Source organism: Marinobacter qingdaonensis (assembly GCF_034555935.1).
Lineage (GTDB): Bacteria > Pseudomonadota > Gammaproteobacteria > Pseudomonadales > Oleiphilaceae > Marinobacter > Marinobacter qingdaonensis.
Window position 1 is genome coordinate 115,344 of sequence record NZ_JAYDCJ010000001.1, and the last position, 229,618, is coordinate 344,961.

The window sequence follows — 229,618 nt, forward strand, 5'->3', positions numbered from 1 at the left end:
GGCTGAGCGCAAGGGACTTCAGTTCGCTCAAACCCAGGGTATCGCAGAGTCTGGCTGAGAATTGCGGTTCGAGGCTGCCGATGGACAGCCAGCGCTGGTCCCGGGTCTGGTAGTAATCGTAGAAGGAGCCGCCGTTCAGCAGCGCGCTTTCCGGTTGCTGCTCCTGGCCGCCAGCCAGGCTGGCAGCGCCGGCCATGGCGTTCAGGGCGAAGGCGGCGTCGGTCATGCTGATGTCGACGAACTGCCCTGCGCCGGTCTGCTGGCGCTCGATCACTGCGGCCAGAATGCCCATGACCGCGTGGTGCGAGCCGCCCGCGACGTCGGCCACCTGAATGCCCAGGGGTGGCGGGCCGCTGTCTGCGCGGCCACAGTGACTGCTGACGCCGGCAATGGACAGGTAGTTGATGTCGTGTCCGGCGCGGTCACGATAAGGGCCGGTCTGGCCGTAACCGGTGATGGCGCAATAGATCAGGCGGGGATTGATCGCCTTCAGGGTCTCATAGCCGATGCCGAGACGGTCCATCACTCCGGGTCGGAACTGTTCGACCACGATGTCGTAGTCACGCACCAGCTCCTTAACCTTGTCCACGGCTTCCGCCTGTTTCAGGTTCAAAGCCAGAGTGCGCTTGCTGCGGGTCAGGTAGGAAAAGGCCGTGCTGATCTTGCCGTCAAAGGGCGGCATCACCTTGGTCAGGTCGACCCGGTCCGGTGCCTCGACCCGGAGCACTTCCGCCCCCATGTCCGCCAACATCATGGTGGCGTAGGGCCCCGGTAACAGGGTGCTGAAGTCCAATACTTTCAATGAGGTCAGGGGACCTGCCATGGCGTTCTCCTTCGCGGCTCGCGAGTGTGTTGTTGGATTGCAGATTCGCCTCATCCTGCCCGCTTTTGCCAACTGGGCCAACTACCGGTTCCCCCAATCCAATTGACCAATTCTTCCAACCCGGGGCAGCCGGGCCAGTTGCATTGTGGCCGCGGGCACTTATGATGGGCTTCGTTTCCCTGTATTCACGAGTGCTATGTCCAACCTGACGGTTTCAAGACATTTTGTGCAGGCCGCCTTGGGCGGCGCTGAACGGCTGGGGGTCGACACCCGGCCGCTGCTGCTGGAGGCGGGTATTTCGCCGGATCTGCTGCGTATCGAGATGGCTCGGGTCAGCAGCGACCAGTTCAGCCATCTGCTGCAGCTGCTCTGGCACCGGCTGGACGACGAGTTCATGGGATTCGGGCCCCGACGCGCCCGCAGTGGCACCTTCGCCACCATGTGTGCGCTGGCCATCGACTGCCCGACCCTGGAGGCGGTCTACAAGCAGGCATTCCAGTTCTCCCGGCTGTTCGAGCCCATGGTCACCATGGAACTGGAAACCAGGGGTCCCAAGCCCCAATTGGTCACCCGCATTGAGGGTGAGATCGACGATCCGGATTATTTCCTGCGGGAAAGCATGCTGGTGATCTGGCATCGACTCGGCAGCTGGCTGATCGGCCAGCCGGTGGAGCTGGACAAGGCGGAATTTGACTACCCCCGCCCCGCCCACGCGGACGAGTACCGGCACATCTTCCACTGCGCCTTGGCGTTTGACTCCGATCGCACCGCGCTGACCTTCGACCGGCGCTTTCTGTCCGCGCCGGTCATTCGCGACCGTTCGGAAATGAAGCAGTTCCTGAAGACCTCACCGGCGGATCTGCTGTCCCGCCCGGACGAGAGCAACACCTTCACCGGCAAGATCCGGGCGCTGATTGGCCGGGACTTTTCCAAGCCCCTCCCCGATTTCGAGTGGATTGCGGCAGAACTGCACACCAGCCCGCAAACCCTCAGGCGACGACTGAAGCAGGAAAATACCTCGTTTCAGGAGATCAAGGATCTGTTGCGGCGGGACATGGCCATCTACTACCTGGGCCGCCCGGAGCTGCCCATCAACGACATCGCCAGCAAGGTCGGGTTCACCGAACCCTCAACCTTCCACCGCGCGTTCAAGAAATGGACCGGGGTCACCCCCGGGGCCTACCGCGAGGGCGAGCGGGGCACCCTCGCGAACTGAGGGCCTCAGGACCCCGACGGGGTCTGCAGGTTGCGAATCAGGCGCCCGAGGGTTCGGGCAATTTCCCGGGTCTGATCCCGATCCATCGACAGTTGCAGCAAGCGCGAGCCATCCCTCGGATCGTAAACCCAGCAGGCGGTTGCCGCCGACTCACACCCCCACTCCACCTGGGGATTAACGCCGAACACCGACAGCGCTTCGGTCGTCCTGACCACGCGGCCGCTGGCGTCCCGGCGAATTTCCTGCACATTGAGGATGTCGTCGGTGGTGCTGACCTGGTAACTGACGTCGGCCGGCTTGTCGACCCGCACAATGGTCTGGTCGGCGCGCCAGCCGGCCACCTCCAAGAGGCTGTTCAGGTGCATGGCCAGGGCCTGACGATCCGAGTTGGCCAGGTAGAGCTTACGCAGGGAGGCCACTTCCTGGTCTCCCGCCGGCTCGATCACCGCGACCTTGCCTGACTCGCCGTTGCCGTTCTGGGGCGCCACCGCCCGTTCCTTCCGGGCCTTTTCCACCTCGGTGATCAGTTTCAACGCCTGCTGATAATGACGGCCGTCGGTGCCGGCCGCGGTCACGTAAGCCTCAAGCGCGGACTGGGCCTCGTTCAGGTGGGCAGCCTGGTACATGACCCGCCCGCGGTAATAGAAGTACTCCGGCGGTTTGTTGCCTTCGAGCTGCTGCAGACGGTTCAGGTATTCCCCGGCCTCACCCCAGCTTTCCGAAGCAACCGCTTCCTCGGTGGCCAGCATCAGCCGGCGCATTTCATGTTCGGGCGCCAAGGCCAGCGCCTGCCCCGCCGTCAGTGCCGATGCCAGAGCCATCACCTGCAACAGCCGACGAGCCTTGTTCTTGGATACTGCCATGACCTTTACTCCTGCTGATGTTCTGCGCCCACGGCCTGGGTTTCGGTTTCGGCCTCGGACTCGTCGGAATCCCGCCGGGGGGCGGAATCGGTGTCCCGGTCGGGATCGTCTCCGGCGTCCACTTCCGCTTGATCCATAATGCCCTTGGGCAGCTCTTTTTTCACCCGCACCCCCAGCTCCACGAACCGGTTGGCCTGGGAAATCAGGTTGCCCCGCCCCCGGGTCAGGGTGTTCATGGCCGAGTCGTAAGTCCCCTGGGCGGTGTGAAGCTGGCCGCCCAGGCGCTCCATGGCTTCGACAAACACCCTCAATTTATCGTAGACCGCCCCGGCGCGCTCCGCGATCCGGCGCGCGTTCTGGCTCTGCCGCTCATAGCGCCAGATGTTCTCGATGGTGCGCAGGGTCGCCAGCAAGGTGGTGGGTGTTACCACGATAATCTTTCTCTCGAATGCTTCTGCGAAGAGGTTCTCGTCCTGCTGAAAGGCCGCCACGAAGGCCGGCTCGATGGGCATGAACAGCAGCACGAAATCCGGTGAATGCAGGCCATTCAGCTGACTGTAATCTTTCTCGCTCAAGGTCCGGATGTGATTGCGCACCGCCTCCACGTGATCCTTGAGAGCGGTTTCCCGAACGGTCTCGTCCTCCTCGGTCACCCACTGCTGGTAGGCCAGCAGGGACACCTTGGAGTCGATAATCAGATTGCGACTGTCCGGCAGATGCACCACCACGTCCGGACGCAACAGTTGGTTTTCGCCATCCCGGTAGCTGCCCTGAGTCTCGTATTCCACGCCTTTGCGCAGCCCGGACTTTTCCAGCACCCGCTCCAGGATCAATTCGCCCCAGTTGCCCTGGATCTTCTTGTCGCCCTTGAGCGCGCGGGTCAGGTTGGACGCCTCCTCGGTTATCTGGCGGTTCAGATCCTGCAACGACTTGATCTCGCTGCGCAGCGCCTGCCGGTCCCGGGTTTCGGTGGTGTAGACATCCTCCACCCGCTTGCGGAAATCCTGCAACTGGTCGCGGAACGGATTGAGCAGGGTATCCAGACTGGTGCGGGTCTGCTGGCTGAACCGTTCGCTCTTCTGCTCGAAGATCTTATTGGCCAGGTTCTCGAATTCCTGCTTCAAGGCGTCCCGGTTGCGTTCCAGCAGCTCCAGTTTCTCGGTCGTGGCGCGGCGTTCCTTATCGAGGGTGACCTCCTGCTCCCGCAGCGCAACCTGGGCCTCGTGCAGCTCCCGTGACAACTGTTCAGCGCGTTCCTGCTGGGCCTCCCGCTCCCGCTCCAGCTGGCCCAGCCGACTGCGGCGGGCCTCCAGGTCGGATTCCAGCCCGGCCACCCGATTTTCCAGGCCCGTGGCTTTCTGGCGCCACTGTTCCAGGTCCTGCTCGTGCCGGTTCAGGCGCTGCTTCTGCTCGTCCAGCGCCCGTTTCAGGTGCTCGGCCTGCTGCCGGTCCAGGGCATTTTCGTGCTGGGTCTCGCGCAACAGTCGCTCGGCGTCGGTGCGCTCGCCCTCGAGGGCTGCCTTTTCGGCCACCAGAGCGCGTTTTTCGGAGCTGGCGCGAATCAGCAGCCCGGCCATTACGCACAGGGCGATCACCAACATACCCATCCAGCCTGCCATGGCCTCCGGCCGCGACAACATCAATTCGGTGACAGCCTCTGGCACTGCGTTTTCTCCTGTTTTACTTAGGTTTGGCTTTAACGCGGGAACACGTTGTTCGGGCTAGTCTACCTCATCCATGGAACCTTTTTCGCTCAACCACGTGACAGTAAACTGGAGGCGCCATGGGAGTTCGACCACTTGGCAATTCCGGGAAACGAGCGCATCTGTTTATAGACGCGCCTCGTAATATCGTCTAAAAGGGTAAAATGTTCCTGCGTTTTCAGGCATTACGTTTTCTTAATCGCCTGAGCGACGATCAAGGACCGATAACGGACTACGGATCATGCTGAAAGAACTCTGGCGAAAACTGGGCAACGACTTCATGCAATCGGGCTTTTCCGACCCCGAGCAGGTCGGGCTGTTCCGTACCCGCGGTGGTAGTCGCTCACCTCGGCAATTCCGCATCCTTCCGCACATCACCCACACCGGTGAGTTTCACCTTGAACGCCTCACCAACCTCCTGAAAGCCCGCTATGGCAAGGGTTTCGAACCGGCCAAGCATGACGCTGGCAGCGATGAAGCCATCCGCGACCTGATCACCTACGCCGCCCGCATCCAGGATCAGGACGTCCAGCGGGAGCTGCTGCTGTTCTACCTCAACTGCTCGCCGGTCATTCAGGAGTTCCTCCGGTCCGAGACCAGCCTGGGTGATGGTAACCTGTTGTTCCGGTGAGCACTTAGGTTTCAAACCTGAGATCCAGTCGAAAAAAAGAGCTCTTAACCAACTGTAAAGTAACTACACAGTTTGGTTGTTGTATACTGCTGCGCCTACTATCTTCTTAAACATTCACAGTGGCCGTCGTGAGCCATTTTCTCGGGCGAGAAACGACTGCCGGCGCAGGGGTAATTGATGGGTTTTAAACGGATGCGGACTGGGTTTCCCCTCTCAAAGGTCGTGCTCGCTTCAGGGTTTCTGGTGGCGCTGGCCGGTTGCTCGTCGGACCGCTACCTCATGGTCCCGAAAGAGAACCTGGACGGACTGAGCACCTCGGTGCAAACCCAGCGGGCCACCCTGGTGACCATGGAGAGCAACGCGACCGTCCGCCACGAGCAGTTGCTGGCCAAGCACGAGCAATCCACCGAGTCCATCATTGAAACCATCAAGAGTCAGGTGGAAAAACCCAGCTGTCCGCCCATGCCGCCCAAAACCGTCTGCCCGACCCTGGATCTGTCCAAAGGCATGGCCCAGCGATTGAAAGGCAAACTGATCGTGGGCGAAGTAGAACGGATTTACCTGGCCGCCACGGATCACATCTACACCGCCCGGATCGACTCTGGCGCCGAAACCTCTTCCATCGACGCCCGCAACATCACCCGGTTTGAACGCGACGGCAACAATTGGGTCCGCTTCGATGTGCCGATACCGGGTTCGGACGAACTGGTCACCCTCGAGAAAGAGATTTCCCGTCGAGTCAAGGTCACCCAGGCGGCCGCCGAGGACCCGGAGCGGCGCATCGTGGTTGAACTCCAGTTTGCCATCGGAGACCATCGCCAGGTCGCCGAATTCACCCTCACGGACCGGTACGATCTCTCGTTCGAAGTCCTCATCGGCCGCAATGTCCTCCGCGACGTCATGTTGATCGACGTCGGTCGTGAATTCGCCACCAAGCTGCCCGACTCCATCGTCAAGAACAGGAACGATTCGTGAAACCCCGCTCCCGCCTGCCCTTTTACATCGGTGTCTTTTTGTTGATCGCGGCCGGTATTTCACTGGCCGTATGGCGTCACGTTGAACTCGGCATTCCCTGGCTCACCGGCGAACAGCGGCCGGTCTGGATGATCGAGGCCCGCATCGATTTCGACGCCGCCAACAGCGCCGTCCAGGCCAGCCTGAACGTGCCGGAGGATCCGCCCGGCTTCCGCATCCTGATGGAGCAGGCCGCCTCGCCCGGCTACGGTTTCTCCATCCTCGACAAGTCCGGCAACCGGACGGCCGAGTGGACCAAACGGGACGTCTCAGGCCCGCAAACCCTGTACTTCAAGGCGCAGTTTGTGCCGGCCGAAACTGTCAGCAAAAACATCCCGAGCCGGGAACCCAGCGCCCGCAACGTATTCTGGGAAGAGCCCCAGGCCACGGCGGTACGCGAAGTCCTCGCCCAGGCGTCCGAACGTTCCAGCACCCCCGAAAGCATGACCCGGGAGCTGATTCGCCTGATGCAGCCGGATGCCCGAACCCAGAACACCACCCTGCTGGTGTCCGAGGAGAACTACCTGGACCTGCTGGTGGACATGCTGAACCACTCCGGCATTCCGGCCCGCACCGCCGACGGCCTAAAGCTGGAAGACGCTCGACGCCGCCAATCTCTCAAACCCTTCCTGCAAATCTACAACGGCGAGCAGTGGCTGACTTTCGACCCGAACACCGGCGAACAGGGCGTGCCGGACAGCCTGCTGCTCTGGCGCCAGGGCTCGGCGTCGCTGCTCGATGTGGTCGGCGGCGACAACTCCGAAGTCAGCTTTTCCATGCTCAGACAAACCGTGCCGGCGCTCCAGCTGGCAACTATGGAGGTGGATTCCAACGGCCTTGGCTTCCTGAGCTTCTACGCGCTGCCCATCGAGGAGCAAAGCATGTTCCGCATGCTGTTGCTGCTGCCCCTGGGTGCCTTGATGGTGGCCTTCATGCGCATCGTCATTGGTATTCGCACCTCGGGCACCTTCATGCCCGTGCTGATCGCCGTAGCATTCGTCCAGACCACGCTGGTGCCGGGGCTGATCGCCTTCCTGTCGGTGGTGTCCATTGGCCTGATGATGCGCGGCTACCTCTCCAGTCTGAACCTGCTGCTGGTGTCTCGGATTTCGGCGTTGATCATCCTGGTGATCTTCATCACCGCCGGGCTCAGTATTTTTGGCTACCAAATGGGCTTCAACACCGGCATGACCGTAACCTTCTTCCCCATGGTCATCATTGCCTGGACCATCGAGCGCATGTCCATCCTCTGGGAGGAAGAAGGAGCCCACGAGGTCATAGTACAGGGCGCCGGCAGCATGTTTGTGGCCATCTGCGCCTACTTGCTGATGAGCGCCCCCCTGGCCGGGCACCTGACCTTCAACTTCCCCGAGCTGCACTTTGTGATCCTCGGCCTGATCCTGCTGATGGGCCAGTACACCGGTTACAAGCTGAGCGAGCTAAAACGGTTCACACCGATGAAGGCCTACGACTGATATGGGCTGGATTTCACCGCGAACCCTCAACCGGCTCGGCATGCTGAACATGAACCGGCGCAATGTGGACTACATAGCCCGGTACAACGAGCGATCGTCCTACCCGCTGGTGGACAACAAGCTGAAGACCAAACTGGCGGTCGCTGAGTACGGGGTGAAAACGCCCCGGCTGCTGCAGGTGGTGCGCCAGCAACACGAGATTTCCGGCTTCCGGGAAATGGCGGAAGACCTGGGCGGATTTGCCATCAAACCCGCCAAGGGTTCCGGCGGCAAGGGCATTACCGTGATCACCGGGCGCGACGGCGACGACTACATCAAGGCCTCAGGCTCCCGCCTGGCGGCCGGTGATCTGGAGCGCCACCTCACCAACATCCTGGCCGGCCTCTATTCCCTGGCCGGCACACCGGACGTCGCCATTGTCGAAAGCCTGGTCGAGTCCGAACCCACCCTCGCCCGTTTCTCGTTCCAGGGCGTGCCCGACATCCGCATCGTGGTGTTCCGGGGTTACCCGGTGATGGCCATGCTCCGGCTCGCCACCAAGGCCTCAGACGGCAAAGCCAACCTGCACCAGGGCGCTGTCGGGGTCGGCCTCGACATCGGCACTGGCCGCAGCCTGAACGCGGTGCAGTTCAACCGCCCCATTGTCCTGCACCCAGACACCGGCCACGCCCTGGAAAACATCGATATCGATGCCTGGGACGAGATGCTGGAAATGGCCGCCCGCTGCTACGAAGCCACCGGGCTTGGCTACATGGGGGTCGATCTGGTGGTGGACGCCAAGGAAGGCCCTCTGCTGCTGGAACTGAACGCCCGCCCTGGCCTCGCTATCCAGATGGCCAATGGCCGCGGACTGCTGCCCAGATTGCGGACCATCGAACGCCTGAAGCGCCCGCATTTCACGCCCCGGGATCGGGCCAATTACGCCATGGAAGTCTTCGCGGCACTCTGAGGAGGCTACAAACAGGCACAAAAAAACCGGGGCTTTGGCCCCGGTTTTTTTGTGTGCCCAGTACGCTGTTACAGCTCGCCTTTGGCCAACAGCAACTTGCGCTCATGGGTCAGGCCCTTCAGCAGGCCCCAGGTCATGATCAGCAGGATAGCAGTAAAGGGCAGACCGGCACTGATCGCCGCCGCCTGGATGGCACCAAGGGCATCCTCACCGCCACCGAAGATCAGCGCTGCGGCAATGGCACCTTCCATCACCACCCAGAACACTCGCTGGGCAGTCGGCGCGTCGGTCTTGCCGCCGGCGGTGATGCTGTCAATCACCAGTGAACCGGAGTCTGATGAGGTCACAAAGAACACCAGCACCAAGATGATACCCACGAAGGAGATGATCCCTGTCCACGGCAGGTTGGCAAACATCTGGAACATGGCCAGCGACACATCGGTCAAGCCATCAGCAGCCAAGGCACCAATGCCGTTCTGGATCTGCTCCAGGGCGGTACCACCGAAGGCACTCATCCAGACAACGGTAATGACAGTCGGCACGATCAGAACCGCGGTCACGAACTCGCGGACGGTGCGGCCACGGGAAACGCGAGCGATGAACATACCCACGAACGGTGACCAGGAGATCCACCACGCCCAGTAGAACACGGTCCAACCCTGGAACCAGGCTTCGTCTTCACGACCGAACGGGTTACTCAGCTGCAGGACATTGCCGACATAGTTGGAAGACGTTACCCACAGCGTTTCCAGCACGGTCATGGTGGGACCGGCAAAGATGATGAAGAACAACAACAGGCCTGCAAGCGCCATGTTGATATTACTCAGAATCTTTACACCGCCGTCCAGGCCGCGCAGTACGGAAACCAGAGCAACCGCGGTCACGCCGACGATGATCGCCATCTGAACGTTGATGCCAGAGGACGTACCGAAGAGATAATCCAAGCCCGAGGCGGCTTGTTGCGCGCCAAAGCCAAGGGATGTCGCGAGACCGAAAATGGTCGCGACCACGGCCAACACATCGATGATGTGACCCGGCCAACCCCACACCTTGTCTTTCAGAAGCGGGAAGAAGGCCGAGCGGATGGTCAGGGGCATGTTCTTGTTGAACGCAAAGAACGCCAGGGAGAGCGCAACCACCGAGTAGACCGCCCAGGGATGGAGGCCCCAATGGAACATGGTGGCACCCATGGCCAGATCCACGGCTTCCGGAGTGTTCGGTTCCACGTTAAATGGGGTCTCGTACCAACCGGTGTAATAGGCCGTCGGTTCAGCCACCGCCCAGAACATCAGGCCAATGCCCATGCCCGCTGCGAACAGCATGGCGAACCAGGACAGGGTGGAAAATTCGGGCTTGGCGTCCATTCCGCCCAAGCGGATCTTACCGACTGGCATGAAAATCAACGCCAGGCACACCACCACGAAGATGTTCGCGCTGATCAGGAAGAACCAGTCAAATGTCGCGATGATGTCCCACTTCGCGCCGTCCAGAAGCGACTTGGCTTCGGACGGGAAAATCAGGGTACCCACCACAAACAGCACGACCAGTATCGCCGTGATTGGAAATACCGGAGCATGAAGGTCGAGGCCGAACGGATTGATATTATCCTGGCCCGCGACGTAGTCCGTCTGATATTCGTCTTTCACTACCTCGCCCACGTTTGGAGCCTCCTAGTCTGGAAAGTCTTGTCAGGATTAGGTATTCGAACGTTACAAGCGCGACATACTAATATTTTGAACTCAAAACATCAAAAATCGAGATACTGGCTGCGCCTCATTCCAGCATAGACCAAAATCGCTGCACTGATAGCAAGATAGCTGGCGATCGGCTGCCGTTCCCGGCGCGTATCTTTATACTGAACAGCAAACAATCCGCCCACTGGCCAATAGAGTCACCCGAGGTCTCAATGGAGAAAACCACCACGTTTCCGGTTCGCTACACCGTCTACGCGCTCAGCATCGTCGGTTTCATCGTGTCCACGGCCATCGCCCTGCTCACCGACAGCGGTTACCTGTTCGCGCTCATCTTTGCCGCGTTGACCGCGCTGGGCACTTACGACCTGCTGCAGCGAAAGCACACCATCAGCCGGAACTACCCGATTCTTGCCAACATCCGCTATTTCCTTGAGTCCATCGGTCCCGAGATCCGCCAGTACTTTATCCAGTCCGATACCGAAGAGCGTCCGTTTTCCCGGGAGCAGCGACGCATCGTCTACCAACGCGCCAAAAACGTCCTGGACAAGCGACCGTTCGGGTCACAGTTAAACATGTACGAAGAGGGCTTCGAATGGATGAATCATTCCCTGACGCCCACTCACATCCAGGACAGTGATTTTCGCATTTTGATCGGCAAACACTGCGCCCAGCCCTACAGCGCCAGCGTGTTCAACATCTCGGCCATGAGCTTCGGGTCGCTGTCGGCGAACGCCATCCTCAGCCTGAACACCGGCGCAAAGATGGGCGGTTTTTACCACGATACCGGGGAAGGCTCCATTTCCCGCTACCATCGCCAGCCCGGCGGCGACCTGGTTTGGGAAATCGGGTCCGGCTATTTTGGCTGCCGGCACAAGGACGGCAGCTTTAACGAAGATATGTTTCGGGACAACGCGCGCCTGGACCAGGTGAAAATGATTGAGATCAAGCTGTCCCAGGGCGCCAAACCCGGCCACGGGGGCATCCTGCCCGGCGCCAAGGTGACCCCGGAGATCGCCGAAGCGCGAGGCGTCGCCGTGGGAGAGGATTGCGTGTCGCCGGCGAGCCACTCAGCCTTCACCACACCGGTGGAGTTGCTCGAGTTCGTCGATCACCTCCGGGAGCTGTCCGGTGGCAAGCCGGTGGGCTTCAAACTGGCCATCGGGCACCCCTGGGAGTGGTTCGCAATTGTGAAGGCGATGCTGGAAACCCGGCGCAAACCCGACTTCATCGTGGTGGACGGCGGCGAAGGCGGCACCGGTGCGGCGCCCCTGGAGTTCATCAACCGGCTCGGCATGCCGATGAACGAGGCCCTGCTGCTGGTTCACAACACCCTGGTCGGCACCAACCTGCGCGATGACATCGCCATCGGCGCCGCCGGCAAGATCACCTCGGCGTTCAACATCGCCCGCACCCTGGCCCTCGGCGCCGACTGGTGCAACTCCGCTCGCGGTTACATGTTCTCCCTGGGTTGCATCCAGGCCCTGAACTGCCACACCGGACGCTGCCCGAGCGGAGTCGCCACCCAGGACCCTCGCCGCAGCGGCAAGCTGGATGTGGAGCTGAAAAGCCAGCGGGTCTTCAACTACCACAAGAACACCCTGGACGCCCTGCAACACCTGCTTGAGGCCTCCGGACTCAGGCACCCCTCGGAGCTCGGCCCGGAGCACATTGTCCGGCGCACGTCGAAAACCGAGGTGCACTCCTACATGGACCTGTTCCACTTCCTGGAACCCGGCGCCCTGCTCGACGGCGAAACCGGCATGACCGTCTTCGACAAGTACTGGCCCCACGCTACGGCCAACACCTTTGAGCCGCCAGAATTCATCCTCAAGCTGAGAGAGACCAAGTTGCGCTGAGGCGCCGACGGGAATATCGCCCGGGGGCATTTTTTATGGCGCGCGGCTGTTTATTTTTCTGGTGGCCTGGTGTAGACTTCGCTCCCGCTAAGCCACTGAGATAACTCTCAAGTTTCTCACTGGCGTCAGCGTCTCGGGGCGTAGCGCAGCTTGGTAGCGCACCTGCATGGGGTGCAGGGGGTCGCAGGTTCAAATCCTGCCGTCCCGACCAGAATTATCAAAACTTAGCCCGGTATCGAAAGAACCGGGCTAAGTTTTGTTTGGAAAACAGCCTTTACCGTCACCGTTTCTCGAACGTTTAGATCTCCTGCCACCAATCAGTCACCCTTATTTGCGTGTCGTTCAAACAAATCTTTTGTAAGATACGGCTCCACCAAAAACATGATACTTCACTTACCCGAATTCTCTCCCAAGCAGCCTCCATACCTCCCTAGCACCCGCCTCTTCCCACTTTGAGCTCTGCCCGACCTCAATCATCAAACAACTCCTTGGCGTATTCCCGTATGCTCTGAATCAATGCCTTTCCGGCAAGAGAAGTGCGTTCGCCTATGCGAAAAAGCAGATAGAGAGGCACCGTCAACCTAGGCTCTATACAACGCGCCTGCACTTTGCCCCCGGCTCCTGTTTGGGCGGCGGTCAAGGGATCAACCAAGGCAAGCCCCTGGCCGACCTCAACCAAGCCTTTTGCTAATTGGTAAGTCTGCACCCAAGTATTGATCTTAGGACGCGGGCTAAGATCCTGAATGTGAGTCCGAAGCAGTCCTCCCAATCCATCTTGCGCATCGATACCGATCAGCGGCTTATCTGCCAGATATTGAAGATTGACAGACTGCCTTAAGTCCTCTTCAGACCACCACCCAGGAGGGGCAATTACCCGTATGCCCCCTAAGCACAAGCACTCAGTTTGTAAACCAGAATGCTCAACGTGTTGCAAGGTTAGGCCTATATCTGCTTCACGTAAAAGCAACGCCTGAATGATCTCAGAAGTATGCTGCGTGGCCAGCTCACAGTGAACGTGAGGATAGGCTTCTCTCCATTTACATATAGCCGCGGGCAATACGTCTTGGGCCAGAGCTGGCGTACAAACAAGACGCAAAGAACTCTCTTCACCACGACGCAAGCTCTGAGCTAGGCGGCGCAGGCTCTGTAAGTCAAAAAACAGACTCTCGGTTTTCTGCTGGAGGATACGTGCCTCAGCGGTTGCTTGAAGCTTACCACGTACGCGATCAAATAAAGAAAACCCTAGCTGTTGCTCAGCATGCTGAAGCATTTTACTGGCGGCAGGCTGCGAAATATTTAATAACTCAGCAGCAGCGGTCAGTGTACCCGTTTGCAATATAGCTTGAAACAACTCTATATGCCGCACATTCATAATTAAAACTTATCCCCAACAAAAGAAATAAAAAATTAAACTAATTATTTAAATATAAACCCAAACACTTAAAACAAAAAAACACAATCCAGCAACTTTATATCAACATTGAAATCAATTTAACAAACAAAAATATTGTTAATCCAAATTATATTTATTGAAGAAACATAATTCGATTATAGACCATCCAACACATAACCAGAGATTATCACAACCAATCGAATTTTCATTAGAAGTCAAGCTAGTGATCCTCATATCCTCAATCTATCGATCTTCGGAGGGTTGGATATGCGAATAGCGGTAATTGGTGGTGGCGTGATCGGCCTAACTACAGCCTATGCACTGGTGCGCAATGGGCATGAAGTCGACCTTATCGAGCAACGTGACAACGTTGCACTTGAAACCAGTTTTGCCAATGGAGGGCAACTAAGTTACCGGTACGTCGCTCCGTTGGCAGATTCTGGTGTGCCTTTTCAGGCGCTAGGCTGGATGCTTCGGAGTAGTTCCCCTCTGCGCTTTCGACCTAAATTCTGCCCAAAGCAGTGGCGCTGGTGCATGGCTTTTTTGCTTGCCTGCAGGCAATCGGTAAACAAACGCAACTCAGCTCATCTTCTGCGCTTGGCACTACTCAGTCAAAGGGTTTTGCGCAAATGGCGCGAACAAGATTGTTTGGATGGTTTTGCCTGGCGCGCCAACGGCAAGCTTGTGGTTTACCGTCACCGCAGTAGCTGGCGCAAAGCAAGTGATGCGCAATCAAGGGATGAATATCAAGTCCTAAGTCCGAACCAGTGCCTGGAGACTGAACCTGCGTTACGTCATTTGTACGCAAAGCTGCAAGGTGGAATTTATGCGCCTGGAGATGAGGTGGCAGACTGCCACCGTTTCTGCAAGCAGCTGCTTGACCGTCTTCGACTATCCAGTGGCTTCCATCTACATACCGGCAGGAAGGTGTCAACGCTGCAGTTGGATCGAAGTAAAGCCAAAGCATTATGTATGGGTATTGATGAGTTGGAGTTTGATCATGTCGTGATTGCTGCGGGAATTGGTAGCGTTTCGCTTTTGGATTCTCTTGGAATAAAAGTGCCTGTTTATCCGTTAAAAGGTTACAGCCTTAGCCTTTCACTGCAAGGTCGTGAGGGCGTGCCAGAAACTAACGTCACCGATTATGACAATAAGGTGGTGTATGCCCGTCTAGATGACCAATTGAGAGTAGCTGCCATGGTCGATATTGGTGGATGGGATTCTGGCATAAGTACAGGACGTGTTGCTGACCTCCGGAAGATTGCACAAAACAGCTTTCCGTATGCAGGGGATTTCCAGCATGCGGATGCTTGGGCAGGTATGCGACCAGCAACACCTGAAGGAACGCCGGTTCTAGGCGCATCTAGCATAGATAATCTTTGGCTGAACATTGGGCATGGCAGTCTTGGCTTCACACTCGCCTGTGGCAGTGCCGAGATAGTAAGCAGCTTAATTGAAGGGCGGTCGCCAACGATCAAGCTGGATGGACTTAGTCGTCAATAAAAATTTAAAAACAGTTAAAACTAACAAATGGAGCCTTTGATGAACATTGGTCGTATAAATAAATCACCCCGTCTCTCAGGAGCGGTAATTTACAACGGAACGATATTTTTTTCTGGACAGGTATCTACCAACCGTAAATTAGACATAAGAGGTCAAACCCTGGAAGTTTTATCAAAAATTGATGAACTACTTATGGCTTCGGGCTCTGACCGTAGCCGCCTATTAAGCGCTCAGATATGGCTAAAAGACATCGATCGAGATTTCACAGCGATGAATGATGTTTGGACTAACTGGTTGCCAGAAGGTGCTGCGCCGGCGAGAGCAACTGTCGAAGCGCGCCTGGCATCCAAAGATGTATTAGTAGAAATCATGGTAATCGCGGCCACAAGCGCTTGATCTTGTCCCTGCAAAAAGTTGCTAACCAGTCTCAGGGCAGTGTTGATCGCAATTGGAGTAATGATGCTTCTTTAAACTCACTGAGCCCGAAGGTGATCGCCTCCTCTACATACCTGTAGATTCAGCCGCCACCCTAAGTCTCAATTGGCGCTAATGAAAACGTCGAACATAAATAAAAACAAGGAATACACCGAAAATGCTGAACCTAAAAAAAGCCTTTGTCGCTCCTTTCTTCTTGACCACTACACTCCGTTAGCCAATCTGATTTGTCTGGCTTTGTGTTCATCTGCTTATCTGGAATAGCCTCCATCACCCAGTCCGTACTAACCTGAGCCCTCGTCACCGTTTGGCCACCGTTACTCGTTCACTTAAACTGGGTGCCAACGGATTTCCTTAGATAGAGAACATAAAATATTCTTTTAATATAAATTGCATAAAATTACGTCTGATTTTGCTTAGATTGGGCTGGATGGAAAGTTATCTTTATGAAGTGCTGGGAGTAGCAGGTTCAAATCCTACCGTCCCGACCAAACTCCCCTAACAAGACAGCCAATTTGGCTGCCTTTTTTGTGCCCGCTTGCCTGACCCGCCCAGCCTTCGCAGAGGCATCAAAAAAGCCGAAACCAGAATCTGGCTTCGGCTTTTCAGTGTTCGTCGCAAAAACTGCCTTCACTTCGCCGGTGCGTTCAGCACCTCCAGCACGTCTTCAAGCTCGGTGATCATCTGCCGGATCAGCTGCTTGTACTGGGAGGTATCGTCCTTCACCTCGTGACTGCTGAGCTTCTGCTTGGCACCGCCAATGGTGTAGCCCTGATCGTACAGCAGGCTGCGGATCTGACGGATGGTGATGACGTCTGCGCGCTGATAGTAGCGACGATTGCCCCGGCGCTTGACCGGCGACAGCTGGGGGAACTCCTGCTCCCAATACCGCAACACGTGGGCTTTGACCGCACACAGGTCGGCGACCTCACCGATGGTGAAGTAGCGTTTGCCCGGGATGGTGGGCAGTTCGTTGTTATGACTGGGTTCCAGCATAGGCTTCTACTTTTTGCTTTAGTTTTTGTCCGGGACGGAAGGTCACCACACGCCGGGCGCTGATGGGGATCTCTTCCCCAGTCTTCGGATTTCGGCCGGGCCGCTGCTTCTTGTCGCGCAGGTCAAAGTTGCCGAAGCCCGACAATTTGACCTGCTCGTTGTGACTGAGGGCGCCCCTGATTTCGTCGAAAAAGGCTTCTACCATTTCCTTTGCTTCGCGCTTGTTGAGGCCCAACTCCTCGTACAACCGCTCTGCCATTTCCGCTTTCGTCAAAGCCGCCATGTCTCTTAACTCCTCAGTGTTGCCCCCAACTCTTCTTTCAGGGCGTCGATCACGCCGTTGAAGAGTGTGTGAACCTCATCTTCATTCAACGTGCGTTCGGGGTGCTGCCAGAACAGGCTCAGAGCCAGGCTGCGGTTGCCTTCACCCAGACTCTCCCCTTCGTACACGTCAAATGCACGCAAGGCCGTCAGCCGCTCGCCAGCGTGCTTTCGGGCGACACGCTCGACGTCGGCAAACGCCACATCGCTCCCGATAATGATAGCCAAATCCCGGCGAACTTCCGGGAATTTCGAAATTTCTTTGAAATTAGGCACATAACCGGTAACGATTGAGTTCAAGAATAGCTCAAACATCAGGATCGTGCCATTAAGTTCCAGATTTTTCTGAACTTGTGGGTGCAATGTGCCCAGCCAGCCGACATGTTCGCCGTCGCGAAGCAGCTCGGCGGTCTGGCCCGGATGCAGGGCTGGATGCTGGCTGCCGACAAACTGGATCTCGACGCCCAGCAAGCGGAACAGGCTTTCCAATTCCCCTTTTACATCAAAGAAGTCGGCGGTTCTGCGACCGTTTGCCCAGTTTTCGGGGTACTGCCCTCCAACCACGACGCCCGCCAGCATTTGCTGCTGGTCGATGCGCTGGTCCGACTGCTCAAAGCGCAGACCGGTCTCGAACAGTCGAATGCGACCCTGCTGGCGATTCTGATTGTAGGCCACGGTTTTCAGCAGCCCGCTCCACAGGGTGGTGCGCATCACCGACAGATCGGATGAAATCGGGTTGGCCAGGGCAATGCCCTCACGCTCCGGGTCAATCAGCTGCTGGACCTTCGGGTCCACGAAGCTATAGGTCACCGCCTCCTGGTAGCCGTGACCGACAAAGAAGTTGCGAATGGCCGACACCGGGCGGGTCGCCTCGTCCTGCTGACGCAGGCCAAGGGAGCCAATGGGCTCGGTCACCGGCAGGTTGTTGTAGCCAAAGATGCGCCCGACTTCCTCGATCAGGTCCTCTTCGATGGCAATGTCCGGACGGAAGCTCGGCACGCTCACGCGCCAGCCGTCCTTCAGCAGTTTCTCGATGTGCAGGCCCAGACGGGTCAGAATCTCTTCCACCGTGGTGCGATCGATCTCCAGACCCAGCACGTCGTAAAGTCGCTGGGAGCGCAGGTCCACCAGGCGATCCTTGGGCAGATGCTCGTCGCTCACCACCTCGACAATTTCACCCGGCTCACCGCCGACTATGTCCAGCAGCAACTGGGTGGCACGCTCCATGGCCTGGCGCGCGAGCTTGTAGTCCACGCCGCGCTCGAACCGGTGCGAAGCGTCGGTGTGCAGGCCGTAGTGACGTGCCTTGCCGGCCAAGGTAATCGGATCGAAATAAGCGGACTCCAGCACCAGGTCACCGGTGTTGCCGCTGACCCCGGAATGCTCGCCACCCATGACGCCGGCAATGGCAATGGGCTTCTCATGGTCGGCGATGATCAGGGTCTGATCGGTTAGCTCCACTTCCTGGCCGTCGAGCAGCACCAGCTTTTCACCGGTTTCGGCCATGCGCACCACGATGCCACCCTGGATTTCGGAGCGGTCGAACGCGTGCATGGGCTGGCCCAACTCCAGCAGGACGTAGTTGGTAACATCCACGGCCGCGTCGATGGACCGGATGCCTGAGCGGCGCAGCTTTTCCTGCATCCACAACGGCGATTCCGCCTTGAGATTGACGTTGCGCAGAACGCGGCCCAGATACCGCGGGCAGCCCGCCGGCGCCTCGACGCGGATGTCCGGAACCTCGGAATGCACGGCATGCACCGCCGGAATTTCCGGCTCTTCCACCACCAGGCTGTTCAGCACGCCAACCTCGCGCGCGATGCCCTTGATAGACAGGCAGTCGGCGCGGTTCGGCGTCAGGTCGACGTCGATGGTCACGTCATTGAGCTTCAGGAATTCGGCAATGTCCTGCCCGACCGGGGCATCCGCCGGCAACTCCATCAGGCCGTCATGACTGTCGGACAGACCCAGCTCGGATTCGGAGCAGAGCATACCTTCGGAGGGCTGGCCACGAAGCTTGGCCTTCTTGATCTTGAAGTCGCCCGGCAGTACCGCACCCACCACGGCGAAGGGGACTTTCAGGCCGTCCCGAACGTTGGGCGCGCCACAGACCACCTGCACCGTCTGCTGGCCGTCACTGACCTGGCAGACCCGCAACTTGTCGGCGTCCGGGTGCGGCTCGACCGATTGCACTTGTCCGACGACCACGCCGGTAAACTGGCCGGCAACGGGTTCGAAGCCATCCACTTCCAGACCGGCCATGGTGATCTGGTCCATCAATTCCTGGGTTCCGATTGCCGGGTTAACCCACTCGCGCAGCCACTGTTCACTGAATTTCATGGTTTATGCCTTGTCCTGATGCGGTTTCGACTGGTGATTTGAATGCCGTAGACAACGTCGGATTAACGGAACTGGCGCAGGAAGCGCAAATCGTTCTCGAAAAACATCCGCAGATCGTTCACGCCGTAGCGCAGCATGGCCAGGCGCTCCACCCCCAGGCCAAACGCGAAACCACGGTACTCTTCGGCATCAATACCGCAATGCTCAAACACTTTGGGGTGGACCATGCCACAGCCCATCACTTCCAGCCATTTGATGCTGCCGTCCGCTTCCCGGCCCCACTCGATATCCACCTCGGCGGAAGGCTCGGTGAACGGAAAATACGACGGACGGAACCGCACTTTCAGATCCCGCTCGAAGAACACCCGAAGGAACTCCTCCACCGTGCTTTTCAGATCGGCAAAACTGACGTCTTTCTCGACCAACAGCCCCTCAACCTGGTGGAACATGGGGGTGTGGGTCATGTCGGAGTCGCAACGATAGACCCGGCCCGGGCAAATCATCCGGAACGGCGGCTTGTCGGTCTCCATGGTGCGGATCTGCACCGGCGAGGTGTGAGTGCGCAGCAGCGTGCCCGGATTGAAATAGAAGGTGTCGTGCATGGCACGCGCCGGGTGGTGACCGGGAATATTCAGGGCCTCGAAGTTGTGGTAATCGTCTTCGATTTCCGGGCCCTGCTCCACGGTGTAGCCAGCCCGGGCGAAGAACTGTTCAATGCGTTCGAGGGTGCGGGTCACCGGATGCAGGCCGCCCAGGTCCTGGCCCCGGCCCGGCAGGGTCACATCGATGGATTCGCTGGCCAGCTTCTGCTCAATGGCGGCGCGCTCGAGGTCGGCGCGGCGGGCGTTGATGGCCTGTTCGACCTGGCCCTTGGCCTCGTTGATTTTCTGGCCGGCCGCAGGGCGCTCTTCTGCCGACAGCTTGCCCAGGGTCTTTGCCTGCTGGGTGATCACACCTTTTTTACCGAGGTATTCGACACGAATTTGATCAAGCGCCTGCAGGCTGTCGGCCTTGTCCACCGCAGCCAGACCGTCCTGAACCAGTTGCTCCAGGTTTTCCATTGACCCTGCTCCAAACCAGAAATGGGAGTACGAAAACGAATTCTATAAACAAAAATAGGGGAAGAGCGTGCCCTTCCCCTATCAGTGGGCGTCTTCATGATGCCATGAGACGCCCGTATCGATCAGCAATCGATGAAGAGCTTAAGCGATCACAGGGACGCTTTGGCTTTCTCGACTACAGCGGCAAACGCCTGCTGCTCGTTCATGGCCAGGTCGGCCAGAACCTTACGATCGATTTCAACGTTTGCCTTCTTCAGGCCAGCGATCAGACGGCTGTAGGACAGACCGTTCGCGCGGGCACCCGCGTTGATACGGGCAATCCACAGCGCGCGGAACGCACGCTTGCGGTTACGACGGTCGCGGTAAGCGTACTGACCGGCCTTGATAACCGCCTGCTTGGCAACGCGGAATACACGGCTACGGGCACCGTAGTAACCTTTGGCCTGATTGAGAATCTTTTTGTGACGACGGCGTGCGACCACACCACGTTTTACACGAGCCATACTTTAATCCTTCTACCTTGATAAACCTGTTCCGGAATGATCAGCGTGCACTTAGCACGAGGTCATACGCTTGATGGAAGCCACATCAGACTTGGCGATCAGCTTGGTACCGCGGAGCTGACGCTTACGCTTAGGGCTCTTCTTGGTCAGGATATGACTGGTGAAGGACTGCTTGTGCTTGAAGCCAGTGGCGGTTTTCTTGAACCGTTTCGTGGCTCCACTTTTGGTTTTCATCTTAGGCATTTTTTAAAACTCCGCATTCTATTTTCAGTAAACGCATGTGTCCCTGAACGACAAATCCCCCGCAACCGCGGGGGACTGTGACCCGATCAGGTTCACTTCTTCTTGCGGGGCGCCACTACCATGGTCATCTGCCGGCCTTCCATTTTCGGCCGCATCTCTACCGTGGCCAGCTCCTCAACATCCGCCTCAATGCGGGCCATGAGCTTCATACCAATTTCTTGGTGTGCCATCTCACGGCCGCGGAAACGAATGGTGATCTTGCCGCGGTCCCCGTTCTCAAGGAAACGTACCAGGTTGCGTAGTTTGACCTGATAATCCCCTTCTTCAGTTCCTGGACGGAACTTCAGCTCTTTGACCTGCGTCTGCTTCTGCTTTTTCTTGGCAGCCGCCTTGGCCTTTTTCTCGTCGAAGATCTTCTTGCCGTAGTCCATTATCTTACAGACGATCGGATCGGAATCCGTAACCTGGACCAGGTCAAGAGATGCCTCTTCAGCGTGCTTCAGAGCATCCTCAATTGGTACTACCCCTACCTGATTGCCTTCTGCGTCAATCAGGCGGACTTCGGTTGCGTCAATATTCTCATTGATCGGCGCCTTTGGTGTGCGCCCACCCCGATTCGTTCGCTGTTTAATAATTAGATCTCCGTCTTGGTTCTGCCCTTGCGCTCGACTTCCTCAGCCAGCAGCTGTTCGAACGCTTCAAGCGATAAGGTTCCCAGGTCCTCGCCCTTGCGGGTGCGTACCGCCACCGCATTGTTCTCGATTTCCTTGTCGCCGACGACGACAAGATAGGGAACCTTGTTAAGAGTATGCTCGCGGATTTTAAAGCCGATCTTCTCGTTTCTCAAGTCAGCATTAACCCTATAGCCCAAAGAATCCAGCTTTTTGGCCAGATTCTGGCAATATTCCCGCTGGTTGTCGGTGATATTCAGCACCGCCACCTGGGTTGGCGCCAGCCAGGTCGGGAATGCGCCCTCGTACTCTTCGATCAGGATACCGATGAAGCGCTCGAACGAACCCAGCACTGCCCGGTGCAGCATGACCGGGGTCTTGCGCTCGGAGTTGTCCGCCACGTACTGGGCACCGAGACGACCCGGCATGGAGAAGTCCACCTGGATGGTGCCACACTGCCAGACCCGGCCAATGCAGTCCTTCAGGGAGAATTCGATCTTCGGACCGTAGAACGCGCCCTCACCCGGCAGCAGTTCCCAATCCACGCCCTCGCGATTGAGCGCCTCCTCCAGAGCGGCCTCCGACTTGTCCCAGACCTCGTCCGAGCCGACCCGCTTCTCGGGACGAGTGGACAGCTTGTACAGGATCTGATCGAAGCCGAAGTCCTTGTAGACTTCGTGCAGCAGGTCGATGAAACGAGACACCTCTTCCTGAATGGCGTCTTCTTCGCAGAAGATGTGGGCGTCGTCCTGGGTAAAGCCACGCACCCGCATCAGGCCGTGCAGTGCGCCGGAGGCCTCGTTCCGGTGACAGGAGCCGAACTCCGCCAGTCGCAGCGGCAGGTCCTTGTAACTCTTCAGACCCTGGTTGAACACCTGGATGTGGCACGGACAGTTCATCGGCTTGATAGCGAAGTCGTGCTTCTCCGACTCGGTGGTGAACATGTCGTCGTGGAACTTGTCCCAGTGCCCGGACTTCTCCCACAGGGTGCGCGAGACCACCTGCGGGGTCTTGATCTCCTGGTAGCCGTGGCGATGCAGGGTGTCGCGCATGTACTGCTCGATTTCCTGGTACACCGACCAGCCCGCCGGGTGCCAGAACACCATGCCCGGCGCTTCTTCCTGCATGTGGAACAGACCCAGCTTCTTGCCCACCTTGCGGTGATCGCGCTTCTCGGCCTCTTCCAGGCGATGCAGGTACGCCTTCAGATCTTTCTTGTTGCCCCAGGCGGTGCCATACACCCGCTGCAGCTGCTCGTTGCCGGTGTCGCCACGCCAGTAGGCACCCGCCACCTTGGTCAGCTTGAACGCCTTGAGCTTGCCGGTGCTGGGCACGTGCGGGCCACGACACAGGTCGATGAACTCGCCCTGACGGTAGAAGGACAGATCCTCATCACCGGGAATGTCCTCGATGATCCGGACCTTGTACTCCTCGCCCATCTCATCGAACAGCTTGACCGCCTCATCCCGCGACAGAACCGAACGGGAAACCGGAATGTCCTGCTTGGACAGCTCTTCCATGCGCTTCTCGATCCGCGCCAGGTCTTCGTTGGTAAACGGGCGGTCGAATTTGAAATCGTAATAGAAGCCATTGTCGATCACCGGGCCGATGGTGACCTGGGCCGAGGGAAACAGCTCTTTCACGGCCATGGCCAGCAGGTGCGCGGTGGAGTGACGGATGATGTCGACACCGTCCTCGTCACGATCGGTGATGATCGCCAGTTCGGCATCGTCTTCGATGCGATGACTGGTGTCGACCAGCTTGCCGTCAACGCGGCCCGCCAGGGCAGCCTTGGCCAGGCCGGCGCCGATGTCAGCGGCGACGTCATGTACGGTTACGGGTTCTGCAAAACTACGATGGCTGCCGTCCGGCAGGGTAACGACGGGCATGAATACACTCCAGTTGGTTGCTCAGCGGTGATCTATACCAGAGACCACGTGATAACGGGCGTCCACGACACAAACCGCGGGCCGATTCGACCGCGAGTCTAACAGAAAAAAACCCGGCAGGTTAATGCCGGGTTTTTACGGACCGAGGGCCGGTTACAGCCCGTCAGGCGGGTTGGGCGCTGGCGCGCTCCCGGGCCCGTCGTCGCAGCTGGCCAAAGGCCATGATGGCCAGCAGGATCAGGGCCGGGATGAACATCAGCTCTTTCGGCGGACGCTCCAACGGCACCTGCACCGCGTCGATGGTCCAGCCGAAGCTGATCCCGGCCTGCTCGGCAATGCTGCCAAAGTTCACGAAATCAACCACCATCTGCTCGCCCTGAGGCGACACTTCCAGGCCGGCCGCGGCCAGGCGCTGGGCCGGTGTCTCGGCCTCCGGCAATGGCAGGCGCAGGTACTTGGAGACCTCCTCGCCATCGATCGACATGCCAGAGGCCTGGATGATGATCGGATCGTCCGCAGGCACTTCCTCAACGTACTGCAACACCTCGGCACCCGGCCGGTTTTCCGTGGGCGGGTACACCATGTCCCACCAGAAACCGGGACGGAACAGGGTGAAGGTGATCAGCAGCAACAGCACGGTTTCCCACCAACGGGTTTTGGTGAACCAGAAGCCCTGGGTCGCGGCCGAGAACACCAGCATGGCCGTGACCGCACTGAAGATGGTGACCAGCAGATCGATCCACCCGGTCAGCCCGATCAACAGCAGCTGGGTGTTGAAGATGAACATGAACGGCAGGATCGCGGTCCGGATGTCGTAGGTGAAGCCCTGCACACCCGTTCGTATAGGATCGGCCCCGGATATGGCGGCCGCAGCGTAGGCCGCCAACCCCACCGGCGGCGTGTCGTCCGCCAGGATGCCGAAGTAGAACACGAACAGGTGCACGGCAATCAGCGGCACCAACAGGCCATTGGCAGCCCCGAGGGTGACGATAACCGGCGCCATAAGGGTCGACACCACGATGTAATTCGCGGTGGTCGGCAGCCCCATGCCCAGGATCAAGCTGATAATGGCGGTGAAGATCAGCATCAGCAGCAGGTTGCCGCCGGAGATGAACTCCACGAACTGGGTCATGACCAGGCCGATGCCGGTCAGGGTCACGGTCCCGACCACAATGCCGGCGGTCGCGGTGGCCACACCAATACCCACCATGTTGCGGGCGCCGGTAACCAGGGAATGGGCCAGATCAACCATGCCCTGCTTGAACTGATGCCCGTAGTGGCCCTGCTTGTGGAAGAAGGCCTTCAGCGGCCCCTGGGTAACCACGATGAAGATCATGAACACGGTGGCCCAGAACGCCGACAGCTGCGGCGAGAACCGCTCCACGGTCAGACACCAGACCAGCACCACCACCGGCAACAGGAAGTACAACCCGGTCTTGACCGTGGGACCGACCGGAGGCAGCTCGTCCATCGACGTTTCGGGGTCGTCCTCCTCCAGCGCCGGGAACCGGGTGGCGTAGGCCACCAGACCGACGTACACCGCCACCAGCAGCGGCGTCAGGACCCAGAGCGCGGCGGCGCCGAGCCAGGCCTTCATCCAGCCAATGCCGTAGTAGACCACCAGGGTCAGCACGATCAGCCCCAGCAGGATCACCACCCAGTTGAGCATGCGCTGGGCCAGCGTCGGGCGGTCCAGGCGCTCGATGCCCTTCATGTTCAGCTTGCAGGCTTCCAGGTGCACGATGTAGATCAGCGCCACGTAGGAAATCATCGCCGGCAGAATGGCGTGTTTGATGACCTCCAGGTAGGAGATGCCCACGTACTCCACCATCAGGAAAGCGGCCGCGCCCATGATCGGCGGCGTCAGCTGGCCATTGGTGGAGGCCGCCACTTCAACCGCACCGGCCTTGGTCGCCGGGAAGCCGACCCGCTTCATGAGCGGGATGGTAAAGGTACCGGTGGTCACCACGTTGGCAATGGAGGAACCGGAGATCACGCCACTCAGGCCACTGGACACCACGGCGGCCTTGGCCGGCCCGCCACGCATGTGACCGAGCAGCGCATAGGCCACCTTGATGAAGTAGTTACCGGCACCAGCCCGCTCCAGCAGTGCGCCGAAGAGCACGAACAGGAACACGAAACTGGTGGAAACCCCGAGGGCCACCCCGAACACGCCTTCGGTGCCCAGCCACTGGTGCGAAGCCAGTTTGCTGAGGCTGGCGCCCTTGTGGGAAATGACGTCCGGCATGTAGGGGCCGGCCAGGGAATAGACGATGAACACCCCGGCCACGATGGTCAGGGGCAGACCGAGCGAGCGACGGGTGGCCTCCAGGAGCAGGACCAGACCGCCCAGTGCAACGACCATGTCCTGGGTGTTAGGGGCACCGGGTCGGGTCGCAAGCTGATCGTAGAATATGTACAGATAGGAGGCTGCGAAGGCGGCCGCCAAGGCGAGAATCCAGTCGTACACAGGCACGTGATTGGCGTGCCTGCCCCGAATCATCGGGAAAGCCGCGAAGGCCAGGAACGCTGCAAAAGCCAGGTGAATGGATCTCGATTCGGTGGAATTGAAGACACCGAACTCAAAAATATAGGGAAGCGGAGACGCTATCCAGAGCTGGAAAAGAGACCAGAGCAAAGGAACGACAAACAGGATTACCGCTGCTGCGCCTGTGGTGGCCCTGCCACCGGATTCGGTCTGAAGAAACTCTTCGACTTTCTGCTTGTCGATGTCGTTCCCGGCTCTCGGGTCGCTATTGGTCATAGCTGAGTCCTGTCACAGGAAAACGGGAGGGTCAAAACCGGCCGCGGGCACCAGCGCCCGCGGCCGCTTACGCATGGGCCGGGATCAGTCGATCAGGCCGGCTTCTTTGTAGTACTTCGCGGCACCCGGGTGCAGGGGCGCACTCAGCGCGTCGGAGACCATCTCTTCCTTCTTCAGGTTAGCGAAGGCCGGATGCAGGCGCTTGAAGCTGTCGAAGTTCTCGAACACCGCCTTGACCACTTCGTACACCACGTCGTCGGCCACGTCGGTGGAAGACACGAAGGTCGCGGCGACACCGAAGGTGGTCACGTCCTCGTCACTGCCACGGTACATGCCGCCCGGGATGGTGGCTTCGCGATAGTACGGGTTGTCGGCAATCAGCTTCGCGGTGGCGTCGTTCTCCACGTTCACCAGCACGCTGTCGCAGGACGTGGTGGCTTCCTTGATGGAGCCGGACGGGTGACCGACGGTGTAGAAGAAGGCGTCGATGTTGCCGTCACACAGGGCCTGGGACTGCTCCGCCGCTTTCAGCTCGGCGGCCAAGGAGAACTTGTCCATGCTCCAGCCCATTTCCTCCATCAGCACTTCGGCGGTGGCGCGTTGACCGGAACCCGGGTTGCCCACGGAGACCCGCTTGCCTTCCAGGTCTTCGAAGCTGGTGATGCCGGAACCCTTGCTGGCGACCACGGTGAACGGCTCCGGGTGCAGGGAGAAGACCGCCCGCAGGTCTTTGTTGGCGCCGTCGTCCTTGAACTGGCTGGTGCCGTTGTAGGCGTGGTACTGCCAGTCGGACTGGGCAACGGCCAGGTCGAGCTCGCCCTGGCGGATGGCGTTCAGGTTGTAGACCGAGCCACCGGTGCTTTCAACGGAGCAACGGATGCCGTGCTCTTTACGGTCCATGTTGACCAGTCGGCAAATGGCGCCACCGGCTGGATAATAAACACCCGTGACACCCCCTGTGCCGATCGTCACAAAACGCTGCTCCTGGGCAGAAACCGAGGTCGAGGTGGCCCCGAAGCTCACGGCAGCAGCTACAGCAAGCGCGGATACCTTAAGTTTCAGTGTCATGTGAGTTCTTCCTTTTTCTGATAGTTGTGGTTTAAAGCGAGTCGAGTACTACGAACAAGCTTAGGGTTCGTCTTAGAACATAGACCACTTGATAGTATAAATAAAGTTAGACTTTTTGGGCTAAGCGGTTGACCGGAAAACAAAAAAGCCCGCTGAGCGGGCTTTTTTGCAGCGTCAGAAATGCTTATTTCGAGGCGCGGGCCTTGGCCAGCATCCGGTCCGGACGCAGCAGGAAACGCGCCAGTGCCGGCAGCAGCCAGATGGCTCCCACCATGTTCCACAGGAACATGAAGAACAGCAGGAAACCCATATCGGCCTGGAATTTAATGGGCGAGAAGATCCAGGTCACCACGCCCAGGCCCAGGGTCACCCCGGTGAACATGACCGCCTTACCGGTGGACTTCAGGGTCTCGAAGTAGGCGTCCTGCAGGGTCTTGCCCTCCAGCAGGAACTTCTCGAGCTTGCTGTAGATATAGATGCCGTAGTCGACACCGATACCCACACCCAGCGCGATCACCGGCAGCGTGGCCACCTTGATGCCGATACCGGACACCGCCATGATCGCCTCACACAGGATCGAGGTCAGACCCAGCGGCACCACGATACACAGCACCGCCCGCACGGACCGGAACGTCAACAGGCACAGCAGGCTCACTACGCCGTACACCATGATCAGCATCTTGTCCTTGGCGCTCGAGATGACCTCGTTGGTGGCCGCCTCGACACCGGCGTTACCGGCCGCCAGCAGGAAGGTGTGATCCTCGTTGTTGGCGCTTTCGGCAAACTCCTCAACGCTTGCCACCACAGTCTGCAGGGTTTCCGCCTTGTGATCTTCCAGGAACACCAGCACCGGGGTCAGGCTGCAGTCGGTGTTGATCAGACCGGACGGTGCGTTCCGGATGGATGCGTTGATGATGGTCTGGTTCCGGGAGATTTCGAACCACTTCCAGTTACCTTCGTTCAGCGCCTTGGTGGTGATCTTGGAGACGTCCGCCAGTGACACCGACGACTGCACGCCCGGGGTGTTCTGGAGCTGCCACTGCAGGCTGTCCATGGCGCGCAGAACATCGTGCTGGGTGCACTGCTCAACCGGCGTCTTCACCATCACTACCAGCACGTCGGCACTGGTCGAGTAATTGTCGATGAGGAAGGCGTTGTCCTTGTTGTAGCGGGAATCGGCCCGCAGTTCCGGCGCGCCGCGATCCAGGTCACCGATTTTCAGGTCCTGCTTGTAGTACAGACCCAGGCCAAGGCCCACCACTGCGATCAGCAGGGAGATCGGCGCCACACCGGGATGGGAGAAGTAGGACATGATGCGCCATTTGCGGTCCTGCTTTTCGCCGTGGTTCTGCACGTGCTTGACGCCACCCTTGGAGATGCCGATGTAGGACATGATTAGAACGTGCAACACCAGGTTGGTGACAATCACGAAGGCGACACCGATACCGGCGGCGACCGCCAGGTCCCGGATCACGTCGATTTCGATGAAGAACAGGGTCAGGAAGCCGAAGGCGTCGGAGATCAGCGCCAGCATGCCCGGAATGTACAGGGCACGGAACGCCAGACGGGCCGCGGTCACCGAGTCGAAGCCCTTGGCCGCCTCGACCGCCATGGCGTTCACGATCTGCACGCCGTGACTGATGCCGATGGCGAAGACCAGGAACGGGACCAGAACCGAATAGGGATCCAGGCCGTAGCCCAGCAGGCGCAGTGCACCCAGCTGCCAGAACACGGCAATGATGGAGGTAAACACCGGCACCAGGGTGCCCGCGATGCAACGGGAGTACCAGAACAGCAGCAGCGTGGTCAGGGCGATGGTGATACCGGCAAACCAGGCAATGGCGCCGATGCCCTCGATCAGGTCACCAACTTTCTTGGCGAAGCCAACGATGTGAATCTCGATGTTGGGATTCTGGGCTTCGTACTTGTCGCGAATCTTTTCTTCGAGCTGACGGGAAAACTCACCGTAGTCCAGCGGCTGGCCGGTTTCCGGGTTCTTCTCATACAGCGGGGCATACACGATGGTGGACTTGAAGTTGTCCGCAATCAGTCGCCCTACTTCGTTGGAACGCAGTGCGTTCTGGCGCAGCTGCTCCAGGCTGGAGGCCGAACCGTCGTAATCGTCCGGAATCACCGTGCCGCCCTGGAAGCCCTGCTCGGTCACTTCCACCCAGCGCACGTTGGAGGTCCACATGGACTTCAGACCGGACCGGTCAACGCCGTCCAGGTAGAAAACCTCGTCGGTGATCTGCTTCAGCGTCTCCATGTACTCGGCGCTGAAGATGTCACCTTCTTCCACTTCAACCGCGATCCGGACGAAGTTGCCCAGGTTCTGCAGGTCGTCCCGGTGATCCAGCATGTTGACGATGTACGGATGCTCCAGCGGGATCATCCGCTCGAAACTGGCGTCGGGCTGAATCTTCACGGCGTTGTAGCCGAGGAAGAGCGTCAGCACGAGGAAGCCCATCAGGATCAGGGCACGGTTGTTAAAGATCAGGCGTTCCAGAAACGGCTCCGCCTTTGGCGTCGTCAGGTAATGCTCGCCCTTGTCATGCTTAGGGTTGGACATTCAAAAGCCCCTCTATTTTCGGTTCGATTGTTGCCACATCAGGGCGTTATTGAAGGTTTTTGCCTTTGGCATCGGCTTTTTGCGCACCACCTTCGCCGACCAGCAGCAGGTCGGTACCGGAAACCGGCACAACGCTCATCACACCTTGCCGGTCATCGCGCAGATACTCGCGGAAGGTGTCGCCACCGTTACCACTGGTGAGCACGGCACCGCCGTTACCGACCAGAATGATCCGGTCCTTTTGCGAAGCACCGTCGTTCAGGGTGGCGGTCGAGCCGGTGGTGACCATGGACCAGGATTTGCCCAGGTCGGAAGAAAACATCAGGGTGCCGCGCAGGCCGAAGGCCAGCACTTCATTGACCCGGCCGGTGCCAACGACACCGAACAGCGAGCCTGGGTAAGGGCTCTCGCGGCGCTCCCAGGTCTCACCCTGGTCCACGGAGACGTGGATCTGGCCGGCCTCACCCACCATGACCAGGGCACCACCGCCAATCTGGGTCAGGGCGTTCAGGTGAAACTTCTGCGGGTTGTCCAGCTTGGGCGACCAGTCCTGCCAGCTCTCGCCACCGTCCTGGGTGCGGAAGAACAGGCCGTAGGCACCCAGGGCAAAGCCGTGATCCTGGTTGTCGAACCAGACATCGAGGAAGGGATTCACCGGACCAACGTCGAGGTCGGCTTCCATGTTCTCCAGGGTGAAGTACAAGTCATCCAGCGCCCACTCAAGATCCGACTTCTCGTCCTCGGGGGCGGATTCGACCCGCTCCTCCATGGCGGCAATCGCTTCTTTCTGGCTCTCGATCGCCAGCTCCGCGGCGCGGACACCGGTCAACTGCACTGACCAACTTTCACCGGCATTGTCCGAATGCAGCACCACACCGCTGTGACCGACCGCCCAGCCGTGCGTCTCGCTGCCAAAGTCCACTCCGGTCAGGGTCACCGACACCGGCACCTCGGCCTGGGTCCAGCTGGCGCCTTCGTCGTCGGAGTAGATGATATGGCCACGCTCGCCCACCGCAACAAGGCGGTCACCGGCACGCTCAACATCGTTCAGAAGATTGTCCGGAGCCAGCTCCGTTGGACGCGCTGGGGTTTCAAGAACGTCCGCGATCGCAAATGCAACTGGGGACGCACAGGCCATGGAAAGCCCAAGGCATGCTGCACCAAGGGTTTTACACATTAAGCTTGTAGCCATTCGGATTGCCTATAGGTTGTTGATAAACGTGTAACGTGATTCGGTCGTCGGGCCCGTCAGAACAAACATACCGACAACTCGAAAGTTGCCGGTATGGTCAGTGCCAACGTTGAATCGGCACAGAGGGTTCCATTTTTAACGGAATTTAGCGCACGCTCCGGCGACGCAGGGACGCCGGCGAGAAGTAACGCTTGTTCGGTACGTCATCGGTGAAGACCCGGGTATTCGGCTCTTCGGTGTCCAGACCCTGGACGTGGTAGCGACGGGCCTGCAGATCGTGGAAGGCCTCGAGGGTTGTCCACACACCCGGCAGCTCGTAGTAGTTCTTCACCACGCCCATGCTCACCCGCCAGAGTTCGCCGCGGCCGTCGTACTGGTCCAGCAGCAACGTATTCCAGCTGTCTTCATCCACGTAGAAGCGGCGCTTGGCGTAGATGTGGCGCTCACCGTCTTTCAGGGTTGCGGTTACCACGTGTACCCGATGCAGCTCCCAGCGCATCAGGTCCGGGTTCAGGTGCGACATACCCAGGATTTCGGAGTACGGCAGACCTTCCTGGGCGATTTCGTAGTTGTTGTAGGGCACGTAGATTTCACGCTTGCCCTCGTAGGTCCAGTTGTAGCGGTCCAGGGCACCGTTGAAGATGTCGGTGTCGTCCGCGGTCCGCAGGTTGTCCGCGGCGGCAATCGGCGAGTCGTAGCCCAGGTTGGGCGCACGGCGAACCCGACGCTGACCGGCGTTGTAACCCCAGCCGTTGCGGGGGTTGATGATCTGGTTCATGGTCTCGTGCACCAGGATCGCACCACCGGCCAGACGGGGCGGCGACTGGGTGAACGACAGGTAGTAGAAGATCACGTTCTCCAGTTGGTCTTCGCCGCCTTCCGGGTTGTAGAAGTTGAAGAAGGCCTCCTGCTGCGACGTCACCAGAGTGTAGTCGCCATTCTGCTGTACCGCGACTTCACTGGCCCGGCGGGTCAGGGAAATGCCGCGCCAGCGGGTCAGGTGGTTCCAGATGACCTGCCAGGCTTTCTGTTCGTCGTTGCCGTGCAGGATCGGAAACGGGTAGCCGCCAAACGCGCCATCAATGCCGGCGCCCTCGCCCACGATTTTTGCACTGGTGGCGTTCTCACGGGTGTTCTGGGCAACCCAGTCCGGCACCGAGTGCGAGCGACGGGTCTGGTAGACGGGAATGCGGAAAGTGGTCGGATAGGTATCCAGCATGGCCTTGAGGCCATCGGTCAGATGCTCGGAATACTGCTCGGCGTTGCTGGCATTGATGGTGAACAGCACCTGGTCGTCCGGGTACGGATTCGGGTGAAAATCACCACTGCCTTCGTAACCGGCCGGTGGCTCGGTAATACCGCCATCCCAGGCCGGAATGGTGCCGGCGTCGTTACCGGCTTTCGGGGAACCGAAGGGAGTCAACTCGTTACCCAGGCGCGCCGCCTGGCTGGACGAAACGGCCGCGGAAACCGGCGCAGCGGCAACAGTAAGGGCCATAAGGCCGCCGAGAATAGCGTTCTTATTGTATCGCATATCTAACCTTAGTCCGTCTGGAAGCCTCTGGAGGGCTTTTTATTATGGTCTGCACAGGAGCACAGACTTTCCGACAGGTTAGCCGATCCGTCAATATTGTCTATCGACCGAAAGTGCGATTTTGTATCCGGCTGTGACGGCGGTCAGCCCCCGCCACAGCCGGTTCCGTCTGACTGGTGTCAGCCGGCGAGACTCTTGTGCACCACCTCGTAGACGTCCCGGGACAGGCCGGTCTTGTCGCGGATGCGCTCCAGCGCCGCTTTCATGCGCTCGCTGTAGGCCGGGGCGAACTTCTTCCAGCGCGTCAGCGGCGTGACCAGGCGGGCGGCAATCTGCGGGTTGCTGTCATCGAGACGACAGACCTGCTCGGCCAGGAAGTCGTAACCGGAGCCATCCGGGTGGTGGAAGGCCGCCAGGTTCTGACCGGCGAAGGCCCCAATCACTGACCGGACCTTGTTCGGGTTCTTCCAGTCAAAGGCCGAATGTTCAAGCAGTGCCCGGATTTGCGGCAACTGGCCGGCGCGGTCGCTGGCGGCCTGTACCGAAAACCACTGCTCGACCACCTGGGGATCGTCCCGAAAGCGCTCGTAAAAGGCCTCCAGAACCTGCGCCCGGTCGTCCTCGTAGTCGGAATTGACCAGCGCGCGCAGCGCACCCAACCGGTCGGTCATGTTGTCGGCCGAACGGAACTGGCGCAGCGCCAGCTCCCTGCCCTCTTCGTCGTTGATCTGCAGCAGCCAGGCCAGGGCCGTGTTGCTCAGACTGCGACGGGCGATCTGGTCCGGTGTCACCGCGTAGGCGCCGGATTCCAGATTGCGCCGGTAACAGGCGACGAGTTCGTTGCGCAGGGCGATGGCCAGGTGCTTGAGGACCCGTTCGCGGGCGTCGTGGATGGCCGGCACATCGGCGCTGTCCGACAGCTCAATGAGATAGGCCTCCGATGGCAACTGCAGCATTTTGGCCACCAGCGCCTGATCCAGGGAGGAATCGGAAATCAGGTGCCGGTAGGCGGTGACCAGGCGCGAATCCACCGCGGTGTCCTTCGGGGTTCCGATCAGGGACTGAATCACGTCCACCGCCAGCCGCTGGCCGGCGTCCCAGCGGTTGAATCCGTCCGGATCGTGGCTCATCAGGAACAGCAGTTGTTCCCGCGTCCAGGGGTAGTGCACCCGGACCGGCGCCGAGAACTGGCGCAGCAGCGACGGCACCGGCCGCTCCGCCAGACCGTGGAATTCGAAGGTTTCCTCGGCCTGGGTCAATTCCAGGACCCGATCGGTGGGGGCATCACCCTGGTCAGCCGCCAACCGCAGCGGCAGGGACTCGCCCTTGCTGCCGAGCAGGCCCAGGGCAAAGGGAATGTGCTGGGGCTTCTTACCAGTCTGGCCCGGGGTATCCGGGATGGCCTGGGCAATGGTCAGCCGGTAGACGCCCTGATCGGCGTCAAAGTCGTCCGACACATTGAGCACAGGCGTGCCGGCCTGCTCGTACCACAGCCGGAACTGGGACAGGTCGCGCCCGGAAGCGTCTTCCATGGCCTTGACGAAGTCGTCGGTGGTCACCGCCTGGCCGTCGTGGCGCTGGAAGTACAGATCGCTGCCCTTGCGGAACAGCTCCGGGCCGAGCAGGGTGTGAATCATGCGCACCACTTCCGCGCCCTTCTCATAGATGGTCAGGGTGTAGAAGTTGGAGATCTCCATGTACGAGGCCGGACGCACCGGATGCGCCATGGGGCCGCCGTCCTCGGCGAATTGGGCCGTCCGCAGCAGGGTCGCGTCTTCAATGCGCTTGACCGTGGGCGAGCCCATATCGGAGGAGAACTGGGAGTCCCGGAACACGGTGAAGCCTTCCTTGAGACTGAGCTGGAACCAGTCACGGCAGGTGACCCGGTTGCCCGACCAGTTGTGGAAGTACTCGTGCGCCACGATCGCCTCAATGCGTTGGAACGCCAGGTCGGTGGCGGTGTCCTGGCTGGCCAGCACGCACGAGGAGTTGAAGATGTTCAGGCCCTTGTTCTCCATGGCGCCCATGTTGAAGTCGTCGACCGCCACAATCATGAAGATGTCCAGATCGTACTCACGCCCGTACACCTCCTCGTCCCAGCGCATGGAGCGCTTGAGCGAATCCATGGCGTGGTCGCATTTCTCGGCATTGCGAGGCTCCACGTACATGCGCAGGTCAATCTCGCGACCGGAGCCGGTGGTGTAGGCGTCCCGCTTTTCCACCAGGTCGCCGGCGACCAGGGCAAACAGGTAACAGGGCTTGGGGAACGGGTCTTCCCAGGTGACAAAGTGCCGGCCGTCCGCCAGCTCGCCGCGCTCCACGTCGTTACCGTTGGACAGCAGCACCGGGTAGGCCGACCGGTCGGCTTCAATGCGGGTGCGGAACCGGGACATGACATCGGGACGGTCCGGGAAGAAGGTGATGCAGCGGAACCCTTCGGCCTCGCACTGGGTGCAGAACATGCCGGAGGATTTGTACAGGCCTTCGAGCCGGGTGTTGTTCTGGGGCTCGATCCAGGTCACCACGGTCAGGTCGAATTGCTCGGGCACGGAGGCGACGATCAGCTTGTCGCCACGGTCCTCGAACGCCCCCTCGGCCAGCGCCTGGCCGTTCAGGGCCACGGATTCGAGCACCAGGCTGTCGCCATCCAGTTCCAGGGGCGCGGCACCGGCGTCGGACTCAGGGTTGCGCCGCACCGCCAGGGTGCTGTGAACCCGGGCGCCGTCCTCGAACAGCTCGAACCGCAGGTCGACGGTGTCCACCAGGTAGGCGGGAACGCGGTAATCGCGCAGGTAGATGGTCTGGGGCTGATTGGTGCGCATTGTCGATCTCCAGATTGCTCAGCCGCTGACTGCCGGTCGCCCCGGCAGGCGGAATGGGTCAAGTCTCAGGCGGGTTCGGGCGGATCAGTCGTCCGCAACCCGGAAATGAACTTCGTAACCGGTGAATTTCCGGATATTGATCACGCCGGTGTCCAGGATCAGGTACTGGCCTTTGATGCCCTCCAGCACGCCCTCGACCGACGGTGTTTTGTCCAGATTATGCGTCTTTATCTTTTCGGGCCAGACCGCAACGGGATAACTGAGCGCCTGCCCGGTTTCCCCGGCCACCTCACGAATCGAATCCTCGCCGTGGGTCGCCCGCAGCGCCGCCAGGTCGTCGGCGATCAGCCCCAGCATGCGCTCGCGTTCGTGCGCCAAATCCAGCTCCGGTACATCGCCCTTGAGCATCGCCCGCCAATTGGTTCGATCGGCCACGTGGCTCTTGCAGGCCACCTCGACCAATCCGGCGATGTAGCGCGAGGACACCCGCACCATCGGGGTGGCATCCACCGCGCCCTGATCAATCCAGCGGGTGGGCACCTGGGTGCCGCGGGTGATCCCCACTTTCAGACCGGAGGAATTGGCCAGGTACACCACGTGTTCGACCATGCAGTGGGTTTCGCCCCACTCCGGTTCACGGCAGGTTCCCAGGTGGTAATGACATTTCTCGGGACTCATGATGCAGCTGTCGCAGGCCGCCAGCTTGCGGAAGCAGGGGTAGCAGAAGCCCTGGTTGAAGCTTTTCTTGGTGGTGCGATCGCAGTTGATGCAGCGGATCACCCCCTCGAAATCGATGTGCACCCGTTTGCCCAGGCAGTCATTCAAGGGAATACGGCTGTCGCCCACCGCCAGCGTGTAGGCCACGGGCGCGCCGGCTTCGGCCGGCATCTTGCGCAAGCGCCCGGTGACGTCGATCAGATCGCTCAAGACTTAACCTCAACAAACTGGTTGGGATCCACGTCCGGTTTTTTACCCTGGGCGCGCTGCACCGAGGGGTCGCAGGCGGTACCCGCCTTGCTGCCGCGGTCGATGTAACCGGTCCGTTCGTCTTCCGGGATGCCGTGCAGGTTCTCGTAGTAGATCACGGCCCGAAGGCTGATTTCACGCTGCTCCGGCGTGAGCTTGCGACCATCCGGCCACTTCCCCAGCTCCACCGACTGGCGCAGGCTGCGGTAGACGTTGGGATCCAGTCGTTCGATCAGTTCATCGTAAGTCATTCGGTACTCCCGAAATCTTTTCAAAAAAATGTGCCGGAATCGTTTGACATACGCAAACGATAATAATTATCATTCACTCACCAAATGACAACGGTCGTTTCATTTGGTCTCTCTCATCAGGAGCTTATAGCTCTTTTAATGCCCCACCTCTGGTGGGGCTTTTTTTTGCGCCCGCGCTATTTCTTTACGGGCAAAACCAGCGCCAGGGCCACCCCGCTGACGAATCCGCCCAGGTGCGCCTCGTTGGCCATGCGGCCCAGGCCCAGCAACTCGGTCAATGGCGTAAAGCCGATCACCATCCAGGCCACCGCAAAGGTGACCAGTGCCGGCGGGAACTGGAACCTTGGCGCCTTACGCTGGCTGAGCCAACAATACCCCAGGATGCCATAGACCACCCCGGACAGGCCGCCAAACAAGGGTCCCGAAACCAGATACTGAAGTCCATTCGAAAAAATACTGGTGGCCAGGAACAGCACGACCAGCCGGCCGCGGCCATCGAACCATTCCACCTGGCTGCCGAGGAACCACAGCATGACCGCATTGAAGATGATGTGGGTCCAGCTGAAGTGCAGGAAATCCGGAGTCAGCAGGCGCCAGACCTGGCCGCTGGCCAGGGTGTTGGCGAGGGCATCGATTCGACCGGCCATGGTGGTCCAGTCGAAGGTGCGCGGATCGACCACCATCAAGGCGGCCGCCAACTCGTTGCGGCCCAGGGATGTGGCCCAGACCATCACCACCGCGGCGATGATCACCCCGAGCACCAGCGGCGCGTGCCGCGGTGACGGTTGCCAGCGTCCGCGCACGAATACCGGCGAGTGCTGCTGGCGCTCCACCGCGTCGCGCAACTCGGGTTCGGCCAGGAAGCGTTCCAGGGCCTCCAGCACCGGCTCGGCGTGATCGGGATTCTCCAGCCAAAGGACCTGGTGACCGCCTTCTTCGGTGATCCGGTGAGCCACCCCCTGCCCCGCCAGCCAGCGGCTGAAGGCGGCAAGGTTTACGTTGGTTTCCAGCTGTTTTACCCGATACACAAACGACCTCGATGCTCAGGAAATGGGAGGCCCGCTGACTCAGCGGGCAAGGCTGTCTTCCGAGCCGGCGTAACCGCCCTGCTCCGGACGATCGACGTCCACCCAGACATACTTGTCCGGCGACAGCACGGATTCACCGTCCATGCGGTAGGCCACCAGCTTGCCGTACTTGACGGCGCTGTAGTCGAGGCAGGCGACGTTGGCTTTCAGGGGCGCAGGCTCCCCTTCCATCCAGTAATGGCCCACGAACACCGGCGGCGCGTCCAGGGGGTAGCTGATCAACTGCTTGTGCTCGGCTGCGGTCAGCTCCTTGGCAGCCACCTCTGGCGGCAGGGGATCGGGCTGGAACACCACATCGGCGTAGGTGCGGGGGTGGTCGGCCCAGAACTTGGTCCGGAAAAACTGGCGGACATAGCCGTCCCGACCGGTGATCGACATGCCCTCAGGCAAGCGCAGATCGGTGCCTCGCAGCAGGGTGTCCATCACCTGGCCGGCGAAGGATTCCAGGGCGGCCGAGGCGTGCAGGAAATCCTCGTCGATGCAGGCACCCCCCTGGGTCCGCTTGAATTTTTCGATCAGGTCTCCGTCCCAGCAGGCGTGCACCACCCGGAAACTGTCTTCCTCGATGAACAACGGAATGGTGTAGAACCACTCCAGGAACTCGTTCCATTCGTGCGGGTGATCGTCGAACTGCTCCAGGGTTTCCCGAATGAGCCGGTCGTGCCGGGGGTTGTGCTCGCGCAGCCACTTTTTCCCGCTGCCCGGCCGGGCCCGGGTGCAGTAGCCCAGGGCATTGTACTCGTGGTTGCCCATCACGATGCGGGCCGAGCCGTGCTCCACCATGTCCCGCACCAGGTGCAGGGCTTCCCGGATGCGCGGCCCCCGGTCGATGATGTCGCCGATGAAGATGGCCTGGCGCTTGGGGTGCTGGTACACGCCGTTGCGTTTGCGATAGCCCATCTGCTCCAGCAGCCGGACCAGGGTGTTGGCGCAGCCGTGGATGTCGCCGATGATGTCGTAACCGCGGTTTGCGGACTTGCTGTTTGTTGCCATGATCAACTCGCTGAAATCTCGCTGGCCCAGCCAAGCTTGTCACGGCAAGTGGCGTAGAAATTGTGGTCGGTCGGGTGAATCAGCCGGATCTTGAACGGCTTTTTGGTGATGCGGATGATGTCGCCCGGGGCGCAAGCGATGTTCATCTGGCCATCGAAGGAGATCTGCGGGTAGGTTTCGTTGGTCTCGCCAATCACCAGCTTGATCTCGCTTTTACCGTCAACAACGATGGGGCGACTGCTCAGGGTGTGCGGGAACATGGGCACCAGCACCACGGCGTCGAGCTTCGGATGCATGATCGGGCCACCGGCGGACAGCGAATAAGCCGTCGACCCGGTCGGGGTGGCGACAATCAAACCGTCGGAGCGCTGGCTATAGACGAAATGGCCGTCAATGAAGAGGTCGAAACCGATCATCCGGGTGGATTTGCCCGGGTGCAGGACCACGTCGTTGAGGGCGGTGCCAAAACCGAGTGGCTGGCCGTTGCGTTCGACGTTGCCGTCGAGCAGGAATCGGGTTTCCTCGATGTATTCGCCTTCCAGGACCTTGCCCAGGCGCTCCTCGAGATCGGAGGGGGAGATGTCGGTCAGGAAGCCCAGGCGCCCGCGGTTCACCCCCAGCAGGGGTATCTTGGACTTTGCCAGTTCACGCGCCGCGCCCAACAGGCTGCCATCACCGCCCACCACAATGACCAGATCACAGATCTCGCCCAGCAGCTTTTTGCTGGCCACCTGCAGACCGTGGCCCGGCAACATGCCGGCGGTGTCTTCCTCCAGTATCACGTGGTAGTTGTTGGCAATCAGGTATTGCTTGAGCTGGCGCAGGGATTCAACCACCTTCACGCTGCCCATCCGGCCTATGACGCCAATGTTCCTGAATTGATCCATGAGGCTTCCTGTGGTGTCGGGACGCGATGGGGCCGGTCAGATCCGTCGGCCCCGTGACAAATTCGACCACAGTTTAACGAAAGTCACCTCGATACTGAAAAAAGATCGACGGCTCAGGACTGGTGCTTGGCGCAGCGATCATCCACACCCGGGCGGAATTCCGCCGGCTGGGTGACCCGCATCAGGGGCTCGCCGCACGCCTTGCCGTCGGGTCCGGCGTGCCGGCACACCGGCTGCTCGTAGTGCTCCAGCCAGTCGCGGTAGGCCGGTTCGTTGATGCCGCAGCGTTCGGCGGCGTAGGCCACAGGGTTGGCGAAGTAGGTTTCGATGGCGTCGAACGGCAGGGTCACGTGGCCGGCACCGGGCTGGTAGGCCACCAGGAACGCCGACTGGCGCTTGAGATGGTCCATGATGGAATTTTCCGCCGGCTCGCGGTTGCGCAGTTCGTGATTTTCCTGCTCCAGCGCCACAATTCGATCATCCCGCAACTCCAGCTCCCGCTGCTTGCGATCCAGCTGTTCCCGCAGCAGGGTCAGCTCGGCCCCGGCGTTGGCTTCGTCCCGCTTCTGGGCCTCGCCGCCGGCGGCAATCTGTTCCTGCATGGTGAGGTACTGCTCGTTGCGCTCGGACAGCCGCTTTTTCAGCTGCTCGTTGCTGAGCCGCTGGCGTTCGTATTTCTGCTCCAGATCTGAAAATTCACTGCGCAGGGTCTGCAACTCCAGCCGGTGCTCACGCTGGATGTCGGCCAGGGTGTCGCGGTGGACACTCTGCAGGGTCTTGATCCGGAGCCGCTGCTCGCGAATCAGCTGGGCCAGGCGGGTGCGGTCGGCCGAGCCGGCCCCGTCGCCCTCGCCGTCCTCGGACGAGGAACCGGCGTCGAGCACGGGAATGTCCTCGTCCTCGGTCACCGGCTCCAGTTTGCGGAACTTCAGGGCATTGCCATCCACGGCCTTGCGGATGGCCTGGAAATGGTTGCTACCAGGGGTCATGTCCGGATCCCAGAGGTCCTCGGCGAAGCGCGGTTCCGGGCACTGACTGCGACACACCAGGCGGATCGGGCCAGCGCCCATATCAGGGCCCTTGGCACCGCGCTTGGCCAGCTCCTCGATGGGCAGACTCCAACTGGTGTCGGCCCGGCCTTCCTCGTCGAACCAGATCCGGAAGAACACCAGGGCCTGCACCAACAAGTCGCCGCTCAGTTCCACCAGCACCGCGGTAACGTCGGTCTCAGCCAGGTCCGACAGCCCGACATAGCCGTCGAGGAAGGCGCCGAACTCGCTGGCGCGCATCTGGCGCGCCACCTGGCCCTCCTCCACGAAAAACACCGCCTGGTAACCATCCGTCGCCCGGTCGGCAGATCCCATCGACTCTCCCCTTACTCCAAGAATTCGACACCCACACGATAAAACCCTGAAAAGGTTTCCATCTGACGCCGGTATCGACAGAGCCGCGCGCCATTTCTGGCGCGCGGCTCTGCAAACTGACAGACATTAGGTTACCAGTCTAGCCAGTCAATCTTCGGTGCACAGGGAAAAACTGCAACGTTTTGTGTTTGCCTGTGTGACCGGGTCGGCGGAGCCGTGCCGTTACAGCTCGGCCGCCAGTCGACTGCCCTGGTTGATGGCGCGCTTGGCATCCAGTTCCGCCGCCACGTCGGCGCCGCCAATCAGGTGCACCGGCACGCCGGCCGCCTCCAGCCCGGATTGCAGTTCGCGCAGCGGCTCCTGACCGGCACAGACGATGATGGTGTCCACCGGCAGCACCCGATCCTCGCCCTGCTCGGCGCCCTTGGGCGTGATGGTGATGTGCAGGCCCTCGTCATCGATCTTGCGGTAGCTGACCCCCGGCACCATCTGGACCTGACGGTTTTTCAGAGACGTGCGATGGATCCAGCCGGTGGTCTTGCCCAGGTTTTTGCCAACCTTCGAGGCTTTGCGCTGCAGCAGGAACACTTCCCGGGCCGGCTCCGGCACTTCCGGGGTCACGCCGTTGATGCCGCCGCGATGTTCAACGCTCAGGTCCACACCCCACTCGCGCATGAAGTGCTGGGTGTCCAGGGCGGCCGAGGTGCCCTTGTGCACGATGAACTCGGACACGTCGAAGCCGATACCACCGGCGCCGATCACCGCCACCTTCTGGCCGACGGGCTTGCGGTCCAGCAGCGCGTCCAGGTAGCCGATGACTTTCGGGTGCTCGATGCCTTCAATCTCCGGCGTGCGCGGGCTCACCCCAGTCGCCAGCACCACCTCGTCGTAGCCGCCGGCCTTCAGGTCCTCGACATCGACCCGGGTGTTCAACCGCACATCGACGCCGTGCTTGTCGAGCATGACCCGGAAATAGCGCAGGGTTTCGTAGAACTCTTCCTTGCCCGGAATGCGCTTGGCGACGTTGAACTGGCCACCGACTTCACTGCCGGCGTCGAACAGAGTCACCTGGTGGCCGCGCTCGGCCGCCACCGTGGCAAAGGCCAGGCCGGCGGGGCCAGCGCCCACCACGGCAATGGATTTCGGCGCCGCGGTCTTGACCCAGGTCAGCTCGGTTTCGTGACAGGCGCGCGGGTTCACCAGGCAGGAGGTCAACTTGCCACTGAAGGTGTGATCCAGGCAGGCCTGGTTGCAGCCAATGCAGGTGTTGATTTCATCGGACCGGTCTTCGGCCGCCTTGCGCACCAGATCGGCGTCGGCCAGGAACGGACGGGCCATGGACACCATGTCGGCATCCCCCTCGGCCAGGATCTTCTCGGCCACGTCAGGCATGTTGATGCGGTTGGTGGTGACCAGGGGAATGCTCACCTCGCCCTTGAGCCGCGCGGTGACCTTGGTAAAGGCGCCCCGGGGCACCGAGGTGGCGATGGTCGGTACCCGGGCCTCGTGCCAGCCGATGCCGGTATTGATGATGGTGGCGCCGGCCTTCTCGATTTCCTTGGCCAGGTGCACCACCTCCTCCCAGGTGCTGCCGTCCTCGATCAGGTCCAGCATGGACAGGCGGTACACCAGGATGAACTTCTCGCCCACCCGCTCGCGGACCCGACGGACAATCTCAATGGGCAGGCGGATGCGGTTTTCGTAGCTGCCGCCCCAGCGGTCGGTACGGTGGTTGGTGTGGGAGACGATGAACTGGTTGATGAAGTAGCCTTCCGAGCCCATGATCTCGACGCCGTCGTAGCCGGCGTTCTGGGCCAGCGCGGCACAGTCGACGTAGTCCTGGATCTGCTTTTCGATACCCGCTTCATCCAGCTCGTTCGGGGTAAACGGGTTGATCGGCGCCTGGATCGGCGACGGGGCGACCAGTTCCGGCGAGTAGGCGTAGCGACCGGCGTGCAGAATCTGCATGCAGATCTTGCCGTCGGCTTCGTGCACGGCCTGGGTGATGATCCGGTGGCTCTGCACCTCGTCGTCATTGGTCATCTTGGCGGCGTGCTGGAACACCCCGCCCTCGACGTTGGGGGCGATGCCGCCGGTGACAATCAGACCAGCACCACCCCGGGCCCGTTCGGCGTAGAAGGCGGCGAGGCGCTCAAAACCGTTCTTGGCCTCCTCCAGACCGGTGTGCATGGACCCCATCAGGGTCCGGTTGCGCAACTTGGTAAAGCCGAGGTCGAGCGGCTCCAGCAGATTCGGGTACTTGGCAACGCCCGGGGTGGCGGTCTCGGTCATGATTGGTCTCCTCAGGTCTCAGTGCAGGCGGACCTGCGATGGGTCCGGCTCGTTTTCTGCCCTTAAAGTACCCGCGGCCCTTGCCTTCAACAATATCCACCAATAACATTTTATTATCTTCAGATAGCATGTCAGACAAAGGCAACCCATGACCACCCCCGTGCCACCACCGCCTACACCCCGCAACGCGCTCGGCACCATCAGCGTTCTGCACGCCTCGATACTGCTGCGGGCCGCGGCGGCCGAAGGCGCCGACACCGCGGTGCTGGCCGACAATTTCCGGCTGGGCAGTGACACCCTGGGGTCGCCGGCGGCCCGCATCAGCATTCCGCGCTTCATGCGCCTGGGCCATGCCGCCATCGCCCAGACCGGCAACCGGGCCCTGGGCCTGCGTATGGGCGCACTCACCCGCCCGGTGGATGCCGGCATCGCCGGACTGGCCGGCCAATCCGCGCCCACGGCCGGTGCCGCCATCGGCACCCTGGTGCGCTACTCCCTGCTCACCAGCCAGAACAGCCGCGGCGCACCGTCGGTTCAACCGGCCGAGCGCAAGGTCCGGTTCTATTCGATCCGGCCCTACAACGGCTTCAACTTTTTTGTGGTGGATTCGGTGCTGGCCGCCTGGACCCAGTTTATCCGGAACGTGACCGGGCACTATGACGTGCTAGAGCGAGTGACCATTGAGTATCCGTCCATCGGTCTTGATGACCAGTTCGAGGCCTGGTTTCGCTGCCCGGTCCAGTTTGGCGCAGCCGAGAACGCCCTGACCATCAAACCGGACCTCTGGCGACAGCCGAGCCTGCAGGCGCAACCTGCCATGCACGAAAAACTGGTGGAACTGTGCGACCGGGAACTGCAGCAGATTGAACGGGGCTGGTCGGTGGGGGATCGGGTACGGCATCTGCTCACGCCCCTGCTCCGGGGCGAAACGCCAAGCCTGGAGACCATCGCCGGCAAGCTGGGGGTCGCCTCCTGGACGCTGCAACGGCAGTTGGCGGCGGAGGGCACGCGGTTTCGGGAACTGGTGGACGATACCCGCAAGCATCTGGCCAGGGACTACATTCGGGAGACCAGCACTTCGCTGGCCGAAATTGCCTGGCTACTGGGGTTTGCCAATCCCCCGGCCTTTCACAAGGCGTACCGGCGCTGGTTTGGGATCAGCCCAGGGGAACATCGACAACAGCTACGGGCAACGGACTAGATTTCGGTGGCGTCGTCCCACCCCTCATCGTCGTCGAATTCCTCGAACTGCTGTTCAATGAGCTCTTCTTCGTAATCCCGCATAGAAAATCCTGTTGACTGGTCGTAACACGGCATGAGCCTGACCGATCAATGTGACGGGATGATGACAAGGACAATGGAAATCAAAAAAGGAGGGAAAAAATGGCGGAGCGGACGGGACTCGAACCCGCGACCCCCGGCGTGACAGGCCGGTATTCTAACCAGCTGAACTACCGCTCCGCGTTGATCATCACGTCTTGCCTGGGAGGCGGTGCAGTCAGGGGTGTGACTGCTCGGTGACAACGAGGGCGCATTATAAAGAGGCGCCCCGTTATGTCAACGCTTTTTCCGAAAAAAGTTTCGGAAAAAGCATTCGTTACATGGCTTCGACCATCGCGTCCTTGCCCTGGGCGTTTTTCCGGTACTCGATCGGCGTCATGTTCGACCAGCGCTTGAACGCCCGATAGAAGGTACTGGGCTCCGAGAACCCGGTCAGGTAGACGATCTCGTCGATGGACTCGTCGGTGGTGGCCAGCAACTGCCGCGCCAGCCGATAGCGGAAATCCGCCAGAACCTGGTTAAAGCTGGTCTCGGCCTCGGTCAGACGAGTCCGCAGGGTACGGGGCTTGATGCCCAGGCGCTCGGCCACGGCATCCAGGGTCACCTCACCGCTGTCCAGCAGTTCGGCCACGATGCGCTCGACCTGGCCGACGATATCCTTCCTTTCCAGACGGGCGATCTGCTCGCTCGCGAAGCGTTCGTGCAGATCCAGAAGTTCAGGTTCGGCATGGGGCGAGGCGTGCGCCAACAACGATACCGGGAAGTAGAGACGGTTTTCGGTTGCACCGAAGGCCACCTCGCAACCCAGAACCTCCGCCACATGCTCTTGGCCACGCTCACGCTCATGCTCGAACTCAACGCGGGAAGGGTAGAAGGAATCGTCAGTAACAGAGCGGAAGAAAGTGATAACCCCCTGCACGAAACACTCGTTGAAATGCCTCAGGCGACTCACCTCCTCGGAGGCGGCGTCCAACACGAGGCAGGCGTGATCACCCTCCATGATGAACTCCATGTTGGCGGCGTCACTGAGCAGGCGCTGGTAGTTCTGCGCACGCCTGAGTCCCTCGCCAAAGGTGGGGCTACTGAGAAACAGGTACTCCAGCACCTGCCCCTTGTAGGCGGGTAACAGCTGCCCCAGGTGCAGACCGATGTCCGGGTCGCCGGAAACCTCTTCCAGAGCCTGCCAGATGTACACCTGCGCGCTGTGAGGGGTACGCAGCTTATCGGAGTAAACGTAGCTTTCGTCCACCCCCAGGCGGTTGAAGATGGCCTCGACATCGACGCCTTTCCTTTTCATCGCCTCGTAAATCAGGCGCAACATCACTCCCGCGTCACGAAGTTCCTGCATAAGACCCCGCTGTTATTATCTTATTGATGTAATCCTACTTTGACCCACCGGACAGTTAGCGTCGCACACCGGGTCAATGCCTGAGCCGGCCGAGTTTGCCAGAGTTTGAAGCCTGTCACACGAATGTTCGCAGGCTAACCGCTGGCATTAAAGCATATTAGGCCACGGACGCACAGCCGTACTGGACGGAAAACGAGGCGAGGAGGTTTTGCCCATGCCAGACACACTGACTTACCGTAACGAAGCACCCAAATTGCTTCCGCTCTATGCCCGCGCCCTGTCACGCAAGGGAGGCCGCGGCGCCAGCGACATCACACTGCCCGAATTGAGCGCCAGACTGGTTGGCGCCGGCACCTCAAGCCCGGCTCTGGACCGGTTTCAGGCCATCTGCGGCGCGCCGCAAACCCGGCACCTGCCGATCACTTGGCCCCATCTGATAGCTTTTCCACTGCACCTCAGGCTGCTGACGGACAAGCAGTTCCCGCTGCCACTGCTGGGCCTGGTGCATTTGAGGAACACCATCACCCAGCACCGGGACATTGGCCGGGGCGAGATTCTCGACCTGAGCGTGCGTCTGGGGGCTCAGGAGCGTACCAGTCGCGGCATTGAGTTTGACCTGATCACCGAAGCCTACGCCTCGGGCCGGCTGGTTTGGGAGGAATCCAGCGTGAACCTGTTCCGGCAGCCCGCCCCGAACGAGGGTGCCAATAAGGGCAAGTCGGCACCGCCGAAGCTCGAGCGCTACCCCAACACCCTGGACGTGAGTGCACCGGAAGCCATCGGCCGCCAGTACGCCGCCGTGTCCGGGGACCGCAACCCGATCCACATGCACGCCCTCAGCGCCAAGGCCTTCGGTTTTCCGAGGGCGATTGCCCACGGCATGTGGAGTAAGGCGCGGGTGCTGGCGCTGCTGCAACAGCAGCCCGACTGGCAAGCCGGACCAGTGCGGGTGAGCTGCCAGTTCAAGAAACCCCTGTTCCTGCCGGGCACGGCGCAGCTGAACTGGCAGACCGGGACGTCCGGCTGGGATTATCAGTTGCTCAACGCGAAAGGCGATGCGCCTCACCTGAGCGGGCGTATCGATTGGCTGTAACGGATTGGACCCGGTGCGAGGACCGAAGCCGGAGTGAGCGCCTGAGGGAGTCCTCAGGCGTGCTCGGCATCGGGATTGGCGTCCGGACTGCAGGGTGCGCCGGTGGCGCCGGCGACCGGCAAAGTGAAGTAGAAACAGGCGCCGGCACCGTCCGGGCGCTCGAAGCCGATATCCCCGCCCTGGGCCTGAATCAGTGACCGACAGGTGGCGAGCCCGATTCCCATACCCTCGTCCTTGGTGGTGTAGAACGGCAGGAACAGCTTGTCCTCGGCGTCGTCCGGCAGCCCCACGCCATGGTCGCGGACCTGGATCCGGACACAGCTGGTGCCAAGCACCTCGGCGCTGACCTCCACCGGCGTGGACGCATTGGCACTGCGGGTGGCTTCCAGGGCGTTGCGGATGAGGTTGAGAGCAACCTGCTGCACCTGGATCGGGTCGGCCATGACCTCCGGCAGCGAATCGGGAACCGACAGGTCAATGCCGCCCTCGTTGTTGCGCATGTCCACTTCCGCAAACTGCCGGGTGTCCTCCAACAAGGTGGGCACGGAAATGATTTCCTTGCCGGTCGCCGGCTTCTTCATGAACCGGCGGATCCGGCGAATGATCTCACTGGCCCGGTGCGACTGGGCCTCGATCTTGTCCAGGGTTTCGGCCAGCAGGCCGAGATCCGGCGACTCCTTGCCCATCATCCGCTTGGACACCCGGGCATAATTGGTGATCGCGGTCAGCGGCTGATTGACCTCGTGGGCAAAGCCCGCGGCCATCTCGCCCATGGTAGTCAGTCGTGAGGCGTGGGCCAACTGGTCCCGCTGCTCCTGAACCAGTTCCCTGGCCTCTTCCAACGCGGCCTCGTTCTCCAGTTCGGCGGTGATGTCCCGGAACACCACCACGGCACCGTGCAATTCACCTTCGTCCAGCTTGGGGGTCGAGCGGTACTCGGCCGGGAACCCGGTGCCATCCAGCCGCCGCATCCGGATGTTGCGCTGGTTTTCGGCCACCCCCTGGCGACAGGTGCCCTGGACCGGCAGGCCGTCCCGATTGTCCTGGCAGGTGGCAAAATGGGTCTCGAAGAAATTTCGGCCAATCAGCTCCTCAACCGGGCTGCACATCACCAGCGCTGCGGCCGGGTTGGCAAACTCGATGACACCGTGCTCGTCGAGGCCGTAAATGCCCTCGCTGATGGAGTTGAGAATGCGGGTCTGGTCGCCCTGCAGCTCGCGGTTGCGGGCCTGGAGTTCGCGCTCCAGGCGAATCACGCGGGCATGGGTCTTTACCCGGGCAATCACTTCCTGGGACTGGAACGGCTTGGAGATGTAATCGGCACCGCCCAGGGCAAACCCTTTCACCTTGGCTTGCAGATCATCCAGGGCGGAGAGGAACACCACGGCACAGTCGGCCGTCGCCGGGTCGGCCTTGAGGCGCTGACACACCTCATAGCCGTCCATTTCCGGCATCATGATGTCCAGAAGGATGACTTCAGGCTGGTGGCGGTGGGCCAGGTCCAGGGCCTTCTCACCTTCGTTGGCGATGAGCAGGCGATAACCTTTGTCTTTCAGGGTCTCGTAGAGGACTTTCAGGTTCTGCGGATTGTCATCCACGAGCAGAACCGTGACCTCCGAGTTCTCACTGACAACTTCAGTCATAAAAAGGGAGCCGGTTGCTATGATCCGGGTATGATGCCGGCCGGATCAACGGGCGTCGATACGGTCCTTTACGGACAAGACCATACGCACCAGGTGCGCCAGGGAATGGGTCCCCATTTTGTGCATTACCCGGGACCGGTGGATCTCCACCGTACGCTGACTGATCTCCAGCTCGATCGCGATCACCTTGTTGGCCTGGCCGGCGATCATCCGGTCCATGATCTCGTGTTCGCGCGGGGTCAGGCTCTTCACCCGACGGATGATTTCCTGCTTCTCATCCAGGGACTTGCGTTGTTCCAGGTCCTGGGCCAGGGCCGCTTCAATCTTCTCCAGCAGAGCCTCTTCGCGGTAAGGCTTCTGGATGAAGTCCACGGCGCCCTCTTTCATGGCGTCCACCGCCATGGGAACGTCGCCGTGACCGGTGACGAAGATGATGGGCAGGATCGAGTGCTTCTCGTTCAGCTTCTTCTGCAGCTCCATGCCATCCATGCCTGGCATGCGGATATCCAGCACGATACACCCGGCCATCTGGTCGGAGTAGTCCTTCAGGAAGCTGGTGGCGCTCTCATAGGTCTTTACCGGCTTGCCGTCGGATTTCAGCAGCAGCTCCAGTGAATCACGAACCGCTTCATCGTCTTCAACTACGTAAACGGTCTGCTGGATATCAGTCATCGGTGTGTTCTCTCCTGTCCGCTTTCTTATGGTGTCCGGTCAGTGGATTGACGGATCCTTATGGTCGTCCCGAGCGTTTTCCTGCCGCTCGTGTTCGCGCATTTGCTCAAGCCGTTGCTGGATAATGCCAAAAACGCTCTGCTTCGGGTACCTGCCCTTGTCGTCGGCCTTGCCCGCCGGCTTACCCAGCAGCAGGGTCACCGCCTCTTCCAGCTGGCTCACGGCGTAGACCGCAAACTGGCCATCGCGCGCGGCCTGGACCACTTCGCTGTCCAGCATCAGGTTCTGGACGTTGGTGCTGGGTACGATCACGCCCTGGGTGCCGGTCAAGCCACCCTTGAGCTGGCAGGTGGCAAAGAAGCCTTCCACTTTCTCGTTCACACCGCCGATCGGCTGCACTTCACCGAACTGGTTGACCGATCCGGTCACCGCCAGGTCCTGGCGGACCGGAATGCCCGACAGCGAGGAAATCAGGGCGCACAGCTCGGCCATGGAGGCGCTGTCGCCATCCACCTCGCCGTAATTCTGCTCGAACGTCAGGCTGGCTGACAGGTGCATGGGATCGGTCACCGCAAAGTGCGAGGCCAGCCAGGAGCTGAGGATCATCACCCCCTTGGAGTGGATGTTGCCGCCCAGCTTGGCGTCCCGCTCGATATCCATGACCGCACCATCCCCATAGTAGCAGGTTGCCGTCACCCGGTTGGACAGGCCGAATTCAAAGCCTCCGGTCGACAGCACCGACAGGGCATTGACCTGACCGACGCAGGTGCCGCTGGTGGACACCAGGGTGGAACCGTCACGGATGGAGTCGTAGAACTGGTCGCGAATGCGGCTGCTGCGGTAGCGGGCACTTTCCAGCGCGCGCTCCACGTGCACGTCCTGGATCAGCTTGGCCTCGGCCTGTCGGGCCCAGAAGTCGGATTCCCGCAGCAGGTTGGCAATATCGGCGGCGTGCAGCGACAGCCGGTCCTGATGCTCGGCGATGCGGGCGCTGTATTCGATCACCCGGGCCACCGCCTTGTTGGTGCAATGCAGCAGTTTTTTCTCGCTGACCAGGCTGGCGATGAATTTGGCGTAGAGCAGCTGGCTGGCGTCGGAGCGGTACATCTCGTTCTCGAAGTCCGCGGTCACCCGGAACAGTTCGGAAAACTCCGAATCGTATTCCTGCAGCAGCATCCAGGTTTCGCGATCCCCGAACAGGACAATTTTCACGTCCAGCGGCACCGCTTCCGGCTCGATGGAGATCGCGCCGGACAGAGTCAGCTCCCGCTCCAGGGAATTGATCTGGATGGATTTGGAGCGCAAGGCGCGCTTGAGGCCGTCCCAGACGTAAGGCTGCTCCAGCACCTTGATGGCGTCCATCAGCAGGTAGCCACCGTTGGCGCGGTGCAGGCTGCCGGGGCGGATCAGGGAGAAGTCGGTGAACACCGTGCCCTTGTAAGTGACGTTCTCCACATAGCCGAACAGGTTGTGGTAGTTGGGGTTGTCCTCCACCACCACCGGCACCTCATTGGTCTTCTGGTGCACCAGCAGGTTCACCAGGTAGCGGCGGGGCATTTTCTTATCCAGGGACGCGTAGGCGATGGCCGCCTGCTCATCGTCGTCATCAAGGAAGATGTCCAGGTTCTCCACCAGGTCGGCCCGCACCGCCTCGAAAAACGCCACCACGTCCGGCAGCTCGGCGTACTTTTCCTTGAGCTCGTCGATCTGATGCCCGGTGATGCCTTCCAGGGTCTCCTTGTTCAGCGCCTGCTGCTTGTCGGCGTACTCCTGCTCCCAGTCCGCCAGCTTGCGCAGGGCCTGGCGCAGCTTTTTCTCGAGGCGATTGATGACGTCCTCGAACTTGTCGCGCTGAGCCTCCGTCAGGGCCTGGAAGGTTTCCGCCGTGTGCGGCTCTTCGCCGTTCATGGCCACCAGGCGGTAGCCACCCGGAGTCGACACGGTCAGGCTGACGTTTTTCCGCTTGGCCTGGGCCGCAACCTTCTCCAGCTCGTCTTCCTGCATCTTGCCGTATTCGTTCTTGAGCTGTTCGGAGCGTTCCAGGAAGCTGTCGCTGTCGAAGGTCTGCGGGATCACCTTGACCAGCCGGCTCATCAGCTTTTCCATGTCGTGCTTCAGGCCGGAGCCCTTGCCCGGCGGCAGCTTCAGCAACTTAGGAACCCGCGGCTCCTCGAAATTGGCCACGTAGCACCAGTCATGACTCTGCTGTTCGGTGTCCACATGATGCTCCAGGTACCGCAACATCATGGTGCGTTTGCCCAGACCGTCCCGGCCCACCGCGTAGACGTTGTAGCCGCTGTGGGGCATGGCAAGGGCAAAGCGCACGGCTTCCTGGGCCCGGTTCTGGCCAACGATTTCGGCCAGGGGCTCCAGTTGCCGGGTGGTTTTGAACGGCAGATCTTTCAGAACGCAGGCTTTGTAGAGCTGGTGCAGAGACAGTGACTTCAAGGGTCGGTCCTGTAACGGTTGTATCATTAGCCGGCCATTGTAGATTCTGCAGCCGCCCCTGTCGCGTGCCGGCCGAAGATTTCTGGTCAGGAACAGGCCCTTACGTGGCCCGCTGAAAGTGCCACCCAGTTCACAGTTTCACCAGTGTGTATTTTTCAGCCAGCGATCCGGGCACTAAACTTCCTGACCCGGCCGCCGTTCGGTGCGACGACCGGGACTGGAACCGTGATAAAGACAAGAAACGCTGTGGACGCACATCTATGACCAGTGATTCCATCGATCGCAGAATCAAAGATCGCTACCCCGCCTCTTGCCTTCAGGTGCAGCTCCGGGAACGGGGCTTTTTCGGTCGGGGCCGTCAGGCCATGGCGGTCACCTGCCTCGATTTGAACCGATACGGCATGGCCGTGCTCTGCCCGCGCCCGGTGGAGCCCGGCGCCCGCCTGTTCATGGACTTTACCGGCAAGTACATCAGTGAATCGCGGGTAGGCGCCCGGGTGGTGGAATGCCAGCCGTTCCAGACCGGCTATCGGGTCAGCGTGCAGTTCAGTTACTGCCGCGACAAAAACAGCTATTCCCGAACCGTGGACAACGCCCTGTCCCGCCTCGAAGGGTTTTACAACCGGTTCGCCAGCTAGCCGCCGGCACCGCGGTCAGATCAGCCCGGCATCCAGACTGGCCGCCAGATACAGGCCCAACTCCTGGCATTGCTGCTCGAAGTCCTCACGGTACTCCCCGCGACAGATCAGCGGCTCCTGAACCCGTTTCCAGCGCAGGCCGGTGGTGATGGTTTCGATGGCTCGGTGGGTCCCGGTGCCGTCGTGGCCGGCCCGGATGTAGTAGGCAAAAGGCAGCCCCTGGGTCTGCTCCAGGCAGGGGTAGTAACTGCGGTCAAAAAAATCCTTCAGCGCCCCGCTCATGTAGCCGAGATTTTCGGTGGTGCCGAGGATGATGGCGTCACAGGCCAGGATGTCATCAGGACCGGCATCGAGCGGGGCCTTGACGATGACCTCAACGTTGTCGATGTCGCTGTGGCGGGCGCCCTGCTCGACGGCGTCCCGGAGGGTGCGGGTATTCGGGGAAGGCGCGTGCGCCACGATCAGCAACCGCTTTGTGACGGCCATACGCCCTCCCCTGGGTGATCAGTCGATCAGAGCAATTCACCGTTGGCTTCGGCCGGCTCTTCCGCCTTTTCCTTTTTCTCCGGCTTCGGCATCAGCTTGTCACGGACCTTGGCTTCGATTTCGTTCGCCATGTCCAGGTTCTCTTCCAGGAACTTGCAGGCGTTGGCCTTGCCCTGGCCGATCTTGTCGCCGTTGTAGGCGTACCAGGCACCGGACTTGTCCACGAAGCCTTCCTTCACGCCCATGTCCAGCACCTCGGCCATGTGGTAAATGCCCTTGCCGTACATGATCTGGAACTCGGCCTGCTTGAACGGCGGCGACACCTTGTTCTTGACCACTTTCACCCGGGTTTCGTTACCGACCACTTCGTCACCGTCCTTGACGGCGCCGATGCGGCGGATGTCGAGACGCACGGACGAGTAGAACTTGAGGGCATTACCACCGGTGGTGGTCTCGGGGCTACCGAACATCACGCCAATCTTCATCCGGATCTGGTTGATGAACACCATCAGGCAGTTGGCGTGCTTGACGTTACCGGTCAGCTTCCGCAGGGCCTGGGACATCAGTCGCGCCTGCAGGCCCACATGGCTGTCACCCATCTCGCCCTCGATTTCCGCCTTCGGTGTCAGGGCGGCGACGGAGTCGACGATGATCACGTCGATGGCGTTGGAGCGCACCAGCATGTCGGCGATCTCCAGCGCCTGCTCACCGGTGTCCGGCTGGGACACCAGCAGCTCATCGACGTTGACGCCCAGTTTCTCGGCGTAGACCGGATCCAGCGCGTGCTCGGCGTCCACGAAGGCACAGGTTTTGCCCTGCTTCTGGGCTTCGGCAATCACCTGCAGGGTCAGCGTGGTTTTACCGGAACTTTCCGGGCCGTAGATCTCGACGATCCGGCCGTACGGCAGGCCGCCAATACCCAGTGCCACGTCCAGCCCCAGGGAGCCGGTGGAAACCGCAGGAATCGCTTCGCGGGGCTGATCGCCCATTTTCATCACGGCGCCCTTACCGAACTGCCGCTCAATCTGGCCCAATGCTGCGCTAAGTGCTTTCTTGCGGTTGTCTTCCATCAGTGCAAAACCCTCTGTCGCCATGGCGACATGCCCGGGCGGGCCATCGCCGAATAGTGGATCAGGAAAACCGGACAAACAGTGCTTTCCTGTATATTTGAACAGTATTAAAACATAACCCGTTGACCAGACCAACCCCTGTTTACCGAAACACCCCGGGAGCCCCGGCAGCGGCGGTTGTCAGCGGGTCAGGCCTGCTCCAGGAAGCCACGCACTCCTTGCAGGGCAAAGAGAACGGCCTGGCGGCGAACCTGGTCGCGATCGCCAGCAAAGTGCTGCTGCACCGCCTCGGTGGTGGCCGGGTCCCGGCCCCAGGCGAACCAGACGGTGCCCACCGGCTTGTCGTCACTGCCGCCACCGGGACCCGCAACGCCACTGATGGCCACGGCCACCTGGGCACCGGTCGCGGCCAGGGCACCGGCCACCATCTCCCGCACCACCGGTTCGCTCACCGCGCCGTGCTCATCCAGGGATTTGGCGGTCACCCCCAGCAATTCCCGCTTGGCGTCGTTGCTGTAGGTCACCAGCCCGCCCAGCACGTAAGCGGAGGAGCCGGCCCGATCGGTCAGGGCCTTGGCAACCCAGCCGCCGGTGCAGCTCTCGGCGGTGACAATCATACGGCCCTGCTGCTCGAGCAGTTCGCCCAGTCGCCCCGCCTCGGTGGCCAAATCCTGATCGCTGGCGCCCATCCTGTTCTCCTTCGTTTCATCGCGCGCATTATTTTCTTACAATTCACGCCTTCATCCAAAGCAAGGCAATCCGGACCGCTTCATGTCAGCAGCTCAGACCGATCTCTCCAAGCACACCCCGATGATGCAGCAATACCTCAAGATCAAGGGCCAGCATCCGAACGAGCTGGTGTTCTACCGCATGGGGGATTTTTACGAGCTGTTCTACGAGGATGCCAAGAAAGCCGCCGAGCTCATGGACATCACCCTGACCGCCCGCGGTCAGTCCGGCGGCAACCCGATTCCCATGGCGGGCATCCCCTTTCATTCTTCTGAAGGCTACATTGCCCGGCTGGTGCGCGCGGGTCAATCCATCGCCATCTGCGAGCAGATAGGCGATCCGGCCACCAGCAAGGGGCCGGTTGAACGCCAGGTGGTGCGCATCGTCACCCCCGGCACCCTGAGCGACGACGCCTACCTGGAAGACCGCCGCGACAACCTGCTGGTGGCCATCTACAGCCACCGGGAACAGTTCGGCTTTGCCTCCCTGGACATCTCCAGTGGCCGCTTTGCGGTCTCGGAACTGGAAAACCTGGAAGCCCTGCAGGGAGAGCTGCAACGCCTGCGCCCCGCCGAGATCCTGATCAGCGAAGATTTCCCCTACGAGGACGTGCTGGAGGGTCTGACCGGGATTCGCCGCCAGGGGCCCTGGCTGTTCGAATCGGACACCGCCCACCGGGTCATCACCCACCAGCTGCAGGTGCGCGATCTGACCGGCTTTGGCTGCGAGGATCTGACCCTGGCGATCTGCGCCGCCGGCTGCCTGCTGCAGTACGCCCGGGAAACCCAGCGCACGGCGCTGCCGCATATCCGCAAGCTGACCCGGGAACGTCGGGACGAGGCGGTGATTCTCGATGCCGCCAGTCGCCGTAACCTGGAAATCGACACTAACCTGATGGGCGGGCACCTGCACACCCTGGCCTGGGTCATGGACAAGACCGCCACCGCCATGGGCGGCCGGGAACTGCGGCGCTGGCTGAACCGGCCACTGCGGGATGTCGACGTGGTGTCCCAGCGCCAGCAGGCGGTGTCTGCCCTGCTGGACGGTTTCCATTACGAGCCGGTGCACGACCTGCTGAAAACCGTTGGCGACATCGAGCGGGTGCTGGCCCGGGTCGCCCTGCGCTCGGCCCGGCCGCGGGACCTGGCGCGTCTGCGCGACGCCTTCCAGGCCCTGCCCGACCTGCAGGAAACCCTGAAGCCGGTGAACTCGCACCACATCGTCAAACTGGCCACCACCATTGGCGAGTACCCGGAGCTGTCGGACCTGCTGGAGCGGGCCCTGATCGATAATCCGCCAGTGGTGATCCGCGACGGCGGGGTCATTCGCGAAGGCTTCGACGAGGAACTGGACGAACTGCGCAATATCAGCGAGAACGCCGGCCAGTACCTGCTCGATGTGGAAACCCGGGAAAAGGAACGCACCGGCATCAGCACCCTGAAGGTGGGCTACAACCGGGTGCATGGTTACTACATCGAAATCAGCCGGGCCCAGTCTGACCAGGCCCCGGCGGATTACATCCGGCGCCAGACCCTGAAAAACGCTGAGCGTTTCATCACCCCGGAACTGAAGGAATTCGAAGACAAGGCCCTGAGCGCCAAGAGCCGGGCCCTGGCCCGGGAAAAGGCGCTGTACGACCAGGTGCTGGAAACCGTGGCCGAGCAACTGGCGCCGCTGCAGGACGCCGCCCAGGCCCTGGCCGAGCTGGACGTGCTGAGCAATTTCGCCGAGCGCGCCACCTCCCTGCGCTTCTGCCCGCCGGAGTTCAGCGACACCCCGGGCTTCGATATCGAAGAGGGCCGGCACCCGGTGGTGGAGCAGCTACTGGACGAACCTTTCGTGCCCAACGACCTGCTGATGGACACCCAGCGTCGCATGCTGGTGATCACCGGCCCGAACATGGGCGGTAAGTCCACCTACATGCGCCAGGCGGCCCTGATCGCCCTGCTCGCCTACACCGGCAGTTTTGTCCCGGCCAATCGCGCGGTGCTGGGCCCGGTGGACCGGATCTTTACCCGCATGGGCTCCTCGGACGACATCGCCGGCGGCCGTTCCACCTTCATGGTGGAAATGACCGAGACCGCCAACATCCTGCACAACGCCACCGAGTACAGCCTGGTACTGATGGACGAGGTCGGCCGCGGCACTAGCACCTTCGACGGCCTGTCCCTGGCCTGGGCCACGGCCGAACACCTGGCCAAGAACATTCGCTGCTACACCCTGTTCGCCACTCACTACTTCGAGCTGACCCAGCTGGCCGACGAACTGCAGCACGCGGTGAACGTGCACCTGACGGCCACCGAGCACGATGACAGCATCGTGTTCTTGCACAACGTGCACGACGGCCCGGCCAGCCAGAGCTACGGCCTGCAGGTGGCCAAACTGGCGGGGGTGCCCCAGGACGTGATCCGCAACGCCAAGGGCCAACTGGCCCACCTGGAAGGCACGGCCACGCCGGTCAGCCCGGCCAGCCAATCCGCAGCGGCGCCGGCACCGGAGACCAGCCGGGCCCCGGCGACCCAGGACCCGGTCATGCAGGGCGACATGTTCGCCAGCCTGGAGCCGAGTGCCGTGGAAGAAGCCCTGAAAGTGCTCGAACTGGACGACCTGACCCCGCGCGAGGCCATGAACCGGCTGTACGAACTCAAGGCGTTATTGGTCAAATAGGGAAAAAATTCGAATTATCGGGCGCTGGGAATAAGGATATAGCGGCCAAACGCTTGCGGGGCCGGGGGGCGCTCCCTACAATATCGCGCACTAAAACATAACCGTGGAGCCTGACGACAAGCTCCGGATGAGATTGACCACTGGACCAGGGATCTGACTATGGCGTTTATCGTTACTGATAACTGCATCAAGTGTAAATACACGGACTGCGTGGAAGTCTGCCCGGTAGACTGCTTCTACGAAGGCCCGAACTTTCTGGTAATTGACCCGGACGAGTGCATCGACTGCGCCCTGTGCGAGCCCGAGTGCCCGGCCGAGGCCATCTTCTCCGAGGATGAGCTGCCCGCCGATCAGGTGCAGTTTGTTGAACTCAACGCTGATCTCGCCGGAAAGTGGCCGAACATCACCGAGAAGAAAGATCCCCTGCCAGACGCCGAAGAGTGGGATGGCAAGCCGGACAAGCTGCAGTACCTGGAAAAATAAGGGTCGGCAGACGCAAAAAAGGGAAGCCCTCGGGCTTCCCTTTTTTCATGGCCGAAGCCAGTCTCAGCTGCTGGCCAGCTTGGCGCCCATGGCCACGAAGAAACCACCGGTCGCGACATTAAGCGCGCGCTTCAACCGGGCACTGGCGCCCAGCGCCTTGAACCGCACCACCACGAAGGCCAGGCCGCACTGCCAGACCATGCACAGGAAAAAATGCACGGCGGCCAGCACCAGTGACTGCTGGAACGCGTTACCGGCGGGATCGATAAACTGGGGCAACAGGGCCATGTAGAACAGTGCGGTCTTGGGGTTGAGCACGTTCGACAGCAACCCTTCCCGGAACGACAAGGCCATAGAGACCTTGCGCTTGGCGACCACCCCCGCTTCCGCGTGCTGGGGCTTCGAGCCGGTCATCGCCCCCCGCAGGGAGGCGATCCCCAGCCAGATCAGGTAGCAGGCACCGGCCCACTTCAAGGCGGTAAAGGCCCAGGCGGTTTCCACCAGCAGGATCGAGATACCCAGGGCGGAGAGCGTGGCGTGAATGAACAGGCCGCTGCCAATGCCGACGCTGGTGGCGCAGCCGTCCCGGAGCCCGCCACGGCCGGTGTTGCGCATCACCAGCAGGGTATCGACCCCGGGTGTGACGGTCAGCAGGGTAATGGCGACCAGGTAGGCCCAGAACAGTTCGGTAAACACAAAGCGCCTCCGTCCATCAAGCCGGAGGCCGCAGCTCAGGCCTCCGAAGCGAGTAGTTTGCGGGCCGCCGCCGAGGTGTAGAAACTGCCGAGCCGACGACGGACCAAGGCCTCAAGATACCCCTCTTCCCGGAGCACGTCCATGATCGGCAGTGCCAGGGCATCGACTTCGGCGAGAATCACCTCCCGGGTCACGCCGATGTCCTGCAGCAGGTGGTTGATGGGCCGGTCGCCGTACAGTTCGAACAGGTGCTCGACCACGGCCCGGGCACAGCCCTCGAAGTACTCGGTCTCCCGGAAGTGCAGCCAGAAGTCGTAGCCGAGCACCACGAACTCCTGCAACTCCACGTCGCCGAGGCCCTCGCGCAGATCGGCGATGGTCCGGTGCTCCACCGACACCCAGGCAGCCATGACGCTGTCCCGCAGCTCGTCGTCGGACAGCGCCTTGTTGAGGAACTGCTCACTGCGGGAGATCAGTCCGGGCAGGCTGTCCGACAGCCAGGTCTTGATCCGGCGCTCGAAGCTCTCGTCCAGCCCGGGCACGGCCCGGTTGGCCATCTTCTTGCCGAATTTCATCATCGAGCCCACCCCGGGCACCGATTTGGTGATCAGGTTGTCCTCGTACAGGTAGTTGACCAGGCCTGCGTACACCAGGTTCGAGACCAGCTCCTGGTACACCGGGTGGGCCATGATCTCGCTGATCATCCGCTCGCGCTGCTGGCGCAGCTCCAGGGCTTCCTCGACAAACCCGGTGGCCTGGTCCCGGCTGATGATTTCCCCCAGGGTGGTGCGTTGCTGCACCGGAGAGTTCAACACCGCGGTGGCCATTTCCGCCGCCAGTTCGGGCACGCCCGCGTCCAGCTCCATGCCCATGACGATGCGCTGGATCACCCCCATCACCCGGTCCACGGAGCTGAGTCGATTCAGGGTCACCGAATCGGCCAGCTTGAGAAGTTCGGTGACCTCCCGCTCCAGGAACTTTCTCAGCTTGGCGCCCTTGAGCGCCGCCAGTTCATGCTTTACGTGCAGTTCCAGCAGTTGGGAAGCCAGGTCCGGAGTGCTGTTGCTCATGACGGGGACAATCCTGTTGATGGGGTGAATGACCAGAACCCCAGAGGCTACCACGCCCAGAGGCCATTCGGGTTTGCCAAAACTACCGGAGCAGGCATGCGGCGGGGCAAATGCCAGACGCCGCACCAACGGAGGGAAGAGGGACGTTACTGGAAATCGTTAAAATTGTGGGGCTCAGCCGCCAGGGCCAGGCAGAGACTGCCAGGCCCAATGTAGATGCTGCTGGTAATCCCCATTTGGGACAACAGAAGCTCGACACCGTTTCGTTCACAGGCTTCACGCAGCAGGTCCAGCCCGGGAAGCGCGTCGATTTCCGGCCAGGACATGCCACAGGACAGACTCACGTAGGGAGTCTTCAGGCCGGCATCAACCCGGGCGGCAGCGTAGTTCATGACCTTTTCAACGGCACTCTCGAAACTCCAGGTCTTTGCCACCGGTTGGGCATCGGTTCCCTTCCCGAAAAGCACCGGGGTGATGCTGAGCGCTTTGCCCATGAATGCCACCAATGCGGATACGCTATTATCGCCACGACGACGTGCCCGCTCCCGGATGTAGTGAAGGTCTCGCGGAATCACACAGGTGAGGATGCTGTCTGAAAACGTTTCGACTTCATGCCGCAAGGCGTTCTTGTGAAGCTTTTTCTCGATGAGACCCAGGGTGTGGGCGGCGAGCAGACCCTGACCGGCAAAAATCTGCTTGCTGTCAATCACCCGCATGGAAAACCTGCCGTCTTTGCCAGCCGCCGCGCGAACGCCTTCATATCTCGCCATGACGGTGTTCATGGCTTCATTCGCATTGTCATAGATGAGGCTTCGGCTACGCGCTACGGTCTCGCAGATTGCCATGTCGAACTGAGGGACAATTTTCCTCATGAACAAGGAATGAATCTGTTTGGGAGAATATGCCCGCGTCTCGGCGTAGTAGCCCTTTTGCAGAAGACCCCGCTGGTAAAACTCCTGTGTTTTAAGGGGGTCGTGTTCGTCTATGTAGGTCTGGCCGTTAATCACGGCCGTTACAGGCAGAATAAAAATGTTGTGCTTGCGACTGAATTCAGGGGGTAAATCGCACGCGGAATCCACGATCAAACCAACTTGCATGAGAAGGTCTCCGGCAGGCTCCCCGTTGGAGGTGCCCGTGTTTGTCATTGTTTTTGTTTATGCACACGGCATCAGCATGGACATCGCACTGCCCTTGCCGATGCCGATGCCGTGTTACAAAAACTTACACGGAGCCAAGCTCTCGAAGGTTCCGTTCGAGAAGCAACCGATTGTCCTGCTGCCAGGGATGGAAGTCCTTGCGCAGGTAAGCCAGGAACTCCGGCAGGCAACGGCGGATCACACCGGGCTTGCCCCACAGGAAGTTCAGGCCACCGAGCCAGGTCCTCAGACTCCACAGTTTGCCGTCGGTCTTCAGCAGGCTGCAGGTGTTCAGGAAGGTGTGCTTGAAGAAGTTCCAGGTCACAAACAGGAAGATGATGCGGCGCAGCCGCTCGTTACCCACGCAGGCCCGGTAGACGTCGAAGGCCACCGACTTGTGCTCGGTTTCCTCAATTGCGTGCCAGCGCCACAACCTGGCCATGGCCGGCGTGGCATCCTGCATCCATTCCGGGTTCTGCAGAATGGCGTTGGCCAGGACCGCGGTGTAGTGCTCGGCCGCGCAGGTCCCGGCCAGTTGCCGGCTGGGCGGCAGGCTGCCGACCCAGCGCATGTGCCGGGCAAAGCGTTCATCGATGGCGTCGATGTCGTAGCCGCGGGCCTTGAGCCCGTCGTTGTAGGTCTTGTGCTCGCGACTGTGCAGGGCTTCCTGACCGATGAAACCGCGAATTTCAGCCTGCAGTTTGGGGTCGTCGATGCGGTCTCGGTACAGGCGTACGGCGTTGATGAACTGCTGCTCGCCATCCGGAAACTGCAGGGACAGGGCGTTGAAAAAGGCGGTGCGGAACGCGTCGTTGCCATGCCAGAAGGATTTCAGGTCCTCGCTGACATCGAAGCGGATGTGCCGGGGCTGAACGGACACCCCCTCCGGAGTGGAACTGATGGTCATGGCTGCCTCCTGTTGTCAGGCCTCTGGGGCACGTTGTTATCGGCATGAACAGCGATCAAAAAATCACCAGCTAATTCAGTGTAAACCCGAACTCGGGAACGGCGGAAGGCTTTGGGGCGGCAAACACGACAAAATGTTACGAAATGACAACCTGTCAAAACCGGCGCGCAGACCAAAAAAAGGAGGCGCGAGGCCTCCCAAGGACACAGAGGGGTCGGTGTCAGTCGACCGAAGGCCGACTGACCGGGGATTAGCTGTCTTCGGCGGCTCTCACACCGGGGGCTTCCGGATCGGCGGTGAAGCTCAGCAGCTTGGTCCGCTCGATCAGGACGTACAGCACCGCGCCGGTCGCCAGGCCCCAACCGGCGCCGTAGACCGCCAGGACCACGCCCATGGTGCCGGCGATGCCGCGCTCGGTGTTGTTCTCCAGCTGCTCCAGCCCCACCATCAGGCAGATGTAGCCGGTCAGCAGCAGGGTCAGGGACAGGGCGATGGGCAGCACCGGCTGGAAAAAACTCACCAGCGGCAGGACAAACAGGGCGACAAACCCGGTGATCCAGAAGGTCCCGCCGCCGCTGTAGATGGAGTCCATGGCGTTGCGGCCGTACTTGTAGCGTTCGGCCATGGTGGCCGTGACCGCGGTCCAGATCGGGCCCGCAAGGCCGGGGTACGGCGCAAAGAAGGCGTGACCGCCATTCCGCAACGCGGTGACCAGATGCACCCGGTCGATGCTGTTGTCGATGTCCTCGTCCTTGCGCAGATGATCGACCCGGCTCATCAGGGACTGACCCACGACGATGTCTCCGAAGGCAATCACGTAGGCAATCACCGCGGTCGGAATGGCGTACAGGAACACGCTGCTGTCCGGGAACCCGACGGTGAACGGCAGGTAGTTCCAGAGTTCGTCAAAGGCCGGCTTGGTAATGCCCCACTCGACACTGGGCACGGCGTATTCGCCGGTGGCAAAGCCCACCAGGATGGCCACCACCATGCCCGGTACCATGCCGTAGTTGGCAATCTTGCGGGCGAACGAGTTGCTCTCGACAAAGCCTTTGAACGACACCGAGAACATCAGGTACAGGCACACCAGCCCGCCGATGATCAGCGAAATCGGTGTATTGGCGAGACGACCGCCTGCCTCGATTTCACCCATCAAGGCCGCGATGCCGGCACCGATGATGATTCCGCCCTTCATGGAGCGCGGAATCAGCTCCACCAGCTTGCTGCCCAGACGGGTGATGCCCAGGATCAGGAAGATGAGGAAAACCAGGAATTGCAGCGCAAACAGGGCCTGGATGGCCTCCGGCCCCGGCTCGAAATCGCTCAGGAACAGCAGGACCACCGGAATACCCGGCGTGATCCAGCCCGGCACCAGCGGCACCCCGAGCAGCGCCGGCAGCATGAAGCCGATGCCACAGATCACCACGTAGGCCAGGGCCACGTCGTAAGGCACGCCCAGGTATTTTTCCAGCAGCGGAATCATGGCCAGGCTGACCACGAACATGATCAGCGCCTGCACCATCTCCGCCATTTCCCAGCGGTAGTGCACGAATGGCAGACGGATCTTGAAGGGACCGCAAGGCCAGAACGGCTGCTCTTCCCCGTGTTTGCGATGAAAAATTTGCATAAAAAGGTCTCCTGGCCCGCGCGCAGCGCGGGCCTGATAGCGTTGTTGTTGGAATCGGAATCCGCTGCGCCAGGACGGCGCAGCCGGTTGGAGCGTCAGTCTATGTCTTTGGCCTGATCCCTCAGCACGAACTTCTGGATCTTGCCGGTAGAGGTTTTGGGCAGCTCGGTGAAGACCACGGTTTTCGGCACCTTGAAGCGTGCCAGATGTTCGCGGCAGAAGCTGATGATGTCCTCCTCGCTGACCTGGCCGGCTTCCGGCTTCAGGGTGATGAAGGCACAGGGGGTCTCGCCCCATTTCTCATCCGGGCGCGCCACCACCGCGGCCTCCAGCACGGCCGGGTGTCGGTACAGGGTGTCTTCCACCTCGATGGTGGAAATGTTCTCGCCCCCGGAGATGATGATGTCTTTCAGTCGGTCCTTGATCTCCAGGTAGCCGTCCTCGTGCCACACGGCCAGGTCACCGGTGTGGAACCAGCCGCCGCGGAAAGCCTCCTCGGTCGCCTGTGGGTTTTTGAGGTAGCCCTTCATCACGGTGTTGCCACGCAGGAAAATTTCGCCAATGGTCTTGCCGTCCTTGGGCACCGGTTCCATGGTGTTGGGATCGCCGACCATGGTGCCGGCCAGGGTGTGGTAGCGAACCCCCTGCCGCGCTTTCTTGCGCGCCCGGTCATCCAGCGGCAGCTGGTCCCATTCCGACTTCCAGGCACACACGGTGACCGGTCCGTAGACCTCGGTCAGGCCGTACACGTGGGTCACCTGGATGCCCATGTTCTCAATGGCGCCGATGACCTGGGCCGGGGGCGCCGCGCCGGCGGTCATAGACTTCACGTCGTGGTCGATCCCGGCCTTGGCGGATTCGGGCACGTTCAGCAGGGCATTGAGCACGATCGGCGCCCCACACATATGAGTGACCTGATGGTCCCGGATCAGCTGCAGGATCTTCTCCGGGTCCACCCGGCGCAGGCACACGTGGGTGCCGGCCATGGCCGTGACCGTCCAGGGGAAACACCAGCCGTTGCAGTGGAACATCGGCAGGGTCCACAGATACACCGGGTGCATGCCCATGGACCAGACCGCCTGGTTGCCAATGGCGTTGATGTAGGCGCCGCGGTGGTGGTAGACCACGCCCTTGGGGTTGCCGGTGGTGCCGGAAGTGTAGTTCAGGGAAATGGCGTCCCACTCGTTCTCCGGGAAGCTCCATTCGAAGGCTGGATCGCCTTCCTGCAGCAGGGCCTCGTAGTCCAGGTCACTGACCTGCACGCCCTCACCGTATTCCGGATCATCCACGTCGATCACCAGCGGCTTGTGCTTGAGGCGGCTGACGGCGTCGTTGATCACCTCGCCGAATTCGCGGTCAGCGATGACCACCTTGGCTTCACCGTGCTCCAGCATGAACGCGATGGCCTCGGCATCCAGCCGAACGTTAAGGGTATTGAGCACCGCACCGATCATCGGCACCCCGAAATGGGCCTCCACCATGGCCGGAATGTTGGGCAGCATCACCGCGACCGTGTCACCGCGGCCGATGCCGCGGCCTTTCAGCGCCGAGGCCAGGCGGCGACAGCGCTCGTAGGTCTGTCCCCAAGTGTAGCGGATGGCGCCGTGAATCACCGCGGGGAACTCGGGGTAAACACTGGCGGTGCGTTCGATAAAATCGACGGGGGATTGCACAGCGAAGTTGGCGTCGACCGGGGCCAGGCCTTGGTCAAATATCGAAGTCATTGGGTGGTCCTCTTGCGTACTGTTGTTCTTATGGCGTATTTAGCAATATCGCTAAACTAGCTATACTTCGGGCCGTAAAGAAATGGTATTTAATGGTATAAATACTATAAATTATACAAAAGCATTATAGTGCTTTTACCATACCGATTGCGTCATGAACGATTCTTTCCCTGTAAGTGGTTTTAGTTTGCACGACGCCGACCCGCAACCCGGCCTGATACTCGACGGCGCCGGCGCGGTGGTCGCAGGCAACCGGGCCAGTCGCGAGCTGTGCGTGCAGACCAGCCTCCCCTCGGTCGACGAGCTGCTGCCGGTGAACGTCCAGGCGCTGGTAACCTCGACCCTGAACCAGTGCCGGGCCATCGAGGACGTGAAAACCCAGCACGGCGACACCATCCTGATGTGGACCTTCATTCCCGATTGCGCCAGTGCCCGGGTATTGGCCCGGGCCCGGAACGCCACCGAAGAGGTGCGGAATCAGGAGGAGGCAACCCGGTCGAACCGGCTGTATCGGCTGATCACCGAAAACACCACGGATCTGATTTCCCGCCATGCCCCCGACGGGCGCTTTATTGATGCCACACCGGCGTCCTGGCGGCTTTTGGGGTATTGGCCCGAGGAGCTTCGGGGCCGGACGCTGGAAGAGGTGTTCCAGGGCGCCGACGTGGCCCGACGGCTCGCGGAAACGCGCAATCAGTTGCGGGACGACGGCTACGCCACCATGACCCTGGAAATCCTGCACCGGGACGGTTCCCGGCGCTGGTTCGAAATCGCCAGCCGGGCCATTCGGGAGACTTACACCGGCGCCGTCATCGAGGTGATCAGCGTATCCCGGGACATCAGCGCCCGGGTCAGGTCCGAGGAAAACAACCGGCGCCTGGCCGATGAGCTCGCCCACACCGCCCGGCTGGCAACCCTGGGCGAACTGGCCTCCAGCATCGCCCATGAGATGAACCAGCCCCTGGCCACCATCGTCAATTTCGCCAGCGCCAGCCAGCGCTACCTCAAGAACGCCGGAACCAACCCGGACGGCCTGGACCGGGTCGACGACGGCTTGCAGCGGATCGTCCACCACGCCAACCGGGCCTCGGAGGTCATCAAACGGCTGCGAGCCTTCCTGCGCAAGGGCCAGAAGCGCACCGCACCGCTCGCCCTGAACGATGTGGTGGCCAGCGTGGTGCGGCTGTGCCAGTGGGAAGCGGACAAGAACCGGGTCCGGATCTCGGAAAAGCTGGCGTCCTGCGCCCCGGTAATCACCGCCGACCCGGTCCTGCTGGAACAGGTGCTGATCAACCTGATCCGCAACGGCATCGAGGCCAACGTGGAAGCCCGGGGCGACACCGGCGAGCGATCCCGCTTGGTCATCAGCACCTGCGTCAATGACCGGAACGAGACACTGATCCAGGTGACCGACGAGGGCCCTGGCCTCGATGACGACGGCATTCGCCAGATGTTCCAGCCGTTCTACACCAGCAAGCCCCAGGGCCTTGGCCTGGGGCTGTCCATGAGCCGCTCCATCATCGAGGGCTTTGGCGGCTTTCTGGACGCCCGCCCCGCGGCCACCGGCGGCCTGTCGCTGATCTGCCGGTTCCCGGCCAGCCAGGGCCACAGACACAGACCTACAACCTCGGAGTCCCAACGTGATGAGTGACCACGCCAATCCGGAAGCCGTGACCGTGTACGTCGTTGACGACGACGCCGGCATGCTGGAATCGACCCAATGGTTGCTGGAATCCGTCGGCCTGCGCGTCGAGGCGTACAGCGATGGACGCAAGTTCCTGGATGCGGTGGACGCCCGCAAGGCCGGCTGTGTGATCCTGGATGTCCGGATGCCGGGCCTGGGTGGCCTGAATGTTCAGGAGGAATTGCAGAAGCGGGATCTGGAGCTGCCGATCATTTTCGTGTCCGGCCACGCCGACGTTCCCATCGTGGTCCGGGCCTTCAAATCCGGTGCCTTCGATTTCATCGAGAAGCCCTTCAACGAACAGCTGCTGCTCGACAGCGTGCAACAGGCGCTGCAGGAGCACCCGCCGGCTCGGCCAGCGGTCCGGAGCGATCAGGATCTCACCGCACTGCTCGACACCCTGACCCGCCGGGAACGGGACGTGTTCCTGCCACTGGCCAAGGGCTACACCAGCCGCGAAATCGCCGACCAGCTCGAGGTCAGCGTGAAAACCATCGACCTGTACCGGTCCCGGGTCATGAAACGCCTGGGTGCCGAGCGGCTGCCGGACGTGACCGGCACCGCCATCGGCGCCGGCCTGGTCGATCCGCTGGATCTGCGCGGCGACAGGGACTGAGCCGGACTACCCGGTCCGGGCCTCGCCGGCCAGGGCGCCCAACCGGGCCACCGCCTGCTCGATGCGCTCGGTCCAGGGGTGGGCGCAGTTCAGGCGCAGGCAGTTGTCGTATTTGTTGGTGGTGGAGAACATCAGCCCCGGCGCCACGTTGATCTGCTCCGCCCTTGCCCGCTGGTACACCTGGGTGCCGGAAAACCCGTCCGGCAACTGCACCCAGAGCACAAAGCCGCCCTGGGGCCGACTGACCGCCGTGCCTTCCGGGAACGCCCGGGTGATGGCGGCGCGCATCCGCTCGGTGGCCTCGCGGTAGTTCTGGCGGGCGGTGCGCAGGTAACGGTCGTAACTGCCCTGCTCCAGAAAGTGCGCCACCGCCAGTTGCGGGATCGACGAGGTCGCCAGATTCACGAAGTATTTGTGCTGCCGGGCATTGGCCATGTGCCGGCCGGGCACCATCCAGCCCAGCCGCAGCCCCGCGGAGATGGTCTTGGAAAAAGAGCTGCAGTAGATGACGTTGTCGGTGCGGTCGAAGGCTTTGGCGGGCCGCGGCCGTTCGCCACTGTGGTACAGATCGCCGTAGATGTCGTCCTCGATCAGCGGCACATTGGCCGCCGCCAGCATCGACACCAGCTGCTGCTTGCGGTCATCGGGCATGCGCGCGCCCATGGGATTGCTGTGGTTGGTGACCACCACGCAGGCCTTGATCGGCCACTTGTCCAGCGCCAGTTGCAGGCCTTCGAGGCTGAGCCCGTCCGAGGGATGGGTAGGAATCTCGATCACCTGCAGCCCCACCACTTCCAGCGCCTGCAGGATGCCAGGAAACGACGGCGTCTCCACCGCCACGATGTCGCCCGGCTGGGTCACCGCCCGCAGGGCCAGGATGATGGCTTCCTGGGCGCCGTTGGTGGCCAGGACATCGTCCGGGGCGATGGGCACCCCCAGGGTCGCCATGCGCTGGGCAATCTGGCGCCGGAACGACTCCTTGCCGGGAAAGGCGTAGTCCAGGGTTTCCAGACCGCGCCGGGCGGCCCAGAGCGTGCTTTGCTGGATCTGCCGCAGCGGCAGGTAATCCGGGTGCGGTATGGCGGTGGCCAGGGGCACCATGCGTTTCTGCTCGTCGGCGCACAGGTCCAGGGTCATTTCCCGCGCCGTCACCGGCACCGGCTTGGCCCGGTGCTTCTGCATCACCGGCTCCGGGGCATCCGGGGCCGGCAGGCGCACGAAATAGCCACTGCGTTCCCGCGCGTCCAGGTACCCCCGCCCTTCCAGGGTCTGGTGGGCCTGCAGCACCGTGGAGATGCTCACGCCAAACTGCCGGCTCAGCACCCGGACACCGGGCAAGCGGTCGCCATCCCGGTAGACCCCTTCCTGAATCAGTCCCTGTAACTGGTCCGCCACCTGATTGTAGAGAACGCCCATGCTGCCACCTCGTGCCCGCGCGTGGTATCGGATAATCTTGAGGACTCTATTGCACCAGAATTCACGCCAGGGGCACCGGTACAGTCCGCCAGTAACCGAACCGGTACAGATACCCTGAAACCAATTCTGTACCGGTTCAAAAACAGAATAGCTGAATCTGTTATGCGTGTCGTCGGTGCCCCAGACTGTGATCAGGCACCGACATCCCGATGCCCGTCAACTCAGCGCTTCGACACAGGAGAACCCTCATGACCTACCCGATCTATCAGGTGGACGCGTTTACCGACCGGGTGTTCGGCGGCAACCCCGCGGCCGTCATGCCCCTGGAGCAGTGGCTGCCAGACGCCACCCTGCTGGCCCTGGCGATGGAGAACCACCTGTCGGAGACCGCGTTCCTGGTTCGACTGCCCGAGTCGTCCGACGCCGATTATCACATCCGCTGGTTCACCCCGGGCATCGAGGTGCCCCTGTGCGGCCACGCGACCCTGGCCAGCGCCTGGGTGCTGTTCAACAAACTGGGCTGGTCCGGCGACCGGGTCCGCTTCCAGTCCAAGAGCGGGCCACTCGGCGTGAGCAAACGGGCGGACGGCTGGCTGGAACTGGACTTCCCCAACCTCGCCTTCGAACCGACGCAGACCCCCGCCCTGATTACCGAAGCCCTGCCGGGCGCCCCCGAGACCGCGTTTTTCGTGCCCAACGACACCAACTACATGCTGGTGCTGGCGGACGAAGCGGCGGTGCGGGCGGCCCAGCCCGACCTGCGCAAGCTCAAGGAGCTGGGCAACCAGGGCCTGATCGTCACCGCCCTGGGTGAGGACTGTGACTTCGTCAGCCGTTATTTCGCCCCCGGCGCCGGCATCGACGAAGACCCGGTAACCGGCTCCATCCACAGCGTCATGGTGCCCTATTGGGCCGAGCGGCTCGGCAAGACCGAGCTGGACGCGCGCCAGGTGTCCCAGCGCGGCGGCGTGCTGCGCTGCGAACTGCGCGGCGACCGGGTCGCCATCGCCGGACAGGCGGCGTTTTTCATGGAGGGCACCGTGCACCTGTAAATGGCTGGCCAGGGCCACAGGAAAACCCGGCGCGGGCAACCCGAGTGCCGGGTTCACTTTTGAACGGCCTTGCCCAGCACGTATAATGCGCCGCTCAATTCCTCCAGTTGCATGGCCATGGCTTCGGACTACGACGTAATTATCATCGGCGCGGGCGCCGCCGGCCTCATGTGCGCCGCCACCGCCGGTTACCGGGGCCGGAAGGTGCTGGTCATCGACCACGCCAACAAGGCGGGCAAGAAGATTCTCATGTCCGGCGGTGGCCGCTGCAATTTCACCAACCTGAACAGCACCCCGGCCAACTTCCTGTCCGATAACCCGCATTACTGCATTTCGGCGTTGAAGCGCTACACGCCGCAGGATTTTCTGGAACTGGTCGAGCGTCACGGCGTCGAGCACGAGGAAAAGGCCGCCGGCCAGCTGTTCTGCCGGGACAGCGCCAAGGACATTCTTAATGTTCTGCTTACCGAGTGCGAATGGGCCGACGCCGAAATCCGGCTTAAGACATCCGTGACCGGGGTCACAGGCACCGACACCGGCTACCGGGTCACCACCAGCGCCGGTACCCTGACCTGCCAATCCCTGGTGGTGGCCTGCGGCGGCCTGTCCATTCCCACCATGGGCGCCACCGGCTTCGGTTACGAACTGGCGAAACAGTTCGGGCTGACCGTGTTGCCGACCCGGGCCGGCCTCGTGCCCTTCACCCTGCACCCGGAGCTGAAAGAACAGCTGGCGCCGCTGTCCGGGGTGAGCTGTCCGGTGGATGTGACCTGCAACAAGCAGCATTTCCGCGAGCCCATGCTGGTGACCCATCGCGGGCTCAGTGGTCCATCGATGCTGCAGATCTCCAGCTTCTGGCAGCCGGGGGACACCCTGTCAATCGACCTGCTGCCAAGCCAGCGCATCCATGAAGACCTGCAGACCCTGCGCCGGGACAAACCCCAGGCCACCGTGGCCCAGTACCTCGGCCAGTACCTGCCCAAGCGCTTCGCCCAGGCCTACAACGACCTGCACGGCTGGACCGGCCCGCTGCAGGGCTACAAGAACAGCGATCTGGAACGGGTGGCCGAGACGCTCGGCCAGTGGCAGATCAAACCCGCCGGCACCGAGGGCTACCGAACTGTCGTATTCCGAACATAAACTTGTTGTCATTTTTTGGCTAACCGCTTCCCGTAGCCTAGATTTGGTTGATAGCTGTGCCCCTGACACGGTGATTTTTGACCGAGGAAGAAATGACAATGAGAGCTCATCTAAAGCTCATAAAGACTGACAACTACCACTGGATTGAACTAGAAAAAAGTGGGGCCCCGCCCAGAGTCATTGGCAAAAAATATTTGAAGAGCGTCGAAGGCTTCGGTCAGTTGATCGGCGAAATTATCACCTACAACCTAGGCAAGTCAGAGCACACCATAACCACTTGGATTTCACGAGTAATAAGGCTCCTCAGTCTCTGCTCAAAAGAGCACGAAATCAGAACAACCCCCAACACAAATAGCGAGTGGGAGTACTTCGTCCATTCGTTGTACGTAACGTGTATCGCCAGCCGAGAACAAGAAGCCTCTGTAGAAACTCGGGCGTGGTTATGGAACAACAATGTGAAGCCTTTTCTGGAATGGCTCCAAGCACGAGACTTTATTCCGCTCGATGTCATTCTGCCCAGAGCAAAACGGGTACAGGCTCCTGGGAATTTGAGGTCTTTTCAGGTAACACTCATCGACAACTGGAAGCCAGAAGAAATTGCGCCAAGTACTTTTCAGGCCTCGCTGTTATGTGAAATCAATATACAACGAACAGATCAACAATACCTGGACGAACTGCACTACGAGTTGGATCGACGAGCAACACTGCTCCATTCCTGTTTGCTCAGGTATTGGCAGTCTATTAAGGCGCACTACAACTTTGGCAAGCGTCTTACAGGATCAGCAACTCCAGAAGGAGTTGACGAAGCCCTAGAAAATCTATCAAGGATAACAACTCCAAGCCGTAGAAACCCAACTCACCACCCTTTAAAACCAGACACCGAAGAAAAACTACAACTCTTGCTCGCTTACATGAAACCAAGAGGCTTGTTTTTCTTTTGCAAAGAAAGGGGCTGCATGCCGGCCAAAAACACCATTTATCGCTGCTTTCCCTTTTTGGAATCAATCCTGCCTATATTTGATGCTGACGCCCTCCCACCGTGGCAAAAAACAGCGATGTCATCACACCGCCTCAACTGGCTACTAGGATACCTAGACTCGCGGGACGTGGCGGCCTTAATTGCTTTTTTGATTTTGTTAAACCCGAGCTGGAATTTCACCCCACTTCTAGAAGCCAAGGTGCGGAGTAACGGCGGGAAAAGCTGGCTTGAGATGAGCGAAGGCAGCGTACGGTTTAGCGTAGATAAAAAAAGGGCTCGGAGCAGAAAATATTCTGCTTTGTGTGACACCTCGCGAGAAATACTGCATTTTTTAGTAGAAACCAATCACTCACGCTCTCGCTTTATGCCACCACATTTAATAGACGCATTATTCGTGAGGTGTAATGCTCTTTACGGCTGGGGCGTACCTGGCGTCCACGGAATGGTTACTCATCTATCGGACTCTAGTGCAAAAACGAAATTTAAGGTAGCGAACTATTATCCCAAGCTTGAGAAAGCCGGCATCACCCAAGCTCTGTCATTTTCAACGATTAGAACAACCATGGGGGTTCTCGAATGGTTTAAAACCGGGTCTGTAAAGTCAGTAGCAATGAAGCTAGGCAATTCGAACCGAGTCGCAATGAAGCACTATTTACCTGAGCCGCTCATCAATGCTTTTAACACCCGCAGGGTGAGGCAATTTCAGAATTTGTTAATTATTGCCGCGACCAAGGATGAGAAATACATGCTGGAAGCGACCGATTTTTCCTGTCTCGAGGATCTTAATTTGTTCCTGAGGAACGTCGTTGATTCCGCGCCAGGCAAAAACCCCCTTCTATCTGAAGTGCTATCAGGAACGTATCGCCAAAGCCGCGAAGGGGAACTAATAGCCTCCCTTTCAGAAAACTCTCTAACCGCACTTTACACCTACAAGTACTCCGCCATCGAGTCAAACATTGACTCCAAATCGCTTTCGGAAACGTGCCAACGATCAGGAATCATCCCTCTTTCGTTGATAACGCTGTCATCCTACCTAGAGTCATTTCTCCAACAACATAAAGACCAGTCGCTCAGAACCCTCCACCAGAAAGCTCTCAGCAATGCAAAGCAATTGACCACATCCCTACGCTGGATAGATCTGTTCATTTGCAGGGAGGTACTCCATGAGAAAGTTTGAGATTGTTCTAAAGAACGATCGAGATTCCAAAGCCATCATTGAATACCTCGCTGGGTTTGAGTCAGCTATAACCGTCAAACGTCCCGACCTGAAGGCTTACTGGTTGGTTGGTCACGCCCACGATTTAGAGTGGCAATTGCGAAAGAGCAGAACGTCCGTAGACCACCTCGGAAAAGTAAAACACACCTATACCGTAAAATGGGACTTTCGCTTGGGAGATGGAACGCATCTTTCCGACACCCTAAACAGCGAGGTGCGTAGATTCTTTCAAGAGATAGTGTTTTGTATGCGCGACAACCCATCTCTTGAGGGAGGAGTAAAAAGCAATGCATCGCTAATGGGAAGAATGCAGGCGCTCAGATGCTTTTTTTCTTGGATATTTTCGCCGGACCTAAATATTGAGCCACGAACCCATTTCTTATCCCGAGTATCGGGATCTCACCTCTCACAATTCATAGAAGAATACTCCACTGGAGGCACTTTCACTTGCATGAGGGTTGGAGAAAGGATTCTCGCCAAAGTATCCAAAGAAACAGGCAAAAAACTCGCGCCCCGAGATATCTACAATTTGACCCAAAAAGACTGTCGAACTGTCATTAATTTTTTAAAGGAGTTTGACTGTTACACAATCAACAATTATGGAGCCAAAGCTATTGACCGCGGCAAGCTCGGCAAACTAATGAGCCTTGGCATAGGGGAGCGCTATGGAAAACGATACACTCGATTTCTCAGGCAGTTTGAGCCAGAAATAAAAGAACGATACCCAGAAATCCTTGTCCCAATCAAGCTAGAGGGGGAGCACCCTTCTCACAAGACCCTTTTTTTTGATCAAGCTGAGGAGCCCGGAAATAATAAAATCTGGATCAATGCATTTCTAATGAGCATGCAACTCTTCGCGGCGTTCAAAACAATATTCCCGGGAAAGACAATCCCAGCAACCATTCGAATGGCGCATTTGCGCAACAACACACGACAAGCCGCGAACGGCACGCCATGGATACCACTCCCAATTTCTCTTCACATTCTCAACAAAGCTATCGGCTTTTTGCTCAACGACGGCGACGATGTTATTCAAGCCACCAATCGTCTTCTCACTTTGCTCAACGAAGAGTGCAAAGGAAAAAATGTCTATTTTACCAATCCAGCGAAAAAACCTGTACGTCGACAGATTATTCAGCGGGCTAGCAACTACACGAGCCTCAATTTCGATAGAGCCATATCCACGCAACCGCGCAAAGACGGCACGTTTGTGCGCGAAAGAGACTACGACTCATGGCGAAAAGAGCCGCCACTCTCTGACCTTGTAGACCTCCTTTATGCTTCCTGCATCATAGTAATCTCCACCTTAAAGCCTCTGCGAATCGACGAACTATTAGAGCTAAAATACAATTGTCTTTCTCTAAAAAATAGAGACGGTTATTGGTTAGAGCAAACTATTGCAAAGTCCTCAAACCAGGACCAAAGAGTCCAAAGGAATTTTCCTATTCCGGCACTCGCAGCGAGAGCAATAATTTATCTTCAGCTTCTTAATGATCTATCCCGAAAGTTCACAGCCAACGGAAAAACCAGCGAAAGCAAATATCTTTTCTTTAAGATCGCTCATCTCTTTGTTCACAAAGAGAAAAATCATGCCAGCATCATTAATGCCGACTCCATAAAGGACTGCCTGATAGCCTTCTGCGACTATATTGAAGTTCCGTTAGATGCGTATGGGCGAAGATGGTACGTCAACATTCACGAACTTCGAAAATCCTTCCTTCTCACGTTCTTTTGGACATATAAGCATTCTTCCCTCGATGCCTGTCGATGGATAGCAGGGCACTCTGACCCCGAGCACGTGCTAGCTTACATACAAGCCAACATTCCAGGTGAAGAAATGGTTGAGGTTGAGGCGCAATATGCGCAACAACAGCTAAGGCTTTTCAGCACCAACCAAAAGCTGACCGAACTGGAGAACCTGGAGAAGCTTAACGGCGATGTCTGCCAGCACTTCAATGTCAAAAGCGTCTCGATGTTAGATGAAATCGATCTTAATGACTGGCTGGAGTTCGCGATTAGCTCTGGACGATACAAAATCGTTGCCTACGACATTGGCGACGAAGCATCAAATTTCGGAGCAAGGGTAGCTATTGAAATCAATAAAAATGTCAGCATGAGCTAGGCAGCATCCAATGAAACAGTCCCAAATCATATCTGTAAAAAGTCTTACTGAAACTCTTGCCAGAGCCACTCAAGATCGTCGATATCGCCACAAGTGGCTTGTAGAGCGTTGCAAGACTCAGGGATCACTTGCTCAAACCCACAAGCCAGAACTCAACATCAATCCAATGTCACTTAATACCTTTAAAAAATATGCAGATACTTTCATCGATGGCGGCTTTCAGCTGATAGACAAACTAAGACTAAATGTTCTCGAAAAGGCCGAAAAAACAAAAACCACAAAGCAGGAGAAATCTGACGCTATATCGAAAAAAGTGAGATCGCTATCGTTTCAACTTGAGCTGGCGCAAAAGCAGAAAGCAGTACTGCAAAAAGCCTATTTTGAGCTTAACGAAATAGCCTTGGAAGCCATTGCCAACTCACCGCATCGAAAGCGGTTGCTTGACCGCCACAACGAACTATATGACAAGTACTTTAGCTTGCACGTGGTTGATGATGAGTAAGCAGCAACTCTACCGAATCTACAGTGGCGCAGAGTACCCCTCAAGACGGTCCATTTATGATGGAGCGACAAGCACAATAGGACAGATACGAGCCTATTATTCTTTCTCCTGGCCCTCGGGTGCCCCTTGCCATCTTGTAGAGATGTTTCTGCTGGATAAGGCTCGCACGCACTCCACCAACCCGCTTGATGGCGGCACTATAAGACTTTACGCTGCGCAGCTGTCACACCTTGTGAGGTTTTGCTACAAACATAAAGTAGATTTTATCCAGCTCTCCCACTCTGACATTGATGCATTGATTGCTGAGCTGGCGTGCGAACAGGATGTCAGAGGCTACCGAAAGAGAAATAACAATACCATTAAATCAATCATAGGCACCATAGTCAGCTTTCTCTGCTGGATACAGGAAAAAGTATTTACTCAAAGGCCTTTAATTGGCGTTGATACTCGTGAGAGAAAACACCAAATAAAATTGGTCCCCCGAAAGTTTAGATCGCCTAATGGCTACGCCGTTAGCACGTCAGCATTCGCGAGCGCCCTGCCGAACACGACAACCACTGCAAAGCAACCAATGCCCTCAGCGATCAGGGAGAAGATCTGGGAAAAGCTCGTTGATAGCAAGGCATCTTCCAACATCAGTAGAAAGCTTCAGGGAACATTCTCAGACCGAGATCAAAGAGACCATCTCAGGTACATGCATGCACGGCGAGAGCTCCAACTGATACTCCTAGAGGCTACGGGTTTGCGACCACAAGAGCTGGTGCGTATCCGATACTCTGATAATGTAGAACGCCTAAGACAATCGCAGCTCGCCATCCCCACGCTTAAAAGGCGAGAGCACAAGGTTCCATACAGAGTAATTCCCATAGATCGGCAAGTGGCGATGAAAGTAGAAACCTTTATTTTCATCCACAGATATAAACTGATTGCTCGACTCAAACGATCTGGAATCTTAACGCCACTGCAAACCCCGAGTGACACCATTTATTTGAGCTCGGAAACAGGCATGGCGGTAAAACCAGACGCAGCCTATCAGGAGTTCAGACGCCTTTGCGCTTCGGCCAACTTGGATCAGCAATCTTGTCAGAGCATGTTTCGTCACCGATTCATCACCAACATGGTCAAGCTGCACTTGATCGCTTTTGTCGAAGCCCCCCCCTGTAAAAACCGCCAAATGATGACCGAAAGCGACTACCGAACGATTCTTCAAAAAATCGCATCGTTCACTGGTCACAAATCCGCTAATTCTCTACTTCATTACATCGATCTGGCCTGGGATGAATTGGATGCATTCTCGTCAATATACGACGTGAAAATGCTGCAAGACAGCATGCGCAGTATTTGCTTTAAAATAAATGAGTTTCGGGCAGAGATGCGTTTATCTCGAGAACACACAAAATACAAGCTCATTGAGGAATTCGAGAACAAGCTTTCTGAGATATATGAGATAGCGTCGGCAATTCCGAAACCTAATCGGGCACCGTAAGTCAATGAATAATGCACTGTGACAAAATCCATTACGATTGCCTAAACCGCTGTTCAACTCTCCTGCTGCGGGCACGAGTTAGGGACCTTTTGAATATCCATTGAAAATCCGTTGCTTGGCGAGCTAGGGCAGCTGCCCTACAATAGCGGATTTATCTCTGGACACGCTATGATCGAAACCTATGATGTCATTGTAGTTGGCGCTGGCGCAGCCGGCCTTATGTGCGCAGCCACTGCGGGCTATCGTGGGCGACGTGTTCTTGTAATTGATCATGCCAATAAACCTGGTAAAAAAATCCTCATGTCCGGAGGCGGACGTTGCAATTTTACCAATCTAAACAGCACTCCGGCGAATTTCTTGTCTGACAATCCCCGTTTCTGCATTTCGGCGCTCAAGCGTTACACGCCTCAAGACTTTTTAGAATTGGTAGATCGCCACGGCATTGAGCATGAAGAAAAAGCGGCAGGCCAGCTTTTCTGTAAAGATAGCAGCAAGGATATTCTCAACCTGCTACTCACTGAGTGCGAGTGGGCCGGCGCAGAAGTGCGACTTAAAACAAGCGTGAATAAAATCAGCGGTGTCGATCACGGCTATCAGCTACAAACCAGTAGCGGCACCCTTACCTGCGAATCCCTGGTCATCGCCTGCGGTGGGCTGTCGATCCCCACCATGGGCGCCACAGGCTTCGGATACGACGTTGCACGGCAGTTTGGGCTTTCCGTGCTTCCAACCCGCGCAGGACTTGTACCCTTTACCCTGCATCCAGAACTAAAGGAGCAACTGGCGCCACTCTCCGGTGTGAGCTGCCCTGTGGACGTGCACTGCAACAACGAACATTTCAGCGAACCGATGCTGGTCACTCACCGTGGTCTTAGCGGCCCCGCCATGCTGCAAATATCAAGCTTCTGGCACCCCGGAGATAAGATAAGGATCAACCTTCTTCCGAGCGTATCTGTTTTTGATAGGCTACACGAGCATCGCAAAACAAAACCACAGAGCCATATCCGCCATTTTCTCGAAGATTTCTTGCCGAAAAGGTTTGCAAACGCTTTCTGCGAACTCCAACAGTGGAACAAACCATTCCAGTATTGCCGCAATGAAGACTTAGAGGCGATAGCTGACGTCCTACGTCATTGGGAAGTGCGACCCGCAGGAACGGAAGGATACAAAACCGCAGAAGTTACCTTGGGCGGAGTGGACACTCGTGACCTCTCATCAAAAACAATGTCAGCAAACAATCAGCCAGGGCTTTTTTTCATTGGCGAAGTTCTGGATGTGACTGGCCATTTGGGCGGTCATAATTTCCAATGGGCTTGGGCTTCTGGAGTAGCCGCTGGACAACACGCCTGAGGCCAAAAAAACTGTAAGGGCTATTTCATGGGCTGCTAAACCCGGCAACGACCTCGCATACAGCGACAGCGCTTCGTCCCCTGAAGCGGAAGAAAACCTCAAAAAATACTATCTGGGATAAGTTGACCACTACAATGCTACGCTAGAGCAAGCTCGCGTCATTCCTCTAACCGTCGATCCAACGACCGAGCTCTTCCAGTACGAGTTCCGGCTCGTGCATACGTATCGCTCTGTGATTCAGCATCTCGGCCGGGGCTCCATGCCTTCTTAAACCCTCTTTTAGGTTTGTCAGCTTTTTCAGTGCCTGAATCATGTGTGAAGCAGTAGCCTCAGGATGAGTAGCATGGTCGATCAAGATCGCGCGGTAGTCGGGTTTCCGATTCTTATTGAGAAGACGATGAGGCCACCAGGTCGACGACGCAATACCCTCGGGATCTAGGATCATGGGTGCCACATCGTACGCAGGCGCCAGCTCAATACCGGAACCCTTCTTGAGCAGAGACATATTGCGCCCGTGGTTATCCCGATTTCCCATTGCGGTGTTAAGAATATCTCTAACCAGGTAATCAGCGAGTATCGCGTCCTCGTCCGTGGGTTGTTTGACACACTCTCGAAGCCTTGCAATGATATCACTATGACAAAGCCTGGCCCCGTCCCCAGCCTGCCCCATCAACGAATAGATAGACTCCACACCATGACGAACTATGCCCTCTGGCGTAGACAGACGATCAAAGCGAGGAAGCCAGAGCGCATCACCACCCTCAGATCTGAAAAAAAACGACCCGGGAATTGAGTTGAAATCTCTTTCGGAAAGCAGCCGGTATATCGCTGCCTCTCCCTCAAGCACCTGGACATCGGCCTTGGTTTTTTTGCCACGCGGCAATTTCACCAGCCAGTGCTGTAGCACCTCACGATCGGGCACTGTGCCTTCAAATGCATAGCGCCCATCGCGAGTTTCGACCAGCAATAGCTTGGGCGCGTCGCCACCGGCGCCGAGAGCTCCAGCAATTAAATGAGACCCATGCGACGCATACTGCTGAACGTCATCCGCGAGGGCGTAGATGTCTGAACGATCAAACGTGATTGCTGGCGCCTTTTCGGCCCTAGGCTCAAACAGATCCGCGGCTTCCTTAATCCGCAAGTTGCCTACTGGAGATGTGCATCCCAGAGAGAGCAACCGCGTATCAATTCGCTGCTCCGGATCTCGATTGTACCCAAGCAGTTTCACCCAGTGTCGACGCGCCGCCCCCTGGGGAATGATATCTCGAAGGACCGGCGCTACCTCTCCATTCGGGTAATCTCTGAAAAAGTTGCAGGGCAAGTTAAGACTGATGGCGGTCTGATCGACCAAATCTTCCTTCTCGAGATCATCCACCCTCTCCAGTGCCTTCAGGGCGTATTCAGTGTGATAGGTAAAACTCGGTCTTCCTCCCAGGCCCAACGCTGGCGTACGAAAACCGACGGTTCCCGCATCGTGCCACTGGTGATCCCAATGAACTTGTATCGTCAAATGCATCATGCTCATGCCCGGTCGTAGCGAAATACGCTCTAATGCAGGACGAGGTTACCATGCCGAGTTAAGTGTGCTTATTTCCAGATGATCAGTGGCTCTTCCGTCAATTCTGCATGCAGCTTTCTTCCGTCAACGATAACTGATTGGGAATGAGGTCTGTAGGTAGGCATTGCAGGTGTTCGGCTAGCAAGTAGATCTTTTCGATCGTAATGTTAACTTCCCCTCGCTCAATCTTCCCGACATAGCTTCTATCTATCCCCGCTTCATGCGCGAGGCGTTCCTGAGAAAACCCTTTTGATTTTCGAATCGCCCGCAGATTCCGGCCAAACGCCTCACAAACTGGTGAGCCCATTTCTTGCCCTCACAAAAGGCAAGACTATGGTTTCTTGAGGCATGGCGGGCCACGGCATATAATACCCATTTTTCAGGATCGACCAGATCGACCTAGAGACCAATTGGACCGCCTTATGAAAAAAACACAGCGACTGAATGTCGACAAAATCCTGATCGAACTCCTCAGAAAGCAGCCAGGCACCCCTTTTTCCAATACAAGCATTCGGGATATGTATCTTCTTCAACTACCCGAGGCTCAGCGGCCAAGCCGCAACCATATTCGAAAGCACATATACAGAGAACTGCTACGACTTGAATCGGCCAAGGTAATCGAGCGTCACGAGGGATCTACTGGCCGCGGATGCAAATTTATTTACCGCTCAGAGCACAAAAACTTTTCCCTGGAAGCCAAGCCTTCACCGTTTAGGACGTCAGATGAGCAAGCTGAATCGTCGATGGACGTTGAGACACAACGGGGGTTGCAGGAGGAACTCTCCAAAAGGAAAGTGGAACTGATTGCCAGTATTGGTGAAGCGGAGGAATACCAGCGGCTGTATCAAAAGTACCCGGCGCTTCGGAGCGCCGTGAAGGCGCAGTACCTGGAGTCTCGTGATCGAAGTACGAAGCTTCTAGGCCAACTTCGTGCCGTAGAGTCGGTCATCACAAGAATTGGGTTCCCCGCATGATCAGATTGCGCGTTTGGCAGAGCGAGTGTATCGATCAAGCTCTTCAAGCTTTCGAGTATCAAACCCACTTTCTATGTCACGCGACACCAGCGGCAGGCAAAACCGTCATGGTTGCTTCGGTGGCTAAGGTCCTTCTGGAACGTAATAAGATTGATTTCGTCCTATGCTTCTCCCCTTCACGGACAGTGTCGCAAAGCGTCGCCTCGACATTTAGCCAAATCCTTGGGCGAAGCTTCAATGGCCAGATTGGTGCCGCAGGTGGTTCTTACACCTATCAGTCGATGAACACGCTTCCCAGAGAGCTATGGCAAGTACTGGGTGAGCACAGAGTCTTCGTGGTTTTGGACGAGATTCATCACTGCTCCGGTAGCAGTTGGGACGAACTCACAATTGGCAACAGTTGGGGGCGAACAATTCTCGATAGGATTCAAGGAAAGGCCTCCCTCACAATGGCGCTATCAGGAACACCTTGGAGGACTGACGACAACCCAATCGTACTTTCTCGCTACACGCAGCCTGACGGAGAGCTCCATTGTGATTACGAATACGGCTTGGACCGGGCGGTTACCGACGGCGTTTGCCGAGCCCCAAAAATCGTGCTCACTGATAATCGGGAAATCAGCCTGAGGTCATCGGAACTCGGCCTTAAAACCTACTCCAGCATCCGGGAAACAATCGGTCATGGTCAGATTACTTATCCTGACTTTCTGTTTCGGGACGAAGTGATCGACCATATACTCTCGGAAGCATCCAAAAAATTATTAGAGATCCGAAAGCAGGTTCCCACCGCTGCCGGCCTCATCGTAGCTGCGACAGCAGCACATGCAGAGCAGATTGCAGTTCGGCTTACGGCGCGCGGAGAAAGGCCTGTTGTTGTCACTTACAACACGCCCGGAGCCCATCAAATTATTTCAAGCTTCAAAACATCATCTGATCGATGGATCATTTCTGTGGGTATGATCAGTGAAGGAACTGACATCCCAAGATTGCAGGTGTGCTGTCACCTCAGCAGGATTCGAACAGAACTTCATTTTCGGCAGGTTCTCGGCAGAATACTCCGGCGTCAAACAGGGGAGCCCTCTGACATTGGTGGCTGGCTCTACGTCCTTGCAGAACCCAGTTTGACAGAGTTCGCACGCAGAATTGGTGACGACCTACCAGGGCAGCATGTGGTTTCATTTTCACCAAGATCATCAAAGCAAAGCACGGAAGAAACAAAAAGGTCTGAAGTGCTCCAGAAAGAGGATTACACAGCGGATTGGGAACTCGATATCGATAATACGGGCACATGGGATGTTACACCGGAACATAACGGCGCTAGAGAAACTATTGATCTATGTGTGAGCAATCAATACTGGAGTGAGGTTTTGTCCCTATTCGGGGAGAGGGTATCTGGAGGGGCCATATAGGCTGTATTCAGCTTAGGTGGTTCATCGATTTCGAGTGCCGCCCCAACATTGCTGGGACTTCTGCAAAGTACTAACACCCAAAAACGTAAGGCTTCAGATGGGTTCTCTGAATAATCACTCACCGCTTCTCGTCGTTGATTTAGAGGCGACCTGCTGGGAAAGTCGAAAGGCCCCCTCCAGTCAGCCACAAAGCATTCATAACATGGAGATCATCGAGTTTGGATGTGCGCTGGCCACTCGTGACGGAACGCTACTGGACAGCAAGTCTTTTCTGGTGCGCCCCGTGCGCCATCCCCACCTGAGCAATTTCTGCAGAAAACTGACTGGCATTAGTCAGACCATGGTGGATACAGCTCCCGGATTTACGGAGGTATGTCAGGAGATCGACACATGGTTGGGGTGTCCTGCCGAGGAGTTCATCTGGTGTAGCTGGGGTAATTATGACCGATTCCATATTCAGGCGGAGAGTGAACAATGCGGATCGCCACCGGGGTTTCTGAACTACCCACATCTGAACCTCAAACGGATTTGGCGTAGGACAACGGGTCAGAAGAAAAAGAACGGGCTGGCCCACGCCCTGGCATTTCACGAACTCGAATTCGAGGGAAAACATCACCGGGGTGTGGATGATGCACGCAACATCGTCCGGCTATTGCCTTTCATGGACTGGTCACTCGAAACCGAGCTGACGAACCGGTAGCTCAGTGAGTGATTGGATGCGCTGAATCGGTAAAGTACGCTGGATCAAGAGCTGGGGCCTGGATGCGACTGAGCCGACATTCTAGGGAAACCAATGAGACTTGTATGCATTTCTGACACTCACAGTCTACACCGCCGAATACCGACGGTGCCAGATGGCGATGTTTTGATTCATGCCGGAGATTGTCTAGGGGCCGGCACCCTGGATAACGTGGAAGACCTAAACGATTGGCTTGGCACTTTGCCCCACAGGCACAAAGTTGTGATTGCAGGCAACCATGATTGGGCATTTCAGGAAATACCTGATCTCGCTGTCGAAGCGCTGACAAATGCGATCTATCTTGAGGACAGCGGTGTCATCATCGACGGCGTTCGATTTTGGGGCTCACCCTGGACACCCACGTTCATGGACTGGGCGTTTATGTTGGATCGTGGCCAGTCACTTTATAAAAAGTGGCAGCAAATCCCCGACAATACCGATGTACTGATAACCCATGGGCCACCAAAGGGTATCGGGGACAAAGTGAACCTCGGCTTCAAATGCCAAAACGTGGGATGTGTTGATCTTTTGAATCGGCTCAACCAGCTTAAACTTAAAGCACACATTTTTGGTCATATCCACGAAGGCTACGGCGAGCACCGTCACGGCGAGGCGACGTCAATCAATGCAAGCACCTGCACCGAACGATATGCGCCCACCAACCCACCGATCGTCCTCGACCTTTGACAAGCCTGGAGACGAGAAAAACTGCAAAAGAACTGGTCAAACGATTGAAGAGCCTGCCACCGAAGACCCCGGTGCTGGTTGATGGTTACGAAACAGAGTTTGACGAGAGACCGGTGATGTAGGAGGTAGACATTATTCCCTATCTTTCGGGGGCAGGCCCCGTTCTTCCATGAAGTCGTCGGTTATGCCTTCACTAGAATCAAAGTATTCGTCCCATACGGGATCAGTTGGCCGCTCATAGCACTTCACTGATCCTTTGAGTCGTTCTAGAGGGGTAAGCTCCTCGGGAAGCGATTTAGCCAGCTCGTCGGCGTGCGCCGTATGAGGGTCGAGATCGTGGAATAGTTCTTGTTCAGTCATGCGCTTAATCGTCATTGCCAAACCCCATATTTTATGATTCCTAGCATTATAATCCTCTTACAAATTTCCACTACAAACAGGAAGAGGTGCAATCAATGAGCCGCTTCAGTACCAAGGCGACCGTATTTATGCATGGCAGGCTTGCAGGTCATATGGAACGTATTGGAAGCCGCGTTCGGTTTCAGTACGACGCTCAATACCTAAAATTCGGTAGTGCCCTCAGCATGAGCTTACCCCTTCGTTCTGAGCCTTATGAGTCAGAGGGGTTGCCTCCCTATTTTAGCGGTCTTTGCTCTGAGGGCTGGCTGAAGCGAATACAGGCCTTCGAGCAGCGCATTGACCCCGAAGACAGCTTCACTTTGCTAATCAATAACGGGAAAGATTTGGCAGGAGCTGTGACGATCGAGCCGTCTGCGTATACCCTATGCGGCCCGATCTAAATTTTTATTGCAAATTCAGGCGCTTACTAGTTTAGTACCAATTAGTAACGCGAATTACTAATTGGTACTAAGTGTTCGCCTCATAGGTTGGACTTCCCCCGATACACATGACAAGCCCCAGCCTCAAACGGAGGCCGTTTTAAAACCGTCTGTGGAAACGGGGTAGAGCCCACGTGCATCGGACCAGTTGCTTGCACCGCTCTCCCAAGCCCAGGCGAGCGGCACCACGTGTTTTGTCCCCTCAAAAGGGTAACCATAGGCTGAGTCGCCGTTGGGTGATATCGGAACAAGCTATTTGGTAGTAGCTATGGTCGCAAAGCGAACATTCGAAGTGGTGCCCAGAGCGCCATCTTCCAGCCGTAACAGGCCACGGATTTCGTTGAGACTGAAACCCAGCTATTGCGCCGTTTTCACAAACGTCAGCCTATCGAACTCGTCAGATACTAAGCGTCTGTTAAACAGAAGTATTTGAAGGCTTCTCGATCACTCTACCTTTAGATTTTGCTGGTATTGCAGCATTTGCTCCATCATCAGCTGCATTTGATCCATGCGCTCCTGCATCATCTGAATTTGTTGATCGGTCGTCAGGCCACCACCATCTTTTGGTTTACCACCATTCATCATGTGCTTGCCTCCCATCATGCCCTGTTGTCCCCGCATCATGCCGGGGCCCATCATACCGTGATGCATAAAACCCATTTGCTCTTGCATCGCCTCCCTGTGTTCTCGCATCAATCGTTGTCGTTCTTGCGGTGAAGCTTCATCAGGAATGCGTTGCATCAGCTGGTTCATGTGGGACCAGTTCTGGTGCATCTGCTGCATTTGCTCCTGATCCATCATCATGCCAGGACCATGCCCTTGCCATGAGCCTTGATCACCATGCGCTATTACGAATGCTGGAAAACCCAACAGCGCAGCGGTTGCTATAAGTCCTTTAATTGAAATCATAAAATTCTCCCCTGAAAGTGAGATGCTCACTCCATCCCGCTTTTAATTGTAGATCTTTATCCAGATAGGCACCGATTTTTACGACGAGAGTAAACCAGCTATTGACCCTGTAGTGACTACAGGGTTTTAAATTACGGAACTTTTGCGAGAACCGGAGCCCCAAAAAAATGAGCACCCCCTGCAATGGACAGTGTGGCAGCGAAGATGCTGTCGTAAGCAATGAGTTTAAGAGCCCCGTCACCGCCGAAACAGGCAGTCAGGTCAGCACCTACACCGTGCCAAAAATGGATTGCCCTTCAGAAGAGCGAATGATTCGAATGGCGCTCACGGGCTTTGACAACATTCAGTCACTCTCATTCGACCTATCGAATCGAAAGCTGGAAATTATTCATCAGGGCGAAACCGGACCTATTACCAGCAAACTGGAAAACCTGGGCCTGGGCGCTTCCTTGCAGAGGACAGAAGACGCCAGCGCTGAATCCGTCAGAGCGGCTGAATCGTCTAAAGCCAACGAAAGCGAAGAATCCGGCACTTTATGGATACTGCTGGCAATCAACGCTCTGATGTTTCTGGTCGAGATGACGATGGGCCTGATCGCCCAGTCTGCTGGCCTGATTGCAGACTCGCTAGACATGCTTGCCGATGCTGCGGTCTACGGTCTCGCGCTTTACGCCGTTGGGCACGGAATCAAAATGCAGGTCAGAGCTGCGCATGTTGCCGGCATTCTCCAACTGATCCTTGCCGCCGGTGTACTGGTTGAAGTCGGCCGGCGTTTTCTGTTCGGTAGTGACCCTCAGTCGTTAATGATGATGACCGTCGCCTCTGTTGCTCTTATTGCGAATATCAGTTGCCTTCTTCTGATCGCAAAACACCGTGAGGGCGGTGCTCACATGAAAGCCAGCTGGATATTTTCAGCCAACGACGTGGTCATCAACCTGGGGGTAATACTTGCGGGACTGCTCGTTGCCTGGACCGGGTCCAACTACCCAGATCTGATTATTGGAGGAATTGTTGGTGCCATCGTATTGATGGGTGCCAAACGCATACTGGCACTGAAAGGCTGAACCTTTCGGGGTCAGGTGGTCGATAATTGGCCGTCGTTTGCCATTCATGGGGAGTGAACATCAATGCACAGTGAATTGAAGGCGTCCTATCTTACGGAGCTTGAAGCGGCACGCGTTGCGGAATGGGCGGGCGATTTCCAAACAGCCTTCACTCACCTTGAGCGAGCCCATATCCTCAGCCAGAAATTTGCTCTGGCGCACACTGCAACCCATCTGCGAATGCTCAGACTAGGGTGGCGGACAAGAGACGTTCGTGAAGTGCTGGGGCAGTCTATTCGAACCATTGCCGCCCTGGTCTTTTCCCGAATTTGGGTCCCGGTCGGAAACACCGGCCGGGCAAACGTCAGCGCATTTGCACCCATGCCGGTGCCCGAGGACTTGGTAGAGGTGCTGGGAAAAGCGCGCGATCAGTAGGGTTACACTCAGCGTACCGCAAATCAGTGGCAAACCCTTTACCCTGTAGATGCTACAGGGTTCATAGCTACGCCAGCATCGTTGTTGATCATTGATAGAGGCAAAAATGCACGATCACGGTCACGACCACAGCCATCACTTCGACACCCACAACCGCTCCTTTGCGATTGCTGTGTGCCTCAACATCCTGTTTGTCGTCATCGAAGCGGTGTACGGGGTTATATCCGGCTCACTGGCACTGCTTGCCGATGCCGGCCACAACCTAAGCGATGTCATGGGATTAATCATGGCCTGGGCGGCCAGCTGGCTGGCCAGCAAAGCGGCAACCTCCGCCAAGACCTATGGCCTGAAGAAAACCACGATTCTGGCGGCCCTGTCTAACGCTCTCATTCTGATCGCCGCTGTCGGTGGTATTACCTGGGAAGCCATTCAGCGCCTGGCAGATCCTGCCGACGTCGCCGGGCTGACCGTCGTGATCGTGGCTGGCATTGGCGTATTGATCAACGGCGCAACCATGATGCTCTTTCTCAAAGGGCAAAAAGGTGACATCAATATCCGTGGCGCGTTCTTGCATATGGCCGCAGATACCGCAGTGTCGGTAGGCGTCGTGATCTCCGGCACGATACTGATGTTCACCAACCTGACCTGGATTGATCCAATTGTTAGTCTCGTTATTGCCGTTGTGATCTTTGTGGGCACCTGGCAGTTACTGAAGGACTCCGTAAACCTGGCGGTGGATGCCGTCCCCAAGGGGATTGATCCTTCGGCTGTTCATGAGCGTCTTGAAAGTTTGCCCGGCGTACAATCGGCCCATCATCTTCACATCTGGGCACTGAGTACTACCGAAAATGCGCTGACCGTTCATCTGGTGAAACCGGACCCTGAGAGTGACGATCAGGTGATCAGTGAGGCCGCTGAGATGCTGAATCAGCACTTTGGCATCCAGCATACGACCGTTCAGTGGGAGCGTTGTGAGGGCCAGTGCCCAAATACATTGCTTTGCTGAATGTTGGAAAGATGTGGCGCACGCTTAGTGGCAGCCGATATTTCGGCTGCCTGGTTTATAACGCTTAACTAAGCTATTTCCAATTTTCCGTTCTTTGAACCCCGCTGAATTGCTGGCCCCATCGCGGCACCCGCTTGTGCACCGGCAGTGGCAGCTGCATAACCGTCGTAGATACCGGCAGACGCACCGACCACACCAGCGGTTTTCTTGCCGTAGTTGTTCTTGCCGAACCGCCAGGACAGGCAGTTGGGACATTGTTCAGACATTGGAAATTACCTCTGTGAATTGGGAGGGAAGGCACTTTCAGTGCCCTGGTTCACAGAGGTGATATAGGTTTAAGATTTTTTTGATTGCCCTGATCCAGTGCTTGACGTATGAGCAGCTCAAGGGTTTTATGATGAGCTTTGGTATTTAATCCGGGTCGACCAATGCTCTTCCGAAACGTCACCACCGCATTGCTAAGTATTCTGCTTTTGCTCGGCACCGTACCATCGGGTCTAGCTGGGGTAGCAATGGGTGCCACTGATGCGATTGGCAGTGAGACTCATTGCCGTGGAATGGGTCAAGGTTATTCGGCTGATTTGGAATCTGGCACCGCCAAGGTACCGACGAACTGCAGTGATCCTGAGAAGATGAACTGTTTGCGGATCGCAGCGCAATGCCCCTTAATACCGCTATATGCGCTAACAGGCGCAAGCTCCGTTCCAAGTATTCGGCCCACCACAGGTTTTCGTGCCGCACCGATCAGTGCGGAATATCAGAGTCCTATCGAAGACGTTCTCACGCCCCCACCTGATTCTCGCTCCTGAACCACTGTTCCGCCGAGTCCGGGCTCCAAAGCTCGGCACAAGAATATCCGCTCGAACACAAAAGCAGTTCTGGCAATGGCTACACGGGTCCGGATCTGCGCGTAAGGAGAATGACGATGAAAACCACTACGTTCAAAATGATCGGTGCAGGTGCTGTTCTTGCCGCCGCCATCGCTAGCGTTTCCGCTTTTGCCCACAAGCCTGAACAGCAAGGTATGGGCATGATGGGCGAACACATGGAGACCATGGGCGGCATGATGGGAATGATGTCCGGCATGTCCGCCGAGGATCGTTCCAAAATGCAAGCGGCGTGCATGAAGATGATGCAGAGCCACAACAAAGCGTCGCCATCAAGCAATCAGGACGAATCCAGCCAATAACCAATCAAGAGCACATGGCTGGTGACGCGCCAAATCTGCGACACCAGCCTCACTCAAATCATTTGACAGGAACACTCTATGAGAACCTCTATCGCTGCCGGCTCAATCGCTCTTGCTTTGAGCACTCTTTCTATGGGATTCCAGCTTCACGCCGCCGAACCCACTCTAGTAAACGGCGTATCGGGTAAAACCGATCATGCAATTACCGTTTACAAGAGCCCCAATTGTTCATGTTGTGCCGACTGGGCAGAGCACCTTGAGAGCAATGGATTCGAAGTAAACATTGAGAACACGAGCAACATCAACGAAATCAAAACCCAACATCAGATTCCACGGGACATGGCTTCTTGTCATACCGGCATTATCGACGGCGTGGTGATCGAGGGTCATGTTCCAGCGGACGACATCAAGGCCTACCTGAAATCACGTTCTCAACCATTCGGCGACAAGACACTCGGCCTCGCTGTCCCTGGCATGCCACATGGCACACCAGGCATGGAAACCGGCAGGCAGGATAACTATGACGTGATGGCATTTACCGCCGACGGCAAGGCTCAAAGCGTCAAACGATACGAGTTCTGATATGCCGGATCTCGCAACCTGGGGCACTCTGGCCGCCTTTCTCGGCGGCCTTGTGTCCTTCTTCTCCCCTTGTACCCTTCCGCTCGTACCGGGTTATCTATCCGTTGTGACCGGCGGCGCGGTAAGCGAAGCCTCAAATAGGTTGAAGGCTTTTTGGTTGAGCCTTTGTTTTGTGATGGGGTTCAGTTTGGTTTTTGTCGCGCTCGGTGCGAGCGCCAGCCTCCTGGGCCAATGGCTGATGGCCTACCGTCAGGAAGCCAATCTGGTGGCAGGCGCACTGATTGTGCTGATGGGGCTATTCATGCTGGGTTGGTGGAGCATGCCCGCACTGCAACGCGACTGGCGCCTGGGGCAGACACTGGAAGGTGGGAGGCCAACGGCGGCCTTTTTGCTGGGTGTGGCCTTTGCCGTCGGATGGACGCCCTGTATTGGTCCCATACTTGGGGCCATTCTGGCTCTGAGCTCTACGCATGCCAACGCCGAAACGGGAATGCTGTATCTGGCAATATATTCGTTGGGACTGGCGTTGCCTTTTCTTGGGAGCGCCCTGTTCATTGAGCATTTTCGCAAGCGCATCCGCGGCCTGAGCCGCTGGAGCAGGTTTCTGAGAGCGCTGGCTGGTTTGGTGTTAATTGTCATGGGCGTGATGGTGTTAACCGGTCAAATGACTCGGCTTGCCACATGGATGCTATCCACATTTCCAGTATTGGGAGAGCTCGGCTAATGTTTTTCAGGAAGTGAGAATGCCTTGGTCTTCGAGTCGCAATAACGGTCTGCCTCAAGCCTCTGTGGTTTCGATGATCCCGGTGTGCAATGACGCAATTAGAGGACAATGAACGTCCCCTTTTTGCATATGGCATCGGGCGACCATGTCGCTCAGAACATTCTCAATCCTCTCGAGCTTTTTGATCTTTCCACGCACGGACTCCAGTTTGTGCTCGGCCAGGACACTGGCTTCCTGGCAGTGGGCGCCATCTTCCAGCCGAAGCAGGTCGATAATCTCGTCGAGACTGAAGCCTAAGTTCTGCGCCGATTTCACGAACGTCAATCGATCAATATCGGCAGAACCATAGCGTCTAATTCCGCCGGGAGGGCGCTGGGGCTCCGATAACAGACCCCGCCGTTGGTAATAGCGAATGGTCTCGACATGGACACCGGTTGCCTTGGCCAGCCCCCCGATAGTCAGTGGATTTACTTTATTCACCATGCGAGCTTACTCCGTAGTTGACTACGGCGTTAGTTTACTTCATCAAATAAGGTCACTAATAGAGCATTTGCCCATGCAAATCATGGACTACCTTACCTTATCCTGCACAGCAGGATAGTTGTTTGACATCCTTGGTGAAGGTTTGAGCGCACAGTTTCAAACCTTCTACCATCGTCAGGTACGGGAACAGCTCATCGGCAATCTCGTTGACGGTCATGCGCGCACGAAGCGCCATCACCGCGGTCTGGATCAGTTCGCCGGCCTCACCCGCCACGGACTGCACACCCAGTAACCGCCCGCTTTCACGTTCCGCGACCAGTTTGATGAAGCCGCCGGTATCAAAATTGACCAGGGCCCGTGGCACGTTGTCGAGGGTCAGGGTGCGGCTGTCAGTGACGAAGCCTCTTACCTCGGCGTCGGCTTCAGACAAACCGACGGTCGCAATCTGCGGATCGGTAAAGACCACTTCGGGCATGGCGCTGAGATCGAGCCGCGCATCACCACCGGTCATATTGACCGCTGCCCGACTGCCACCGGCAGCGGCGACATAAACGAACTGCGGCTGGTCGGTGCAGTCCCCAGCAGCATAAATGTCGGGCACCGTGGTACGCATACCGTTATCGACTAAAATCGCCCCGCGGGCAGCCTCGACGCCGATAGCCTCCAGGTTCAGTCTGTCTGTGTTCGGTGTGCGTCCCACGGCCACCAGCAGCCGATCGGCCCGCAGCTCCCCCGCGTTCGTGGCGAGAACGAACTCCTCATTGGTATAGCTGATCTGGCTCGCCTGCGTGTTATTCAGAACCTTGATACCCTCGGCCTGGAACGCGGTTTCAATGGCCTCGCCAACCGCCGGGTCTTCACGGGAAAACAGCCGGCTACGCGCCAGGATGGTCACCTCACTGCCCAGCCGGGCAAACGCCTGTGCCAGCTCCACTGCCACGACGGACGCCCCGATGACAGTCAGCCGGTCTGGAATGGTGTCGCTGGCCAGTGCCGTGGTGGACGTCCAGTACGGCGTATCGGACAACCCCGGAACCGGAGGAATGGCTGGCCGCGCACCGGTACCGATGAACGCTTTGTCAAAGCATACTTCGCTTTCCGTGCCGTCAGCTCCCGTCACTGTCAGCGTATTGGAATCGGTAAAACGGGCCTCACCCTGCAGGACAGTGATCGCCGGATTGTCTTCGAGAATCCCCTCATATTTCGCAAGACGAAGTTCATCGACCCGGGCCTGTTGCTGGGACAGCAACCGGGGCCGATCAATCGAAGGCTCGACCGCCCCAATGCCCTCGTCGAACGGACTGGTGCGGCGCAGATGGGCTACGTGAGCGGCGCGGATCATGATCTTAGATGGCACGCAGCCGATATTGACGCAGGTGCCACCAAGAGTGCCACGCTCGATCAGCGTTACCCGGGCTCCGCGTTCCGCCGACTTCAAAGCGGCGGCCATGGCACTGCCGCCACTGCCAATCACAGCAATATGCAGGTTGTCGTTACTCATTCATGTGACTCCTTGGTAGATGGGCTATCGCAGCAAGCGTCGTATTGCTTTTTGCGCCATAGGGCATAGCAAGTCAGGCCGATAAAAATGGCGAGAGCGGGCAACAGCACGTAATCCAGGTAGCCGGTCAGCGCGGCCAGACCGACAGATCCGAGTAAAACCACCAGAATCGGCGTGAAGCAGCACAGCGCGACCACGACCGTGCCAATAACACTCGCTCGCAACAGGGTCTTGGGATTCTTCATGACTACTCCTGTTGCACCCCAGCCTGTTTCAGTGTGGACGGGTAGCCCGCGTTGGTCGTGGCCTCAGTTATTGCTTCAACGGAGGTTTTCTCATCGTCGAAAGTAACCGTCGCATCACGCTCCTCATAGCGGACCTGGACAGAACTCACCCCATCAACCCTCTTGAGAGCGGCTTTGACGGTGATCGGGCAAGCCGAACAAGTCATTCCGGGAACCGACAAGGTCACCGTCTTTTGCGCCGCCAAGGCAGGCAGGCTGAACAGCGTGAACAGTACGGCAGTGATCAGGGACTTTTTCATGATGTATGGCCTCTCAGTAAAATAGCGGTAAGACGAAAGGGAACGCCAACGCAATCAGTACGAGCAGCGCGACGATCCAGAAGGTGATCTTGTAAGCGGTGCGCACTTGCGGTACTGCGCAGACCTCGCCCGGCTGACAATCCTGTGCAGGCCGGTATATCCGACGCCAGGCAAAGACCATTGCCACCAGAGCAGCACCAATAAACCACGGCCGGTAAGGCTCCAGAGCGGCAAGATTGCCGATCCAGGCACCGGAAACACCGAGGGTAATCAGGACCAGAGGGCCAAGACAGCAGGCCGATGCGAGCACTGCTGCGACCCCGCCTGCGATTAACGATCCCCGACCGGATTTGAACTCTGATTTCAACTCTGACATTACGACGGTTCCCTTCATGACTTTGCTGGCTATCTTCAAAATACTTCCGTAGTCGGCTACGGAGTCAAGCCCTGCAGTCCTATAGAAAGTTCAGCGCTCTTGACCCTGTACCGTGGTACGGGCACTAAACTTATATCTCGAATCTATTGGGTGGGAGTTCTGCCATGACAGACATGACCATTGGCAAAGTGGCTGACGTGGTGGGCGTTGGTGTCGAGACGATTCGTTTTTGCGAACGCCCCCGCGCCGATGCCGGTGATGTGCGGCAACGGGCGCTGGCAAAGCTGAACGATGTCGACCAGAAGATTGGCCAGTTACGACAAATCCGACAGGGGCTTGAGGCACTTGTGGACCGTTGCCCCGGACAGGGTGCGGGCTATTCCACAAACCTCATGAACCGGACAGAGTAATTCCTTAACGCCGTTTCTTGGTACGGAGTCTACCGTCGAAACGCAGTTTCATCTCACCAGAGGGACGCGTCATGTCAAAGCAATATTTCTTGGTTTTAGCAGCCCTAATATTCAGCGTTTCGGCGATAGCAGCCGACAAACACTACGTATTGGGCGTGGACGGCCTGGCCTGTCCCTTCTGTGCCTATGGCATCGAAAAACATCTGAATAAAGTAGATGGCGTCACCGATGTGCAGGTCGATGTGGGTGAGAGTCTGGTGCGTGTCACTCTTGAAGAGGGCAAGACCCTCTCAGAGGAGCGGGCACGTCAGGCTGTCGACGAGGCCGGCTTCACGCTGCGCTCATACTCAGAGGCCGAAGGTGAAACAGGAGGCAGTGATGCGAAATAACAACCAGTCAATAGGCTTGTCCCTGCTGGTCGGCGCCCTGGTACTGATCGGTGTGCCTTCGGCACAAGCAGCACCCAACACCTTTAACACGGCTCTGCCCGTGCCGCAGGGTGAAACCATCTGGCGGGAGCAACTGGTCTTGCGGGAACGTTCCGACGGTGGCCCCATGGATCGTGAGGTCTCGGTCCAGGCTCTGGGCAGCGTACTCGGCTATGGCATTACCCCGAAGCTCGCGGTGTTCGGCGTTATCCCTTACTTTTTCAACAAGGCACTGGACGTCACCACTCCCATGGGCCGAATTGAGCGGGATACCGGCGGCATCGGCGACGTCTCGCTGTTCGGGCGTTACACGGTTTACCAGGACGACTTCACCGGTGGCACCTTCCGGGTCGCGCCGATTTTCGGGCTCACTGCACCAACCGGGGACAGTGACGACCGCGATCGTTTTGGCGAACTGCCACGCCCATTGCAGGTTGGTGACGGAGCCTGGGATGGGTTCGGCGGTGTGGTAGCCACCTATCAGACGCTGCAGTACCAAATGGACGCGCAGTTCCTTTACCGCGAAAATGGGCGCCACGACGGCTTCGCTCACGGCGACGAGACCCGCCTTGACGCCTCACTGCAATACCGGGTGTGGCCGCTCAGCCTTGAAGGCGTCTCCGGCACACCGGGCTTTACCTACGCCCTGCTCGAATCCAGTTTTGTTCACCACGAGCGCAACGAGATTGGCAGGGTTACCGATGCCAATTCCGGTGGTACTCAGTGGCTGCTGGCGCCAGGCGTGCAATACATCACACGACGCTGGGTCGTCGAGGGCACAGTACAACTGCCCGTCGCCGAAGATCCCAATGGCGACGCCATTCAGGACGATTACATTGTACGCGTTGGCTTTCGCCGCAACTTCTAGGGTTTGAGGGCATCATGAAAAACGTTGGACAATGGCTGGCCTACATTGCGCTCGGGTTGGTGACAGTAATCACTCTGCTTGGCTACACAGGCGGAGCTATCAACCGGAATCAGGAACCGCCCTACTCGCTGACGCTTGCCTGGGGCGAAAAAGGCAGTGCTCCAGGGCAACTCAATGATCCCACCGGTGTTGCGGTAACAGACACCGAGGTTTTCGTCTCCGATGCCCGCAACGGACGTATCCAGGTTTTCGATCACCAAGGACACTTCAAGCGTAAATTCGGTACGCCCGGCGATGGGATCGGTGAACTCGGGCGCCCCATGAATCTGACCATTCACGACGATAAACTCTACGTGCCCGAATACATGAACGACCGGATTCAGGTGTTCAGCCTGACTGGCGAGCCGCTGAGTATGATTGGCAGCCTCGGGAAGGGGCCTGGCCAGTTTAACGCGCCCGGCGGTGTTGCCGTAGCGGACAACGGTGATCTGTTCGTGGCGGACTTTTATAACCATCGTGTACAGCATTTGCGGGCGGATGGCTCTTTCGTACAACAGTGGGGAACAACCGGTGTGACAGGCAGGGGTGCCGGGGAGTTTACCTATCCCACCGACGTAGCGCTGGGAAAGGATGGGATGCTCTACGTGGCCGATGGCTACGGTAATCGTGTCCAGGCCTTCGATACCACGGGCGACTTTCTGCACAAGTGGGGAGGCCCCTTCGCCATCGGCCTTTACGGGCCGTTCAAAGGCTGGTTCACAACCACAACGTCCATCGCCCTGGGGCCCAACGGTGAGGTCTTTGTGGCCGACTTCTACAATGACCGGATCCAGACATTCACCGCTCGGGGCGACTATCTCACCGCATTCGGAACACCACCTGAGAACCCCGGTCACACAGCGATGGCGGTTGACGTTGGCCGCGATGGAGCGGTGTGGAGCGTGAACTTTGCCGACAACCGGGTTGAGAAATGGAAAGCTATTAACCCATAAGGCTTTCCATATCCCGAATTCAACCCGGTTTTTTTATGCCCTGACTAAACTCCGGGCTTACCGATTTCGCAGGTATTTGATCAGTGCCAGGATGCCCAACACCAGTAGCGTGATCAGCAGTAGCGGCATAATCATCATGGGCAGCATCATCCAGCCCATGCCAGACATCATGGAATTGCACGCCTCCCAGAACCCACTCTCGGGGGCTGCTAGCGCAACCCCGGGTAACAGAATCAGTGTGGATAGCACGACCAAAAATAGTTTCATGGTTAATCTCCTTTTAGTTTGATACACCGGTGATTTGCAGGGCTTCGTAACGAGCCTTGGCACTAAACAGGTCGCGAATGACCGCTTCCCGGGTGAGCTTTACGCCAGTGAGCTGTCTTGCGCTGTTGATCGCATCTTCCAGTCTGCCAGTGCCGCTGGCCAGCTCGTTCAGGCTGGCTTCCCAATGGGCGCTCTGGTTGGGAAGGTGTCGCTGGTCAAGAATTTCAAGGCGGCCATAGCCCGCCTGAACGGACGCCTTTACATCACCAATTGACGCCTGCAAATCGCGGTGGGCTTGAGTGGTTTGCCACTGTCGCTGAGAGACTTCGGCCGCGGCCCTGCGAACGGCACTGTTCTGTCGTTGCCCGCTGAACGGAATCTGAATGCCCACGCCCACCATCCAGCGCTTGCTTTCGTCAGCCCACAGGCTGTTGTAGCCTGCACTGGCTGTAAATGTGGGCCTGCGGTCGGCTTCCGCTGCATCCAGCCGGGCCTGGGCTTTTGCAGTTCGTGCCTCTGCGGCCTGAACCAGTGGGTGATCGGTTTCCACGGGGATATCCGCCACCATTGGCATGCGGGGAGGCACGGGCAACACCAGCTCGGATGGTTGCGGGCGACGCCCCAATAAAGGAATCAGGCTGGCGGAGAGGCGACCCTGTTCAGCCTGAAGCTCAACCAGTTGCGCATCCAGAGTATCCAGTTCCGTTTCTATCCTGAGCAACTCGCTCTGGGTGCCTTCGCCGTATTCCAGTCTTTGCCGGGTTATGTCCGCTAATTGTTCCACCAGGGCGCGGGTTTCGTGATGCAACTCAATGGCCCGGTCCGAATACCACAAGCGGGCATAGGCCTCCTTAACGGAAGCAGTCAGTTTCCGTGTCTGCCACAGGGTGTCCTGTCTTGCCGCACGCACGCCCGCCTCCGAGGCGCCACGGGACGCCGATAGCTGATCCGGCCACGGCAGTTTTTGACTGACTTCAAATCGGTGCCCGACCATATTGGGACCTTCAAGCGTTTCGGGTGCAATGCCGTACTTGACGACAGGGTCAGCCCAGGTATCTGAACCTTCCACGTTCGCCTCCGCTGCCTCGATTGCAGCTTGCTGCGCACTCAGGGAGGCGTTGTTGGCCAGCGCCTCCGCAATCCATTGCTCCAACGTTTCACGGGTTTCCGCCACAGCCGGCATCGAAAGTGCGATGAATGCCGCCAGAGTTGCCTGAATTCCAAGGCGTCGAATCATTGGATCGCTCCTTTTTGGGCAAGCTTTTTCAAACGGGCGCGCTGCCAGAGATAGAAAATCACCGGAATCAGCAGCAAGGTCAGGATCAGCGTGGTGACCATGCCACCGATCATCGGGCCGGCGATGCGTTGCATCACTTCCGAGCCGGTGCCACTGCCCAGCATGATGGGCACCAGGCCAGCTACAATGGCCGCGAAGGTCATCATGATCGGACGCACCCGTTGCGCAGCCCCCTGGCTGATCGCCTGGCGCAGGGCATCCGCCGACAGTTTCCCGGGCTGATGTTCAACGGTCTCCAAAGCGTTGTGCAGGGACTGGTTCAGGTACACCAGCATCAGTACACCGATTTCCACCGCGACTCCGGCCAGGGCAATAAAACCGACGGCCACAGCCACGGACAGGTTGTAACCCAGCAGATACATCAGCCAGATTCCGCCGATCATGCCGAATGGCAGGGTGCCGAGGATAATGCCCACCTCTGTCAGATTGCGGAAGTTCAGGTACAACAGGATGATGATGATCGCCAGGGTCAGCGGGACCACCAGCGTCAGGCGTTCCTTGGCACGCTGCATGTACTCATATTGGCCGGACCAGGCCAGAGAATAGCCGGCGGGCAGATCGATCTGTTTCTGCACCACGGACTGCGCCTCCCTTACCCAACTGCCCAGATCCCGGCCCTCGATATCCACCAGAGTCCAGCCATTGATACGGGCGTTTTCCGACTTGATCATGGGCGGCCCCTTGTCGATCCGGATATCCGCGACATCCGCCAGCGCGATACGCTGGCCATTGGGTGTCACCATCGGCAGCAGGCGCATCTGCTCCACCGAATCCCGGTAACCCTGGGGATAGCGCAGATTGATGGGATAGCGCTCCAGACCCTCCACCGTGCTGGCCACGTTCATGCCGCCAATCGCGGTACGTACGACCGATTGAATGTCTGCGATATTCAGCCCGAAACGAGCGGCAGCCTCGCGCTTTATATCCACCTTGATATAACGTCCTCCGGCCACCCGCTCTGAAAACGCTGAGGCTGTGCCGGGTATGTCAGTCAGCACCCGTTCCAGTTCCTCCCCTATACCCTGGATCACTGCCAAGTCAGGGCCGGCCACCTTGATGCCCACCGGGGTCTTGATGCCGGTGGAGAGCATGTCGATGCGGGTTTTGATCGGCATGACCCAGGCGTTAGTAAGGCCCGGAAGTCTGACGGTCCTGTCCAGTTCCCGGCGCAGAGATTCCGGCGTCACGCCGGGTCGCCACTGGTCCCGTGGTTTGAACTGGATAAAGGTCTCAATCATGGTCAGCGGGGCAGGATCGGTGGCCGTATCGGCGCGGCCGATTTTGCCGAACACGGTCTCCACTTCCGGAATACTGGCAATCAGCTTGTCGGTCTGTTGCAGAATCTGCCGGGCCTTGCCAATGGAGATACCAGGATAGGTGGTGGGCATGTACATCAGATCCCCCTCGTCCAGAGGCGGCATGAATTCACTGCCCAGCTTGTTGGCCGGCCAGAAGCCGATGATCAGCACCACCAGGCCTCCGGCAAGCATCAATGCCGGCCGTCGCAAAGCCCAGCCGATAATCGGTCGGTACAGGGCGATCAGCAGTCGGTTGATGGGGTTGCGATGTTCTGGCAATACCTTGCCACGGATGAAATAGCCCATCAGTACCGGCACCAGGGTAATGGCCAGACCTGCAGCGGCCGCCATGGCGTAGGTTTTGGTGAACGCCAGGGGCGCGAAGAGCTTGCCCTCCTGAGCCTCCAGGGTGAAGACTGGCAGAAAGCTCACGGTGATGATCATCAGTGAGAAAAACAGCGCCGGCCCCACCTCACCCGCGGCCCGCGACATCACGGCCCATCGGTTTTGCGGTGTCAGTGGGGTTCGCTCCATGTGTTTCTGGACGTTCTCCACCATCACAATGGCACCGTCCACCATGGCGCCGATGGCAATGGCGATACCCCCGAGGGACATGATGTTGGCGTTGATGCCCTGGGCGTGCATCACCACGAACGCAGCGAGGATACCCACCGGCAGGCTGACAATGACCACCAGAGAGGAGCGAAGGTGAAACAGGAATACCGCGCAGATCAGGATGACCACCAGGAATTCCTGCAGCAGCTTCCCATACAGGTTGTCCACAGCGTTGTTGATCAGCGTGGAGCGATCATAGGTAGGCACGACTTCTACCCCATCGGGGAGGCTGGCCTTGATATCCTCAAGCCGTTGTTTAACCCCCTCAATGGTTGCCAGTGCGTTTTCGCCGAAGCGCATTACCACAATGCCACCGGCCACCTCGCCTTCGCCATTCAGTTCGGCGATACCCCGACGTATCTGGGGCCCTAACTGGATATCTGCCACATCCTTCAGCAACAAGGGCTTGCCATTATCGCTAACACCTAGCGGTACCTGGCGCAGGTCATCTTCGTTCTGCAGATAGCCGGTAACCCTAACCATGTATTCCGCCTCGGCCATCTCCACCACGGAGGCGCCGGTTTCCTGGTTGGCGCTGTTGATGGCGGCATGAATGCGCTGCAGCGTGATGTTGTGGGCTCTTAGTCGGTCCGGATTCACCACCACCTGGTATTGCTTGACCATGCCGCCAACGCTGGCCACCTCGGACACACCGGGCACGGTCTGCAATTCAAACTTCAGGAACCAGTCCTGAATAGCCCGCAGTTCCGAAAGATCATGCTGACCGGTGCGATCCACCAGGGCGTAGGAGTATACCCAGCCAACGCCGGTCGCATCCGGCCCCAGCTCTGGTTTGGCGGCATCGGGCAATTCCCCGGCCACCTGGCTCAGGTATTCGAGTACCCGGGAGCGGGCCCAGTACAGATCGGTATCGTCATCGAAGATGACGTAAACAAAGGAATCGCCAAAGAAGGAATAGCCCCGAACTGTCTTGGCGCCCGGCACTGACAGCATGGCGGTGGTCAGGGGATAGGTCACCTGGTCTTCCACCACCTGGGGTGCCTGGCCCGGGTAGGGAGTTTTGACGATCACCTGTACATCCGATAGATCCGGGATGGCGTCAATGGGTGTTTCTTTGACGGAATAGAACCCCCACCCCGTCAGGATGAGGGTGGCAAGCAACACAAAAAAACGGTTATGGAGTGACCACTGGATAATGGCGTTAATCATGAGCTGAATCCGGTTTGGTGATGGCCGGGGGCGACTACAATGGCCGCCCCCGGGCTATCGCTACTGTTTACTGATCGAAGTCACTTGCTGGCCCTTGCCAGCGGGCGTCAGGGTGAAGGCCACGGCGTCGTCCTTGCTCAGGCCGTTCAGGTCCACCTCGGGAGCCACGGAAAAGCCCATGGTCATGCTCGGCCAGTTCAGCTCAGGAATGGGCTCATGCTTCAGTGTTACTTTGCGTTTTTCGGTGCTGATCGCGGTGATCACACCCCGGCTCTGGACCGGGCCAGCGGACTCTTTGGTGTCCATGCCGGACATCGAGCCCATGTTGTTATCGGCCGCGGCCAGAGCAGGCCCCAGAGATAATCCGAACACAACAGCCGTCATCAGGGTTTTCAGTTTCATGGTTTTCTCCAGTGGTTATTGCGCGTCTTGCGCAGGTTCGATGCGTTCCACCAGATAGCCTTCCGGCGTCTCGCGGAATCCAAACTTGACAGTCTGATCGGTGGCCAATGCACCCGTTTCGACGGATTCGGCAAGATCAAACGCCATCGTCATGGCCGTCCAGCCAAGGTCGGCTATCGGGCCGTGATCCAGCGTGACTGAAGCATTCTCGGTATCCAGCTCTGTAATCCGGCCAGTGGCTTCAAACAGCTCGGGCGCAGAGTTGTCCGTATCGGTCATGCCGGTAGTGTTCTGCTCCTCGGGTTCCAGTCGCAGCATGGCGGCCTCAAGGCTGGTTTCCGAATCAATTAGGAACTGGGCGGACACCACCACCTGCTGCCCTTCCGTTAGCCCCTCGAGAATGACGACCCTGTCGCCTGCTTCCTGGCCGGTCTTGACGGGCACCGGACGAAAATACCCATCATCTTCTGCCAGCAGCACGTGCTGACTGTCGCTTCGCTGGATCAGCGCCGGGCGTGGGATAGTGAGCAGGTCGTCGCCAATAGGAGCATCCATGGTGAGATTCACGAACATATTGGGGCGCAGCCGGCCATCGGGATTGGGGACGCGCAACCGAGCCCGCAGAGTCCGCGTTTTCGCGTCCAGCTCCGGATAGACGTAGTCAATGGTGGCTTCCCAACGGGTGCCCGGCATGGAGGGTGTGGCGAATTCAACGGCCTGGCCGGTCCTGACCAGCCCGGACTGACGTTCGAAAAACTCGGCGATCACCCACACCGTATCGCGGCTGCCAATGGCCATGATTTCGGTATCCGGGCGCACGTACATACCCGCACGGGCGGGCAAGGCGGCCACATAGCCAGAACCGGGGGCAAACACGGTGATGCGTTCACGCACTTTTCCGGTTTTTTTCAAGTTGGCAATCTGGCTATCCGTCATGCCCAGGGCGCGCAGTTTTCCGCCGGCGGCCGTCGCCTCTGACCCTCGCCTAAGGCGCTCAGACATCAGGAATTCCTGCTGGGCGTTCACCAGCTCCGGTGAATAGATCTCGTACAGCGGCTCACCACGGTTGACCGCTTCCCCCAGTGAGCGCACGTGCAGCACCTCAACCCAGCCGGCAATGCGGCTGTGAACATGGATCAGTTGGTCTTCATCGTCGGTGACGTAGCCCACGGTTCGGACCGGAACAGAAATCGCACCCCGGGACACCGCTTGGGTTTTAACGCCCAGATTGGCCCTGACGGCGGCGCTTATTGTCACCCCACCGTCGTCCCGTCCGCTGTTTTCCTCGGCGTATACCGGCACCAGGTCCATTCCCATGGGAGACTTGCCGGGCTTGTCACGGCGGTAGTTGGCATCCATAGGTGCAACCCAGTACAAGGGCTTACTATCAGATGATTCCTCAGCAGGGTTGCCAGAACCGGCTGACTCGGACATCGGCATGGTTTGTTGACTGGACAGCCAGCCAAGACCAAAGGCGACAGCGATCACTGTCACGATCAGGGCAATGCGCATTGGTATTTCCTCGTTTAAAGCTTTTGAACGCTCGCTCGTGCCCTGGGGGCAGGGTTAACGTGCAAATTAAAGACTCAGTTCAGGCTTTTGAGGAATTGGGGGGTGGTGTGAGGGTATCGAGGATGATGCTGAGATAGCGATCGCGGGAATAAAGGGAGTTGGTGTCAGAAAATGACGATGTTGGCATTACGACATTGCGAAGAAACACCGCAGATAGGCCCGCAATACAGCTGCCAACATTTGCGGCAAGAGTACAGTCCGCTGATGTCATGTCATTGCAGATTACAGATCGTCGCCCAGACGCATCGTTGTCTCCTGCGTCTATACCGCAGTCACCCATATTCATCACATGCGTGCCCTGAGGAAGCGTTTGGTCCGATTCGACATGGGTCAATCCAAGAGCAAATAAAGGCTGAATCACCAATGCCAACAACAACAGGCGAACAACAGCTTTATGGATCACGACATGTGGCAATTCAAGCGACTCATTTGCTAAAGGTTACGAGTTTCGTTGGAAACAGTAAGGCGTGTCTATCACACGGGTCAAGCACTTTATCTTCTTTCTCTGCTACGGGAGTGCTTGGCACTCCATCAAACCGGATCTATTGATCCTAGTACGCTGTCGGGACCTCCAAACCCAACCCTCACCCTACCAAGATAGCCTATAAACCGTTCATTAACCTGTCACCTTAAAACTGAAAAATAAATTTTTTATTTAGAACAATATTTATTCTAATTTTCAGGGTCATTTCAGGAAATGATGATTAAATAAAATGGACAACCAAAAAGGAGATTACGGTTATGAAGAATACACTTTTATTTATTGTAACAATTACTCTTTCAACATATACATTTGCTGGAAACATGTCATCAGATGAGGAGATGAAAACCCCACACGATCAGTCTAAAGATAAGCGCTCCTTCGAAAACATTCTCAACAATGACGAAATGAAACGTTTACACAAGCAGATGACCCGCTATGGCATGTCCGAACCCGGATTCGAGGCACGCCTGGAGATGACCACCACCGACAAAGGCCGGGCGTACCATAGGGCACTGGAAGAAGCAGAGAAAAATACCGCAAGGTGATCCCTGCGGCCAAGTTAACTCATGGAGACATGAGTAATTAAACCAGACGAACCTGAAATCAGGCTGAAATTTTCAACTGATTTCATGGTTAAAAGGGGAATATTATGAAAAAAGTAATGGTGATCGCAGCAATCTCAGCTTTGTTTTCAACTATGGCCTCAGCCAATTCAGGTTTAGCGGACCGTATTAACGAGGCTCGCACTTACCCCAACAAAACTGTTGAATATAAAAAGATTGAAACTTGCATGGAGCACATGAAGAAAAACGAAAAGGTAAGCTAGGTTAGATCGCAGAGCAACGAAAATCATGCAAGCGACATGAGCCATAAATACTCATAAACTGCATTGCATGATTTAGTTGCAACAAAAAACCGACCCCCGCTCAAATGGCGGTGGTCGGTTATCGCTCGTTATCCGAACATTAAAGTGTCACCGTTTTGGCGCCAACCGAATTACCCTTAACCGCAATGCGTTCACGATTACACTAACCGACGACAGCGACATGGCAGCCGCTGCGAAAATCGGGGAAAGCAGTACGCCAAAAAACGGATAAAGAACACCTGCTGCTATCGGAACACCAGCGGAGTTGTACACGAAAGCAAAAAAGAGATTCTGCCGTATATTGCGCATGGTCGCCAGCGACAACCGGCGCGCTTCGACGATACCCATCAGGTCGCCACGCAGCAGGGTAATCCCCGCGCTTTCGATGGCCACATCGGTGCCCGTACCCATGGCCACACCGACATCCGCGGTTGCCAATGCAGGCGCATCATTTACGCCATCTCCCGCCATCACCACAACACGGCCTTCGTCTTTCAGGCGCTGAACAATCTTGCCCTTGTCTTCCGGCAAGACTTCCGCCTCCACTTCATCAATATGGAGCTTGCGGGCAACTGCCTCGGCCGAGGTGCGGTTATCGCCAGTCAGCATCACCACCCGAATTCCGTCTTTCTGCAGGGCCGAAATGGCGGCCTCGGTGGTTTCCTTCACCGGATCGGAAATCGCCAGCAAGCCCGCGACATTCCCATCGACGGCGACAAAAATCACGGTGGCGCCATCTTTACGGAGCTGGTCGGCTTCCCTATCAAATCGCGTCGTGTCGACATTCTCTGACTCCATGAGAAGGCGGTTGCCAAGTAGCACCCGATTGCCGTCGATTCGACCGGTAACCCCTTTGCCATTCGGAGAGTCAAAGCCTTCCGCATCCGGAAGCTTCAGGTCCATCCCCTTGGCTTTATCGAGAATGGCGTGAGCCAGTGGATGCTCACTACCTTTCTCCAGACCGCCGGCAAGGCGCATCAAATTACTGTCAGAGAAACCGTTTGCCGCGACGATTCGGGTGACTTGCGGCTTGCCCTCTGTCAACGTGCCGGTTTTATCCACCACCACGGTGTCCACCTTCTCCATACGTTCCAGGGCTTCCGCATCGCGAATGAGTACGCCACTTTGGGCACCGCGTCCGACACCCACCATGATGGACATGGGTGTTGCCAAGCCGAGTGCGCAAGGGCAGGCAATGATCAGAACACTGACCGCCGCAATCAGCCCGAATGCCATGGGCGGTGCGGGGCCAAAGAATGACCAGACGATGAAGGCGACAATGGCAATCAAAATCACCGCCGGTACAAACCAGCCTGCGACCTTGTCGGCCAGCCCCTGGATCGGTGCGCGGCTGCGCTGGGCGCTGGCCACCATCTGAACAATTTGGGACAGCATCGTGTCGCGGCCAACCTTGTCGGCGCGCATGATGAAGCTGCCCTGCTGGTTAATGCTGCCGCCGATCACCTGGTCGCCGGACTTCTTGCTGACCGCCAGGGGCTCACCGGTCACCATGGACTCATCCACGTTGGAGCTGCCTTCCAGTACCTCGCCGTCCAGCGGCACCTTGTCGCCGGGACGCACCCGCAACCGGTCTCCCACCTTGACCTGATCCAACGACACATCAGACTCACCGCCATCATCGTCCAGTTTTCTGGCCGTCGCCGGTGCCAGATCCAGCAACGCCTTGATCGCGCCGGAGGTTTTCTCCCGGGCCCGCAATTCCAGCACCTGCCCAAGTAACACCAGCACCACGATGACCGCAGCCGCCTCGAAGTAAACGGCGACCGAACCGTCTTCCTGCCGAAAGGCGTCGGGGAAAATCTGGGGCGCCAATGTCGCCACCAGGCTGTAGATCAGCGCCACGCCAGTACCAATGGCAATCAGCGTAAACATGTTCAGATTCCGGCTGACCACGGACTTCCAGCCTCTGACAAAGAACGGCCAGCCACACCAGGCCACGACGGGCGTCGCCAACACCAGTTGAATCCAGTTGGACATTTGTGGGGCTATAAGGTGATCAAGCCCCGTTAAGTGCCCTCCCATCTCCAACACCAATACCGGCAGTGCCAGCACCAGGCCAATCCAGAAGCGGCGGGTCATGTCTTTGAGCTCCGCCGAAGGCTCGTCATCCAGACTTACCTGCTCGGGCTCCAGGGCCATACCGCAGATCGGGCAATCCCCGGGGCCCTGCTGCCGGATTTCCGGATGCATCGGACAGGTGTACATGGTGCCCGGAGCCACGGGTTCTTCCGGCTTCTGTTCTCCACTGAGGTAGTGTTCCGGATCCTCATCAAACTTTGACTGGCAGCGTGAGGAGCAGAAGTACCAGGTTTTGCCACCGTGTTCGCTGCGATGCTCTGCCGAGTGGGGATCCACCGACATGCCGCAAACCGGATCCTTGACGGCGTGCGCGCCGGCATCTTTGTGATCATGGCTGTGGTTGTGGTTGTGACTGTCGTGATGGTGGACATGTTGATGCTCAGCCATTCTGGTCTCCCTTTTGGTCTGCCGGCCAATCCGCGAACGCGATGAAATAGAGTAGAACAAGGTTGACGATAGGGATGAGTATCAACACGCCCAACCACCCCGGGTAGCCTGTTCGCTGGCAGATACGCCAAGCCGGAATCACCACCACAATGGCGATCACCAGCATCCACAACCAGTGCCCGGCCCACATGGTGTTTCCAAACATGTCATTGTTCATCATGGTAGTGCTCTCCCTGTCGAATTCTGGTTATTAGTGATGATGAGCATGAGATTCCTCCTGCCCTGGCTGCCCAGCTTTGGCGGTCCTCTTGAGGAAGACCTGTTCAGCCTCCGCAATCACAGCCATGGTGACAACCGCTACGCCGATCACAAACGGGTCTGTATTCAGTTTGACCCAAACAAAGCCACCAAGAACGAGCAAATCCAGAACAATAGCCATCGCAGGCACCCACACATTGGCCTTCACATCCTCCCGCAAATAGCGCAGAACGCCCCAATGGATAGCAATGTCCATGATCAGGTAAAAAATGATGCCCAGCGCTGCAATTCGGGACAGGTCGAAGAAGGCCGTGAGGATAAGCCCAAGCACCACGGTATAAACCAAGGTGTGCTTCTGGATGCTGCCCGGCATGCCGAAATGGCTGTGGGGGACCAGCTTCATTTCAGTCAGCATGGCCAACATGCGCGAGACGGCGAAAATACTGGCCAGAATGCCTCCGGCGGTGGCCATCATCGCAATGGCAACGGTAAACCAGACGCCATACTCGCCCAATGCGGGGCGCGCAGCGGCCGCCAGGGAGTAGTCCTGCGTCTTGATGATTTCCGCCAGGGAGAGATTGCTGGCAACGGCGAAACCGACCAGGGTGTAGATCACCACACAGGCGGCGATAGAAATAATGATAGCTCGCCCCACATTCCGCTTGGGGTCTATGACTTCTGAGCCGCTATTGGTGATGGTCGTAAAACCTTTGAAGGCCAGAATGCCAAGGGCCGTGGCGCCCAGGAAGTTGCCCACGGTTCCAGCCTTACCAGTGTTCGAGAAATCCACTGACAGGCTGTCGGCAATCCAAACACCCACCAGCCCGAAAATCAGTATGCCGCCGATCTTCAGAATGCCTATGAAAGACGCCACCCCTTGAATCATCCGATTACCTAAGAGATTAATCAGAAACGCGACCAGAATCAGTGAGACGCCAAGAATGGGTACCATACGGCCACTGTCATCGCCCCCGAACAACTGCATGGTGTAGGAACCGAAGGTGCGCGCAAGAAAGCTTTGGGCGATCACCATCGAAAAATACATCAGCAAAGCATTAAACGCGGTCGGTAGCCGGTTGCCATAAGCTTTGTGCAGGTACATGCCAATGCCCCCGGCTGATGGGTAGGCATTGGAGATTTTGATGTACGAATAAGCGCTGAAACCGACGATCACGGCGGCAGCGAGAAACGCCAATGGGAAAAGAGCGCCGGTCATCTGCGCCATCTGCCCGGTCAATGCGAAGATACCGGCCCCAATCATGACTCCGGTACCCAGCATAACGGTTCCCGGGAGTGTGAGACTGCCTTCCTGATAGCGAGTGGTCCTGTCTTGCTCCCTGCTCATTCGCCCTCCTGATACTCTTACTCAAGAACCCGAAATGCCGCCGACATCTGACTGAGCATTTCAGGTATTTATCCCATATCAAATCCTATAAAAAAGGGCCAGGGGAAGAACCTGGCCCAAGACACCTCGTCAGAACGCGATGCGAGCACCGATGACAGCAAACCAATCTTCTGTGCCGCCGCCGCTCGCTTCAGCCAGGTCGGCGCTATCGCCATACTTACGCTCGTGCACCACACCCACGTAGGGTGAGAACGCACGGTCGATCAGGTCGTAGCTGAGCCGGAGGCCGGTTTCGGTGGAAACTAATCCCTTGCCGACGCCGATCTCTTCATCCTCACTGAGCGCTACTGAGGCATCCAGCGTTGCCGCCAGAATCCAGTAGTTGGTGAACAGCAATTCGTACTCAGCGTCCAGTTCGGCTGACGTATCGCCATCCTTGCTGACATACAGATTTGCATCGATCTCAAACCATTGAGGTGCCAGCCCCGCGACGCCGAGAACAGCGTATGTGCGGTCCGGCCCCTCCGGAGTATCGAAACGCACGCCCGCTTTGGCGTCGAAGAACTTGGAGATGGGGATCTGGCCGACCAACTGGTTTTCCAGTGTTTCGTAGGCCTGCTCCTGTATTTCGTATTCACCGGTTGTGAGCAGCCGGATTTTAAAATCATCGGTGCCATAGAAGGCATCCGCATTCCAGACGCCCAGCTCCTCGTCATCGTCGCTGTAGCGGTATTCAAACTCTTCAAATTGAACACCCCAGGTTGTGAGTGGCTGTTTACGAGCGGTCGTGTCGGAGATCATTTCCTGAGCGGTCACCGCCGTCGAGAATCCGATAGAGGCAAGGAAACTGACCGCAACAAGTGATCGAATACAACTCATGCCTCACCTCCTTCTTCAGCCGCCACGTCTGTTTTGGCCTGCGTTGACTCTGGCCCACCTTCAACAATCACCTTGCGGAACATGCCAGCGGCCGCGTGATAAGAAAGGTGGCAGTGGAACGCCCACTGGCCAGGCTCGTCGACTTCGGTTTCCATATAAACGGTGGTGCCGGGCTGCACACTGACCGTGTGCTTGATCGGATTCCACTGGCCTGCGCCAACATCAAGAATTGACCACATACCGTGCAGATGCATGGGGTGAGTCATCATGGTTTCGTTAACAAACTTGAAACGGACCCGCTCACCGTATTTGAGGCGAATCGGATCGGCGTCTTCGTACTTAACGCCATTTATGCTCCAGGTATACCGCTCCATGTTGCCGGTCAAACGAAGCTCAATTTCCCGGGTCGGCTCGCGAACTTCATACAGCGGATCCTGAGCCTTCAGGTCAGCGTAGGACAGGAACTTACCGCCATTGGCTGCCGTGGGTACGAGGCCACTACCCTTGGCATAGAAGGGATCACTTGGACCTTCTTTTTTACCCATCGCCATGGAACCGTGATCCATGCCTTCCATGTTAGAATGATCCATTCCTTTCATATTTGAGTGGTCCATTCCTTTCATCGAAGAATGATCCATTCCGCCCATCCCTTCTGAGCTGCTCATATCCATGTCGCCATGATCCATACCGGCCATGCTGCCATGGTCCATGCCATGCATACCGCTCATGTCGGCCATAGTCAGGCGGGCCGGTTCACGCAGTTGCGGTACAGCCGCTTCCATACCCTCTTCTGGGGCCAGTGTTGCTCTGGCATAGCCCGAACGCCCCATGGATTCGGCGAATATGGTGTAGGCCTGCTCATCTTTCGGACGCACGATTACATCGTAGGTTTCCGCCACACCAATCCGGAATTCGTCTACATTAACCGGCTGAACATTGTTGCCATCAGCCTGGACAACCGTCATATCCAAACCCGGAATCCGGATGTCAAAGTAGGTCATCGCGGAAGAGTTGATGAATCGCAGCCGAATGCGTTCGCCCGGCTCAAAGAGTCCCGTCCAGTTCTGGTCCGGACCTTTGCCGTTGATCAGGCCCGTAAAGCCCTGCACGTCTTCAACGTCTGCCTTCATCATCCGCATGCCACCCCAGGCCATACGGTCACTGACGGTGTTCATCAGGCCATTTTTTGACACGTCCGAGAAAAACTCGCCGACGGTTTGCTGCTCGCGGTTGTAGTAATCCGGCATCATTTTCAGGTTGCGCATGATGCGGTCACCGGAATGGGGGTGCTTATCAGTCAACTGCACCACGTATTCACGATCGTAGCGGAATGGCTCACGGCCCTCGGGCTCGATGACAATGGCACCATAGGCGCCGTCCGGCTCCTGGAATCCAGAGTGGCTGTGGAACCAGTAAGTGCCCGCTTGCTGGATAGGAAATTCATAGGTGAAGGTTTCACCCGGCTTGATGCCCGGGAAGCTGATACCGGGCACACCGTCCTGGTTAAAAGGAAGGATCAGGCCGTGCCAGTGAATAGACGTCATCTCATCCAGGTTATTGGTCACATTGATCTTGACGTTTTCGCCTTCCTTGAAGCGCATAACCGGCCCCGGGGATGCGCCGTTGTATCCGATGCCTTCCTTCACAAAATCGCCGGTATCAATTTTTACCCGGTCGACCGTAAGGTCGTACTCACCGGCCATAACCAAGGCTGGCATCAGCAGGCTCAAAAGCCCTGTCAAAAAGCGTGTTTTCATCTGTTTTACTCCAAACTACACGTCATTGAAGCCGGGCCAAGAAACGTGTCTCAGCCCCGCTGATCGCGGACTTCCGCCAAGCGATTTACTCGAAATTGACCTCACCGTACATACCGGCCTGATAGTGGCCTGGCACGTTGCAGGCGAATTCGATATTGCTTTTATCAGAAAACTTCCAAATTATTTCTTTGCTTTGGCCGGGTTCCAGCAACACGCTGTTCGGGTCGTCATGCTTCATGGAATGGCCATTGCCCATATCCATATTCATCATGTCGTGGTTCAGCTTGCCGCCCTGGATCACGCCATGCTCAACCATCATCATCATTTCCTCTTGGTGAGCGTCGTGCATGTCGGGAGTGCCCACATTGAATTCATGCACGAGGTTTCCTTTGTTCTCCACCACGAAGCGAACGGTTTCGCCAGGCTTTACACTGATTTCTTCGGGCTCGTAGTAGTTGTCGTACATTTCCACTGTGATAGTGCGAGAGGCCTCCGAGGCTTTACCCGGTTCGCCGCTGCTGGCGCCATGACCACCGCCATGAGCACCGGCGGCGAGGGTCACTGCGGACATCGACATGGCCGCGGCTGCAACAATCAACTTGGATGCATTCATCTTGTCTTCTCCATTGATAAAGTGGCCGGAAATCCCGGCGTCGGTTGGCTCTGAACAAAGAGCGATGCCAGAATACGAATCACACCATCGCGCATTAACCTGAATTCTTGCTGAAAATATTGAACTAATTTGCCATTCAGGCTGAATTCAGGTTGATCAGCGACACTCCAAAGCTATTACTTGGCTCAGAGAAGGAATGTCCGATGCGATTACTGCTCGTTGAAGATGACCGTTTGCTGGCTGACGGATTAAGTGGTCAGCTTGAAAAGGCAGGGTTCAGCGTTGATACGACCTACACCGCCAAAGAGGCTGCGATTCTGGGCGAGCAGGAGGACTATCGAGCCGTTATTCTTGATCTTGGCCTACCCGATGGCAACGGGTTAGACGTTTTGAGGAAATGGAGAACCCATCAGATAGGCTGCCCGGTTCTTATTCTGACCGCCAGAGGCGACTGGCACGACAAGGTGGAAGGCCTTAAAGCTGGAGCGGATGACTACCTTGCAAAACCCTTTCAGACCGAAGAACTCATCGCCCGGCTCAACGCCATTGTGCGTCGAAGCGAAGGCCGTATTCATTCAATGGTAAAAGCCGGACGCTTCGAATTAGATGAAAATCGTCAAAGCCTGAAATCGGAAGATGGCACGGAGCACAGCCTCACCGGCACGGAATTTCGCCTACTGCGCTGCCTGATGAGCCGTCCCGGCCATGTGTTCTCGAAAGAGCAGCTAATGGAGCAGTTGTACAACCTGAACGACAGCCCGAATGAAAACATCATCGAAGCCTACATTCGCAGATTGCGAAAACTGGTTGGCAACGACACCATTGCAACCCGTCGCGGCCAGGGGTATCTGTTCAATGACGCTGTTTAGCAAGCCCAAATCCGTCAAAGGCACGTTGCTTATATTGCTACTGCCAGCCGGCATTGCATTAATGGGGCTTGCATGGCTGGTTCACGGCCTCTTACTGGACCGGATGTCCCGGGAATTCGTCGAGACACGTCTCAAGGATGAGGTCACCTTTCTGGAGCACCAGATTCGCGAGTCTGGTGGTCAATTGGACAGTCTCAAGACCGGTGACTATTTTCAGGAAGTCTTTCATCACGCCTTCGCCATTCACTCTCCGTCCATGACTATCATTTCCCCGGATTCCTGGGCACCGGTGTTAATGTCGTTGATTGAATCAGCGAAGGATGGAACCGTTCGTATTCAGGATGCGGGTACAGTCGAAGGCCCAAAGAGCATTCTTGCGTATCGAAAGTCGTTCCAGATAGGCAATACGCCGATTGTAGTGATCGTGTCCGAGGATCTCGGCGCACTAAAACGCAGTCAGACGGAGTTGCACGCGTGGACGGCCATCGTCTCTATTTTGCTAATTCTGCTCTTGGTCGTTGCGATCTGGTTTGGTATCAATTTGTCCATGCGCCCAGTCGTCGAACTGAAGGCCACGCTAAAGCGACTTCAAGATGGCAAGGTTTCCCGGATTCATGTCCAGGCGCCCGAGGAGTTTCGACCGCTGGTCCAGCAGCTCAACCAATTACTCGACTCACTCGACCAGCGACTGGAACGGTCAAGGGATGCGCTCGCGAATCTCTCTCACAGCGTCAAGACCCCGATTGCGGCCGTCCGACAGGTTCTTGAGGACACCAGCCGTCCACTCTCCAACGATCTCCGCCTTCAGATGACCGCGAGACTCAATGATATCGATAAACAACTTGAAGCGGAAATGCGACGCAGCCGCTTTGCCGGGCCACAGGTTGGAAAAAGCGCTTACCCTCTGAAACAGGCGCGGGACCTACTTTGGATGCTGGGGCGGCTATACCCGGAAAAGTCCTTTGAACTGTCGAGTTCTCTGCCGGAGGAAGCCCGCTGGCCGATTGAGCAACACGACCTGAATGAGATCATGGGCAATCTCCTGGACAACGCAGGCAAATGGTCAGAACGATGTGTAGAGCTCTCACTCGTTCAGAATTCCGGAACACTGAAGATCTGCGTGACAGACGATGGGCCAGGCGTCCACGAGGCAGAAATCAGCAAGCTGGGTCAACGGGGATTGCGGCTGGACGAGCAGACCCCAGGCCATGGCCTCGGGCTGGCGATTGTTCGAGAAATTGTCGAACGCTACAGTGGAACCCTCCACTTCTCACCTGCTCCGAAAAGTGGGTTGTCCGTGATAGTTGACCTTCCCAGGGCGGTGCCGGTGATCAATCGTTGACCCGGCCACTTGGTATGTGGTTAAGCGATCACATGTGGATAGTGTTTGTATAAAAACTTTCCTCACAGTAATGCCTTTTTCAAGCTAGATTCAGCTTCGTCTGTTGTTATAGCGGGTCGCTTGAAGTCCGGTCTCTTAGCTAATTTTGGACTTACCCCGATACACGTGACAACCCCGTTCCTCAAAGCGAGGCCTTCAGACTTCAAGCTGAATGTTCGCTTTGCGACCCCAGTGCTTTCTGGATTTGACGAAACATGCCAACCACTCAGAGCGATCTGAGTTTGTAGTGCACCTTCAGGATGACAATCTGGGATGCCTATTATTGCTCCTCATGGGAAAGATTTTTCGTCGAATGACACTCAATCGCCAGCCAGGCCTGTAAATCGTTGGTAGCCCAGTCTCTGGCAAGCGGCATTTGAATTAGCATATGGGCACTAATCGGCCTCTGTTCTGATAGGCTGGCTTTAAAGGGTAAGACATCCGTCATGTTCCATGATTTCGGAGGATTCATCATGTTTTCGGGCCTCAGCGCATTTCCTTTAACCCCTATGAGTGAGCAAGGTATAGACGAGGCGGCATTTGTTCGATTGATCGAACAGCTCGTTACCGCCAACGTTGATTCAATAGGCGTGTTGGGCTCGACTGGAAACTATGCCTATCTGACCATGGACGAGCGTGCACGTGTCGTAAGACTTGCCATTGAACACGCAGGGGATGTCCCTGTGATGGTAGGTATCGGTGCGCTGCGCACGCGCGATGTACTTACGCTGGCCGAGGATGCCGAGGTAGCTGGTGCCTCCGGGGTACTGCTGGCGCCAATGTCCTATCAGAAACTGCTTCCAGATGAAGTTTTCGGGCTCTATGAAACAGTAACGCACGCACTATCGCTTCCGCTTTGTGTCTACGACAATCCTGGTACCACGCAGTTTGTTTTCAGCGACGAGCTTCACGGACAAATTGCGCATCTCCCGAACGTGGCGTCGATCAAGATTCCCGGAGTGCCTGAAGACCCTATTGAAGCAATGGCGCGGGTTGAAAGGCTTCGTGCACACATTCCATCAACCGTCACTGTGGGGGTGAGTGGAGATGCCTTCGCCGCGACTGGCCTGAATGCCGGCTGTGATGCCTGGTATTCTGTGATCGGGGGCGTGTTTCCCGCCGCAGCACTTGCGATTACGCGCGCAGCTCAGGCCGGGAACGCGCAGGAAGCGACACGGTTATCGAAACGATTACAGCCCTTATGGGAATTGTTCAACGAATCTGGAGGAAGCCTGCGGGTTGTCGCAGCTGCTGCGGAATTGCAGGGACTTGCTGAGTCTCCGTGTTTACCGCTGCCGCTCAAAACCCTTGGTAAAGAGGGGCGTCGACGACTGGCGAACTTGATTGATGAGCTGGATTTATCGTGACGCAAATGTCGCTCCACGACGGTCAATACAACGGGGTAAAAGCGGAGGGTTTTGAGTGGATTGGGGACTTTTAATCACTTTCGCTACAACCTTCGCGTCAATCCTGGCTCTGCCTGGGCCGAACGCTGCATTTGCCGTAGGACAGTCCCTTAGGTATGGCGCACGGAAGTCGCTGGCAGTCGCCGTAGGTTTTATGTTGGCAACCTGCGTCCACGGGATACTCGTGTTATCCGGACTGGGCGTACTGATACAACGCTTTGCAGGTGCATTGGTATTGCTGAAGTGGTGTGGGGTTGCTTATTTGGTGTATCTCGCCATAAAGGCGTTCAGGTCCGGGGTAAATATTGTAACTGTTTCCTCTCAGACAATGACCGTAAGCAAAATGATGCTAAGTGCAATGGCAGTCTCATTGACAAATCCTAAAGCACTGCTGGCGAGTCTGATGATCTACCCGCTATTCATCACGTCTTCCGGCGCTTATATCTCTCAAGCGGTAGCATTGGTGGCAGTCGCAATGGCGATTTCTTTTTCCATATACGCAACCTACATAGTGGGAGCATCCAAGTTGGGCAAGCATTTGCGGAGGAGCGAATGGGCCAATAAGATCGTCGCGTCGTTCTATTTGGGTGCAGCTGGTGTGTTGGCTTCCAAATCAACATAACTCAAAGCGGGCCCTTCGGCCTTTGATCTGAATGTCCGCTTTGCGACCAAGCCAAATCTTCGCGTCAGTTAAAAAGGCCCAGATTTGGAACCGAAACAAAAGGTAGTGCAAATAATGACCATTCCCCGAAATCAAACCGTTGAAGCGCGTAGACCAGCTAACGATTTCCAATTCGAATATTACGATGTGTACAAATCCCCCCCATTTTTCGTCCACATAGTTGACGTGCCAACGTGTATGCATATTAATTTTCGAAACTACCTCAACAGCGCCTAAAAATCAGCATCTTAACTAGGATATACACACGGCATGCGGAAACTGTATGGCAGCACCCAATGAAATGCACAGATTGGTTTGCGGCCAACCTCCATGGGAGAAAATTGACAACATTAGGAATGTGTTCGGAAAACCGCCGAGGTGACCCTGGGCGGCGTCGACACCCGGCAGCTATCCTCCAAGACCATGGCGGTGCTGGAGCGCCCGAACCTGTATTTTATCGGCGAAGTGGTGGACGTCACCGGCCACCTGGGCGGGCATAACTTTCAATGGGCTTGGGCGTCAGGGGTGGCAGCGGGCAACGACGCCTGATCCAGAGCACGAGTGCAAAGTTGGCGAACTGATCTGGGCTAAGCCAGATGAGTACCTGCTGGGTAATTACTGACCCGGACCGCTCCGGCGTCGCCCACCATGGCCGCCCGATACAGAAAACCCTCACAGGCCTTTGCCCGCTTCTTGGCGGCACTGGCGGCCTCGGAAAGCTGTTCGGAGGTCCAGCGCCGGCCACCCGGGACATCGAGGATGGCTGCGGCCAGGGACACCAGGGGAAACCGGGAAACCCGGCCACTGCGGTCTTCCGATTCCACAAATCCGGAGCGCAGCACGGCCTCCGGGTAGAAGCAGCGGGTACTGGCGCAGAACTCGCGCTGGATCGAGCGCGCCCGGCGCTCAACCTGGTCCGACTCACTGACCACCACAAAGTCATCACCGCCAATGTGGCCGACGAAATCCGTGTCGTCATCAAAGTGACTGGCCAGCAGATCCGCCAGCAGGGCAATAACCCGGTCCCCGACCTGGTACCCCAACTGGTCGTTCAGGGGCTTGAACAGATTGATGTCAAAGTAGAGCACCCGGAACGGCTGTTGCGCCGCAGCCCTGGCCACCAACGCCCGTTGGATCGGCACGTTGCCGGGCAGCAGGGTAAGTGGGTTGGCGTACCGGGCTTTCTCAATCTTGCGTTCGGTGATGCGCTTGAGCAGCGAGCGGGTTGATCCCAGCCCGATGTACGCCCCGCGACGGGTGATGATGAAGTGCTGTTTCAGGTAATGCTCGTCGTCATCGATCAGGCGCTGGCTGACCTCCTCCAGCGGCGTGTCGTACTCCACCACCAGGGCGTCGGAACTTAGCATCTGGCTGACCGCCCGCTTTTCGTAAAGCGCCCGGCCGTAGGGCGTACTGAAGGTTTCCAGCACCCGCCACTTGTGCACCAGGCCCAGCGGGCAGCGGGTGTCGACCACCGGCAGCGCGAAGGTGCCCGGCTCGTTCTGCAACCGCTCCCAGGCTTCCTGCAGCGTGGCATCGGAGCGGATGGGTTCGATGTAGTGGCACAGGTCACCGGCGGTTTCCCGGTTTGGCAAGTCGACCCGGCCCTCCGGGGACACCCCCAGCACGTCCAGGCTGGCGGTGGTGATGGCCTTGGGCCGGCCGAACAGGAAGCCCTGCACCAGCTCGATCCCCATGCCCGACACCACGTTCAGCTCGGCCTCGGTCTCCACCCCTTCGGCAATCAGGCTGCAACCCAGGCGGCTGGCCAAATCCACCACCGAACGCAGGAACTCCCGTTTCACCAGATCGTCCTGGATGTCGCGGATGAAGTGACGGTCGATCTTGACGAAATCGGGTTTCAGCTCGGACCAGAGTTTCAGCCCGGAGTAACCGCTGCCCAGGTCATCAATGGCAATGAGAAAGCCCCGCGCCCGGAGCCAGGCCAGGGTCTTGAGCAGTTCCAGGGGATCGGCGGTGGGGTACCGCTCCGACAGTTCGATGACGATGTCCGATGCCTGCAGTCCATTCAGGCGCAACAGCTCGTCCAACTGATGGGCATCAAACTGACCGGGCATGAGCTTGGCCGGGCTGATGTTCAGGAACAGTTTCTGGGGCGAGCCCTGCCCCGACCAGTTGCGGGCCGCAGTGCGAAAACAGAGTGTCTCCAGCTCCATGGTCAGGCCACAGCGCTCGGCGGTCTCGAACAGGATGTTGGCCGCATGCAGACTGCTGTCGGAAGGCCCACGGCTGAGTGCTTCATAGCCGAACACTTCCTGCTCGCCGATGTTCACGATCGGCTGAAAAAGAGTGGTAATGCTTTCTTCAGACAGTAGGGACAGCAATTCCTGGCTGAGACTATCCTGCACCTCGGTTCCCCATGATTGGACAATGGGCCGTGCGGCAGCCTTGTAAACGGGTCCTTCCGAAGTCCACCCGGCCGACGGATCTACTGGCACACCTCCCTGGCTGCCAACAACAAAACGTGCAGCGAAGCATGCCCAAGAAATGTGACAGTTATGTGTACCTGTCGACAGAGCACGGGGGTAACACCGCGACAGGCCGGGGAAAGTTCGGCGGGATCAGGGCTGGTAGGTCAGTCGTTCCAGCGAGGCCCCATCCCCGGACAGCAGCCGATGCTGGCGATTCCATTCCCGCTGGAACTCGTCGCTGACCTCGTCGCCGGGGTCCACCCCACGGCGGGCGTCGGTCATGGCCTGGTCGAGTCGGGCACGGCGCTCGCCCACGCTCTGACCGGCCTTGAGGTTGTCCAAGAGATCAAGCCAGGGGCGGGACTGGCCGGGCCCGGCCTGTTCGATCCGAGTCCGATAATCGGCCTGATGGGGACCGGACACCAGGGCGTAGTCGTACAGCATTTCGGCCGCGGAAAACATCAGATCCGGCTCACAGGGGCCTTCAAGGTATCGCACCATGGCCCGCTCCAGCTGCGCGTGAAGGTCGCGCGAGCCGAGGCGACCGTAGGCATCAACAATCACCTCCGGCATAGTGCACAGGAAGTAGTTGCCGGCGTAGAAGGCACTGGTCTCGCCGTCGACGGCCACGTAGGGGCGCTCCGGCAGGTGGGAGCGATCAAGGAACCGCTGGTAGAGTTCGGCCGCCAGGCCATACAGTGGTTCCACCTCACCGGGGCTGAGGTCACCGCGCACCACCCCTTCGGCCAGATCCGAGAGCCTGTTGAAGTAGGTGCCCCAGAGCGGGAATTCGTCGTCCGTGGCCGGTCCGGCCTGAACCAGATCCCGGAAGTGCTCGCCCAGGGTCTGCAGCGATTTCGTCCGGCGGGCGTCCGCGACCCCGGCATCGGTGGAGGATGCGGCCAGCATGCGGTCCACCTGCTCGAGCTGACGCCGGTATTCCGGCGTGATGCTGGCGCCGCCGCGGCTCGTCTCCCCACTCGCGGGCTGCGCCGGGACCTGCACCAGCGACTGACAGCCCGCCATCAACACGGACAGCAGGAGGACGGTCGCGACCGAGCGCCAACCCTCAGAAATTCGGCTTGAACGGGTCAGCGTTGGCATCCTCGTCCTCTTCTTCGATCTCTTCCAGGGTCAGCTCACCGATCGAGGACGCCGGTTTGGCCGCGGCGGCGCTTTCCTGCTCGGCCGAGACGCCCTCGCCCTGCGCGAGCTTGATCCGCAACCTCAGGTTGTTCGGGGAGTCGGCATTGGCTATCGCGTCCTCGAAGGTAACGCGACCTGCTTCGTAGAGTTTGAACAGGGCGCCGTCGAAGGTCTGCATGCCCAGGTTTTCCGACTTCTCCATGATCTCCTTGATCTCCGGCAGCCGGTTTTTGAGGATCAGTTCCTGCACGGTCTTGGTACCCAGCAGGACCTCGACCGCGGCACAGCGCTTGCCATCGGCGGTCGGCACCAGACGCTGGGAAACAAAGCCCCGGATGTTCTGGGCCAGGCTCATCAGCAGCGCCGGCCGCTTCTCGTCCGGGAACAGGTTGATGATGCGCTCGAGCGCCTGGTTGGCGTTGTTGGCGTGGAGTGTCGAAATCGCCAGGTGCCCGGTTTCGGAGAACTCCAGGGCATGCTCCATGGTCTCCCGGTCCCGGATCTCGCCGATCAGAATCACATCAGGGGCCTGACGCAGGGTGTTCTTGAGCGCGTTCTTGAAGCTCCGGGTGTCGACCCCGACCTCGCGCTGGTTCACGATGGACTTCTTGTGCCGGTGCACAAACTCCACCGGGTCTTCGATGGTGATGATGTGACCACCGACGTTGCTGTTGCGATAATCGATCAGCGCCGCCAACGAGGTGGACTTACCCGAGCCCGTGCCGCCCACGAACAGCACCAGCCCGCGCTTGTTCATGATCAGTTCCTTGAGAACCGGCGGCAGCCCCAGGTCATCGAATTTGGGGATCTCGGTGTTGATGTTTCGGGCGACGATGGCCGCCTCGTTGCGCTGCTTGAAGATGTTGACCCGAAACCGGCCGACTCCGGGCAGGGAAATGGCGAGGTTCATCTCCAGTTCGGTGTTGAAGATTTCCCTCTGTTCATCGTCCATGATGCTGTTGGCAATCGACTCCACCTCCCCCGATTTCAGCACCTCCCGAGAAAGGGGCTTCAATACACCCTGAAACTTCGCACAGGGCGGCGCCCCGGTGCTCAGATACAGGTCGGAACCGTCGTTCTTCGCCAGGACATTGAGGTACTTGTTGATTACTGCCGTCACGGGGCGCTCTCCTTGTCGGGCCTATGGGGACCTTTTTTGATCCCGACAGTGTAGCCGCTCGGACTGGCTTGTCTCCATAACCGTTTGCGCCACTCGGGCACGAGCTGAGGCAGCCTCGTGCCTGCCGTTACCCGACCTGGCCGGAGAGCAGACGCCCGGCGTTGGGCACGTAGGGTTTCAGATCCAGTGCCTTCAGGATCTGATAGGTGGTGCAGGTGGCCGCCGACACCACGGGCAACCCCAGCGCATCCTCAACGGGCTGAATGGCGGCCAGGGACGGCATCTGCACGCAGGCGGACAGGACCACCGCGTCGGCGTCGGCAGTATTCAGGCGCTGGACGATCTCCTTCAGCAGTGCCGGATCCCTTCGGCCAACCTCCAGGTTGTCGGGGATTTCCAGGGCAATGCTGTCGACCACCTCCAGCCCCTCCGCTTCGATGTAGTCCACCACCATCTGGGTCAGCGGCTTCATGTAAGGCGTGATGATGGCGACCCGCTTGGCGCCCAGGAGTTTCAACCCTTCCGTTAGCGCTCCGGCGCTGCTGACGATCGGTGTCGGCTGGCCATTGTCACGGGTAACCCCGTGCAGTCGGGCCTGGGACTCCCGGTGGTACCCTGCCCCCCGGCTCATGATCGCCACCAGGCAGGCGTAACCCATCACGTCCACCGCCGCGTCCGACAACTCCAGCGCGCAACGGTCGGATTCGTCGTCCATCGCCGCCAGTTCTTCCCGGGTTACCTTTTTCATTCGCATCCGGCTGGAATGGAAGGTGAAGCGCTCGGGCTCCACCGCCTCCCTGGCCCGCAACATCGCCGGAATCTCCGTCTCCATGGTGGTATTGGAACTCGGCACAATCTGGCCGATTCGAAAACTTCTCGCCATGCTCATAGTCTCCGCTCGCAGGCGCCTCAGGCGCCCGCATAGATGTCTTTGTACTCGTCACGCAGCTGCTTCTTCTGGACCTTGCCCATGGTGTTTCGCGGCAGCGCCTCCACGAAGAAGACCCGTTTGGGCTGCTTGTACTTGGCAAGGTGGTCCGCCAGCGACTTGACGACGTCGCCCTCCTCCAGGGTTTTACCCGGCTGGAGCACCACCACGGCGGTAACACCCTCGCCGAAATCTGGGTGCGGGACCCCAATGACCGCCGATTCCAATACCTCCGGCATCTCGTCGATCGCCTGTTCGACTTCCTTCGGATAGACGTTGAAGCCGCCGGAAATCACCAGGTCCTTGTCGCGCCCGACGATCTGGACATAACCGCGGTCATCAACCAGCGCCAGATCCCCGGTGACAAAGAAGCCGTCCTCAAGCAGCTCGGCCTTGGTCTTTTCCGGCATGCGCCAGTAGCCTTTGAACACGTTGGGGCCGCGGACCTCAAGCATGCCGATTTCACCCTGGGGCAAGGACTCGTGGGTGGTCGACTCGGGGTCCGTGATGCGAATTTCCACGCCCGGCAGCGGCATGCCCACCGTGCCCGCGATGCGATCGCCGTCGTAGGGGTTGGAGGTGTTCATGTTGGTTTCGGTCATGCCATAGCGCTCGAGAATGGCGTGCCCGGTACGCTGTTCGAACTGCTGGTGAGTCTCCGCGGTCAGCGGTGCGGAGCCAGAGGTAAACAGGCGCATGTTGGCGGTCAGTTCGGGGGTCAGCCGGTCGTCCTGCAGCAGCCGGGTGTAGAAGGTCGGTACGCCCATCAGCGAGGTGCCCTGGGGCATGGCGGCGATGATGGTGTCGACGTCAAACTTGGCCATGAAATACAGGCTGGCGCCGGCCATCAAAATCACGTTGCAGGCCACGAACAACCCGTGGGTATGGAAAATCGGCAGCGCGTGAATCAAACGGTCCTTTTCGGTGAAGCGCCAGGCTTCGACCAGACTCTTGCAGTTGGACCCCAGGTTCTTGTGGGTCAACATCGCGCCCTTGGAGCGTCCGGTGGTACCGGAGGTGTACAGAATCGCGGCCAGATCGTCCTCATCGCGCTGCTCGATCCCGGTGTAAGCGTCGGCGGCTGCCACCGCGTCCATCAAGGAGCCGTCGGCGTTGGTGCCCAGCGTCTGCACCTGCGGGCACCCGGTCTTCTCGGCGATCGCCTTGGCCGCCTCCAGCGCCGCCGGCTGGCAGACGAACAGTGCGGGCTCGGCATCGCCCAGGAAATAGCCGATTTCGTCCGCGGTGTACCCGGTGTTCAGAGGCAGGTAAACGCCGCCCACACGCAAGGTGGCCAGGTACAGAAGAATCGCCTCCGGGCTCTTGTCGACCTGCACCGCCACCCGATCGCCCGGTGCAACCCCCAGGGCTTTGAGGGCGCCCGCCATGCGCTCGGTTTTCGCCAGCGCCTGAGCGTGCGAGTACTCGGCACCCTCGGGAGTGGTGATGAAATTCGCCGTGCCCCGTGCCTGCATTTTGCTCGCGAAGGTATCAAACAGGTTGTGGTTCATCTTTACAGTTCTCCTTGAAACAGTTTTCTGCCCAGCTTGCTCAACTCGCGCACACTTGGGGAGCAGACGATTTCACCGTTGGTCGTGTATTTCTCGTTGTTTTTCTCAATATTTTCAATTACGTATAAATAATTCACCATTAAGCCGGCGGACTGTTTCATACCGCTCTCCGACACATCCCCGAGCCAGTTGATGCGGTGCAGCTCGGCACCGTTGCCCAGGTGGAAGCGGGCGACGGGGTTCAGCGGCAGGTTCTCGCCGTTTTTCTCTTTCAGGAGGTAACGGGCCGCCAGCGGCCGGACCACTTCGTTGAGCCGATCCGCCAGCTCCGGGTTGGCCGGCCAGTCGGGGTTGTCGAGCAGTGCCAGGGTTTCCTGCGCCTCGGGCGTCAGCAGTCCCGAATCGGGGTGGTAGGTTTTCTCCAGCCAACTGCGGAACATGGGCAGCGGGGACAAAGTGACAAAGTTCTTCAGATTGGGGAGTTCCTGTTTCAGCTCCTGCACCACCTGCTTGATCAGGAAATTGCCGAAGGAAATGCCCCGCAGCCCGACCTGGCAGTTGCTGATTCCGAAGAACGCCGCCGAGTCGGCCAGCTCCGGCGCATCAATGTCGAAATGATCGTGGGCAAGGATCGGCTGGATTCGGTTGGGGATGCCCTTGGTCAGCGCCACCTCCACGAAGATCAGCGGCTCGTCGCCGATCGCCGGGTGGAAAAACCCGAAACAGCGGCGGTCGCGGTTGTCCAGTCGGCGACGCAGATCGTCCCAACCCTGGATCTTGTGCACCGCTTCGTAGCGAATGATCTTTTCCAGGATGGAGGCCGGCGTGGTCCAGTCGATTCGCTTCAGCACCAGGAAGCCCCGGTTGAACCAGGAGGCGAACAGGTGGACAAAATCGGCGTTGATCGAGTCGAAATCCTTGTGCCCCTTCATCAGCGCCAGGAAATCCTGGCGCATCTTGACCAGCTCGTAGGTCGCCCCCTGCGCCAGGTTCAGTCGGCGCAGCACCTCCTGGCGAAGCGGCTCACTCACCTCGAACAGCGCCGCCAGATGCTTGTTGGAGCGATCACTCTTGTAGACCCGGTAGGCGGCATCGATCTTGTCGGGATCGGCTGCGAAGTTCTTGGCGAGTGCATCAAAGAAGGCTTTTTTGTCCTCCTCTCCCAACGACTGGTAGATATCCAGCGCCCGGCTGGCCAGCACGATACTGGCGGCCTCGCCATCGCTGTGGAGCAGCTCCTCGCAGGCGGCCTCCAGGTCAGCGTGGGTGTAGCTGACCTTCCTGGCGCCAAACTTCCGTTGCAGGGCATCACGCTGGGTAATGCTGCTGAACAGCTCCTGCAGAAAACTCATATTCATAGTGCGAACCTCTGTGTTGGCCTCAGGAACCAGTACCCATGATCAGGTCCGGCAGCCACAGGGCGATTTCCGGGAAGAAGCAGAGCAGGACGATGCCGAGAATCATGCACAGGGCATACGGCAGGCTGCCCACCAGGATGTCCCTCAACGCGATGTCGGGGGCGATGCCCTTGATGATGAACAGGTTCAGACCCACCGGCGGCGTGATCAGACCGATCTCCAGGTTGATGGTCAGAATCACCGCGAACCAGTAGGGGTCGAAGTCGGCCGCCACGATGATCGGCAACAGGATCGGGGCCGCCATCACGATCACGGCCACCGGCGGCAGGAAGAAGCCGGCCACCAGCAGGAAGATGTTGATGACCCCCATCAGCACCCAGCGATTCACTTCCATGTCGGCGATGGCGCCGGCCACGGTCTGGGTAATGAACAGCGAGGACAGTGCGAAAGCGAAAATCTCCGCGGTGGCGATGATCAGCATGATCATGACGCTTTCGCGCAGCGCGTCCCGCATGATGTTGGCGATCGGTTTCGTCTGCCACATGCGGTAGACCACAATGGCCAGGGCCAGGCACAGGAAGGCGCCCACACCGGCCGCTTCCGAGGGCGTGGCCACGCCGCCATAGAGCGCGAACAGAATGCCCAGCACCACCAGGAGGAACGGCAGCACCCGAATCAGGGCCTTGACGTTACCCTCCACGTTTTCCTTGATCTGGGCCGCCGCCTGCGCGACCGGGTTCGGGCTGTTGTAGCCACCGGCCAGCTTGCAAGCGAGCAAGGTCCAGACCATGAACAGGCCGGCGAGCATCAAACCCGGCAAGGCGCCGGCAATGAACAGGCGACCGATGGAGGTTTCCGTGGAAATCCCGTACACGATCATGGTGACCGACGGCGGGATCAGGATGCCCAGGGTGCCCCCGGCCGCAATACAGCCGGCAGCCACGCCATCGGGGTAGCCGCGCTTACGCATTTCCGGGATACCCAGCTTACCGATGGCGGCACTGGTTGCCGGCGAGGACCCGGACAGGGCGGCGAAAATCGAGCAGGCGGCGATGTTGGAAATGGCCAGGCCTCCCGGCAGCCTGCCCATCCAGATATCCAGCGACCGGTACAGGTCCCGGCCGGTGGGAGAGGACGCCACCGCAGCCCCCATTAGAATGAACATGGGAATCGCCACGAAACCAAAGGACGACACGTGGCCGAAGAAGGTTTCGCCAAAGAACGTCAGCTCCCCCATGCCCTGATCCAGGACCAGGGCGCCCAGGGAAACGGCGCCAAGCGCGAACGCGATGGGGGTGCCAATGGCCATCAGCACCAGCAGGACAATAACGACGAGAATACCGCTTGTGACCGGATCCATGACTACACCTCCCCCCGCAGGATTTCAGCGACGTACTGCAGTGCCAGCAGTGAGGTGCCGATCGCAACCGGCAGCAGCGCCGGCCACAGCGGCGGATTCCAGACGGTGCCGGTGGTCCATTCAAAGGCATAGGCTTCGTAGAAGTAGTACCAGCAGCCGTAGGCCAGGGCCAGGCAGAACGCCAGGCCGACCAGGGAAGCCGCCAACTGCATCAGGTGCTTGGGCAATCCGCGCATGGCGTCGGGCAGCACGGTCACGGCGACATGGCCACCGGTCTTGAGGACGTAGGGGGTACCCAGGAGCATGGCGGCACTGATGGCGAAGGTGGTGAACTCGGTTTGCCAGACCGTGCTCTCACCCAGGGCGTAGCGCACGAACACCATGTGCACGACCGCCAGAACCCCGAGGGCGAGCAGTACCCCGGCGACGAAGGCGGCCGCCACCGATACCGCATCCATACAGCGGATGTACCCGCCCAGCACACCGGGCGCCGAGGCCCGTTTCGCGCTGGAAGCTTGTTTCAAGCTGGAAGAATGGGACATAACGTAAACCCGGAAAGGTTGGCTAGTCGTCCCGGGGCAGCCCCGGGACGGTTAGACTGGTTCAATGGATCTGGGGCGAGGGGTTACTCGACGGCCAAGGCCGCGTCGATCAACGCCTGGCCATTGGGCACGTTTTCCGCGAAGGTCTTGTAGGAACTCTTCTTGGCAATTTCCAACCAGGCCTGGTAGTTCTCGGGCGTCATGTTCACGACTTCCACGCCGTTCTCGGCGAACACATCGGCCATTTTCTGATCCAGTCCGGCCGCTTCCTTGGCGAAGTACTCTTCCGCCTTCTGGCCGGCGGCCATCAGGGCTTCCTGCTGTTCTTCGTTCAGACTGTTCCAGCTGCGCTCGGAGATCAGCACGGGCTCGTACATGAACCAGAGCGCGTTCTCACCCGGGGCCGTCAGGCACGTGACCTGCTCGTAGATGCGGTAGGACACGAACGAGCCGGAGGAGGTGTTGGCGCCGTCCAGAACGCCGGTCTGCATGGCGGTGTAGATTTCAGACGACGGCATGGAGGCAATGGACGCCCCGGCGGTTGCCAGCATTTCATCAAAGGCCGGGCCGGCGGCGCGCAGGGTCTGGCCCTGGACGGTGTCGGGCGCGGTGATGCACTGCTTGTTGGAGGCGAAGCCACCGGCCAGCCAGGCATCGGCCAGCACGCGGGCGCCGGCGTCGTTGATCACCTGCTTGATCATGTCCATGAACTCGGAGTCGTTCAATCGCTGGGCCCGTTCGTGGCTACGCACCAGACCTGGCATCAGGGTGGCCGAGAATTCCGGGTGACGACCACTGGCGTAGTCCAGGGGCAGCGAGGTCATATCCAGGCGGCCGCGCACCAACGCCCCCCATTGTTCTTTGGCCTTGAACAGGGATTGGCCCGGATAGACCTGGAGTTCCAGGCCCACGTCGGCAGCCTTCACTTCACGCGCCATCAGTTGCACCATCTCGTCTCTCACGTCCCCTTTGCCGCCGGGAAACTGGTGGGAGACGCGCAGTGTGGTGTCGGCTGCAACGCTGGTGAAAAATACGGTCAGAGAGGCCGCCATGGCCAGTTTGGTGAAAGGCATTTTCATCATCTTGTCTCCGAAATTGTTTTTGTAGTATCGATCAGAATAATCTGATGTATACATCAATAGACCTGTTGTATATAGTTGTCAATAGGAATTGACTAAAGTCTGATCAACCGAGTTGATCGCAGATCTGGACAACAACAATGAAACGCTCAAACGCCCAGAAGCTTAAAGACGCCCTGGAAGAAGACATCATCAACGGCCGGCTGCTGCCCGGCGCCAAACTGGACCACGACGCCCTGGCCAAGGAGTACGGCGTGTCCCGGACCCCGATTCGGGAGGCGGTGCAACAGCTTGTGGTCAGCGGCTTGGTCACGGTGCAGCCGAAGAAAGGCACCTTTGTCGCCAAGGTGGGCATCGATCAGCTGATCGAAATGTTCGAGGTGATGGCGGAACTGGAGGGGATGTGCGGGCGCCTGGCCGCCCGGCGCATCCAGCCAGAGGAGCTGGCGGCCCTGGAGCGGGCGCTACTTCGGTGTGAGGATCCGGACGTCATGGCGGATCCGGACGAGTATTACTACGAGAATGAAGAGTTCCATGGCTGCATCTACTCGGCCAGCCACAACACCTTCCTGGCGACCGAAGCCCGTCAGTTGAAACAGCGGCTCAAACCCTACCGGCGCCTGCAGCTGCAGGCCCGGAACCGGGTCAGGAATTCGGTCGACGAGCACCGGCAAATCTTCGAGGCCATCAAGAACGGCAACGAGGCCGAAGCGGAGGAGTGCCTGAGACAGCACGTGCTGATCCAGGGTACCCGATTCAGTGATTTTGTCTCACAGGTCAAGCAGTTCGGCGATTCTGCCTAGCCCAAACCCCGGGCAGAATCGCCTGCGGCATCAGCGCAGGATCACCAGCGGCTTGTCCGCGGTTTTCAGCATGGTGGTGGTGGTGCTGCCCACCAGGAACTGGCGGATGCGGGAATGGCCGTAGGCGCCCATGACCAGCAGGTCGATGTCGTGCTCGTCCTGGTAGGCGTGCAAGGCCGGTTCCACATCGCCGGCGCGAATGGCCAGGGTGATCTCCGAGCCCAGGTCGGCCAACATCTTCTCTGCCTTTTTCAGCTGCTCCCAACGGTCGTTGGTATCCGGACCAATCATCACCAGGTGCAGCGGCATGCCTTTCAGCACCGGACTGCCGGCCAGCAACTCGACCCCTTTGAACGCGGTCGGACTGCCGTCAAACGCCAGCATGGCACTGGTCGGCGCGGTGAACTCGTCCGGCACCAGCAGGATCGGACGATGCACGCTGCGGATCACGGTTTCCAGCTGACTGCCAATGTGGATGTCCCGGTCCGAGCTGCTCTCACCGTGCAGGCCCATGACCAGCAGCCGGGTCTGGCTCTCCAGGGCCAGCAGGGATTCGGTCAGGTCGCCGTGGCGCTGGCGCTTGGCCACGTCCGTGGCCCCGGCCGCAGCCACCCGACGCTCTGCCTCGTCGAGCATGTGGTGGCCATGCTCCAGGGCCAGCTTGGCGCGCTTGCGGTCCAGCTCGGCCAGTTCGTCCAGCAGCTGTTCCCGACTGCCCAGGCCGATGCTGCCGGCCAGGTCCGGCTCGGCCGGGTAGCGTTCCTCGTCCAGAACGTGCAGCAGGGTCACTGGGTTCTGCATGCGCTGGCTGGCCCAGGCGGCGTAGTCGCACACCGCCGGCGCTGCCCGGGAACCGTCAATACAGGCCACTACTCGTAACATATCCACCTCGCCTCGCTGATCCCTGTGATTCTTGTTGTGACTGCGCTCGTCGCCGGATGCCGTCAGCCCCGACACCTCAGTGCCCCATCAGATGATCGACCGCTTCCGGCTTGTCGTGCACGCCGAAACGGTCAACGATGGTGGCGCTGGCCTCATTCAGGCCGATCACCTCGACATCGGCCCCCTCCCGGCGGAACTTGATCACGGCCTTGTCGAGGGCGCCGACGGCGGTGATGTCCCAGAAGTGCGCCCGGCTCAGATCTATCACTACATTATCGACTGCTTCCTTGAAATCAAAGGCCTGCAGCAATTTTTCCGACGAGCTGAAGAACACCTGACCAACCACCCGGTAGGTGCGGGTCTCGGTCTGCTCGTCCAGTTCCGAGTCCACCATCATGTAGTGGCCGATCTTGTTGGCGAAGAACAGCGCCGCCAGCAGCACCCCGGCCAGGACACCGAACGCCAGGTTGTGGGTGGCCACCACCACAATCACCGTCACCAGCATCACGATGTTGGTCGACAGCGGGTGCTCCTTGAGATTTCGGATCGACTCCCAGGAGAAGGTACCGATGGACACCATGATCATCACCGCCACCAGCGCGGCCATGGGAATCTGCACCAGCACACTGTCGAGCACCAGCACCATGATCAGCAGGAACACCCCCGCGGTCAGGGTCGACAACCGGGTCCGGCCGCCGGATTTCACGTTGATGATGGACTGGCCGATCATGGCGCAGCCGGCCATGCCGCCGATCAGGCCGGAGCCGATGTTGGCAATCCCCTGGCCCTTGCACTCGCGGTTGCGGTCACTCTCGGTGTCGGTCAGGTCGTCGACGATGGTCGCGGTCATCATCGACTCCAGCAGACCCACCACCGCCAGCGGCAGCGAGTACGGCAGGATGATCATCAGGGTTTCCAGGTTCAGCGGCACGTCCGGCCACAGGAAGATCGGCAGGGTATCGGGCAGCTCACCCATGTCGCCCACGGTGCGGATGTCCAGGCCCAGGGCCACGGCCACGGCGGTCAGCACCACGATGCACACCAGCGGCGAGGGGATCAGCTTGCCAACGCCGGGCAGCAACGGGAACAGGTAAATGATGCCCAGGCCGGCGGCGGTCATGGCGTACACGTGCCAGGTGACGTTGGTGAGCTCGGGCAGCTGGGCCATGAAGATCAGGATGGCCAGGGCGTTAACGAAACCGGTCACCACCGAGCGGGACACGAACCGCATCAGGCTGCCCAATTTCAGGTAGCCGGCGATGATCTGGATCACACCGGTCAGCAGGGTCGCGGCCAGCAGGTACTGCAGGCCATGCTCCTTCACCAGGGTGACCATCAGCACCGCCATGGCGGCGGTCGCCGCCGAGATCATGCCAGGCCGGCCACCGACGAAGGCAATGATGACCGCGATGCAGAAGGAGGCGTACAGACCCACCTTGGGGTCGACGCCGGCGATGATGGAGAAGGCAATGGCCTCCGGGATCAGGGCCAGCGCCACCACGATGCCTGCGAGCAGGTCCCCGCGGATGTTGGATAGCCATTGGTTTTTCAGGGTATTGACCATGTCGAGTTCCGTAATTGGTATTCCGATACAAAGCGTCCCGGCGCCACCCAGGGGTGACCACGTAAGCAATCCTGACGGTGAAAAAAAGAAAAAATCGGACTGTCGCCAGGGTGGACTGGCGATCACAGGATTCCGGCGAGCTTCGATCAAAAGGGTTGCAATTCAGGGGCGCGAAGCTTACCAGATTCGCCCCTGACAAGTAAGGTAAGGGATACCCCAGCGACCACCCCGCCCCGGCGTACTACACTGAGTCTTATACCGGGTTAGTTTCAGGGAAATGTCACCACCCATGGATGATGTCGCTGCCCACTTCATCGACCACAATCAAACCACCATCCATCTGGCCGTTGCGCTCCTGCTGGGCGCCATTATTGGCCTCGAGCGCGGCTGGGGCGCCCGCCACCAGACGCCGGGCGCCCGCGTCGCCGGCATCCGCACCTTTGCCCTGGTAGGCCTGCTGGGCGGGCTTGCGGCGGTTCTGGCCGAGGCCATCACCCCCTGGGCGTTCCCGGTGCTGCTGTTCAGCGTGGTGGCCATGAGCCTGGTCGGCTACAGCGAGCGTCTGGAGCACATCCGGGACTTCAGCATCACCAGCATGGTCGGCATGGTGCTGACCTTCTGCTTCGGCGCCGTCGCGGTCGCAGTCGATCCGGTCATCGCCACCGCTGCAGCGGTGATCACCGCCATCATCCTCGACAACAAGGAAGGCATTCACGGCTGGGTGTTCCGGCTCAAGGCCCACGAGCTGGACGCCGCCCTCAAGCTGCTGCTGATCTCGGTGGTGGTGCTGCCACTGCTGCCCAACGAGAAAATGGGGCCCGGCGGGGTCCTCAATCCCCGGGAGATCTGGTGGATGGTGGTGCTGATCGCCTCCATCTCCTTCGTCGGCTACTTTGCCATCCGGGTTGCGGGCACCGGGCGCGGCATCCTGTTCACCGGGCTCTTCGCCGGCCTCAGTTCCTCCACCGCGCTCACCCTGCATTTCGCCCGGCAGTCGGCGGCCAACCCGCAACTCAGCCCGCAGTTCGCCACCGGCATACTGATCGCCTGCGGCACCATGTTTCCCCGCATCCTGGTCTACTGCTTTGTCATCAACCGCGAACTGCTGCCCAGCCTGGTCTGGCCGGTGTTGACCATGACCGCGCTGCTGTATGGGCCGGCCCTGCTGATCTGGCGCCGGAACGCGCACCTGCTGGAAGTCAGCCAGCCGCCCCTGAGCCAGAACCCCCTGGACCTGACCTCAGCGTTGCTGTTCGGCGTGCTGCTCACCGCCATCCTGCTGCTCGGGGTTTTCTTGGAAGACTGGCTGGGCGACACCGGTATCTATGTCCTTGCCGCCACCTCGGGCATTGCCGACGTGGACGCCATCACCCTGTCGCTGACTCGAATGTCGGTGAACGGGCTGGCCTTGGATGTCGCGGTGGTGGGGATTGTGCTGGCCTCCGCAACCAACAATCTGGTGAAGTCCGGCATGGCCTGGGCCATCGGCAACCGCCACACCGGCCTCATGGTGGGCGCGCCCATGCTGCTGTCCCTGTTCGCCGGGCTCGCGGTGGCGTGGCTGCAGTGATCAGCGGGCGCGACGGAAGGTCAGGTTGTACCGATAGGGCCCGGTGGCCGGGTGAGTGCCTGCCTTGAGGGTCAACACGCCGTGATAGCGCAATCGCGCCGGACCACCCCAGACCACCACATCCCCATGGCACAAGGGCACCCGTTCAGGCCGCTCGTTACGCTTGAGACCGCCAAACTGGAACACCTGGGGCAGGCCCAGGGAAACCGAGACAATGGGCTGGTCGAAGTCCTGCTCGTCCTTATCCTGGTGCAGCCCCATCTTGGCGCCGGGCTCGTAGCGGTTGATCAGGCAGGCATCCGGCCGAAAGTCCCGGTACCCGGCCGCGGCCGCCGACCGCTGCGCCAGATCGGCCAGCACCTCGGGCATCGCCGGCCAGGGGGTACCGGTCACCGGATCCTCGGACTGATACCGGTACCCCCGCGTGTCACTGACCCAGCCGAGTTCGCCGCAACAGCTCATGGCCGCGGACATGGTATGCCCGCCCGGGGTCTGCATCCTGCGCAGCGGCGCGGCCGTGGCCACAGTGTCAATCGCCCGCAGGATGGCGTCGGCCTCGGAGGTGGCGAATTGGCGCAGCACCACCGCACCGTCGGCAATCGGCTCCACGCGTTGCTGCGGCGGCACGTCGGCAAAAAGATCGGCGGTCATCGCTGGTCACTCCCCTCCCCGGCTCGGTTGTCCCGGGCCTGCAACGGCGGCCCGTTGATAGCAACTATACGCCGCCAGCCCCGGCCCGCGATCACCGGCCAGGCCGAGCGGTTTCGGGGCGCGCATGAAAGCCTGTTCATGAACCCGAGTACAAAAACCCGTATATTCTATGGACGTTTCATACTCGAATTAAGGACGTATTGATGCTGTTTGCGCTCATTTTCGGTGGTTTGATCGGCTACGCCTTCGGCAAGTTTCCCGGCTTCCTGATCGGGGCCGCCATCGGCGCCTTCCTGTTCAACCACCTCAAGGGCCGCCTGCTCGGGAAACTCCAGAGCATCCAGGCCGGGTTTGTCGAATCCGTGTTTGCGGTCATGGGCGCACTGTGCAAGGCCGACGGTGTGGTGTCGCGGGATGAAATCCAGGTCGCCGAAGCCATGTTCGTGCGCTTTCGCCTGAACGACACCCAGAAAGCCAAGGCCAAGGCGGCGTTCAACCGGGGCAAGTCCCCGGACTTTGATCTGGACGCCGAGCTCGCCCGGTTCCTGCAAATGAGCGGTCGACAGCCGGCGTTTCTGCAGATGTTCCTGCAGGTGCAGGTATCGGCGGTGGCCGCCGACGGCGTGGTGCACCCGGCGGAGCACGCCATGCTGGTGCGGATTGCCCGCGGCCTGGGGCTGCCGGAAAGCCAGGTGGATCAGCTGGAAGCCATGCTGCGGGGCACGCACCAGGGCGGCCAGGCCGGTGCCGGCCAGCGAACCACGGGCCAGCAGATCAACGACGCCTACCAGGTACTGGGCGTCAGCCCGTCGGCCTCTGACGAGGAGCTGAAGAAGGCCTACCGAAAACTGATGAGTGAGAACCATCCGGACAAGCTGGCCGGCAAAGGCCTGCCGGAGAGCATGCGGGAAATGGCCGAGGAGCGAACCCGGGAAATCAGTCACGCCTACGACGTGATCAAAGAGGCCCGGAAGAAGGCCAGCTGACCGCCCTCAGAACCAGCGCGGAACCCGGGTGCGGTAGTCGTCGTAGGCGGCCCCGAAGCGTTCCGCCAACGCCTTTTCTTCTTCCCGGGCCTGCCGGGTGATGACCAGGACACCGGCAATCAGGCAGACCAGGGAAAAGACGCTGGGCAGGGCCAGGAAAAAGCCCAGCTGCCCGGTGATGACACTGATGAACAGCGGGTTTCGGGATCGGCCGAAGGGCCCCTCGGTGAGCAGGTGGGTGCCCTCTGCCCGCCGGTCTATCCCGGATCGCCAGTCCTCGTGCATGTAGGCCTGCAAATAGTTCACACTGGCGAAGGACACGAGCAGCAACACCATGCCCGCCAGCAGCACCGGCCACTGATACAAGGCGCCGAAGACCCCGAGCCCGCCGTCGATGTCGGCAAAGATCCGCACCAGACACACCAGCAGGATTGCCGCCCGGAACACATTGAAGATGTGGCGATGCCACCACGGTGCGGAGCCCCGTTCGCCATAGTTGATATGGGAGAAATGCATGCGCCGGAACAGGCCCAAGGTCCGGCCGGCAAACTGGAGCCCGATCATCAGGAAAAAGATGCCGAGAAAATGACGCACTAGGGGTTCAATGGCTTCCATCTGGCTCGCTTACTACAAAGTTATCCCGCCAGCTTATTACCTGAAAAGCCTAATGAAAAGCGAAGTTAGCGGTTTTTCCCTTCGTGATGGCGGTCACAGCTCCATCCCGGCTAGCCTGAGATGACATGTCGGCGCTCCTGGCAATGTCGTAGAGTCGGTACACCTTTCACCGCCTTCGCCGGAGATGCCCCGCATGCCAGAAGCCTCCCAGCCCCGCTCTGTTCACGCCTTTGTCGACGATGCCCTGGGCACTGACGACGCCACCGCTCTGGCCCAACGGGTTCGCCAACGCCAGATCTCGGCACTGGAGCTGACCGAGGCCGCGATCAGCCGGGCCGAGGCGATTGATGCCCAGATTGGCGGGTTGGCGACGACGGACTACGACCGGGCCAGGGAATTGGCCCGCCGCCTGGACCGCCAGGCCCCCGACGCACGCACCGGTTTCTTTTCCGGTGTTCCGACCCTGCTCAAGGACAACCTCGATCTGGAGGGGCTGCCGACCGGTCACGGCTCGGCCGCGGTTCCGAAAACCATTGCCCGGAGTACCAGCCCGTTCGCACGCCAGCTTCTGGACCAGGGATTTGTCTGCCTGGGCAAGAGCGCCTTGCCGGAATTCGGTTTCAATGCCACCACCGAACCGGCCCATGGCGCCCCCACCCGCAATCCCTGGCACCTCGGCTACTCCACCGGCGCCTCGTCCGGCGGCTCCGCCGCCCTGGTGGCCGCCGGCGTGGTGCCGGTCGCCCACGCCAACGACGGGGGCGGCTCCATCCGGATTCCGGCGGCCTGCTGCGGCCTGGTGGGCATGAAACCCAGCCGCGGCCGGCTGGTGGCCAACGACGCCGCCCGCGCCCTGCCCATCAATATCCTCAACGACGGGATTGTCAGCCGCAGTGTGCGCGATACCGCCCATTTCCTGAGTCAGGCGGATGCCCAGTCCCGGGCCAGGGATCTGCCACCGATCAGCGCCCTGGAGGGCCCCTCTGGCAAAACCTTCCGGATTGGCATGGTGCTCGATTCCATCAACGGCCACACCACCGATGCCGACACCCGAGCCGCGGTCGAGCGCACGGCAAGGTGCCTGGAACGCCTGGGGCACCGGATCGAACCGGTCGCGGTCCCGGTCGCCGACAGCTTCCCGGAGGACTTTGCGCTGTACTGGGCCTTTCTGGCATTCGGGGTGCGCGCCAACGGCCATCGCCTGCTGGCCCCGGGTTTTGACAAACGACGGGTGGATGATTTGACCCGTGGCCTGGCCGACCACTTTAAACGGCAGTTCTACCGCCTACCCGGAGTGCTCTGGCGCCTGCGCCGGTCCCGACGGGACTATGCCCGGGCCATGGCCGGATTCGACGCGGTGCTCACCCCGGTACTCGGCCACACCACGCCGGAAATTGGCTATCTCAGCCCGACCCTGCCCTTCGACACCTTGTTTGACCGACTGACCCGGTACGTGGGCTTCACGCCGCTCGCCAACGCCACCGGCGCACCGGCCGTGGCGGTGCCGGCCGGCCTGAGCCGGAACCGGCTTCCGGTCGGTGTTCAGCTTATGGGCCGTTACGGCGGGGAACAGACCCTGCTGGACCTGGCTTTCGCGCTGGAAGCGGACGCTCCCTGGCCCCAGCTGTATCAGGCGGAAGCCCTGGCTCAGGCCGGCGAAACCCTGGACGCCACCCGCTGACCGCCGGTCTGCCAGCTAACCACCCGGTTACGGCCCTGGCCCTTGGCCTCGTACAGCGCCTCATCGGCCCAACGGAAGATTTCGTTGGTGGCATCGGCCTTGTCCGGGCACACGCTGCAAACCCCGACGCTGATGGTCAGGTGCAGCACCTCGCCGGACACCCGGAACGCGGTCCGCTCGATTTCCTCTCGGATCCGCTCCGCGACCTGAATGGCGCCATGGGTTGGCGTGTCCGGCAGCAACACTACAAACTCCTCACCACCGTAGCGGGCCGCCAGGTCCTGGGGCCGAGTCACAAACTTGCGCATGCAGCGGGCGACCATCTTCAGGCAGTCGTCCCCCACCAGGTGGCCATAGGTGTCGTTGAACTTCTTGAAATGGTCAATGTCCAGCACCAGCAGTGACAGGGGCTCGTCGTACCGGAAGGCCCGGACCACGGCGGACTGGAAGCTACGGTCGAAATAGCCCCGGTTCTTCAGTCCGGTCAGGGTGTCGGTGGAACTTAGTTCGAGAAGCTGCTCATTGAGATGTTCCAGATCCCGCGTGCGCTCGTGTACCCGCTCTTCCAGCAGCGAGTTGGCCTCACGCTGGACCTGCAGGGACTTTTCCTGGGCCATACGGGCCTTGCGCTCTTCCCGCAGCAATCGGTGCTGGGCCTCGAAGGCCCGCTTCTTCTCCCGATCCAGCCGGTCCGCCAGGGCAATGGACAGCAGGATAACCCCCAGTGCCGAACCGACCTGGGTTGCGTTTTCGGTCAGCAGGTTGCGGGGCAGCACGGTGAATTTGCTCAATGCCAGGACGATCCCGCCCGAAAGCATGAACACCCAGGCCATGGTGTAGAACCGGGCGGCCGGGTCCCGCTTAAGCCAGCGAACGATGCTCAGCATCAGCATGGCGAAGCAGCCGACGGAGGAAAGGATGATCGTGGGCAGGATCAGGAACTTGTACGGGACAAACAGGCCCGAGGCGGCCAGGATACCCGCAGCCATGATCACGGCCACGGTACAGCGATTCAGGAACGGGTGGTTCTCCCGGGTGACGTTGATGAAGCGAATACTGAACGTACCGCCGAACACCACCGCCAGGTTCAGGAACACGATGATCGCCTGATCGTTCCACCAGGTCGACTCTGGCCACAGGTATTGGAACGCAACGCCGTGCAGACTGGCCAGGAACAGGGGCATGGCGGTGATGTAACCGACGTAGTGCAGGAAACTCCGCTCGCCCACCGCCATGAACACGAACAGGTTGTACAGCACCATCACCAGCACGATGCCGTAATAGATGCCCTCAAACATGCTTCGAGACTGCTCGGCCCCGAAGAAACTGTTCCGATCCCACAACACCAGGGGCAGTTGCATGGTGCTCGTAGTCTGCACCCGAAGGTAAACCAGGTTCGGCTCACCCGCGGTTAGCGTCACCGGCACCACGAAATTGCGATGATGGATCGGCCGCTCGGCAAATGGCTGTTTGTCACCCAGGACCAGGGGCTCGGCGTCGTCGCTGCCGGGATTGACGTACATCTCGACCCGATCCAGGACCGGGTAACCGATCTCGAGCAGAGCCTCCAGCGGGCGCGACGACAGATTGTCGACCGACACCCGGAACCAGTACACATCAGTGCCGTAGCCAAGGCTGATGCTGTCACTGCCGTTGCGCACCCAATCCTGGCTGCCAAGCCGTCGGACGGCGGCCAGATCGGCACCGTCCGCCGGCTCTTGCCAGTAATCCACGAACCGCGCCAGCTCGACGCGACTGGAATGCGAGTTCCAGGACGCCGGCTCAGGTTCTGCCGCGGCATGGCCGGGGCCGGCCAGTGCCAGCAGGCACACCAGTGCGAACGCGCGTTGTAGGATCAAGATCACTCTCATCCATGTCATCCGTGATTTCGTTGTTGTTGGTTGCGCCCCAGTATGGGGCATGACAACCACTCGCGCCCGCGATCACTACCATTCGACGCAAATCGACATAAAAAACTACAAACCGTCTCACCCGCTCAACGGCGCCCGCGCCGGGGGCATGGACAGCGCCGATCGAGCCTGCCATATTGCAGGGGTGTGCAGGAACGGGCGGTACCCGCCGCACGCGTTTCCGAAGGCTGTTTCCGACCTCGTCGAACACCGGAGGAGCTTTGTCTCGTCATGAATGACAGCGAAACCCTGTTTACCCACCACAAGGCATTGATGGAACTGAGCCACGATGCTGAGTTTGTTGAGCAGTCCAGACCCCAGAAACTGGCCGCGCTCACCGAGCTCTGCGCCCAGCGTCTGGACGTCGAGCGGGTCAGCGTGTGGACCTACCCACCCAGCCACGACCGGATCAACTGCGAATGGCTGCACGACCGGGCCGGCGCCGGGCACCAGCCCAAGACCGCCGACGGCCCGGTAAGCCTGCTGCAGTCCGAGCACCCGGCCTACTTTGCCACCATCAGTACCGAGCGGGTGCTGGCCGCCGATGACGCCCGCACCGATCCGCGCACCGACTCCTTTACCGAGGGCTACCTGAAGGTTCACGGCATTCACTCGATGCTCGATGCGCCGATTTTCAGCGGCAAGCGAATGAGCGGGATCATCTGTCTGGAAGCCAAGCAACCGCGCCAGTGGAGCCTGCCGGATATTTCCTTCGCCGCCGCGGTGGCGGACACGGTCAGCCTGATGAACACCCACGAAGCCTGGATGCGCTCGAAACAGGCCCTGGATTACGCCACCCGATTCGACGCCCTGACCGGCCTCGCCAACATGACCTCCCTGCGCTCCAGGCTCAATCGGCTGGTGTGGAAATCCAGACGCAGCGGGCAAGGTGGCATGGCCCTGATCTGGCTGGATCTGGACCGACTGAAGGTGGTCAACGACGGTCTTGGCCCGCAGGCGGGGGATCAGGTCATTGGCGAAATCGGTCGCCGTCTGGATGCCCTCGACCTGCCCGGCAAGGACTGCCTGGCCCGGATTGGCGGCGACGAATTCGCCCTGATCATTCGCAACCAGCCGCCGCAGCGGGTGGCCGGAGAGATCGCCGAAACGATCCAGCAGCGGGTTCGTGCCCCGATTCGCCATGGCGACCAGGACCTGGACATCAGCGCCAGCATGGGGATCAGTCACTTTCCGGGTGAATGCCTCGATGCGGAGGAACTGCTGCGCAACGCCGAAGCCGCGATGTACCACGCCAAATCCCGCGGACGGGCCCAGTCGGTGCTGTTCGATTCGGAGATCCAGATGACCGCCCGCTCCCGGTTCGCGGTCGAGAACGAGCTGCGCCAGGCGCTCGACCAGGACAGCCTGGACGTGTTCTACCAGCCGATCATGAATCGCTCGGCGACCCGGGTGGTGTACCTGGAGGCCCTGGTGCGCTGGCACCACCCGGTGCGCGGCTGGCTGCCGCCCATCGAGTTTCTGGATGTCGCCCGCAGCGCCGGGCTGATGTACAAGCTGGGCAGCCGCGTGCTGGAGCGGGTCTGCCGGGACTGGCGGGCCTGCCAGGACGCGGGCATCGAGCTGGCCACGGTCTCGGTCAATCTGGCGCCGGAACAGGTTCAGGTCAGCAGCCTGCCGAATGCCATTGGTGAAATCTGCGCCCGCCATGACGTTCCAGTCGGGGCGCTGCAGTTCGAGGTGACCGAGGACGCCCTGCAGGGCGAGCTGCGGGCGCTGGGTGGGATACTGGACGAGCTGGTCGCCATGGGCGCCGAGTTGGCCATCGACGATTTTGGCACCGGCTATTCTTCCCTGGCGCGGCTCAAGACGCTGCCCTTCGCCAGCATCAAGATCGACCGCTCGTTCATCAAGAACCTGCCGGACGACGACAACGACCGCGCCATCACCCTGTCGATTCTGGGCCTGGCCCGGGGGCTCGGCCTGTCGGTGGTCGCCGAGGGCGTGGAAACCGAAGCCCACGAACGCTGGCTGATCGAGACCGGCTGCGATTTCCTGCAGGGGTTCCGCTACAGCAAACCCCTACCCCTGGCCGAGCTGTGCGCCCGTTTCTACCCCACTGGCGGCAAACGCCGCATCGACGGCACCGGCCACCGGGCCCGTCACGGCTGAAAAATCGACAACACCCGCCGGAAGCTCGGCTCCGGCTCCGCCTCGATCACCACCGGCGCCTGGGTGTGCGGGTGCCGGAACTCGAGCCGGGTCGCCGCCAGCATCAGCCGCCCCTCGCCGAAGCGCTCGGCAAAGTACCGGTTGTGCCGGCCCCGGCCATGATTGGCGTCGCCGATGATCGGATGGTGGATGTGTTTCATGTGCCGGCGCAGTTGGTGTTTGCGGCCCGTTGCCGGGTACAGCTCAACCAGGGCGTAGCGACTGGTCGGGTACTTCTCGATGGCCACCGCAAGCTCGGTGGTGGCCAGGGTCCGGTAGCGGGTGCGAGCCTCCCGTAGCGGCTGCTCCTGACCCTTGAGCCGCCGGTCGGTCGGCTCCTCTCGCAGCGGGTGGTCGATGTCGCCGCCGGCCGGCGGCCAGCCCCGCACCACGGCCTGATAAGTCTTGCCCACCTGCCCCGCCATCATCGCCAGGCCCAGCACCCGGGCGGTCTCGGGGTCGCGGGCAAACACCAGCACGCCCGAGGTCGGCCGATCCAGGCGATGGACCGGATACACGTGACTCCCGCCATTCAGCGCCCGGGCGTACTGCAAGGCAAACTCGGTTTCGTGCTTGTCGATCGGGCTGCGGTGCACCAGCAGTCCGGCCGGCTTGTGCACGGCCAGCAGGGCATCGTCCTGGTACAACAGGCGCAGCGGATTGGTGCTGGGTGGCTCCATGGCGCGACTCAGAAAAAGCGGTGATTGGATTCAAGAAACTGTCATCTCGGCCGATTATACTCGGCGCGCCGTCCGTCCCGTAACCGGTCGGTGGACGATACCCCTTGTTTCCCCTCAGATAGGTTTGTTCATGAACTGGTTTTCCCGCAGCATCCTGCACCGCATTCTCACCATTGTGCTCGTCGCCAACCTGGTCATTACCGTGGTTGCCGGCTTCTACTTCAAAATGTCACTGGACACCGGTGAGGATTACAGCAATCTGGTCGGCCGTGAGATGGTGCACGCCCTGGAATCCCAGGACATCCTGGCGAACTTCAAGACCCAGGTTCAGGAATGGAAAAACGTGCTGATCCGGGGCGCCGACGACGGCCAGCGGGAAAAATACTGGGGCCGCTTCCAGGAGCGGGAGGCCCAGATTCAGGCGCAACTGGATGAGCTGATCCCGGTCCTGACCGACCCCGAGGCGAAAAAACTCATGAGCCAGTTCCAGCGCGCGCACCAGCGGATGGGCCAAGCCTACCGCAAGGGCTATCAGGCGTTCGTGGCGTCCGGCTATGAGCACGGCGCCGGCGACGCCGCCGTTGCGGGCATCGACCGGGAGCCGGCCAAACTGGTGGAACAGGCCAGCGAACGCCTGAAGGACTTCAGCTTGGCCTATGCCGGCAACCTGAAACAGTCGGTGCAGGCCAACACCTGGCAGATTGGCGGCCTGCTGTTTGCCGCCATCATCCTTGGCACCCTGACCTGCGTTGTGGTGCTGATCCGCTCGGTGGTGCGGCCGGCCCAGCAATTAATCGACCAGCTCGACAAACTGGGCCAGGGCGACCTGTCCGAACGCACCACCCTGACCCGCTCCGACGAATTGGGCCGATTGGCGGATACCTCTCGCCGCCTGCACGCCTTCCTGGCCGAGACCGGCGCCCTGATGCAGAACAACGTCAGCCAACTGGAGCACACCGGCACCCTGATCCGCACCAACGCCGACCGGGTCTCGTCCCAATCCGACCAGGCGCACCAGCGCATCGACCAGATTGCCACGGCCATGAACGAGATGTCGGCCACGGCCCAGGATGTGGCCCATCACGCCGCCTCGGTGGCGTCCCAGGTGGATGAAACCGCCGGCCAGACCCAGCAGGCCGACCAGCAGATCCACCAGGCGGTGGAGAGCATGAAGCGCCTGACCGACCAGATCCACAGTTCGGCCCAGACCGTGAATCAGTTGGCCAGCGATGGCCGCCGGGTCGGCGATGTCATGCAGGTGATCCGGGAGATCGCCGACCAGACCAACCTGCTGGCCTTGAACGCCGCCATCGAAGCGGCGCGGGCGGGCGAAGCGGGGCGCGGCTTTGCGGTGGTCGCCGACGAAGTCCGCAACCTGGCCGCGAAAACCCAGGAAGCCACCGTCGAGATCGACCAGATCATCGACACCATCGGCAGCGCATCCCGGGATGCCACCGACTACATGCAGGCCTCCGGCGTGGTGGCCCAGGAAAGCAGCGAATCGGTGGAAGCGGTCCGGCGCACCCTGGCCGCCATCAACGAACGCATGGCCCGGGTCAATGACGCCACCACCCAGGTGGCCACCGCCGCCGAACAGCAGACCAGCGTGAGCGAGGACATCAGCCGCAACGTCACCGAGGTGGCGGAAATTTCCGAAAGCATGAGCGCGACTGCGGAAGAAAACCTGCGCACCGTGCCGGAGTTGGAAAGCATGGCCCGGCAGGCCCGGGAACTGGCCGGTCGCATTCGCAACTAAGCGGCTGGGTCCCGACCGGTCAGCCGGCGCAGCCGCTGGCCGGTGCGCTCACCGAGCACCAGCAGCGCCGGCGTGAGCAGCAGCGTCAGCACCGTTGCGAACGCCAGGCCACCGGCGATGGCGCTGGACAGCTGGGTCCACCACTGGGTCGAGGGTGCCCCCAGGCCCAGGGCCGGGGTCAGCAGATCGACGTTCACCCCCAGCACCATCGGCATCAGCCCGAGGATGGTGGTGATGGCCGTGAGCACCACCGGCCGCAGACGCAGGCACCCAGTTTCCAGCGCCGCCTCATAGGCCGCCAGCCCGTCCCGGCGCATCTGGTTGTAGGTATCGATCAGGATGATGTTGTTGTTCACCACGATGCCACCCAGCGCAATGATGCCCATCCCCACCATGACAATGCCGAACGCCTGGCCATTGAGCAGCAGGCCCAGCAGCACCCCCGCGGTGGACAACAGGATCGCGGACAGGATCAACAGGGTCTGATACAGGGAGTTGAACTGGGTCACCAGGATCAGCAGCATCATGGCAACCGCCACCAGAAACGCGGTGGTGAGAAAGCGTGAGGCCTGCTGCTGGTCCTCGTTCTCGCCGGCAAAGCGCACCGACACCCCTTCCGGCGGCTCCGGCATCTGCTCCTGCAACCGGTTCAGGGCCTCGTCCACCCGCCGTCCGGCGGCCAGCTCGGACTTGATGGTCACGGTGCGCTGGCCGTCCACACGCACAATGCTGTTGGTCTTGGCGCCCGGCTCGAGATCGACAAACTGGGACAGCGGCACCTGGCCCCGCGCGGTGTTGATGGTCTGGCGCTGGAGCTGGTCGAGCTCGCGCCAGTTATTGGGCACCCGCACCGCAATGTCCACCTCGTCGCGCACGTCTTCCGGCCGGTAGGTGGCCAGGACCAGGCCGTTGGTGACCAGGCGCACGGCGCTGCCGACACTGAGCACGTCGGTCGAGAACCGGGCCGCCGCCTCCCGGTCGACGTTCAGGCGCCATTCGATGCCGGGCAGGCTGCGATCATCCTCGACATCCACGAAACCGCCCATGGCGGCCATGGCGGCCTGGATCTGGTCGACGTAGGCGTTCAACTGTGTGCTGTCGCGGCTGCTGACCTGCAGTTCGATGGGCTTACCCTCCGCGGGCCCGCCCTCCTGCTCGCGAAACTCCAGTCGAATGCCGGGCAGGTCGTCGGTGCGGGCGCGGAATTCCTTCAGGATGGCGCTGGCCGGACGGCGGGTGTGCCAGTCCGTAAACTGGAACTGCAGCACCCCGATCACGTCTGGGGCGGCACGGTTGCCCGCGGTGATCATCGAGCGTGCATACAGGGCCTCGACTTCGGGCATGGCGGTCAACCGCTGCTCGACCTGCCGGACGATCGCATCCCGCTCCTGGATCGACAGGTCGCCACGGGCGCGGATCTGAACCTGGGCCGAATCCGGCTCGACGCTGGGGAAGAATTCGACGCCGTGATTGAATTTGCCGTAGGCGGCGTAGATCAGGCCAATGACCGCCAACACCCCCAGCAGGGTGGTTCCCGGACGTTTCAGCAAGTTCGCCAGCACCCGCCGGTAGGTCTGCATCAGGCGCCCGCCGCCCAGGGGCTGGGGATGCCGGCGGCCACCGCTGACGCCACCCAGCACCGGCAGGAACACCAGGGCCATGGCCAGGGACGCGGTCAGGCAGATGATCACCGTCAGCGGCAGAAACTTCATGAACTCGCCGACCACGCCCGGCCAGAACAGCAGGGGCACGAACACCGCCAGGGTGGTGGCGGTCGAGGCAATGATGGGCCAGGCCATGCGGCTCGCCGCCTCGGCCCAGGCCGATGTGACGGCACGCCCTTCCGACAGGTTCCGGTCCGCCAGTTCGGACACGACAATCGCGCCATCCACCAGCATCCCGGCCACCAGGATCAGGCTGAACAGCACCACGATGTTGAGCGTCAGTCCCATGCCGTAGATCACCAGGATCCCGGTCAGGAAGGCGCCCGGAATGGTCAGTCCCACCAGCAGCGCCGAACGCGGTCCCATGGCGGCGATGACCACGATGATCACCAGCACGATGGCGGTGAGCACGTTGTTCAGCAGGTCACTGAGAATGTCCCGCACCTCGCCGGACTGATCCATGATGTAGCGCACTTCCAGGCTATCCGGCAGCTGGGGCCGGGCCTGCCGGATCAGTTCGCGGACCTTCTCCACGGTGTTGATGATGTTGGCACCGGTGCGCTTGGTCACCTCCAGCACCAACGCCGGCTCGCCGTTGATGCGAGCAAAGCCGGTGGGGTCCTTGAAGGTACGCTGCAACATGGCGACATCGCCAAAGGTCACCACCGTGTCGCCGTCCACCTTGACCGGCATCGACATCACGTCCTCAACCGACTCGATCACCCCGGGCACTTTCAGGGCCATCCGGCCCTTGCCGGTATCCAGGGAGCCGGCGGCCACCAGTTGATTGTTGCGAGTCACCAGGGCCGCCAGCTGGTCGAAGTCGATGCCATAGCTTTCCAGCACCTGGGGGTCGACCACCACCTCGAGCAGGTCCTCCCGGTCGCCGCCGATCTCCACCTCCAGCACCTCCGGGATGGCTTCAATGGCGTCCTGCAGGGCCCGCGCCACGGTGATCAGCTCCCGTTCCGACAGCGGCCCGGACAAACCGACCGACAGCACCGGAAACAGGGACACATTGATTTCGTTGACCTGGGGTTCGTCGGCCTCATCCGGCAGTTTGCTGCGGGCGGTGTCCACGCGCTCGCGCACATCCTGCAGGGCCTTGTCCGAATCGAAGCCGGCGTCGAACTCCAACATCACCGAGGCGAAGCCCTCGGACGCCCGGCCGCGCATTTCCTTGATGCCCTCCAGGGACCGCAACTCCTGCTCCATGGGCCGCACCAGCAGGCGCTCGGCGTCTTCCGGGCTGATGCCGTCCAGGGTCATGGACACGTAGATGATGGGGATGGTGATGTCCGGGTTGGCTTCCTTGGGGATGGTCTGGAACGCAGCAATGCCACCGGCGATCAGGAACAGCAGGGTCAGCAGCGTGGTGCGGCTGCGGTCCATGGCGGCAAAGATTAGCGAACGCATGGTCGTCAGCCCCGGTCTTCGGCGACATCAACGGGGCGCACCCGTTCCCCGGGATTGACGAAACCGCCCCCCCGGGTTATCAAGCGGATTTCATCCGGCAATCCGGTGACCCAGGCGCCGTCGGTGGCGACACTGAGCAACTCCACCTGGCTAAACACCACGCGATTGTCGCGATTGACGTGCTTGACCCCGGGCCGACCGTCGTCGCCCAACGACAGATGGGCCGGGGAGATAAACATGGCCTTCACCTCGGGCAGGGCGATGCGCAGGCTGGCGCTGCCGCCGGCCACCCGCTGACGCTCCGGGTTCTCCACGGCGATTTCCACAGCAAAGGTGCGGGTTTCAGGGTTGGCCGCGCTGGCCACGAAGGTGACCTGTCCGTCCAGTTGCCCGCCGTTGAGCAGGTCCACTCGTACCGGCTGGCCAACGTCGACCTTACCCGCCGACTGCTGGGGCACCTGGCCGGCGGCCTTGAGCCGGTCGATACGCACCAGCTCGAACAGCGGCGAGCCGACCTGCACCAGCGAGCCCGGGTCCACGTCCCGGCGGTTGATGATGCCCGCAAACGGCGCCTTCGGCGTCAGGTGTTCCACCTCCAGTCGGGCGGCTGCCAGTTCGGCACTGGCAGCCGCCAGTTCGCTCTCGAGGCTGAGCAGCTCGGATTGCGAGGTCAGGTCGCTGGAGCGCAGCCGGCGTGCAGCGCTCAAGTCCGCCTCAAGACTGCGCACCCGCGCCTGCCAGCGAGCCAGGACCGCCTGACGCCCATCCTCGGACAGGGTCAGCAGCGGCTCCCCCGCTGCCACCCGCTGCCCGAGACCGACGGCAATGGATTCAACCGTGCCAGGGACCCGGGCACTGATCAGCACCGAATGCCAGGGCTCCAACTGGCCCTGCAGCAACAAGCTGGGTTCGTGCACACGTGCACTCAGGGTCTCGACCTGGACGCTGGTGAGTTCGGGTTCACCCCGGGCCGTCCGATCTGGCGCCTCGTCCCGGGCCTCTTTGACCTCGCCGGTGGCCATCCAGACCGCCAGTGCCACGATGATCAACAGCGCCAATCCGAGTGAACCCCATTTGCCTTTTGTCATGACCCTTTCGCCGTGCCTGAAAACCGTGATTCGTTCCCAAAAAAACGGGATGCGGAAAAAAAACCGGCAACAAACGCTTGCAACCGGTTAAAAACGTGGGGTAGATTTTACACAGAAATTTTTGACGAATTCAGAGCAGATTGTTCCTTTTATGAATCTCAACGCAGTGATTGTCCTTGTGAAGCTTGTCCTGGTGGTCGTGGTACCGTCCGGGGGCTTTTGCGTGGACAAGCGGGTGAGATAGCGACAACCTGACAAGACACCAAGAGCCCCCGGCACCGAAAGGTCCCGGGGGCTTTTTTTTGCGGCAATAAAAAGGGAAAACACCATGAACGGCGCACAGCAGATTCTTGACGCGTTCCACCGCCACGACATCCACACCGTATTCGGCTACCCCGGTGGCTGCATCATGCCGCTATACGATGCCCTGGTGGACGACGTCGGAATCGAACACGTACTGTGCCGCCACGAACAGGGCTGCGCCCTCGCCGCCGACGGGTACGCCCGGGCCAGTGGCCAGCTGGGGGTGTGCATTGCCACCTCCGGGCCCGGCGCCACCAACCTGATCACCGGCGTTGCCAACGCCCACCGGGATTCCATCCCCATGCTGGTGATCACCGGCCAGGTGCCCTCCGGTCTGATCGGCACCGACGCTTTCCAGGAAACCGACGTGCTCGGCATGACCCTGGGCATCGTCAAACACAGCTATCTGGTGGACGAGGTCGATGACTTGCCGGCGATCCTGGAGGAGGCCATCGACCTGGCCCAAACCGGCCGCCCCGGCCCGGTCTGGATCGACATCCCCAAGGACGTACTGCTGACCGAAGCCTCAATGCAGCCCGCGCCCAAGACCACGACGACCGCGCCGACCACCCCGGATCTCACCGAGGCCCTGGCCATGCTGCGCGCCGCCCGCAAGCCCCTGCTCTACAGTGGTGGCGGCATCAGCCTGGCCCACGCCGAGACGCGCTTCCGGGCTTTTGCCGACACCTCGGCCTTGCCCAGCGTGGTGACCCTCAAGGGCATCGGCAACGGCGGCAAGCACAGCGCCCATCACCTGGGCATGCTGGGCATGCACGGCTCCCGGGCCGCGAACCGGGCCGTGGATGAGTGCGACCTGCTGCTGGTCATCGGCGCCCGCCTGGACGATCGCGCCACCGGCAAGCTGGACACCTTCGCGCCCAACGCCCGGATGATCCACATCGACGCCGACGCCGCCGAAATCAACAAACTGCGACCCGCCGACCTGGCCGTTCGGGGCGATCTGAATGCCATTCTCGAGGCCTTGACCGACGACCTGGCCGCCCAACCATTGGCCATCACTGACTGGCAGACCCAGTGCCGCACCTGGCACACCACCGGCGGATTCAGCGCCGCCGATAACGAAGAGCCCATGGCCCCGATCACCGGCCCGGCCTTCGTACGTCAGCTGTCGCGCATCGCGCCCGACGACACCGTCATCGCCTGCGACGTTGGCCAGCATCAGATGTGGGTCGCCCAGCACTACCAGTTTGACCACCCCCGCCATCACCTCTCCAGCGGTGGCCTGGGCACCATGGGCTTCGGCCTGCCGGCGGCCATCGGCGCCCAGTTTGCAGACCGGGGCACCACCGTCATCAACGTCGCCGGCGACGGCTCGTTCATGATGAATGCCCAGGAACTGGCCACCATCCGCCGCTACCGGCTGCCACTGAAGATGATCATCCTGGATAACCAATGCCTGGGCATGGTCCGCCAGCAGCAGGAGCTGTTCTACAACAACCGGGAAAGCCAGATCGACCTGGACGACAACCCCGACTTCGTCGCCATGGCCCGCGCCTTCGACATCCCGGCCCTGCACATCGAACGCACCGACCAGATCCGCCGGGGCATCGAGACCATCCTCGCCTACGACGGCCCGATGCTGCTGCACGTGGCCATCGCCCGGGAGGAAAACGTCTGGCCCATCGTTAAACCCGGCGCCAGCAACCGCGACATGATCGACGAAACCAAAAAGCGCACCAGCCAAGCCCAACGGGAGCACGTAGCATGACCCCTTCACAGCAGCCTTCGACACCGAGCTACACCCTCACCTGCCGCATGTCCCAGGAAGCGGCGGCACTGGAACGCCTGTGCCAGGTGGTTCGAATTCGTGGTTTCAAGATCGCGCGCATGGCGGTGGAAAGCACCGGCGAGCACCTGGACATTGCCCTGACCCTGGAGGGCAGCCGGCCCATTGCCATGCTCCAGGCTCAGCTGTTGAAGCTGCATACGGTGGTGGAGGTGGCCCAAGAGCCGGGGGCGGTGGCTCATTCGCTTCGGGCTTGAGGTTGGTTTTGTAGCCTGTTGTTTGGGGGGCGGGTACGCGGGTGGGGTGTTTTTTCTTCGTGAACCGGTGTGGTTAGCTCGGCGCGGGGTGGTGGGTGGATTTTTTGCCGGAAAAGGGTGTCTGAGCGAAGCGAGTTCCTTTTCCAAAAAAAATGCCACCCACCACCACGCAAGCCCGCCCCCGCAACCCTCAGGCTACCGGGGCAAACTACCAAACTACCAAGTTACCAAGCCTTGTAAGGCAGGAACTTCCCGCTCATCGTCACCACAACCCGATCTCCCTTCGGGTTCTCCTCCTTGTCGATATCCATCGTGAAGTCGATGGCGCTCATGATGCCGTCACCGAACTTCTCGTGAATGAGGGCCTTCATGGTGTCGCCATAAACACCGACGATTTCGTACAGGCGATAAATCAGCGGGTCCTGAGGAACGGCACTGTCCCAGGCTTTTTTCGGGCACACCTGTAGAGCCTCCGCCACGGGCTTATCCAATCCCAGGGCCTCGCAGAGTGCAAAGGCCTTGTCTTCGGTCAGGCTGTTCATTCCCAGAGCCGCGGATGTGGTGAACACCGGCGACATGCCAATGGCTTCGGCGAGCGCCTCCCAGGTCATACCCTTGGCGACTTTGGCTTCAAGGATCTTCGCAGTCATCAGTTCTTTGTTCATCATGATGGTTTCCTCTCAGTTTCGTTACATCAGGCGTTTACCGCACGTGCGGCGGATTCGGTTGGTGTTTGCCCGGCTTTGCCATGGGGCTCAGCCATGTCCTGGGCAGGGGAAATCACCTTGGGACTGCCATCGGCTTCCGGCATGGCAGACCCGCTGCGGTTCACAAGAAAGTCCACCAGGTAGTCCCGAGTCTTGTGATAGGCAGGATTCTGAAAAATTGAGGCCCGAGCCCGCGGGTGAGGTATGTCCACTTTCACGCTCTCGGCGATGCGGGCATTGGGGCCGTTGGACATCAGGAAGATGCGATCGGACAACAAAATGGCCTCATCCACATCGTGCGTGATCATGAATACGGTTTGTCGCGTTTCCTCCCAGATTTTTACCAGCTCGTCCTGGATCACACCGCGGGTCAGCGCATCCAGAGCGCCGAACGGCTCATCCAGCAGAAGCAGTTCAGGTTGCGTCGCGAAAGCCCGCGCGATGCTCACCCGCTGACGCATACCGCCAGACAGCTGGGACGGTTTTCGATTCATCGCGTGCTCAAGCCCAACCATTTTCAAGTAACGCTCACTGTGTTCGCGCACTTTCTCTTTGGACCAGCTAGGCCACCGGGCCTTGACGGCGAAAACGATGTTGTTGAGCGTGGTTTTCCAGGGCAGCAGGCTGTAGTTCTGGAACACCACGCCACGCTCCAGGCCCGGCCCCTTCACTTCTTTGCCGTTCATGACCACGTTGCCGGCACTGGCTTCGTCGAGCCCCGCCAAAACGTTCAGGATGGTCGACTTGCCGCAGCCGGAGTGGCCGATAATGCAAACGAACTCACCTTTTTCCAGGGCAAAGCGGATGTCTTCAAACACCGTCAACTCGCCGCCCTGGCCATCCGGATAGACCTTGGCGAGCCCATCCACTTCCAAGAAAGATTTATTCATATCAGGTCTCCATTCGGAGGCGCAGGCCGGTGCCGAAACCCGGCCGGTACCTCTTACTCTTTGTATTCCACCAGTCTCTGTGCCTTACCGAGTGCCAGGTCCAGCAACATGCCGACCACGCCGATCATCAGGATGGAGAAGATCACACTGGCCAGGTCGAGGTTGTTCCACTCATTCCAGACGTAATAACCAATGCCGGTGCCGCCCACGAGCATTTCCGCGGCTACGATGACTAGCCAGGCGATACCGATTGAAATGCGCATCCCGGTGAGGATCGTCGGTGCCGCAGCCGGCAAAATGACGGTCAGCGCGGTTTTCACCGGGCTCAATTCATGGGTTCGGGCGACGTTCACCCAATCCTGCCGGACATTCGCGACACCGAAGGCGGTGTTGAGCAACATGGGCCAAATCGAACAAATAAAGATGACGAAGATGGCGGAGGCGTCCGAGTCCTGGATGATGAACAGGGCGAGCGGCATCCAGGCCAGGGGCGAGATGGGTCTGAGCACCTGTATGTAGGGGTTCAGCGCCTTGTACATCAGGGGCGACATGCCAATCAGGAACCCGATAGGCAAGGCGATCGCCATGGCCGCAAGGTAGCCAGTCAGCACCCGATAGACCGAATACGCGAGCTGGATGCCTATTCCTTTGTCGTTAGCCCCCGCGTCGTAAAACGGATTGGACAGCTCAGTCCAGGCCAGCTTGATCACCGCGGAGGGCGGCGGTACCCGGGACTCCTGATCGGCACCGCCCATCAACCGCTCGTACTCGGTCATGGCAGCCTCAGCCTCGGGCGGCTGGGTTGCCATTTCCCAGAGGCCAAGCGCCAGGACCAAAAACGTGAACGACAGCAGCGCCGCTCGTACATTCAGGGAAGCCATCATCAAACCCTCCCAATGGCGAAGCTGCGGGCATACTCTTCAGGGCTGGCCGGGTCAAAGGTCTTACCCATGATGGTGTGGGTCTTGTAGGTTTTATCCGGTGCCGCGTAGCCCATTTGCTCCATCAGCTTTCCGGTTTCACCGGCCAGGTACACCTGTTCGGCGATGCCCTTGTAGTCCACGTCGCCATCGATATAGCCCCAGCGTTTCATCTGGGTAAGGATCCACACGCCCATGGAGTGCCAGGGGAAAGGATCGAAATCGATTCGGTCCGGTACGTTTTGCACCTCACCCAGGCCGTCGGCGTAATAGCCCGTCAACACTTGCTGAATCACCGGCACTGGCTGGTTCAGGTAGTTTTTCGGTGCAATGGCTTCGGAGATTTCTTTCCGGTTCTCAGGGTTGTTCGAGTACTGGGTCGCATCGATGATGGCGCGCAAGAGCGCTCCGTAGGTGTTCGGATTTTCGGTGGCAAACTTCTGGCTACAGGCGAACGCGCAGCAAGGGTGCCCCTCCCAGATGTCTTTGGTGAGCATGTGGATAAAGCCCACCTTCTCCCACACCGCCCGCTGATTGAACGGATCTGGCGACAGGTAACCGTCGAGGTTCCCGGCTCTGAGGTTGGCCACCATTTCGGGTGGCGGCACCACGCGGATCTGCACGTCCTTGTCGGGATCGATACCGTTTTCAGCCAGGTAGTAGCGCAACAGGAAGTTGTGCATGGAATACTCGAAAGGCACCCCGAACTTGAACCCTTTCCACTGCTTGGGATCGCGCTTGTCCATGTGATCGACATGCAGAACAATGGCCTGGCCGTTGATGTTCTCAACCGCGGGCATGATGAAGGGTTCCGGGGTGGAGCCCGCGCCCATGGTCATGGCCAGGGGCATTGGGGTCAGCATGTGTGAGGCGTCGTATTCACCGGCCAGGGATTTGTCCCGGGCCACCGCCCATCCGGCGGTCTTGGTCACCGTAACGTCCAGGCCGTACCGCTCATAAAAGCCCATGGGGTGGGCCATGATGATTGGGGTCGCACAGGTAATCGGGACAAAACCGACGTTCAGCTTGGTTTTCTCAAGCTTGCCCAGGGACTCCTTCACCGCCGCCTTGGCCTTGTCCATCGGAAACACACTGCCAAGGAGGGCAGCCGCCGCACCTGCCCCCATCATTTTCATAAAACTGCGACGGCTGTGGTCATTGTGGCCAAAGACTGATCGAACCACAGCGCTTTCGATGGCCCGATCCATCATGGCCTCGGAGTCCGCGGGAGCATCGATCGCGGGCGCCCCGGTTGCCGGAACAGTCGTTGGCCGAACCTCCATCACCGGTTCCGTGGACTCGTGTTGACCGGGTTTGCATTGCGGACAGCCACAGGTTTTAGCGTGGATGAGGGACTGATCTCCGTCGAACGGATTACCAAGGCTTTTCGTCGTCATGGGGCACTCTCCAATAGCTCAGATTGTTTTTGCACCGTTGAAGTGCACAGCAAGCCGATCATCAACAGTCCTTGAAAAATCTGACGCGGTACTTGCTCGTTCTGACGGAGCTATCGCAGGCTTCGTGCCAACTTCTGCGCAAAATTTAACCTATTGTTTTTAATATCTTTTAAATAGTTCCCCTGAAAACTTCACGCTACGAAAAATCGTAATTAACGACATCTCGTAGTGATTAAGCACGAAAGTTCGTAGTTGGCACGAGTGTTGAGTGGCCTTTGTTACTGGGCGATTCACTCCGAGATGCGACAGGACTATGAACTCACAAGACACCAACCAAGACTGGATTCATCTTTTACCCGAGGCAGCGATGCTGGTGGACGCCGGACGCGACGTGATCCTTGCCGCCAACGACGTTGCTGAACGCCTCGCGGGTGCCGCAACCAAGTCGCTGGCAGACACTCCCTGCACACACCTGTTCGCCGATCAGCGCCCACAACTCATTGCTTTTACTGAGGAAACCCTGTTCAGGGGGCATGGCTGGAGCCGCGACTTCCTGATTCGGCAGCCGGATGGCCACGCAATTGAGCTGGAAATCTCATCGGCCAGGGTGGGCCCAGCAGAATCCCAGACGATCCTGCTGCTGATCAGAGACTGCCGGCAATTAAAAACGTTAAGGGAGCGGCACGATGCCAACCACTACCATCGCGGTGGCTTGCTGGAGTGGCGCCGGGTCGAGGAGCTGTTTCAGGACATGGAACGGGAAAACCAGCTCATTCTGCACGCGGTCGGAGAAGGCATATATGGTGTCGACGCCGAGGGTCGAACCACCTTCGCGAACCCGGCCGCGGAACGCATGCTCGGCTGGCGCACCGACGAGCTGGCCGGCCGGGTCATTCACCGGGTCGTGCACCACTCCCACGCTGATGGCAGCCTCTTTCCGCTCAAGGAATGCCCGATCTACGCCGCCTTCAGAGATGGCAGCGTGAAACGGGTCGGCGAGGATTGGTTCTGGCACAAGGACGGCAGCGGTTTCCCGGTGGAGTACACGAGCACCCCCATACTGGATAATGGTCATCCCGTCGGCGCGGTCGTGGTGTTCCGGGACATCTCGGCGCGGTTGCAGGCCCAGCAGGAACTCCAGACCGCGCTTGAGGAAGTCGAATCCCTGAAACGCCGCCTGGAAATGGAGAACGCCTACCTTCAGGAAGAAATCAGTGCCGAATACCACTTTCACGAGATCTTCGGTCAGAGTGAAGCCATCAAAGCGATCGCACGCCGTATCGGCATGGTCGGACCGACCGATGCCAACGTTCTCATCACCGGTGAATCCGGCACGGGTAAGGAACTGATCGCCCGCGCCATCCACCAGTCCAGCAGCCGACGTGACCGCCCCCTGATACGAGTGAATTGCGCCGCCATTCCCAAGGATCTGTTTGAAAGCGAGTTTTTCGGGCACATCAAAGGCGCCTTCACCGGCGCGGTCAGCGACCGCATAGGCCGTTTTGAACTGGCGGATGGCGGCACCTTGTTTCTGGATGAGGTCGGTGAGATTCCGCTGGAACTCCAAGGCAAACTCCTGCGGGTGCTGCAGGATCAGCAGTTTGAGCGGGTGGGTGAAAATAACACCAAGGCCGTCGACGTTCGCGTGATTGCCGCCACCAACCGGGACCTAAAGTCCGAGATTACAGCCAAGACCTTTCGGGAGGATCTGTACTTCCGGCTCAATGTCTTTCCCATCGAATCGGTCCCGTTGCGACAGCGCACGGAAGACATCCCAATCCTTGCCCGGGAATTCATCAAGCGCGCCAGTCAGAAATTCAACCGCCCTCCTCTGGCACTGAGGGACCAGGACATTCGCGCCCTTCAGGGCTATGACTGGCCGGGCAACGTCAGGGAGCTGGAAAATGTTATCGAGCGCCAGGTGATCACAGCCGATCACCAACTCGACTTCGACTTAATCGGAAAAGACACCGACTTTTCCCAAGAGACCGGAGCCTCTCTGCCCCCAGCGCGCCATTACTCGGCCAACCTCCTGACCGACGAGCAAATGCGCGAACTCGAGCGTGAGAATCTTATACGGGCATTGAGGATGACCGAGGGACGGGTGTTCGGCGACGACGGTGCCGCCAGCCTCCTGGGACTAAAACCAACCACCCTCACCTCCCGACTGAAAAAGCTCAAGTTAGAGGCTCGCCGCTTCCGTAGCGGTAACCACTAAACCAAAGAAACGCGAGCGGTGAAACACAGACAAATTAGCGAGTGGGAAGCACCAGCCTGAAAGATCTATCTTTGAGCATGCTCTGAAAAATAGCGAAAAACCGAACCACAATTGTGCATGCACTTTCCTCTTATTAAACCATTTTATGCATTCAAAAAATAAAATAACAATAAATTTCAGCAGCTTATAAAAACATCAAAAAAATAAAAAATAGTGGTCCGTCTGTTGCTCTCTGTACTGCATCATCGAATCGAATGGAGCATGCAGCATGAATCGTCGAAATTTTCTGAAAGGCGCAACCACTCTGTCCGTAGGCGCTAGCCTGTTACCCCTGGCTCAACTGATACCGCAGGCGGCGAAGGCAGCCACCAACGAAACCGCAGTGGTGGTGTTCGGAGGCACCATCAACAGTCTCGACATCCACCGTTCGGGCACCAACCGGGACAGCTATCAGGTGGCCATCAACTGCTATGACCGCCTGGTCAGCTTTGGCACCAAGCAAACCGCCGACGGCTCGCTCAGTTACGATTTCAGCAACGTCCAGCCTGAGCTGGCCGAATCCTGGGAGACCAGCGAGGACGGCACGGTGATGACGTTCAAGATCCGCGAGGGCGCGACCTTCTGGGATGGCAAGCCGGTAACCGCGCACGACGTGAAATGGTCATTGGATCGGGCCGTCTCTCTGGGTGGGTTCCCGACGGTGCAGATGAAAGCCGGCCGGCTCGAATCGCCGGACCAATTCACGGCGATCGATGATCGGACTTTCCAGATCACCCTGCCTTTCCCCTCGAAGTTGGCGCTGCCGGATCTTGCCACGCCCATCCCCATCATCATTAACTCGGAAGTCGCCAAGGCCCACGCCACCGAAAACGACCCCTGGGCCACCGAATACCTGCACCGCAACCCGGCCGGGTCCGGCGCCTACAAGGTGCTGCGCTGGAACGCTGGCGAACAGCTGGTTTACGAACGTAACGAGGACTGGGCCTGTGGGCCGCTGCCCGGCTATCAGCGGGTCATGCTGCGGGAAGTGCCGGCGCAGTCCACCCGCCGGGCGTTGATTGAACGGGGCAGCGTGTCCGCGTCCCAGAACATCCCCAACAAAGACGCCAAGGAGCTCGCCGCAAAGCCGGGGGTCAAGGTGGTCAGCACCCCCATCGAAAACTGCATCTACTCCCTGTGCACCAACCTCGATTTCGAGCCCTTCAAGGACAAGCGGGTCCGTCAGGCCGTGGCCTGGTCCATTCCCTACGAGAAGATCTTCGAGCAGGCGGCCTACGGCCAGGGTGTACCCATGTGGGGCGGTGGCGAGCAGGTCACCAGCATTGCCTGGCCGCAAAAATCCCCGTATAGCCAGAACCTCGAGAAGGCCCGGGCCCTGATGGCGCAAACCGCCTACAAGGACGGCTTCGAGGTGCCCCTGTCGTTCAACCTGTCCGTCGCCGACTGGGCCGAGCCCACGGCCCTGCTGATCCAGCAAGGTCTGGCGGAGATTGGCATCAAGGCCAACATCGAGAAGATCCCCGGCGCCAACTGGCGCACCGTCGCGCTGGTCGAGAAGAAGCTGCCCCTGCACCTGGAGAATTTCGGCGGCTGGCTGAACACCCCGGACTATTACTTCTTCTGGTCCTACATCAAGGGCAACCTGTTCAACTCCTACAACTACGACAACCCGGAGATGGCCAAGCTCATCGACGACACCCTGGACATGGCCGTGTCCCACCCCGATTACGCCCCGAACGTGACGCGCATGATCGAGATCGCCTTCGAGGACATCCCGCGCATCCCGCTCTGGCAGCCGACGCTGAACGTGGCCTTCAAAGAAGGCGTCGAGGGTTACGAGTACTGGTTCCACCGGCAGATGGATATCCGCCCGCTGAAGCCGGCCTGATCCCAGAAAGGAGCGAGTCATCATGACGTTGGGTGTGAAGTCCAAGCGGGTCCTGACCCGCCTGTTGCAGGCCGTGCCGACCGTGTTCGGGATCCTGGTCGTCTGCTTTATCCTGACCCGGGCCCTGCCCGGGGATCCGGCGGCCTACTTCGCCGGTGACATGGCCGATGCCGCCTCCATCGAGCAGGTGCGCCAGAACCTCGGGCTGGACGATCCCATGCCGGTGCAGTTCGTCACCTACGTCAGTGACCTGGTACAGGGCGACCTGGGCACGGCGATTTCCACCGGCCAGCCCGTGACCGTGGAATTGGCCAAGCGGCTGCCAGCCTCCCTGGAATTAACCCTGGGTGCGCTGCTGCTGGCCCTGGTCGTTGCCGTGCCCCTCGGTGTGCTGGCGGCGACCCGGCCGAATTCCTGGGTGGATCACCTGTGTCGTTTCCTGGTGACGGCGGGGGTCTCCCTGCCGACCTTCTTCACCGGCCTGGCCCTGCTGTACGTGTTCTATTACCTGCTGGGCTGGGCGCCGCCGCCCATGGGCCGGCTCGACATGATGTTCCTGCCGCCCGAATCCGTCACCGGCTTCTACACCATCGATTCCCTGATCGCCGGAGACTGGGCCCTGTTCAAGGCCGCCCTCGCGCAAATGGCCTTGCCGCTGATCACCCTGGCCCTGTTCACCCTGGCGCCGATCGCCCGTATGACCCGGGCTGCCATGCTCCAGACCCTGGCCAGCGACTACGTCCGGACCGCACGGGCGGCCGGCCTGAGCAGCAGCCGGGTGCTGGTCACCTACGCCTTCCGCAACGCGCTGCTGCCGGTGATCACCACGCTCGGCATGGTGTTTTCCTTCGTGCTGGGCGCCAACGTGCTGGTCGAGAAGGTGTTCGCGTGGCCGGGGATCGGCTCGTTCGCGGTCGAGGCGCTCGTGGTGTCCGATTACGCGGCGGTCCAGGGCTTCGTGCTCTCCATGGCCCTGCTGTTCGTGACGCTCAACCTGCTGATCGACGTGACCTACACATTGATCGACCCACGCGTCGGTGAGGACTAACAACATGAGCAATCTGGCAGTCACGTCTTCGTTGGCCACAGGCGCGCAAGCCCGCGAGGGCTACTGGCATCACCTGCGCTACATCGTGTCGGAGAACCCGCTCACCGGTGTGTCCTTTGGCCTGTTCTTCGGCCTCATCCTGATCGCCATCCTCGGGCCCTACCTGGTGCCCTTCGATCCCCTGGCCACCGGGGTCGGGCCGGCGCTGCAGCCGCCCAGCGTGGCCCATTGGTTCGGGACCGACCACCTGGGACGCGACGTCTTCTCCCGGGTCATTGTCGCGACCCGGCTGGACCTGCTGATCTCGGTGTCGGCCGTGGCGCTGTCGTTCGTTTTCGGCTCGGTGATCGGGTGCTTCGCCGGCTATTTCGGCGGCTGGACCGACCGCATCTCCGGCCGTCTGATGGACACCATCATGGCGTTCCCGCTGTTTGTCCTGGCCATGGGCATCGTGGCCGCCGCGGGCAACTCGGTCGAGAACATCGTGTACGCCACCGCCATCATCAACCTGCCGTTTTACGCCCGCATGGCGCGGGCGGAAGTGAGCATTCGTCGCAACGCCGGTTTTGTCCAGGCCGCCAGGCTGTCGGGCAACTCGGAACTGCGCGTGCTGTTTGGACACATTTTCCCCAACACGCTGCCGCCGATGATGGTGCAGATCTCCCTGAACATGGGCTGGGCCATCCTCAACGCCGCCGGCCTGTCCTTCATCGGCCTGGGCGTCCAGCCGCCCGCGCCCGAATGGGGCATCCTGGTGGCCGAAGGCGCCAACTTCATCATCTCCGGTGAATGGTGGCTGGTGGTGTTTCCGGGCCTGGCCCTGATGCTGGCCGTGTTCACCTTCAACCTGATCGGCGACGGCCTGAGGGATCTGGTAGACCCCCAGCGCCGGACCTGAGGCAGCACCTCGGGACAACGTTAAGGAACCACGATGACGACCCCTTTACTTGATATCCAGCGCCTGAGCGTCGATTTTGCCACCCGTCGGGGCACGGTCAGGGCGATCGATGCCATTTCCATGTCCGTGGCCAAGGGCGAAACCCTTGGTGTGGTCGGCGAGTCCGGCTCGGGCAAGTCGGTGACCTCCTACGCGGTGATGAACATCCTGGACCGCGCCGGCAAGATCTCCGCCGGCAAAATCACCTACGGCGGCATGTCCCTGCACCGGATTACCGAGCGCGACATGCGGGACCTTCGGGGCCGGGAAATCTCCATGATCTTCCAGAACCCGCGGGCCGCCCTGAATCCGATCCGCAAGGTCGGCCGGCAAATCGCCGACGTTCTGGTGCAACACCACCAGGCCACGCGGGCCACCGCGCGCGAACGGGCCATCGAGATGCTGCGCGCGGTCAAGATCAAGGACGCGGAAAAGCGCTACGACGCCTACCCGTTCGAGCTGTCCGGCGGCATGTGCCAGCGGGTGGTCATCGCCATGGCGCTGGCCTGCAAACCCCAGTTGCTGATTGCGGACGAACCCACCACCGGGCTGGATGTCACCACCCAGAAGGCGGTGATGGACCTGATCACCGAACTGACCGCCCAGTTCAACATGTCCACCATCCTGATCACCCACGACCTGGGCCTGGCGGCCGCCTACTGCGACCGCCTGGTCGTGATGGAAAAGGGCCGCGTGGTGGAGCAGAACAGCTCGCAGGCCCTGTTCAGGGCACCGGAGCAGGCCTACACCAAGCAGTTGCTCAACGCCACGCCCCACCGGGACTCGCACGTGCGCGATCTGCTGACACCGGAGCAACGGGCCCAAGCGCAACCGCTCCCCGCCAGCCCCCACGACGGGCCGGCGCTGCTGTCGGTCAGCGCGCTGAAGAAAGAATTCGGCAAGCCCGGCAGCAACAACCACCACGTCGCGGTCCGGGACCTGTCATTCAGCATCCGCAAAGGCGAAAGCCTGGGTCTGGTGGGCGAAAGCGGCTGCGGCAAGTCCACCACCTCCGCCATGATCATGCGCCTGCTGGACCCGACCGGAGGCAAGATCGAGTTCATGGGCCAGGACATCGCCAGCATCCCGACCAAGGCATTCGCCCGCCATGAGCTCCGGGGCAAATTGCAGATGGTGTTCCAGGACCCGACCGACAGCCTCAACCCGCGCTGGAGTGCGGAGCGTTCCATCGCCGACCCGCTCATGCGCCTGTCACCCACCCTCTCCAGCGCCGAACGGCAAAGCCGGATCCTGGAGTTGGCGGCGCTGGTGGGGCTGCCGGTCGAGCTGCTGAACCGCTTTCCGCACCAGCTGTCCGGCGGCCAGAAAGCCAGGGTCGGGATTGCCCGGGCCATCGCCATGGAGCCGGAACTGCTGATCCTGGACGAACCCACGGCTGCCCTGGATGTGTCGGTGCAGGCCGTTGTGCTCAATTTGCTGGAAGACCTGAAACACCGGCTGGGCATGAGTTACCTGTTCATCAGTCACGACCTGAACGTGGTCCGCCTGCTGTGTGACCGGATCATCGTCATGCAGCAGGGTGGCATAGTCGAGGAGGGGCCGGCAGGCGAGATCATGGATGCGCCGAAATCCGAGTACACCCGGAGTCTGCTGGCGGCCATTCCCCACCCACCGTCAACGGAATCGTCGCCAGGCAACAGCGGGCCGCTGCTGCAGGAGGAAACGCCATGAGCAACGACGACGCCCTGCAGCCCCGCAAGGGCACGGTGGTTGAATCCATTGTCCAGAGCCTGGCCGACGACATCGTCAGCGGCGAGCTGACTCCCGGCACCAAGCTGGACGCCAGGGCCACGGCCGACCGTTTCGGAGTGTCGCGAACCCCGATCCGGGAGACCTTCGGGCATCTGGCCGCCATGGGGCTGGTCACCCACCGGCCGAACCGGGGCGTGGTAGTGGCGACCCTGTCCCCCGAGGCGCTCAACGATCTCTACGAGGCCATGGCGGAGCTGGAAGCCTCCCTGGCCCGGCTCGCGGCGCTGCGGATGAACAGCGAGCAGCGGGAAGAGCTGGCCCGCCTGCACAAGGAGTCCATTCACCTGGTGCGGGATGGCACCTCGGACGACTACGACCGCTTCAACCAGTCCTTCCACTCACTGATCTTCGAGTCAGCACGCAGCCCTCAGCTGCAGCAGCTGGCAGAAACCACGCGGACCCGGCTGGCGCCGTTTCGTCGAGCCCAGTTCCGGCTGAACAACCGCCTGAGCAAATCCTGGGAAGAACACGATGCCATCGTCCGCGCCATCCTGGCCGGCGAAGCCGACGACGTGGCCCGGCTGATGCGGGCCCACGTCCAGACCGTCAGCGCCATGTCGGCGGAGTTCGTCGCCGAACACCAGCGCCGGCCGGCGGATACATTCGCCCGGGGAGTCGAGAGATGAAGGCCAGTTCCCGCTCCGGAGTGATCTGCACGCCCCACACGCTGGCCACGGACACCGGGCATGACGTACTCCGGGACGGTGGCACCGCCATCGACGCGGTTCTCGCCGCCAGCGCCACCCTGGCCGTCAGCTTTCCCCACATGACCGGCCTCGGCGGTGATGCGCTGCTGATGCTCAACGATGGCCGGCAGCTCCAGGTCATCATGGGTCTGGGCCAGGCCGGGCACACCTTGCCGGAAGGCGGCATCATCACGGAACGGGGCGCCGCGTCTGCGGCCACCACCGCGGGCGCGTTGCGGGCCTGGCAACAGGCCAAACGGATCAGCAACAACTGGGGCTCCCGGCTGGACTGGCCAACCTTGCTGGCCCCCGCCATTGCCCACGCCCGCGCGGGCACACCGGTGTCCGGTTCTCAGGCGTTCTGGCAGGAGCAACGCAAGGCCCTGATTGACCAGCTCCCCGACCTGCACCGGCTCTGCCGCGATGACAAGGGTGAGCTGAAAACCGAGGGCAGCCTGCTTACCCAGCCGCAACTGGCCGACACCCTGGAGCAGCTGTCCCGGGCCGGCCTGGATGATTTCTACCAGGGTGAGATCGCCCGCGCGCTCACCCGGGGCTTCGGGGACATGGGCAATGGCCTGACCGCGACCGACCTGGCGCGCACCCAGGCCACCCTGGGCCGGCCCTGGAAGACCCGGTACCGCGCCGGGTTCCTGTACAACTTCCCGGCACCCACCCAGGGTCTGTATACCCTCAGCGCCCTGGCCACCCTGAACCAACGCCCGCTGGCACGCGATCGGAATGGCGGCGCCGACTACTACCATCACCTGGTCGAGGCCATCAAAACCCAGCTCGCCTTGCGCAACCGGGAGCTGGCCGATCCCCGCTGTTTTCCGGTGGCATGGGAGGAGCGGCTGTCGGAGGCCAGCGCCCGGCGCAGTTTCGGACTGATCAACCCGAACCAGGCAGCGCCCTGGCACGAGCCGGGCCAGCCCGCGGACACCATCTGGATGGCGGCCAGCGACTCGCAAGGCCGAACCGCCTGCCTGATGCAGAGTCTGTTTCACGACTTTGGCTCCGGCTGCCTGGTCGGCGACACCGGCGTGCTCTGGTCCAACCGGGCCGCCAGCTTCTCCCAGAACACCCAGCACCCCAACGCCTGGGCGCCGGGCAAGATTCCGGCCCATACCCTGAACCCGTCCTGTTACCTGGCGGACAACGGCGAGCAATGGTATTTCGGCAGCCAGGGTGGCGATGGCCAGCCCCAGACCCAGATGGTCCTGGCCACGCAGTTGATTGACTACCAGCAATCCGTGGAAAATGCCCTGCTCGCGCCCAGATTTCTGCTAGGCCGGAGTTTTTTCGGCAGCAGCGAAAACCTTAAACTGGAACATTCGATCGCGGCCGACGTGCGGGAAGAACTGTCGCGCCGGGGACATCAGGTCGAGACCATCCCGGAACTGAGCCCACTGACCGGCCAGGCCGGCGCCCTCAGGGTCAGCCCCGGCGGAATGACCGAAGCCATGCACGACCCCCGGGGCCAGGGCACGGCGAGAGGCCTGCGCTAGCGGGCACGGATCAAAAGTAACTGGAACCACTTCATCGGAACGAACTTATGGACATTATTCTTGCCTGCTCGGCACTCGGTATCGTCGCTGGCATTCTCGCCGGCATGCTCGGCATTGGCGGCGGCGTGGTGATCGTGCCCGCGCTGATCATCATCCTCGGCCTGCAGGACTTCCCCGCGGAATCGATTGTCATCACCGCGGTCGCAACCTCCCTGTGCACCATCATTTTCACCTCCATCTCGGCGGCGAGATCGCAGATCAAGCGTAAGGCGGTGGATTGGGACATTTTCAAGAAGTGGTCGGTCACGGTTGTCCTTGGCAGCTTCCTGTCCGGTTTCATCGCCGGCTGGCTGCCCACCAAGGTGCTGGAAATTGGCATCGCCTGCTTCCTGCTCACGGTGTCCTTGATCATGCTCAGCCGCTGGGTGCCGGATCCGTCCCGGGCAATGCCCGGCAGCGCCGGAACCGCCGGCCTGGGCCTGTTCAGTGGAACCCTCTCGGGGCTCGCGGGCATCGGCGGTGGCAACGTGATGGTACCGCTGATGGTGTTCCACAACGTGCCCATGCAACGGGCGGTGGCCACCTCGAGCACCCTGGGGTTCCCGCTGGCACTGGTGGGCACCATTGGCTACGCCATTTCCGGCTGGGGCGCGAACATCACCGAGTGGTCGTTCGGCTATGTCTATCTGCCGGCCGCGGCCTGCATTGCCTTCTTCACCGTGGTCACGGCGCCGCTGGGTGTGGCGCTTAGCCACCGCATACCGGCGGCAACGCTCAAGCGCGGTTTTGGTGCCTTTCTGCTGGTGGTGGCGGGGCGCATGCTGTTTCACGCGCTCTAGACGGGAGGCGTTCGCGCTCAGGCGCGAGAGGTTGTAAAAACGAAAGGCCCGCGGCGCATCACGGCACCGCGGGCCTCTTTCGTTGGGCTGGCTTAGATCAGTTCAATGGCAACGGCAGTGCCCTCGCCGCCACCGATGCAGAGTGACGCCACGCCGCGCTTCAGGCCGCGCTGCTTCAGGGCGTTGATCAGGGTCACCAGGATGCGGGAACCGGAGGAGCCGATCGGGTGGCCGAGGGCGCAGGCGCCGCCGTGGACGTTGACCTTGTCGTGGTCCAGGCCCAGCTCGTTGATGGCAGCCAGGGTGACCACGGCGAAGGCTTCGTTGACCTCGAACAGGTCAACGTCGTCCTTGCTCCAGCCCGCCTTGGCCAGCACCTTCTCGATCGCGCCGATGGGCGCCAGGGTGAACTCGGACGGCAACCGGGCGTGGGTGGCGTGGGCGACGATGCGCGCCTGCGGGGTCAGGCCGCGAGCCTCGGCTTCGGCAGCGGACGCCAGCACCAGGGCGGAGGCGCCATCACTGATGGAGCTGGAGTTGGCGGCGGTCACCGAACCATCTTTGGCGAACGCCGGCTTCAGGTGCGGGATTTTTTCCGGCTTGGCGTTGCCCGGCTGTTCGTCGGTGTCGACCACGGTGTCGCCGCCCCGGCCCGATACGGTCACCGGCGCAATCTCATCTTTGAACCAGCCGTTTTCGATGGCCGCCAGGGACTTCTGCAGCGAGCCGATGGCAAACTCGTCCATGGCCTGGCGGCTGATGTCGTACTTGTCGGCGGTACGCTGGGCGAATACGCCCATCAGGCCGCCCTCGTAGGCGTCTTCCAGGCCGTCCAGGAACATGCTGTCCATGACCTGGCCGTGGCCCATGCGCATGCCGCCGCGAGCCTTGGGCAGCAGGTACGGCGCCTGGCTCATGTTTTCCATGCCGCCGGCGATCATGATGTTGTTGGTGCCGGCCTTGATCTGGTCGTGGGCCATAATCACGGCCTGCATGCCGGAACCGCACATTTTGTTGACGGTGGTGCAGCCGGAGCTGTCCGGAATACCGGCCGCGCGTGAGGCCTGGCGCGCCGGGGCCTGACCGAGGCCGGCCGGCAACACGCAGCCCATGATCACTTCCTGGACATCGGCCGGCTGCAGGCCGGAGCGTTCGATGGCGGCCTTGATGGATTCGGCGCCCAGCTGCGGTGAACGTACCGAGCTCAGCGAGCCCATCATGCCGCCCATGGCGGTTCTTGCGGATCCTGCGATGACTACGTCGTTGTTGCTCATTATCGATGCTCTCCAATTTTCGGTGCAGGGTTTGGTCTCAGGCTCTGCCCAATACCGACCGCGCGATAATTTCCTTCATCACCTCCGAGGTGCCGCCATAGATGCGCTGCACCCGCGCATCCATGAACGCCCGGGAGATGGGGTATTCGGTGGTGTAACCGTAGCCGCCGAACAGCTGCAGACAACCATCGGCCACCCGGCACTGCATTTCGGTGGCGCTGTACTTGGCCATGGACGCGGTGGGCGCATCCAGTTCACCGCGCTCGTAAGAGTCGATGCACTCGTTCACGAAGGCCCGGTTGACCCGGTAGTCGGTCTCCATGCGCGCGATCTCGAAACGGGTGTTCTGCAGTTGGGCCAGCTTCTGACCGAACAGTTCCCGCTCCTGGGTGTAGGCGATGGTCAGGTCCAGGGCGCCACGGGCGGCTGCCACACCCAGCGCACCGATCACCAGGCGCTCCCGGGGCAGCTCACGCATCAGGTAGATGAAGCCCTGGCCTTCCTCGCCCAGCAGGGCCGAGGACGGAATGCGCATGTCGGAAAAGAACAGCTCGGAGGTGTCACCGGAATGCTGGCCAATCTTGTCCAGGTTGCGGCCCTTGCTGAAGCCCGGCAGTGAGGTATCGACCAGGAACAGGCTGATGCCCTTGGCGCCGGCGGACGGGTCGGTCTTGGCCGCGACGATCACCATGTCGGCGTGCTGGCCGTTGGTGATGAAGGTCTTGGAGCCATTCAGGATGTAATCGTCGCCATCCTTGACCGCGCTGGTGCGAATGGCCTGCAGGTCGCTGCCGGCGCCCGGCTCGGTCATGGCGATGGCGCCGACGGCTTCACCGGAGACCATCTTGGGCAACCAGTACTGTCGCTGTTCCTCACTGCCCATATGGCTGAGGTACGGCGCGACGATGTCCGAGTGCACCATGACGTTGGTGGACAGAGCACCGAATCCCATGCGCGCCAGCTCTTCGCCGACGACCACGGAATACTGGAAAGGCGCGCCACAGCCACCCATTTCTTCCGGAACGTCCACGCAGAGCATGCCGGCGTTACCCAGGGTGTTCCAGAGCTCGCGCGGCACCAGGCCGGACTTTTCCCAGGCTTCGTAGTGTGGCTGCACCTCGGTTTCGAGGGCTTTGATCACCGAATCCCGGAACAGGCTCAGCTCTTCTTGATCAACAGGGGTAGTCATTGTTGTCTCCTGCAATAGTATGCAATCACTTCGGCGCCATACGCAGGGCGCAGTCGAGTCGAATCACTTCGCCGTTCAGAATCGGGTTGCGGACCATCTGGTCCACCATCATGCCGAACTCCTCCGGCTTACCCAGGCGTTTCGGGAACGGCAGGGTGGCCGCCAGGCTCTCCTGCACTTCTTCCGGCATACCGGCCATCATCGGGGTCATGAACAGGCCGGGGGCGATGGTGTTCACGCGGATGCCTTCGCGCGCCAGCTCACGGGCCGACTGCAGGGTCAGGGACACCACGCCACCCTTGGAGGCGCTGTAGGCGGCCTGGCCGATCTGGCCTTCGTACGCAGCCACGGAGGCGGTGTTGATGATCACACCGCGCTCGCCGTCGGCGTTGGGCTCACGGGTCGCCATGTCGGCGGCCGCCAGCCGCAGAATGTTGAAGGTGCCAATGAGGTTGACCTGAATCACCTTGCTGAAGTTCTCCAGCGGCATTACACCCTCGCGTCCGAGGATCTTTGCTGCCGGGGCAATGCCCGCACAGTTCACGGCCACGCCACAGGGGCCATGGGCGTCGCGGGCAGCCTTGAGGGCCGCTTCGGCGCTGTCCGGCGAGGTGACGTCGCAATGCAGGAACAGGCCACCAATGTCGGCCGCAACCTTTTCGCCCTGCTCTTTCTGTACGTCCAGAATGGCCACCTTGCAGCCCGCAGCCGCGAGTGCCCGGGCTGCGCCCTCACCAAGTCCGGATGCCCCACCTGTTACAATGGCTGCCACATTCTTGAATTCCATCATCTGCTCCTTTCTGAATTCTCTTTTTGTCGAAAAGCTCACCGCAAAATACTTTACGTTTACGTAAACTTTATCTAACCTAAGTCGAAAAAGGAAATCGCTATGGTCAAAAAAGAAACTTACAGCATCAGCGAGCTCGCCAAAGAGTTCGACGTGACGACCCGGAGCATCCGGTTCTATGAGGATCAGGAGCTGCTCCGACCCACGCGCCGTGGGCAAACCCGAATTTTCAGCTCCAAGGATCGCGTCCGGCTGAAACTGATTCTGCGTGGTAAGCGGATGGGCTTTTCCCTGTCCGAAACCAAGGAACTTTTCGACCTGTGGGACGAAACCCTCAGCGGTAACGAAAAACAGCTGCTGCTCATGCTGGACACCCTAAGCCGTAAACGCGCCCAGTTGGAACAGCAGAAGAACGACATCGCCCAGGCGGAAATGGAAATGGACACCGCCGAAGCGCGGTGCCGGGAAGCACTGGCTGATCTGCAGAAGAAAAAGAAAGAACAAGAGCACTCAGCAAACGACGAACAGACAACGGCCGCTCAGCAGTAACCGCCGCGAAGACCAAAACCCATCGCGTGTGCGTACTGCCGGGGGCATGAATCCAAGAATTTCCTAGAGAACAAAACGATAGGTAACCGCAATGAAATCACAGTACTCAGAGCTCAATTTCGGCCTTGGTGAAACCCTCGACATGCTGCGCGAGCAGATCAACGGCTTTGCCGCTGCGGAAATCGCACCACGCGCCGAAGAAATCGACCGCAACAACGAGTTCCCCATGGACCTCTGGCGCAAGATGGGCGACATGGGCCTGCTGGGCATCACTGTTTCTGAGGAATACGGTGGTTCCGACATGGGTTACCTGGCGCACGTGATCGCCATGGAAGAAATCAGCCGGGCCTCCGCCTCCGTCGGCCTGTCCTACGGCGCCCACTCCAACCTGTGCGTGAACCAGATCCACCGCAACGGCACCGAAGAGCAGAAGCAGAAGTACCTGCCCAAGCTGGTGAGCGGCGAGCACGTCGGCGCCCTGGCCATGTCCGAGCCCAACGCCGGCTCCGACGTCATCTCCATGAAACTGACCGCTCGGGACGAAGGCGACCACTTCGTGCTGAACGGCAACAAGATGTGGATCACCAACGGCCCCGACGCCAGCACCTACGTGATCTACGCCAAGACCGACACCCAGGCCGGCTCCCGCGGCGTGACCGCCTTTATTGTCGAGCGCGACTACCCGGGCTTCAGCCGTCACCAGAAGCTGGACAAGCTGGGCATGCGCGGCTCCAACACCTGTGAGCTGGTGTTCGAAGACTGCAAGGTCCCCCGGGAAAACATCCTGGGCGGCGAAGGCAACGGCGCCAAGGTCCTGATGAGCGGCCTCGACTACGAGCGTCTGGTCCTGTCCGGCGGCCCGCTGGGCATCATGCAGGCGGCCCTGGACGTGGCCGTGCCCTACATCCGCGAGCGCAAGCAGTTCGGCCAGGCCATCGGTGAATTCGAACTGGTACAGGGCAAGATCGCCGACATGTACACCTACATGAACACCGCCAAGTCCTACGTCTACATGGTGGCCATGTCCGCCGACCGCGGTGAGACCACCCGCAAGGACGCCGCCGGCGCCATCCTCTACTCCGCAGAGATGGCCACCAAACTGGCCCTGGACGCCATCCAGCTGCTGGGCGGTAACGGTTACATCAACGAATACCCGACAGGCCGACTGCTGCGCGACGCCAAACTGTACGAAATCGGCGCCGGCACCTCAGAAATCCGCCGGATGCTGATCGGCCGAGAGCTGTTCCTGAACAAGTAACTCGCACCAGGACGCCAGCACCTAATGTTCGACAAGGAGTTGGTGGCAGTGCGGGCCGGGAATGTCGAAGGCCACGGATGGCCTTCGTCAAGCGCACAAGGATGTGCTCGTAGCGGTTCCCGGGCCGCACTGCCACCAACTCCGACGCCCCCGAATGCACGGATGAAAACGCTATGACCATACTCCAGAGCAAAATAAATCCAAGATCTGACGAGTTTCAGGCCAACCAGGAAGCCATGGCGCAAGCCGTCGCCGACCTGCGGGACAAAGTCTCCACCATTCAGCAAGGCGGCGGCCCCTCCTACCAGGAACGCCACGTCGCCCGTGGCAAACTGCTGCCCCGGGAGCGCATCAACCGCCTGCTGGACGACGGCTCCCCGTTTCTCGAAATCGGCCAGTTTGCCGCCTACAACGTCTACGGTGAGGAAGTCCCGGCCGCAGGCGTGATCGCCGGCGTGGGCCGGGTGTCCGGTACCGAGTGCATGATCATTGCCAACGATGCCACGGTGAAAGGCGGCAGTTACTACCCACTGTCCGTAAAGAAACACCTGCGGGCCCAGGAGATTGCCCTGGAGAATCGCCTACCCTGCATCTACCTGGTGGACTCCGGCGGCGCCAACCTGCCCCGCCAGGACGAAGTCTTCCCGGATCGCGACCACTTCGGCCGCATCTTCTATAACCAGGCGCGCATGTCCGCCGACGATATCCCTCAGATTGCCGTGGTCATGGGCCTGTGTACCGCTGGTGGCGCCTACGTCCCGGCCATGGCGGACGAGTCCATCATCGTGCGCAACCAGGGCACCATCTTCCTGGCCGGCCCGCCACTGGTAAAAGCCGCCACCGGTGAAGTGGTCAGTGCCGAAGACCTGGGCGGTGCCGACGTGCACTGTAAAGTCTCCGGTGTCGCCGACCATTACGCCGAGAACGACGCCCACGCCCTGGAAATCGCCCGGCGCAGCATCTCCAACCTGAACCGCCGCAAGCCGGCCGAGGTGGAGATCCGCAAGCCCAAGGCACCGCTGTACGACGCCGAGGAGATCTACGGCATTGTCGGCACCGACCTGCGCAAGCAGTTCGACGTCCGTGACGTGATCGCCCGCATCGTCGACGGCTCCGAATTTGACGAATTCAAACGCTACTACGGCCAGACCCTGGTCACCGGCTTTGCCCACATCCACGGCTACCCGGTGGGCATCATCGCCAACAACGGCATCCTGTTCAGCGAGGCGGCCCAGAAAGGCGCGCACTTCATCGAGTTGTGCTGCCAGCGCAACATCCCGCTGCTGTTCCTGCAGAACATCACCGGCTTCATGGTCGGCCAGAAATACGAGGCCGAAGGCATCGCCAAGCACGGCGCCAAGATGGTCATGGCCGTGGCCTGCGCCAACGTGCCCAAGATCACCGTGCTGATCGGCGGCTCTTTTGGCGCCGGCAACTACGGCATGTGTGGCCGCGCCTACAGCCCGGACTTCCTGTGGATGTGGCCGAACGCCCGCATCTCGGTCATGGGCGGCGAACAGGCCGCCGGCGTACTCGCCCAGGTCAAGCGCGAAGGCATGGAGCGCAAGGGCCAGGACTGGAGCGCCGAGGAAGAAGCCGAGTTCAAGCAACCGGTCATCGACAAGTACGAGGAGCAGGGCCACCCCTACTACGCCAGCGCCCGCCTGTGGGACGACGGCGTGATTGACCCGGCCCAGACCCGGGAAGTGGTCGCCCTGAGCTTGTCCGCTACCCTGAACCGACCCGCGAAGCCGACACGCTTTGGCGTGTTCCGCATGTAATCGGGAGACCCGTCATGACAGAACAAGAAACTGCGGTACTGATCAAACGCCGCGCCGAAGGTGTCACCGACGTGGTGCTGAACCGCCCGGACAAACGCAACGCCTTTGACGACGTCATCATCCAGCAGCTGATCAACGCCCTGACCGAGGTCAACGACGACCCGGCCACCAAGGTGGTGGTGCTGCGCTCCGAGGGCAAGCACTTCTCCGCCGGCGCGGACCTGGGCTGGATGCGGCGCATGGCCGACAACACCCGTCAGGAAAACCTGGACGACTCCCGGGAACTGGCGCGGCTGATGAACGTGCTCAATCACCTGGCCAAGCCGGTGATCGGCCTGGTCCAGGGTGCCGCCTACGGCGGCGCGGTGGGTCTGGCCGCCTGCTGTGACATCGTCATCGCCACCGAGAAATCCAGCTTCTGCCTGAGTGAGGTCAAGCTGGGCCTGATTCCGGCGGTGATCAGCCCCTACGTGGTGCGCGCCATCGGTGAGCGCCAGGCCCGCCGCTACTTCATTTCCGCCGAGGTGTTCACCGCCCGGCAGGCGGAGCACTACGGCCTGGTGCACATGGTCTGTGACGACGTCGAGGCCATGGAAGCCCGTTGCGACGAGCTGATCCAGCAACTCGCCCTGAACGGTCCCGAGGCCATGACCGCCGCCAAGGACCTGGTGTTTGCCGTCAGCCACAAGCCGATTAACGACGCCGTGATTGACGACACCGCCCATCGCATTGCCGATATCCGTGTCGGAGAAGAAGGCCAGGAAGGCTTGAGCGCCTTCCTGAACAAGCGTCGCGCCAACTGGATTCCGGAGAGCAACTGATATGTTCAGCAAAATTCTGATCGCCAACCGGGGCGAAATCGCCTGCCGGATCATACAGACGGCCCACGACATGGGTATCCGCTGCGTCGCGGTCTATTCCGACGCCGACGCCAACGCCCGCCACGTGGCCATGGCCGACGAGGCCTTCCACATCGGTCCGGCGCCCAGCTCGGAGAGCTACCTGCGCTCGGACAAGATCATCGAAATCGCCAAGGAAAGCGGCGCCCAGGCCATTCACCCGGGTTACGGCTTCCTGTCGGAGAACACCGAATTCGCCGAGGCCTGTGAGGCCAATGACCTGGTGTTCATCGGCCCGCCCTCTTCCGCCATCGCCGCCATGGGCTCCAAGTCCGCCGCCAAGGCGATCATGGAGAAAGCCGGGGTGCCGCTGGTACCGGGCTACCACGGCGACGACCAGTCGGTGGCAACCCTGCGCGCCGAGGCCGAGAAGTGCGGCTTCCCGCTGCTGCTGAAAGCCGTCGCCGGTGGTGGCGGTAAAGGCATGCGGGTGGTCGAGCGCATCGAGGACTTCGAGGATGCCCTGGCCGCCGCCCAGCGTGAGTCCAAGAACGCTTTCGGCAACCCGGACATGCTGATCGAGCGCTACCTGACCCAACCGCGCCACGTCGAGATTCAGGTGTTCTGCGACCAGAGCGGCAACGGCGTCTATCTGGCCGAGCGTGACTGCTCCGTGCAGCGCCGCCACCAGAAGGTGCTGGAAGAAGCGCCGGCACCGGGTCTCAGCGAGGATACCCGCAAGGCCATGGGTGAAGCCGCCGTGCGCGCCGCCCAGGCCATCAATTACGTCGGCGCCGGTACCGTCGAGTTTCTATACGACGTGGACGGTTCCTTCTTCTTCATGGAGATGAACACCCGGCTGCAGGTGGAGCACCCGGTCACCGAAATGGTCACCGGCCAGGATCTGGTCGAGTGGCAGCTGAAGATCGCCTGGGGCGAGCCACTGCCGCTGGCCCAGGACGACGTGAAGACCCGTGGCCACGCCCTGGAGGCGCGGATCTACGCCGAGGATCCGGACCACGATTTCCTGCCGGCCACCGGCCACCTGCGGTACCTGCGTACCCCGGACGAGAACGCCCACGTACGCGTGGACACCGGGGTCACCGAAGGCGACGACATCAGCATCCATTACGACCCGATGATTGCCAAGCTGATCGTCTGGGACGAGACCCGGGACCAGGCCATCAACCGCATGGTGCAGGCCCTGGAGAACTACCGCATCGCCGGGGTAAAGACCAACATCCGCTTCCTGCACGCGCTGGCCGACGCCCAGCCGTTCCGGGAGCAGGACCTGACCACCGGCTTCATCGAGACCCATCGGGAGCTGCTGTTCCCGAAATCCAAACTCGATACCCACAAGGCCCTGGTGCTGGCCGCCGGCTTCGTGCTGGAAGCGCGCAAGTCCAGCGAGCCTGCGTCCACCGACCCCTGGTCACCGTTTGGCCGCCGCAACAGCTGGCGCCTGAACTCGGAATTCGCCCAGCCCCTGAAGCTGCAGGTGGGTGACGACATCCACGACATGAAGATCCTGGAACGGGACGACCGCTACCAGGTCTACGTGGGTGACAGCGTCTACAACCTGACCGCGCGCCTGGACGAGGACTACCTGCAGGCGGTGGTCAACGGCCACCGGATCAGCGTGCACGGCAACCTGCACAACGACCAGCTGGTGCTGTTCTACGAGGGCGACACCTTCCAGTGCACCGTCTACCGTGAAACCTATGGCCTGGAAGACATGGCCGGGGAAGGCAGCCTGGAAGCGCCCATGAACGGCGCCATCGTGGCGGTCCAGGCCAAGGTGGGCGACAAGGTCAGCGCCGGCCAGACGCTGGTCATCATGGAAGCCATGAAGATGGAGCACGCCATCAAGGCCCCGGCCGACGGCGTGGTCAGCGAAATTTTCTTCGCCGAGGGCGACCAGGTGGCCGAGGGCGCCGAGCTGATCGCCATCGACGTGAGCGACGAAGGAGCAGAGTGATGGCCTTCCCGAAACAGGTTCGCCTGGTGGAGATGAGCCCCCGGGACGGGTTGCAGAACGAACCTGGCCCGGTCATCGCCACCCGCATCAAGACCGGACTGATCGACCGGCTGGCCGGCTGTGGCCTGACCCACATTGAGTCCGCTAGCTTCGTTTCGCCCAAATGGGTGCCGCAGATGGGCGATGCCGCCAAGGTCATGGCCGGCATCACCCGCAAACCGGGGGTGCGCTACTCGGTGCTGACCCCCAACCTGCGGGGATTCGAAAATGCCCTGGAAGCGGGCGTCGACGAGGTGGCGGTGTTTGCCGCCGCCTCCGAGTCGTTCAGCCAGAAGAACATCAACTGTTCCATCGCCGAGAGCCTGGAGCGCTTCCACCCGGTGATGGAAGCCGCCAACCAGCACGGCATTCCGGTCCGTGGCTACGTCTCCACGGTGCTGGGTTGCCCGTACGAGGGCAGCATTCAGCCGGCCCAAGTGGCCAAGGTCGCCAAGGACCTGGCCGACATGGGCTGCTACGAGATCTCCCTGGGTGACACCATCGGCGTCGGCACACCGCTGAAGGCCAAGCGCATGCTCGAAGCGGTGGCCAAGGACGTGCCCGTCGACAAACTCGCCGCCCACTTCCACGACACCTATGGCCAGGCCCTGGCCAATCTGTACGCGGTGCTGGAGGAAGGCGTGGCGGTCATCGACGCCTCGGTCGCCGGTCTCGGCGGCTGCCCCTACGCCAAGGGCGCCTCCGGCAACGTCGCCACCGAGGACGTGCTATATCTGCTTCAAGGACTCGGCATTGAGACCGGCGTGGATCTGGACAAACTGGCCGCGGTGGGCGACTGGATCAGTGGCCAGCTTCGTCGTCACAACGGCTCCAAGGTAGGCCAGGCACTTGGCGGCAAGTGCTGACACAACAAAGGATCTGACATGAACCCGAACAAGAACGTAGTGGCCCTGGACCTTCCCATTCCGGAAATCTCGGATATGCCGGAGGACACCCAGAAGTACTTCCAGATCTGCCAGGAAAAACTGGGCATGATCCCCAACGTGCTCACCGCCTACAGCCAGAACCTGAAACAGCTGGAAGGCTTCACCCGACTGTACAACGAGCTGATGCTGGGCGAAGGCGAGCTGAGCAAGCTCGAGCGGGAGATGATCGCCGTGGTGGTCTCGTCCGAGAACAAATGCTTCTACTGCCTGGTGGCCCATGGCGCCGCCGTGCGCGTGCTCAGCGGCGACCCGCTGCTGGGAGAGCACCTGGTGATGAACTACCGCAGCGCCCAGCTGGACCAGCGCCAGCGCGCCATGCTGGATTATGCCTCGCTGCTGACCCGTTCACCGGCCACGGTGACCGAGGCGCATACCCAGACCCTGCGGGAGGCCGGCTTCAGCGACCGGGCCATCTGGGACATCGCCAACCTGATCGGTTTCTACAACATGTCCAACCGCGTGGCCATTGCCAGCGATATGCAACCGAACACCGAATACCACAGCCAGAGTCGCTAGCAGGCCAACCGCCCTGCTCGCCCTCACTACAAAAACAACGGAGGCAGAGACAATGAGCAAGACTCTTCCCAGTTACACCAGCGGCACCTCTGACACCCCGCTGCTGGGCATGACCATCGGCGAGATGCTCGACCGCACCGCCGAGAAGTATCCGGACACCGAAGCCCTGGTGTGCCTGCACCAGGACATCCGCTGGACCTACAAAGAGTTTGTCGAGAAGGTTAACGAGGCCGCTCGCGCGTTCATGAGCATTGGCGTCAAGCGCGGCGACCGGGTGGGCATCTGGTCCCCGAACCGCTACGAGTGGACCGTTACCCAGTTCGCCACCGCCAAGGTCGGCGCCATCCTGGTCAACATCAACCCGGCCTACGGCATGCACGAACTGGAATACGCCATGAACCTGGCGGGCATCAGCGTGCTGGTCACCGCCGACAGCTTCAAGGCGTCCGACTACCGGAAGATCCTGTACGATCTGGCTCCTGAGCTGAAGGCCAGCCAACCCGGTCAGCTCAAGGCGCGTCGGGTGCAGGACCTGCGCGCGGTGGTCAACCTGGACACCGAGAAGCACGACGGCATGTGGACCTGGGCCGAGTTCGTGGCAAAGGCCGCCGACACCAGCCAGGCCGACCTCGACAAGGTCCAGGACCAGCTGCAGTTCGACGACCCGATCAACATCCAGTTCACCTCCGGCACCACGGGCAACCCCAAGGGCGCCACCCTGACCCACCACAACATCCTGAACAACGGCTATTTTGTGGCGGAAAGTCAGCGCTTCACCGAGAAGGACCGCCTGGTGATCCCGGTGCCGCTGTACCACTGTTTCGGCATGGTCATGGGCAACCTGGGCTGCATCACCCACGGCTCCACCATGATCTACGCGGACGAAGGCTTTGAGCCCAAGTCGGTCCTGAAAGCAGTGCACCAGGAAAAGGCCACGGCATTGTACGGCGTGCCCACCATGTTCATCGCCGAGCTGGCCGATCCGGAGTTTGAAACCTACGACCTCTCCACCCTGCGCACCGGCATCATGGCCGGCTCCATCTGCCCGGCCGAGGTCATGAAAAAGGTCAACGGCAAGATGCATATGAAAGAAGTGCAGATCGCCTACGGCATGACCGAGACCAGCCCGGTCTCGACCCAGACCAGCTCCCTGGACCCGTTCGAGAAGCAGGTCACCACCGTGGGCCGCACCCAGCCCCACCTGGAGACCAAGATCGTCGATGCCGGCACCGGCAATGTGGTGCCCCGCGGCGAGATCGGTGAGCTCTGCACCCGCGGCTACAGCGTCATGCTGAAGTACTGGAACAACGAGGAAAAAACCCGGGAAGCCATCGACGACGCCGGCTGGATGCACACCGGCGACCTGGCCACCATGGACGAAGACGGCTACATCCAGATTGTCGGCCGCATCAAGGACATGGTGATTCGCGGGGGCGAGAACATCTACCCGAAGGAGATCGAGGAATTCCTGTACACCCACCCGGCCATTGAGGAAGTCCAGGTCACCGGCATTCCCGACGAGAAGTACGGCGAAGAGCTGATCGCCTGGGTGAAGCTGCGCCCTGAGGCCGATCCGGTCGATGCCGACGATCTGATTGCCTTCTGCAAGGGCCAGATCGCCCACTTCAAGATCCCGAGGAACTACAAGTTCGTGGACGAGTTCCCCATGACCGTCACCGGCAAGATCCAGAAGTTCAAGATGCGGGAGATTTCCATCGAGGAGATGGGCCTGAAGAAATAAGCTCGGGCCAACCCTCGTGTAATCCATCAAACCCCGGCCAATGGTCGGGGTTTGTTGTTTGCAGTCTCCACGCATCGGCCCGCGAACAGTACGGGGCGCTTTTCCAGAGTCTGATTGATTGACTATTTTATTAGTGAACAGATCCTCAAACAGCAGTCACGAAGGATTCAAACCAGTAGTGCCAGCTTGATGTCTACCTAAGCGCCGCAAGGAACAGCCTGGGCAATGCCCAATGGGCTCCGACAGGACAGGAGGTCTTGTGAAAACGCTGCTACGGGCATCCGGGAAAGGCTTGTTGATCTTCTGTCTCGGTCTGACCGGGGCCGGGGTTGCCAGTGGAGACTCGTTGTCCCTGGCTGGCTCTTATTCACCGTCCAAGGTTGTGGGAGGGCGGCTGTCTTATCGCCCTGACCCGTTGCCGGTCGTGTTGCCGGCCTGGCTCGGCAGCCCTGCCCTGTTTCTCGAATTCTCGTTAAACACCTGGGTAGAGTCCAGGCGCGATGACGAGGCGGTCACATCCCTAGCCGCGTCGCCTGTGCTGCAGTGGCCCCTCTCTGGAGAAGAGGCCTCCCTCTTCCTGGAAGCCGGAATTGGTCTGGCGCTGATTGATTTTATCCAGATAGGCGGGCGTGACCTGTCTTCCCATGTCCAGTTCGAAGACCGGATTGGTGTGAGTTGGGTCTACAGCGACAACCAGAAGTCGAGCATTAATCTCAATATTTTCCATTACTCCAATGCCGGTATTAAGCAACCGAACCAGGGCCTGAATTTACTGGTTCTCGGCTGGAGTCGTCGGCTATGAGCCAAACATAGAATCCATTGGCTCAGGCAGCATCCGGAAATTCCACCCGGCGGCCTGATTGCCTTCCGCCAGGGTCAGATCCCTCACTTCAGGATCCCGACGAGCCACAAGTTCGTGGGCGTGTTCACCATGAACGGCGCCGCCATACTGGGCTATCCTGATAGGTACTGGCTCGCATGGGCGTCACACGATGGTTCTCAGCACCTGCCATGATCAAGCTGCTCTTCACGATAACGCTGCTACTGTTCGGCACTGCCCTCCAGGCCGAAACCACTGAGGACCGCTCCTCCCTGCACTTCTGCAACAGCCATTGGCCGCCCTTCAGTTACGGCGACAAGGCCGGTCAGCCCACCGGCGGCTACGCCATCGAGTTCATGCAGGAAATTTCCAAACGCATCGACCGCTCCGTGCGCCTGAGCATCCTGCCCTGGCTCCGGTGCCTGAGGCTGGCCGAGATCGGGCAGGTGGACGGCATCATGCTGCTGACCGCGAACGAGGAGCGCCGGCGCTTCCTGCACCTGACCGACGCCCTGCTGGAAGACGCCAACCTGCTCTGGTACCTGAGTGACAGCCAGCATATTGCCGAGCGAACCTCGTTCGAGGAACTCAAGGGCCTCAGGATCGGTATCGTCGAGGGCTTCAACTACGGCGAGGAATTCATTGCTGCCAGGAACGAACTCGAACTGGACGTGGAGCCCGCGCCCTCGGTCTACAGCAACTTCCTGAAGTTACAGCGCGGCTGGATTGATGTTTTCCTGGTTAACCGGGTGGTGGCGGATTTTACCCTGCTGAAGCGCCCGGACTTGAGAGCTCTTTTCGTAGCTCGCCGCGGGCCCTTCGAGCCGGTGGGCTTCCGGGTCGGACTGTCGAAGGCGGGCCGGGCCGCCGACCTGCTCGACCAGTTCAACTCGGCCATCGCCGACATGACCCGGGAAGAGGTCGTAGCCGGCATACTCAGGTATCCGCCCCTGGTCCTGCAGATCGAAGCGTCTGACTAGCCCCCAAGCATGAGCGATCGTCACAGCGACCATCCCATCTGTTGAGCTATCCTCGCCCTTATCCCTGCCGGTTGCGGCCCCGGACAAAGCCCAGCCAGCCCTGGAAGGCGACCGCTCGCAGGTGGCGGGCGCGGCGGTTGTAATGGCGATAGTCGATGGCACCGGTTTCGGTTCGAACAATTTCAGTAGCCTGGCGTGCGTGGCACATGGGAACAATCCTCAGATGGTGAATCCTGGGTAAAGGTTAGGCCTGCACCTATCTCACTGACAAAGGACTTATATTGAGGTCACAGATGAGCTATCCTCATCCGTATGCGCACCCGCCTGTCCCTCCAGAACCTGAACACCTTTGCCGTGGCCGCCGAAACCCTGAGTTTCCAGCGTGCGGCCCAGGCCCTGCACGTCAGCCCGTCGGCCGTGAGCCACCAGATTCGCAGCCTGGAGTCGCAGCTCGAGTACCCCCTGTTTGAGCGGGGCGACAAGAGCATTCGCCTCACCCCACGGGGCAATGAGCTCTACCTGGATATTCGCGGCGCGTTCAAGCAGATCCATGAGGCCAGCCGCAAAGCCTTGCGCGGGCCAGAAGACAGCGCCCTGGCCCTGTCGGTGGCGCCGGTGTTCGCCACCCGCTGGCTGCTGCCGCGCCTGCGGAATTTTCGCCAGCAACATCCCGACATCACCCTGTCGGTGATCGCCAGTTCGGCCATGGCCGACTTCCAGCACGACCCGTTCGACGCCGCCATCCGCATGGGTGACGGTGCCTGGCCGGATAACGTCTCCACCCGGCTGTTCGACCGGCGCATTGTCGCGGCCTGCCGTCCGGAGTTGATCAAACGCCACGGCGGCCCATTCCCGCTGGACCAGCTGATCCGGCAACCCCTGATCCACAACTCGCTCATGCCCAGCCTGTGGGATGAATGGCTCAACTCCGCCGGCTTCGCACCCCCGGACACCCTGCCGGGCATCCAGGTCCAGGGCATTTCCCAGGTCATGGAGGTCATCGGCGGGGACGACGCCATCGGCCTGGTGGATTTGAGCTTCATCCAACAGGACCTGGACGCCGGACGCCTATCGCTGGGTAACGATCACGTACTCTCGGATGGTCAGGGCTTTTTCCTGACCTATCCCCAGTCCATGCAGGACCGAAACTCCCTCCGTCTGTTCGAGCAGTGGCTGCTGACCCAAATTGCCCAGCGATAAGCCGCTGACCACAGCTTGATCAGCCACAGCTTTTCCAATGCTTTTCGGGCTGAGTTGACAGTTTTCGTTTAACTGCTATGTTACTGTCGTAAACATTGTTAACACTGTTAACTTAGCACCGGAAAGCAGCGAGAATTCATGGCCCAAACCGCTTCCTACCATCACGGCGACCTGCGACAGCAAGCCCATCAACTGGCGCTGGACACGCTTCGTAACCAGGGCGATACCGCCATCAGCCTGCGCGCCCTGGCCAAGGAGCTTGGGGTCAGTGCCCCTGCCCTGTACCGACACTTTGCCGACCGGGAAAGCCTGTTGGCGGCGTTGGCGGTCACCGGCTTTGAGGAGCTTCGGGATCGGCTGCTCGCGGTGAACCAGCAGGTGCCCCGCCGGGCGCTGATCGACATTGGCCTGGTCTACGTGGCCTTCGCCCAGGACGAACCCAATCTGTACCGGCTGATGTTTGGCGGCCGGGTGCTGCCCAAGGACGCGCACCCTCGGCTGGATCAAGCCGGCCACGGCGCCTTTCACGTGCTGCAGGACACCATCGACCGGGCCCAGCAAGCCGGTTATCTCAAGCCCATGCCCCTGGCGATCATGACCGCGGCCGCCTGGTCGCTGGTCCATGGCCTGGCGCAACTGACCATCGATGGCCACCTGCCGGCGGCCAACGCGGAACCCATGCTGGCCGAGGGTGTCCTTAGCCTGCTGCTGGACGGTTCCCGCTCTGACCTGACCTGAAACGACAAACAAGCCCCGAGGAACTTGCCCCATGAGCAGCCCCAAACCCAGCACCATCCGCGTCGGCAATCGCTACCGGGCCAAGCGCCTGAACGGCCCCTATGACGCCATTGTCATCGGCTCCGGCATCGGCGGCCTCACCACCGCCGCCTGCCTGAGCAAACTTGGCAAGAAAGTCGTGGTGTTCGAGCAGCACTACACCGCTGGCGGCTTCACCCACAGCTACGATCGCAACGATTACGAATGGGACGTGGGCGTGCACTACATCGGCGACATGGGTGTGGACCACACCCTGGGCAAGCGCCTGTTCGACCACATCACCGACGGCCAGCTGAAGTGGGCACCGCTGGCCGACCGCTACGACCGCATTTTCCTGGGCGACCGCCACGTCGACCTGGTGGCAGGGCCGGAGGCCTTCAAGGCCGAATTGAAACAGGCCTTCCCCGGTGAGGAGCAGGCCATAGACACCTACCTGAAATACCTGCGTCAGGTCGCCAAGGCCATGCCCGGGCTGGTGGTGGGCAAGGTGCTGCCGGACCTGGCCACCGGCCCGCTGCGAAAGATCGTTAACCGTGCCGCGCCCGATTTCCTCAACAAACCCACCCGAGAGGTCCTGGAAAGCCTGACCAGCAACCAGGAACTGATTGCGGTGCTGTGCGGCCAGTGGGGCGACAACGGCCTGCCGCCGGCCGAATCCAGTTTCATCATTCACGCCCTGATCGCCCGGCACTATCTGTACGGCGGCTACTACCCCATCGGCGGTGCCTCCGAGATGGCCAAGACCATCATTCCCGTGGTGCAGCAAAGCGGCGGCGAGGTGTTCACCTACGCCGACGTGAAGGAAATCCTGATCGAGAAGGGCAAAGCCGTGGGCGTGCGCATGGCCGATGGCGAGGACGTGCGGGCGCCGCTGGTGATCAGCAACGCCGGGGTGTTCAACACCTTCGGCCCGCTGCTGCCCGACTCCGCGCCCGAGAAAGACTACTACCAGCAGAAACTGCAAACCGTGGAGCGCTCCATGGCCAGCAACTGCCTGTACATCGGCCTGAAGGACACCGCCGAAAACCTGAAGCTGCCGAAGACCAACTACTGGATCTACCCCGGCCCAGACTACGAGAAGCACCTGGCGGACTTCATGGCGGCCCCGGAGGAAGCGGACATCCCGCTGACCTACATCTCGTTCCCCTCCGCCAAGGACCCGAGTTTCAAGGAGCGGTACCCCGGCCGCGCCACCATCGAAATCGTGGCCCCGGGCCCCTTCGAATGGTACGCGGACTGGGCAGACAAAACCTGGGGCAAACGCGGGGAAGACTACGAGGCGGAAAAGGAAGCCTACGCCCAGCGCCTGCTGGCCAAGCTGTACGAGAAGTTCCCGCACCTGGACGGCAAGGTGGACTACTACGAGCTCTCAACGCCCCTGTCCACGGATTACTTCTGCCGCTACAGCAAGGGCGAGATCTACGGCCTGAACCATACCCCAGACCGCTTCGAACAGGACTGGCTCAAGCCCAAGACCCGCATCCCGGGCCTGTACCTGACCGGCCAGGATGTGATGACTTGCGGCGTGGTCGGCGCCATGATCGGCGGCCTGCTGACGACCATCGCCGTCAGCGGCCTGAAGGGGTTGCCCCTCGCCAAGAAGATGTTCGTAGGTTAGGCACCGCAAATGGGGATACCTGCCTACGGTTTACCATAGGCACATCCCCTTAATCCTGGACCAATCCCCTCGCTGGTCCGGCCCGTATTTTTCCGTGTCTGCACATCAGCAACTGACCTTGAACGAGAGGTGAACTATGCAAACACGCTTCAAACAGGTACTGGCCGCGCTGACCCTGTCCGTCTTCTCCGGACTGGCCCTGTCCGCGGAGCACATCGTGGAGATGAAGAACGCGGGGGCTGACGGCGCCATGGTCTTCGAGCCGGGGTTCGTGAAAGCGGAGCCGGGTGACACCGTGAAGTTTGTGCTGGTCGATCAGGCCCACAACTCCACCAGCGTGGCGGTACCCGAGGGCGCGAGTGGCTGGCAAGGTGGTATCAACGAGGAAATCACCGTGACTCTGGATGAGGAAGGCGTATACGTCTACAAGTGCACCCCGCACGCGGCCCTGAACATGGCCGGGGTCATCCAGGTGGGTGAAGCCACCAACTACGACGCGGCCAAGGCCGCCGTGGAGGAACTGTCCGCCGCCGCGGCCACCAACAAGGACCGCCTCACCAAGTACTTCGCCAACGTCCAGCAGTAAGCCGGGCGAGAGCGAAACGACAGCCGCACCCTCAGGGTGCGGCTTTTTTGTCGCCATCCAGAATTCCTGCTGGAGCATTCTACGAGCCGCAGCAATCGGCTATGCTTCCAGCATGCCCATCCAAGCCCCACTCCCCGACTTCTGTACCGATCCAGGCGAGACCTTCACCTGGCCGCAACCCCTGACGGAATTGCCCCTGGTGGCAGTAAACTTCGATCCCGAGGCACTGCGGGATGAGGATTTCGCCCGCACCGGCATAGCCATGCCCGCCAACCTTCAGCGCGCGGTGGCCAAGCGCAAGGCGGAGTACCTGGCCGGCCGACTGTGTGCGCGCGAGGCGCTGCAGCAAGCCACCGGCGTCGGCGCCATACCCGGCACCAGCGAAGACCGGGCGCCGCAATGGCCGGCCGGCAGCGTGGGTTCGATCACCCACAGCGACGGTCGCGCCGCGGCCATCGTCGGTCGGGCATCCCGTTACGCCAGCGTGGGACTGGACATGGAATGGGTCATGGCGGACGAACGGGCGGTCAAACTTGCGGGGCAAATTCTCACAGACGGGGAACGGAAGCGCTTCGCGCGGGCGCTGAAGGAGCGGCCCGGTGAGTGCCTAACCCTGGCGTTCTCACTGAAGGAGAGCCTGTTCAAGGCGCTCTACCCGCTGACCCTCAAGCGGTTTTATTTCGAACATGCGGAAGTGCTGGAATGGCAGGAGCCGGGCCTGGCCCGGCTGCGCCTGCTGACCGATCTGTCCGATCAGTGGCGCAACGGCCAGGAGCTGGACGCCCAGTTTCTACACCGGGACGGCCAGCTCATCAGCCTGATTGCAGTGGCCAGGTCCTAGGCCAGATTCTTCTTGATGAACTTCTGGATCTCGCCGACGATCCCGCTGCGGAACGCCAGCACCACCAGAATGAAGATGCCACCCAGGATCGGGTCCACCCAGTCGCGCAGGGCGCCCTGGGACAGGTGGTACTCCACGTTCACCACGAAGGTGGCGCCGACCACGGGCCCCAGCAGGGTACCCATGCCGCCGACCAGGGTCATCAGGATGACCTCACCCGACATGTGCCAGTGGGCGTCGTTCAGGGACGACAGCTGGAACACCACCGACTTCATGGAACCCGCCAGACCCGCCAGGGCGGCCGAGATCACAAACGCCAGCACCTTGTAGCGGTTGACGTTGTAGCCCAGGGACACCGCCCGCGGCTCGTTCTGCTTGATGGACTTGAGCACCTGGCCGTAGGGGCTGCTGACGATGCGCTGAACCAGCAGGTAGCAACCCAGGAACACCGCCAACACGAAGTAGTACATGTTGAAGTTGTTCTCGAGGTTGATCAGGCCCAGCAGGTGACCCCGGGGGATACCGTGCATGCCATCCTCGCCGCCGGTGAATTCCGACTGCACGAAGAAAAAGAACACCAGCTGCGCCAGCGCCAAGGTCACCATGGCAAAGTAGATGCCCTGGCGGCGAATGGACAGCAACGCGAAGGCCAGGCCGAGCACGGTGGCGACTGCGGTGCCCGCCAGGATGCCCATCTCGGTGGTCAGGCCGGAGAAGTTGGTGAGCAGGTAGCCGGTGGTGTAGCCACCGGTCGCCAGAAACGCGGCGTGGCCGAAGGACAGCAGCCCGGTGAACCCGAACAGCAGGTTGAACGCCACCGCGAACAGCGCGAAGCACAGGATCTTCATCAGGAAGACCGGGTACATGACAAACGGCGCGGCCACCAGCAGAAGGACCAGGATGCCGTTAAGCATCATCTTCTTGCGGTCCTCGCTTTTCTGCTGTTCGAGGATGGCCTTGTGGATGTCGGCCGGATTGAATGACTGGCTCATGGTTACGCCTCCTTACCAAACAGACCGGCGGGCCGGAACATCAGAACCACCACCATGACCAGGAAGATCACGGCCGAGGAGGCCGGCGGGTAAAAGGTCTTGGTGAGACCCTCGATCACCCCCATCAGGATGCCGGTGATGATGGCGCCACCGATGGACCCCATACCGCCGATCACCACCACCGCGAACACGGTGATCAGGATGTGCGAGCCCATGACCGGGGTGACCGAGTAGATCGGAGCCGCCAGCACACCGGCAAACGCTGCCAGGGCCACGCCGAAGCCGTAGGTCAGGCTGACCAGCAGCGGCACGTTGATCCCGAAGCCCTGCATCAGCTGGGCGTCCTCGGTACCGGCGCGCAGGTAGGCGCCGAGCTTGGTTTTCTCGATCATGAACCAGGTCCCGAGGCACACCACCAGCGCGATGCCAATGACCCAGGCCCGGTAGTAAGGTAGGAACATGAACCCGAGGTTGATTCCGCCCTTGAACAGATCCGGCATGGAGTAACGCAGGCCGGAGACACCGTAGATATTGGTCAGCACACCCTGCATCAACAGGGCAATACCGAAGGTCAGCAACAGGCTGTAGATGTGGTCCTGGCCGGCGATGCGCCGAAGCAGGAAGTACTCGATCAGGACCCCGACCACGCCGACCAACAGCGGCGCCATGAACAGGGCGACCCAGTAGTTGACGCCCAGGACGTCGAACATAATGACGGTGGCCATCGCACCGAGCATGTACATCGCCCCGTGGGCGAAGTTGATGATCTTGAGCAGACCGAAGATCACGGCCAGCCCGAGACTCAGCAGCGCGTAGAAGGCGCCGTTAATGACCCCGATCAGGAGCTGACCAGACAGCACTGCAAGGGGGACACCGAAAATCATGGACATGTTGCTAACTCCAAAGGCAGCGCAGACAGGGGAAAGCGGACCATCTGCGCAGTTTCCGGGGGCTTGCCAACCGCGCGGCCGACAAGCCCTCTGGGGTTACGCTCTTACTTGCTGGTGACCAGCGGACACTTGCTCTCGGAGAGCGGACGGTAGGCTTCTTCAGCCGGAATGGTGCGCAGGATCTTGTACAGGTCCCACTCACCCTTCGATTCGGCTGGGGTCTTCACTTCCGCCAGGTACATGTCATGAACCATGCGACCGTCTTCGCGAATCACGCCGTTCTTGGTGAACATGTCGTTGATGGGGGTATCCATCATCTGCTTGCGTACGGTCTGGGCATCGTCAGAACCAGTTGCTTCGACAGCCTTCAGGTACTGCATGGTGCTGGAGTACACACCGGCGTGAATCATCGATGGGCGAACACCGGTCACTTCCATGAAGCGATCCGACCAGGCACGGGTTTCGTCGTTCATGTCCCAATACCAGCCGGTGGTCAGCTGAATGCCCTGGGCCGCTTCCACACCGAGGGAGTGAACGTCGTTCAGGAACAGCAGCAGCGCGGCCAGGGTCTGGCCGGACTGGGTCAGGCCGAACTCACTGGCGGTGTTGATGGCGTTGGTGGTGTCGGCACCGGCGTTAGCCAGGGCGACCACATCAGCCCCTGACGCCTGGGCCTGCAGGATGAAGGAGGAGAAGTCTGGCGTCGGGAACGGGTGGCGCAGGGTACCGATGATTTCACCACCGTTGGCTTCAACCACTCGGGTTACGTCCCCTTCCAGGGCGTGACCGAACGCGTAGTCGGCGGTCAGGATGAACCAGGTCTTGCCACCCTCTTTCACCACGGCGCTGGCAGTACCATTGGCCAGCGGATAGGTGTCGTACACGTAGTGGATGTGGTTCGGCGTGCAGTGTTCGTTGGTGATGCTGGAGGCGGCAGAACCGGAGACGATGCCCAGCTTGTCGTTTTCTTCGAGGATGTCACTCACGGCGATGGAGACCGAGGAAGCCACCAGGCCCGCGACCAGGTCAACGTTTTCGTTTTCCACCCAGCGGCGCACGGTGCTGGAGGCCACGTCCGCGCTGTTGCGGTCGTCGGCGCTCACCACCTCGATTTTCTTGCCATTCACTTCACCACCGAAGTCGGCGATGGCCATTTCCATTGCTTTCAGGCCGTTCGGGCCTGCCAGGTCCCGGTAGGTCCCGGACATGTCCGCCAGATAACCGATCTTGACGGTGTCGTTGGAGATGGCAGCCTGGGCACCGGTGGCCATCATGGCTGATGCAACGGCTGAGGTCAGAAGCTTTTTCATCATTGTCATTGTTGTATCTCCGCTACTGTGTTGCGTTGGTTCGGGTTTGTTGTTGCTTTTTTTCTTTCGTTCTCGCCTATCCGGGTTCAGACCCCCAAATAGCTGTCCAGCACCGACTGCTTAGCCGTCAGCTCATCGGCACCGATTTCCTCCACAATCTTCCCGTGCTCGACCACGTAATGGCGGTCGGCCAGGGGCGCTGCGAAGTGAAAATTCTGTTCCACCAGCACGATGGTCAGGCCCTTCTCCTTCAACTTGACCAGCACCTCGCCGAGCTTCTCGACGATAACCGGGGCCAGGCCCTCGGTGATCTCATCGAGTAGCAGCATGTTGGCGCCGGTGCGCAGGATGCGCGCCATGGCCAGCATCTGCTGTTCGCCGCCGGAGAGCTTGGTGCCCTGGCTGAAGCGGCGCTCGTACAGGTTGGGGAACATGTTGTAGATTTCTTCCAGGCTCATGCCGCCACTGCGCACCACCGGTGGCAGGGTCAGGTTCTCCTGGACGCTGAGTGACGAAAAAATGCCCCGATGCTCGGGGCAATACCCGACACCCAACCTGGCAATATGATGGGGAGCGCAAGACATGGTCTCCTCCCCGTTGATCATGATGGAGCCGGTGCGGCGGCCCACCATGTTCATGATCGACTTCAGGGTGGTGCTGCGGCCCGCGCCATTGCGGCCCAGCAGGGTCACCAGCTCGCCCCGGCGAACCACCAGGTCGATGCCGTGCAGGATGTGTGACTCACCGTAAAAGGAATGCAGCCCGGACACCCGCAGCTGTTCGTATTCTTTGCTTTGGGCCTGACTCATTGGGCCGCCTCCTCCTTATTGTTCGAGGACGGCGTACCCCGCTCGCCACTGGCATCGGTGCCCATGTACACCTCGCGCACCCGCGGGTCGGCGGACACCGTCTCGTAATCGCCTTCGGTCAGCACCGCGCCCTGGGCGAGCACGGTAATGCGGTCACACAGTTTGCTGACCACGCTCAGGTTGTGCTCAACCATCAACACGGTGCGGCCCTTGGCGGCCTTGCGCACCAGTTCCACCACCCGGTCGACGTCTTCAGCGCCCATGCCCTGGGTGGGTTCGTCCAGCAGCAGCAGCTCCGGCTCCATGGCCAGGGTGGTGGCCAGTTCCAGCGCGCGCTTGCGGCCGTAGGCCAGCTCCACCGTGGTGGTGTTGGCGTACTCGGCCAGACCGACCGCATCCAGAAGCTCCATGCAGCGCTCGTTCAGCCGGTTCAGGCTGGCGCCGGATTTCCAGAAGCTGTAGGAGGTGCCTTCGAAGCTTTGCAGCGCCACCCGGATGTTCTCCAGAGCGGTCATGTGCGGGAACACCGCGGAAATCTGGAACGAGCGCACCACGCCTTTGCGGGCAATGGCCGCCGACTTCAGGGCGGTGATGTCTTCGCCGTTGAACAGGATTTGTCCGCGGGTGGGGATGAGAAACTTGGTGAGCAGGTTGAAAACGGTGGTCTTACCGGCGCCGTTAGGGCCGATCAGGGCGTGGATGTGGCCTTTCTGAATCTTCAGATTCACGTCGTCGACTGCCACAAAGCCCTTGAACTCTTTGACAAGGTTGCGGGTCTCCAGGACGTACTGTTCACTCATGAGCCAGTCTACCTTTGTTATTGTTGTACATTGAAACTTACTGACAGATTAGATTGACGTATACGTAAACGTCAACAGCTAATTTCGGTTTTTAGGGCCGCCTCTCTCAGCAAAAAGTCGCATACCAGGTCCAGCAACTCCTCGGGCTTCTCCAGGTGCGGCGAGTGGCCGGTATCCGGCATGAAGTGCGCGCGGGCAGACGGGCCAATGCCTGCGACGATGTCGGTCACCTGCTCCGGCACCCCGTATTCGTCGACCTCCCCTTGAATGATCATAGCCGGACATCGGATAGCTTCCAGCCAGTGGCGGAAATCCAGGGCCGCGTCAAAGCCCTCGTCCAGCCAGACCTCGTGCCAGGCCCGGAACAGCTCGTCGGTGCGCGGGCCGTGGTAGCGGTGCAGCTTGTCCCGCAGATCGGTGTCCCGGTAACGGCCGATCATTTCCTGGATGCCATCGATGGTGAGGTGGTCGGCGTAGATGTGCGCGGCCATGGTCACCAGCCCGCGCACCCGCTCGCCGAGCGCACCGGCGGCGATCAGGGCAATGGAGCCACCGTCGCTATGGCCGATCAGCACCACCTCGTCAATGCCCAGTTCATCGAGCAGGCGCGGTAACACCGTCGCGCCTTCCCGGTCCTGGTAGTCGTAGGGGCGCGGCAGCGGTTCGTCACTGGAGGCGCCATAACCCAGCCGGTTGTAGATCAGCGCATCCAGGCCGGTGGCCTTGGCCAGCCGTTCCGGGAATCGGCGCCAGAGCGCAATGCTGCCGAGGGATTCGTGCAGGAACACCAAGGTCGGGCCCCGGGCGTTCTGGTGCCGGATGCGGCGCACTTCCACCGTCAGGTCATCGCCGATCGGCACCAGAGTGTCGCGAGTTTCCATGGCGTTACCGTTGTGGCGGAACCGAATAGGTAATGGTGGAGTGGGCGACCGGTTCGTCCGCCCCTTCGGAGTAGACAAACACCTCGCCCACGCCCATGGTCCGCCCCACCTTGAGCATCGAGGCCCGGGCCCAGATGGCCTTGTGGGCAACGGGTTTGCGCAGGAAGTTGATGTTGAGGTTGGTGGTGACCGCCAGGGGCACCAGGCCAATGCGGCTCAGCAGCGCCGCGTACAGGGTGACGTCGGCCAGCCCCATCATCGCCGGCCCGGAGACGGTGCCCCCGGGGCGAAGATGCTCGTCGCTCACCTCCAGCTTCATTTCCGCCCAGCCGTCTCCGAGCGCCTGCAGGGAGCCGAAGGCGGCCCCCTGCGGGAACTGCTCGTCGAGAAACGCCTGGAGTTCCTCGAAGGTGATCTTCATGCGCCCTGCTCGTCCTTGGCCCGGTTACGCAGCACGAAGCGCTGGATCTTGCCGCTGGGCGTCTTCGGCAGCTCGTCGACGAACTCGATTTCCCGCGGGAAGGCGTGGGTCGAAAGGCGACGGCGCACCAGCTCCTGCAGCTCGTCCTTCAGGGCCTGGTCGTCGGCGGGCGCCTGATCGCTCTTGATCACCACGTAGGCCTTGATGATGGAGCCGCGCTTCTCGTCGGGCTTGCCCACCACGCCGGACTCGGCCACCGCCGCGTGCTCCAGCAGGGTGCTCTCGACATCGGCCGGACCAACGCGGTAACCGGCGGTGGTGATGATGTCGTCATCACGGCCACTGAAGGAGAAGCAGCCGCCACCGTTGTTGATGACCATGTCGCCCGTGAGGTAGTAGCCCTTCACGAACGGGTCTTTCTCGCCCCAGGTGTAGCCATCGAAGTGGAACAGCGGAGAGGCCGCCACATCCACCGCGAGCTGGCCGACTTCGCCCTCGCCCACTTCCTCATTCTTCTCGTTCAGGGCGACCACCTTGTGGCCCGGCGAGGCGTAGCCCATGGAGCCCTCGCGAACCGGGTGCTCAAGGCCATGGAAGTTGCAGCAGGTCATACCAGTTTCAGTCTGGCCGTAATGGTCTTTCACCGGACAGAAGTGGCGCTTGTTGATCCAGTTCACCACCTCGGGGTTGAGCGGCTCGCCGGCGCTGCTGGCGACCCGCAGGCCCAGGTTCTCACCTTCCGGCAGCACGTGATCGTTGGCCTTGAGCAGACGGTAGGCCGTCGGCGCCGCCGCCAGGTTGGTGATCTTGTACTTGCGGATCATGTCGTAGGTGGATTCCGGGGTGAAGCCTCCCGGATTGAAGTGGGTGGCGTGGCCCATCAGCAGCGGACCAACCACCGCGTAGTACAGACCGTAGGCCCAGCCGGGGTCGGCCACGTTCCAGAAGGTGTCGTCATCGCGCAGGTCGATGGCGTACTTCATGTAGACATAGAACGCCAGCAGCGCCCGGGCCGGAACCGCCACGCCCTTGGACTTGCCGACGGTACCGGAGGTGAACATCTGCAGGAATGGATCGTCACCGGTCACCATCACCGGCTCGAATTCACTGGACTGGCTGGCCAGGGTGGCTTCGAAATCGGGGATGTCGGCGCTGATATCGGCGGCGTTGACCCCCACCACCGGCGGGCAGTCCTTGACGTCGTTCAGCTTCGGGTAGTTCTCCGGGTTGGTTACCACCAGCTTGGTGCTGGCGCGCTCGAAGCGGTATTCAATGGCACCGGAACCGAAGGCGGTAAACAGCGGCTGGTACACGGCGCCGGCGCGCAGGGTGCCGGCAATCACGATCAGCAGCTCCGGGGTACGCGGCAACAGGGCGGCAACCCGGTCGCCTTTGCCAATGCCCTGGGCCTTGAGGTAGTTGGCGAAACGAGCGGAGGCCTCTTTCAGCTCGGCGAAGGTGAGCTTGCCATCGCCACCCCCTTCCTTTTCATAGAAGAGCGCTACTTTCCCGGGGTCGCCCGCCCACTTGTCGCAGATTTCGTGGCAGACATTCAGACCGCTGTCCAGGCGGCCATCCAGGACCTCGGCTTCCAGAGCGGCCGGATCAAAGCTGTTGTACACGGCGGTGTAATCGGGAAGGCTCATTTCCAACTCCTGTTGTTGTTGTCGAATCTAGGAATCAAGATGTATCACAGGGTTCACTTTACGTAAAGGTAAACTTTAGATCAAAACCTGAGGAAAGCCAGTCGTCTTATTAGGGGAAAAAATGACCCGGCCACGGCTGCGAGCCGGGCCAGGACTGACCGCACCGGTTCAGGACTCCGGCGTGGGCGTGCCGGCGTGGCGGCTGGACAGAATGTGATGCAGGCTGTCGCACTCCACCATCGGATCGTCGCAATTGACGACGATGTCGGAACGGGCAATCACGTAGCTCTTGCCGGTGATGTGGTTCCTCACCACTTCGTATTCACCCTCCCGCTCCACGCCACTGAACTGACCGATGAAGCCAGTTTGCCGCAGCGACACGGTTTCCAACCGGTCCCCGGGCTGAATGCGACGCTCGTAGTTCATCAGCGCCAGGCGCGCCGAAGTGCCAGTGCCGGTGGTGCTGCGGCAGATCACCCCCGGGTGCACGTAGGTGGCCGAGCGGGAGCGGAAATAGCCATCGGCCACGTGCTCCACCGGCCCCATGAAGTGCAGGAACGGCAGCGGGCCAACGTCGCCCAGGGTGTAATGGGAGAAGCCGCGCTCGGCCTGGATCGCCTCGACGATGGCGTGGGCGGTTTCGGCCAGGCTGCGTTCCTCGTCCAGGGTCAGGTGGAAACCAAGCTCCCGGGCATCCACCAGGGCGTAGAAGCCACCACTGTAGGCCACGCTGTAGGTCACCGTGCCCAGGGACGGCACGTCGATGGTGGCCCGGTAGGTGTGGATGTAGCTGGGCAGGCCCTCACAGGTAATGGCTTCCACCACGCCATCGCGCACCACCGCGTCGATCTGCACCAGCCCCGCGGGGGATTCCAGCATGAACTGCTGGCGCCCTTCCCGCTTGGGCACAATGCCGGTTTCCAGCACGGCGGTGGCGGTGCAGATGGTGTTGGAGCCGGAATAAATCGGATAGCCCATCACTTCCATGATGATGTAACCGGCCGCCGCCCTGGGATCGGTAGGTGGCACCAGCAGATCCACCGACATCTCGGGAATGCCGTGGGGCTCCTCCAGCAACAGCCGGCGCAGCCCGTCGGCGTCGTCCCGGAGGTACTCCATCTGGGCCCGCACCGTGTCGCCGGGCAGCGGGTCGATGCCGCCGGTGACGATGCGGCTGACGTCGCCGCCGGCGTGGGTGTCCATGAGCTGAATGGTCAGTTCCGGTTTCATCGGGCAGCCTCCAGGGACCAGGGTTGGCCGTGCTCGCTCCATTGAGCGTCGGGCACGATGACGATTTTACCGAGGTAATTGGAGCCCCGGTTCACGAAGTATTCCTCCGCCCGGTGCAGGTCCGAAAGCCGGAAGGCACCGTGCAGCACCGGCTTGAGCTGGCCCTCGCGAATCCAGGCCATGAGCTGGTCGGCCTCGTCCCGGGTACCGTGAGACACTCCGAAAATCTGCACTTGGTACAGGTAAATGCGGGTCCACAGGATTTCGCTGATGTTGCCGCCGCTGGCGCCGGCGATGCTCAAACGCGGGTAGGTGGAGCGCGCGTTCATGTCGAAGATCATGGTGTCGATGAAGACATCGGTCATCTCACCGCCCACCAGATCCATCACCGCATCGATGGGCTTGCCGCCGGTTTCGGCTTTGACCCGGTCCACGAAGCTGTCCATGTCGGAGCGGTCCAGCACCGCCTCGGCGCCCAGGCGTAGCAAGGCCTCGGCTTTGTCCGGCTTACTCAGGGCATAGGGAATGGCGCCGATGATCCGGCACAGCTGAATCAGTGCGGTGCCGACACCGCCGCTGGCGCCGGTCACCAGCACGCGCTCCCCGGCCTGGATGTTGGCGGAGGTCACCATGTGGTAGGCGGTCTGGTAGGAGCACATGCCCATGGACGCCAGCTCGGCGTCGGTCAGCTCCGGGTTGGGGATGTGATGAAACTGTTCGGACGGCAACGCCACGTACTCGGCGTAGCCGCCGTCGGCGCCGTGGCCGTAGTAGTCGGGTGTCAGGTTGATGTCCCGGCGGTCGTTGGCGTAGATGTTGAAATCCAGCAGGCCGCGCTCACCGATGCGGCTGTCGGGCACGCCCTCGCCCACCGCCACCACCCGTCCGGCAATGTCGGCGCCCTGAATCCGGGGAAACAACAGCGTGGGTTTGCCCCCCATCTGGAACGAGGTCATCTCGCCCTTCTTGGTCGGGTACAGCCCCTCCCGGGCCTTGCGGTCGGTGTTGTTCTTGGCCGTAGCCGTGACTTTCACCAGCACCTGACCGGCGGCTGGCGACGGCACCGGCACGTCCTGATACTCGAGTTTGTCCACGTCACCGTGGCCGGTGAGCACCATGGCTTTCATGGTCGTCGGTATCATGGGTGGGCGATCCTCCCTATCCGCTGAATGACTGTTCCGTTTCAGGATAGGTTAGATACCCGAGGGTGTCAGCGGGTGTTACGGGTATCTGGTATACCCGCAACCACCTTCAGGGTGAGGCTAGCGGGCGATCACCTTGTACACCGGGCGTAGCCGGGGGATCTGCTTCAGCACCACCTGGATCACGGTCATCAGCGGCACCGCCAGCAGCACGCCCACCGGCCCCCAGAGCCAGCCAAAGAAGAAGATCGCCACGAAGATAACCACCGGATTGATCGCCATCCGGAAGCCGTGCACCCAGGGTTCAATGAAGAAGCCCACCAGGGTGGTGAGCAACAGATAGCCCACCGGGGCGATGGCCATCATCCAGAGCACATCCAGGCTGATGGCGGACACCACCGCCAGCAGGGAGATAGTCAGAATCACGCCCAGGTACGGAATGAACCGGGCAAGCCCCGCCACCAGGCCCCACACCGCCGGGTCGGGCAGGCCGGCGGCCCAGCACATCAGTGCGGTGGCGACGCCGACCACGGTATTGCTCAAGGCCAGCACGCCAAGGTACTGGGCGATCTCGTGCTGGGAGTCGGTGGTGATCCGCAACACCGTTCGCCGCTGGCTCCGGGGCAGCTGGCGTACCAGGTTCTTGATGATCCGGTCGCCGCCCACCAGCAGGAAGTAGGTCAGCGCCAGGGCCAGCAACAGCCCGGCAATGCCGTTGCGGGCCTTGCTCATCAACTGGCTGCGCCAGGATTCGGTTTGCAGCACCACCGTGGTGGGCTTGGCCTTGTTGCTGTCCGACAGCTCCTCCATGGATTTTTCGACCTTCTCGGCCGATTCCGTCACCTTGCTGATCTGGCGCCGGATCTCACTCTGGCCCACCAGCAACCGGGAGATGCCCTGGGGCGCGTCTTCGGCCCACTTCAGCACCGGCGTTGCCACCGCGTAGGTCACCCCGACGATGCTCACCAGCACCAGCAGCACCAACAGCAAGGAACTGACCATGCGCGGAATGCGCCAGGACACGTAGAATTTTTTCACCAGGGGCGACAACAGCAGGCTGGTCAATATCGCCAGGATGATGGGCAGGACAATCTGGTGCGCCACATACAGGGTGTAGAGAATGCCGAGCGTGAACAGCCCGTAGATGGGCGTGGAGAGCTCCGCGCCAATGAGCGGGCGCGGCTGGGCTTCCGGTTCGTTGGGTTCGGGCTGGGTCTTATCCGTTGGCTGATCGTCCACGTGGCGTAGGCTGTCCTGAGTTGATTCCATGTAGCCGGGCTGACCAGTCCAGGGACGTTCAGCCCGCTCCCTCATTACCTACTTTAACGCCCCTCGCCCAGGAACGCATCAGCCGCAAGTTACTGTTGTGTCAGGACTCAAGACGCCGGGGCCGTTCCGGGGACTGCACCGAGGCAGGCGTCCCCGCCCCCGGCGCCCCGCCGGAGTTCATGCGCACCAAGGGCCCGGACACGGTCACCCCACTGGGGTCCACCTTCACAAAGCTGCCGCCCGCCACCAGACTCACCTCGGCGCCGGCCTCAATCACGACCTTCAGGCCGGCTTTGTGGTGAATCTCCTGCCCGGCTTCAATCAGTTGCGCCCTACCCTGGTACCCGCGAAAACTCCCGCCCACGGCGTGACTGCAATCACCGCCCACCGACTCCCGGTGTCCGCCGTCCACCGTGTGATGGGCGTTACCCAAAACCCGCTCGACGCAGTCGTTGCCGATCGTGAGGTGGCTGTCGTTCCGGATCACCTCGGTGCGGTTGTGCTCGGTCAGCAGGTCCAGGTTTCTCTGGGCGTGGACGTAGACCCGTTCCTGCCCGGCCTCGTCCTCGAAGCGCAGCTCGTTGCTGCCCTCGCCCTTGTGGGTTTGGGTTTTCAGGGTGGTGCGGGTCTTGTGTTCGGGCAGGGCGTACGGCGGTTGGTTGGTGGCGTGATGGGTGCGCCCGGTGATGATCGGCTGGTCCGGGTCGCCGTCGAGGAAGGACACAATCACCTCGTGCCCGATGCGCGGCAGCGCCATGAAGCCATACTGGCCACCGGCCCAGCCCTGGCTGACCCGCAGCCAGGCGCTGCTGTGTTCGTCGTTCTGGCTGTAGCGGTCCCAGGGGAAGCGCACCTTGACCCGGCCGTACTGGTCGCAATGGATTTCCTCGCCCTCCGGGCCGGTAACGATTGCGATCTGTGGGCCTTCCATGCGCGGGCGATGGGGGCACAGAGGGCGCCAGGTCTGGCTGGCCGGAATGGCGCTGAAATGGTTGTGGTAGTGGGTAGGCTCGGCCCCACCCTCTTCTTCCAGGGCCTGGGGTTGCCGGCCCAGATGGGTGACGGATGTGAGCAGCCAGGGCCGGTTCAACGCATCTTGATCGTGATCGGTGAGGTCGACCCTGGCACCGGCACTGAAGTCGGGACGGTTGCTCTCGCCCTGGGCGGTACTGGCGTCGTTGCGCGAGGCCTCGAGGCGAGCCTGGGTAAACGGCTGGCCGCTGGCATCGGCCTTGAACCGGCCGGGGTAATCGAAGTGCTGGTAATCGTCCCGCTGGTTGGACGTGCTCGCGCCCTGCTCGTGCATCAGGGCGTAGGCCGGGTTCCGGAAGGTGTAATCCTTCAGCGCCACCGAGGCGGCCCGCACCCGCTCCTGCACGCGCAGCCGGAACACCGACGGTTGCCGGTGACTGCCGCCGGCCGTGGCGTTGTAGGCCACCGGATCGAGCGTGGGGGCATCGCCGTGGTGATCGGCAAAGATCAGGGCCGGAGGCTCGGAACCGTCGGCACTTCCATGACGATAGCGGTAATGCCAGCCCTCTTCCGCCGCCAGCCGTTCCACAAACGCCAGGTCGGTTTCCCGGTGCTGGACGCAATACTCCCGCACCTGGGACGGCCGCTTCAGCTCAAACACCGTCTCCACGATGCCGCGCTCTTCCAGCAGGGTGCGGATCATGGCCTCAGTGCCCAGGCCCTGGAAAATCCGGCTGTTGTACATCAGCCCCAATCGCCACAGCGGCGGCTGGATCACCAGTTCGTAGCGGGTGCGGCGATGGCCGGCGTCGCCACGGGCGGCCTCGCTGACCACGCCGCTGAACCGGCGCAGGGGGACACCGTCCTGCCAGATCAACAGCTCCACCGGCTGTTCCAGCAAGCGGCCAACATCCACATGAGGGTCAACACTGGCCAGCTCCAGCCGGCCCTGACAGAGTTCGGAGAGGCCTTCGGTCAGCGCAAAGCCAACCACGGCGAACAAATCCTGGGGGTGCTCACCGACACGGACGGTGAACTGCAATCCACTTGCCTGGGGCATGCTTTCAATCCTTTGAAGCATTGGTGATGTACCCACCGGCTAAAGCGCAGCAGTCGATCCTCGACTAATCTACCCGGTGAGGTTGAGGTGAAAACTACCAGTGCGGAAGTGCTGAATCAACGCGTCGGGACTGAAGTTGCGGACTGAGTAGTGTTGGGGGCTAGAGTTATACGAACGGGTTCGCTGAATACACTGTTAAAACGTCAGGTGAGTATGGAGAGCGAACCCAACAAAAGGAAGACGATGCTGGCTAACCGAGTCCTATTGGCCTCTGGAGTTGTCTTTGCATCGAGTGTCCTACTCTTTGTCGCTGCTCATCATGCTGGGCTGGACCAACCTTCTGCCTTCGGGCCAAGAATTGGCATCGCTATAGTTGGAGGCATAGCTCTGATGGTCGATCGTATTTATGTCGCGAGATATCGCCGGTAGCTAAGCCGTGAACTGTTTTAACAAGGCCATCAAATTTGTTGCAGCGACGAAAAGCGTGGCTTCCACTGGACTGCCTACGCGTTGCTTCGGCAGCCGTTTATGGCGGCGTTATGAAGGGAAAATGGAATTATGCCCAAGTTACGAGTAGCTGCCTTTTCCATCCTCTTTTTCGGCGGAGCGTTCTCGGCAGTCTCCCTAATGTTCTATTTTGGGGATTGGCAAAGGCTGGCCTTGGTTGGTTCCGCTGGGGTGTCTGTGGGCTTAGTTGCAGCACCGACCATTGAGCCAAAGTTGTTCAAGCCCCCCTGGGCTTATGAGTTGATTTTCGGGGCTCTGGCAGGAGCGATGCTGGGGTTAGAATTTGGAGTCGGAGCGGAAGCCGCAGGCATTGGGGCTTTATTGGGTGGGGTTCTTGGTTATCTTGCGCCATATTGGATCAAGCATGTAACAATCCCCTAAAACTCATAACAAGGCCAGGAACGGGGACCGCTTTTTAATTGCGTCTTCGCCTGTACTGCAAAGCTGCGCATGCTGGCGGCGTTAAGTATTCTGGACACACGGAGGTTTAGCATTTGAAGTCATGGGCATACTCACTATTAATCGCTGGTTTAGCGGGGGTGTTTGTCTCGGTGCTGGTGCTCGAAAAGAAACTACCGAGCCAAGCCTATGGAGTATCTTCCGGCTGGCTAACCTTCATCATCGTGGGGGCTCTCTGGCTTTCTTATCTCAGGCTATTTATACCTCGATGCCCCAAATGTGGTTTGGGCGTTTTTTCCATTATAGAAATTGCCAAGTTCCCCATCATCGTTAAATCCTGGGTTAGCGCTAAGTGTTTTAAATGCGGAGAAAAACTAGAATGAAAAAACTTAACAATGTGGTCAACGGGACGCCAACTACGATGCGCTCCGTTGGCGCTCATTACCACTGGCGTTATAACTATGGGTAACAGGCATCTTCGAGGGCTGGGCTTTAAAGCGCCGGAAGTATTTCGAAAATCTGAGGTAGCGATAAATCAGCTTACCCAGGCTATCGAGCTATTCTTGCAAGAAAATTTTATTTGCAGTCTCACGCTCGCTGGCGCAGCAGATGCAATTCTTGCAGGACTTCTCGAGAGTGAAGGGCAGCAGCCATCTCACGAAGTTTCTTATGATCTACTAAGAACCTTTAGGGCAGTTTTGGATCTCGATCCTGCAATCGATCAACAATCCAAAGGGTCGATTTTTAAGGCCTGGAACAGCGGCAGAAATAAACTAAAACACCACGATCCGAGTGATGAGATTGAGTTCGAGATGAACGACTGCGACGAAGCGTACTGGATGATTCGTCGAGCTTTGAGGAATGCAGCTGCTTTAAAATTGGACGTTCGGAATAAGGTCCAATTCGACACTTGGGTACAGGGAAATCAAAAGCTATAACAAGTTATTGCAGTTCGTTCCGGCCCTAACGGCCCTCCACCGGATGCCCTTTTCGCTGCGCTACAAGGGCACCGCTGAATAAAAGCGTTACGGAATCATGAATATTCGACTTAGAAGTTTTGCGGTTGCTTTCGGTCTAGCTCCGGTAGTAATCGCTCCGCAGCTTATTGTGATTGAGCTCTGCGAGTATTTTCAGGTCGTTTGGCCCATGTTCGTCATGATTCCTTTGGTGGCTTTGGTTTTTGGTCTAGGTTGGGTGCACTGCATCACTGGCATGAAGTGCAAAGTATGCCATGGGCATTACGGGGTTTCTTTCAGCTTTATCAGGGCCTTGTCGATCCCAGAAAAATGTATGAATTGTGGTGCACATGCCGGCATCGCATAACAGTGCACTGTTGACGGTAAGCTTTGGCTTGATCCACAGGTGAAAATGGAGAAATCTCACTGGTCTGAGCTCATGGAAGATGGTGAAACTCGTCTGCAGATTAATCTTTACCAGTATCTGCATCTGAGAATTCTCACGAGAACGACAAGCCGCATACAGAAGCGGCGGGTCTCTCGCAGTAGCTTTCGCGGCAAGATCATTTGGGGCGCTTTTGAAGCTCTAAAGGCAGCCGGCAAGATCACATCACCTAGGGCAATGAGGATTTTCTGGTTCTGGGTCGATGCTAGGTGGGTTTTAGCCGGACTTGAGAAGAAAAAGTTGGGAATAAACGCTTACGAGTTTCGGTTTATCCGGAAAAAGCATCTGAACCCTCAAGACATAAAAATGAACTTCCAGGATTACAGGGCGGTTCATCAGATTCGAAATTCCATATAGCAAGATTTGCGACCATCAGCTTTCCTTTTTTGCTGAGTTTTATTCAAAACAACTTTGCGCTGTAGTCCATGGTCGACGACCGCCGGACGCCCAACTTATCGTGGCTTCCCTTTACAGCTATACGAGACCAAGACATGAATCTCACAATCCGCACGGAAACACCGCAGGATGCGGAACACATCCACACCGTCACCGAACAGGCGTTCCAAAACGCCCCCCATACCGATCACACCGAGCAGTTCATCGTTCAGGCGCTTCGGAAGTCTGACGCACTGACTGTCTCCCTGGTGGCCGAATCCGATGGGAAGATCATCGGCCATGTGGCGATCTCGCCGGTGCGCATTTCCGACGGTGCGGCCCACTGGTTCGGGCTGGGGCCGATGTCCGTGCTGCCGGCGTACCAGGGCCAGGGCGTGGGCTCTCAACTGATGAAACGAGCGCTTGCCGATCTTGATGCCAAGGGGGCCTCGGGCTGTGTCCTGCTGGGCGATCCCCATTACTACGGGCGCTTTGGCTTCAAGGTCGTCGAGGGGCTGGTTTTCCCTGGGGTGCCCGCCGAATACTTCCAGGCCGTGTCCTTCGGCGTGGCGTTTCCCCAGGGCGAGGTGACCTACCATGACGCCTTTTCAGCCTAGCGCCGCTCGATAGACTATGGACGACAAGCTAACCCTGCTCCCCCCGCACATGCCCGGCGAACCACCACCGCCGGGCGCCGTGCTTGCGGATGCCAGCAAGCTCGCCCACATCAACACCTACGGCGATCTGCCCCGCTGGTACCGGGATTACCCGTTCATCTGCCTCGACTGCGGCGCGGCGCAGACCTGGACCGCGGAACAGCAGAAGTGGTACTACGAGGAAGCAAAGGGCCATCTCTGGGCGGTGGCGGTCCGTTGCCGGCCCTGCCGCCAGCGGCGCAAGCAGGGCGACCATCAAAACGACGACTGACCCATCGCCGCAACTGGCCCCGACAATGCCGCCACTCATACCCTGGGCTCCATCACCGCTCAGCCGCGCCAAAACGACCGCAGCCGGCGTACTACGGCGCGTACCAGATCCCGACGGGCCCGACGCTGATCCTGCCTCACCCGTTCAAGGTTGATGCCCCCTCGCCCATTCCGGTACCTGCGCGGAATGGACTCCGGCCGTGGTTGATAGGCTCCACCGCCCTCGTTCCCGTTGCCATCGCGACGGGCTACGGCGGTGCCGGTGTAGTAGGTGTGTGCGTGTCCTGAATAGATCATGTCTTTAACCTCCATTCCGCCGCCCGGGTTGTGGGGCTTGGGTATCTCATGGCTTCAGGAACATGCTAGTTTTGTTCTATCGTGCAAACTATTCCAAAAGAGTGAATAAGAACTTTGCAAAAACGAACAACCGAAAAGCCCAAGTCCTCCTCGGGTTCCGCCGCCAGTTTCCGGGGCCACCTCGCCTGGAATGACTTTGAAGTGGTGCTCGCCATCGCCTCCTCCGGATCCTTGTCCGGGGCGTCGCGCACGCTGGGCGTCAGCCATGCCACGGTTTTCCGGCGCCTGGGCGACATCGAGCAGCGCCTGGGGGTAGCCCTGTTCGAACGCAGCCGGTCCGGTTACCGGCCCACCCTGGCGGGCGAGGAGTTGGCGGACACCGCCAAGATCATGGACGAAGCGGCCCTGGCGGCGGAACGCAAGGTTGCCGGCCGGGACCTGGCGCCCAGCGGGGAGATCTGGGCCACCACCACGGACTCGCTGATGATGGGGCTGCTGGCGCCGTTGTTCACCGAGTTCCAGCACACCTACCCCGGCATCGTGGTCGACGTGGCCATCTCCAACCAATTGTTCAATCTCACCCGCCGGGAAGCGGATGTGGCGGTACGCCCCTCCAATCGCCCGCCCGAACACCTCATCGGCAGGCCGCTGACCAAGATTGGCCAGGCGGTGTACGGCCATCGGAGTTTCGGCCTGAGCCCGGGGGCGTCCATCGACGCCCTCGCCAGGCACCCCTGGATCGGCACCGGGCCGCGGCTGCAGGATTCGGAACTGGACCACTGGATGGACCACCACCAGCTGAAGTCCGCCTGTGGGTTCCGGGTGGACACCCTGGTTGGCATTCTCAGTGCCATTCGCGCCGGCATGGGCCTGGCGGTCCTGCCCTGCTACCTGGCCGATAACGACCCGGAGATTGTGCAGCTCACCGACCCGATTCCCGAGCTGGAATACGGCCTCTGGTTCCTGATGCACCCGGATTTGCGGGGTGTGGTGCGAATTCACGCGCTGATGGATTTTCTGACCGAGGCGATTCGGGCCCAGGAACATCGCCTGGCCGGGCGCCCCGTGTGTTAGCCTTGCCGGACCGCGGGCGAGCGCCGGCTGGCTGAACCGAGTCCAGCACCAACAACCGGACATCCCGCCCCGTAACGCTCAAACCCAACCCGACCGCCATGGAACTGCCCAAGTGACCAAATCCATCGCACTGGCCACCCTGCTCCTGTTGTTGCTCGCAGGCATCGTCTTCCAGTACTACATCACGGCGTTGCCGGAGCTGGACCAACCCATCTCGGTGCAGAGCGCCACCCGCTCGACGGAGACCGGGACCATCTCCGTGACCTTCCAGGACCGGGACGGCGACCAGTTTCATTTCGGGGTTCGGGGCAGCGCCGATAGCAAACCGCAAGCCTTCCCGCTGTTTTACATCCGCAACCCGAAACTGGTGCCCTACGTGTACTGGCCCTCGGTGGGTGGACCGGATGAGCGGGCCCTGCTTCGGGTGCTGGACGGCTGGATTCAGCGCAATGTCTCGCCGGAGGCGCAAGCACGGCTGGCGCAGGCTTCCCCAGAGACGCTGATCCCCTCCGAGGCGGACGTGGCGGCGGTGTATCAGATCTACGAGATTCTACAGGCCCGGCATCGGCGCTGACGGCGGCCGCCAAAACCGCTCCTCCCGCCGGCAAATTTCTGCTATCACTGGGGTGACTGACTTTCACAACCAGGGAGGTCACAGCGTGAGCGTGCAACTGAACCACACCATTGTCTGGTGCCACGACAAGCACAGGTCCGCCAACTTCCTCACAGGCCTGCTGGGACTCGACAGCCCCACCCCGTTCGGGCCCTTCCTTGTGGTCGAGCTAAGCAACGGGGTTTCCCTGGATTACTACGAAACCGGGCGCGAGATCGCATCCCAGCATTACGCGTTCCTGATCAGCGAGCCGGAATTCGATGAGATCTTCGGACGCATCCGCGACCAGGGCATCGCCTACTGGGCCGATCCGGGCAAGCAGAAGCCCAACGAGATTAACCGGCACGACGGCAGCCGCGGACTGTATTTTGACGACCCCGATGGGCATTTCCTGGAGATCATCACCCGCCCCTATGGCAGTGGTGGCTGAAGCGCCAGGTCATGGCCCTACCCACGCATTGCCGGCGTTAGAATTCGAAATTCATCGCCACTTCCGGGGCCTGGATAAAATGGCCCTGGAAATTGCGGACGCCGCGCTCCCAGAACCAGGCCAGGGCCTTGGCGTCCTCGACCCGCGTCGCCACGATCGGCAGGCTGGAGCCAAACACGTCGGTTAACTGCCGCAGCAGCTTCTCCAGTTCCGGGGTCTGCTCGACACTGGCGCCGTATTTTGCATCGAGCTTCACGTAATCCACCGAGCCCAGCTCCCGCACCAGCTCCAGCGACGCCGGGCTGGCGTCCAGGTGCTCGATGATCACTCCGCATTCCATGTCCTGCACCACCTTCAGCACCTGCTTGGCACTGGCGACGTCCTTGATCACGGTGGCTCTGGAGAGCGCCAGGTAGATACGCCGGTTGCCCTTGATGCGGGCATTGCGCATGCCGGTACTCAGGAACGACAGGAGTTTGGCCACCTCCCCCATCGGCGAGGCGAGTTTGATGGCAACCGAGTGACTGGCGGCGGCCTTGCCCGCCAGCTTGGAGAGCCCGTCCAGGGCGTGTTCCACCACCCAGCGATCCAGATCCAGCAGGGTGCCGTGGTTGCCCTGGGCCAACTGGGGCAGGAACTGGCCGGGCAGGTACACGGCGTCGTCTTCATCCACCAGACGGACCAGGGCTTCGAACACGGTGTCGCCCGAATCCATGTTCACGATGGGCTGGTAATGCAGTTTGAACGCCTGGGCCACGAGCAGCTCGCGAATACGGTGATCCAGTCCGCCGTTGTCCGACCGCTCCGGTGCCCGGTGCCAGACCACACAACCGCCAGCCTGCATGGCCTCGGCACAGGCCTGTTCCACTTCCAGCAGAGCCTTGTCTTCGTTCATGGATTCGGTCAGCGGCAAAACGCCCATGCTCAGGGTCACCGGTACCGCCGGCTCTCCCAGGGACCAGCGCGGGCTGTTCAAGCGTTGGTGGAATTGCTCGAGGAAGGCCTCGGCGGCCTCGGCCACGGGCGGATTGATCTGAAACAGGAAGCTGCCACCGCCCAGGGCGCAGCCGGAATCGCTGGCGCCCAGCTGGTCGGCGAAGTGCTGCGCCATGTTGGCGGTCAGACGGGCCAGGGCTCGGGCACCGTGCTGCGCGCGCAGGAACTCCTCCCGATCGATGCCGACCTGCACCAGGAATTGCGAGGGCTTGTTCGGCGCGGCCTCCAGATAGGCCAGCAGAGTGCCCAGTTCGGTCAGGAAATAGTCGTGATTCTGCAGGCCCTGGTGTGCCCGGCGCTGGCTCACCAGGTTGATGCGGCTCGAAAGCAGTTGCGCCTGCATCAGGTGTTGCTGGAGGGCGGCCAGGAAACGCTGGTTATCCAGCGGTTTCTTGAAAATCTGGCTGCCCGCCATGCGGTGCTGCGCCAGCTGATCGGACACCGCCCCGGAGGCCGATACAAACAGCACCGGCATGGTCATGTAGCGGGCGTCCTGTCGCAGCACCCGGGCCAGGTCCACGCCCTGCACACCGGGCATTTCGTGGTCGAGCACGATGGCGTCGGGCTGGAATTCCTCGATACGCTCCAGAATCCGCACCGGCTGGGACAGCCCCTCCACCTCGTAGCCGTGCTCGGCCAGCAGGGTCTTGAAGTAGGCCAGCAGCTCGGCGTCGTCATCCACCCAGAGCACACGCTGCTTGGCACGGGTGCTGGTGCTCAGCAACTGATCGATGCGCGTTTCCAGCACGCCCAGGTCCAGGGGTTTGGTCAGGTAGGTATCCGCGCCGGCACGCAGCGCGCGCATGCGGGCCACCATGTCGCTTCGGGCGGACATCATGATCACCGGGGTGTTGGCGTCCATCTGAAGTTTCAGGCGTTCCAGCCAGGCGATGCCCTCCAGTGCCCCTTCCGGGAAGCTGATGTCCAGCAGAATTAACTGATGGCTGTGGCTCTCCGTGCGCGCGCTGTAGGCCGCCGGCGTGTCGAAGACATCTACGGTAAAGCCACGCTGTTCCAGCCAGTCGCGCAGGAACCCGGCCAGGTGCTCGTCGTCCTCGATCACGGCGATGCGGTGACGGTTCCTCGCCGGCATTGGCGACGTTGCCGGTGCCTGAGCGGGCGCAGCGGTATCGATGGCCTGGTCGGCCACGCGTTCCAGGCCACTGAGCAAGGCTTCGATCTGGTTTCGTTCCGCCGGGGTGGCATCGGCCTTTTTCAGCAGCTGCTGCAGCTGCTCTTCCAGCGCCTGGGCGCCCTGACTGATTTCCGGCAACTGGAAGGTCGCGCCGCTGCCCGAAAGCTTGTGGGCGCACTGCTCCATGAACGTCAGCGCCTTGGCGTCCCAGCTGACATGTTGCAAGCGGTTCCAGGAGGATCGTAGCTCCTGGAGGCGAGTCGGCAGGCTCTGCACGTACTGCTGTTTGAGCGCTTCGTATTTGGGGCCTAGATCGACACCTGCCATGGATGAACCTCGTGTACTGCACGTGAAAGGGGATAAATGTGAACAGCGTCTCAAAGTACAGGTTTACACTCTGGATAACGAGAGCTGAAGGAAAATAGTTCCTCGGTGAGCGGCGTCATGACAGCGACCATGGCTACGATCCCACCCTCAAGGGCTATATGCTTGCAGACAGGCAACCACATCCTGCATCGAATCCGCCCGGTTCACCCCGGGCAGACAAAAGAGGTAAAGCACCCAATGCACGTCCCCAGTCATTTCCTGGAAAGCGACCAGGCACAGTTGCAGCAATACATTCGCGACTATGGATTCGGCCTGCTGATCCTGGCCGATGCCGAAGGCATCGAAGCCAACCACGTGCCTTTCCATCTGGTGCCCTCGGACGGTGGCACCCCAGGGGTGCTCCAGTGCCACCTGGCCCGCAGCAACCCCGCGTGGCGCCGCCTGGAAACCGGTGCCAGGGTCCTCGCCGTCTTCCAGGGCCCGGACGCCTACGTATCGCCGTCCTGGTACGCCACCAAGGCCGAAACCGGGAAAGTCGTGCCCACCTGGAACTACCTGGCCGTCCACGCCGAGGGCCAGGCCCGGGTAGTCCAAGATCCGGAGTGGCTGCAACGCCACCTCAACCAGCTAACCAACCAGCACGAGGCGGAACGCACGGAGCCCTGGTCAGTGGCGGATGCACCTGAAGACTACATCGAGCGCATGATGCAGGGCCTGGTGGGTATCGAAATCCGCATCGACAAGCTCACCGGCAAACTCAAAGCCAGCCAGAACCAGCCGGAGCGCAACCGCGAAGGCGTCAAGGCCGGTCTTGAGGAGCGGGACCAGTCCGGGGATCGGGCCATGGCCAAGTTGATTGGCTGATCAGAACAGCAGTCGGGACACCCGAGACTTTATTGGCAATCATGCCAGCCGGATCATCGAGGGCTGCTATTCTGACATTATCGAAGCGCTTCTCGTCGACTGCGAGGAACTCATCCTCCTCAATACCGGCGTCATTACCAGCCGCTTTTGGGGAAAAGCGCGCACCCAACGCGCATGACCTGAACCACCCAAGGTAGACATTGTGCCGTGCCGTTGCCTTGAGCTTACTCACGCCAAGGGGAGCTAACCATGGACTATGTAGAAGGATTTGTCGCCGCCGTACCCACCAAGAACAAGGACGACTATATTCGTCACGCCAGCGAAGCCGCCCAGATTTTCGAGGAGCACGGTGCCACCCGTCTGGTCGAGTGCTGGGGCGATGATGTCCCGACCGGCAAGAAGACCTCGTTTCCGCAGGCGGTGCAGTGCGGCGAAGATGAAACGGTGGTGTTCTCATGGGCCTTGTGGCCCTCGCGGGAGGCCCGGGATGCTGGCATGACCAAGATCATGAATGACCCGCGCATGCGGGATAACCCGATGCCCTTCGACGGCAGCCGCCTGATCTACGGCGGTTTTCAGATGATTCTGGACGAATAGGGTCTGGGGCGCCGGGCGGATGGCGGCGCGCGGGATGGCCGTATCAGTTCTGCCCCTCCGGCTCGTCGAGGGAGACATACCAGTCGGCGTAGGGGGTGTTTTCGATCTTGTGCTGGGTGTAGTCAGGCGCACCATCGGACCACCACACCGGCCCTCGCTCCCCGAGTGCTCGCTTGGCGGCATCGACCCTGGTCCGGGCCTCGCGCTCCTGTTTATTGCTGCCGGCCTTCTGCGCCTTGTGCACGTCCCGGCGCGCCGACATCAGGCGGTGCACACGCTCACGGTAGGCCGCTCCGGACAGCTCCGGATTGGCGCAGCGCCACAGGCGGCCTTTGACTACCAGGTAGCGGCCATCGGGTGTTTTCAGTTTGGATGAGCTCATGCCTCAACCCTAGCAGAGGACTGCCAGAGTGGGGCCGAAGCGAAGCCAGGTGGGAAACGGGGCGCGGCACACCGCGCCCCACCCGGTCACTCCGGCTTGTACAGGCGTTGGATGCTGGAGAAGTCCAGCGTGCCATTGCCCTGCCCGGCGTGGATCGAGAACAGGTTGCGGGCCAGCGAGCCCATGGGGATGGAGGCCTGGTTCTTGACCGCGTTGTCGAACGCCAGGCCCAGGTCCTTGGTCATCAGATTGACCAGGAAGCCGCCCTCGTAGTTGCGGGACGCCGGCGCATTCTCCATCACACCCGGCCAGGGGTTGTAGACGTTCAGGGCCCAGTTGCCGCCGGAGCTCTGCTTCATGATTTCCGACAGTACCGCCGGGTCCAGGCCGTTCTTCACACCCAGGGCCAGGGCTTCGCTGGTGCCGGCCATCAGGATCGCCAGCAGCATGTTGTTGCAGATCTTGGCGACCTGACCGGAGCCGTGGGGGCCGGCGTGGAAGATGTTCTTGCCCATGGCGTCCAGAATCGGCTTGGCCTTGGCAAAGGTGGCCTCGTCACCGCCGCAGATGAAGGTCAGGGTACCGGCCTTGGCACCACCCACACCGCCGGATACCGGCGCGTCCAGGAACGGAATGTTCCGGGCCTGGGCTGCTTCGGCCACACCCCGGGCGGTTTCCGGCGCGATGGTGGAGGAATCAATCACCAGGGTGCCTTCGGGCAGCTTCGCCAGCAGGCCGTCGTCACCCAGGTACACCGCTTCCACATGCTGGCCGGCGGGCAACATGGTGATCACGCACTCGGCGCCCTCGGCCGCCTGGTGGGCGGTATCGGCAGTTTTCGCGCCCTCGGACACCAGGGTCTGGACCGCGTCCTTGGACAGGTCGAACACGGTCACGTCGTGCCCGGCTTTCACCAGGTTGCTGGCCATGGGGCCACCCATGTTGCCCAGGCCAATAAAGGTAATAGTTGCCATATCCCTTCTCCTTATTGTTCTCGTCGGTTTTATGGGCCACCGGTGTCGGTGGCCGTTTGGCTATGCGTTGAAAAAGTCGTCGATCCAGGCGCTGTCCATCTCCGCCAGCGAGGCGTAGCGCCAGCGCGGCTGCTGATCCTTGTCGATAAGCAGGGCCCGGATACCTTCGGCGAATTCGCCTTTGTCCAGGCACTTCTGGGACATCACCAGTTCGGTGTCGAGCACTTCCTTCAGGCTCTTGTGTTTGCAGCCGTGCAGGTGGCGCCACACCAGGGCCAGCGACGTCGGTGACGCCGACGCCAGGGATTTGGTCGCCTTGGCCACCCAGCTGTCACCACCGGACAGTTCGCTCAGTTGGCTCACGACCGCTTCCAGCGTGTCGGCGTCGGTAACCCGATTGATCTCATCGAAATGGGTGCGAATCGGCGATTCCGGCTGGGCATCGGCGCTTTGCTGCTCAAACTGGCGCAGCACACCGCCCACCACCGCGTGAGGGTTCTCGCCCTGCCAGCGCTGCTGCTTCAGCTCGCTGACCACCTCGGCCTTCAGATCGTGCTTGATGAAGCGGTCGGCGAGACCGGTGAAGACGGCGTCGGAGCCGTTCATCCGTGCGCCGGTCAGGCCCAGGAACAGGCCGGTGCGGCCCGGCGTGCGGTTCAGGAACCAGCCGGCAGCCACATCCGGGTACAGGCCGATGGTGATTTCCGGCATCGCCAGCTTGGATTTCTCCGTCACTACCCGGTGCGAGGCCCCTTCCATGATGCCCATGCCGCCGCCCATGACGATGCCATGGCCCCAGCACACGATTGGCTTGGCGAAGGTGTGGATCAGGTAGTCCAGCTCGTATTCCTCGGTGAAGAAGGCTTCCCCTTCGCCGGTACCGTTGGGCTCGGTCATGCTGCGATACAGGGCGACGATGTCACCGCCGGCGCAGAACGCCTTGTCGCCTTCGGCCTCCAGCCAGACCGCGCAAATGCGCGGGTCTTCGGCCCAGCGCTTGAGCTGGGGCGTGAGCAGGCGAATCATCTCCAGGGAGAGTGAATTCAGCGCCTTGGGCGTGTTCAGACGGGCCACGGCGATCAGGGCGTCGTCGCCGGTTTTCCACTCTTCAAAAACAATGGGTTGGTCACTCATAACAATTCCTTCAACCGTTGCACGGCACCGGTTTTGCAGCTGTGTTTAGCGGTTCTTCCACTCCGGGGCGCGCTTTTCCAGGAAGGCGTTCACGCCCTCTTTCTGGTCCTCGGTGGAGAACAGTTCCACGAACAGCTCCCGCTCCATGCGCCAGCCGTCGTCGTGGCTGCGGCCGTCCCGGGCGCTCATCACCAGGGACTTGCAGCGGGCGGTGGACGACGGGCTCTGCTTGCAGGCCATCTCCGCCAGCTCCAGGGCTTTCTCCAGGCTCTTGCCGGACGGCACCACTTCTTCCACCAGGCCGATTTCCAGGGCCTTGTCCGCCTTCACGCGCTCACCACACAGGATCATGCGCTTGGCCCAGCCCTCGCCCACCAACCAGGGCAGGTTCTGGGTGCCACCGGCACAGGGCAGCAGGCCAACGCCCGCTTCCGGCAGCGCCATCTGGGCGTGCTCTTCGGCTATGCGGATGTCACAGGCCATGGCGCATTCCAGGCCACCACCCATGGCGTAGCCGTTGACCGCGGCGATGGATACGCCCCGGAACTTGCTGAGCTCGGCAAAGGCTTCACCGAACAGTTGCGCCATCTGGTTGGCGCGGGCCTTGTCGCCGTCGGCGAAGGTTTTCAGGTCGGCACCGGCGGAGAAGAACTTCTCGCCCTGGCCGGTCACCACCAGCGCAAAGATGTTCCGGTCGGCGTTCAGCTCCCGGATGGTTTCCCGCAGCGCCGGCAGGGATTCCGCCGTCCAGGTGTTGGCCGGCGGGTTATTGATCGTCAGTACCGCAATGTGTCCGCGCTTCTCGAGCTGAATCAGATCGCTCATGGTTTGTCTCCCTTTCCTTGCGGTGTTCTTGATGAATTATTGAATGGCCTCGGCCACGCCATCGTCGAGCAGACGGCGGGCAACGATCAGGCGCATGATTTCGTTCGTGCCTTCGAGAATCTGGTGCACCCGCAGGTCACGCAGATAACGCTCGATCGGATATTCCCGGATGTAGCCGTAGCCACCGTGCAATTGCAGGGCCTCGTTCACCACCTCGAAACAGGCGTCGGTGGCGAACCGCTTGGCCATGGCGCAATGCAGGGTTGCTTCCGGATCGCCACTGTCGAGCTTGAACGCGCCGAGCCGGACCATCTGCCGGGCCGCCACCAGGTTGGTGGCCATGTCGGCCAGCTTGAACTGCAGGGCCTGGAACGCCGCCAGTGGCTTGCCGAACTGCTCGCGCTCGTGCATGTAGTTGCGGGCCCGGACCAGGGCTGCCTGGGCGCCGCCCAGGGAACAGGTGGCGATGTTCAGCCGGCCGCCGTCCAGGCCCTTCATGGCGATGGCAAACCCGTCGCCCTCCTCGCCCACGCGGTTGGTGGCGGGAATGCGCACGTTCTCCAGGCTGATCATGCGGGTCGGCTGGCTGCGCCAGCCCATCTTCTCTTCGTTCTTGCCGTAGCTGATGCCGTCGGCATCGGCCGGGATCACGAACGTGGAAATGCCCTTGGAGCCGCTGTCCGGGGCACCGGTGCGGGCCATCAGCACGAGGATGTCGGTGCTGCCAGCACCGGAGATGAATACCTTGCTGCCGCTGATCAGGTAGTCGTCGCCATCGCGCACGGCCTTGGTACGCAGGCTGGCGGCGTCGGAGCCGGCACCGGGTTCGGTCAGGCAGTATGACGCCAGCCACTCGCCGCTGGCGAGCTTGGGCACGATTTCCTGCTTCAGGTCGTCAGAGGCAAAGCTGGCGACCATCCAGGTGGCCATGTTGTGAATGGTGATGAAGGCGGCGGTGGACGGACAGGCCGCGGCCAGCTCCTCCACGATCACCGAGGTGTCGAGCCGGGACAGGCCCATGCCGCCCAGGGCTTCTGGTGTGTACATGCCCATGAAGCCCATTTCACCGGCTTCGCGCATGACATCCACGGGGAAAATATGCTCGTCGTCCCACTTGGCCGCGTGCGGTGCCATGGATTTTTCGGCAAACGCGCGCGCCGCTTCCCGGAACGCCAGCTGGTCTTCACTCAGGTTAAAGTCCATCGAATCACTCCAGATCAAAGAGGCTTGGTGGCGGAAGGGAAAAAAGGGGGCCGGAAACAGGTTCCGGCCCGATTTACCCCACCTTCAACACACTCAACGCAACTGGATCGAGAAGTTCGCTTCGGTGCTGGCCTCGCTGGAGAACCAGCGTGAAGTGACGGTCTTGGTTTCGGTGTAGAAGCGTACCGCCTGCTTGCCGTAGGCGTGCTGGTCACCGTAGAACGAGCCCTTCCAGCCGGTGAAGGAGAAGAACGGCAGGGGTACCGGGATGGGGATGTTCACACCCACCTGACCCACGTCGATCTCGTGCTGGAAGCGACGGGCACAGCCACCGGAGGAGGTAAAGATGGAGGTACCGTTGCCGTACGGGCTGTTGTTGATCAGCTCGATGGCCTCACCCAGGGTGTCGGTTTCCATGCAGGACAGCACCGGGCCGAAGATTTCCTCGTTGTAGATGTCCATCTCGGTAGTCACACCGGAGAACAGGGTCGGGCCGACCCAGTTGCCGTCCGGCAGACCATCCACGGTGCAGCCGCGGCCGTCCAGCAGCAGGTTGGCACCCTGGGCTTCGCCGGTGGCGATCAGGGACTCGACACGGTCCTTGGCCTTGGCGCTGATGATCGGGCCGTAGCTGGCGCCGGAATCGTTCCAGGCACCCGGGCGAACCTTGGCCATGGCTTCTTTCAGTTCCGGAATCCAGTTCTGGGCTTCGCCCACGAACACGGCCACGGAGATAGCCATGCAGCGCTGACCGGCGGCACCGACGGAGGCGCCCACCAGGGCATTGATCACCTGTTGCTTGTCGGCATCCGGCATGATGACCATGTGGTTCTTGGCGCCGGCGAAGCTCTGAACACGCTTCATGTTGCGGGTACCGGTCTCGTAGATGTAACGACCAACCGGTACGGAGCCGACGAAGGACACGGCGCGGATGGCCGGATCGGTCAGCAGTACGTCAACCTGCTCCTTGCCACCGTGGACCACCTGCAGCACGCCCTTGGGTGCGCCAGCTTGCTCGAACAGCTCGGCCAGACGCATCGGCGTCAGCGGGTCCTGCTCGGACGGCTTCAGGATGAAGGTGTTGCCGCAGGCGATGGCCATCGGGAACATCCACAGCGGAATCATGGCCGGGAAGTTGAACGGGGTAATACCGGCGCACACGCCCAGCGGCTGGATCCAGGAGTGGGTGTCCACTTCCCGGGCCACGTTTTCCACGGTTTCACCCATCATCAGGGAGGCCACGTTGGCGGCGTGCTCAACCACCTCGATACCACGCCAAACGTCACCCTTGGCGTCTTCGAAGGTCTTGCCGGTTTCTTCCGACAGGATTTCGGCGATCTCGTCGTGGTGCTCTTTCAGCAGGGCCTGGTAACGCATCATGACCCGGGCGCGCTCGGACACCGGCGTTTCTTTCCAGGACTTGAACACTTCCCCGGCGTTCTGGATGGCTTTTTCCATCTCCGACGGCGTGGTACACGGCGCCTTGGCGATCACTTCGTTGGTGGCCGGGTTGGTTACTTCAATCCATTCCTGAGTCTGGCTTTCAACAAACTCACCGGCGAGGTACAGAGGTACATTCTTCATAGCAATAATCCCTGTTTGTTTTTATGAGGGAAGCAAGCCGAAACCCGAGAGGCTTCGACCACGATTGAAAAAAGACTAGCACGGGGTTTGGCCCAGGGTGATTGACTAAATTTCGCTCTTGATGGACTATCTTTCGGAAACCAACAAAACATCGCCCCGAATCATGACCCAGACCTCGCAATGGCCGGTGCCCGAGGACAGCGTCCGCTATGTGGTGCCGGCGCCAATCATCCGCCTGCTGGCCAGCCATCCGCTGACCCGGGACCTGTATCCCCTCGCCTTCGGCCATTATCGCCGGGCCGCAGGCCATCACATGCACCGGGAACACCACAGCGACTATCTTTTGATCTACTGCACCGAGGGCAAGGCCTTTCTCAATGTGCTGGGTGAACCGCACACGGTGGAAGCCGGCGACCTGCTCCTGCTGCCCGCCGGCGCGCACCATCGCTACACCTCCGACCCGGACAATCCATGGACAATCCACTGGGTGCACTACACCGGCCCCGTGGCGGAGGAATTCCGGAACTACATGGGGTTCTCCGGCACCACCCGCGTCCGCCACCTGGGCCGCCAGCCCCGGCTGCTGGTGGACTTCAACGGCCTGCTCTCGGTGCGCCAGACCGGCTTCCGGGCGCGCGGGCTGATCCACGCCGCCAACCGGCTGCGCCAGCTGATGGCGGCCATTCCCCTGACCGCCGACGAGACCAGCCACGAACACAAGGCCGAACTGGACACCATCCACAACTTCATGCGCGAGCATCTGGATGAGCGCATTTCCCTGGATCAGCTCGCGGACCTGGCGGGCCTGTCGCCCGCCCACTTCGCGACCCGCTACCGGGAGCAGACCGGCACCTCGCCGATCCAGCATTTCCTGCACCTGAAGGTGGAACGCGCCTGCCAGATGCTGGACACCACGGACCTCAGCTTCGCGGACATCAGCCGGCGCATGGGCTACGACGACGCCTACTACTTTTCCCGCTTATTCAAGAAGGTCATGGGTCAGTCTCCCCGAGACTACCGGCACACGGCGCGGCACTGAGGGCCGCGGGAACTGCCCTTTCGGGCCAGAGTGACACCTGTCCACGAATGCGACTTTTGTTGGCCACTGCGAACCGCTACCCTTGGGCGACATAACGCATAACAAGAGCCACCAACAAGAGCACCCCATGGCGATGTATACCATTGAAATCAATGAGACATTTGACGTGCCCCGGGATCGGGTCTTCGCCCTGTTCGCCGACCATCACCGCTTCGGCAAGCTGATCGGTGCGCCGGTCAAACGCATCAAGGACAGCGACCAGGCCGACCCCAACGGCATTGGCTCGGTTCGCAAGATCGGCATCGGCCCGATCGGCCTGGAGGAGACGGTGCTCAATTTCGAGCCGGATTCACTGATCGAATACGCGATCACCAGCCTGAGCCCCATCCGCAATCACATGGGTCGCATCCGGTTCGAGGAGACTGCGGACGGCCTGACCCGCATCAATTACACCATCACGTTTGACGATATCGTGCCGTTCACCGGCAAGGTGGTCAGCACCGCGCTGGAACAGGGCCTTCGCCGGGGCATCAAGCGGGTGCCGCGCCTGGCCTGAAGTAGTTGAAGATGGGTGAGGAGTGACGTTCTAGAGATTGATCAAAAAGGAACGGCCCCGGACGGCTGTTCCTCCACTGCCCGGCTGTGACTCAGTAATTGCTCTCCACCTCGCCACGGTGGCCCTTGCGGTGGGTCTTCATTCCTTTTTCCGCTTCCATGTTCATTTCGTCCATATGCTTCTCGTCCGGGTGGCCAGCCGCGGTCGGGGGCATATTTTCGATGTCGTCGACGGAATTAATTCCGCCTCGCTCCATCATCTTCTGACGATTCTCATTGACCGCACCGTCGCCCCGCATGGTCTTGCCCATGCGCCGGTCTTCCTCGTCGTCCATCATCTTCTGTTGCTGGTCTTGCCGGTCTTCCCACTCGTCGGCGAGCGCCGAACCGAGCGGCAGCAGCAGAGCCAGAGTCATCGAACCAATAACAAGCTTTTTCATGGAGTTACCCTCCCTCTGACGGCCGCCTATCCCCGGCCTCGGGAACAACTCTCAACGGGCTGACACTGCGCAAAAATCATTCACCCCACGTCTCAAGGATACTCTCCGGGTCCTGCCAAAAAAGGGCTGAAAGGTTAAACCTCGGCATCCTTACAACAATTTCATCTGTGGCTTTGGGCGGGGGCTGCGGGACAACTGGTGCGGGGAAGGTACAGGCAGGGTTGAGCGATACAGCGGCGGACGGTTGGACGTCTGCCGCTGTGGCGACCAGTCGGTACGCTGAATCCTACTCTTCCTCTTCCAGTGTCATTGGATCTGTCTCATCAGGCATGCTTGAGTCGTCTTGCATCTGATCGTCCATGCCCTCTTCCTCGGGCTGGCCGGCTGAGGTGGGCGGCAACTCTTCGAGGTTGGTACCCTCATGCATACCGCTTTCCATCCCTTGTTCCTTATGCTCCTTCATTTCCATCCCTGCGCCATCTTTCTCCATTTCCATGCCTTCGTCATGGCCGTGGCTGGCGCCGTAGGCGGGTGCGAAAGACAGTGCGAGGACGAGAGAGGCCGAAGAAATCAGTAAGCGTTTCATCTTGAATCCCCCTTGGCCAACGGGCCTTCTGGGTTTCGTGGATAAAACAGGCTGAAAACAGGACCACCTGTTCATTTAGTTCAGCATTTCCCCTAAAAACGTCAAGTCGGTGACTCCGTCGGATTTGCCAAGCCATTAATCAAACCTGTCCCGCACCGCCAATGTTGAGTAAAATCCACCGTTTTCAGCAAAACAAGAGGCAGCGAAGATGGGCAGAGCCTACCAGAATCGCAAGGAATCCATGGCCAAGACGGCCGCGGCAAAAACCAAGGTGTACAGCAAATACGGTCGTGAGATTTACATGGCCGCAAAATCCGGCGGTACCGACCCGGACGGCAACCTGTCCCTGCGCGGCCTGATTGATCGTGCCAAGAAGGACCAGGTTCCGAGCCACGTCATCGAAAAGGCCATCGACAAAGCCAAGGGCGGCGCGGGCGAGGACTACTCCCCGGCCCGTTACGAAGGCTATGGTCCCGGCAACTGCATGGTCATCGTCGACTGTCTGACCGATAACCCGAACCGCACCTTCGGCGATGTCCGCCTGGCCTTCACCAAGACCAAGTGCAAGATCGGCACCCCGGGCGCCGTGGCACACATGTTCGATCACTGCGCCATCTTTGCCTTCAAGGGCGAGGACGAGGAGGCCGTGCTTGAGGCGCTGATGGAAGCGGATGTCGACGTGACCGACATTGAGAACGAAGACGGCCTGATCACCGTGTTCACCCCGAACACCGAGTACGCCAAGACCCGCCAGGCCCTGGCTGACGCCTTCCCGGACATCGATTTCGAAACCGACGAAATCCAGTTCCTGCCCAAGACCACCACCCCGGTGGAAGGCGATGACGTACCGATGTTCGAGAAGTTCCTGGACATGCTGAACGACCTGGACGACGTCCAGAACGTGTTCCACAACGCCGAAGTCGCCGAGCACTCCGAGTAACCCCAACGCCCGAGCAGGAGCCTGATATGAGCGAGCCACGCAGCCCACAGCCCAGGGTTGTCATCCTGAAGACCGGAACCACCTACCCGACCATTCGGGAGCAGGCCGGGGATTTTGAGGACTGGTTCGTTCGGGGGCTGTCGTCGGCGCTGTCGCTGACCGTGGTGAATGTCGAGCAAGGCGAGAACCCGGGCCAGCCCTCCGACTGGGACGGCATCGTGGTGACGGGCTCCCCGGCCATGGTGAGCGAACGCGCCGCCTGGAGTGAGGCCACCGCCGCCTGGCTGGCCCTGGCGGTGGACGAATCGGTACCGGTATTCGGGGTCTGCTACGGTCACCAGCTGCTGGCCCATGCCCTCGGTGGCCAGGTTGGCTACCACCCGGATGGCCGGGAAACCGGCACCCGGACCGTGACCTTACGGCCCGACGCCAAGGCCGACCCGCTGTTCCGGGAGTTGCCGGCCAGCTTCCCGGCCCAGCTGACCCACAAGCAGTCCGTTCTCCGGCTGCCTGAGGGTGCGGTGCTGTTGGGCCACAGTGATTTCGAGCCGCACCAGGCCTTCCGCTTTGGTGACTGTGCCTGGGGCGTGCAGTTTCACCCGGAATTCAGCGACGCGGTCATGACCGCTTACCTGCGGGTGCAGGCTCCGGAGCTGACCGATGAAAACCTGGACCCCGAGGCCCTGCTGGCCGCCGTGGAACCGGCACCGGCGGCCTCGAGCCTGCTCCAGCGATTCTCCGAGCTGGTATTGAATCGGCGGGGTTAGTCGAGGATGTACGCGGTTTTCTCCAGCGCGTTTTCGTCCTCATCCACAAACCGGAATTCGTTCCAGCCCACCCGCACCACATCGTTGCTGTTCAGCCGCTGCCGGCTTTCCACCCGGATGTCGTTCACAAAGGTGCCGTTGGTGCTGTCGCTGTCGGTGATGTAGAAGTCCACCGTTCCCTCGAGGTAAACGTTGGGGACCGCTTCTATCACCGCGTGATGACCGCTCACGGAAATCTCGTCAATCCGGATGTCGTTATCGGCGCGCCGGCCGATGCGGGTTTGCGCTGGCTGCAGCTCAAAGGTGTTGACCACCACGTTGTCGACCAGCTGTGAAAACGAAGCCATCTCAGGTTCCTCTGCTTAATTCAGGGTCAGTAAAACAACGGAGACATTGTCCGAGGCCAGGTTATCCAGGGCGGTCTCGATCATGGCCTCCACGGCACTCTCGTTGCTGTCCTCGGCCGTCAGTACCCCTTCCCAGTCCGACTGCGCCACGGCATTGGTCAGCCCGTCCGAGCACAGCAGCAGCCGATCACCCGGCTGTAGCGGCTGGCACTGGTAGCTGACCTCCAGCGCCTCCATGGCGCCGACGGCGCGGGTCAGGACGTTGCGGAACGGCACATTGGCCGCATCCGCCTCGGTGATGCTGCCATCATCGAGCATGTTCTGGACCACGGTGTCGTCCCGGGTCAGGCAGTGGGCCTTGCCGGCCCGAATCAGGTAACACCGGGAATCGCCGACGTGGGCGATGTGCGCCTGATCACCGTCAAGCCAGGCCACCACCAGGGTGGTGCCCATCTTGTCGAGCCGGGCATCGGTAGCCCGCCGCTCCTGGATCCGCTCATTGGCCAGCGCAAACGCCGCCATCAGGCTTTCCTCGACGCTCAGCGCCGGCGTCGGGGTCTGAACACCGGACAGCCGGGGCACCAGGGCTTCCAGCACCGCATCGGCGGCCATGCGGCTGGCGATCTCACCGCCCTGGTAACCACCCATGCCATCGGCCACCAGCAGCAGGCCGGCGCCGCCGTCGTCCCGCACCTCCCAGGCCACGACGTCCTGGTTGCGCTCGCGCACGGCACCGGTGTGACTGCGGCCAGCAATCTCCATACTCATCAGGACGCCTCCCTGGCTTCGCGCACCGCCAGCCGGCGAACCGCCTCGGCCATGGCGGCGGCGGAGGCAAACCGTTTGTCCGGCTCGCGCTGGATGGCCTTATTGATCAGTCGGACCACGCCATTGGGCAGTTCCGCGTTGAATTCCCGGACACTGCGGGGGCGCTTGTTGAGGATCTGGTAGGTCAGGTTGGCCAGGGTATCGCCCTGGTACGGGGTCTCGCCGCTGACCAGTTTGTACAGGGTGACCCCCAGGCTGTAGATGTCCGACGCGCCGGTAACCTTCTGGCCCTTGAGCTGTTCCGGGGACATGTACAGCGGGCTGCCCATGACGCTGCCGGTACGGGTCCGGGAGTCGTCGGAGATCTTGGCGATGCCGAAATCGGTGATCTTGATGTCGCCATCGTCGGGGTTGTAGATGATGTTGCCGGGCTTGATGTCCCGGTGCACGATCTTCTGACTGTGCGCGTAGGCCAAGGCATCCGCCACCCGGGCAATGATGTCCAGGACCGTGGCCAGGGGCAGCAACCGGCCGGGTTTGCCAAAGTCGCTGAGCGCCCTGCCCTGGGCGTAATCCATGGCGATGTAGGCCAGGTCGGCCTCCTCGCCCACGTCGTACACGGTGACAATGGCGGGGTGATTCAGCCGTCCGGCCGCCTCGGCCTCACGGAAAAAGCGGGCTTTCAGCTCGGTCAGCTGGCCGTCGTCAAACGCATGGTAATTCAGGGTCTTGATCGCCACGGTGCGGGCAATTTTCGGGTCCTTGCCCAGGTAGACCACGCCCATGGCGCCGCGGCCGATTTCACGGTCGATCTCGTAACGCCCGAGCGTTGGCCGGCTGACCGACTGTTCCGGCATCACCAGGGTGCGGGTGCTGTCGAAGCCGCCCGACTGTACCACCGTCCCCTCGCTCGACAGTTTTTCCAGGGCCGCCAGGCGCTCGCCGGCGTCCCGGAAGTTCTTGCGCTGCGCCAGGATGTCCCGGTAGGTGCGCACCGCCTTGTCGTACTGGCGCTTACGTTCCTGCTGGATGGCGATGTCGTAGCGCAACTCCAGCGCGCCGTCGCACTTGGGGCAAGCGTGCAGGACCTCCAGGGCCTCGTCGGTATGGCCCTGCTGCAGGGTCAGTCGGGCCAGCCGCAGGCGCGCCTCGCGGGCATTGGCGGTGAGCTCGCGGATCTGCCGCTGGGGTTGCAGCCAGTACAGCATCAGCACGAAGCCGGCGCCCAGCAGGGTAAGCACTTCCCCCAGCGGCAGCCATTCGTTGCGATAAAAGCTCATGGCGGCCTGCGCCACCACCAGCGACCCAGCCAGCAACAGGGTCACCGGCAGTGCCACCGTCGCTCCCATCCTCGGGATTGCCAGCACCAGGTAGAGCGCAGCGACCAACAGGCTGATCCGCATCGCCAACCCGGACCAGGCCGGCTCCGCCAGTTCCCGCGCCGCCAGTGTCGCTGACACCGCCTCCACGGGGATGGGCACCGAGACGGACTCGGCATCCGGCACGCCCAACAGGCCCAGCAGGACCCGGTCGGCCCAGCTGAACGCCGCCAGTTGATCTCCCGCCAGAGCCAGCACCACCGCCAGAACGAACACCAGCAGTCTCAGGCTGAACAGGTGCGAGCAAAGGTAAATTATGGAATTCACACGTATCTTTTTCTTTTGGGAATGTATGCGCTCAAGTTTAGAAACAGTCGGGGACGGGCGATACGGGCACGGGGGTGTTTTTTGTAAGGGTTTGTTTACCTGAGAGATGCCTCACGACCGGTTTGATCCGAATCCTGACGGCTTCGTAAATTGAAGGTCAGCCCATAGTTGGTCTATGGTCTTAGAACATAACGAAAAAAGGAGTTAGATATGTCCGGTATTAGAAAACATCTCAAAAATGTTTCATTTGTTATGGCCCTGCTGCTGGCCCTCGGGTCGGTCTGGTCTTCCACGGCGACGGCCGCCATGGTGGGAACCGGCGAGATGGTCTATGACCAGACTGTCCAACTGGACCGTCAGCAACTGATGGACATGCTGGACACCCAGGCGGTGCAGGACAAACTGGCCGACATGGGTGTGAGTGAGGATCAGGTACGCGACCGGATCCAGAATCTGACTCCCCAGGAACTGGCGGACTTCGAGCAAACCCTGGCAGAAGCACCGGCCGGCCAGGACGTGGTTGGCATCATCGTGCTGTTCCTGCTGGTGTTCATCATCACCGACATGCTGTGCGCCACCAATATCTTCCCATTCATTAACTGCATCCGGTAAGTGACTTCCGCTCACTTCTCCGTGCCGGCCGGCCGCCTGATCGCGCTATTCCTGATCCTGCAGCTGGCCGGCTGCGCCACCGCCCCGCAATGGCCCAGTGGCGCTGACACGTCCCCAGCCCTGCAGTCCCGCACCTTGCTCACGGAGGTGCCCTTCTACCCCCAGGAGCGGTATCAGTGCGGCCCGGCGTCTCTGGCGATGATGCTGAATGCCCAGGGCCTGAACACCGACCCCGACGTGCTGCGGGACCTGGTCTACATCCCGGGCCGCGAAGGCTCGCTGCAGGTGGAAATGGTGGCCGCCGGGCGTGCCCACAACATGCTGGTGTACACCCTCGATGGGAGCCTGGAGAGTCTGCTGACCGAGGTGGCCGCCGGCAACCCGGTGCTGGTGATGCAGAACCTGCTGTTCGACTGGTGGCCACAGTGGCATTTTGCCGTGGTGATTGGCTTTGACGCGGAGCGGGAAACCATCATCCTGCACACCGACACCCGGGAGCGGCACGAGACCAGCGTGGAGGTGTTTGCCAATACCTGGGCCCGATCGGACCACTGGGCGGCGGTGATGCTGCCACCGGACGAGATTCCGGCCACCGCCACGGCATTGGGCTACCTGGCTTCCGCCAGCGACCTGGAAGTGACTGGCCGCACCCACGCGGCGCTGACCGCCTACCAGACCGCCGAGCAACGCTGGCCGGAACAGCCCGCCGCGATTCTCGGCCAGGGCAACATTGCCTATACCCGCAAGCAACTGCCGGAGGCGGCTGACCAGTTTGCCCGCATGGTGACCCGCTTCCCCCGGGAGGCCGTGGGCTGGAACAACCTGGCCCACACCCTGGGCCAGTTGGGCTGTGAAACCGAAGCCACCAGGGCCCAGCACTGCGCCGCAACCCTGGCGCCGGAACGTTTCGATCAGGAGGTGACACTTAACCCCGCCGCCGATGGTCCGGCCCAATGCGCCGTTCCGGCCTGCCCGGTGCCTACGCCGGCCTCGCCGTGACCGGCTTCTGGAACAACGCGACGTCCTTGCGTGGCACCGACAGGCTCCAGCCCAGCTGCCCGGCGATGACCGCCAGGGTGTGTTCACGGTAGAACACCACGTGGGTTGGGTCCCGCCGGTAATGCCAGTTGGCGAACCGGCTGTCGTCGGTCTGGAAGCAGGTCATGACGCCGAGCCAGCCTCCGGGTTTGAGCAGACCGTCGAGCTGCCGGAACACCCGGGCGGGCTGGTGCAGGTGCTCCACCACTTCGGTACAGGCAACAAAGTCGTACTGGCGCGCCAGGGCATCGGTCGACGGATGGAAGAAGGGGTCGTACAGGCTCACCGCCATTCCGGCCTCGGTCAGCATCTCGGCCAGCACCGGCCCCGGTCCGCAGCCAAAGTCCAGCCCCTGCTGGCCCGGCGTCAGACGCGCCAGCAGGGGCTCGGCCAGTTTCGAGAGAAACCGACGGTAGCCCGGATCGGCCTCATTCTCATGGAAATCGTAAATCGCCCGCTCCTGGTCCGCGGATAACCGGCAGGCCTCTGCCATGACCGTGGCCTGGCATTCGGGGCACCGCAGGTAGTGCTGACTCTGAACCGTCTGGAAGGACACCAGCGCACCCCGTTCACACACCGGGCAGTCAGCCATGGTCAGTCCTGTCCCGCCGCCTGACGCAGCTGTCGGTCGAGGTCCGCTTCCGGCAACTCAGCGGCGGAAATCACTTCGACCCGGGACAGTGCACGGGGGTCGGCGTCGTTCACCGACAACGCGCCATCCACCATGTTGAAGGTCCGCCAGCCATCACGGCAGTGCACCACCGCCTTGAAGCGGACGAAGCGGTCGTCCAAGGCGAGCGACATCAGGGCGTTTTCATCAAACTGCAGCGCCGGATCCAGACGCCAGCCCAGACTGACAAAGCCCTGCCCGGCGTTGCGCAGGCGCTGCCAGGGCTGTTCGTTGATATCCGGCGCGGGCGCCTCGGCTTTGTCCGCGTGGTGGTGATGGGCGTGGGGATCGGTCACCGGCGGCAGCTCGGTCTGCCCTTCCAGCCATTCCGGTCGCAACCGGCCCTGGCTGGTCCGGAACACCGGGCGCTCCGGCCGGTCCTGGGCCTCGACCCAGCGTTCAAACCCGGCCATCTGATCGGCGCTGGCCAGGTCGGTCTTGTTGGCAACCAGGATGTCCGCTGCCGCCACCTGGTCCCGGAACTGGACGTTATCCAGCACACGCGGGTCTTCCAGTTTGCGCGGGTCCACCAGGGTGATGACCGGTTTCAGATCGAGCACATCGGCGTAGTGCTCGTCCGTCAAGGTGGTCAGGATCTGCGACGGATGGCCGAGGCCGGTGGGCTCGATCAGCAGACGATCCGGTTTCGCCCTCATGATCAGCTGGTTCAGGCCAATCTGCATGGGCAGGCCGGCGACGCAGCACATACAGCCGCCGGGTATTTCCTTGATCGCGACGCCTTCGGACTCGAGCATGGCGCCGTCGATGCCGACCTCGCCGAATTCGTTCACCAGGACGGCCCAGACTTCGCCCTCGGGCCGGGCTTTCAGCAGGTTCAGGATGGCGGTGGTCTTGCCGACCCCGAGAAAGCCAAAGATCAGATTGGTGGGAATGGGGGATTTCATGGAATCGGGCATGGCCTCATCGGTTGGTCGTTGATACTAATCGGTCCAGTCGCAGTCGTTCCCGCTCGTCGAACAGGCGACGACTGCCCCAGGCCACGGCAAGCAGGGTACCAAAGCCGGTGCCCACGGTGATCGTGAGCATTACCAGAATCTGGTATTTCACCGCCACCGACGGCGGGCTGCCGGCCAGGATCTGGCCGGTCATCATCCCCGGCAGACTGACGATACCGGCGGCGGCCATGGCGTTGATGGACGGCATCATGCCACTGCGCATGGCGTGTTTGCGAATGTCTTCCAGGGCGACCCGCCAGGGCTCCCCCAGCATCAACCGGTTCTCGATCACCGCCCGCTGACTCCAGACCGCTTCGTTCAGCCGATCCAGACTCAGGGCCACCCCGGTCATGGTGTTGCCCAGCATCATGCCCAGCAACGGGATGGCGTACTGGGGCGCATACCAGGGCTCCGGCCCGATCACCACGGTGAGGGTCAGCACGGTCACGGTGAAGGAGGAAACGAACATGGCGCCGGTGCCCAGCCCGAACGACCAGAAGCCACGGAGTCGGCGCTGTTGCCGGGCCATGACTTCCCGGCCTGCCACCGCCAGCATGACCGTCGCCAGCAGGGCAATCCAGATGAACTCGGACGAGGCGAACAGGGCTTCCAGCACCAGACCGATCAGCGCCAGCTGAATCACGGTCCGGCTGGCGGCAATCAGCAGGCTGCGGGCAATCCCCAGCCGGCTCGCCAGGCTCACCCCGGCGAGCAGGAGAATGAGCAGGGCCGTGAGCGCCAGCTTCCACCAGGCCAGATCAATGACTTCCATCGATGCGCTCCAATGCACTGCCGCGAATGCCGAGATGGCGATCGGAGACCCGCTCGATCTGGCCCTGGTCGTGGGCGACCCAGAGGGCGATCAGGTGCCGCCGGCGGATCTGGTCGACCAGCCAGGCCTCGACCTGACGGGTCATCTGGTCATCCAGGTTGGCGGTGGGTTCGTCCAGCAGCAGTACCCGCGGGTTCCGAGCCAGGGCTCGCCACAGGGCCAGGCGCTGTTTTTCACCGGACGACAGCCGGCTCACCGACCAGGTCATGACGTCCGGGGAAAACCGCAGCGCATCCGGAGGTTCCTCGCTTGGCGAGTGAAAATGCTCACCCACGGTCTCACACCACCACTGGCTTTCCGCCGGCACCATCATCACTTGCTGCCGCCAGGCATGGCCTGAGACCCGGCCCTGGGCGGTCTGATCGAGTTCAACGTCACCCTGGTGGGGGTCCAGGTCGGCAATGGCGCGAAGCAACCGGCTTTTGCCCGAGCCCGATGGCCCCGACAGGCAGACGCACTCGCCGCCACGCAGGCTCAGGGAGATGTCCTTGAGAGCGCCGACCGCAACCTTATTCAGCCTGAGCATGGTCAATGTGACACCGGAATGATCTTGGAATTCAGTTGGAAAGACTGGTTATCGGACAGCCTGGGAGCGCCTCCGATCATGGCAGAGCTCGGCCCAAAGCGCCAGCGCAGAGGCTGTCAGCCCGCACTGCCCCTGTTATCATGGCGCCTGCCAGTCACCGATCGGATCCGTCATGACCACAAGCTCCTCCACCCGCCTGAACAAGTACATCAGCGAAAGCGGACTCTGCTCCCGCCGGGAGGCCGATCGCTACATTGAACAGGGCCAGGTGTTCATCAATGGCAAGCGGGCCACCGTGGGGGATCAGGTCGCGCCCGGCGATACCGTCAAGGTCAGCGGCCAGGTGATCGAGCCGCGTTCCGAAGAGGATCTGGTGTTCATTGCGGTGAACAAGCCAGTTGGCATTGTCAGCACCACCGACGACGCCGAAAAGCACAACATCCAGCGCTTCGTCGGGCACAGCGAGCGGATTTTCCCCATCGGCCGGCTCGACAAGGACTCCGAAGGCCTGATTTTCATGACCAGCAACGGCGACCTGGTGAACAAGATCCTGCGCGCCGGCAACAATCATGAAAAGGAATACCTGGTGACGGTGGACAGGCCCATCACCAGGGAATTCATCCAGGGCATGGCCGGCGGCGTGCCGATCCTGGGCACCATGACCAAGAAGTGCCGGGTCCAGCAGGAATCCCGCAATGTCTTCCGCATTGTCCTGGTGCAGGGCCTGAACCGGCAGATCCGCCGCATGTGCGAGCACTTCGGCTACGAGGTCACCAAGCTGAAACGGGTGCGCATTATGAACATCCAGCTTGGTGGCCTGCCCGCGGGCCAGTGGCGCGATCTCACCAGCAAGGAGCTGGCCGTGCTGTTCGAGTCCATCAAGGATTCGTCGTCGGAAGCGCCCGCGGGCGCTCGCAAACAGGTGCGCAGCCCGGGCAAGAAGCCGTCACCCGGCGGCAAACGTCCGGGCAACAAGCCTGCGCGCAAGACCGGGCCGGGCCAGCGGACGGGGGGCAAACCCGGAGGCAAACCGACCGGTCGGCCAGGCGCCAAGCCGGCGTCCCGACCCAAACCGAAAAAGCAGCGCCAGCGCAGCAGCAAACGCTGAACCGCCCTACTCCCCGCGCCAGTTGACGCTGTAGAGGTCGTGCCGGCGGTCCTGCAGGTTCTTTACGGTGCCGCTGTTGCGCGCGGTGATCAGCACTTCCGGACGCAGATCGGCGAAGGCCACGGTTTCCACGTTCGGCTCGGTGTCGGCGGCGATGCCGTCACGGGCGAACGGAAAATCGCAGGGCGTGAGGATGCAGCTCTGGCCGTACTGGATTTCCATGTTCGGCACATTGGGCAGGTTGCCGACGTTACCGGACATCACCACGTACACCTGGTTCTCCACCGCCCTCGCCTGGCAGCAGTAGCGCACCCGCAGGTAGCTCTGGCGCTCGTCGGTGCAGAAGGGGACAAACACGATCTGCACGCCCTGGTCCACCAGGTGCCGGGTCAGTTCCGGGAATTCCGCGTCGTAGCAGATCAGCACGCCAATGGGGCCGCAATCGGTGTCGATGGCGCCGACCCGGTTGCCGCCTTTCACGTTCCACCAGTAGGCCTCGTTCGGGGTCGGGTGGATCTTGGGCTGGGTAAAGACCTGGCCGTCCCGCAGGCACACGAACGCGGTGTTGTGCACGGTGCCGTCCTCTTCCCTGACCGGGGTGGAGCCGGCAACGATGTTGATGTTGTAGCGCAACGCCAGGTCCCGCATCAGCTCCCGGAATCGGCCGGCGTAATGGGTAACCGCGGCGAAGGCCTCGGCCGCACTGCCATCCCGGCGTTCGATGGACAGTAGCTGGAGCGTGAACAGCTCGGGAAAGACCACAAAATCGCCCTTGTAGGACGACACCACATCCACGAAATAGCGCACGATCTCGCTGAACTCCTCGAACGACGCCACCGGCCGCTGTTGGTACTGCACGGTGCCGACCCGCACCGTGTCGGGCATGCGTTTGCCATAGCGCTTGGTTTTCTCCCCGGGGCCGGCCTGGGGCACCTTGGGGTTACGCCAGATCAGGTGAATGCCGTAACCGAGGGAGGCGCGGTCGGCGTCCAGGTAATGGGGAATGATGCCGTGCACCTCGAAACCATTGTGCAGCTGGAAAGACAGCACCGGATCCGACTGTTCCTTGGACTGGACCGCCGCCACGTAGGCCTCGACCGAGTCGTATTTCTTCAGGCGTCGGGCCAGGGTTGGCAGGCGGCCGGCAAACACCACGCCCTGCAGCCCCAGGTCCTGGCACAGCTGTTTGCGCTGGTTGTAGAGCCGCTCGCCAATCCGGTAGCCGCGGCATTCCGGGTCCACGCAGACCTCCATGCCGTACAGCCAGTCGCCCTCCGGGTCGTGTCGGGAGGCATAGCCGTTGCCGGTGATCGAGGTCCAGTCGTGGGGGGCCAGGGCAATCTCGCCGGCCATCCTGAAGGTGGCGCAGTAGCCCACCACCGTGTCGCCCAGCATGGCCACGAACTGGCCATCGGGAAAGGTGTTGATCTGGCCGGTAAGCGGCCCCTTGGTGTACCCGTACATTCCGGTGCCGGCGTAAACGCGGCGGCTCAGGGCAATGATTCCGGGAATATCAGAAAGGCTGGCAGGACGAACGAAGAGACGCTGTTCAGGATCTGAAAACGGAGGACACATACACACCTCAAAAAGGCGCCATACATACCCTATCTTTGGTGGGCGTCGTCGATTTCGTCAACCGAATTCCTCAGCCCGAAACGCTCGACTACGGTATATACCGATCCGTGCGGGCCCTGGGTGCTTTCCAGCAGGACAAAGTTGTCGACCGAAACCGGACCGAAGGTGTCCTGGTCGTGCTCGGCCAATACCGGCGCCACCGAGCCCCGGCGTTGCCGGAACCGCGCCAGGGTAATGTGCGGCCGGAACGGCCGGGTCTCGAGTTCGTACCCCAGGGGCGCCAGGCGTTGCCTGAGTGCATCATTCAGTGCCACCACCGGCGCCGTGGGCTGGACCCCGGCCCACAGGTTACGGGGCGTTTCCGGGCGACCGAAACAGCCCAGGCCGCGCACCTCCAGGTCAAACCGGGCCACCGGCAGATCACGGGCCGCGGTGCAAACCTCGGGCACCGCCTGTTCCGTGACCCGGCCGAGAAACAGCAGGGTCAGGTGCAATTGCGCGTCATTCTGCCACCGGGCGCCGGGCACCGGGGCCTGCAGGCGCAGCAGTTGGCGCCGGACCCTTGCCGGCAGATCCAGGGCGAAGAACAGGCGCGCCACCGGCCTAGTCCTCGTAGATCATCTTGCGGACCATGCCGCCATCGACCACAAAATTCTGGCCGGTGATGAAGCCGGCGGCGGGCGAAATCAGGTAGGCCACCAGCGAGGCGATGTCCTCGGGCCGGCCGACCCGACCAGCGGGGTGCTGGCGGTGGTCGGATTGCGCCAGTGGCGGCACGCCTTCCGGCTGGCCCTGGAAGGCGCGGGTGTCGATCCAGCCCGGGCTGATGCAGTTGACCCGAATGTCCGGCCCGAGACTCATCGCCAACGCGTGAGTCAACGCGACCACGCCGCCCTTGGTGGCGGCGTAGGCTTCGGTTTCCGGTTCGGATTGCAGGGCCCGGGTGGAGGCCAGGTTCACGATCGCGCCGCGACTGTCCCGCAAATGAGGCACCGCGTGCTTGGTGACCAGGAAAGGACCGGTCAGGTTAACGTCCAGCCGCCGTTGCCAGTCCGCCAGCGACAGGTCCTCAATAGGCCCGGTCTCCGGATTGGCGATGCCGGCGTTGTTGATGACCGCATCCAGACGACCACCCCAGGCCAGTGTTTCCCTGACCAGCTTCTTGACCGACCGTTCGCTGGCCACATCGGCGGCAATGAACCTGACCTGGCCATCGCTGCCGTCGGCCAGCGCCTTGCCGACCGAGTCATCGACGTCACAGAACACAACGCGCCAGCCATTGCTGGCCAGATGCTGAACGATGCCTCGACCAATACCCTTGGCGCCACCGGTCACCAGCGCGACCTGTTCTGTGTCGTTCATGGCAGCCTCCGGTTCAGTCGACCCGCTTCAGGGTCACGTCGATGTTGCCACGCGTCGCGTTGGAGTACGGGCAGACCTTGTGGGCTTCGTCGATCAGCTGCTTGGCCTGGGCGTCGTCCATGCCCGGCAGGCTGATGCGCAGCTCCACTTCGATCCCGAAACCGCCGGGAATCTGGCCGATACCCACCTGGCCTTCGATGGAGGCGTCTTCCGGCATGGGCAGGTTATCCCGGCCGGCGACGAATTTCATGGCGCCGATAAAGCAGGCGGAATAGCCAGCGGCGAACAACTGCTCTGGGTTGGTGCCCTTGCCGCCAGCGCCGCCCAGTTCTTTGGGCGTGGCCAGTTCAACATCAAGGATGCCGTCCGAGGAAATGGCGCGACCATCGCGACCACCGGTGGCTTCTGCGGTTGCGCGGTAAAGAACTTCTTCAATGGACATAACACTCTCCTGCTCTTGGGTAATGATCAGGCCCGGACCGCGCCGTGCGGATTCAGGCCTGCTCGGAATTCAAACGGTTATCACGTACCAATCTCTGGGTGTTGCAATGGCCCTTCGCCTGGGCCCAGTAACCCATTGTCTCGTAAGCCATTACGAACAGAAAGAGCGATTTCCCGGAAAGCGGGAAATCGCCCTCTTCTGCATTTGTCACTGCTGGGCCGGC

The 229,618-nt window shown here is 60.4% G+C and carries 212 protein-coding genes, 2 tRNA genes and 1 pseudogene (2 of these 215 only partly in view); 94 read left to right on the forward strand and 121 right to left on the reverse strand.

What is annotated here, in order from left to right; genetic code table 11:
• On the reverse strand, positions 1 to 823 hold the 5' portion of the coding sequence (locus U5822_RS00505) for a CaiB/BaiF CoA transferase family protein (protein WP_322853673.1). The gene continues 245 nt to the left of window position 1, outside the view; the window shows 823 of its 1,068 coding nt (coding positions 1-823); the start codon lies at positions 821 to 823; its stop codon lies beyond the left edge, outside the window.
• Positions 824 to 1,019: 196 nt separating this feature from the next.
• Between U5822_RS00505 and U5822_RS00510 the strand changes: the two genes are divergently transcribed.
• Positions 1,020 to 2,039, forward strand: coding sequence for an AraC family transcriptional regulator (locus U5822_RS00510; RefSeq protein WP_322853674.1), 1,020 nt, complete (start codon positions 1,020 to 1,022; stop codon positions 2,037 to 2,039).
• Positions 2,040 to 2,044: 5 nt separating this feature from the next.
• On the opposite strand, the gene U5822_RS00515 is transcribed toward U5822_RS00510, so the two are convergent.
• Together U5822_RS00515 and U5822_RS00520 are read right to left on the reverse strand one after the other, a co-directional pair.
• A complete protein-coding gene (locus U5822_RS00515; protein WP_322853675.1) occupies positions 2,045 to 2,902 on the reverse strand; it encodes a hypothetical protein in 858 nt (285 codons plus the stop codon).
• A gap of 5 nt (positions 2,903 to 2,907) precedes the next feature.
• On the reverse strand, positions 2,908 to 4,542 hold the full coding sequence (locus tag U5822_RS00520) for a DNA recombination protein RmuC (protein WP_322854187.1): 1,635 nt from the start codon (positions 4,540 to 4,542) through the stop codon (positions 2,908 to 2,910).
• Between the two features lie 304 nt (positions 4,543 to 4,846).
• Between U5822_RS00520 and U5822_RS00525 the strand changes: the two genes are divergently transcribed.
• The 4 genes from U5822_RS00525 to U5822_RS00540 all read left to right on the forward strand — a co-directional run bounded on the left by U5822_RS00525 (position 4,847) and on the right by U5822_RS00540 (position 8,674).
• Positions 4,847 to 5,236 carry a hypothetical protein gene (locus tag U5822_RS00525; RefSeq protein WP_322853676.1) on the forward strand — a complete coding sequence of 130 codons (390 nt, stop codon included), beginning with the start codon at positions 4,847 to 4,849 and terminating at the stop codon, positions 5,234 to 5,236.
• Positions 5,237 to 5,479: 243 nt separating this feature from the next.
• Complete coding sequence (locus U5822_RS00530) at positions 5,480 to 6,211, forward strand: ATP-dependent zinc protease family protein (RefSeq protein WP_482194199.1); 732 nt, start codon at positions 5,480 to 5,482, stop codon at positions 6,209 to 6,211.
• Positions 6,208 to 7,725: an inactive transglutaminase family protein gene (locus U5822_RS00535; RefSeq protein ID WP_322853677.1), complete on the forward strand. Its 1,518-nt coding sequence runs from the start codon at positions 6,208 to 6,210 to the stop codon at positions 7,723 to 7,725. The genes U5822_RS00530 and U5822_RS00535 overlap by 4 nt, the downstream gene beginning before the upstream one ends.
• 1 nt (position 7,726) lies before the next feature.
• Positions 7,727 to 8,674, forward strand: coding sequence for an alpha-L-glutamate ligase-like protein (locus U5822_RS00540; RefSeq protein ID WP_322853678.1), 948 nt, complete (start codon positions 7,727 to 7,729; stop codon positions 8,672 to 8,674).
• A 68-nt stretch (positions 8,675 to 8,742) separates the two neighbouring features.
• Here U5822_RS00540 and U5822_RS00545 read toward each other — a convergent pair whose 3' ends face one another.
• Positions 8,743 to 10,332 (reverse strand): BCCT family transporter, encoded by a 1,590-nt coding sequence (locus U5822_RS00545; protein WP_322853679.1) that lies wholly within the window; start codon positions 10,330 to 10,332, stop codon positions 8,743 to 8,745.
• Positions 10,333 to 10,580: 248 nt separating this feature from the next.
• Between U5822_RS00545 and U5822_RS00550 the strand changes: the two genes are divergently transcribed.
• A complete protein-coding gene (locus U5822_RS00550) occupies positions 10,581 to 12,224 on the forward strand; it encodes an FMN-binding glutamate synthase family protein (RefSeq protein ID WP_322853680.1) in 1,644 nt (547 codons plus the stop codon).
• A gap of 134 nt (positions 12,225 to 12,358) precedes the next feature.
• Positions 12,359 to 12,435: transfer RNA gene (locus U5822_RS00555), tRNA-Pro, on the forward strand.
• Positions 12,436 to 12,693: 258 nt separating this feature from the next.
• Here U5822_RS00555 and U5822_RS00560 read toward each other — a convergent pair.
• Complete coding sequence (locus tag U5822_RS00560) at positions 12,694 to 13,596, reverse strand: LysR family transcriptional regulator (protein WP_322853681.1); 903 nt, start codon at positions 13,594 to 13,596, stop codon at positions 12,694 to 12,696.
• Positions 13,597 to 13,884: 288 nt separating this feature from the next.
• On the opposite strand from U5822_RS00560, the gene U5822_RS00565 reads away from it, so the two are divergent.
• Both U5822_RS00565 and U5822_RS00570 read left to right on the forward strand, forming a co-directional pair.
• Complete coding sequence (locus tag U5822_RS00565; RefSeq protein ID WP_322853682.1) at positions 13,885 to 15,120, forward strand: D-amino acid dehydrogenase; 1,236 nt, start codon at positions 13,885 to 13,887, stop codon at positions 15,118 to 15,120.
• A 39-nt stretch (positions 15,121 to 15,159) separates the two neighbouring features.
• Positions 15,160 to 15,516: a RidA family protein gene (locus U5822_RS00570; protein ID WP_322853683.1), complete on the forward strand. Its 357-nt coding sequence runs from the start codon at positions 15,160 to 15,162 to the stop codon at positions 15,514 to 15,516.
• A 669-nt stretch (positions 15,517 to 16,185) separates the two neighbouring features.
• On the opposite strand, the gene U5822_RS00575 is transcribed toward U5822_RS00570, so the two are convergent.
• The 21 genes from U5822_RS00575 to U5822_RS00675 all read right to left on the reverse strand — a co-directional run bounded on the left by U5822_RS00575 (position 16,186) and on the right by U5822_RS00675 (position 43,369).
• Positions 16,186 to 16,551, reverse strand: coding sequence for a MerR family transcriptional regulator (locus U5822_RS00575; protein WP_322853684.1), 366 nt, complete (start codon positions 16,549 to 16,551; stop codon positions 16,186 to 16,188).
• Positions 16,532 to 16,834: an integration host factor subunit alpha gene (gene ihfA / locus U5822_RS00580; RefSeq protein WP_007151838.1), complete on the reverse strand. Its 303-nt coding sequence runs from the start codon at positions 16,832 to 16,834 to the stop codon at positions 16,532 to 16,534. Before ihfA ends, U5822_RS00575 begins: the two co-directional genes overlap by 20 nt.
• A gap of 5 nt (positions 16,835 to 16,839) precedes the next feature.
• Positions 16,840 to 19,212 (reverse strand): phenylalanine--tRNA ligase subunit beta, encoded by a 2,373-nt coding sequence (gene pheT, locus U5822_RS00585; protein WP_322853685.1) that lies wholly within the window; start codon positions 19,210 to 19,212, stop codon positions 16,840 to 16,842.
• A gap of 62 nt (positions 19,213 to 19,274) precedes the next feature.
• Positions 19,275 to 20,273 carry a phenylalanine--tRNA ligase subunit alpha gene (gene pheS, locus U5822_RS00590; RefSeq protein ID WP_322853686.1) on the reverse strand — a complete coding sequence of 333 codons (999 nt, stop codon included), beginning with the start codon at positions 20,271 to 20,273 and terminating at the stop codon, positions 19,275 to 19,277.
• Positions 20,274 to 20,422: 149 nt separating this feature from the next.
• Positions 20,423 to 20,776 (reverse strand): 50S ribosomal protein L20, encoded by a 354-nt coding sequence (gene rplT, locus U5822_RS00595; RefSeq protein WP_008170485.1) that lies wholly within the window; start codon positions 20,774 to 20,776, stop codon positions 20,423 to 20,425.
• A 51-nt stretch (positions 20,777 to 20,827) separates the two neighbouring features.
• Complete coding sequence (gene rpmI / locus U5822_RS00600; RefSeq protein ID WP_322853687.1) at positions 20,828 to 21,019, reverse strand: 50S ribosomal protein L35; 192 nt, start codon at positions 21,017 to 21,019, stop codon at positions 20,828 to 20,830.
• Between the two features lie 92 nt (positions 21,020 to 21,111).
• Positions 21,112 to 21,651: a translation initiation factor IF-3 gene (infC, locus tag U5822_RS00605; RefSeq protein WP_322854189.1), complete on the reverse strand. Its 540-nt coding sequence runs from the start codon at positions 21,649 to 21,651 to the stop codon at positions 21,112 to 21,114.
• Positions 21,652 to 21,653: 2 nt separating this feature from the next.
• The gene (gene thrS / locus U5822_RS00610) at positions 21,654 to 23,579 is read right to left on the reverse strand and encodes a threonine--tRNA ligase (protein WP_322853688.1); all 1,926 of its coding nucleotides are present in this window, start codon (positions 23,577 to 23,579) and stop codon (positions 21,654 to 21,656) included.
• Positions 23,580 to 23,742: 163 nt separating this feature from the next.
• On the reverse strand, positions 23,743 to 26,343 hold the full coding sequence (locus U5822_RS00615) for a TRAP transporter permease (RefSeq protein ID WP_322853689.1): 2,601 nt from the start codon (positions 26,341 to 26,343) through the stop codon (positions 23,743 to 23,745).
• Positions 26,344 to 26,427: 84 nt separating this feature from the next.
• Positions 26,428 to 27,411, reverse strand: coding sequence for a TAXI family TRAP transporter solute-binding subunit (locus U5822_RS00620; protein ID WP_322853690.1), 984 nt, complete (start codon positions 27,409 to 27,411; stop codon positions 26,428 to 26,430).
• 184 nt (positions 27,412 to 27,595) lie between these two features.
• Positions 27,596 to 29,980 (reverse strand): efflux RND transporter permease subunit, encoded by a 2,385-nt coding sequence (locus tag U5822_RS00625; RefSeq protein ID WP_322853691.1) that lies wholly within the window; start codon positions 29,978 to 29,980, stop codon positions 27,596 to 27,598.
• A 46-nt stretch (positions 29,981 to 30,026) separates the two neighbouring features.
• Positions 30,027 to 31,118, reverse strand: a complete 1,092-nt coding sequence (locus tag U5822_RS00630) for a WD40/YVTN/BNR-like repeat-containing protein (RefSeq protein ID WP_322853692.1) — start codon at positions 31,116 to 31,118, stop codon at positions 30,027 to 30,029.
• A 199-nt stretch (positions 31,119 to 31,317) separates the two neighbouring features.
• Entirely contained in the window at positions 31,318 to 32,706 is a 1,389-nt protein-coding gene (locus tag U5822_RS00635; protein WP_322853693.1) for a DUF1329 domain-containing protein, read from the reverse strand.
• Between the two features lie 179 nt (positions 32,707 to 32,885).
• A complete protein-coding gene (gene pepN / locus U5822_RS00640; protein ID WP_322853694.1) occupies positions 32,886 to 35,528 on the reverse strand; it encodes an aminopeptidase N in 2,643 nt (880 codons plus the stop codon).
• 84 nt (positions 35,529 to 35,612) lie between these two features.
• Positions 35,613 to 36,455 (reverse strand): DUF2797 domain-containing protein, encoded by an 843-nt coding sequence (locus U5822_RS00645; RefSeq protein ID WP_322853695.1) that lies wholly within the window; start codon positions 36,453 to 36,455, stop codon positions 35,613 to 35,615.
• A complete protein-coding gene (locus U5822_RS00650) occupies positions 36,452 to 36,745 on the reverse strand; it encodes a YeaC family protein (protein ID WP_322853696.1) in 294 nt (97 codons plus the stop codon). Before U5822_RS00650 ends, U5822_RS00645 begins: the two co-directional genes overlap by 4 nt.
• Positions 36,746 to 36,921: 176 nt before the next feature.
• Positions 36,922 to 37,773: a rhomboid family intramembrane serine protease gene (locus U5822_RS00655; protein WP_322853697.1), complete on the reverse strand. Its 852-nt coding sequence runs from the start codon at positions 37,771 to 37,773 to the stop codon at positions 36,922 to 36,924.
• A gap of 39 nt (positions 37,774 to 37,812) precedes the next feature.
• Positions 37,813 to 38,826, reverse strand: coding sequence for a metallophosphoesterase (locus U5822_RS00660; protein WP_322853698.1), 1,014 nt, complete (start codon positions 38,824 to 38,826; stop codon positions 37,813 to 37,815).
• A 2-nt stretch (positions 38,827 to 38,828) separates the two neighbouring features.
• Positions 38,829 to 39,713 (reverse strand): NAD(+) kinase, encoded by an 885-nt coding sequence (locus tag U5822_RS00665; protein ID WP_322853699.1) that lies wholly within the window; start codon positions 39,711 to 39,713, stop codon positions 38,829 to 38,831.
• Positions 39,714 to 39,826: 113 nt separating this feature from the next.
• Entirely contained in the window at positions 39,827 to 41,077 is a 1,251-nt protein-coding gene (locus tag U5822_RS00670; protein WP_322853700.1) for a DNA repair protein, read from the reverse strand.
• Positions 41,078 to 41,299: 222 nt separating this feature from the next.
• The gene (locus tag U5822_RS00675; protein ID WP_322853701.1) at positions 41,300 to 43,369 is read right to left on the reverse strand and encodes an NADPH-dependent 2,4-dienoyl-CoA reductase; all 2,070 of its coding nucleotides are present in this window, start codon (positions 43,367 to 43,369) and stop codon (positions 41,300 to 41,302) included.
• A 148-nt stretch (positions 43,370 to 43,517) separates the two neighbouring features.
• Between U5822_RS00675 and U5822_RS00680 the strand changes: the two genes are divergently transcribed.
• Positions 43,518 to 44,570 (forward strand): AraC family transcriptional regulator, encoded by a 1,053-nt coding sequence (locus U5822_RS00680; RefSeq protein WP_322853702.1) that lies wholly within the window; start codon positions 43,518 to 43,520, stop codon positions 44,568 to 44,570.
• Positions 44,571 to 44,753: 183 nt separating this feature from the next.
• On the opposite strand, the gene U5822_RS00685 is transcribed toward U5822_RS00680, so the two are convergent.
• Both U5822_RS00685 and U5822_RS00690 read right to left on the reverse strand, forming a co-directional pair.
• Positions 44,754 to 44,830, reverse strand: a tRNA-Asp gene (locus tag U5822_RS00685).
• A 136-nt stretch (positions 44,831 to 44,966) separates the two neighbouring features.
• Complete coding sequence (locus U5822_RS00690) at positions 44,967 to 45,998, reverse strand: AraC family transcriptional regulator (protein ID WP_322853703.1); 1,032 nt, start codon at positions 45,996 to 45,998, stop codon at positions 44,967 to 44,969.
• Between the two features lie 214 nt (positions 45,999 to 46,212).
• On the opposite strand from U5822_RS00690, the gene U5822_RS00695 reads away from it, so the two are divergent.
• Positions 46,213 to 47,091 (forward strand): MaoC family dehydratase, encoded by an 879-nt coding sequence (locus tag U5822_RS00695; protein ID WP_322853704.1) that lies wholly within the window; start codon positions 46,213 to 46,215, stop codon positions 47,089 to 47,091.
• A gap of 53 nt (positions 47,092 to 47,144) precedes the next feature.
• Here U5822_RS00695 and U5822_RS00700 read toward each other — a convergent pair whose 3' ends face one another.
• From U5822_RS00700 to U5822_RS00710, 3 genes are read right to left on the reverse strand one after another with little or no spacing between them, the layout of a single operon-like run.
• Complete coding sequence (locus tag U5822_RS00700) at positions 47,145 to 48,734, reverse strand: ATP-binding response regulator (protein ID WP_322853705.1); 1,590 nt, start codon at positions 48,732 to 48,734, stop codon at positions 47,145 to 47,147.
• Positions 48,735 to 48,779: 45 nt separating this feature from the next.
• The gene (gene fixJ / locus U5822_RS00705; RefSeq protein ID WP_322853706.1) at positions 48,780 to 49,406 is read right to left on the reverse strand and encodes a response regulator FixJ; all 627 of its coding nucleotides are present in this window, start codon (positions 49,404 to 49,406) and stop codon (positions 48,780 to 48,782) included.
• Between the two features lie 39 nt (positions 49,407 to 49,445).
• Positions 49,446 to 51,854, reverse strand: a complete 2,409-nt coding sequence (locus U5822_RS00710; protein ID WP_322853707.1) for a Lon protease family protein — start codon at positions 51,852 to 51,854, stop codon at positions 49,446 to 49,448.
• A gap of 260 nt (positions 51,855 to 52,114) precedes the next feature.
• Here U5822_RS00710 and U5822_RS00715 point away from each other — a divergent pair, with 260 nt between their 5' ends.
• Complete coding sequence (locus U5822_RS00715; RefSeq protein ID WP_322853708.1) at positions 52,115 to 52,492, forward strand: PilZ domain-containing protein; 378 nt, start codon at positions 52,115 to 52,117, stop codon at positions 52,490 to 52,492.
• Positions 52,493 to 52,507: 15 nt separating this feature from the next.
• Here the strand turns inward: U5822_RS00715 and U5822_RS00720 are convergent, their stop codons facing one another.
• The 3 genes from U5822_RS00720 to U5822_RS00730 form a co-directional block, all read right to left on the reverse strand.
• Positions 52,508 to 52,978, reverse strand: a complete 471-nt coding sequence (locus tag U5822_RS00720; RefSeq protein WP_322853709.1) for a flavodoxin family protein — start codon at positions 52,976 to 52,978, stop codon at positions 52,508 to 52,510.
• Positions 52,979 to 53,004: 26 nt separating this feature from the next.
• Complete coding sequence (recA, locus tag U5822_RS00725) at positions 53,005 to 54,048, reverse strand: recombinase RecA (RefSeq protein WP_322854190.1); 1,044 nt, start codon at positions 54,046 to 54,048, stop codon at positions 53,005 to 53,007.
• Positions 54,049 to 54,236: 188 nt separating this feature from the next.
• Positions 54,237 to 54,737 carry a CinA family protein gene (locus U5822_RS00730; RefSeq protein ID WP_322853710.1) on the reverse strand — a complete coding sequence of 167 codons (501 nt, stop codon included), beginning with the start codon at positions 54,735 to 54,737 and terminating at the stop codon, positions 54,237 to 54,239.
• Positions 54,738 to 54,819: 82 nt separating this feature from the next.
• Here U5822_RS00730 and mutS point away from each other — a divergent pair, with 82 nt between their 5' ends.
• Positions 54,820 to 57,444, forward strand: coding sequence for a DNA mismatch repair protein MutS (mutS, locus tag U5822_RS00735; RefSeq protein WP_322853711.1), 2,625 nt, complete (start codon positions 54,820 to 54,822; stop codon positions 57,442 to 57,444).
• 159 nt (positions 57,445 to 57,603) lie between these two features.
• A complete protein-coding gene (gene fdxA, locus U5822_RS00740; protein WP_219477682.1) occupies positions 57,604 to 57,927 on the forward strand; it encodes a ferredoxin FdxA in 324 nt (107 codons plus the stop codon).
• 63 nt (positions 57,928 to 57,990) lie between these two features.
• On the opposite strand, the gene U5822_RS00745 is transcribed toward fdxA, so the two are convergent.
• From U5822_RS00745 to U5822_RS00770, 6 genes are all read right to left on the reverse strand, one after another.
• Positions 57,991 to 58,623, reverse strand: coding sequence for a LysE family translocator (locus tag U5822_RS00745; RefSeq protein WP_322853712.1), 633 nt, complete (start codon positions 58,621 to 58,623; stop codon positions 57,991 to 57,993).
• Between the two features lie 35 nt (positions 58,624 to 58,658).
• Positions 58,659 to 59,693, reverse strand: a complete 1,035-nt coding sequence (locus U5822_RS00750; RefSeq protein WP_322853713.1) for a hypothetical protein — start codon at positions 59,691 to 59,693, stop codon at positions 58,659 to 58,661.
• 146 nt (positions 59,694 to 59,839) lie between these two features.
• Positions 59,840 to 60,790: a DegV family protein gene (locus U5822_RS00755; RefSeq protein WP_322853714.1), complete on the reverse strand. Its 951-nt coding sequence runs from the start codon at positions 60,788 to 60,790 to the stop codon at positions 59,840 to 59,842.
• Between the two features lie 124 nt (positions 60,791 to 60,914).
• A complete protein-coding gene (locus tag U5822_RS00760; RefSeq protein WP_322853715.1) occupies positions 60,915 to 61,736 on the reverse strand; it encodes a metal-dependent hydrolase in 822 nt (273 codons plus the stop codon).
• Between the two features lie 250 nt (positions 61,737 to 61,986).
• Complete coding sequence (locus U5822_RS00765; protein WP_322853716.1) at positions 61,987 to 63,363, reverse strand: solute carrier family 23 protein; 1,377 nt, start codon at positions 63,361 to 63,363, stop codon at positions 61,987 to 61,989.
• A 95-nt stretch (positions 63,364 to 63,458) separates the two neighbouring features.
• Positions 63,459 to 65,087, reverse strand: a complete 1,629-nt coding sequence (locus tag U5822_RS00770; RefSeq protein ID WP_322853717.1) for an acyl-CoA synthetase — start codon at positions 65,085 to 65,087, stop codon at positions 63,459 to 63,461.
• Between the two features lie 154 nt (positions 65,088 to 65,241).
• Between U5822_RS00770 and U5822_RS00775 the strand changes: the two genes are divergently transcribed.
• Positions 65,242 to 66,738, forward strand: a complete 1,497-nt coding sequence (locus U5822_RS00775; RefSeq protein ID WP_322853718.1) for a sensor histidine kinase — start codon at positions 65,242 to 65,244, stop codon at positions 66,736 to 66,738.
• Complete coding sequence (locus tag U5822_RS00780; protein ID WP_322854191.1) at positions 66,731 to 67,387, forward strand: response regulator transcription factor; 657 nt, start codon at positions 66,731 to 66,733, stop codon at positions 67,385 to 67,387. The genes U5822_RS00775 and U5822_RS00780 overlap by 8 nt, the downstream gene beginning before the upstream one ends.
• A 6-nt stretch (positions 67,388 to 67,393) precedes the next feature.
• On the opposite strand, the gene U5822_RS00785 is transcribed toward U5822_RS00780, so the two are convergent.
• Positions 67,394 to 68,803: an aminotransferase-like domain-containing protein gene (locus tag U5822_RS00785; RefSeq protein WP_322853719.1), complete on the reverse strand. Its 1,410-nt coding sequence runs from the start codon at positions 68,801 to 68,803 to the stop codon at positions 67,394 to 67,396.
• Between the two features lie 248 nt (positions 68,804 to 69,051).
• Between U5822_RS00785 and U5822_RS00790 the strand changes: the two genes are divergently transcribed.
• The 7 genes from U5822_RS00790 to U5822_RS00820 all read left to right on the forward strand — a co-directional run bounded on the left by U5822_RS00790 (position 69,052) and on the right by U5822_RS00820 (position 78,650).
• Positions 69,052 to 69,855 carry a PhzF family phenazine biosynthesis protein gene (locus tag U5822_RS00790; RefSeq protein ID WP_322853720.1) on the forward strand — a complete coding sequence of 268 codons (804 nt, stop codon included), beginning with the start codon at positions 69,052 to 69,054 and terminating at the stop codon, positions 69,853 to 69,855.
• A gap of 117 nt (positions 69,856 to 69,972) precedes the next feature.
• Positions 69,973 to 70,995 (forward strand): BaiN/RdsA family NAD(P)/FAD-dependent oxidoreductase, encoded by a 1,023-nt coding sequence (locus tag U5822_RS00795; protein WP_322854192.1) that lies wholly within the window; start codon positions 69,973 to 69,975, stop codon positions 70,993 to 70,995.
• Between the two features lie 77 nt (positions 70,996 to 71,072).
• Positions 71,073 to 73,151 (forward strand): hypothetical protein, encoded by a 2,079-nt coding sequence (locus tag U5822_RS00800; RefSeq protein WP_322853721.1) that lies wholly within the window; start codon positions 71,073 to 71,075, stop codon positions 73,149 to 73,151.
• Positions 73,138 to 75,312, forward strand: coding sequence for a hypothetical protein (locus U5822_RS00805; protein WP_322853722.1), 2,175 nt, complete (start codon positions 73,138 to 73,140; stop codon positions 75,310 to 75,312). The genes U5822_RS00800 and U5822_RS00805 overlap by 14 nt, the downstream gene beginning before the upstream one ends.
• 10 nt (positions 75,313 to 75,322) lie before the next feature.
• Positions 75,323 to 75,814 (forward strand): hypothetical protein, encoded by a 492-nt coding sequence (locus tag U5822_RS00810; RefSeq protein WP_322853723.1) that lies wholly within the window; start codon positions 75,323 to 75,325, stop codon positions 75,812 to 75,814.
• Positions 75,807 to 77,300, forward strand: coding sequence for a site-specific integrase (locus tag U5822_RS00815; RefSeq protein ID WP_322853724.1), 1,494 nt, complete (start codon positions 75,807 to 75,809; stop codon positions 77,298 to 77,300). Before U5822_RS00810 ends, U5822_RS00815 begins: the two co-directional genes overlap by 8 nt.
• Before the next feature lie 168 nt (positions 77,301 to 77,468).
• Entirely contained in the window at positions 77,469 to 78,650 is a 1,182-nt protein-coding gene (locus tag U5822_RS00820; RefSeq protein ID WP_322853725.1) for a BaiN/RdsA family NAD(P)/FAD-dependent oxidoreductase, read from the forward strand.
• A 166-nt stretch (positions 78,651 to 78,816) separates the two neighbouring features.
• Here U5822_RS00820 and U5822_RS00825 read toward each other — a convergent pair whose 3' ends face one another.
• Together U5822_RS00825 and U5822_RS00830 are read right to left on the reverse strand one after the other, a co-directional pair.
• Entirely contained in the window at positions 78,817 to 80,175 is a 1,359-nt protein-coding gene (locus U5822_RS00825) for a type II toxin-antitoxin system HipA family toxin (RefSeq protein ID WP_322853726.1), read from the reverse strand.
• Between the two features lie 91 nt (positions 80,176 to 80,266).
• Positions 80,267 to 80,515: a helix-turn-helix domain-containing protein gene (locus U5822_RS00830; RefSeq protein WP_322853727.1), complete on the reverse strand. Its 249-nt coding sequence runs from the start codon at positions 80,513 to 80,515 to the stop codon at positions 80,267 to 80,269.
• Between the two features lie 115 nt (positions 80,516 to 80,630).
• Here U5822_RS00830 and U5822_RS00835 point away from each other — a divergent pair, with 115 nt between their 5' ends.
• From U5822_RS00835 to U5822_RS00850, 4 genes are all read left to right on the forward strand, one after another.
• On the forward strand, positions 80,631 to 81,182 hold the full coding sequence (locus U5822_RS00835) for a hypothetical protein (RefSeq protein WP_322853728.1): 552 nt from the start codon (positions 80,631 to 80,633) through the stop codon (positions 81,180 to 81,182).
• Entirely contained in the window at positions 81,179 to 82,591 is a 1,413-nt protein-coding gene (locus tag U5822_RS00840; protein WP_322853729.1) for a DEAD/DEAH box helicase, read from the forward strand. Before U5822_RS00835 ends, U5822_RS00840 begins: the two co-directional genes overlap by 4 nt.
• A gap of 97 nt (positions 82,592 to 82,688) precedes the next feature.
• Positions 82,689 to 83,291 carry a 3'-5' exonuclease gene (locus U5822_RS00845; protein WP_322853730.1) on the forward strand — a complete coding sequence of 201 codons (603 nt, stop codon included), beginning with the start codon at positions 82,689 to 82,691 and terminating at the stop codon, positions 83,289 to 83,291.
• A gap of 93 nt (positions 83,292 to 83,384) precedes the next feature.
• Positions 83,385 to 84,017, forward strand: coding sequence for a metallophosphatase domain-containing protein (locus U5822_RS00850; RefSeq protein ID WP_322853731.1), 633 nt, complete (start codon positions 83,385 to 83,387; stop codon positions 84,015 to 84,017).
• A gap of 132 nt (positions 84,018 to 84,149) precedes the next feature.
• Here the strand turns inward: U5822_RS00850 and U5822_RS00855 are convergent, their stop codons facing one another.
• Positions 84,150 to 84,377: an AbrB/MazE/SpoVT family DNA-binding domain-containing protein gene (locus tag U5822_RS00855; RefSeq protein WP_322853732.1), complete on the reverse strand. Its 228-nt coding sequence runs from the start codon at positions 84,375 to 84,377 to the stop codon at positions 84,150 to 84,152.
• Positions 84,378 to 84,472: 95 nt separating this feature from the next.
• On the opposite strand from U5822_RS00855, the gene U5822_RS00860 reads away from it, so the two are divergent.
• Positions 84,473 to 84,817, forward strand: a complete 345-nt coding sequence (locus U5822_RS00860; RefSeq protein ID WP_322853733.1) for a HipA N-terminal domain-containing protein — start codon at positions 84,473 to 84,475, stop codon at positions 84,815 to 84,817.
• Between the two features lie 483 nt (positions 84,818 to 85,300).
• On the opposite strand, the gene U5822_RS00865 is transcribed toward U5822_RS00860, so the two are convergent.
• Positions 85,301 to 85,765, reverse strand: a complete 465-nt coding sequence (locus tag U5822_RS00865) for a hypothetical protein (RefSeq protein ID WP_322853734.1) — start codon at positions 85,763 to 85,765, stop codon at positions 85,301 to 85,303.
• A gap of 167 nt (positions 85,766 to 85,932) precedes the next feature.
• Between U5822_RS00865 and U5822_RS00870 the strand changes: the two genes are divergently transcribed.
• From U5822_RS00870 to U5822_RS00880, 3 genes are all read left to right on the forward strand, one after another.
• Positions 85,933 to 86,829 (forward strand): cation efflux transmembrane domain-containing protein, encoded by an 897-nt coding sequence (locus tag U5822_RS00870; RefSeq protein ID WP_322853735.1) that lies wholly within the window; start codon positions 85,933 to 85,935, stop codon positions 86,827 to 86,829.
• 63 nt (positions 86,830 to 86,892) lie between these two features.
• Positions 86,893 to 87,243, forward strand: a complete 351-nt coding sequence (locus tag U5822_RS00875; RefSeq protein WP_322853736.1) for a DUF3703 domain-containing protein — start codon at positions 86,893 to 86,895, stop codon at positions 87,241 to 87,243.
• A 106-nt stretch (positions 87,244 to 87,349) separates the two neighbouring features.
• The gene (locus tag U5822_RS00880; protein ID WP_322853737.1) at positions 87,350 to 88,249 is read left to right on the forward strand and encodes a cation diffusion facilitator family transporter; all 900 of its coding nucleotides are present in this window, start codon (positions 87,350 to 87,352) and stop codon (positions 88,247 to 88,249) included.
• A 68-nt stretch (positions 88,250 to 88,317) separates the two neighbouring features.
• Here the strand turns inward: U5822_RS00880 and U5822_RS00885 are convergent, their stop codons facing one another.
• Entirely contained in the window at positions 88,318 to 88,515 is a 198-nt protein-coding gene (locus tag U5822_RS00885) for a hypothetical protein (RefSeq protein WP_322853738.1), read from the reverse strand.
• 659 nt (positions 88,516 to 89,174) lie between these two features.
• Here U5822_RS00885 and U5822_RS00890 point away from each other — a divergent pair.
• From U5822_RS00890 to U5822_RS00900, 3 genes are all read left to right on the forward strand, one after another.
• Positions 89,175 to 89,438 (forward strand): hypothetical protein, encoded by a 264-nt coding sequence (locus tag U5822_RS00890; protein ID WP_322853739.1) that lies wholly within the window; start codon positions 89,175 to 89,177, stop codon positions 89,436 to 89,438.
• Positions 89,439 to 89,516: 78 nt separating this feature from the next.
• The gene (locus U5822_RS00895) at positions 89,517 to 90,020 is read left to right on the forward strand and encodes a DUF411 domain-containing protein (RefSeq protein ID WP_322853740.1); all 504 of its coding nucleotides are present in this window, start codon (positions 89,517 to 89,519) and stop codon (positions 90,018 to 90,020) included.
• Position 90,021: 1 nt separating this feature from the next.
• Complete coding sequence (locus tag U5822_RS00900; protein WP_322853741.1) at positions 90,022 to 90,744, forward strand: cytochrome c biogenesis CcdA family protein; 723 nt, start codon at positions 90,022 to 90,024, stop codon at positions 90,742 to 90,744.
• 54 nt (positions 90,745 to 90,798) lie between these two features.
• Here the strand turns inward: U5822_RS00900 and merR are convergent, their stop codons facing one another.
• The 5 genes from merR to merT all read right to left on the reverse strand — a co-directional run bounded on the left by merR (position 90,799) and on the right by merT (position 93,648).
• Complete coding sequence (gene merR, locus U5822_RS00905; protein ID WP_322853742.1) at positions 90,799 to 91,227, reverse strand: Hg(II)-responsive transcriptional regulator; 429 nt, start codon at positions 91,225 to 91,227, stop codon at positions 90,799 to 90,801.
• Between the two features lie 97 nt (positions 91,228 to 91,324).
• Positions 91,325 to 92,728 carry a mercury(II) reductase gene (gene merA / locus U5822_RS00910; RefSeq protein ID WP_322853743.1) on the reverse strand — a complete coding sequence of 468 codons (1,404 nt, stop codon included), beginning with the start codon at positions 92,726 to 92,728 and terminating at the stop codon, positions 91,325 to 91,327.
• Positions 92,725 to 92,973, reverse strand: coding sequence for a mercury resistance system transport protein MerF (gene merF / locus U5822_RS00915; RefSeq protein ID WP_322853744.1), 249 nt, complete (start codon positions 92,971 to 92,973; stop codon positions 92,725 to 92,727). The genes merA and merF overlap by 4 nt, the downstream gene beginning before the upstream one ends.
• Positions 92,974 to 92,975: 2 nt before the next feature.
• Positions 92,976 to 93,272: a mercury resistance system periplasmic binding protein MerP gene (gene merP / locus U5822_RS00920; RefSeq protein ID WP_322853745.1), complete on the reverse strand. Its 297-nt coding sequence runs from the start codon at positions 93,270 to 93,272 to the stop codon at positions 92,976 to 92,978.
• Between the two features lie 13 nt (positions 93,273 to 93,285).
• Positions 93,286 to 93,648: a mercuric ion transporter MerT gene (gene merT / locus U5822_RS00925; RefSeq protein WP_286222358.1), complete on the reverse strand. Its 363-nt coding sequence runs from the start codon at positions 93,646 to 93,648 to the stop codon at positions 93,286 to 93,288.
• A 164-nt stretch (positions 93,649 to 93,812) separates the two neighbouring features.
• Here merT and U5822_RS00930 point away from each other — a divergent pair, with 164 nt between their 5' ends.
• The 4 genes from U5822_RS00930 (at position 93,813) to U5822_RS00945 (ending at position 96,346) form a co-directional block, all read left to right on the forward strand.
• A complete protein-coding gene (locus U5822_RS00930) occupies positions 93,813 to 94,058 on the forward strand; it encodes a MerR family transcriptional regulator (RefSeq protein ID WP_322853746.1) in 246 nt (81 codons plus the stop codon).
• 71 nt (positions 94,059 to 94,129) lie between these two features.
• On the forward strand, positions 94,130 to 94,447 hold the full coding sequence (locus tag U5822_RS00935; RefSeq protein ID WP_322853747.1) for a heavy-metal-associated domain-containing protein: 318 nt from the start codon (positions 94,130 to 94,132) through the stop codon (positions 94,445 to 94,447).
• Positions 94,437 to 95,354, forward strand: a complete 918-nt coding sequence (locus U5822_RS00940) for a transporter family protein (protein WP_322853748.1) — start codon at positions 94,437 to 94,439, stop codon at positions 95,352 to 95,354. Before U5822_RS00935 ends, U5822_RS00940 begins: the two co-directional genes overlap by 11 nt.
• Positions 95,355 to 95,368: 14 nt before the next feature.
• Positions 95,369 to 96,346 carry an NHL repeat-containing protein gene (locus U5822_RS00945; RefSeq protein WP_322853749.1) on the forward strand — a complete coding sequence of 326 codons (978 nt, stop codon included), beginning with the start codon at positions 95,369 to 95,371 and terminating at the stop codon, positions 96,344 to 96,346.
• 57 nt (positions 96,347 to 96,403) lie between these two features.
• Here the strand turns inward: U5822_RS00945 and U5822_RS00950 are convergent, their stop codons facing one another.
• The 6 genes from U5822_RS00950 to U5822_RS00975 all read right to left on the reverse strand — a co-directional run bounded on the left by U5822_RS00950 (position 96,404) and on the right by U5822_RS00975 (position 103,370).
• Positions 96,404 to 96,613 (reverse strand): hypothetical protein, encoded by a 210-nt coding sequence (locus U5822_RS00950; protein ID WP_138440360.1) that lies wholly within the window; start codon positions 96,611 to 96,613, stop codon positions 96,404 to 96,406.
• Between the two features lie 13 nt (positions 96,614 to 96,626).
• Positions 96,627 to 97,850, reverse strand: a complete 1,224-nt coding sequence (locus tag U5822_RS00955) for a TolC family protein (protein WP_322853750.1) — start codon at positions 97,848 to 97,850, stop codon at positions 96,627 to 96,629.
• Positions 97,847 to 100,993, reverse strand: coding sequence for an efflux RND transporter permease subunit (locus U5822_RS00960; protein WP_322853751.1), 3,147 nt, complete (start codon positions 100,991 to 100,993; stop codon positions 97,847 to 97,849). The genes U5822_RS00955 and U5822_RS00960 overlap by 4 nt, the downstream gene beginning before the upstream one ends.
• Positions 100,994 to 101,053: 60 nt before the next feature.
• The gene (locus tag U5822_RS00965) at positions 101,054 to 101,395 is read right to left on the reverse strand and encodes a copper-binding protein (protein ID WP_052472119.1); all 342 of its coding nucleotides are present in this window, start codon (positions 101,393 to 101,395) and stop codon (positions 101,054 to 101,056) included.
• Between the two features lie 15 nt (positions 101,396 to 101,410).
• Positions 101,411 to 102,907 (reverse strand): efflux RND transporter periplasmic adaptor subunit, encoded by a 1,497-nt coding sequence (locus tag U5822_RS00970; protein ID WP_322853752.1) that lies wholly within the window; start codon positions 102,905 to 102,907, stop codon positions 101,411 to 101,413.
• Positions 102,908 to 102,986: 79 nt separating this feature from the next.
• Entirely contained in the window at positions 102,987 to 103,370 is a 384-nt protein-coding gene (locus U5822_RS00975) for a hypothetical protein (protein ID WP_322853753.1), read from the reverse strand.
• A 338-nt stretch (positions 103,371 to 103,708) separates the two neighbouring features.
• Here U5822_RS00975 and U5822_RS00980 point away from each other — a divergent pair, with 338 nt between their 5' ends.
• Both U5822_RS00980 and U5822_RS00985 read left to right on the forward strand, forming a co-directional pair.
• Positions 103,709 to 103,996, forward strand: a complete 288-nt coding sequence (locus tag U5822_RS00980; protein ID WP_041343150.1) for a hypothetical protein — start codon at positions 103,709 to 103,711, stop codon at positions 103,994 to 103,996.
• Between the two features lie 104 nt (positions 103,997 to 104,100).
• On the forward strand, positions 104,101 to 104,277 hold the full coding sequence (locus tag U5822_RS00985; protein ID WP_162484124.1) for a hypothetical protein: 177 nt from the start codon (positions 104,101 to 104,103) through the stop codon (positions 104,275 to 104,277).
• 147 nt (positions 104,278 to 104,424) lie between these two features.
• Here the strand turns inward: U5822_RS00985 and U5822_RS00990 are convergent, their stop codons facing one another.
• The 6 genes from U5822_RS00990 to U5822_RS01015 form a co-directional block, all read right to left on the reverse strand.
• Entirely contained in the window at positions 104,425 to 106,803 is a 2,379-nt protein-coding gene (locus tag U5822_RS00990) for a heavy metal translocating P-type ATPase (protein WP_322854193.1), read from the reverse strand.
• Entirely contained in the window at positions 106,796 to 107,023 is a 228-nt protein-coding gene (locus U5822_RS00995) for a membrane protein (RefSeq protein ID WP_041343154.1), read from the reverse strand. The genes U5822_RS00990 and U5822_RS00995 overlap by 8 nt, the downstream gene beginning before the upstream one ends.
• A gap of 30 nt (positions 107,024 to 107,053) precedes the next feature.
• The gene (locus tag U5822_RS01000) at positions 107,054 to 108,406 is read right to left on the reverse strand and encodes an APC family permease (RefSeq protein WP_322853754.1); all 1,353 of its coding nucleotides are present in this window, start codon (positions 108,404 to 108,406) and stop codon (positions 107,054 to 107,056) included.
• A 129-nt stretch (positions 108,407 to 108,535) separates the two neighbouring features.
• Positions 108,536 to 109,285: a copper resistance protein B gene (locus U5822_RS01005; RefSeq protein WP_322853755.1), complete on the reverse strand. Its 750-nt coding sequence runs from the start codon at positions 109,283 to 109,285 to the stop codon at positions 108,536 to 108,538.
• Positions 109,282 to 111,042, reverse strand: a complete 1,761-nt coding sequence (locus tag U5822_RS01010; protein WP_014575803.1) for a copper resistance system multicopper oxidase — start codon at positions 111,040 to 111,042, stop codon at positions 109,282 to 109,284. Before U5822_RS01010 ends, U5822_RS01005 begins: the two co-directional genes overlap by 4 nt.
• An 85-nt stretch (positions 111,043 to 111,127) precedes the next feature.
• A complete protein-coding gene (locus U5822_RS01015; protein WP_004578671.1) occupies positions 111,128 to 111,655 on the reverse strand; it encodes a cupredoxin domain-containing protein in 528 nt (175 codons plus the stop codon).
• 203 nt (positions 111,656 to 111,858) lie between these two features.
• Here U5822_RS01015 and U5822_RS01020 point away from each other — a divergent pair, with 203 nt between their 5' ends.
• From U5822_RS01020 to U5822_RS01040, 5 genes and pseudogenes are all read left to right on the forward strand, one after another.
• Positions 111,859 to 112,524: a response regulator transcription factor gene (locus U5822_RS01020; protein WP_322853756.1), complete on the forward strand. Its 666-nt coding sequence runs from the start codon at positions 111,859 to 111,861 to the stop codon at positions 112,522 to 112,524.
• Entirely contained in the window at positions 112,511 to 113,866 is a 1,356-nt protein-coding gene (locus tag U5822_RS01025) for an ATP-binding protein (RefSeq protein WP_322853757.1), read from the forward strand. The genes U5822_RS01020 and U5822_RS01025 overlap by 14 nt, the downstream gene beginning before the upstream one ends.
• Before the next feature lie 485 nt (positions 113,867 to 114,351).
• A complete protein-coding gene (locus tag U5822_RS01030; RefSeq protein WP_322853758.1) occupies positions 114,352 to 115,272 on the forward strand; it encodes a dihydrodipicolinate synthase family protein in 921 nt (306 codons plus the stop codon).
• Positions 115,273 to 115,327: 55 nt separating this feature from the next.
• The gene (locus tag U5822_RS01035) at positions 115,328 to 115,933 is read left to right on the forward strand and encodes a LysE family translocator (RefSeq protein ID WP_322853759.1); all 606 of its coding nucleotides are present in this window, start codon (positions 115,328 to 115,330) and stop codon (positions 115,931 to 115,933) included.
• A 405-nt stretch (positions 115,934 to 116,338) separates the two neighbouring features.
• Positions 116,339 to 116,521, forward strand: a pseudogene (locus U5822_RS01040) (NAD(P)/FAD-dependent oxidoreductase); the annotation flags it as partial.
• Positions 116,522 to 116,559: 38 nt separating this feature from the next.
• Here the strand turns inward: U5822_RS01040 and U5822_RS01045 are convergent.
• From U5822_RS01045 to U5822_RS01085, 9 genes are all read right to left on the reverse strand, one after another.
• Positions 116,560 to 118,341, reverse strand: coding sequence for a GGDEF domain-containing protein (locus tag U5822_RS01045; protein WP_322853760.1), 1,782 nt, complete (start codon positions 118,339 to 118,341; stop codon positions 116,560 to 116,562).
• Between the two features lie 213 nt (positions 118,342 to 118,554).
• The gene (locus U5822_RS01050; protein ID WP_322853761.1) at positions 118,555 to 119,508 is read right to left on the reverse strand and encodes a hypothetical protein; all 954 of its coding nucleotides are present in this window, start codon (positions 119,506 to 119,508) and stop codon (positions 118,555 to 118,557) included.
• The gene (locus tag U5822_RS01055; RefSeq protein WP_322853762.1) at positions 119,474 to 120,670 is read right to left on the reverse strand and encodes a PilT/PilU family type 4a pilus ATPase; all 1,197 of its coding nucleotides are present in this window, start codon (positions 120,668 to 120,670) and stop codon (positions 119,474 to 119,476) included. The genes U5822_RS01050 and U5822_RS01055 overlap by 35 nt, the downstream gene beginning before the upstream one ends.
• Before the next feature lie 127 nt (positions 120,671 to 120,797).
• Entirely contained in the window at positions 120,798 to 121,553 is a 756-nt protein-coding gene (locus U5822_RS01060; RefSeq protein WP_322853763.1) for a maleate cis-trans isomerase family protein, read from the reverse strand.
• Positions 121,554 to 121,579: 26 nt separating this feature from the next.
• Positions 121,580 to 123,109: a malonate--CoA ligase gene (locus U5822_RS01065; RefSeq protein ID WP_322853764.1), complete on the reverse strand. Its 1,530-nt coding sequence runs from the start codon at positions 123,107 to 123,109 to the stop codon at positions 121,580 to 121,582.
• Positions 123,110 to 123,111: 2 nt separating this feature from the next.
• On the reverse strand, positions 123,112 to 124,467 hold the full coding sequence (locus U5822_RS01070) for a malonyl-CoA decarboxylase (RefSeq protein WP_322853765.1): 1,356 nt from the start codon (positions 124,465 to 124,467) through the stop codon (positions 123,112 to 123,114).
• Positions 124,468 to 124,489: 22 nt separating this feature from the next.
• Positions 124,490 to 125,827 carry a TRAP transporter large permease gene (locus tag U5822_RS01075; protein WP_322853766.1) on the reverse strand — a complete coding sequence of 446 codons (1,338 nt, stop codon included), beginning with the start codon at positions 125,825 to 125,827 and terminating at the stop codon, positions 124,490 to 124,492.
• A 2-nt stretch (positions 125,828 to 125,829) separates the two neighbouring features.
• On the reverse strand, positions 125,830 to 126,369 hold the full coding sequence (locus U5822_RS01080; RefSeq protein ID WP_322853767.1) for a TRAP transporter small permease subunit: 540 nt from the start codon (positions 126,367 to 126,369) through the stop codon (positions 125,830 to 125,832).
• Positions 126,370 to 126,452: 83 nt separating this feature from the next.
• Entirely contained in the window at positions 126,453 to 127,451 is a 999-nt protein-coding gene (locus tag U5822_RS01085) for a TRAP transporter substrate-binding protein (RefSeq protein ID WP_322853768.1), read from the reverse strand.
• A 137-nt stretch (positions 127,452 to 127,588) separates the two neighbouring features.
• Here U5822_RS01085 and U5822_RS01090 point away from each other — a divergent pair, with 137 nt between their 5' ends.
• Complete coding sequence (locus U5822_RS01090; RefSeq protein WP_322853769.1) at positions 127,589 to 128,251, forward strand: GntR family transcriptional regulator; 663 nt, start codon at positions 127,589 to 127,591, stop codon at positions 128,249 to 128,251.
• 30 nt (positions 128,252 to 128,281) lie between these two features.
• On the opposite strand, the gene U5822_RS01095 is transcribed toward U5822_RS01090, so the two are convergent.
• The gene (locus U5822_RS01095; RefSeq protein WP_322853770.1) at positions 128,282 to 129,133 is read right to left on the reverse strand and encodes a universal stress protein; all 852 of its coding nucleotides are present in this window, start codon (positions 129,131 to 129,133) and stop codon (positions 128,282 to 128,284) included.
• Between the two features lie 76 nt (positions 129,134 to 129,209).
• Positions 129,210 to 130,697 carry a SulP family inorganic anion transporter gene (locus U5822_RS01100; protein ID WP_322853771.1) on the reverse strand — a complete coding sequence of 496 codons (1,488 nt, stop codon included), beginning with the start codon at positions 130,695 to 130,697 and terminating at the stop codon, positions 129,210 to 129,212.
• A 289-nt stretch (positions 130,698 to 130,986) separates the two neighbouring features.
• Here U5822_RS01100 and U5822_RS01105 point away from each other — a divergent pair, with 289 nt between their 5' ends.
• Positions 130,987 to 132,267 (forward strand): MgtC/SapB family protein, encoded by a 1,281-nt coding sequence (locus U5822_RS01105; RefSeq protein WP_322853772.1) that lies wholly within the window; start codon positions 130,987 to 130,989, stop codon positions 132,265 to 132,267.
• Here U5822_RS01105 and alkB read toward each other — a convergent pair whose 3' ends face one another.
• Positions 132,268 to 132,918: a DNA oxidative demethylase AlkB gene (gene alkB, locus U5822_RS01110; protein ID WP_322853773.1), complete on the reverse strand. Its 651-nt coding sequence runs from the start codon at positions 132,916 to 132,918 to the stop codon at positions 132,268 to 132,270.
• Positions 132,919 to 133,121: 203 nt separating this feature from the next.
• Here alkB and djlA point away from each other — a divergent pair, with 203 nt between their 5' ends.
• On the forward strand, positions 133,122 to 133,904 hold the full coding sequence (gene djlA / locus U5822_RS01115) for a co-chaperone DjlA (RefSeq protein WP_322853774.1): 783 nt from the start codon (positions 133,122 to 133,124) through the stop codon (positions 133,902 to 133,904).
• A 6-nt stretch (positions 133,905 to 133,910) separates the two neighbouring features.
• Here the strand turns inward: djlA and U5822_RS01120 are convergent, their stop codons facing one another.
• Positions 133,911 to 134,519, reverse strand: coding sequence for a methyltransferase family protein (locus U5822_RS01120; RefSeq protein WP_322853775.1), 609 nt, complete (start codon positions 134,517 to 134,519; stop codon positions 133,911 to 133,913).
• A 193-nt stretch (positions 134,520 to 134,712) separates the two neighbouring features.
• Between U5822_RS01120 and U5822_RS01125 the strand changes: the two genes are divergently transcribed.
• The gene (locus U5822_RS01125) at positions 134,713 to 136,200 is read left to right on the forward strand and encodes an amidase (protein ID WP_322853776.1); all 1,488 of its coding nucleotides are present in this window, start codon (positions 134,713 to 134,715) and stop codon (positions 136,198 to 136,200) included.
• Here the strand turns inward: U5822_RS01125 and U5822_RS01130 are convergent.
• Positions 136,167 to 138,065 (reverse strand): sensor domain-containing diguanylate cyclase, encoded by a 1,899-nt coding sequence (locus tag U5822_RS01130; protein ID WP_322854194.1) that lies wholly within the window; start codon positions 138,063 to 138,065, stop codon positions 136,167 to 136,169. The genes U5822_RS01125 and U5822_RS01130 overlap by 34 nt on opposite strands.
• Before the next feature lie 276 nt (positions 138,066 to 138,341).
• Between U5822_RS01130 and U5822_RS01135 the strand changes: the two genes are divergently transcribed.
• Entirely contained in the window at positions 138,342 to 140,240 is a 1,899-nt protein-coding gene (locus U5822_RS01135; RefSeq protein WP_322853777.1) for a sensor domain-containing phosphodiesterase, read from the forward strand.
• Here U5822_RS01135 and U5822_RS01140 read toward each other — a convergent pair.
• On the reverse strand, positions 140,231 to 140,959 hold the full coding sequence (locus tag U5822_RS01140) for a pseudouridine synthase (RefSeq protein ID WP_322853778.1): 729 nt from the start codon (positions 140,957 to 140,959) through the stop codon (positions 140,231 to 140,233). The genes U5822_RS01135 and U5822_RS01140 overlap by 10 nt on opposite strands.
• Positions 140,960 to 141,089: 130 nt before the next feature.
• On the opposite strand from U5822_RS01140, the gene U5822_RS01145 reads away from it, so the two are divergent.
• Entirely contained in the window at positions 141,090 to 142,715 is a 1,626-nt protein-coding gene (locus U5822_RS01145; protein ID WP_322853779.1) for a methyl-accepting chemotaxis protein, read from the forward strand.
• On the opposite strand, the gene U5822_RS01150 is transcribed toward U5822_RS01145, so the two are convergent.
• Both U5822_RS01150 and U5822_RS01155 read right to left on the reverse strand, forming a co-directional pair.
• The gene (locus U5822_RS01150) at positions 142,712 to 145,795 is read right to left on the reverse strand and encodes an efflux RND transporter permease subunit (RefSeq protein ID WP_322853780.1); all 3,084 of its coding nucleotides are present in this window, start codon (positions 145,793 to 145,795) and stop codon (positions 142,712 to 142,714) included. The genes U5822_RS01145 and U5822_RS01150 overlap by 4 nt on opposite strands.
• 5 nt (positions 145,796 to 145,800) lie before the next feature.
• The gene (locus tag U5822_RS01155) at positions 145,801 to 146,883 is read right to left on the reverse strand and encodes an efflux RND transporter periplasmic adaptor subunit (RefSeq protein ID WP_322853781.1); all 1,083 of its coding nucleotides are present in this window, start codon (positions 146,881 to 146,883) and stop codon (positions 145,801 to 145,803) included.
• 328 nt (positions 146,884 to 147,211) lie between these two features.
• Here U5822_RS01155 and ilvG point away from each other — a divergent pair, with 328 nt between their 5' ends.
• Positions 147,212 to 148,915 (forward strand): acetolactate synthase 2 catalytic subunit, encoded by a 1,704-nt coding sequence (ilvG, locus tag U5822_RS01160; RefSeq protein WP_322853782.1) that lies wholly within the window; start codon positions 147,212 to 147,214, stop codon positions 148,913 to 148,915.
• The gene (locus U5822_RS01165; protein ID WP_322853783.1) at positions 148,912 to 149,190 is read left to right on the forward strand and encodes an ACT domain-containing protein; all 279 of its coding nucleotides are present in this window, start codon (positions 148,912 to 148,914) and stop codon (positions 149,188 to 149,190) included. The genes ilvG and U5822_RS01165 overlap by 4 nt, the downstream gene beginning before the upstream one ends.
• Before the next feature lie 224 nt (positions 149,191 to 149,414).
• Here the strand turns inward: U5822_RS01165 and cynS are convergent, their stop codons facing one another.
• The 4 genes from cynS to U5822_RS01185 are packed head-to-tail and all read right to left on the reverse strand — an operon-like array spanning position 149,415 to position 153,104.
• A complete protein-coding gene (gene cynS / locus U5822_RS01170) occupies positions 149,415 to 149,858 on the reverse strand; it encodes a cyanase (RefSeq protein ID WP_322853784.1) in 444 nt (147 codons plus the stop codon).
• Positions 149,859 to 149,884: 26 nt separating this feature from the next.
• Positions 149,885 to 150,787 carry an ABC transporter ATP-binding protein gene (locus tag U5822_RS01175; RefSeq protein ID WP_322853785.1) on the reverse strand — a complete coding sequence of 301 codons (903 nt, stop codon included), beginning with the start codon at positions 150,785 to 150,787 and terminating at the stop codon, positions 149,885 to 149,887.
• A 53-nt stretch (positions 150,788 to 150,840) separates the two neighbouring features.
• Positions 150,841 to 151,668: a nitrate ABC transporter permease gene (gene ntrB / locus U5822_RS01180; protein ID WP_322854195.1), complete on the reverse strand. Its 828-nt coding sequence runs from the start codon at positions 151,666 to 151,668 to the stop codon at positions 150,841 to 150,843.
• Positions 151,669 to 151,670: 2 nt separating this feature from the next.
• Entirely contained in the window at positions 151,671 to 153,104 is a 1,434-nt protein-coding gene (locus U5822_RS01185) for a CmpA/NrtA family ABC transporter substrate-binding protein (RefSeq protein ID WP_322853786.1), read from the reverse strand.
• A 313-nt stretch (positions 153,105 to 153,417) separates the two neighbouring features.
• On the opposite strand from U5822_RS01185, the gene U5822_RS01190 reads away from it, so the two are divergent.
• The 8 genes from U5822_RS01190 to U5822_RS01225 all read left to right on the forward strand — a co-directional run bounded on the left by U5822_RS01190 (position 153,418) and on the right by U5822_RS01225 (position 164,001).
• Positions 153,418 to 155,322 carry a sigma 54-interacting transcriptional regulator gene (locus U5822_RS01190; RefSeq protein WP_322853787.1) on the forward strand — a complete coding sequence of 635 codons (1,905 nt, stop codon included), beginning with the start codon at positions 153,418 to 153,420 and terminating at the stop codon, positions 155,320 to 155,322.
• A gap of 268 nt (positions 155,323 to 155,590) precedes the next feature.
• Positions 155,591 to 157,210, forward strand: coding sequence for an ABC transporter substrate-binding protein (locus tag U5822_RS01195; RefSeq protein WP_322853788.1), 1,620 nt, complete (start codon positions 155,591 to 155,593; stop codon positions 157,208 to 157,210).
• A gap of 22 nt (positions 157,211 to 157,232) precedes the next feature.
• Positions 157,233 to 158,258, forward strand: coding sequence for an ABC transporter permease (locus tag U5822_RS01200; protein ID WP_322853789.1), 1,026 nt, complete (start codon positions 157,233 to 157,235; stop codon positions 158,256 to 158,258).
• A gap of 4 nt (positions 158,259 to 158,262) precedes the next feature.
• Positions 158,263 to 159,156: an ABC transporter permease gene (locus U5822_RS01205; protein ID WP_322853790.1), complete on the forward strand. Its 894-nt coding sequence runs from the start codon at positions 158,263 to 158,265 to the stop codon at positions 159,154 to 159,156.
• A 33-nt stretch (positions 159,157 to 159,189) separates the two neighbouring features.
• Positions 159,190 to 160,887 carry an ABC transporter ATP-binding protein gene (locus U5822_RS01210; protein WP_322853791.1) on the forward strand — a complete coding sequence of 566 codons (1,698 nt, stop codon included), beginning with the start codon at positions 159,190 to 159,192 and terminating at the stop codon, positions 160,885 to 160,887.
• A complete protein-coding gene (locus U5822_RS01215; protein WP_322853792.1) occupies positions 160,884 to 161,594 on the forward strand; it encodes a GntR family transcriptional regulator in 711 nt (236 codons plus the stop codon). Before U5822_RS01210 ends, U5822_RS01215 begins: the two co-directional genes overlap by 4 nt.
• Positions 161,591 to 163,162: a gamma-glutamyltransferase family protein gene (locus tag U5822_RS01220; protein ID WP_322853793.1), complete on the forward strand. Its 1,572-nt coding sequence runs from the start codon at positions 161,591 to 161,593 to the stop codon at positions 163,160 to 163,162. The genes U5822_RS01215 and U5822_RS01220 overlap by 4 nt, the downstream gene beginning before the upstream one ends.
• Positions 163,163 to 163,209: 47 nt before the next feature.
• Entirely contained in the window at positions 163,210 to 164,001 is a 792-nt protein-coding gene (locus U5822_RS01225; protein WP_322853794.1) for a sulfite exporter TauE/SafE family protein, read from the forward strand.
• A 92-nt stretch (positions 164,002 to 164,093) separates the two neighbouring features.
• Here U5822_RS01225 and U5822_RS01230 read toward each other — a convergent pair whose 3' ends face one another.
• Genes U5822_RS01230 through U5822_RS01240 form a run of 3 tightly spaced genes read right to left on the reverse strand, consistent with a single transcriptional unit; the run spans position 164,094 to position 167,251 of the window.
• Positions 164,094 to 165,275, reverse strand: a complete 1,182-nt coding sequence (locus tag U5822_RS01230) for a thiolase family protein (protein WP_322853795.1) — start codon at positions 165,273 to 165,275, stop codon at positions 164,094 to 164,096.
• A gap of 37 nt (positions 165,276 to 165,312) precedes the next feature.
• Positions 165,313 to 166,464 (reverse strand): acyl-CoA dehydrogenase family protein, encoded by a 1,152-nt coding sequence (locus tag U5822_RS01235; protein WP_322853796.1) that lies wholly within the window; start codon positions 166,462 to 166,464, stop codon positions 165,313 to 165,315.
• 25 nt (positions 166,465 to 166,489) lie between these two features.
• Positions 166,490 to 167,251 carry a 3-hydroxyacyl-CoA dehydrogenase gene (locus U5822_RS01240; protein ID WP_322853797.1) on the reverse strand — a complete coding sequence of 254 codons (762 nt, stop codon included), beginning with the start codon at positions 167,249 to 167,251 and terminating at the stop codon, positions 166,490 to 166,492.
• Positions 167,252 to 167,353: 102 nt separating this feature from the next.
• Between U5822_RS01240 and U5822_RS01245 the strand changes: the two genes are divergently transcribed.
• The 10 genes from U5822_RS01245 to U5822_RS01290 all read left to right on the forward strand — a co-directional run bounded on the left by U5822_RS01245 (position 167,354) and on the right by U5822_RS01290 (position 178,699).
• Entirely contained in the window at positions 167,354 to 167,800 is a 447-nt protein-coding gene (locus tag U5822_RS01245; protein ID WP_322853798.1) for a MerR family transcriptional regulator, read from the forward strand.
• 91 nt (positions 167,801 to 167,891) lie between these two features.
• On the forward strand, positions 167,892 to 169,058 hold the full coding sequence (locus tag U5822_RS01250) for an isovaleryl-CoA dehydrogenase (RefSeq protein WP_322853799.1): 1,167 nt from the start codon (positions 167,892 to 167,894) through the stop codon (positions 169,056 to 169,058).
• Between the two features lie 173 nt (positions 169,059 to 169,231).
• A complete protein-coding gene (locus tag U5822_RS01255) occupies positions 169,232 to 170,839 on the forward strand; it encodes a carboxyl transferase domain-containing protein (protein ID WP_322853800.1) in 1,608 nt (535 codons plus the stop codon).
• A gap of 14 nt (positions 170,840 to 170,853) precedes the next feature.
• Positions 170,854 to 171,660: an enoyl-CoA hydratase-related protein gene (locus tag U5822_RS01260; RefSeq protein WP_322853801.1), complete on the forward strand. Its 807-nt coding sequence runs from the start codon at positions 170,854 to 170,856 to the stop codon at positions 171,658 to 171,660.
• 1 nt (position 171,661) lies between these two features.
• The gene (locus U5822_RS01265; protein WP_322853802.1) at positions 171,662 to 173,656 is read left to right on the forward strand and encodes an acetyl/propionyl/methylcrotonyl-CoA carboxylase subunit alpha; all 1,995 of its coding nucleotides are present in this window, start codon (positions 171,662 to 171,664) and stop codon (positions 173,654 to 173,656) included.
• A complete protein-coding gene (locus tag U5822_RS01270; protein WP_322853803.1) occupies positions 173,656 to 174,561 on the forward strand; it encodes a hydroxymethylglutaryl-CoA lyase in 906 nt (301 codons plus the stop codon). The genes U5822_RS01265 and U5822_RS01270 overlap by 1 nt, the downstream gene beginning before the upstream one ends.
• Positions 174,562 to 174,579: 18 nt before the next feature.
• Positions 174,580 to 175,158: a peroxidase-related enzyme gene (locus tag U5822_RS01275; protein WP_322853804.1), complete on the forward strand. Its 579-nt coding sequence runs from the start codon at positions 174,580 to 174,582 to the stop codon at positions 175,156 to 175,158.
• Positions 175,159 to 175,210: 52 nt separating this feature from the next.
• The gene (locus tag U5822_RS01280; RefSeq protein WP_322853805.1) at positions 175,211 to 176,899 is read left to right on the forward strand and encodes an AMP-binding protein; all 1,689 of its coding nucleotides are present in this window, start codon (positions 175,211 to 175,213) and stop codon (positions 176,897 to 176,899) included.
• A gap of 259 nt (positions 176,900 to 177,158) precedes the next feature.
• Positions 177,159 to 177,701: an acyloxyacyl hydrolase gene (locus U5822_RS01285; RefSeq protein ID WP_322853806.1), complete on the forward strand. Its 543-nt coding sequence runs from the start codon at positions 177,159 to 177,161 to the stop codon at positions 177,699 to 177,701.
• A 209-nt stretch (positions 177,702 to 177,910) separates the two neighbouring features.
• A complete protein-coding gene (locus U5822_RS01290) occupies positions 177,911 to 178,699 on the forward strand; it encodes a substrate-binding periplasmic protein (protein ID WP_322853807.1) in 789 nt (262 codons plus the stop codon).
• 58 nt (positions 178,700 to 178,757) lie between these two features.
• On the opposite strand, the gene U5822_RS01295 is transcribed toward U5822_RS01290, so the two are convergent.
• Positions 178,758 to 178,907, reverse strand: a complete 150-nt coding sequence (locus U5822_RS01295; RefSeq protein WP_322853808.1) for a hypothetical protein — start codon at positions 178,905 to 178,907, stop codon at positions 178,758 to 178,760.
• Positions 178,908 to 179,011: 104 nt separating this feature from the next.
• On the opposite strand from U5822_RS01295, the gene U5822_RS01300 reads away from it, so the two are divergent.
• The 5 genes from U5822_RS01300 (at position 179,012) to U5822_RS01320 (ending at position 183,721) form a co-directional block, all read left to right on the forward strand.
• The gene (locus U5822_RS01300; protein ID WP_322853809.1) at positions 179,012 to 179,899 is read left to right on the forward strand and encodes a LysR substrate-binding domain-containing protein; all 888 of its coding nucleotides are present in this window, start codon (positions 179,012 to 179,014) and stop codon (positions 179,897 to 179,899) included.
• Positions 179,900 to 180,037: 138 nt separating this feature from the next.
• Positions 180,038 to 180,637, forward strand: coding sequence for a TetR/AcrR family transcriptional regulator (locus U5822_RS01305; protein ID WP_322853810.1), 600 nt, complete (start codon positions 180,038 to 180,040; stop codon positions 180,635 to 180,637).
• 31 nt (positions 180,638 to 180,668) lie between these two features.
• Complete coding sequence (locus U5822_RS01310) at positions 180,669 to 182,294, forward strand: phytoene desaturase family protein (protein WP_322853811.1); 1,626 nt, start codon at positions 180,669 to 180,671, stop codon at positions 182,292 to 182,294.
• A 136-nt stretch (positions 182,295 to 182,430) separates the two neighbouring features.
• Positions 182,431 to 182,880 carry a pseudoazurin gene (locus U5822_RS01315; protein ID WP_322853812.1) on the forward strand — a complete coding sequence of 150 codons (450 nt, stop codon included), beginning with the start codon at positions 182,431 to 182,433 and terminating at the stop codon, positions 182,878 to 182,880.
• A 112-nt stretch (positions 182,881 to 182,992) separates the two neighbouring features.
• Positions 182,993 to 183,721: a 4'-phosphopantetheinyl transferase family protein gene (locus U5822_RS01320; protein WP_322853813.1), complete on the forward strand. Its 729-nt coding sequence runs from the start codon at positions 182,993 to 182,995 to the stop codon at positions 183,719 to 183,721.
• Here U5822_RS01320 and U5822_RS01325 read toward each other — a convergent pair.
• The 12 genes from U5822_RS01325 to U5822_RS01380 form a co-directional block, all read right to left on the reverse strand.
• Positions 183,718 to 184,713, reverse strand: coding sequence for a branched-chain amino acid ABC transporter permease (locus U5822_RS01325; RefSeq protein WP_322853814.1), 996 nt, complete (start codon positions 184,711 to 184,713; stop codon positions 183,718 to 183,720). The genes U5822_RS01320 and U5822_RS01325 overlap by 4 nt on opposite strands.
• A 2-nt stretch (positions 184,714 to 184,715) precedes the next feature.
• Positions 184,716 to 185,603 carry a branched-chain amino acid ABC transporter permease gene (locus U5822_RS01330; RefSeq protein ID WP_322853815.1) on the reverse strand — a complete coding sequence of 296 codons (888 nt, stop codon included), beginning with the start codon at positions 185,601 to 185,603 and terminating at the stop codon, positions 184,716 to 184,718.
• Positions 185,604 to 185,707: 104 nt separating this feature from the next.
• The gene (locus U5822_RS01335; RefSeq protein WP_322853816.1) at positions 185,708 to 186,922 is read right to left on the reverse strand and encodes an ABC transporter substrate-binding protein; all 1,215 of its coding nucleotides are present in this window, start codon (positions 186,920 to 186,922) and stop codon (positions 185,708 to 185,710) included.
• Between the two features lie 77 nt (positions 186,923 to 186,999).
• A complete protein-coding gene (locus U5822_RS01340) occupies positions 187,000 to 187,722 on the reverse strand; it encodes an ABC transporter ATP-binding protein (protein ID WP_322853817.1) in 723 nt (240 codons plus the stop codon).
• Entirely contained in the window at positions 187,719 to 188,522 is an 804-nt protein-coding gene (locus U5822_RS01345; RefSeq protein WP_322853818.1) for an ABC transporter ATP-binding protein, read from the reverse strand. The genes U5822_RS01340 and U5822_RS01345 overlap by 4 nt, the downstream gene beginning before the upstream one ends.
• A gap of 71 nt (positions 188,523 to 188,593) precedes the next feature.
• Positions 188,594 to 189,403, reverse strand: coding sequence for an alpha/beta fold hydrolase (locus U5822_RS01350; RefSeq protein ID WP_322853819.1), 810 nt, complete (start codon positions 189,401 to 189,403; stop codon positions 188,594 to 188,596).
• Between the two features lie 4 nt (positions 189,404 to 189,407).
• Complete coding sequence (locus U5822_RS01355) at positions 189,408 to 189,824, reverse strand: PaaI family thioesterase (protein WP_322853820.1); 417 nt, start codon at positions 189,822 to 189,824, stop codon at positions 189,408 to 189,410.
• Positions 189,821 to 191,470, reverse strand: coding sequence for an AMP-binding protein (locus U5822_RS01360; RefSeq protein WP_322853821.1), 1,650 nt, complete (start codon positions 191,468 to 191,470; stop codon positions 189,821 to 189,823). The genes U5822_RS01355 and U5822_RS01360 overlap by 4 nt, the downstream gene beginning before the upstream one ends.
• Before the next feature lie 168 nt (positions 191,471 to 191,638).
• A complete protein-coding gene (locus U5822_RS01365; protein ID WP_322853822.1) occupies positions 191,639 to 192,700 on the reverse strand; it encodes a proline racemase family protein in 1,062 nt (353 codons plus the stop codon).
• Positions 192,697 to 193,842, reverse strand: coding sequence for a zinc-binding dehydrogenase (locus U5822_RS01370; protein ID WP_322853823.1), 1,146 nt, complete (start codon positions 193,840 to 193,842; stop codon positions 192,697 to 192,699). The genes U5822_RS01365 and U5822_RS01370 overlap by 4 nt, the downstream gene beginning before the upstream one ends.
• A gap of 120 nt (positions 193,843 to 193,962) precedes the next feature.
• The gene (locus U5822_RS01375; protein ID WP_322853824.1) at positions 193,963 to 195,111 is read right to left on the reverse strand and encodes an AI-2E family transporter; all 1,149 of its coding nucleotides are present in this window, start codon (positions 195,109 to 195,111) and stop codon (positions 193,963 to 193,965) included.
• A gap of 100 nt (positions 195,112 to 195,211) precedes the next feature.
• Positions 195,212 to 197,143: a type VI secretion system Vgr family protein gene (locus U5822_RS01380; RefSeq protein WP_322853825.1), complete on the reverse strand. Its 1,932-nt coding sequence runs from the start codon at positions 197,141 to 197,143 to the stop codon at positions 195,212 to 195,214.
• A gap of 558 nt (positions 197,144 to 197,701) precedes the next feature.
• On the opposite strand from U5822_RS01380, the gene U5822_RS01385 reads away from it, so the two are divergent.
• From U5822_RS01385 to U5822_RS01420, 8 genes are all read left to right on the forward strand, one after another.
• On the forward strand, positions 197,702 to 198,031 hold the full coding sequence (locus U5822_RS01385) for a hypothetical protein (RefSeq protein ID WP_322853826.1): 330 nt from the start codon (positions 197,702 to 197,704) through the stop codon (positions 198,029 to 198,031).
• A 479-nt stretch (positions 198,032 to 198,510) separates the two neighbouring features.
• Positions 198,511 to 198,987 (forward strand): hypothetical protein, encoded by a 477-nt coding sequence (locus tag U5822_RS01390; RefSeq protein ID WP_322853827.1) that lies wholly within the window; start codon positions 198,511 to 198,513, stop codon positions 198,985 to 198,987.
• A gap of 97 nt (positions 198,988 to 199,084) precedes the next feature.
• Positions 199,085 to 199,372 (forward strand): hypothetical protein, encoded by a 288-nt coding sequence (locus U5822_RS01395; RefSeq protein WP_322853828.1) that lies wholly within the window; start codon positions 199,085 to 199,087, stop codon positions 199,370 to 199,372.
• Between the two features lie 569 nt (positions 199,373 to 199,941).
• The gene (locus U5822_RS01400; protein WP_322853829.1) at positions 199,942 to 200,442 is read left to right on the forward strand and encodes a GNAT family N-acetyltransferase; all 501 of its coding nucleotides are present in this window, start codon (positions 199,942 to 199,944) and stop codon (positions 200,440 to 200,442) included.
• Positions 200,443 to 200,458: 16 nt separating this feature from the next.
• Complete coding sequence (locus tag U5822_RS01405) at positions 200,459 to 200,752, forward strand: zinc-ribbon domain containing protein (protein ID WP_322853830.1); 294 nt, start codon at positions 200,459 to 200,461, stop codon at positions 200,750 to 200,752.
• Positions 200,753 to 201,162: 410 nt separating this feature from the next.
• Positions 201,163 to 202,122 carry a LysR family transcriptional regulator gene (locus tag U5822_RS01410; protein ID WP_322853831.1) on the forward strand — a complete coding sequence of 320 codons (960 nt, stop codon included), beginning with the start codon at positions 201,163 to 201,165 and terminating at the stop codon, positions 202,120 to 202,122.
• Between the two features lie 112 nt (positions 202,123 to 202,234).
• Positions 202,235 to 202,696 (forward strand): hypothetical protein, encoded by a 462-nt coding sequence (locus tag U5822_RS01415; RefSeq protein WP_322853832.1) that lies wholly within the window; start codon positions 202,235 to 202,237, stop codon positions 202,694 to 202,696.
• Positions 202,697 to 202,781: 85 nt separating this feature from the next.
• Positions 202,782 to 203,165, forward strand: coding sequence for a VOC family protein (locus U5822_RS01420; protein WP_322853833.1), 384 nt, complete (start codon positions 202,782 to 202,784; stop codon positions 203,163 to 203,165).
• Between the two features lie 37 nt (positions 203,166 to 203,202).
• Here the strand turns inward: U5822_RS01420 and U5822_RS01425 are convergent, their stop codons facing one another.
• On the reverse strand, positions 203,203 to 205,623 hold the full coding sequence (locus U5822_RS01425) for a response regulator (protein ID WP_322853834.1): 2,421 nt from the start codon (positions 205,621 to 205,623) through the stop codon (positions 203,203 to 203,205).
• Between the two features lie 237 nt (positions 205,624 to 205,860).
• Between U5822_RS01425 and U5822_RS01430 the strand changes: the two genes are divergently transcribed.
• The 3 genes from U5822_RS01430 (at position 205,861) to U5822_RS01440 (ending at position 207,084) form a co-directional block, all read left to right on the forward strand.
• A complete protein-coding gene (locus U5822_RS01430) occupies positions 205,861 to 206,487 on the forward strand; it encodes an FMN-binding negative transcriptional regulator (RefSeq protein ID WP_322853835.1) in 627 nt (208 codons plus the stop codon).
• The gene (locus U5822_RS01435) at positions 206,480 to 206,665 is read left to right on the forward strand and encodes a hypothetical protein (protein WP_322853836.1); all 186 of its coding nucleotides are present in this window, start codon (positions 206,480 to 206,482) and stop codon (positions 206,663 to 206,665) included. Before U5822_RS01430 ends, U5822_RS01435 begins: the two co-directional genes overlap by 8 nt.
• 71 nt (positions 206,666 to 206,736) lie before the next feature.
• Positions 206,737 to 207,084 (forward strand): DUF1428 domain-containing protein, encoded by a 348-nt coding sequence (locus U5822_RS01440; RefSeq protein ID WP_322853837.1) that lies wholly within the window; start codon positions 206,737 to 206,739, stop codon positions 207,082 to 207,084.
• Between the two features lie 43 nt (positions 207,085 to 207,127).
• On the opposite strand, the gene U5822_RS01445 is transcribed toward U5822_RS01440, so the two are convergent.
• From U5822_RS01445 to U5822_RS01470, 6 genes are all read right to left on the reverse strand, one after another.
• Complete coding sequence (locus U5822_RS01445; protein WP_322853838.1) at positions 207,128 to 207,466, reverse strand: hypothetical protein; 339 nt, start codon at positions 207,464 to 207,466, stop codon at positions 207,128 to 207,130.
• A gap of 86 nt (positions 207,467 to 207,552) precedes the next feature.
• Positions 207,553 to 208,440, reverse strand: a complete 888-nt coding sequence (gene mmsB / locus U5822_RS01450; RefSeq protein ID WP_322853839.1) for a 3-hydroxyisobutyrate dehydrogenase — start codon at positions 208,438 to 208,440, stop codon at positions 207,553 to 207,555.
• A gap of 60 nt (positions 208,441 to 208,500) precedes the next feature.
• Positions 208,501 to 209,574 (reverse strand): enoyl-CoA hydratase/isomerase family protein, encoded by a 1,074-nt coding sequence (locus U5822_RS01455; protein ID WP_322853840.1) that lies wholly within the window; start codon positions 209,572 to 209,574, stop codon positions 208,501 to 208,503.
• 45 nt (positions 209,575 to 209,619) lie between these two features.
• A complete protein-coding gene (locus U5822_RS01460; RefSeq protein WP_322853841.1) occupies positions 209,620 to 210,399 on the reverse strand; it encodes an enoyl-CoA hydratase in 780 nt (259 codons plus the stop codon).
• Between the two features lie 36 nt (positions 210,400 to 210,435).
• Positions 210,436 to 211,602, reverse strand: a complete 1,167-nt coding sequence (locus U5822_RS01465; protein ID WP_322853842.1) for an acyl-CoA dehydrogenase family protein — start codon at positions 211,600 to 211,602, stop codon at positions 210,436 to 210,438.
• A gap of 93 nt (positions 211,603 to 211,695) precedes the next feature.
• On the reverse strand, positions 211,696 to 213,186 hold the full coding sequence (locus U5822_RS01470; RefSeq protein WP_322853843.1) for a CoA-acylating methylmalonate-semialdehyde dehydrogenase: 1,491 nt from the start codon (positions 213,184 to 213,186) through the stop codon (positions 211,696 to 211,698).
• A 163-nt stretch (positions 213,187 to 213,349) separates the two neighbouring features.
• On the opposite strand from U5822_RS01470, the gene U5822_RS01475 reads away from it, so the two are divergent.
• Together U5822_RS01475 and U5822_RS01480 are read left to right on the forward strand one after the other, a co-directional pair.
• A complete protein-coding gene (locus U5822_RS01475; protein ID WP_322853844.1) occupies positions 213,350 to 214,225 on the forward strand; it encodes an AraC family transcriptional regulator in 876 nt (291 codons plus the stop codon).
• A 127-nt stretch (positions 214,226 to 214,352) separates the two neighbouring features.
• The gene (locus U5822_RS01480) at positions 214,353 to 214,781 is read left to right on the forward strand and encodes an SRPBCC family protein (protein ID WP_322853845.1); all 429 of its coding nucleotides are present in this window, start codon (positions 214,353 to 214,355) and stop codon (positions 214,779 to 214,781) included.
• A gap of 91 nt (positions 214,782 to 214,872) precedes the next feature.
• Here the strand turns inward: U5822_RS01480 and U5822_RS01485 are convergent, their stop codons facing one another.
• Together U5822_RS01485 and U5822_RS01490 are read right to left on the reverse strand one after the other, a co-directional pair.
• Positions 214,873 to 215,220, reverse strand: a complete 348-nt coding sequence (locus U5822_RS01485) for a hypothetical protein (RefSeq protein ID WP_322853846.1) — start codon at positions 215,218 to 215,220, stop codon at positions 214,873 to 214,875.
• A 286-nt stretch (positions 215,221 to 215,506) separates the two neighbouring features.
• Positions 215,507 to 215,806, reverse strand: a complete 300-nt coding sequence (locus U5822_RS01490) for a hypothetical protein (protein WP_322853847.1) — start codon at positions 215,804 to 215,806, stop codon at positions 215,507 to 215,509.
• 208 nt (positions 215,807 to 216,014) lie between these two features.
• Here U5822_RS01490 and U5822_RS01495 point away from each other — a divergent pair, with 208 nt between their 5' ends.
• Together U5822_RS01495 and U5822_RS01500 are read left to right on the forward strand one after the other, a co-directional pair.
• A complete protein-coding gene (locus tag U5822_RS01495; protein ID WP_322853848.1) occupies positions 216,015 to 216,746 on the forward strand; it encodes a YebC/PmpR family DNA-binding transcriptional regulator in 732 nt (243 codons plus the stop codon).
• Positions 216,747 to 216,772: 26 nt separating this feature from the next.
• Complete coding sequence (locus U5822_RS01500; RefSeq protein WP_322853849.1) at positions 216,773 to 217,513, forward strand: glutamine amidotransferase; 741 nt, start codon at positions 216,773 to 216,775, stop codon at positions 217,511 to 217,513.
• On the opposite strand, the gene U5822_RS01505 is transcribed toward U5822_RS01500, so the two are convergent.
• Genes U5822_RS01505 through U5822_RS01515 form a run of 3 tightly spaced genes read right to left on the reverse strand, consistent with a single transcriptional unit; the run spans position 217,510 to position 220,274 of the window.
• Complete coding sequence (locus U5822_RS01505; RefSeq protein WP_322853850.1) at positions 217,510 to 217,860, reverse strand: FHA domain-containing protein; 351 nt, start codon at positions 217,858 to 217,860, stop codon at positions 217,510 to 217,512. The genes U5822_RS01500 and U5822_RS01505 overlap by 4 nt on opposite strands.
• A 15-nt stretch (positions 217,861 to 217,875) precedes the next feature.
• Positions 217,876 to 218,628: a PP2C family protein-serine/threonine phosphatase gene (locus U5822_RS01510; RefSeq protein ID WP_322853851.1), complete on the reverse strand. Its 753-nt coding sequence runs from the start codon at positions 218,626 to 218,628 to the stop codon at positions 217,876 to 217,878.
• A complete protein-coding gene (locus U5822_RS01515) occupies positions 218,628 to 220,274 on the reverse strand; it encodes a serine/threonine-protein kinase (RefSeq protein ID WP_322853852.1) in 1,647 nt (548 codons plus the stop codon). Before U5822_RS01515 ends, U5822_RS01510 begins: the two co-directional genes overlap by 1 nt.
• Positions 220,275 to 220,484: 210 nt before the next feature.
• Here U5822_RS01515 and U5822_RS01520 point away from each other — a divergent pair, with 210 nt between their 5' ends.
• Positions 220,485 to 220,886: a PA2779 family protein gene (locus U5822_RS01520; RefSeq protein ID WP_322853853.1), complete on the forward strand. Its 402-nt coding sequence runs from the start codon at positions 220,485 to 220,487 to the stop codon at positions 220,884 to 220,886.
• Entirely contained in the window at positions 220,887 to 221,885 is a 999-nt protein-coding gene (locus tag U5822_RS01525; protein ID WP_322853854.1) for a PA2778 family cysteine peptidase, read from the forward strand.
• On the opposite strand, the gene U5822_RS01530 is transcribed toward U5822_RS01525, so the two are convergent.
• From U5822_RS01530 to U5822_RS01545, 4 genes are read right to left on the reverse strand one after another with little or no spacing between them, the layout of a single operon-like run.
• Positions 221,866 to 222,516 carry a class I SAM-dependent methyltransferase gene (locus U5822_RS01530; protein ID WP_322853855.1) on the reverse strand — a complete coding sequence of 217 codons (651 nt, stop codon included), beginning with the start codon at positions 222,514 to 222,516 and terminating at the stop codon, positions 221,866 to 221,868. The genes U5822_RS01525 and U5822_RS01530 overlap by 20 nt on opposite strands.
• A gap of 2 nt (positions 222,517 to 222,518) precedes the next feature.
• Positions 222,519 to 223,511 carry a CobW family GTP-binding protein gene (locus tag U5822_RS01535; RefSeq protein WP_322853856.1) on the reverse strand — a complete coding sequence of 331 codons (993 nt, stop codon included), beginning with the start codon at positions 223,509 to 223,511 and terminating at the stop codon, positions 222,519 to 222,521.
• Between the two features lie 4 nt (positions 223,512 to 223,515).
• Positions 223,516 to 224,322, reverse strand: coding sequence for an ABC transporter permease (locus U5822_RS01540; RefSeq protein WP_322853857.1), 807 nt, complete (start codon positions 224,320 to 224,322; stop codon positions 223,516 to 223,518).
• The gene (locus tag U5822_RS01545) at positions 224,309 to 224,908 is read right to left on the reverse strand and encodes an ABC transporter ATP-binding protein (protein WP_322853858.1); all 600 of its coding nucleotides are present in this window, start codon (positions 224,906 to 224,908) and stop codon (positions 224,309 to 224,311) included. Before U5822_RS01545 ends, U5822_RS01540 begins: the two co-directional genes overlap by 14 nt.
• Positions 224,909 to 225,080: 172 nt before the next feature.
• On the opposite strand from U5822_RS01545, the gene rluF reads away from it, so the two are divergent.
• Positions 225,081 to 226,016: a 23S rRNA pseudouridine(2604) synthase RluF gene (rluF, locus tag U5822_RS01550; protein ID WP_322853859.1), complete on the forward strand. Its 936-nt coding sequence runs from the start codon at positions 225,081 to 225,083 to the stop codon at positions 226,014 to 226,016.
• 6 nt (positions 226,017 to 226,022) lie between these two features.
• Here rluF and U5822_RS01555 read toward each other — a convergent pair whose 3' ends face one another.
• From U5822_RS01555 to U5822_RS01575, 5 genes are all read right to left on the reverse strand, one after another.
• Positions 226,023 to 227,480 (reverse strand): bifunctional GNAT family N-acetyltransferase/carbon-nitrogen hydrolase family protein, encoded by a 1,458-nt coding sequence (locus U5822_RS01555; protein WP_322853860.1) that lies wholly within the window; start codon positions 227,478 to 227,480, stop codon positions 226,023 to 226,025.
• Positions 227,481 to 227,620: 140 nt separating this feature from the next.
• The gene (gene thpR, locus U5822_RS01560) at positions 227,621 to 228,190 is read right to left on the reverse strand and encodes an RNA 2',3'-cyclic phosphodiesterase (RefSeq protein WP_322853861.1); all 570 of its coding nucleotides are present in this window, start codon (positions 228,188 to 228,190) and stop codon (positions 227,621 to 227,623) included.
• A gap of 4 nt (positions 228,191 to 228,194) precedes the next feature.
• The gene (locus tag U5822_RS01565; protein ID WP_322853862.1) at positions 228,195 to 228,953 is read right to left on the reverse strand and encodes an SDR family oxidoreductase; all 759 of its coding nucleotides are present in this window, start codon (positions 228,951 to 228,953) and stop codon (positions 228,195 to 228,197) included.
• Between the two features lie 13 nt (positions 228,954 to 228,966).
• The gene (locus tag U5822_RS01570) at positions 228,967 to 229,395 is read right to left on the reverse strand and encodes an organic hydroperoxide resistance protein (protein ID WP_322853863.1); all 429 of its coding nucleotides are present in this window, start codon (positions 229,393 to 229,395) and stop codon (positions 228,967 to 228,969) included.
• Positions 229,396 to 229,602: 207 nt separating this feature from the next.
• Positions 229,603 to 229,618, reverse strand: partial view of an SDR family oxidoreductase gene (locus U5822_RS01575; protein ID WP_322853864.1) — the end only. The gene runs 677 nt beyond the window's last position; only the last 16 of its 693 coding nucleotides appear in the window; its start codon lies off the right edge, out of view; the stop codon is at positions 229,603 to 229,605.

Bases quoted from the DNA above. Each gene is read 5' to 3' on its own strand.
- U5822_RS00755 (WP_322853714.1), bottom strand. From the start codon at position 60,790: ATGCAAGTTGGTTTGATCGTGGATTCCGCGTGCGATTTACCCCCTGAA.
- U5822_RS00565 (WP_322853682.1), top strand. From the start codon at position 13,885: ATGCGAATAGCGGTAATTGGTGGTGGCGTGATCGGCCTAACTACAGCC.
- U5822_RS01510 (WP_322853851.1), bottom strand. From the start codon at position 218,628: ATGAGTATGGAGATTGCTGGCCGCAGTCACACCGGTGCCGTGCGCGAG.
- U5822_RS01080 (WP_322853767.1), bottom strand. From the start codon at position 126,369: ATGTCCCATTCTTCCAGCTTGAAACAAGCTTCCAGCGCGAAACGGGCC.
- U5822_RS01325 (WP_322853814.1), bottom strand. From the start codon at position 184,713: ATGAGCCAGTCATTCAATCCGGCCGACATCCACAAGGCCATCCTCGAA.
- mutS (WP_322853711.1), top strand. From the start codon at position 54,820: ATGTCAGCAGCTCAGACCGATCTCTCCAAGCACACCCCGATGATGCAG.
- U5822_RS01175 (WP_322853785.1), bottom strand. From the start codon at position 150,787: ATGAATAAATCTTTCTTGGAAGTGGATGGGCTCGCCAAGGTCTATCCG.
- U5822_RS01530 (WP_322853855.1), bottom strand. From the start codon at position 222,516: ATGGCTGACTGCCCGGTGTGTGAACGGGGTGCGCTGGTGTCCTTCCAG.
- pheS (WP_322853686.1), bottom strand. From the start codon at position 20,273: ATGGAAAACCTGGAGCAACTGGTTCAGGACGGTCTGGCTGCGGTGGAC.
- U5822_RS00875 (WP_322853736.1), top strand. From the start codon at position 86,893: ATGCACAGTGAATTGAAGGCGTCCTATCTTACGGAGCTTGAAGCGGCA.
- U5822_RS00820 (WP_322853725.1), top strand. From the start codon at position 77,469: ATGATCGAAACCTATGATGTCATTGTAGTTGGCGCTGGCGCAGCCGGC.
- U5822_RS01090 (WP_322853769.1), top strand. From the start codon at position 127,589: ATGAAACGCTCAAACGCCCAGAAGCTTAAAGACGCCCTGGAAGAAGAC.
- U5822_RS01470 (WP_322853843.1), bottom strand. From the start codon at position 213,186: ATGAAGAATGTACCTCTGTACCTCGCCGGTGAGTTTGTTGAAAGCCAG.
- U5822_RS01070 (WP_322853765.1), bottom strand. From the start codon at position 124,467: ATGAATATGAGTTTTCTGCAGGAGCTGTTCAGCAGCATTACCCAGCGT.
- U5822_RS00895 (WP_322853740.1), top strand. From the start codon at position 89,517: ATGAGAACCTCTATCGCTGCCGGCTCAATCGCTCTTGCTTTGAGCACT.
- U5822_RS01200 (WP_322853789.1), top strand. From the start codon at position 157,233: ATGACGTTGGGTGTGAAGTCCAAGCGGGTCCTGACCCGCCTGTTGCAG.
- U5822_RS00880 (WP_322853737.1), top strand. From the start codon at position 87,350: ATGCACGATCACGGTCACGACCACAGCCATCACTTCGACACCCACAAC.
- djlA (WP_322853774.1), top strand. From the start codon at position 133,122: ATGCTGTTTGCGCTCATTTTCGGTGGTTTGATCGGCTACGCCTTCGGC.
- U5822_RS00615 (WP_322853689.1), bottom strand. From the start codon at position 26,343: ATGACCAATAGCGACCCGAGAGCCGGGAACGACATCGACAAGCAGAAA.
- U5822_RS01140 (WP_322853778.1), bottom strand. From the start codon at position 140,959: ATGGAGCCACCCAGCACCAATCCGCTGCGCCTGTTGTACCAGGACGAT.
- U5822_RS01030 (WP_322853758.1), top strand. From the start codon at position 114,352: ATGTTCCATGATTTCGGAGGATTCATCATGTTTTCGGGCCTCAGCGCA.
- U5822_RS01430 (WP_322853835.1), top strand. From the start codon at position 205,861: ATGCACGTCCCCAGTCATTTCCTGGAAAGCGACCAGGCACAGTTGCAG.
- U5822_RS01565 (WP_322853862.1), bottom strand. From the start codon at position 228,953: ATGAACGACACAGAACAGGTCGCGCTGGTGACCGGTGGCGCCAAGGGT.
- U5822_RS00855 (WP_322853732.1), bottom strand. From the start codon at position 84,377: ATGACTGAACAAGAACTATTCCACGATCTCGACCCTCATACGGCGCAC.
- U5822_RS01295 (WP_322853808.1), bottom strand. From the start codon at position 178,907: ATGTGCCACGCACGCCAGGCTACTGAAATTGTTCGAACCGAAACCGGT.
- U5822_RS00980 (WP_041343150.1), top strand. From the start codon at position 103,709: ATGAAGAATACACTTTTATTTATTGTAACAATTACTCTTTCAACATAT.
- U5822_RS01050 (WP_322853761.1), bottom strand. From the start codon at position 119,508: ATGCCAACGCTGACCCGTTCAAGCCGAATTTCTGAGGGTTGGCGCTCG.
- U5822_RS01270 (WP_322853803.1), top strand. From the start codon at position 173,656: ATGGCCTTCCCGAAACAGGTTCGCCTGGTGGAGATGAGCCCCCGGGAC.
- U5822_RS00935 (WP_322853747.1), top strand. From the start codon at position 94,130: ATGTCAAAGCAATATTTCTTGGTTTTAGCAGCCCTAATATTCAGCGTT.
- U5822_RS00760 (WP_322853715.1), bottom strand. From the start codon at position 61,736: ATGACCATCAGTTCCACTCCGGAGGGGGTGTCCGTTCAGCCCCGGCAC.
- U5822_RS01305 (WP_322853810.1), top strand. From the start codon at position 180,038: ATGGCCCAAACCGCTTCCTACCATCACGGCGACCTGCGACAGCAAGCC.
- U5822_RS01290 (WP_322853807.1), top strand. From the start codon at position 177,911: ATGATCAAGCTGCTCTTCACGATAACGCTGCTACTGTTCGGCACTGCC.
- U5822_RS00650 (WP_322853696.1), bottom strand. From the start codon at position 36,745: ATGACTTACGATGAACTGATCGAACGACTGGATCCCAACGTCTACCGC.
- U5822_RS00795 (WP_322854192.1), top strand. From the start codon at position 69,973: ATGGCTTCGGACTACGACGTAATTATCATCGGCGCGGGCGCCGCCGGC.
- U5822_RS01555 (WP_322853860.1), bottom strand. From the start codon at position 227,480: ATGTACGGGTACACCAAGGGGCCGCTTACCGGCCAGATCAACACCTTT.
- U5822_RS01385 (WP_322853826.1), top strand. From the start codon at position 197,702: ATGCCCAAGTTACGAGTAGCTGCCTTTTCCATCCTCTTTTTCGGCGGA.
- U5822_RS01495 (WP_322853848.1), top strand. From the start codon at position 216,015: ATGGGCAGAGCCTACCAGAATCGCAAGGAATCCATGGCCAAGACGGCC.
- U5822_RS00625 (WP_322853691.1), bottom strand. From the start codon at position 29,980: ATGTCCAACCCTAAGCATGACAAGGGCGAGCATTACCTGACGACGCCA.
- U5822_RS00990 (WP_322854193.1), bottom strand. From the start codon at position 106,803: ATGGCTGAGCATCAACATGTCCACCATCACGACAGTCACAACCACAAC.
- fdxA (WP_219477682.1), top strand. From the start codon at position 57,604: ATGGCGTTTATCGTTACTGATAACTGCATCAAGTGTAAATACACGGAC.
- U5822_RS01345 (WP_322853818.1), bottom strand. From the start codon at position 188,522: ATGAGTGAACAGTACGTCCTGGAGACCCGCAACCTTGTCAAAGAGTTC.
- U5822_RS00775 (WP_322853718.1), top strand. From the start codon at position 65,242: ATGAACGATTCTTTCCCTGTAAGTGGTTTTAGTTTGCACGACGCCGAC.
- U5822_RS01445 (WP_322853838.1), bottom strand. From the start codon at position 207,466: ATGAGCTCATCCAAACTGAAAACACCCGATGGCCGCTACCTGGTAGTC.
- U5822_RS00570 (WP_322853683.1), top strand. From the start codon at position 15,160: ATGAACATTGGTCGTATAAATAAATCACCCCGTCTCTCAGGAGCGGTA.
- U5822_RS00770 (WP_322853717.1), bottom strand. From the start codon at position 65,087: ATGACTTCGATATTTGACCAAGGCCTGGCCCCGGTCGACGCCAACTTC.
- U5822_RS01475 (WP_322853844.1), top strand. From the start codon at position 213,350: ATGACCCAGACCTCGCAATGGCCGGTGCCCGAGGACAGCGTCCGCTAT.
- cynS (WP_322853784.1), bottom strand. From the start codon at position 149,858: ATGATGAACAAAGAACTGATGACTGCGAAGATCCTTGAAGCCAAAGTC.
- U5822_RS01060 (WP_322853763.1), bottom strand. From the start codon at position 121,553: ATGGCGAGAAGTTTTCGAATCGGCCAGATTGTGCCGAGTTCCAATACC.
- U5822_RS01465 (WP_322853842.1), bottom strand. From the start codon at position 211,602: ATGGACTTTAACCTGAGTGAAGACCAGCTGGCGTTCCGGGAAGCGGCG.
- U5822_RS01075 (WP_322853766.1), bottom strand. From the start codon at position 125,827: ATGGATCCGGTCACAAGCGGTATTCTCGTCGTTATTGTCCTGCTGGTG.
- U5822_RS00835 (WP_322853728.1), top strand. From the start codon at position 80,631: ATGAAAAAAACACAGCGACTGAATGTCGACAAAATCCTGATCGAACTC.
- U5822_RS00970 (WP_322853752.1), bottom strand. From the start codon at position 102,907: ATGCGCATTGCCCTGATCGTGACAGTGATCGCTGTCGCCTTTGGTCTT.
- U5822_RS01165 (WP_322853783.1), top strand. From the start codon at position 148,912: ATGACCCCTTCACAGCAGCCTTCGACACCGAGCTACACCCTCACCTGC.
- U5822_RS01365 (WP_322853822.1), bottom strand. From the start codon at position 192,700: ATGAAACCGGAACTGACCATTCAGCTCATGGACACCCACGCCGGCGGC.
- U5822_RS01100 (WP_322853771.1), bottom strand. From the start codon at position 130,697: ATGGTCAATACCCTGAAAAACCAATGGCTATCCAACATCCGCGGGGAC.
- U5822_RS01395 (WP_322853828.1), top strand. From the start codon at position 199,085: ATGAATATTCGACTTAGAAGTTTTGCGGTTGCTTTCGGTCTAGCTCCG.
- ilvG (WP_322853782.1), top strand. From the start codon at position 147,212: ATGAACGGCGCACAGCAGATTCTTGACGCGTTCCACCGCCACGACATC.
- U5822_RS00635 (WP_322853693.1), bottom strand. From the start codon at position 32,706: ATGCGATACAATAAGAACGCTATTCTCGGCGGCCTTATGGCCCTTACT.
- U5822_RS00690 (WP_322853703.1), bottom strand. From the start codon at position 45,998: ATGCAGGAACTTCGTGACGCGGGAGTGATGTTGCGCCTGATTTACGAG.
- U5822_RS01225 (WP_322853794.1), top strand. From the start codon at position 163,210: ATGGACATTATTCTTGCCTGCTCGGCACTCGGTATCGTCGCTGGCATT.
- U5822_RS00575 (WP_322853684.1), bottom strand. From the start codon at position 16,551: ATGCTGGAACCCAGTCATAACAACGAACTGCCCACCATCCCGGGCAAA.
- ntrB (WP_322854195.1), bottom strand. From the start codon at position 151,668: ATGGCTTCCCTGAATGTACGAGCGGCGCTGCTGTCGTTCACGTTTTTG.
- U5822_RS01490 (WP_322853847.1), bottom strand. From the start codon at position 215,806: ATGAAACGCTTACTGATTTCTTCGGCCTCTCTCGTCCTCGCACTGTCT.
- U5822_RS00715 (WP_322853708.1), top strand. From the start codon at position 52,115: ATGACCAGTGATTCCATCGATCGCAGAATCAAAGATCGCTACCCCGCC.
- U5822_RS01400 (WP_322853829.1), top strand. From the start codon at position 199,942: ATGAATCTCACAATCCGCACGGAAACACCGCAGGATGCGGAACACATC.
- U5822_RS01010 (WP_014575803.1), bottom strand. From the start codon at position 111,042: ATGAAAACACGCTTTTTGACAGGGCTTTTGAGCCTGCTGATGCCAGCC.
- U5822_RS00780 (WP_322854191.1), top strand. From the start codon at position 66,731: ATGAGTGACCACGCCAATCCGGAAGCCGTGACCGTGTACGTCGTTGAC.
- U5822_RS00845 (WP_322853730.1), top strand. From the start codon at position 82,689: ATGGGTTCTCTGAATAATCACTCACCGCTTCTCGTCGTTGATTTAGAG.
- merP (WP_322853745.1), bottom strand. From the start codon at position 93,272: ATGAAAAAGTCCCTGATCACTGCCGTACTGTTCACGCTGTTCAGCCTG.
- U5822_RS01520 (WP_322853853.1), top strand. From the start codon at position 220,485: ATGTCCGGTATTAGAAAACATCTCAAAAATGTTTCATTTGTTATGGCC.
- U5822_RS00965 (WP_052472119.1), bottom strand. From the start codon at position 101,395: ATGAAACTGAAAACCCTGATGACGGCTGTTGTGTTCGGATTATCTCTG.
- U5822_RS00945 (WP_322853749.1), top strand. From the start codon at position 95,369: ATGAAAAACGTTGGACAATGGCTGGCCTACATTGCGCTCGGGTTGGTG.
- merT (WP_286222358.1), bottom strand. From the start codon at position 93,648: ATGTCAGAGTTGAAATCAGAGTTCAAATCCGGTCGGGGATCGTTAATC.
- U5822_RS00665 (WP_322853699.1), bottom strand. From the start codon at position 39,713: ATGGATCAATTCAGGAACATTGGCGTCATAGGCCGGATGGGCAGCGTG.
- U5822_RS01505 (WP_322853850.1), bottom strand. From the start codon at position 217,860: ATGGCTTCGTTTTCACAGCTGGTCGACAACGTGGTGGTCAACACCTTT.
- thrS (WP_322853688.1), bottom strand. From the start codon at position 23,579: ATGCCCGTCGTTACCCTGCCGGACGGCAGCCATCGTAGTTTTGCAGAA.
- pepN (WP_322853694.1), bottom strand. From the start codon at position 35,528: ATGCGCACCAATCAGCCCCAGACCATCTACCTGCGCGATTACCGCGTT.
- U5822_RS00720 (WP_322853709.1), bottom strand. From the start codon at position 52,978: ATGGCCGTCACAAAGCGGTTGCTGATCGTGGCGCACGCGCCTTCCCCG.
- merF (WP_322853744.1), bottom strand. From the start codon at position 92,973: ATGAAGAATCCCAAGACCCTGTTGCGAGCGAGTGTTATTGGCACGGTC.
- U5822_RS01390 (WP_322853827.1), top strand. From the start codon at position 198,511: ATGGGTAACAGGCATCTTCGAGGGCTGGGCTTTAAAGCGCCGGAAGTA.
- U5822_RS01340 (WP_322853817.1), bottom strand. From the start codon at position 187,722: ATGAGTCAGGCCCAAAGCAAAGAATACGAACAGCTGCGGGTGTCCGGG.
- U5822_RS01315 (WP_322853812.1), top strand. From the start codon at position 182,431: ATGCAAACACGCTTCAAACAGGTACTGGCCGCGCTGACCCTGTCCGTC.
- U5822_RS00750 (WP_322853713.1), bottom strand. From the start codon at position 59,693: ATGAGCAACAGCACTCCGGACCTGGCTTCCCAACTGCTGGAACTGCAC.
- U5822_RS01425 (WP_322853834.1), bottom strand. From the start codon at position 205,623: ATGGCAGGTGTCGATCTAGGCCCCAAATACGAAGCGCTCAAACAGCAG.
- U5822_RS01065 (WP_322853764.1), bottom strand. From the start codon at position 123,109: ATGAACCACAACCTGTTTGATACCTTCGCGAGCAAAATGCAGGCACGG.
- U5822_RS01155 (WP_322853781.1), bottom strand. From the start codon at position 146,883: ATGACAAAAGGCAAATGGGGTTCACTCGGATTGGCGCTGTTGATCATC.
- U5822_RS00865 (WP_322853734.1), bottom strand. From the start codon at position 85,765: ATGATTTCAATTAAAGGACTTATAGCAACCGCTGCGCTGTTGGGTTTT.
- rpmI (WP_322853687.1), bottom strand. From the start codon at position 21,019: ATGCCTAAGATGAAAACCAAAAGTGGAGCCACGAAACGGTTCAAGAAA.
- U5822_RS01500 (WP_322853849.1), top strand. From the start codon at position 216,773: ATGAGCGAGCCACGCAGCCCACAGCCCAGGGTTGTCATCCTGAAGACC.
- U5822_RS00950 (WP_138440360.1), bottom strand. From the start codon at position 96,613: ATGAAACTATTTTTGGTCGTGCTATCCACACTGATTCTGTTACCCGGG.
- U5822_RS00510 (WP_322853674.1), top strand. From the start codon at position 1,020: ATGTCCAACCTGACGGTTTCAAGACATTTTGTGCAGGCCGCCTTGGGC.
- U5822_RS01235 (WP_322853796.1), bottom strand. From the start codon at position 166,464: ATGACTACCCCTGTTGATCAAGAAGAGCTGAGCCTGTTCCGGGATTCG.
- U5822_RS01210 (WP_322853791.1), top strand. From the start codon at position 159,190: ATGACGACCCCTTTACTTGATATCCAGCGCCTGAGCGTCGATTTTGCC.
- U5822_RS00660 (WP_322853698.1), bottom strand. From the start codon at position 38,826: ATGGCAACAAACAGCAAGTCCGCAAACCGCGGTTACGACATCATCGGC.
- U5822_RS01310 (WP_322853811.1), top strand. From the start codon at position 180,669: ATGAGCAGCCCCAAACCCAGCACCATCCGCGTCGGCAATCGCTACCGG.
- U5822_RS00525 (WP_322853676.1), top strand. From the start codon at position 4,847: ATGCTGAAAGAACTCTGGCGAAAACTGGGCAACGACTTCATGCAATCG.
- U5822_RS01535 (WP_322853856.1), bottom strand. From the start codon at position 223,511: ATGCCCGATTCCATGAAATCCCCCATTCCCACCAATCTGATCTTTGGC.
- U5822_RS01570 (WP_322853863.1), bottom strand. From the start codon at position 229,395: ATGTCCATTGAAGAAGTTCTTTACCGCGCAACCGCAGAAGCCACCGGT.
- U5822_RS01480 (WP_322853845.1), top strand. From the start codon at position 214,353: ATGGCGATGTATACCATTGAAATCAATGAGACATTTGACGTGCCCCGG.
- U5822_RS00680 (WP_322853702.1), top strand. From the start codon at position 43,518: ATGACCACCCCCGTGCCACCACCGCCTACACCCCGCAACGCGCTCGGC.
- U5822_RS00700 (WP_322853705.1), bottom strand. From the start codon at position 48,734: ATGACTGAAGTTGTCAGTGAGAACTCGGAGGTCACGGTTCTGCTCGTG.
- U5822_RS01250 (WP_322853799.1), top strand. From the start codon at position 167,892: ATGAAATCACAGTACTCAGAGCTCAATTTCGGCCTTGGTGAAACCCTC.
- U5822_RS00765 (WP_322853716.1), bottom strand. From the start codon at position 63,363: ATGCAAATTTTTCATCGCAAACACGGGGAAGAGCAGCCGTTCTGGCCT.
- fixJ (WP_322853706.1), bottom strand. From the start codon at position 49,406: ATGACTGATATCCAGCAGACCGTTTACGTAGTTGAAGACGATGAAGCG.
- U5822_RS00955 (WP_322853750.1), bottom strand. From the start codon at position 97,850: ATGATTCGACGCCTTGGAATTCAGGCAACTCTGGCGGCATTCATCGCA.
- U5822_RS00550 (WP_322853680.1), top strand. From the start codon at position 10,581: ATGGAGAAAACCACCACGTTTCCGGTTCGCTACACCGTCTACGCGCTC.
- U5822_RS01275 (WP_322853804.1), top strand. From the start codon at position 174,580: ATGAACCCGAACAAGAACGTAGTGGCCCTGGACCTTCCCATTCCGGAA.
- U5822_RS01330 (WP_322853815.1), bottom strand. From the start codon at position 185,603: ATGTCCATGATTTTCGGTGTCCCCCTTGCAGTGCTGTCTGGTCAGCTC.
- ihfA (WP_007151838.1), bottom strand. From the start codon at position 16,834: ATGGCGGCTTTGACGAAAGCGGAAATGGCAGAGCGGTTGTACGAGGAG.
- U5822_RS01280 (WP_322853805.1), top strand. From the start codon at position 175,211: ATGAGCAAGACTCTTCCCAGTTACACCAGCGGCACCTCTGACACCCCG.
- U5822_RS00670 (WP_322853700.1), bottom strand. From the start codon at position 41,077: ATGGGATCTGCCGACCGGGCGACGGATGGTTACCAGGCGGTGTTTTTC.
- U5822_RS01545 (WP_322853858.1), bottom strand. From the start codon at position 224,908: ATGCTCAGGCTGAATAAGGTTGCGGTCGGCGCTCTCAAGGACATCTCC.
- U5822_RS00850 (WP_322853731.1), top strand. From the start codon at position 83,385: ATGAGACTTGTATGCATTTCTGACACTCACAGTCTACACCGCCGAATA.
- alkB (WP_322853773.1), bottom strand. From the start codon at position 132,918: ATGACCGCCGATCTTTTTGCCGACGTGCCGCCGCAGCAACGCGTGGAG.
- U5822_RS01205 (WP_322853790.1), top strand. From the start codon at position 158,263: ATGAGCAATCTGGCAGTCACGTCTTCGTTGGCCACAGGCGCGCAAGCC.
- U5822_RS00960 (WP_322853751.1), bottom strand. From the start codon at position 100,993: ATGATTAACGCCATTATCCAGTGGTCACTCCATAACCGTTTTTTTGTG.
- U5822_RS00900 (WP_322853741.1), top strand. From the start codon at position 90,022: ATGCCGGATCTCGCAACCTGGGGCACTCTGGCCGCCTTTCTCGGCGGC.
- U5822_RS00815 (WP_322853724.1), top strand. From the start codon at position 75,807: ATGAGTAAGCAGCAACTCTACCGAATCTACAGTGGCGCAGAGTACCCC.
- U5822_RS01135 (WP_322853777.1), top strand. From the start codon at position 138,342: ATGAATGACAGCGAAACCCTGTTTACCCACCACAAGGCATTGATGGAA.
- U5822_RS00805 (WP_322853722.1), top strand. From the start codon at position 73,138: ATGAGAAAGTTTGAGATTGTTCTAAAGAACGATCGAGATTCCAAAGCC.
- U5822_RS00540 (WP_322853678.1), top strand. From the start codon at position 7,727: ATGGGCTGGATTTCACCGCGAACCCTCAACCGGCTCGGCATGCTGAAC.
- U5822_RS01025 (WP_322853757.1), top strand. From the start codon at position 112,511: ATGACGCTGTTTAGCAAGCCCAAATCCGTCAAAGGCACGTTGCTTATA.
- U5822_RS01335 (WP_322853816.1), bottom strand. From the start codon at position 186,922: ATGACAATGATGAAAAAGCTTCTGACCTCAGCCGTTGCATCAGCCATG.
- U5822_RS01095 (WP_322853770.1), bottom strand. From the start codon at position 129,133: ATGTTACGAGTAGTGGCCTGTATTGACGGTTCCCGGGCAGCGCCGGCG.
- U5822_RS00790 (WP_322853720.1), top strand. From the start codon at position 69,052: ATGACCTACCCGATCTATCAGGTGGACGCGTTTACCGACCGGGTGTTC.
- U5822_RS00695 (WP_322853704.1), top strand. From the start codon at position 46,213: ATGCCAGACACACTGACTTACCGTAACGAAGCACCCAAATTGCTTCCG.
- U5822_RS01255 (WP_322853800.1), top strand. From the start codon at position 169,232: ATGACCATACTCCAGAGCAAAATAAATCCAAGATCTGACGAGTTTCAG.
- U5822_RS01125 (WP_322853776.1), top strand. From the start codon at position 134,713: ATGCCAGAAGCCTCCCAGCCCCGCTCTGTTCACGCCTTTGTCGACGAT.
- U5822_RS00730 (WP_322853710.1), bottom strand. From the start codon at position 54,737: ATGGGCGCCAGCGATCAGGATTTGGCCACCGAGGCGGGGCGACTGGGC.
- mmsB (WP_322853839.1), bottom strand. From the start codon at position 208,440: ATGGCAACTATTACCTTTATTGGCCTGGGCAACATGGGTGGCCCCATG.
- U5822_RS01380 (WP_322853825.1), bottom strand. From the start codon at position 197,143: ATGCCCCAGGCAAGTGGATTGCAGTTCACCGTCCGTGTCGGTGAGCAC.
- U5822_RS01355 (WP_322853820.1), bottom strand. From the start codon at position 189,824: ATGAAGATCACCTTCGAGGAACTCCAGGCGTTTCTCGACGAGCAGTTC.
- U5822_RS00675 (WP_322853701.1), bottom strand. From the start codon at position 43,369: ATGACCGAGACCGCCACCCCGGGCGTTGCCAAGTACCCGAATCTGCTG.
- U5822_RS01005 (WP_322853755.1), bottom strand. From the start codon at position 109,285: ATGAGTTGTATTCGATCACTTGTTGCGGTCAGTTTCCTTGCCTCTATC.
- U5822_RS00890 (WP_322853739.1), top strand. From the start codon at position 89,175: ATGAAAACCACTACGTTCAAAATGATCGGTGCAGGTGCTGTTCTTGCC.
- U5822_RS00810 (WP_322853723.1), top strand. From the start codon at position 75,323: ATGAAACAGTCCCAAATCATATCTGTAAAAAGTCTTACTGAAACTCTT.
- U5822_RS01300 (WP_322853809.1), top strand. From the start codon at position 179,012: ATGCGCACCCGCCTGTCCCTCCAGAACCTGAACACCTTTGCCGTGGCC.
- rluF (WP_322853859.1), top strand. From the start codon at position 225,081: ATGACCACAAGCTCCTCCACCCGCCTGAACAAGTACATCAGCGAAAGC.
- U5822_RS00870 (WP_322853735.1), top strand. From the start codon at position 85,933: ATGAGCACCCCCTGCAATGGACAGTGTGGCAGCGAAGATGCTGTCGTA.
- U5822_RS00620 (WP_322853690.1), bottom strand. From the start codon at position 27,411: ATGACACTGAAACTTAAGGTATCCGCGCTTGCTGTAGCTGCTGCCGTG.
- U5822_RS00930 (WP_322853746.1), top strand. From the start codon at position 93,813: ATGACAGACATGACCATTGGCAAAGTGGCTGACGTGGTGGGCGTTGGT.
- U5822_RS01265 (WP_322853802.1), top strand. From the start codon at position 171,662: ATGTTCAGCAAAATTCTGATCGCCAACCGGGGCGAAATCGCCTGCCGG.
- U5822_RS00840 (WP_322853729.1), top strand. From the start codon at position 81,179: ATGATCAGATTGCGCGTTTGGCAGAGCGAGTGTATCGATCAAGCTCTT.
- U5822_RS01440 (WP_322853837.1), top strand. From the start codon at position 206,737: ATGGACTATGTAGAAGGATTTGTCGCCGCCGTACCCACCAAGAACAAG.
- U5822_RS00940 (WP_322853748.1), top strand. From the start codon at position 94,437: ATGCGAAATAACAACCAGTCAATAGGCTTGTCCCTGCTGGTCGGCGCC.
- U5822_RS01540 (WP_322853857.1), bottom strand. From the start codon at position 224,322: ATGGAAGTCATTGATCTGGCCTGGTGGAAGCTGGCGCTCACGGCCCTG.
- U5822_RS01215 (WP_322853792.1), top strand. From the start codon at position 160,884: ATGAGCAACGACGACGCCCTGCAGCCCCGCAAGGGCACGGTGGTTGAA.
- recA (WP_322854190.1), bottom strand. From the start codon at position 54,048: ATGGAAGACAACCGCAAGAAAGCACTTAGCGCAGCATTGGGCCAGATT.
- U5822_RS01220 (WP_322853793.1), top strand. From the start codon at position 161,591: ATGAAGGCCAGTTCCCGCTCCGGAGTGATCTGCACGCCCCACACGCTG.
- U5822_RS00630 (WP_322853692.1), bottom strand. From the start codon at position 31,118: ATGGCCTGTGCGTCCCCAGTTGCATTTGCGATCGCGGACGTTCTTGAA.
- U5822_RS01145 (WP_322853779.1), top strand. From the start codon at position 141,090: ATGAACTGGTTTTCCCGCAGCATCCTGCACCGCATTCTCACCATTGTG.
- pheT (WP_322853685.1), bottom strand. From the start codon at position 19,212: ATGAAATTCAGTGAACAGTGGCTGCGCGAGTGGGTTAACCCGGCAATC.
- U5822_RS00825 (WP_322853726.1), bottom strand. From the start codon at position 80,175: ATGAGCATGATGCATTTGACGATACAAGTTCATTGGGATCACCAGTGG.
- U5822_RS01120 (WP_322853775.1), bottom strand. From the start codon at position 134,519: ATGGAAGCCATTGAACCCCTAGTGCGTCATTTTCTCGGCATCTTTTTC.
- U5822_RS01455 (WP_322853840.1), bottom strand. From the start codon at position 209,574: ATGAGTGACCAACCCATTGTTTTTGAAGAGTGGAAAACCGGCGACGAC.
- U5822_RS01485 (WP_322853846.1), bottom strand. From the start codon at position 215,220: ATGAAAAAGCTTGTTATTGGTTCGATGACTCTGGCTCTGCTGCTGCCG.
- U5822_RS01320 (WP_322853813.1), top strand. From the start codon at position 182,993: ATGCCCATCCAAGCCCCACTCCCCGACTTCTGTACCGATCCAGGCGAG.
- U5822_RS00560 (WP_322853681.1), bottom strand. From the start codon at position 13,596: ATGAATGTGCGGCATATAGAGTTGTTTCAAGCTATATTGCAAACGGGT.
- U5822_RS01370 (WP_322853823.1), bottom strand. From the start codon at position 193,842: ATGATACCGACGACCATGAAAGCCATGGTGCTCACCGGCCACGGTGAC.
- U5822_RS01020 (WP_322853756.1), top strand. From the start codon at position 111,859: ATGCGATTACTGCTCGTTGAAGATGACCGTTTGCTGGCTGACGGATTA.
- U5822_RS01185 (WP_322853786.1), bottom strand. From the start codon at position 153,104: ATGACGACGAAAAGCCTTGGTAATCCGTTCGACGGAGATCAGTCCCTC.
- U5822_RS01460 (WP_322853841.1), bottom strand. From the start codon at position 210,399: ATGAGCGATCTGATTCAGCTCGAGAAGCGCGGACACATTGCGGTACTG.
- U5822_RS00515 (WP_322853675.1), bottom strand. From the start codon at position 2,902: ATGGCAGTATCCAAGAACAAGGCTCGTCGGCTGTTGCAGGTGATGGCT.
- U5822_RS01195 (WP_322853788.1), top strand. From the start codon at position 155,591: ATGAATCGTCGAAATTTTCTGAAAGGCGCAACCACTCTGTCCGTAGGC.
- U5822_RS01190 (WP_322853787.1), top strand. From the start codon at position 153,418: ATGAACTCACAAGACACCAACCAAGACTGGATTCATCTTTTACCCGAG.
- U5822_RS01105 (WP_322853772.1), top strand. From the start codon at position 130,987: ATGGATGATGTCGCTGCCCACTTCATCGACCACAATCAAACCACCATC.
- U5822_RS01360 (WP_322853821.1), bottom strand. From the start codon at position 191,470: ATGAGCCTTCCCGATTACACCGCCGTGTACAACAGCTTTGATCCGGCC.
- U5822_RS00520 (WP_322854187.1), bottom strand. From the start codon at position 4,542: ATGTTGTCGCGGCCGGAGGCCATGGCAGGCTGGATGGGTATGTTGGTG.
- U5822_RS01240 (WP_322853797.1), bottom strand. From the start codon at position 167,251: ATGGAATTCAAGAATGTGGCAGCCATTGTAACAGGTGGGGCATCCGGA.
- rplT (WP_008170485.1), bottom strand. From the start codon at position 20,776: ATGGCTCGTGTAAAACGTGGTGTGGTCGCACGCCGTCGTCACAAAAAG.
- U5822_RS00860 (WP_322853733.1), top strand. From the start codon at position 84,473: ATGAGCCGCTTCAGTACCAAGGCGACCGTATTTATGCATGGCAGGCTT.
- U5822_RS00785 (WP_322853719.1), bottom strand. From the start codon at position 68,803: ATGGGCGTTCTCTACAATCAGGTGGCGGACCAGTTACAGGGACTGATT.
- U5822_RS01015 (WP_004578671.1), bottom strand. From the start codon at position 111,655: ATGAATGCATCCAAGTTGATTGTTGCAGCCGCGGCCATGTCGATGTCC.
- U5822_RS01150 (WP_322853780.1), bottom strand. From the start codon at position 145,795: ATGCGTTCGCTAATCTTTGCCGCCATGGACCGCAGCCGCACCACGCTG.
- U5822_RS00995 (WP_041343154.1), bottom strand. From the start codon at position 107,023: ATGATGAACAATGACATGTTTGGAAACACCATGTGGGCCGGGCACTGG.
- U5822_RS01230 (WP_322853795.1), bottom strand. From the start codon at position 165,275: ATGAGCAACAACGACGTAGTCATCGCAGGATCCGCAAGAACCGCCATG.
- U5822_RS00885 (WP_322853738.1), bottom strand. From the start codon at position 88,515: ATGTCTGAACAATGTCCCAACTGCCTGTCCTGGCGGTTCGGCAAGAAC.
- U5822_RS01085 (WP_322853768.1), bottom strand. From the start codon at position 127,451: ATGATGAAAATGCCTTTCACCAAACTGGCCATGGCGGCCTCTCTGACC.
- merR (WP_322853742.1), bottom strand. From the start codon at position 91,227: ATGGTGAATAAAGTAAATCCACTGACTATCGGGGGGCTGGCCAAGGCA.
- U5822_RS00985 (WP_162484124.1), top strand. From the start codon at position 104,101: ATGAAAAAAGTAATGGTGATCGCAGCAATCTCAGCTTTGTTTTCAACT.
- U5822_RS00830 (WP_322853727.1), bottom strand. From the start codon at position 80,515: ATGGGCTCACCAGTTTGTGAGGCGTTTGGCCGGAATCTGCGGGCGATT.
- U5822_RS01405 (WP_322853830.1), top strand. From the start codon at position 200,459: ATGGACGACAAGCTAACCCTGCTCCCCCCGCACATGCCCGGCGAACCA.
- U5822_RS01260 (WP_322853801.1), top strand. From the start codon at position 170,854: ATGACAGAACAAGAAACTGCGGTACTGATCAAACGCCGCGCCGAAGGT.
- U5822_RS01375 (WP_322853824.1), bottom strand. From the start codon at position 195,111: ATGGAATCAACTCAGGACAGCCTACGCCACGTGGACGATCAGCCAACG.
- U5822_RS01000 (WP_322853754.1), bottom strand. From the start codon at position 108,406: ATGAGCAGGGAGCAAGACAGGACCACTCGCTATCAGGAAGGCAGTCTC.
- merA (WP_322853743.1), bottom strand. From the start codon at position 92,728: ATGAGTAACGACAACCTGCATATTGCTGTGATTGGCAGTGGCGGCAGT.
- U5822_RS01350 (WP_322853819.1), bottom strand. From the start codon at position 189,403: ATGGAAACTCGCGACACTCTGGTGCCGATCGGCGATGACCTGACGGTG.
- U5822_RS01245 (WP_322853798.1), top strand. From the start codon at position 167,354: ATGGTCAAAAAAGAAACTTACAGCATCAGCGAGCTCGCCAAAGAGTTC.